Source organism: Pasteurella sp. P03HT (assembly GCF_054052285.1).
This window is the reverse complement of record NZ_JBSIUM010000005.1, coordinates 1-193,744: the sequence shown is the minus strand read 5'-3', so window position 1 is coordinate 193,744 and position 193,744 is coordinate 1. Positions and strand designations below refer to the sequence as shown.

167 protein-coding genes, 5 tRNA genes, 1 rRNA gene, 1 other RNA gene, 1 pseudogene and 2 riboswitches are annotated in these 193,744 nt (G+C 39.8%); of the genes and pseudogenes, 61 read left to right on the top strand and 114 right to left on the bottom strand.

Annotated features, from left to right (window positions below):
- Positions 1-28: 28 nt before the first annotated feature.
- The 5 genes from ACWIT3_RS06010 to gloB all read right to left on the bottom strand — a co-directional run bounded on the left by ACWIT3_RS06010 (position 29) and on the right by gloB (position 3,789).
- A tRNA-Leu gene (locus ACWIT3_RS06010) sits at positions 29-113 on the bottom strand.
- 5 nt (positions 114-118) lie between these two features.
- Positions 119-195 (bottom strand) — tRNA-Met (locus tag ACWIT3_RS06005).
- A 147-nt stretch (positions 196-342) separates the two neighbouring features.
- Entirely contained in the window at positions 343-1,566 is a 1,224-nt protein-coding gene (locus ACWIT3_RS06000) for an ROK family protein (protein WP_457161861.1), read from the bottom strand.
- A gap of 77 nt (positions 1,567-1,643) precedes the next feature.
- Positions 1,644-2,948, bottom strand: a complete 1,305-nt coding sequence (gene hemA / locus ACWIT3_RS05995; RefSeq protein ID WP_457161860.1) for a glutamyl-tRNA reductase — start codon at positions 2,946-2,948, stop codon at positions 1,644-1,646.
- Between the two features lie 139 nt (positions 2,949-3,087).
- A complete protein-coding gene (gloB, locus tag ACWIT3_RS05990) occupies positions 3,088-3,789 on the bottom strand; it encodes a hydroxyacylglutathione hydrolase (RefSeq protein WP_457161859.1) in 702 nt (233 codons plus the stop codon).
- A 24-nt stretch (positions 3,790-3,813) separates the two neighbouring features.
- Here gloB and ACWIT3_RS05985 point away from each other — a divergent pair, with 24 nt between their 5' ends.
- The 4 genes from ACWIT3_RS05985 to ssrA all read left to right on the top strand — a co-directional run bounded on the left by ACWIT3_RS05985 (position 3,814) and on the right by ssrA (position 7,429).
- Positions 3,814-4,530, top strand: a complete 717-nt coding sequence (locus ACWIT3_RS05985) for a methyltransferase domain-containing protein (protein WP_457161858.1) — start codon at positions 3,814-3,816, stop codon at positions 4,528-4,530.
- Positions 4,531-4,606: 76 nt separating this feature from the next.
- Positions 4,607-6,367 carry a 30S ribosomal protein S12 methylthiotransferase accessory factor YcaO gene (ycaO, locus tag ACWIT3_RS05980; protein WP_457161857.1) on the top strand — a complete coding sequence of 587 codons (1,761 nt, stop codon included), beginning with the start codon at positions 4,607-4,609 and terminating at the stop codon, positions 6,365-6,367.
- 122 nt (positions 6,368-6,489) lie between these two features.
- Entirely contained in the window at positions 6,490-6,909 is a 420-nt protein-coding gene (locus tag ACWIT3_RS05975; RefSeq protein ID WP_457161856.1) for a YhcB family protein, read from the top strand.
- A gap of 153 nt (positions 6,910-7,062) precedes the next feature.
- Positions 7,063-7,429, top strand: a transfer-messenger RNA (tmRNA) gene (gene ssrA / locus ACWIT3_RS05970).
- Positions 7,430-7,551: 122 nt separating this feature from the next.
- On the opposite strand, the gene hrpA is transcribed toward ssrA, so the two are convergent.
- From hrpA to ompA, 8 genes are all read right to left on the bottom strand, one after another.
- Entirely contained in the window at positions 7,552-11,463 is a 3,912-nt protein-coding gene (gene hrpA / locus ACWIT3_RS05965; protein WP_457161855.1) for an ATP-dependent RNA helicase HrpA, read from the bottom strand.
- 5 nt (positions 11,464-11,468) lie between these two features.
- A complete protein-coding gene (locus ACWIT3_RS05960) occupies positions 11,469-11,846 on the bottom strand; it encodes a DUF423 domain-containing protein (protein ID WP_457161854.1) in 378 nt (125 codons plus the stop codon).
- A 20-nt stretch (positions 11,847-11,866) separates the two neighbouring features.
- Positions 11,867-12,319: a DUF441 domain-containing protein gene (locus ACWIT3_RS05955; protein WP_457161853.1), complete on the bottom strand. Its 453-nt coding sequence runs from the start codon at positions 12,317-12,319 to the stop codon at positions 11,867-11,869.
- 110 nt (positions 12,320-12,429) lie between these two features.
- Positions 12,430-12,759: a Grx4 family monothiol glutaredoxin gene (gene grxD, locus ACWIT3_RS05950; RefSeq protein WP_046338622.1), complete on the bottom strand. Its 330-nt coding sequence runs from the start codon at positions 12,757-12,759 to the stop codon at positions 12,430-12,432.
- An 84-nt stretch (positions 12,760-12,843) separates the two neighbouring features.
- Positions 12,844-13,611, bottom strand: a complete 768-nt coding sequence (locus ACWIT3_RS05945) for a TPM domain-containing protein (RefSeq protein ID WP_457161852.1) — start codon at positions 13,609-13,611, stop codon at positions 12,844-12,846.
- On the bottom strand, positions 13,604-14,047 hold the full coding sequence (locus ACWIT3_RS05940; protein WP_046338624.1) for a TPM domain-containing protein: 444 nt from the start codon (positions 14,045-14,047) through the stop codon (positions 13,604-13,606). The genes ACWIT3_RS05945 and ACWIT3_RS05940 overlap by 8 nt, the downstream gene beginning before the upstream one ends.
- A 10-nt stretch (positions 14,048-14,057) precedes the next feature.
- Positions 14,058-14,639, bottom strand: a complete 582-nt coding sequence (locus ACWIT3_RS05935) for a LemA family protein (protein WP_046338625.1) — start codon at positions 14,637-14,639, stop codon at positions 14,058-14,060.
- Positions 14,640-14,737: 98 nt separating this feature from the next.
- Complete coding sequence (gene ompA, locus ACWIT3_RS05930) at positions 14,738-15,799, bottom strand: porin OmpA (protein WP_457161851.1); 1,062 nt, start codon at positions 15,797-15,799, stop codon at positions 14,738-14,740.
- Between the two features lie 531 nt (positions 15,800-16,330).
- Between ompA and ydiJ the strand changes: the two genes are divergently transcribed.
- From ydiJ to hemH, 3 genes are read left to right on the top strand one after another with little or no spacing between them, the layout of a single operon-like run.
- Entirely contained in the window at positions 16,331-19,423 is a 3,093-nt protein-coding gene (gene ydiJ / locus ACWIT3_RS05925; protein WP_457161850.1) for a D-2-hydroxyglutarate dehydrogenase YdiJ, read from the top strand.
- Positions 19,420-19,839 (top strand): hotdog fold thioesterase, encoded by a 420-nt coding sequence (locus ACWIT3_RS05920; protein ID WP_457161849.1) that lies wholly within the window; start codon positions 19,420-19,422, stop codon positions 19,837-19,839. The genes ydiJ and ACWIT3_RS05920 overlap by 4 nt, the downstream gene beginning before the upstream one ends.
- A complete protein-coding gene (gene hemH / locus ACWIT3_RS05915; RefSeq protein WP_457161848.1) occupies positions 19,832-20,797 on the top strand; it encodes a ferrochelatase in 966 nt (321 codons plus the stop codon). Before ACWIT3_RS05920 ends, hemH begins: the two co-directional genes overlap by 8 nt.
- A 68-nt stretch (positions 20,798-20,865) precedes the next feature.
- Here the strand turns inward: hemH and selD are convergent, their stop codons facing one another.
- Entirely contained in the window at positions 20,866-21,921 is a 1,056-nt protein-coding gene (selD, locus tag ACWIT3_RS05910) for a selenide, water dikinase SelD (RefSeq protein ID WP_457161865.1), read from the bottom strand.
- A 114-nt stretch (positions 21,922-22,035) separates the two neighbouring features.
- On the opposite strand from selD, the gene gntR reads away from it, so the two are divergent.
- Complete coding sequence (gene gntR, locus ACWIT3_RS05905) at positions 22,036-23,034, top strand: gluconate operon transcriptional repressor GntR (RefSeq protein WP_046338630.1); 999 nt, start codon at positions 22,036-22,038, stop codon at positions 23,032-23,034.
- Positions 23,035-23,100: 66 nt separating this feature from the next.
- On the opposite strand, the gene ACWIT3_RS05900 is transcribed toward gntR, so the two are convergent.
- On the bottom strand, positions 23,101-23,619 hold the full coding sequence (locus ACWIT3_RS05900) for a gluconokinase (protein WP_457161847.1): 519 nt from the start codon (positions 23,617-23,619) through the stop codon (positions 23,101-23,103).
- Between the two features lie 252 nt (positions 23,620-23,871).
- Here ACWIT3_RS05900 and ACWIT3_RS05895 point away from each other — a divergent pair, with 252 nt between their 5' ends.
- Positions 23,872-25,221 (top strand): GntP family permease, encoded by a 1,350-nt coding sequence (locus tag ACWIT3_RS05895; protein ID WP_457161846.1) that lies wholly within the window; start codon positions 23,872-23,874, stop codon positions 25,219-25,221.
- A gap of 249 nt (positions 25,222-25,470) precedes the next feature.
- On the top strand, positions 25,471-26,073 hold the full coding sequence (locus ACWIT3_RS05890; protein WP_457161864.1) for a peroxiredoxin C: 603 nt from the start codon (positions 25,471-25,473) through the stop codon (positions 26,071-26,073).
- Positions 26,074-26,218: 145 nt separating this feature from the next.
- Here ACWIT3_RS05890 and tadF read toward each other — a convergent pair whose 3' ends face one another.
- The 22 genes from tadF to ACWIT3_RS05780 form a co-directional block, all read right to left on the bottom strand.
- Entirely contained in the window at positions 26,219-26,818 is a 600-nt protein-coding gene (tadF, locus tag ACWIT3_RS05885) for a tight adherence pilus pseudopilin TadF (RefSeq protein WP_457161845.1), read from the bottom strand.
- 47 nt (positions 26,819-26,865) lie between these two features.
- On the bottom strand, positions 26,866-27,444 hold the full coding sequence (locus ACWIT3_RS05880) for a TadE/TadG family type IV pilus assembly protein (RefSeq protein WP_457161844.1): 579 nt from the start codon (positions 27,442-27,444) through the stop codon (positions 26,866-26,868).
- Between the two features lie 12 nt (positions 27,445-27,456).
- Entirely contained in the window at positions 27,457-28,224 is a 768-nt protein-coding gene (locus tag ACWIT3_RS05875) for a tetratricopeptide repeat protein (protein WP_457161843.1), read from the bottom strand.
- Positions 28,214-29,068 (bottom strand): type II secretion system F family protein, encoded by an 855-nt coding sequence (locus ACWIT3_RS05870; protein ID WP_457161842.1) that lies wholly within the window; start codon positions 29,066-29,068, stop codon positions 28,214-28,216. Before ACWIT3_RS05870 ends, ACWIT3_RS05875 begins: the two co-directional genes overlap by 11 nt.
- Positions 29,065-29,949, bottom strand: coding sequence for a type II secretion system F family protein (locus ACWIT3_RS05865; RefSeq protein WP_457161841.1), 885 nt, complete (start codon positions 29,947-29,949; stop codon positions 29,065-29,067). Before ACWIT3_RS05865 ends, ACWIT3_RS05870 begins: the two co-directional genes overlap by 4 nt.
- Positions 29,950-31,221, bottom strand: a complete 1,272-nt coding sequence (locus ACWIT3_RS05860; protein WP_457161840.1) for a CpaF family protein — start codon at positions 31,219-31,221, stop codon at positions 29,950-29,952.
- A 17-nt stretch (positions 31,222-31,238) separates the two neighbouring features.
- On the bottom strand, positions 31,239-32,360 hold the full coding sequence (locus ACWIT3_RS05855) for a pilus assembly protein (RefSeq protein ID WP_457161839.1): 1,122 nt from the start codon (positions 32,358-32,360) through the stop codon (positions 31,239-31,241).
- Between the two features lie 30 nt (positions 32,361-32,390).
- On the bottom strand, positions 32,391-32,891 hold the full coding sequence (locus tag ACWIT3_RS05850) for a protein RcpB (RefSeq protein WP_457161838.1): 501 nt from the start codon (positions 32,889-32,891) through the stop codon (positions 32,391-32,393).
- Positions 32,888-34,282 (bottom strand): type II and III secretion system protein family protein, encoded by a 1,395-nt coding sequence (locus ACWIT3_RS05845; protein WP_457161837.1) that lies wholly within the window; start codon positions 34,280-34,282, stop codon positions 32,888-32,890. Before ACWIT3_RS05845 ends, ACWIT3_RS05850 begins: the two co-directional genes overlap by 4 nt.
- Positions 34,282-35,103, bottom strand: a complete 822-nt coding sequence (locus ACWIT3_RS05840; RefSeq protein ID WP_457161836.1) for a flp operon protein C — start codon at positions 35,101-35,103, stop codon at positions 34,282-34,284. The genes ACWIT3_RS05845 and ACWIT3_RS05840 overlap by 1 nt, the downstream gene beginning before the upstream one ends.
- Before the next feature lie 59 nt (positions 35,104-35,162).
- Positions 35,163-35,591: an A24 family peptidase gene (locus ACWIT3_RS05835; protein ID WP_457161835.1), complete on the bottom strand. Its 429-nt coding sequence runs from the start codon at positions 35,589-35,591 to the stop codon at positions 35,163-35,165.
- Positions 35,592-35,610: 19 nt separating this feature from the next.
- Positions 35,611-35,799: a Flp family type IVb pilin gene (locus tag ACWIT3_RS05830; protein ID WP_457161834.1), complete on the bottom strand. Its 189-nt coding sequence runs from the start codon at positions 35,797-35,799 to the stop codon at positions 35,611-35,613.
- 64 nt (positions 35,800-35,863) lie between these two features.
- On the bottom strand, positions 35,864-36,100 hold the full coding sequence (locus ACWIT3_RS05825; protein WP_457161833.1) for a Flp family type IVb pilin: 237 nt from the start codon (positions 36,098-36,100) through the stop codon (positions 35,864-35,866).
- Between the two features lie 810 nt (positions 36,101-36,910).
- A tRNA-Leu gene (locus ACWIT3_RS05820) sits at positions 36,911-36,997 on the bottom strand.
- A 23-nt stretch (positions 36,998-37,020) separates the two neighbouring features.
- Positions 37,021-37,096: transfer RNA gene (locus ACWIT3_RS05815), tRNA-Gly, on the bottom strand.
- A gap of 219 nt (positions 37,097-37,315) precedes the next feature.
- On the bottom strand, positions 37,316-37,873 hold the full coding sequence (gene pgsA / locus ACWIT3_RS05810; protein WP_046338641.1) for a CDP-diacylglycerol--glycerol-3-phosphate 3-phosphatidyltransferase: 558 nt from the start codon (positions 37,871-37,873) through the stop codon (positions 37,316-37,318).
- 96 nt (positions 37,874-37,969) lie between these two features.
- Positions 37,970-39,799 (bottom strand): excinuclease ABC subunit UvrC, encoded by a 1,830-nt coding sequence (uvrC, locus tag ACWIT3_RS05805; RefSeq protein ID WP_046338642.1) that lies wholly within the window; start codon positions 39,797-39,799, stop codon positions 37,970-37,972.
- 20 nt (positions 39,800-39,819) lie between these two features.
- Positions 39,820-40,599 carry a 3-deoxy-manno-octulosonate cytidylyltransferase gene (kdsB, locus tag ACWIT3_RS05800; protein ID WP_457161832.1) on the bottom strand — a complete coding sequence of 260 codons (780 nt, stop codon included), beginning with the start codon at positions 40,597-40,599 and terminating at the stop codon, positions 39,820-39,822.
- A gap of 1 nt (position 40,600) precedes the next feature.
- Positions 40,601-40,783, bottom strand: coding sequence for a Trm112 family protein (locus ACWIT3_RS05795; protein WP_046338644.1), 183 nt, complete (start codon positions 40,781-40,783; stop codon positions 40,601-40,603).
- Positions 40,784-40,809: 26 nt separating this feature from the next.
- Positions 40,810-41,787 carry a tetraacyldisaccharide 4'-kinase gene (gene lpxK / locus ACWIT3_RS05790; RefSeq protein WP_457161831.1) on the bottom strand — a complete coding sequence of 326 codons (978 nt, stop codon included), beginning with the start codon at positions 41,785-41,787 and terminating at the stop codon, positions 40,810-40,812.
- Positions 41,788-41,822: 35 nt separating this feature from the next.
- Entirely contained in the window at positions 41,823-43,571 is a 1,749-nt protein-coding gene (gene msbA / locus ACWIT3_RS05785; protein ID WP_046338646.1) for a lipid A ABC transporter ATP-binding protein/permease MsbA, read from the bottom strand.
- A gap of 43 nt (positions 43,572-43,614) precedes the next feature.
- On the bottom strand, positions 43,615-46,035 hold the full coding sequence (locus ACWIT3_RS05780) for a DNA internalization-related competence protein ComEC/Rec2 (protein ID WP_457161830.1): 2,421 nt from the start codon (positions 46,033-46,035) through the stop codon (positions 43,615-43,617).
- A gap of 308 nt (positions 46,036-46,343) precedes the next feature.
- Between ACWIT3_RS05780 and dksA the strand changes: the two genes are divergently transcribed.
- From dksA to folK, 3 genes are all read left to right on the top strand, one after another.
- Positions 46,344-46,781, top strand: a complete 438-nt coding sequence (dksA, locus tag ACWIT3_RS05775; RefSeq protein ID WP_046338648.1) for an RNA polymerase-binding protein DksA — start codon at positions 46,344-46,346, stop codon at positions 46,779-46,781.
- A gap of 86 nt (positions 46,782-46,867) precedes the next feature.
- Complete coding sequence (pcnB, locus tag ACWIT3_RS05770) at positions 46,868-48,373, top strand: polynucleotide adenylyltransferase PcnB (protein WP_457161829.1); 1,506 nt, start codon at positions 46,868-46,870, stop codon at positions 48,371-48,373.
- 15 nt (positions 48,374-48,388) lie between these two features.
- Positions 48,389-48,880: a 2-amino-4-hydroxy-6-hydroxymethyldihydropteridine diphosphokinase gene (folK, locus tag ACWIT3_RS05765; RefSeq protein WP_457161828.1), complete on the top strand. Its 492-nt coding sequence runs from the start codon at positions 48,389-48,391 to the stop codon at positions 48,878-48,880.
- Here the strand turns inward: folK and metX are convergent.
- Positions 48,877-49,956 carry a homoserine O-acetyltransferase MetX gene (gene metX, locus ACWIT3_RS05760; protein ID WP_457161827.1) on the bottom strand — a complete coding sequence of 360 codons (1,080 nt, stop codon included), beginning with the start codon at positions 49,954-49,956 and terminating at the stop codon, positions 48,877-48,879. The two genes, folK and metX, sit on opposite strands and share 4 nt — an antisense overlap.
- 166 nt (positions 49,957-50,122) lie before the next feature.
- On the opposite strand from metX, the gene ACWIT3_RS05755 reads away from it, so the two are divergent.
- Positions 50,123-50,836 (top strand): SanA/YdcF family protein, encoded by a 714-nt coding sequence (locus tag ACWIT3_RS05755; protein ID WP_457161826.1) that lies wholly within the window; start codon positions 50,123-50,125, stop codon positions 50,834-50,836.
- 8 nt (positions 50,837-50,844) lie between these two features.
- Here ACWIT3_RS05755 and cra read toward each other — a convergent pair whose 3' ends face one another.
- The 4 genes from cra to ACWIT3_RS05735 form a co-directional block, all read right to left on the bottom strand.
- Entirely contained in the window at positions 50,845-51,828 is a 984-nt protein-coding gene (gene cra, locus ACWIT3_RS05750) for a catabolite repressor/activator (RefSeq protein WP_457161825.1), read from the bottom strand.
- Positions 51,829-52,063: 235 nt separating this feature from the next.
- Positions 52,064-52,555: an acetolactate synthase small subunit gene (ilvN, locus tag ACWIT3_RS05745; protein WP_457161824.1), complete on the bottom strand. Its 492-nt coding sequence runs from the start codon at positions 52,553-52,555 to the stop codon at positions 52,064-52,066.
- Positions 52,548-54,272, bottom strand: a complete 1,725-nt coding sequence (locus ACWIT3_RS05740; RefSeq protein WP_457161823.1) for an acetolactate synthase 3 large subunit — start codon at positions 54,270-54,272, stop codon at positions 52,548-52,550. The genes ilvN and ACWIT3_RS05740 overlap by 8 nt, the downstream gene beginning before the upstream one ends.
- A 305-nt stretch (positions 54,273-54,577) precedes the next feature.
- A complete protein-coding gene (locus ACWIT3_RS05735) occupies positions 54,578-56,101 on the bottom strand; it encodes a Na+/H+ antiporter NhaC family protein (RefSeq protein WP_457161822.1) in 1,524 nt (507 codons plus the stop codon).
- Between the two features lie 86 nt (positions 56,102-56,187).
- A riboswitch (Lysine riboswitch) is annotated at positions 56,188-56,362 on the bottom strand.
- Between the two features lie 214 nt (positions 56,363-56,576).
- Between ACWIT3_RS05735 and ACWIT3_RS05730 the strand changes: the two genes are divergently transcribed.
- A complete protein-coding gene (locus tag ACWIT3_RS05730; protein WP_457161821.1) occupies positions 56,577-56,981 on the top strand; it encodes an H-NS family histone-like protein in 405 nt (134 codons plus the stop codon).
- A gap of 76 nt (positions 56,982-57,057) precedes the next feature.
- Positions 57,058-57,894, top strand: coding sequence for a formyltetrahydrofolate deformylase (gene purU, locus ACWIT3_RS05725; protein WP_457161820.1), 837 nt, complete (start codon positions 57,058-57,060; stop codon positions 57,892-57,894).
- A 74-nt stretch (positions 57,895-57,968) separates the two neighbouring features.
- Here the strand turns inward: purU and nagA are convergent, their stop codons facing one another.
- Together nagA and nagB are read right to left on the bottom strand one after the other, a co-directional pair.
- Positions 57,969-59,105, bottom strand: a complete 1,137-nt coding sequence (nagA, locus tag ACWIT3_RS05720) for an N-acetylglucosamine-6-phosphate deacetylase (RefSeq protein ID WP_457161819.1) — start codon at positions 59,103-59,105, stop codon at positions 57,969-57,971.
- 11 nt (positions 59,106-59,116) lie between these two features.
- The gene (gene nagB, locus ACWIT3_RS05715; protein WP_457161818.1) at positions 59,117-59,920 is read right to left on the bottom strand and encodes a glucosamine-6-phosphate deaminase; all 804 of its coding nucleotides are present in this window, start codon (positions 59,918-59,920) and stop codon (positions 59,117-59,119) included.
- 314 nt (positions 59,921-60,234) lie between these two features.
- On the opposite strand from nagB, the gene nagE reads away from it, so the two are divergent.
- Complete coding sequence (nagE, locus tag ACWIT3_RS05710; RefSeq protein WP_457161817.1) at positions 60,235-61,695, top strand: N-acetylglucosamine-specific PTS transporter subunit IIBC; 1,461 nt, start codon at positions 60,235-60,237, stop codon at positions 61,693-61,695.
- Between the two features lie 158 nt (positions 61,696-61,853).
- Here nagE and bioB read toward each other — a convergent pair whose 3' ends face one another.
- The 4 genes from bioB to thiB form a co-directional block, all read right to left on the bottom strand.
- On the bottom strand, positions 61,854-62,867 hold the full coding sequence (gene bioB, locus ACWIT3_RS05705; RefSeq protein ID WP_457161816.1) for a biotin synthase BioB: 1,014 nt from the start codon (positions 62,865-62,867) through the stop codon (positions 61,854-61,856).
- A 62-nt stretch (positions 62,868-62,929) separates the two neighbouring features.
- Positions 62,930-63,571: a thiamine ABC transporter ATP-binding protein gene (gene thiQ / locus ACWIT3_RS05700; protein WP_457161815.1), complete on the bottom strand. Its 642-nt coding sequence runs from the start codon at positions 63,569-63,571 to the stop codon at positions 62,930-62,932.
- A complete protein-coding gene (gene thiP, locus ACWIT3_RS05695; protein ID WP_457161814.1) occupies positions 63,564-65,174 on the bottom strand; it encodes a thiamine/thiamine pyrophosphate ABC transporter permease ThiP in 1,611 nt (536 codons plus the stop codon). Before thiP ends, thiQ begins: the two co-directional genes overlap by 8 nt.
- A 10-nt stretch (positions 65,175-65,184) precedes the next feature.
- On the bottom strand, positions 65,185-66,189 hold the full coding sequence (gene thiB, locus ACWIT3_RS05690; RefSeq protein ID WP_457161813.1) for a thiamine ABC transporter substrate binding subunit: 1,005 nt from the start codon (positions 66,187-66,189) through the stop codon (positions 65,185-65,187).
- Between the two features lie 38 nt (positions 66,190-66,227).
- Positions 66,228-66,319, bottom strand: a riboswitch (TPP riboswitch).
- 192 nt (positions 66,320-66,511) lie between these two features.
- Between thiB and glnE the strand changes: the two genes are divergently transcribed.
- Complete coding sequence (glnE, locus tag ACWIT3_RS05685) at positions 66,512-69,454, top strand: bifunctional [glutamate--ammonia ligase]-adenylyl-L-tyrosine phosphorylase/[glutamate--ammonia-ligase] adenylyltransferase (protein ID WP_457161812.1); 2,943 nt, start codon at positions 66,512-66,514, stop codon at positions 69,452-69,454.
- 57 nt (positions 69,455-69,511) lie between these two features.
- Here the strand turns inward: glnE and ACWIT3_RS05680 are convergent, their stop codons facing one another.
- The 3 genes from ACWIT3_RS05680 to ACWIT3_RS05670 form a co-directional block, all read right to left on the bottom strand.
- Positions 69,512-70,996 carry a methyltransferase regulatory domain-containing protein gene (locus ACWIT3_RS05680; protein ID WP_457161811.1) on the bottom strand — a complete coding sequence of 495 codons (1,485 nt, stop codon included), beginning with the start codon at positions 70,994-70,996 and terminating at the stop codon, positions 69,512-69,514.
- Between the two features lie 38 nt (positions 70,997-71,034).
- Complete coding sequence (locus ACWIT3_RS05675; protein WP_457161810.1) at positions 71,035-71,205, bottom strand: DUF7916 family protein; 171 nt, start codon at positions 71,203-71,205, stop codon at positions 71,035-71,037.
- 156 nt (positions 71,206-71,361) lie between these two features.
- On the bottom strand, positions 71,362-71,649 hold the full coding sequence (locus ACWIT3_RS05670; protein ID WP_457161809.1) for a hypothetical protein: 288 nt from the start codon (positions 71,647-71,649) through the stop codon (positions 71,362-71,364).
- 171 nt (positions 71,650-71,820) lie between these two features.
- Between ACWIT3_RS05670 and parE the strand changes: the two genes are divergently transcribed.
- Together parE and parC are read left to right on the top strand one after the other, a co-directional pair.
- Complete coding sequence (gene parE, locus ACWIT3_RS05665) at positions 71,821-73,719, top strand: DNA topoisomerase IV subunit B (protein ID WP_457161808.1); 1,899 nt, start codon at positions 71,821-71,823, stop codon at positions 73,717-73,719.
- Between the two features lie 320 nt (positions 73,720-74,039).
- Positions 74,040-76,292, top strand: coding sequence for a DNA topoisomerase IV subunit A (gene parC / locus ACWIT3_RS05660; RefSeq protein WP_457161807.1), 2,253 nt, complete (start codon positions 74,040-74,042; stop codon positions 76,290-76,292).
- A gap of 44 nt (positions 76,293-76,336) precedes the next feature.
- Here the strand turns inward: parC and ACWIT3_RS05655 are convergent, their stop codons facing one another.
- Positions 76,337-77,056, bottom strand: coding sequence for a tetratricopeptide repeat protein (locus ACWIT3_RS05655; protein WP_457161806.1), 720 nt, complete (start codon positions 77,054-77,056; stop codon positions 76,337-76,339).
- 9 nt (positions 77,057-77,065) lie between these two features.
- Positions 77,066-77,782: a YwiC-like family protein gene (locus ACWIT3_RS05650; protein WP_457161805.1), complete on the bottom strand. Its 717-nt coding sequence runs from the start codon at positions 77,780-77,782 to the stop codon at positions 77,066-77,068.
- 492 nt (positions 77,783-78,274) lie between these two features.
- Here ACWIT3_RS05650 and ACWIT3_RS05645 point away from each other — a divergent pair, with 492 nt between their 5' ends.
- A complete protein-coding gene (locus ACWIT3_RS05645; RefSeq protein ID WP_457161804.1) occupies positions 78,275-79,609 on the top strand; it encodes a cation:proton antiporter in 1,335 nt (444 codons plus the stop codon).
- 50 nt (positions 79,610-79,659) lie between these two features.
- Here ACWIT3_RS05645 and dnaX read toward each other — a convergent pair whose 3' ends face one another.
- The 9 genes and pseudogenes from dnaX to seqA all read right to left on the bottom strand — a co-directional run bounded on the left by dnaX (position 79,660) and on the right by seqA (position 91,768).
- On the bottom strand, positions 79,660-81,816 hold the full coding sequence (gene dnaX / locus ACWIT3_RS05640) for a DNA polymerase III subunit gamma/tau (RefSeq protein WP_457161803.1): 2,157 nt from the start codon (positions 81,814-81,816) through the stop codon (positions 79,660-79,662).
- A gap of 34 nt (positions 81,817-81,850) precedes the next feature.
- A complete protein-coding gene (gene apt, locus ACWIT3_RS05635; RefSeq protein ID WP_457161802.1) occupies positions 81,851-82,393 on the bottom strand; it encodes an adenine phosphoribosyltransferase in 543 nt (180 codons plus the stop codon).
- A 235-nt stretch (positions 82,394-82,628) separates the two neighbouring features.
- Positions 82,629-83,582 (bottom strand): lauroyl-Kdo(2)-lipid IV(A) myristoyltransferase, encoded by a 954-nt coding sequence (gene lpxM, locus ACWIT3_RS05630; RefSeq protein ID WP_457161801.1) that lies wholly within the window; start codon positions 83,580-83,582, stop codon positions 82,629-82,631.
- 12 nt (positions 83,583-83,594) lie between these two features.
- Complete coding sequence (locus ACWIT3_RS05625) at positions 83,595-84,359, bottom strand: TSUP family transporter (protein ID WP_457161800.1); 765 nt, start codon at positions 84,357-84,359, stop codon at positions 83,595-83,597.
- A gap of 9 nt (positions 84,360-84,368) precedes the next feature.
- Positions 84,369-85,163: pseudogene (mepA, locus tag ACWIT3_RS05620) on the bottom strand (penicillin-insensitive murein endopeptidase); the annotation flags it as partial.
- Between the two features lie 130 nt (positions 85,164-85,293).
- Positions 85,294-86,367: a chorismate synthase gene (gene aroC, locus ACWIT3_RS05615; RefSeq protein ID WP_457161799.1), complete on the bottom strand. Its 1,074-nt coding sequence runs from the start codon at positions 86,365-86,367 to the stop codon at positions 85,294-85,296.
- A gap of 3 nt (positions 86,368-86,370) precedes the next feature.
- Entirely contained in the window at positions 86,371-89,715 is a 3,345-nt protein-coding gene (mscK, locus tag ACWIT3_RS05610; RefSeq protein WP_457161798.1) for a mechanosensitive channel MscK, read from the bottom strand.
- Complete coding sequence (menE, locus tag ACWIT3_RS05605) at positions 89,712-91,127, bottom strand: o-succinylbenzoate--CoA ligase (protein WP_457161797.1); 1,416 nt, start codon at positions 91,125-91,127, stop codon at positions 89,712-89,714. The genes mscK and menE overlap by 4 nt, the downstream gene beginning before the upstream one ends.
- A gap of 2 nt (positions 91,128-91,129) precedes the next feature.
- A complete protein-coding gene (gene seqA / locus ACWIT3_RS05600) occupies positions 91,130-91,768 on the bottom strand; it encodes a replication initiation negative regulator SeqA (protein WP_457161796.1) in 639 nt (212 codons plus the stop codon).
- Between the two features lie 88 nt (positions 91,769-91,856).
- On the opposite strand from seqA, the gene ACWIT3_RS05595 reads away from it, so the two are divergent.
- From ACWIT3_RS05595 to fur, 4 genes are all read left to right on the top strand, one after another.
- Positions 91,857-92,645, top strand: a complete 789-nt coding sequence (locus tag ACWIT3_RS05595) for an alpha/beta fold hydrolase (RefSeq protein ID WP_457161795.1) — start codon at positions 91,857-91,859, stop codon at positions 92,643-92,645.
- Positions 92,646-92,760: 115 nt separating this feature from the next.
- Positions 92,761-93,045, top strand: coding sequence for a LexA regulated protein (gene ybfE / locus ACWIT3_RS05590; protein ID WP_046338690.1), 285 nt, complete (start codon positions 92,761-92,763; stop codon positions 93,043-93,045).
- 4 nt (positions 93,046-93,049) lie between these two features.
- A complete protein-coding gene (gene fldA, locus ACWIT3_RS05585; protein ID WP_457161794.1) occupies positions 93,050-93,574 on the top strand; it encodes a flavodoxin FldA in 525 nt (174 codons plus the stop codon).
- Between the two features lie 25 nt (positions 93,575-93,599).
- Positions 93,600-94,040 (top strand): ferric iron uptake transcriptional regulator, encoded by a 441-nt coding sequence (gene fur, locus ACWIT3_RS05580; RefSeq protein WP_046338692.1) that lies wholly within the window; start codon positions 93,600-93,602, stop codon positions 94,038-94,040.
- A gap of 57 nt (positions 94,041-94,097) precedes the next feature.
- Here fur and ubiG read toward each other — a convergent pair whose 3' ends face one another.
- Positions 94,098-94,826: a bifunctional 2-polyprenyl-6-hydroxyphenol methylase/3-demethylubiquinol 3-O-methyltransferase UbiG gene (ubiG, locus tag ACWIT3_RS05575; RefSeq protein WP_457161793.1), complete on the bottom strand. Its 729-nt coding sequence runs from the start codon at positions 94,824-94,826 to the stop codon at positions 94,098-94,100.
- Positions 94,827-94,978: 152 nt separating this feature from the next.
- On the opposite strand from ubiG, the gene gyrA reads away from it, so the two are divergent.
- Together gyrA and ACWIT3_RS05565 are read left to right on the top strand one after the other, a co-directional pair.
- Positions 94,979-97,669 (top strand): DNA topoisomerase (ATP-hydrolyzing) subunit A, encoded by a 2,691-nt coding sequence (gene gyrA, locus ACWIT3_RS05570; protein WP_457161792.1) that lies wholly within the window; start codon positions 94,979-94,981, stop codon positions 97,667-97,669.
- Positions 97,670-97,729: 60 nt separating this feature from the next.
- Complete coding sequence (locus tag ACWIT3_RS05565) at positions 97,730-98,080, top strand: SirB2 family protein (protein ID WP_457161791.1); 351 nt, start codon at positions 97,730-97,732, stop codon at positions 98,078-98,080.
- A gap of 77 nt (positions 98,081-98,157) precedes the next feature.
- Here ACWIT3_RS05565 and yciH read toward each other — a convergent pair whose 3' ends face one another.
- The 7 genes from yciH to cmk all read right to left on the bottom strand — a co-directional run bounded on the left by yciH (position 98,158) and on the right by cmk (position 103,581).
- Positions 98,158-98,475, bottom strand: a complete 318-nt coding sequence (yciH, locus tag ACWIT3_RS05560; protein ID WP_457161790.1) for a stress response translation initiation inhibitor YciH — start codon at positions 98,473-98,475, stop codon at positions 98,158-98,160.
- A 9-nt stretch (positions 98,476-98,484) separates the two neighbouring features.
- A complete protein-coding gene (gene pyrF, locus ACWIT3_RS05555; protein WP_457161789.1) occupies positions 98,485-99,183 on the bottom strand; it encodes an orotidine-5'-phosphate decarboxylase in 699 nt (232 codons plus the stop codon).
- A 34-nt stretch (positions 99,184-99,217) separates the two neighbouring features.
- Positions 99,218-100,396: a lipopolysaccharide assembly protein LapB gene (gene lapB, locus ACWIT3_RS05550; protein WP_457161788.1), complete on the bottom strand. Its 1,179-nt coding sequence runs from the start codon at positions 100,394-100,396 to the stop codon at positions 99,218-99,220.
- Entirely contained in the window at positions 100,396-100,692 is a 297-nt protein-coding gene (locus tag ACWIT3_RS05545; RefSeq protein ID WP_046338699.1) for a LapA family protein, read from the bottom strand. Before ACWIT3_RS05545 ends, lapB begins: the two co-directional genes overlap by 1 nt.
- Positions 100,693-100,787: 95 nt before the next feature.
- On the bottom strand, positions 100,788-101,072 hold the full coding sequence (locus ACWIT3_RS05540; RefSeq protein ID WP_046338700.1) for an integration host factor subunit beta: 285 nt from the start codon (positions 101,070-101,072) through the stop codon (positions 100,788-100,790).
- A gap of 70 nt (positions 101,073-101,142) precedes the next feature.
- Positions 101,143-102,792, bottom strand: a complete 1,650-nt coding sequence (gene rpsA / locus ACWIT3_RS05535; protein ID WP_457161787.1) for a 30S ribosomal protein S1 — start codon at positions 102,790-102,792, stop codon at positions 101,143-101,145.
- Between the two features lie 105 nt (positions 102,793-102,897).
- Positions 102,898-103,581, bottom strand: a complete 684-nt coding sequence (gene cmk, locus ACWIT3_RS05530) for a (d)CMP kinase (RefSeq protein WP_457161786.1) — start codon at positions 103,579-103,581, stop codon at positions 102,898-102,900.
- A 227-nt stretch (positions 103,582-103,808) separates the two neighbouring features.
- Here cmk and ACWIT3_RS05525 point away from each other — a divergent pair, with 227 nt between their 5' ends.
- From ACWIT3_RS05525 to ACWIT3_RS05500, 6 genes are all read left to right on the top strand, one after another.
- Positions 103,809-106,199, top strand: a complete 2,391-nt coding sequence (locus ACWIT3_RS05525; RefSeq protein ID WP_457161785.1) for a TonB-dependent receptor plug domain-containing protein — start codon at positions 103,809-103,811, stop codon at positions 106,197-106,199.
- A 95-nt stretch (positions 106,200-106,294) separates the two neighbouring features.
- Positions 106,295-109,066 carry a M16 family metallopeptidase gene (locus ACWIT3_RS05520; protein ID WP_457161784.1) on the top strand — a complete coding sequence of 924 codons (2,772 nt, stop codon included), beginning with the start codon at positions 106,295-106,297 and terminating at the stop codon, positions 109,064-109,066.
- A gap of 261 nt (positions 109,067-109,327) precedes the next feature.
- A complete protein-coding gene (locus ACWIT3_RS05515; protein ID WP_457161783.1) occupies positions 109,328-110,332 on the top strand; it encodes an ornithine carbamoyltransferase in 1,005 nt (334 codons plus the stop codon).
- 16 nt (positions 110,333-110,348) lie between these two features.
- On the top strand, positions 110,349-111,278 hold the full coding sequence (gene arcC / locus ACWIT3_RS05510; RefSeq protein WP_457161863.1) for a carbamate kinase: 930 nt from the start codon (positions 110,349-110,351) through the stop codon (positions 111,276-111,278).
- Positions 111,279-111,356: 78 nt separating this feature from the next.
- A complete protein-coding gene (locus ACWIT3_RS05505) occupies positions 111,357-112,883 on the top strand; it encodes a YfcC family protein (RefSeq protein ID WP_457161782.1) in 1,527 nt (508 codons plus the stop codon).
- A 98-nt stretch (positions 112,884-112,981) separates the two neighbouring features.
- Positions 112,982-113,452 (top strand): Lrp/AsnC family transcriptional regulator, encoded by a 471-nt coding sequence (locus tag ACWIT3_RS05500; RefSeq protein WP_457161781.1) that lies wholly within the window; start codon positions 112,982-112,984, stop codon positions 113,450-113,452.
- Positions 113,453-113,471: 19 nt separating this feature from the next.
- Here ACWIT3_RS05500 and ACWIT3_RS05495 read toward each other — a convergent pair whose 3' ends face one another.
- The 4 genes from ACWIT3_RS05495 to ACWIT3_RS05480 form a co-directional block, all read right to left on the bottom strand.
- Complete coding sequence (locus tag ACWIT3_RS05495; RefSeq protein WP_457161780.1) at positions 113,472-114,350, bottom strand: VirK/YbjX family protein; 879 nt, start codon at positions 114,348-114,350, stop codon at positions 113,472-113,474.
- 115 nt (positions 114,351-114,465) lie between these two features.
- Positions 114,466-115,806 (bottom strand): argininosuccinate synthase, encoded by a 1,341-nt coding sequence (gene argG / locus ACWIT3_RS05490; RefSeq protein ID WP_046338709.1) that lies wholly within the window; start codon positions 115,804-115,806, stop codon positions 114,466-114,468.
- A 54-nt stretch (positions 115,807-115,860) separates the two neighbouring features.
- Complete coding sequence (locus tag ACWIT3_RS05485; protein ID WP_457161779.1) at positions 115,861-116,721, bottom strand: SDR family oxidoreductase; 861 nt, start codon at positions 116,719-116,721, stop codon at positions 115,861-115,863.
- Between the two features lie 68 nt (positions 116,722-116,789).
- Positions 116,790-117,650, bottom strand: coding sequence for a phosphoribosylaminoimidazolesuccinocarboxamide synthase (locus ACWIT3_RS05480; protein WP_457161778.1), 861 nt, complete (start codon positions 117,648-117,650; stop codon positions 116,790-116,792).
- 182 nt (positions 117,651-117,832) lie between these two features.
- On the opposite strand from ACWIT3_RS05480, the gene prfC reads away from it, so the two are divergent.
- Positions 117,833-119,422: a peptide chain release factor 3 gene (gene prfC, locus ACWIT3_RS05475; RefSeq protein ID WP_457161777.1), complete on the top strand. Its 1,590-nt coding sequence runs from the start codon at positions 117,833-117,835 to the stop codon at positions 119,420-119,422.
- 213 nt (positions 119,423-119,635) lie between these two features.
- Complete coding sequence (locus tag ACWIT3_RS05470) at positions 119,636-120,115, top strand: Dps family protein (RefSeq protein ID WP_457161776.1); 480 nt, start codon at positions 119,636-119,638, stop codon at positions 120,113-120,115.
- A 63-nt stretch (positions 120,116-120,178) separates the two neighbouring features.
- On the opposite strand, the gene ACWIT3_RS05465 is transcribed toward ACWIT3_RS05470, so the two are convergent.
- From ACWIT3_RS05465 to ACWIT3_RS05450, 4 genes are all read right to left on the bottom strand, one after another.
- The gene (locus ACWIT3_RS05465) at positions 120,179-123,043 is read right to left on the bottom strand and encodes a valine--tRNA ligase (protein ID WP_457161775.1); all 2,865 of its coding nucleotides are present in this window, start codon (positions 123,041-123,043) and stop codon (positions 120,179-120,181) included.
- Positions 123,044-123,146: 103 nt separating this feature from the next.
- A complete protein-coding gene (gene tpx, locus ACWIT3_RS05460; RefSeq protein WP_457161774.1) occupies positions 123,147-123,644 on the bottom strand; it encodes a thiol peroxidase in 498 nt (165 codons plus the stop codon).
- 219 nt (positions 123,645-123,863) lie between these two features.
- Positions 123,864-124,316, bottom strand: coding sequence for a DIP1984 family protein (locus ACWIT3_RS05455; RefSeq protein WP_457161773.1), 453 nt, complete (start codon positions 124,314-124,316; stop codon positions 123,864-123,866).
- A gap of 12 nt (positions 124,317-124,328) precedes the next feature.
- A complete protein-coding gene (locus ACWIT3_RS05450) occupies positions 124,329-124,757 on the bottom strand; it encodes a DNA polymerase III subunit chi (RefSeq protein WP_046338717.1) in 429 nt (142 codons plus the stop codon).
- Positions 124,758-124,995: 238 nt separating this feature from the next.
- Here ACWIT3_RS05450 and fumC point away from each other — a divergent pair, with 238 nt between their 5' ends.
- Both fumC and ACWIT3_RS05440 read left to right on the top strand, forming a co-directional pair.
- Positions 124,996-126,390 carry a class II fumarate hydratase gene (gene fumC / locus ACWIT3_RS05445; RefSeq protein ID WP_457161772.1) on the top strand — a complete coding sequence of 465 codons (1,395 nt, stop codon included), beginning with the start codon at positions 124,996-124,998 and terminating at the stop codon, positions 126,388-126,390.
- A gap of 97 nt (positions 126,391-126,487) precedes the next feature.
- Positions 126,488-127,108 (top strand): chalcone isomerase family protein, encoded by a 621-nt coding sequence (locus ACWIT3_RS05440; RefSeq protein WP_046338719.1) that lies wholly within the window; start codon positions 126,488-126,490, stop codon positions 127,106-127,108.
- 40 nt (positions 127,109-127,148) lie between these two features.
- On the opposite strand, the gene ycfP is transcribed toward ACWIT3_RS05440, so the two are convergent.
- The gene (gene ycfP / locus ACWIT3_RS05435; protein WP_457161771.1) at positions 127,149-127,688 is read right to left on the bottom strand and encodes an alpha/beta hydrolase YcfP; all 540 of its coding nucleotides are present in this window, start codon (positions 127,686-127,688) and stop codon (positions 127,149-127,151) included.
- A gap of 32 nt (positions 127,689-127,720) precedes the next feature.
- Positions 127,721-128,635, bottom strand: a complete 915-nt coding sequence (locus ACWIT3_RS05430) for a RimK family alpha-L-glutamate ligase (protein ID WP_457161770.1) — start codon at positions 128,633-128,635, stop codon at positions 127,721-127,723.
- Between the two features lie 156 nt (positions 128,636-128,791).
- Here ACWIT3_RS05430 and ACWIT3_RS05425 point away from each other — a divergent pair, with 156 nt between their 5' ends.
- Both ACWIT3_RS05425 and argA read left to right on the top strand, forming a co-directional pair.
- Positions 128,792-129,055, top strand: a complete 264-nt coding sequence (locus ACWIT3_RS05425; RefSeq protein WP_046338722.1) for a GrxA family glutaredoxin — start codon at positions 128,792-128,794, stop codon at positions 129,053-129,055.
- Positions 129,056-129,182: 127 nt separating this feature from the next.
- On the top strand, positions 129,183-130,496 hold the full coding sequence (argA, locus tag ACWIT3_RS05420) for an amino-acid N-acetyltransferase (RefSeq protein ID WP_457161769.1): 1,314 nt from the start codon (positions 129,183-129,185) through the stop codon (positions 130,494-130,496).
- 43 nt (positions 130,497-130,539) lie between these two features.
- On the opposite strand, the gene manA is transcribed toward argA, so the two are convergent.
- The 6 genes from manA to manX all read right to left on the bottom strand — a co-directional run bounded on the left by manA (position 130,540) and on the right by manX (position 136,495).
- Positions 130,540-131,742: a mannose-6-phosphate isomerase, class I gene (gene manA / locus ACWIT3_RS05415; RefSeq protein WP_457161768.1), complete on the bottom strand. Its 1,203-nt coding sequence runs from the start codon at positions 131,740-131,742 to the stop codon at positions 130,540-130,542.
- Positions 131,743-131,751: 9 nt separating this feature from the next.
- A complete protein-coding gene (locus ACWIT3_RS05410; protein WP_457161767.1) occupies positions 131,752-132,207 on the bottom strand; it encodes a DUF986 family protein in 456 nt (151 codons plus the stop codon).
- Positions 132,208-132,340: 133 nt separating this feature from the next.
- Entirely contained in the window at positions 132,341-133,438 is a 1,098-nt protein-coding gene (locus tag ACWIT3_RS05405; protein ID WP_457161766.1) for a porin, read from the bottom strand.
- Between the two features lie 390 nt (positions 133,439-133,828).
- On the bottom strand, positions 133,829-134,665 hold the full coding sequence (locus ACWIT3_RS05400) for a PTS mannose transporter subunit IID (protein ID WP_046338727.1): 837 nt from the start codon (positions 134,663-134,665) through the stop codon (positions 133,829-133,831).
- A gap of 14 nt (positions 134,666-134,679) precedes the next feature.
- Positions 134,680-135,483, bottom strand: coding sequence for a PTS mannose/fructose/sorbose transporter subunit IIC (locus tag ACWIT3_RS05395; RefSeq protein ID WP_457161765.1), 804 nt, complete (start codon positions 135,481-135,483; stop codon positions 134,680-134,682).
- A gap of 28 nt (positions 135,484-135,511) precedes the next feature.
- Positions 135,512-136,495 (bottom strand): PTS mannose transporter subunit IIAB, encoded by a 984-nt coding sequence (gene manX, locus ACWIT3_RS05390; RefSeq protein WP_457161764.1) that lies wholly within the window; start codon positions 136,493-136,495, stop codon positions 135,512-135,514.
- 391 nt (positions 136,496-136,886) lie between these two features.
- On the opposite strand from manX, the gene ACWIT3_RS05385 reads away from it, so the two are divergent.
- Positions 136,887-138,104 (top strand): MFS transporter, encoded by a 1,218-nt coding sequence (locus tag ACWIT3_RS05385; RefSeq protein ID WP_457161763.1) that lies wholly within the window; start codon positions 136,887-136,889, stop codon positions 138,102-138,104.
- Between the two features lie 48 nt (positions 138,105-138,152).
- Here ACWIT3_RS05385 and ACWIT3_RS05380 read toward each other — a convergent pair whose 3' ends face one another.
- The gene (locus ACWIT3_RS05380) at positions 138,153-138,488 is read right to left on the bottom strand and encodes a DUF496 family protein (RefSeq protein WP_046338731.1); all 336 of its coding nucleotides are present in this window, start codon (positions 138,486-138,488) and stop codon (positions 138,153-138,155) included.
- Between the two features lie 190 nt (positions 138,489-138,678).
- Between ACWIT3_RS05380 and serC the strand changes: the two genes are divergently transcribed.
- The 3 genes from serC (at position 138,679) to aroA (ending at position 142,308) form a co-directional block, all read left to right on the top strand.
- A complete protein-coding gene (gene serC, locus ACWIT3_RS05375) occupies positions 138,679-139,761 on the top strand; it encodes a 3-phosphoserine/phosphohydroxythreonine transaminase (protein ID WP_457161762.1) in 1,083 nt (360 codons plus the stop codon).
- A gap of 80 nt (positions 139,762-139,841) precedes the next feature.
- Positions 139,842-140,939: a histidinol-phosphate transaminase gene (hisC, locus tag ACWIT3_RS05370; protein WP_457161761.1), complete on the top strand. Its 1,098-nt coding sequence runs from the start codon at positions 139,842-139,844 to the stop codon at positions 140,937-140,939.
- A 31-nt stretch (positions 140,940-140,970) separates the two neighbouring features.
- Positions 140,971-142,308, top strand: coding sequence for a 3-phosphoshikimate 1-carboxyvinyltransferase (gene aroA, locus ACWIT3_RS05365; RefSeq protein WP_457161760.1), 1,338 nt, complete (start codon positions 140,971-140,973; stop codon positions 142,306-142,308).
- A 50-nt stretch (positions 142,309-142,358) separates the two neighbouring features.
- On the opposite strand, the gene cgtA is transcribed toward aroA, so the two are convergent.
- The 5 genes from cgtA to rplU form a co-directional block, all read right to left on the bottom strand.
- Positions 142,359-143,528, bottom strand: a complete 1,170-nt coding sequence (cgtA, locus tag ACWIT3_RS05360) for an Obg family GTPase CgtA (protein ID WP_457161759.1) — start codon at positions 143,526-143,528, stop codon at positions 142,359-142,361.
- An 8-nt stretch (positions 143,529-143,536) separates the two neighbouring features.
- Complete coding sequence (locus ACWIT3_RS05355) at positions 143,537-144,454, bottom strand: DMT family transporter (protein ID WP_046340102.1); 918 nt, start codon at positions 144,452-144,454, stop codon at positions 143,537-143,539.
- Between the two features lie 8 nt (positions 144,455-144,462).
- Complete coding sequence (locus ACWIT3_RS05350; RefSeq protein ID WP_457161758.1) at positions 144,463-145,383, bottom strand: DMT family transporter; 921 nt, start codon at positions 145,381-145,383, stop codon at positions 144,463-144,465.
- A gap of 65 nt (positions 145,384-145,448) precedes the next feature.
- Positions 145,449-145,706, bottom strand: a complete 258-nt coding sequence (gene rpmA / locus ACWIT3_RS05345; protein ID WP_005765414.1) for a 50S ribosomal protein L27 — start codon at positions 145,704-145,706, stop codon at positions 145,449-145,451.
- Between the two features lie 20 nt (positions 145,707-145,726).
- On the bottom strand, positions 145,727-146,038 hold the full coding sequence (gene rplU / locus ACWIT3_RS05340) for a 50S ribosomal protein L21 (RefSeq protein ID WP_005721505.1): 312 nt from the start codon (positions 146,036-146,038) through the stop codon (positions 145,727-145,729).
- Positions 146,039-146,275: 237 nt separating this feature from the next.
- Between rplU and ispB the strand changes: the two genes are divergently transcribed.
- Positions 146,276-147,247, top strand: coding sequence for an octaprenyl diphosphate synthase (ispB, locus tag ACWIT3_RS05335; protein WP_457161862.1), 972 nt, complete (start codon positions 146,276-146,278; stop codon positions 147,245-147,247).
- Positions 147,248-147,325: 78 nt separating this feature from the next.
- Complete coding sequence (locus tag ACWIT3_RS05330) at positions 147,326-148,027, top strand: epoxyqueuosine reductase QueH (RefSeq protein WP_046338738.1); 702 nt, start codon at positions 147,326-147,328, stop codon at positions 148,025-148,027.
- A gap of 69 nt (positions 148,028-148,096) precedes the next feature.
- On the opposite strand, the gene ACWIT3_RS05325 is transcribed toward ACWIT3_RS05330, so the two are convergent.
- The 3 genes from ACWIT3_RS05325 to rng form a co-directional block, all read right to left on the bottom strand.
- A complete protein-coding gene (locus ACWIT3_RS05325) occupies positions 148,097-149,293 on the bottom strand; it encodes an aspartate aminotransferase family protein (protein WP_457161757.1) in 1,197 nt (398 codons plus the stop codon).
- A gap of 126 nt (positions 149,294-149,419) precedes the next feature.
- Positions 149,420-150,868 (bottom strand): metalloprotease TldD, encoded by a 1,449-nt coding sequence (tldD, locus tag ACWIT3_RS05320; protein WP_457161756.1) that lies wholly within the window; start codon positions 150,866-150,868, stop codon positions 149,420-149,422.
- A gap of 248 nt (positions 150,869-151,116) precedes the next feature.
- The gene (gene rng, locus ACWIT3_RS05315; RefSeq protein ID WP_046338741.1) at positions 151,117-152,592 is read right to left on the bottom strand and encodes a ribonuclease G; all 1,476 of its coding nucleotides are present in this window, start codon (positions 152,590-152,592) and stop codon (positions 151,117-151,119) included.
- Between the two features lie 151 nt (positions 152,593-152,743).
- Between rng and putP the strand changes: the two genes are divergently transcribed.
- A complete protein-coding gene (gene putP, locus ACWIT3_RS05310) occupies positions 152,744-154,258 on the top strand; it encodes a sodium/proline symporter PutP (RefSeq protein ID WP_457161755.1) in 1,515 nt (504 codons plus the stop codon).
- Positions 154,255-155,220: a tRNA 5-methoxyuridine(34)/uridine 5-oxyacetic acid(34) synthase CmoB gene (gene cmoB, locus ACWIT3_RS05305; RefSeq protein ID WP_457161754.1), complete on the top strand. Its 966-nt coding sequence runs from the start codon at positions 154,255-154,257 to the stop codon at positions 155,218-155,220. Before putP ends, cmoB begins: the two co-directional genes overlap by 4 nt.
- 86 nt (positions 155,221-155,306) lie before the next feature.
- Here the strand turns inward: cmoB and fabB are convergent, their stop codons facing one another.
- Positions 155,307-156,527, bottom strand: coding sequence for a beta-ketoacyl-ACP synthase I (gene fabB, locus ACWIT3_RS05300; RefSeq protein ID WP_457161753.1), 1,221 nt, complete (start codon positions 156,525-156,527; stop codon positions 155,307-155,309).
- A gap of 158 nt (positions 156,528-156,685) precedes the next feature.
- Between fabB and mnmC the strand changes: the two genes are divergently transcribed.
- Both mnmC and ACWIT3_RS05290 read left to right on the top strand, forming a co-directional pair.
- The gene (gene mnmC, locus ACWIT3_RS05295; protein ID WP_457161752.1) at positions 156,686-158,707 is read left to right on the top strand and encodes a bifunctional tRNA (5-methylaminomethyl-2-thiouridine)(34)-methyltransferase MnmD/FAD-dependent 5-carboxymethylaminomethyl-2-thiouridine(34) oxidoreductase MnmC; all 2,022 of its coding nucleotides are present in this window, start codon (positions 156,686-156,688) and stop codon (positions 158,705-158,707) included.
- Between the two features lie 163 nt (positions 158,708-158,870).
- On the top strand, positions 158,871-161,855 hold the full coding sequence (locus ACWIT3_RS05290) for a TonB-dependent receptor domain-containing protein (protein ID WP_457161751.1): 2,985 nt from the start codon (positions 158,871-158,873) through the stop codon (positions 161,853-161,855).
- Positions 161,856-161,904: 49 nt separating this feature from the next.
- Here the strand turns inward: ACWIT3_RS05290 and ACWIT3_RS05285 are convergent, their stop codons facing one another.
- Together ACWIT3_RS05285 and grpE are read right to left on the bottom strand one after the other, a co-directional pair.
- The gene (locus tag ACWIT3_RS05285) at positions 161,905-163,242 is read right to left on the bottom strand and encodes an L-cystine transporter (protein WP_457161750.1); all 1,338 of its coding nucleotides are present in this window, start codon (positions 163,240-163,242) and stop codon (positions 161,905-161,907) included.
- Positions 163,243-163,438: 196 nt separating this feature from the next.
- On the bottom strand, positions 163,439-164,020 hold the full coding sequence (grpE, locus tag ACWIT3_RS05280; protein WP_457161749.1) for a nucleotide exchange factor GrpE: 582 nt from the start codon (positions 164,018-164,020) through the stop codon (positions 163,439-163,441).
- A 164-nt stretch (positions 164,021-164,184) separates the two neighbouring features.
- Between grpE and ACWIT3_RS05275 the strand changes: the two genes are divergently transcribed.
- From ACWIT3_RS05275 to mtgA, 9 genes are all read left to right on the top strand, one after another.
- Positions 164,185-165,102: an NAD(+) kinase gene (locus ACWIT3_RS05275; RefSeq protein WP_046338752.1), complete on the top strand. Its 918-nt coding sequence runs from the start codon at positions 164,185-164,187 to the stop codon at positions 165,100-165,102.
- A gap of 89 nt (positions 165,103-165,191) precedes the next feature.
- Entirely contained in the window at positions 165,192-166,868 is a 1,677-nt protein-coding gene (gene recN / locus ACWIT3_RS05270; RefSeq protein ID WP_457161748.1) for a DNA repair protein RecN, read from the top strand.
- A 203-nt stretch (positions 166,869-167,071) separates the two neighbouring features.
- A complete protein-coding gene (locus tag ACWIT3_RS05265; protein WP_046338754.1) occupies positions 167,072-167,833 on the top strand; it encodes a hypothetical protein in 762 nt (253 codons plus the stop codon).
- A gap of 6 nt (positions 167,834-167,839) precedes the next feature.
- Positions 167,840-168,394: a septation protein A gene (locus tag ACWIT3_RS05260; protein ID WP_457161747.1), complete on the top strand. Its 555-nt coding sequence runs from the start codon at positions 167,840-167,842 to the stop codon at positions 168,392-168,394.
- Between the two features lie 2 nt (positions 168,395-168,396).
- Positions 168,397-168,852 (top strand): acyl-CoA thioester hydrolase YciA, encoded by a 456-nt coding sequence (gene yciA, locus ACWIT3_RS05255; RefSeq protein ID WP_457161746.1) that lies wholly within the window; start codon positions 168,397-168,399, stop codon positions 168,850-168,852.
- A gap of 14 nt (positions 168,853-168,866) precedes the next feature.
- On the top strand, positions 168,867-169,163 hold the full coding sequence (locus tag ACWIT3_RS05250) for a YciI family protein (protein ID WP_457161745.1): 297 nt from the start codon (positions 168,867-168,869) through the stop codon (positions 169,161-169,163).
- A 150-nt stretch (positions 169,164-169,313) separates the two neighbouring features.
- Positions 169,314-171,377 carry a transglycosylase SLT domain-containing protein gene (locus ACWIT3_RS05245; protein WP_457161744.1) on the top strand — a complete coding sequence of 688 codons (2,064 nt, stop codon included), beginning with the start codon at positions 169,314-169,316 and terminating at the stop codon, positions 171,375-171,377.
- 29 nt (positions 171,378-171,406) lie between these two features.
- Positions 171,407-171,718 carry a trp operon repressor gene (gene trpR / locus ACWIT3_RS05240; RefSeq protein ID WP_457161743.1) on the top strand — a complete coding sequence of 104 codons (312 nt, stop codon included), beginning with the start codon at positions 171,407-171,409 and terminating at the stop codon, positions 171,716-171,718.
- Complete coding sequence (gene mtgA / locus ACWIT3_RS05235) at positions 171,693-172,439, top strand: monofunctional biosynthetic peptidoglycan transglycosylase (protein WP_457161742.1); 747 nt, start codon at positions 171,693-171,695, stop codon at positions 172,437-172,439. Before trpR ends, mtgA begins: the two co-directional genes overlap by 26 nt.
- A 56-nt stretch (positions 172,440-172,495) precedes the next feature.
- Here mtgA and fdx read toward each other — a convergent pair whose 3' ends face one another.
- The 8 genes from fdx to trmJ all read right to left on the bottom strand — a co-directional run bounded on the left by fdx (position 172,496) and on the right by trmJ (position 178,748).
- Positions 172,496-172,831, bottom strand: coding sequence for an ISC system 2Fe-2S type ferredoxin (fdx, locus tag ACWIT3_RS05230; RefSeq protein WP_046338759.1), 336 nt, complete (start codon positions 172,829-172,831; stop codon positions 172,496-172,498).
- Positions 172,832-172,857: 26 nt separating this feature from the next.
- On the bottom strand, positions 172,858-174,717 hold the full coding sequence (gene hscA / locus ACWIT3_RS05225) for a Fe-S protein assembly chaperone HscA (RefSeq protein WP_457161741.1): 1,860 nt from the start codon (positions 174,715-174,717) through the stop codon (positions 172,858-172,860).
- A gap of 60 nt (positions 174,718-174,777) precedes the next feature.
- Positions 174,778-175,296, bottom strand: a complete 519-nt coding sequence (gene hscB, locus ACWIT3_RS05220; RefSeq protein ID WP_457161740.1) for a Fe-S protein assembly co-chaperone HscB — start codon at positions 175,294-175,296, stop codon at positions 174,778-174,780.
- 26 nt (positions 175,297-175,322) lie between these two features.
- Entirely contained in the window at positions 175,323-175,646 is a 324-nt protein-coding gene (gene iscA, locus ACWIT3_RS05215; RefSeq protein ID WP_457161739.1) for an iron-sulfur cluster assembly protein IscA, read from the bottom strand.
- 59 nt (positions 175,647-175,705) lie between these two features.
- Positions 175,706-176,092 (bottom strand): Fe-S cluster assembly scaffold IscU, encoded by a 387-nt coding sequence (gene iscU / locus ACWIT3_RS05210; protein ID WP_457161738.1) that lies wholly within the window; start codon positions 176,090-176,092, stop codon positions 175,706-175,708.
- A 132-nt stretch (positions 176,093-176,224) separates the two neighbouring features.
- Positions 176,225-177,439 carry an IscS subfamily cysteine desulfurase gene (locus ACWIT3_RS05205; RefSeq protein WP_457161737.1) on the bottom strand — a complete coding sequence of 405 codons (1,215 nt, stop codon included), beginning with the start codon at positions 177,437-177,439 and terminating at the stop codon, positions 176,225-176,227.
- A gap of 51 nt (positions 177,440-177,490) precedes the next feature.
- Complete coding sequence (gene iscR, locus ACWIT3_RS05200; RefSeq protein ID WP_046338764.1) at positions 177,491-177,955, bottom strand: Fe-S cluster assembly transcriptional regulator IscR; 465 nt, start codon at positions 177,953-177,955, stop codon at positions 177,491-177,493.
- A gap of 76 nt (positions 177,956-178,031) precedes the next feature.
- Positions 178,032-178,748, bottom strand: a complete 717-nt coding sequence (gene trmJ / locus ACWIT3_RS05195) for a tRNA (cytosine(32)/uridine(32)-2'-O)-methyltransferase TrmJ (RefSeq protein ID WP_457161736.1) — start codon at positions 178,746-178,748, stop codon at positions 178,032-178,034.
- A gap of 274 nt (positions 178,749-179,022) precedes the next feature.
- Here trmJ and suhB point away from each other — a divergent pair, with 274 nt between their 5' ends.
- Complete coding sequence (gene suhB, locus ACWIT3_RS05190) at positions 179,023-179,826, top strand: inositol-1-monophosphatase (protein ID WP_457161735.1); 804 nt, start codon at positions 179,023-179,025, stop codon at positions 179,824-179,826.
- Positions 179,827-179,894: 68 nt separating this feature from the next.
- Here the strand turns inward: suhB and ACWIT3_RS05185 are convergent, their stop codons facing one another.
- From ACWIT3_RS05185 to metG, 3 genes are all read right to left on the bottom strand, one after another.
- Entirely contained in the window at positions 179,895-181,763 is a 1,869-nt protein-coding gene (locus tag ACWIT3_RS05185) for an ATP-binding protein (protein WP_457161734.1), read from the bottom strand.
- 163 nt (positions 181,764-181,926) lie between these two features.
- Complete coding sequence (gene rlmKL / locus ACWIT3_RS05180) at positions 181,927-184,086, bottom strand: bifunctional 23S rRNA (guanine(2069)-N(7))-methyltransferase RlmK/23S rRNA (guanine(2445)-N(2))-methyltransferase RlmL (protein ID WP_457161733.1); 2,160 nt, start codon at positions 184,084-184,086, stop codon at positions 181,927-181,929.
- A gap of 135 nt (positions 184,087-184,221) precedes the next feature.
- Positions 184,222-186,270, bottom strand: coding sequence for a methionine--tRNA ligase (gene metG, locus ACWIT3_RS05175; protein ID WP_457161732.1), 2,049 nt, complete (start codon positions 186,268-186,270; stop codon positions 184,222-184,224).
- Between the two features lie 179 nt (positions 186,271-186,449).
- Here metG and apbC point away from each other — a divergent pair, with 179 nt between their 5' ends.
- Positions 186,450-187,562: an iron-sulfur cluster carrier protein ApbC gene (gene apbC, locus ACWIT3_RS05170; protein WP_457161731.1), complete on the top strand. Its 1,113-nt coding sequence runs from the start codon at positions 186,450-186,452 to the stop codon at positions 187,560-187,562.
- Positions 187,563-187,680: 118 nt separating this feature from the next.
- Here the strand turns inward: apbC and rpsO are convergent, their stop codons facing one another.
- The 4 genes from rpsO to hutX all read right to left on the bottom strand — a co-directional run bounded on the left by rpsO (position 187,681) and on the right by hutX (position 192,161).
- A complete protein-coding gene (gene rpsO / locus ACWIT3_RS05165) occupies positions 187,681-187,950 on the bottom strand; it encodes a 30S ribosomal protein S15 (RefSeq protein ID WP_457161730.1) in 270 nt (89 codons plus the stop codon).
- 176 nt (positions 187,951-188,126) lie between these two features.
- Positions 188,127-191,057, bottom strand: a complete 2,931-nt coding sequence (locus ACWIT3_RS05160; protein ID WP_457161729.1) for a TonB-dependent hemoglobin/transferrin/lactoferrin family receptor — start codon at positions 191,055-191,057, stop codon at positions 188,127-188,129.
- Positions 191,058-191,113: 56 nt separating this feature from the next.
- Positions 191,114-191,632 (bottom strand): heme utilization protein HutZ, encoded by a 519-nt coding sequence (gene hutZ, locus ACWIT3_RS05155; RefSeq protein ID WP_457161728.1) that lies wholly within the window; start codon positions 191,630-191,632, stop codon positions 191,114-191,116.
- A gap of 37 nt (positions 191,633-191,669) precedes the next feature.
- A complete protein-coding gene (hutX, locus tag ACWIT3_RS05150) occupies positions 191,670-192,161 on the bottom strand; it encodes a heme utilization cystosolic carrier protein HutX (protein ID WP_457161727.1) in 492 nt (163 codons plus the stop codon).
- A gap of 334 nt (positions 192,162-192,495) precedes the next feature.
- Here hutX and ACWIT3_RS05145 point away from each other — a divergent pair.
- A tRNA-Leu gene (locus tag ACWIT3_RS05145) sits at positions 192,496-192,580 on the top strand.
- A gap of 857 nt (positions 192,581-193,437) precedes the next feature.
- Here ACWIT3_RS05145 and rrf read toward each other — a convergent pair.
- Positions 193,438-193,554, bottom strand: a 5S ribosomal RNA gene (gene rrf / locus ACWIT3_RS05140).
- Positions 193,555-193,744 lie beyond the last annotated feature (190 nt).

Genomic DNA, 193,744 nt, shown 5'->3' with positions numbered 1-193,744 from the left:
TACTATATTTGACTTGCAAGCTAATGAATGGTGCGGGACGAGGGACTTGAACCCACACACCTCTCGGCGCCAGAACCTAAATCTGGTGCGTCTACCAATTTCGCCAGTCCCGCAAATATGGTGGCTATGACGGGATTCGAACCTGTGACCCCAACATTATGAGTGTTGTGCTCTAACCAACTGAGCTACATAGCCATTTTATTATTTGCATTCACCACATCGGCTTTGCGGGGCTAATTATGCTGATATCGCCCCCACTCGTCAACTCTTTTTTTTATAAAAATGAAAATTTTAACTCATTCGCATACACTTTGAACAAATCGCTTTAAAACCAAGCAAAGATTACTCAGATAACAATCGGCGTAATAAGCTACCGTCTAACAATGCACGCTTAATTAACGCAAAGGCACCGATGACATCTTCATTTTTTAATTCCGAGGCAACTAAAGGAGTATTTTTGACAAACGCAGGTAACGCATGACTCTCTAAAGAGCGTTGAATCGCGGCAAACAAAATACCTTTTGCCTGAGTAATTTCACCTGAAATCACGATTTTTTCAGGATTAAACATATTCACACTCATGGCTAACACTCGCCCAATTTGCACGCCCACATGTTCAATGAGTTCGCTAGCAGCCGCATCATGCTTGTTACTTGCTTTACAAATTGCCTCAATATCATGAGTGTCTAAAGAAAGCCATTTACTCTGATAACCGTCTTGTAATAACTCGTGCATTTTTTTCTCAATAGCCGTGTTACTGACTACTGTTTCTAAACACCCCACATTACCACATAAACAGCGTTTACCGAGTGGATCCACTTGAATATGTCCAATTTCACCCACGTTATTTTTATAGCCAAGAAAGACTTCATGATTGATCACGATTCCCGCGCCAACACCTCGGTGGATGCGTAATAACAAGGAATCATAACAATCTTGAGTTACACCAAAATAATGCTCTGCCAATGCTAGACTGCGTACATCATGACCAATGAAAGTAGCCAGATGAAAATGTTCTGAAATCAGATTGGCGAGGTCCCAAGGTTTTTCGAGATTAAGGTGAGGAATAAATTCAATCATGCTGGTTTTCACATCAACAAAACCTGGTACCGTAATACCAATTGCAATAAATTCACAACCTCGTTTCTGATTCTCTTCAATAAAAATCGCTAACTGTTTCAGTAAAAATGCTTCAATGCACTCTACACTTTGATTTTCAGGTAACTCAAAAACCTCGCGTTTTAGTAACTTCGTTGAGAGGTCCATGATAGCAAACGTAGTGTGTTTGCGTCCTAAACGAATCAAAATTGAGCGGAATGCTTTATGTTCAGCAATAATAGAAGTTGCTCGACGCCCCCCTGTTGATTCTTGCTGTTCAACTTCTTTGATCAATCCTCGCGCTAAAAGATGACGTGTAATTTTTGTCACACTTGCGGGTGCAAGTTGGCTTAATTCAGAAATTTGAATACGAGAAATGGGCCCTTGTTGATCAATCAATTTATACACAACGGCACTATTCATTTGTTTAACTAAATCAACATTTGCAATTTGATGATTTTCTCGCATGTTCTACCCCAATAAAAAAACAATCCTTTTATTTTAAAATGGATCAACCGAATTAGAAATCATTTTTGAAAGACAATTCACTTTTGTTCATCTTTTAACGTAGAAGAAAATAATTCTAAACCACACGCATTGCCCGCTTTAACCATTCCATTCATCACTTGAGTCGGTGAATGTAATAATTTATTTGTGAGCTTATAACTGAGTGCTTGCAATACACTTTCTGCACTTTCCCCTTGCTTTAGGGCGACAAGCGCTTTGTTGACTAACTGTTGACGAATCGCCTCCGCATTCCCGCGGTATGAACGGATAAGAGTAGAAAATTGATGCACTTTTAACCACTCAAAATAGTCATCACACTCTTGTTGAATAATCGCTTGTGCTTGTTCTGCTGCTTTTTGTCTTTCTGTTAAGTTATTTTGGATAATATGTTGTAAATCATCAACTGTATAATGATATACACTTTCTAATGTGCTCACAGTTTCTTCTACATCTCTTGGAACAGCCAGATCAATTAATAACATCGGTAACTGACGACGTGCTTTTTGTGCGATTTTTATCATGTCTGTATGAATTAAGGTCGTTGCGCTTCCTGTTGAGCTGATCACAATATCAGCTTGATTTAAGCCTTGTTGCAACTGCGCCAATGATAAAATTTGGATCTGTTCTGTCGCCTCTAATTTTTCAACTAAATACTGGGCACGTTCAAAGGTACGATTAGCAATCATAATATGTTGTACACCATGGCGTAAAAGATGGCGACAAGCGAGCTCAATGGTTTCTCCTGCACCAACAAATAATACCTTTAACGTTTTAAGAGATTCAAAAATTTGACGCGCTAAGCTACAAGCAGCATAAGCAACAGAAACGGCACTTCCACCAATGTTTGTTTCACTACGTACACGTTTCGCTGTGAGAAAGGTTTTTTGGAACAAACGAGACAGCTCACTTGAACCTGTTTGATGAGTTTCTTGCAAATAATGTTCTGTCGCTTGATAGGCTTGTTTGACTTGTCCTAAAATTTGCGGTTCACCTAAGATCAAAGAGTCCAACCCGCAAGCCACACGCATCAAGTGTAAAACCGCTTGCTGATTATGTTGAAAATAAATGGACTCTTGTAATGCCTCTAAAGGCAATTGATGCACGTCTGCAAACCATTGTATGCAGCTTTTTGTCCAAATGGATGCCTGTTGTGGAGCGATTGCGTGGTGGTGAAAATAGACCTCTGTGCGATTACAAGTTGATAAAATCACACTACTGTCAGCAAGTTTTCGTTGCTGTACCTGTTCCAATGCCTCTCGACGTTTTTCGGCTGAAAACGCCACTTTTTCACGTACTGCGACAGAGGCGGTTTTGTGATTAATACCTAGCACTAAAATTGTCATAGATTACTTAAAAATGAACCGCACTTTTATGATGACGGTTTGAATTGCCCACATGAAATAAAATGATATTTTAACTCAATTGCTATTTTATGAGCAAACCTAACCCACTCCTTTTGGCTGAAGATCACACCAGAATGAGTTAAAACACATCTTTTGCTTGTCGCAATGTTACAAATGAAGCAAGATCAGGCGCCATTAAAAACGGATTAATCTGTTTTTCGAGTCCTAAAGACGTTGGTAAACTCGGCAGACCCTGTGCCCTTAGCTGTTTGACCTGCGCTTGATGCGCTTGTAGGACAGGATGATTTTGTAAGACGGTTTCAGCAAACGCTAAATTTGATAACGTATATTCGTGGGCAGGACACACGATCGTGTCATCAGGTAAACAACTTAAACGCTGTAATCCATCAAACATCCGTTGATAATCACCCGTAAAGACCCTTCCACATCCTGCGGAGAACAAGCTATCACCACAAAATAGATGCCCATCAATGAGGTAACTCACATGCTGTTCCGTATGACCACTGGTGTCGATGACTTCAATCTGGTAATGATCCGTTTGAAACACACCAGGTTGAATAATATCCGTTGCCCCTTTTGAACGCGTTTCTTCAGGACCAAAAATGCGAGCGGTAGGATAGTATTGTTTGAATATGTCGACACCTGCAGTATGATCTGTATGATAATGAGTTAATAAGAGTGCCTCAACGGATAAGTGATGCGTCGTTAAAAATGACAGCAAATGCGAAGTTTCTGGTATATCGATCACAATTACAGGCAAATGTGCTCGTCCATACAGCCAAATATAGTTATCATTCAACGCAGGAATTGGTACTAACATAAATTATCCTTATAAGGTTCAATCATGGTGTGGGAAACAGTATACTCTCAAACAATGACATTACCACATAGTTGGCGCCAACTGCAAAATGGTGACGCTTATTGCCGCGTACTCAGTCAGTCTTTTTCAACTTGGTTTCCTAAAATTTCAGGTTATCCACTACTTAAGATTGGCGGACTAAGTGCGGAGATAACCAGCCATGTCTTTTTGCCTGAACAGCTTATTCTGACACCACTTATTACAGAACCTATACAGAAGCTTGCACAACTGCACCATGCTAACCTGCTCCAAGCCGACACCACCGCATTTCCTTTTATTGAAAAAAGTATTCATGCCTGCCTGTTAGCGAATACGTTAAATTTTAGTCAAGATCCTCATCAAGTATTACGCGAAGTCAATCGTGTTTTAACGGAAGATGGCTATCTGTTTTTGTCCTTATTTAATTCCATCAGCCCACTTCTATTCAAGCGCTATCTTAACAAAAAACATCATGAAAAATTACGAGTCCGTTATTATTCCACATGGCGTATTTTAGATTGGCTCGCGTTGCTCAACTTTGATATTTTAGCATGTCAAGCCCTTGCCCATCAGCAACATTCCACCTGCTTTCCTCACTTAATCATGATCGTAGCCCGTAAACGTGTTTACCCCCTCACACTTAATCTACAAAAAACCTCGTTATCTAAACCAACCCAGTTTGAACCAATTGGTGTATTTAACTCATTTCCTCTACATAAATAAATACAATTTGACTTGCGGTAGGGAGTAAACTCTCCTATTATGCCGACCTGCAAAAACAATAAGAAATAGGATAAGCATGTCTGAACAAACTTTTATTCTTGGCAAAGATGCCGCACTTGAAGAAAGTATTAACAAATTTCAACAAAAACTGACCGCACTTGGCTTTCATATTGAAGAAGTGTCTTGGTTAAACCCTGTACCAAATGTGTGGTCTGTGCATATTCGTGACAAAGATTGCCCTCAATGCTTCACAAACGGTAAAGGTGCCACGAAAAAAGCTGCTTTAGCCTCGGCATTAGGCGAATATTTTGAACGTCTTTCGACAAATTACTTTTTTGCTGACTTTTATTTAGGCAAAAACATCGCCAATAGTGAGTTTGTTCATTATCCAAATGAGAAATGGTTTCCTATTGAAGATGACACGCTACTGCCAACGGGGCTCCTCAATGACGAACTGTTAGATTATTACGATCCTAATCAGGAACTCACGCCTGACTTACTGATCGATTTACAATCGGGTCACTATGAACGAGGCATTGTTGCCTTGCCTTATGTTCGTCAGTCTGATCAATCCCTTGTTTATATTCCACAAAGTATTATTGCAAATTTATATGTATCTAATGGGATGTCTGCGGGGAATAGTCAATTTGAAGCACGTGTTCAAGCACTTTCTGAAATTTTTGAACGTCATATTAAAAATAAAATTATTGCAGAAGCAATAAGTTTACCGTTAATCCCTGCAGAAACGATGGCTCGATTCCCTGCGATTCAAGCAGCAATCCAAAAGTTAGAGGAAGAAGGTTTTCCTATCTTAGCGTATGATGCATCCCTCGGTGGCAAATATCCTGTCATTTGTGTAGTACTATTGAATCCGACGAATAGTACCTGCTTCGCATCTTTCGGTGCTCATCCCAATTTTCAAGTCGCATTGGAACGTACAGTGACTGAACTTTTACAAGGTCGCAGCTTAAAAGATCTTGATGGATTTTCTCCTCCTTCATTTAATCAGGACGATGTTGCAGAACAAGCCAACTTAGAAACCCACTTTATTGACTCAAGTGGTCTTATTTCATGGGATTTATTCAAAAAAGAGGCAGATTACTCGTTTGTCGATTGGGATTTTTCAGGAACCACTGAACAGGAATATCACAATTTAATGTCTATTTTCCAAGCAGAACAAAAAGAAGTGTATATCATGGACTATACGCATTTAGGTGTGTATGCCTGCCGTATTCTTGTACCAGGCATGTCCGATATTTACCCTGCTGATGATTTAATTTATGCGAATAATAATATGGGTATGGATTGGCGAGAAATCCTTCTCGACTTACCACACTTTCATCATTCACAAGAGACTTATTATGAACTCTTATCTGAATTAGATGAGCAAGGTATTGACGATGCAGTACGTGTACGGGAATTTATTGGTCTCGTTGCACCGCAACAATCTGGTTGGGCAACATTACGTATTGGTGAACTAAAATCTATGTTGTATTTAGCTGTGGGTGATTTAAATGCCGCACTTGATTGGGCAACGTGGACCTTAAATATGAATAGCTCTGTTTTCAGTGCAGAAAGAGCAAATTATTATCGTTGTTTAGTCAATAGTATTATGTTATTTGTAGATAAAAATCGTGATCCTGCCCAATACCGTATGGTATTTGAGAAACTGTATGGTCAACATGCTGTAGAGGCAAGTTGGACCGCATTACAAGGTGGAAATCCATTCTACGATTTGATCGCGGATGATGAACATCTATGCCATTTTGGTGAACATCAAAAATTGCTACAAGCGTATGAGAAATTACAACGCGCGAAACGTAACACCAAAAACTAAGTCAACGATAATGGGGCATCATTTGGTGCCCTTTCTCATTGTTGTGATCCAGTGCAAAGAAATGTTTTTTATTTCGTGATAACATAAATACATTGTGTTGATTAATGATAAGGAGTGATGTTATGCAAAATTGGACCCCTGAAATGTGGCAAGCTGGGCTAGTCGGTTTAATTATTGGCTTAATTATTGGTTATTTATTTCTACGTTTCACAAAAGACTCCGTCAAAAAACAAGTGAAAACAGAGACTGAGCTACAAAAAGTAAAAAATCAATTAGATCTTCAAAAACAAGAACTTGAAAAACATTTTGCAGAAAGTGCGGAGTTGTTAAAAAACATTGCGCAAGATTACCAAAAATTGTATACCCATCTTGCGACCTCATCGACACAGTTGTTACCAGAGTTAAGTCATAAACCCTTATTCTCACAAGAATTAATTGGTCAGCACACAACCGAACAACCCCTTCATCTTAGCTCAGATGAGCAACCAAGAGATTACTCTGAAGGCTCATCTGGTTTATTGAAAGATAAGATAAGAAACTAACGAATTAATCTCTCTAATTCATGAAAAGCTAGCAAAACCATCATTCTAGCTTTTTTATTGTACGTTATTCCTGAAGGTTGACATGATTCTCGTCTATCAATCCAAAAATGCTTTTATTTTGCAGGTGTTTTTGGTAGACTGTGCCAGATTTTTGGGGCTGATTCTGGATTCGACGGGATTAGCGAAGCCCAAGGTGCACGTCGAGGTGCGGTAGGCCTCGTAAACAAACCGCAAAAAAATAGTCGCAAACGACGAACAATACGCTTTAGCAGCTTAATAACCTGCTCATAGCCTTCTCTCCCTAGCTTCCGCTCGTAAGACGGGGATCCAGAGGAGTCAAATTCAAACGAGATCGCGTGGACGCCTCCGCTTGTGGATCGAAACGTTAAATTGAATCAAGCTAGTTTATCTGTCGCGTGTCTGTCCGCAGTGGGTAAATGAAATTAAAGACTAGACTAAACGTGTAGTGCTGAAGGTAGAGTAATTTCGGACGCGGGTTCAACTCCCGCCAGCTCCACCACTGAATTGAAACCAAGATTGCATAAAAGCCAGAATAATGAATATTCTGGCTTTTTTGTTATTTAATTCAAAAACGCATAAATAAAGAAAAAGGCAGAAATCTCTGCCTTTTATTTTTTGCGCTTAACCTAATTCTTTAATCGCATTTAAAATCCTTTTGTCTGAAATTGGGTATTTAGTACCGAGTTGTTGGGCAAATAGACTGACTCGTAATTCCTCAATCATATAGGGAATTTCTTTTACCTCATCAGAGTGCGGTTTAGATTTTGGCAGTTTTGCAAGGAGCTGCTGATACGCTTGGTTGACTTGCTCTACTCTTAACATTGCTGCACGATCACGATTCACATCTTGCAACAATTTATCAATCCGTTTATCAATGCCTTGCAAATAACGTTGTAAATCATTCAAACGGGCATACCCTGTTTTTTGCACAAAGCCTTGATAAATCAAGCCACTGAGTTGTGCTTTGATATCGGATAACGCAAATGCCATGGTGAAATCCATTTTGCCTTTTAAGCGTTTGTTAAGCTCATAAGTTAAGGTCAAAATTTGTTCCACTTGTTTGGCAATTTCAACAGTGGTTTCATTTAAATTCTCACGAATAAAATCACGTAATTTATCAAAATCCGTTTCATTCCAAACTAATCCACCAAAATCGTTCATCAGCTTATCTACGGCACAGGCGATACAATCATCAATCAAATCCAATACTCGCCCAAATGGTGTGAAATACAAACCGAGTTTCGATTTATTCGGCAGTTTTTCATGTAGATATTTAATTGGCGAAGGTACGTTGAGCAATAATAAACGGCACAAGCCTTGTTGCATAGCGACCTGCTGCTCAAATTCCGTTTCAAATAATTTAATCCCTACTGCTTCTTTTTCATCGACAATCGCAGGGAAAGCTTTCACCGTAAAACCCCGTTTTTTCTGCTCATAACATTGTGGTAAGTTATCGAAGTTCCAAACGTGGATACCACTTTGCTCGATACCGTCATCTGCCACTGCAGAAATACTTTCTTGTACTTGATCTTTTAATTGGAATTTCAGGCTATCTAAGTCCATTGATTCAGCAATTTTTTTGCCTTTATCGTCAATCACGCGGAACGTCATTTTTAAATGGCTTGGTAACTGATCTAATTGCCAACTTTCAGGCTCAACGCTCACGCCAGTCATTCGGCGAAGCTCATAAATCAGACTTTCTAAAAGTGGCTTTTCAAGCGGCTTTGCTCGTCCTAAAAAGGCTTCTGCATAATTTGGCGCAGGCACAAAATTACGACGCAACGATTTTGGTAGCGACTTAATTAACGCAATAATCAACTCTTTGCGTAAGCCTGGAATTTGCCAGTCAAAACCCGTCATTTCCACTTGATTTAACAAAGGTAGAGGAATGTGAACTGTTACCCCGTCAGCATCTGTTCCTGGCTCAAATTGGTAAGTCAGTTTAAATTTCAAATTGCCTTGATGCCAAAAATTAGGGAAATCTAACTCACTCACTTGTTCGGCATCTTCTTTCGTTAAAAAGGCTTTTTCAAAATTCAGTAACTCAGGATCTTTTTGACTGACTTTTTTCCACCAACTATCAAAATGGCGTTGAGAAACCACTTCTGTGCCAATGCGTTGATCATAAAATTCAAATAAAGTGCGTTCATCAACCAAAATATCACGACGACGGCTTTTATGCTCTAAATCCTCAATTTCACGAATCAATTGGCGATTTTGGTGGAAGAATTTATGTTTGGTGAACCAATCCCCTTCAACTAACGCCGATTGAATAAAAATTTCGCGGCTCATTTGTGGATCTATCGAGCCATAATTCACTGGGCGACTTGCTACGATTGGCACACCATACAAGCTCACTTTCTCATCTGCCATCACTGCGCCTTTGGATTTTGACCAGCGAGGCTCGGCATAAGATTTTTTAATCAAGTGTGCAGCTAAAGGTTCAATCCATTCAGGATCAATATCCGCCACCATTCGCCCCCAAAGTCTTGAGGTTTCCACCAATTCTGCAGCCATACACCATTTCGGCTGTTTCTTAAATAAAACAGAGTTAGGGAAAATCGCAAAGTGTGCATTACGAGCCCCTAAATACTGCTGTTTTTCACTTTCTTTCATACCAATATGCGACAACAAACCACTTAAAAGTGCGGTATGAATTTGTGAATATTCTGCGGGCTGAGAATTTATCGGTAGCCCCATTTCACGCACAGTAAGGCGAATTTGATGATAAATATCCTGCCATTCACGAATTCTTAAATAGTTTAAATAATCCTTTTGGCATAAACGGCGGAATTGGTTTTTCGATAATTCTTTTTGTTGCGTTTGGATAAATTGCCATAAATTAAAGAAGGCTAAGAAATCCGATTTTTTATCGGCAAAACGGCGATGTTTATCGTCCGCTGATTGTTGTTTTTCTTGTGGACGCTCGCGTGGATCTTGAATCGACAATGCCGACACAATAATCATCACTTCGTGCAAACAATTCAATTTCACTGCGGTCAACAACATTTTTGCCAAACGAGGGTCAACTGGCAACTGCGCTAATTGTCTACCCGCTTGAGTTAATTGACGTTTTTCACCAAATTTTGTTTTGACGAAATGAAAAGCTTCTAATTCTTCTAATAACTTGATCCCGTCTTGAATATTACGTTTATCGGGTGCATCAACAAATGGAAACGCATCAATATCGTCCAATCCAAGCGCAGTCATTTGTAAAATAACCGAAGCAAGATTGGTGCGTAAAATTTCAGGATCAGTAAACTCAGGACGACTATTAAAATCCTCCTCTGAATACAAGCGAATACAAATCCCCTCGCTCACACGTCCACAACGCCCTTTGCGCTGATTCGCCGAGGCTTGAGAAATCGGCTCAATCGGTAAACGTTGCACTTTTGTGCGATAGCTATAACGAGAAATACGTGCGGTACCAGGGTCGATTACATATTTAATGCCAGGCACGGTTAACGAGGTTTCAGCTACGTTTGTCGCCAGTACGATGCGGTTTAAACCTGATGGGTGAAAGATTTTATTCTGTTCTTGTGCCGATAAACGCGCAAAGAGCGGTAAAATTTCGGTATGTTTTAAATCCTGTTTTTGCAAGGCTTCCGCAGTATCTCGAATTTCACGCTCACCGTTCATAAAAATGAGAATATCACCACGCCCTTCCGCTTGTAGCTCATCGACCGCATCTAAAATGGCTTGTAATTGATCTTGTTCTTCATTTTCAACAACGGGACGATAGCGCACTTCAACAGGATAAGTTCTGCCTGAAACCTCAATAATTGGCGCATTATTAAAATGTTTAGAAAAACGTTCTACGTCAATCGTTGCAGACGTGATGATCAACTTAAGATCAGGGCGTTTTGGAAGAAGCTGTTTTAAATAGCCAAGAATGAAATCGTTATTTAAGCTACGCTCGTGTGCTTCATCAATGATTAACGTATCATATTGATTTAAAAAGCGATCGTTTTGAATCTCGGCTAATAAAATACCGTCGGTCATCAATTTGACCATCGTATTTTCACTGATTTGATCAGTAAAACGGACTTTATAACCCACTAAATCGCCAAGCTCTGTTTTTAATTCTTCTGCAATGCGAGTGGCCACAGAACGTGCTGCGATACGGCGAGGTTGCGTATGACCAATTAAGCCTTTTGTCCCTAAGCCTAACTCCAAACACATTTTAGGTAATTGGGTGGTTTTTCCTGATCCCGTTTCACCAGCAATGACTACCACTTGATGTTGTGAAATCAACTTTTGGATTTCGTCTTTACGCTGACTTACTGGTAAATTTTCAGGAAATTCGATATTTTTGACCGCACTTTTGCGCTGATTTAAACGTGCTTTTGCTAATTGGACTTGTCTCTGAATGTCGGCGGCAACGGCTTGTTGAGCCTGTTCATTTTTAATATTGCTAATGCCTTTAATTCGAGCCAAAAGCTGACGATAATCCCCATTCATCACCTCATTGAGTTCTGATAATAGGGATTTTTGTAATGTGCTAAATTCCGTTTTTCTTAGATTCTTCTTCATACCACTTAATTTTTAATACTTCGATATGCTAATGCGGCCCAACCAATTAAAAATAATGTGCCGCCAATTGGCGTTGCCCATACTAAAGCTTTGCTTGCACCTAAGGCTAATAAATATAAACTGCCACTGAAAAGCAAGATGCCAAATGACCAGGTTGTGCCAATCACCGAAACGCATCTATCACAATCAATACGCAAATAAGCCTGTAACCCACCAAGCACCATCAAGGCGACAGTATGGAACATTTGATATTTTAAACCTGTATCAATCCACGCAAGGGCTTGTGGTGAAAGTGTTTTTTCTAAGCCGTGCGCTGCAAATGCACCAAATGCGATACAAAAAAATCCACTTAATGCCGCAATAAATAACCATTTATTTTTCATCGATTGTTCCTTATTTCACGTTATGATTTACCCAAAAATAACGAAAGAATCCCCGCCGCAATTAACGGTCCAACAGGAATTCCCCCAACAAACGCCACCCCTAAAATCGTACCGATTAATAATCCCGTTAATAATATCGGCTGGGTTCCCATTAAGCTAACACCACGCCCACCAAGCCATGCAACCAACAATCCAACAGCAACGGCTAACCACATTCTCCAATTTAAGAAAATACTGAGATCAGGCAGCTGAATTTTGCCTGACACAATCGGGCTCAATACGCCAATCGTGAGAATGATGATCCCAATAGTAATGCCATTTTTTTCCATAAATGGAATATATTGCGCTAAAAATGTTTGTTGCATTAATAACAAAATTGCGGCTGAAATTGTCACTGAGCTGTTATTACTTAATACGCCGAGCAAAATCAATACAACCAATAATAATGCGACGGAATTAAACTGTAAGGACATAAAACTCTCTAAACATGCAGTTGATGTTGGTAAAGAATTATAACAAGTTATTCTTTATTTGTGGTGCTGATTGAGAAAAGAAAACCCGCAAAATTGCGGGCTTTAAGATATTATTCTTGTGGATGTTTTGCTGCTACTTCAGCTAATAAAGTTTGTAATTCGCCTTGTTGAAACATTTCTAAAATGATGTCACAACCCCCGATTAACTCACCTTCCACCCATAATTGTGGGAATGTTGGCCAGTTTGCGTAGGCGGGTAATTCAGCACGAATATCAGGGTGTTGTAAAATATCAACGTAACCGAAAGGCACTTTGCAATGCATCAATGCTTCCACTGCACGCGCAGAAAAGCCACAAGATGGGAATTTTGGTGAACCTTTCATATAAATAAGAATAGGGTTTTCACTGATTTGTTTTTTGATTTTATCTAAGGTTTCCATAATTGTCCTCGAAAGTAAATAAACGGTGATATTGTAGCACAGAGAAAAAAACTGACCAATAACCCGACTGCAATAATCAACTATTTACCAGCTACCGCCAGCGCCACCGCCACCGAAACTGCCACCGCCGAATCCACCACCAGATCCGCCACCGCCTCCAAATCCACCGAAGCCGCCACCGCCACGATAATTACTGCCACGCCCGAATGTGCTGCCTCTGCGTGATGAATGATGTCCTGTTGGGCTAATGTAAGGGGTTGCGCGTAAGTCACTTAATACCACAAATAAGATGAATACCACCACCATAAAAATGGGAATGTAATCTTCCCAACTGTCTTCATCTGCAACTTGGTTTGGATCAAACTCGCCTTTACTGGCTGCAATAAGGTAGTTTAAACCGTTATTAATCCCCTCGGCATACTGACCTTGTTTAAAATAAGGCGTAATTTGATGGCGAATGAGTTGAGATAAAAAGGCATCAGGCAATACCCCCTCTAAGCCTTGTCCAACCCCGATGAACATTTTGCGATCATCTTTTGCAATCAGCATCAGTACGCCATTATTTAATTGCTTACGACCAATCCCCCATTTATCGCCCAACTCAAATGTGTACTGTGAAATCTCATATTCTTCTGTGGAAGGAATGATCACTACTGCAATTTGTGAGCTTGTTTCCTTACCGTAAGCAATTAACTTTTGCTCTAATGCCCCTTTCTCGCGAGCCGATAATGTGTTGGTGTAATCATTCACATATTGGAACGGATTAGGCGAAGGGGGAAATTGTGCTGCAAAAGCGGATAAGGTAAAGAAAAAAGAGAAAAAAATGACCGCACTTTTTAGCCATCTAACCATTGATAATCACCTCATTGTCTAATTCATTCTTATCATTTGGTTGAATAGGAAAGTGTAAAGCAAGCTCTTTTCCTGTATTTTCAATTGCAGTCACAATGCCCTGTGTGTAGTTGCCTTGACGAAAATGGCTTATCATCACATCACATTGTTGCTGCCAAAAGGGTTCGCCAACATATTGATGAATACCGTAATCACCAATAATTGAGCATTGATGAGATTTAAAGGCGACATAAATTAACACGCCATTACGCGCGCTGGTTTCTTGCATGCCAAGCTCATTAAAAATTTGCAATGCACGCTCTACACCTGAACTCATTTGTTTAGGCATTTTACTTTCCACATAAACACGCAATTCTGCCGAGCTTTTTTGCTCAAGTTGAGAAATGGCTTTCTCAACTTGTTGTTTATCAATTGGAATTTTTGAAAATAAAGCCATTTGATTCTTCTTAATTAAAATTCACCACTGGCGCATTTGCTGCACCTTCTACAGATTTGAAATATGGTTTTTCTTTAAATCCAAATAACATTGCCACTAACTTCGTTGGGAATTGACGTACTTTTTGATTATAAATACGTGCGGCTTCGTTAAATTTATTACGCGCAACATTAATACGATTTTCAGTGCCTTCAAGCTGAGCTTGTAAATTCATAAAGCCTTCATTGGCTTTCAATGCAGGATATTGCTCAACAGTCACTAATAAACGAGATAACGCAGAGCCCACTTCATTTTGATTTTGTTGGAATTGAGCAAGTTGTTCTTCAGTCAGATTTGCAGGATCAATTTTTGTTTGAGTGGCTTTTGCACGCGCTTCAATCACTTGCGTTAAGGTGTTTTTCTCAAAATCCGCTTGACCTTTCACGGTATTCACTAAGTTTGGAATTAAGTCCGCACGACGTTGGTAAGAAGATTCCACATTCGCCCATACAGAATCAATTTCTTCTTCTGCTTTCACTAAGCCATTGTAACTGGTCATCACTGTAAACCCAGCAACAATTGCCACTACAATCAATACAAGCCACTTTTTCATTTCAACGTTCCTTTAAATTTAATTAACGAATAAAAGAAAAGACCTAAACAACTACGTTTAGGTCTTTTAAAATTCTTGCTATAAGCCTAACAAATGAATTATTTGTTACCTTTAACTGCAATTTCAACGCGACGATCGTCAGCTAAACACGCGATAAGTGCTTTACGACCTTTAACCGCGTCACATTTGTTGCCAGTTACTGGGTTAGCTTCACCATGACCTGTTGCCATGATAGCGTTTTGTGCAACACCTTTCGCAACTAAGTAGTTTGCAACTGTGTCAGCACGACGTTGTGATAATTTTAAGTTATAAGCATCTGCACCTAAACGGTCAGTATAACCTGAAACAGCTACTGAAGCCGCTTTTAATTGTGCGATTTCACCGTAGATACCATCTAACACGTTTTGTGCAGCTGGTTTTAAGTCTGCTTTATCGAAACCAAATGTGACATCAGAGTTTAACGTAAATGTTTTGCTCACGATTTCTGGCATCGCAACAGTTTGACCGAAGCGGTATGATAAACCTGCTGTGACAGAACCGATGCTTGGGCTGTAATCAACTTGGTGACCGCTAGCAGTTTTGTATTTACCTACACCTTTAAGCCATTGGTATTCTACACGTAATGCTAATTCAGGAATGAACGCATACTCAACACCACCAGCAAATACTGGAGAAACTTTTAAGCTGTGATTACGTACAATTTCACCTGTTGCAGCTAATTCATCTGCAATTTTGTAGTCAGAACGTACTAATGCTGCACCAACACGCGCATAAACATCTAAGCCTTCTAACACTGGGTAGCTCGCTTTTAAGCTTAAATGTGCACCATGGTTAGTATGTTTAGCGATAGTCATGCTTTCAATTGGTGCTTGTACCTTTGGAGCTAATTTTAATTTAGCACGACCAAAATCATCATAGCCTAATTCTACTGCAAAATGATCAGTGATTTGGTAACCACCAAATACGCCGTAAGTTACTGAATCATTTTTAGTACTAAGACTAACATCATTGTTGCTATAGTTAAGTTTATTTAAACCATCGTGGAAAGATGCCCAACCCGCTTTAGCACCCACATAGAATGTGTTAGCTTGTGGAGCGGCTTGTGCTACTGAAGCTGCTGCTAGTGCAGCGATAGTCAATGCGATTGCAGTTTTTTTCATTTGGATGATCCTCTTATCATTTAGTCATCTTTAAATAAAAACCAAGTTTTCATTTGATAAAACTTGGAAACACAAAATTTGTGTTCTTTCTCATCTTAAACTTTTTGTATTAAAAAGTGAACTCTTTTTAACCTACTTAGTCTAAGTCTTTACATTTCATAAGGCTTGAATTTGCCTGAATCTCTTTTGACAAATTCTTTCCTTTATTTAATTAACTGCATAAAGGAATTCTCAAAAGTCCCTATATTATCCTACCTTAGTTCTACAAAATCAAATTCTTTTCCGTAAAAGGCTATTATTTAAGCAAAAATAACACCAAAAAGGTTAAAAAATCATCATTAAATACCTCAAATCCTCTAAAATACCCAGCGATTTCTTTTCTCTTGCACAAAAAATTTTACTGATTAAAAAATTTCCAACGACATCGCATGTGAATATGATAAAATTGTCCATTATTTATTTCAGATGAAACACTTACCCTTATTTACTTAACCTTTACATTATTGTTTCAAAATTTACAGAGTGATTAACATGTTACCTCGTTTGCAAGACATCCCACAATTGAGTCCCTTGATTTCTGACTATTTAAACGACTTAAAGACCCAACATTTTGCTGGGGATATCGCGACGCACTATGCCGAACGACTCAGTTTAGCAACGGATAACAGTGTCTATCAGCAATTACCGCAAGCGATTCTGTTTCCTAAAAGCATCGCGGATATCGTCATCATCACAAAGCTCGCACAACAAACAGCTTACAAAAGCTTAACCTTTACGCCTCGTGGAGGGGGAACGGGCACGAATGGGCAGGCGATCAATCACAATATCATTGTTGATCTTTCACGCCATATGACAGCAATTTTAGAGTTAAACGTAGAACAACGTTGGGTACGTGTACAAGCAGGCGTTGTAAAAGATCAACTCAATCAATTTTTGAAACCTTACGGCTTATTCTTCTCTCCAGAATTATCTACCAGTAATCGCGCTACATTAGGCGGGATGATTAATACTGATGCTTCTGGGCAAGGTTCATTACAATATGGCAAAACCTCTGATCACGTTTTAGGGCTACGCACTGTTCTGATGAATGGTGAAATATTAGAAACACGAGCAATTAAAACAGATCACTTTGTTGATAACCTGGCACAACAGAAATTGTCAAAAACAGCACAACACTTACACCAAGACATCTTTCAGCGCTGTAAAGCACAACGTGAAAATATTATTCGAGATTTACCTCAGCTCAACCGCTTTTTAACAGGTTATGATCTGAAAAATGTCTTTAATCATGATGAAAGTGAATTTAACTTGACTCGTCTGCTAACAGGCTCAGAAGGTTCACTCGCCTTTATCTGTGAAGCCACGTTAGATCTTACGCCGATTCCACAATATCGTACGCTAATCAATGTTAAATACCGTTCTTTTGATGCCGCCTTGCGTAACGCACCATTTATGGTAAAAGCCAATGCACTCTCCGTCGAAACCATTGATTCAAAAGTCTTAAATCTCGCGAAACAAGACATTATTTGGCATTCGGTGAATGAATTGCTGCTTGAAGATGATAATCATCCTACGCTTGGTCTAAATATCGTGGAATATGCGGGTAACGATAAAGCAAAAATACAAAAACAAGTTCATGCACTCTGTGCGGAATTAGACCAAAAAATTGCGCAACAACAAGATGCCATTATTGGTTATCAAGTATGTTCGGATTTAGCGTCAATTGAACGCATTTACGCCATGCGTAAAAAAGCTGTGGGATTATTAGGCAATGCACAAGGGGCAGCAAAGCCCATTCCTTTTGTGGAAGATACCTGCGTCCCGCCAGAACACTTAGCCGATTACATCGCTCAATTCCGTGCCTTACTAGATGCTCACCAACTCGACTACGGCATGTTTGGACATGTTGATGCGGGCGTATTACATGTTCGTCCTGCGCTTGATTTATGTGATAAAGAACAAGTGATGCTTTTCAAACAGATCTCCGATCGTGTCGCAGACCTCACTCGTCAATATGGCGGCTTAATTTGGGGCGAACATGGTAAAGGTATGCGTTCACAATATGGTGAAAAATTTTTTACCCCAGAATTATGGCAAACGTTACGTCATATCAAATTTCTATTTGACCCAGATAACCGTCTCAACCCTGGTAAAATTTGTACCCCATTACAGAGCAAAGATGAACTCTATTCAATTTTATCGCCAATGCGGGCTGACCAGGATCGCCAGATCCCCATTCAAATTCGTGAGGAGTTTAACGGTGCCATGACCTGTAACGGCAATGGGCTTTGCTTTAATTTTGATGTACACAGCACGATGTGTCCTTCCATGAAAGTCAGCAAAAACCGTTTATTTTCACCCAAAGGACGTGCGGCGATTATACGCGAATGGTTACGTTTACTGGCGAATACCGATATCACGCCGAAAGAACTCGACTTTCGTCAAACTGAAATAAAATTATCTGATTTCGTCCGCCGACTACAACATACTATCCAAAAATGGCGGGGAGAATACGATTTTTCTCACGAAGTCAAAGCGGCAATGGATACTTGCCTGGCTTGTAAAGCTTGTGCAAGTCAATGCCCAATTAAAATTGATGTTCCTCATTTTCGGGCGAAATTTTTCCATTTATATCACAGCCGTTACTTACGTCCCGTCAAGGATCATGTGATGGCGAACGTGGAATACCTTGTACCATTAATGGCTAAGAAACCTACAATTTTTAATCGATTGACCCAAGCTAAATTCACACAACTCGTTGGCGAAAAAGTATTAGGCTTAGTCGATTTACCCCTATTATCTGCGCCCTCTTTGGCTCAACAGTTAGTGGAAATTGGTTATCAAGGTGACCGCTTGGAAGAATTAGAGCAGTTAAGTGCGGCTGAAAAACAACGTGTTTTACTGATTGTGCAAGATCCCTTCACGTCTTACTACGATGCGAAAGTGGTGGCTGATTTCGTCGCGCTCACCCAAAAACTCGGTTACCGACCTGTTTTATTACCATTCAAACCCAATGGTAAAGCACAGCATGTAAAAGGGTTCTTAACACGTTTTGCTAAAACTGCTAAAAATCAAGCTGACTTTTTATCACGTATGGCACAATTAAATATTGCCATGGTCGGTGTTGATTCTGCGATCGTATTGACTTATCGTGATGAGTATACACAGATTTTAGCGGACCAACGCGGTGACTTCCATGTGCTCACCTCACAGGAATGGTTGAAGAATCAACTTGATGATACACAAAGTGTATTACAAAACTGGCTAAAAACAGACCGCACTATGACCTCATATCAGTGGCATTTATTCCCACATTGTACTGAGTCAACCGCCTTGCCAAGTAGCGCAAAAGCATGGCAGCACATTTTTGCACAATTTGGGCAACAGTTGACAGTAGAAAACGTGGGATGTTGTGGCATGGCTGGCACTTTTGGACATGAAACCGCGCATCTTAAAATGTCCAAGGACATCTATGCACTCTCTTGGGCAACGAAATTAACGGGCAAAGATCCAAAATATTGTTTGGCAACGGGTTATTCCTGCCGTAGCCAAGTCAAACGTATAGAACAATGGCAACCTAAACATCCCGTACAAGCCTTATTAACACTTGTAGATAAAATATGATCTGGAAAAAAGACTATACCCTAGAACAAATGAATCATTTCTGCCGACACAGTGCGGTAGAACATCTGGCGATACAATTTAGCGCACAAGGCGAAGACTGGCTTGAAGCCACCATGCCCGTTGATCAACGTACAACGCAACCCATGGGGTTATTACACGGTGGACTGTCTGTCGCTTTAGCTGAAACGCTGGGCTCAATGGCAGGTTTTTGCTGCATTCACCACAATCAAGATGTTGTGGGATTAGACATCAATGCGAACCACTTGCGCCCAGTAAAACAAGGGAATGTCACTGGACGCGCCACCCCAATACACCTAGGCAGAAAAGTACAAGTCTGGCAAATACACATTCGGGATCAACAAAATAAACTTTGTTGCATCGCACGTTTAACGCTTTCTGTGGTCGATCATGAATAAACAAAAAATCGGTGTTATTCTAGTGAATCTAGGAACACCAACACAGCCTACGCCAAAAGCCATTTCAACGTATTTGTGGCAATTTTTAACGGATCCACGCGTTGTAGATCTCCCTCGCTATAAATGGTATCCCTTGTTAAAAGGCATTATTCTCCCTCTTCGTGCCAAACGCGTCGCTAAAAATTATGCGTCAATTTGGTCTGAAAACGGCTCACCGCTCTTAGCGATTAGCCGTGCTCAACAAACCGCTTTACAAGATTATTTTATTCAACAAAAAGAAAATATTGTGGTTGAAATCGGGATGACATATGGTCAACCTTCAATAGAAAACGCCATGCAATCTCTACAAGAGCAAGCAGTTGAAAAAGTGATCGTGTTACCACTCTACCCGCAATACAGTAGCTCCACCACAGGGGCGGTATTTGATGCCGTTGCAAATGTCATCAAAAAACAACGTGGTTTTCTGCCTTTTGACTTCATCCATTCTTATCATCTTAATCCCGATTACATTTCTGCGCTCGTGGAGTCGATTAAGACCCATTTTCAACCTGATGAATTTTTACTCTTCTCTTTTCATGGCATTCCTTTACGCTATGAAAACATGGGTGATTATTATCGTGAACACTGTAAACAAACCGTGTTAGCCGTCATTGATCGTCTAGGACTCACAGAAAATCAATGGGGACTTGCTTTCCAATCACGCTTTGGTAAAGAAGAATGGCTACAGCCCTACACAGATCAATTTTTAGCCCATGCACCAAGCCAAAACATTCAAAAAGTCGCCGTTATCTGCCCAGGTTTTGCCGCAGATTGTTTAGAAACCTTAGAAGAAATTGAAGAAGAAAACAAAGCGCTCTTTTTGGCGAATGGTGGACATTCTTATCGCTATATCCCAGCGTTAAATGCAGATCCTCACCATATTGAAATGATGGCAAATCTCATTTTAAACAAAAGATAAACGCTCAATAACAAAGGGGAATGCCCACTCAAATTGCATTCCCCCACAGTTAGCGCTCACAGCTAGTGCTAAAGTATCTGAATTCTTACCGCACTTTCCTGATTCGCAGCGACCAATTTACCCACTTCAATCAGCTCAATACCTGCCTGTTGTGCAAGTTCAGCGACCGCCTGTTCCGCCTCTGGTTTCACGGCAATTAATAGCCCACCAGAAGTTTGTGGATCACATAAAATCGCTTTTTGTAGCGCACTCATTTCACTCACTTTATGCCCATAACTCGCAAAGTTGCGCTCTGTTCCCCCAGGAACACAGCCTTTTTCAATATAACGAGCGACACCGTCTAATGTCTTAATGTGATCAAAATAGACTTCAGCATTTAAATTCGACCCTTCACAAATTTCTGTTAAGTGACCTAATAGACCAAACCCCGTTACATCGGTCATCGCTGTAACGCCCTCTACTTCAGCAAACTGCGCACCAATCGTATTCATTTGGCACATAATTTTTGTCGCAAGTCCTTGATGCTCCGCTTTTAACTTACCTTTTTTCTCAGCCGTCGTCAGTACACCAATCCCTAACGGTTTCGTTAAAAACAATTTGCACCCTGCTTGTGCAGACGCATTACGTTTAACATGCTCAGTAGATACGATACCTGTCACGGCTAAACCAAAAATCGGTTCTGGCGCATCAATTGAATGACCGCCCGCTAACGCAATCCCAGCTTGTTGACAAGCAAAACGTCCCCCTTCAACAATTTTCTGCGCCACTTCTGCGGGTAAGGTTGAAATAGGGAAACCGAGAATAGCAATTGCCATAATGGGTTTTCCGCCCATTGCAAAAATGTCACTGATGGCATTCGTGGCGGCAATACGCCCAAAATCGAACGGATCATCCACAATCGGCATGAAAAAATCCGTTGTACTAATAATCCCAATCCCATGACCAATATCATAGACCGCAGCATCATCTTTGGTTTCATTTCCCACCAACAAATTGGGGTCAACCCATTTTTCCATCTCGGAATGCAGAATTTTTTCCAACACTTTTGGGGAAATTTTACAACCGCACCCAGCCCCATGACTATACTGAGTTAAACGTATCGTACTCGCGATCGTATCATTCATTTCTTGCTCAAGTGCGTGCATATTCTCTTCATTTTTGGCTTGCATTTTCCGTCCTCCTACCCAATAATTCGGCTTAATTATACGCCAGTTAAATAAAAAAGACATTGAGAAAAAATGACGAAGCGCAAACGCCCTACGCTACAAGATATTGCCACCCATTTAGGCATTACCAAAATGACAATCAGTCGTTATTTACGCCAGCCAGACGCCGTTGCCCCCGAAACACAACGTCGTATTGCCCAAGCGATTGAACAATTTGGCTACATTCCCAACCGTGCTCCCGATATCTTATCTAATGCCAAAAGTCGCGCAATCGGTGTACTCGTCCCCTCCTTAACTAACCATGTCTTTGCTGATGTCATAAAAGGCATTGAAATGATCACAGACCGTCTTGGTTACCAAACCATGCTCGCGCACTATGGTTATCGCCCTGAAAAAGAAGAACAACGCATCGAAAGTTTACTTTCTTACAATGTTGACGGCTTAATCTTGTCGGAAAATCACCATACCGCTCGCACCTTAAAAATGCTCGAAGTCGCCAATATTCCTGTCGTTGAAATCATGGAATGTAGCGAAGTCGGCATCCAACAAGCTATCGGTTTTGATAACATTGCTGCGGCACAAGCCATGGTCGATACAATGATCAGCCGCGGTCATAACAATATCGTATATTTTTCAGCCCGCATGGACAAACGAACGCGCCTCAAAATGCAAGGTTATGAACAAGCCATGAAAAAACATGGTTTATCCCCTCATAGCTTAATCACTGAGCAGCCCTCTTCTTTTAGCTTAGGGGCGAAACAATTACATGAAGCATTACAGCGCTATCCTAAATTAGATGGGATTTTCTGTACTAATGACGACTTGGCACTTGGTGCTTTATTTGAATGCCAACGTTTAGGCATCAGCGTGCCCAAACAGATTGCCATTGCAGGCTTTCACGGTCACGATGTAGGACAAGCCATGACTCCCCAACTAGCAACTGTCATCACCCCTCGCTTACAAATTGGTAACGTTGCCGCGCAAGAGCTTTTAAATCGGATACAAGGCATGCCACAGCAATGTGCAATCATTAACTTAGGCTACCACATTCACTTAGGTGAAAGTATCTAAAAAAACAACCGCACTTTTGGCAGTCATATCAGACATCCCAATAGTGCGGTCACTTACAAGCATTTTCTAGATTAACGGGGCTAACGCCTTAATACAACGTTCCACCACCTCCTCAAACGTGCCATCAATACTAATATGAATCACATCTGGCTCATCCGCTTGCGGAACTTCTAACGTTTCAAACTGACTTTTTAACATATCGGGCTTCATATAATGTCCCTTACGCTGTTTCATCCGTGCTAATACTAACTCAAAAGGTCCATGTAAAAACAGAAATTTGACCGAATTCCCCTCTCGAATAACATCACGATACTGTTTTTTCAGCGCTGAACAAATGATAATCCCCACCTCACTTTTCTGCTCCAAACTAAATGCCGCATCGCGAATACGCTCTAACCAAGGCGCACGATCTTCGTCATTCAAGGGATGCCCTTGCCCCATTTTAAGAATATTGGCTCTTGGATGCAGATCGTCTCCATCAATCAACTTAATCCCTAAACGTTGTGCAACCGCCGTGCCCACCGAGGTTTTTCCCGTACTCGACACGCCCATCAAAATAAAACTTTTTCCTTTCGTTGCTGACATGGCTCACTCCTTATCGTGACTTTTTGCCTACCATACCGAAAATTCCCACTAAACGTTACTGGTAACATCTATTTTTGTGACCTAACTCACACAAATCCGCCGTTTGAAAATACCTACTAAACTTCACTCAAACATCACCTCAGTGATTCTTTGAACAAGATCACAAATTTGATACCTCGTTCAAAAATTCACTTTACCAAAATCTATACAGGAAGTATGTTACCAGTAACAACACACCAAAGGAGGTTTCCTATGCTAATTCTGATTATGATTGCAGCCGTCTTACTGCTGTTACTATTAATTATGAAATTCAGAGTGCATGCTTTTGTGGCACTCGTCATTGTCAGCTTATTAACGGCACTCGCGACCAACATCCCTGTCGATAAAATTTTACCGACATTATTATCGGGTTTTGGTAATACGCTCGCCGCAGTAGCACTGCTCGTCGGTCTCGGTGCAATGATTGGACGCCTACTTGAAATCACGGGTGGTGCCAAAGTATTAGCCGACACATTAATCAACAAATTTGGCGAACAAAAAGCCCCCTTTGCTCTAGGTGTGGCATCCTTACTGTTTGGTTTCCCTATTTTCTTTGATGCGGGGCTTGTTGTGATGCTACCGATTATTTTCAGTGTGGCAAAACAATTCGGCGGTTCAACATTACGTTATGCCTTGCCTGCTGCGGGGGCATTTGCCGTCATGCACGCGTTCTTACCTCCTCACCCTGGTCCAGTTGCCTCGGGTGATTTATTAGGTGCAAACATGGGGTTACTCGTCCTCGTTGGGTTAATCTGTGCAATCCCAACTTGGTACATTGCTGCCTATTTATTTGGTCTCTATTCAGGTAAAAAAATCAACTTAGCGCTCCCGAAAAGCTTCTTAAGCAGCAATGCGATTAATGAAACAGCGGTACAAAATCCACCGAGTTTCCGTAAAGTGCTGTTAATTTTATTATTGCCGATTTTCCTGATCTTGCTTGATACAGGTTTAAATACCCTTAGCGTCGCAAAAGTGATCGATGGGTCGCAAACATGGGTGGCAGGGTTACGCCTACTCGGGAAAACCCCTATCGCTTTATTAATTACCTTACTCGTTGCTATCGTATTATTAAAAGATCAACGCAGTTATGAGCAAATTGAAAAAATTTGTGACAACGCCCTAGGTCCGATTTGCGCTATCGTCTTAGTAACAGGTGCAGGCGGAATGTTTGGTGGCGTATTACGCGCAAGTGGCATTGGTAATGAGTTATCTAGCATGCTCTCTGATACTGGGCTTCCAGTGATTGTTGCCGCGTTTATCATCGCACTCGCCTTACGTGTTGCACAAGGTTCTGCGACTGTGGCACTCACCACCGCCTCCGCGTTAATTGCCCCAACGGTAGCCGCGACAACAGGCTTAAGCCAATTTGATCTATGTTTTATCGTGATTGCAATTGCTTCTGGTGCGACCGCCCTCTCTCATTTCAATGACTCGGGTTTCTGGCTCGTCAGTCGTTTTTTAGAAATGGATGAAAAAACCACCCTCAAAACGTGGACTGTGATGGAAACCTTAATTGGTCTTGTGGGGTTTGCGCTGGCTGTTATCGGTAGCATTCTCTTATAAAAAATAAAAAAACCGACCGCACTGATTTCTTTTACTAAAGTAATCAACGTGTAGGTCGGTTTTCAGCGGTCTAAAGACAACGCATTTTTCTCCCCTTTTTCTCTCCCCCAACCTAAAAATATTCCGAATAAAGCGATAGGCAAAAACAACTGTCAAAACGAGTGAACTTTCTTTAAAATAAAACCGCTATTCTGTAGCGTTTCGCTAACAGAATTGATTTGTTTAATTTATTAACAGGAGATTATGACTATGGTATTAGTAACTCGTCAGGCACCTGATTTTACTGCAGCCGCAGTATTAGGTAATGGTGAAATCGTTGAGAATTTTAACTTTAAACAACATATCGCAGGCAAAGCTGCAGTGGTATTTTTCTATCCACTTGATTTCACATTCGTTTGCCCATCAGAATTAATCGCCTTTGATCACCGTTACGAAGAATTTAAAAAACGCGGTGTAGAAGTCGTTGGTGTATCAATCGACTCAGCATTCAGCCACAATGCTTGGCGTAAAACCCTTGTCGAAAATGGCGGGATTGGTGAAGTAAAATACGCGTTAGTCGCCGACATCAAACACGAAGTTGCACAAGCATTCGGTATTGAACACCCAGAAGCTGGTGTAGCATTACGTGCATCATTCTTAATTGACAAAAACGGGGTAGTTCGTCACCAAGTTGTAAACGATCTTCCACTAGGTCGTAACATCGACGAAATGCTTCGTATGGTTGATGCGTTACAATTCCACGAAGAACACGGCGAAGTGTGCCCAGCACAATGGGAAAAAGGCAAAGAAGGGATGAAAGGTAGCCCAGAAGGCGTAGCGAAATATTTAAAACAACACGCTGATAAACTCTAATTCTGATTGTTAGCGCGACAAGGGATTAACATAACATGTTAATCCCTTTTTATAGGCTAACCCCAACAGCAAGTTAGTCATCGCACAACAATCCGCATCAGATAAAAAAATCCCTTGGCAAAACCAAGGGATTTTCTCATCACAGTTATCGTGATACCGACACGGATGAAGAACGCATCAGTCCATTTGATCGCTGAGATTTATCTAACAATAACGCTTCAAATAAACTATGCGTTTCAAGGCAAAGTGTCACTTGATACAGCGGAATTTTCCTTTCGTTGTTCAATTCAGAACGTGGCGATAAATAGGTCAAATTGGACAATTGACGATATGGTTGACACTGACCTCCTCCATTATTACCATCAAGCTTTCCTGAAGGATTTCCACTATTTTGTCCATTTTGTTGCTTATCGCCTTCAGTCCAGTACTCTAGGACAACATCTAGTCTCTTATTGCTGTCAGCATTACCATAAATCAATTTTTTAGCAAGCTTACTGAACTGCTTATAGTCATCCTCACTAATAACATACTCTCGATTATAAAGTTGTGAGCGCTCACGTAAAATACTGACTAGGGTATAAGAGGCATTATCCAATTTACCCAAGGTGGATCGCAACATCACTAAATCAAACAGGAAAGCAAATAAAAAGATTAAAAACATTGCCATAAAAATAAACTCAATGGTCACTGCACCTTTTTTATTGCGTAAAAACCTTTTTAGGTCTAATAAACTCAATTCTTTCATATATCGCTCTATAACATCATTCACAAGATAGCTTTCAAAAGATCACCCTAACTGGTTTTCTTTTTGCCTGGCTTAAAGCTAGAACGCTCAAATTCTTGTACCACAACAAATTCACGATTCATCACAGCCTCTGACCAAGATTTCGGAATAAACGGCAACGGCACTACAAATTTGTAATTATATTTTAAAGAATAATGAGCCAACGTAGCTAAACGTCCATTAGGTGCAATTTGTAAATAACTGCCATTAGTTATTTTTTTAGGTTGACGGAACTGATCTTTTAAAAGGTTCCCCAAACAATTAATCTCTTCTGGGCAATCGACATATTGCACTTTGACATCAAAGTCATTTTTCTCCAACATTGCCAAATAGCCCATCGTGGATTCATCACTGAATTTTTTCTGTTCAGTTAAAACTTGTTTGAACACTTTTTCATAATTTGCTTCATCCGCTTGTTCATTTTTGGCGATCCGAACACTTTCGATAATGGCGAGATCCCAATATGCCGTCGCAATAGCTAAACGGCAAAATTCAAAAATGAACATCACAATGAATAAGTAAAACGCAATGGTTAATGCAAATTCGACGGTAGATGTTCCTTTACTATTTGATAGAAATTTTTTCATATCAAACCCTTATTATCGACGCACGCCTTTTGAGAAAGTCGTAGTTTTTTTCAACGCATTGATTAAATCATCAGGCGAGGCGTTTAAACGCTCTTTCACGATAATATCTTTGGCATAATCCACATTACCATTTTTGACTAAGGCAAAAACAAGGTTATGTACTAAACGCGGTTCTCTCACCCCATTCAAATATTGTGGTAATAACAGCGATACCGTATTGTTAAAGTCCCCATTGATAATACTTAACATGGCTAAATTATTAATCGCTACATTGTCACTAATAAAATATTGTCTAGCTTGATTAATGTCGCTCAACGCCTGCTCTAAATTCCCTTCTTGTGCATGCGCAATCCCTCTTAAATTGTAGATTTCGCCATTATTATTGGCATGTGTCAGTAAATCATTTGCTACCGCGATCGCTTCAGAAAATTTTTCTAGCTGAATTAAATTTTTGATTTGAAGGATTTTCGCAGGAACATCAACTTTCGTGGTGTCCATCAATAGCGGGCCTAAATATAATAAAGAAGATTTGCTATCACCACGTAAATAGTAAGTTTGCGCTAATTTGTAGCGTGTGACGGGATCTTCTTTTTCTTTTAAGACATCACGATAAAGGGAAATCAAAGATGAATAATTTTGTGTATTTTCATACAAGCTTTCTTTTGCAGCGACACTGTCCTGAGCTGGCATCGTATTTTTCTTCCCATTCATTGTCGAACAACTTGCGACAGACAAAACTAAAATACATAATGCGGTTTTTTTTGTTAATTTAGAAAACATTTGGAAATACCCTCATAATACCTGGTGCTAAAATTAAAATGATAATTGGGAACATAATAAAGAGAATCAGTGGAATACTCATTTTTGCCGACAATGTTCCTAATTTTTCTTCGATAATCAATAATTGCATCTCACGAATATCTGCTGATAATTGAATGAGATGTGAATAAATAGATGAACCAAAATTTAAACTTTGTTGTAATACGGTACAAAACATTCTGACTTCGGTTGTCGGCAACGAAATCGAAAGATCTTGTAAGGCTTGAGACAAGCTCGTGAGTTCTGCTTTTCGGATGATCCTTAACATCACATATGTCAAATCGGGATTAAGCTTTTTAAAGTCTGTTGCAACTTGTTTTAACGCTGCATCAATACTGATCCCAGTTTGGACATTCACCGCCACTAAATCAATAAACCCTGGTAGATCCACCATGATTTTCTTAATTTTTGCTTTCAAAATTGAATTGGTTAATATCCCAGGGATCACAATGATAGAAAACAGAATCGCCGCTAACCCCACGACAAAGTCGAGGTTATTTTTCAACGCATATAAGTAATACACGCCAGATAATAATGCCGTCAGTAACAACTTAACGCGTATATTTTTATCAATCATCCCAAGCACTTTCAAAATAGGGTTATTGTTAATAAGCAATAACTCTAATTCAACTTGCTGCTTGGTTTTACCTTTTTCTGCGCTTTCCTCATCCCTTTCATTCGGTATTTCACCCGCCAAAATATTTCTATTGCGCTCTAATTTCTTTTTGTTAGATAACGTAATAAATAAGACGGAAAGACCAAAAATGATGAGCAACACATAAAATAAGAGAAATTTCATTGTCATGTTGACTTCCTCATTAGCCACCAAATAATCAACATACCAAATAGCTCACTACCAAATACGTAATAGAGCACGACTTGACCACTTGGATCGTTGATTAAGAAATCAAAGTTTTCTGGCATGGCAAATTGCATAAATAAGAAGAAAGCAATCGGGAACATCCCTACAATGAATGCTGACATTCTCGCTTCTGATGTCATCGCTTTCTTTTTTTGCTCCATCTTTTTACTGTCCGCAATCACACGCCCTAAACGAGAAATCACCTCTCTGATTTGTCCACCTTTTGATAAGTTTGTGCGGATAATCGTGATAAAGAAGTAAAACTCTTTATAGGGATAGCGAGTATAGCTGTCATCAAAAACAGACATTGGTTCTTCACCGAGTGATAAACGCTTATGTATGCTTTTAAACTCCTCGCCGAGTGGTCCTGTAAGATCCCTGCCACAGCGTTCTAATGATTGCAAAAGCCCTGCGCCCCCTGTTGCTGCTGCATTCATGATTTGAATCACTTCTGGGAACATGGCATTAAACATTTTTTGGGTACGGTACTGACCAAACTTCCATACGAAAACAATGAAAAGGAGTAAGAAGATTTGAACAAAAAGACCGCTTTCTAAACGGAAATACGTCAAATTAATAAAAAACAACACGAAGAACGCCGAGACGCTTATCACAATGTGTTTAACTAATTTCTTCTTATCCCCCGCAATAAAGTAATACTGCCACAGCGCGATCTTGGTCTTGATTGCAAGCATCAATTTCGCGCTTTTACTTAATGAAACATCATTGGCATGTATTTTTTTTCGGGTTGTTCTCCAAGCGAGTGCGGTATATAAAAACAACACCACACCAAACGCGAGGATCAAGTAATACATTAAGACCATTTAATCGCCCTCAAAAATGCTTTGTAATTCATCACTTAAATTAAAGACTTGAGCATTTTGATAGACAACTGAACGTGTTAATAAACCATGAGAAATAAACTCTCCCGTAATTTTGCCATTTTCATCTCGGAATTTACTTGGTTGATAAGAGAAAATGTCTTGCATCACGATTTGTCCATTCTCCATGCCCATTAACTCGGTAATGTTCATGATTTTTCTCGATCCATCATTTAAGCGCGATGCTTGTACGATGATGTTTACTGCAGAGGCAATGTTGCGACGAATCGCTTCAAGCGGTAAAGACGCATTTGACATCATGACCATGCTTTCTAAACGCGCCGTAGCATCACGTGGGTTATTGGCGTGCAGAGTTGACATAGATCCATCATGGCCCGTATTCATAGCTTGTAGCATTTGAAAGGCTTCACCACCACGACACTCCCCGACGATGATTCGTTCAGGACGCATACGTAAGGCATTAATTACGAGATCTTGCATCGAGATTTCCCCTGTTCGTTCCACCCCAGCTAATCGCGTTTCTAAACGCACAACATGAGGTTGCTCTAAACGTAGCTCGGCAGTATCTTCTAAGGTAATCACGCGCTCTTGTGGCGAAATATAATTTGATAACGCATTCAATAACGTTGTTTTACCAGAACCCGTACCGCCCGATACAATAATATTCACACGTGATCTTGCGGCGATAATCAAGAAATTTGCCATTTCTTTCGTCATCGATCCAAAATTCACCAATTCTTGTAGGGATTTTTTGGATTTACTGAATTTACGAATTGAAATAGAAGTTCCATCTAACGCAATCGGTGCAATTACGACGTTCAAACGGCTACCGTCAGGCAAACGAGAGTCCACCAGTGGACTCCCATCGTCGATACGGCGACCGACTCTCGCCACTAACCTTTTGGCAATATCGGTTAGCTGCTCATTGCTAATAAAGACTTTGTCCGTTTTTTGTAAGATACCCGCTCTTTCCACCCAAACATCGTTTGGACCATTCACTAAAATATCATTGACGGTATCATCTTCCATCAGCTCTCTAATCGGTCCATAACCGCCGATTTCATCTGCAATATTCTCTGCCATAAATAAGGCATCTGCAGAGGTGACATAAATATTCCCCGCGACTCGATACACGAGTTGGGTTAATTCTTCTACGAGTTTGCTTCTCTCACTTTGGACTTGGTCGATTTTTTCGATATCCAAGTTGCTCAGCAACTCGTTTCTAAAAAAAACTTGTTGTTCTCTCGTCAACATATCTTCTTATCTTCTGTTTAGTTACCCATGATGGTCTTGCGTAGCAATTCCAAAAACGATTGTTTTTCTGAGCGTCTTCTTTGACGTGATACCGCGCCGACGACTTTCATCATTAATGAATGAATCTCTTTTTTACCTGAACGCCCTAAATTGACGTCAAGGACGGTTTTCGCATCGGTTTTTTTCAAGAATGGGATCACGACATCGACAGGACATTTCAACAAGGTTTCGATATCACTGGTTGAAATGAGTTTCGATTTTTCAAGACTGTTATCAGAAATACAGATAAACGTACGAATTGGTTTCCCTGTGGCGTTTCTGACACGATCGCATTCGTCTAAGAATTGTTTTGCCACACGTAATGACGCTAAGGTACGTTCTACGATGAGCACACAACTATTGCTATATTCTAAATATTTTGAATACTCTTCTTTGTGACTATTGAAGATAGGTTGATCGTAAATGATAAAATTATATTTATCGGTGGTTGATGCCGGTAAACGTGATGGTAAACCACTATAGAGTTCTAGATTAGACATATAAGGGACAACATCACCTTGTAATTTTCGGTCAAATAATAACTCTAAATCTTGCGACCCATTTACGCCCTGTGCTAATAGCACGGGTACTTTTTTGTGGAGTGCGATCTCGTTGGCTAAGTGGGCGCTGATCATGCTTGCGCCTGAGCCCCCTTTACAACTGAGTACGGCAATTTTGACGGTGTTACGAACAAAGGGAATATTGACTCCCGATACAATTTTCGCCACCATCTGATTTAATTGGGTTTCAGAATGGAAATACGGAATGCCTTCATCCATTAATTTTTGGGCAAGTGAGATCGAATCGCTTTGTCCGACAACACAGCACCACACATTTTGAGGTACGACACTGTAAACATTTTCAGAAATGACTTTTACATCCGTTTCATGAGCGATATCCACAATTACTCCGACAACTTCTTCGGCGTTAAATGTGAGATTTGATGATGATAAAAAGTCAGTGTTGATGATCTCTACATTTTCTAATCCGCGAGTACGTAATGTTTGCGCGACGTTGCATTGTACGCTTTCTTGACGCGAAACAATTACGATTTTTCGGACAGTGTCAACTGCTATACTTTCCTTATCAAGCAATAACATAAAAAATCCCTTTTATTTCTTTTTTACTCATTAATATTTTAATTGAACACGGTAGTTATTTTTTGTTGCACACGCGTTCATTCCATCCCAGCTCATCATGTTTTCTGCGGTATCGACAGGGCAATTCATTTTTTTCGCGCCGATTTTGGTCACTTCTACATACAGTGGATAGCTGGCTTTCTCGTGCTGACTACGCACAAGTTGAATTGACTTTTCTTCGATCCCTTTTTTTATTAACGCGTGGCGAAGCTGGCTCGCGCTTTTTTGTGACGCGTGATCATGCCAAACAATTTGGACTTTCTTGCTGTTATCACTGCCGATATCTCTGACTACCGCACGGACGACATTGTGGTAGGCGACATCAGATTCATCGGATAGCACATAACGGTTCACTAATTGCACTCGACTCAAGTCATCAAGCTGTGTCGGTTGTGCTAAATTTGGATTGACTAATTCATGTTTAGAAAATGCCATCGCTTGTGCTGATGTGAATGAGAGCAGGACAGCCAAGCTCATTACGATGTTTCTCATTGAATAAATCCTCCATTTCTTAAGAAATTCGCCCCTAAGGTTTTGTGATAGATATTTTTAATTGGTGTTACGTTGAAGAAACGTTCCATGGTTCCTGTTTGTTCAAAAGTCGGATACACGATATCGCTTTCTTGAACGGGTTTAACCAAGTTAACGGTTGCTACAATCACAAGTTCTTTGTCTTCTCTGTCGGTTTTTGCACTGCGGAAGAATGAGCCTAAAATAGGTAAGTCACCTAAAATTGGCACTTTATTCACGCCTTCTGCATCTTGTGAGCTAAATAAGCCACCGATGATAAAGCTTTCTCCGTCGGCAACTTCAAAAATCGATTTAGCACGACGTGTATTAAAAAATGGGACGGTACCAATGCTGCCATGAGAATAGTTTCCCGCAACGCTACTAACGCTTTGATCTAACGCTAAACGAATGCGGTTATTTTTTTGGATTTTGGCACCAACGTTTAATTTGACACCAAATTCCTTATACACAATATTGGTACCGCCGCCATTTTCTTTTTGTGCAAACGGTAATTCTCCACCGACTAAAATATCTGCGGTCTCACCTGATAATAAAGAGATATTAGGTTCCGCTAAGATCTTGCCGTTATTTTGGTTATCTAACGCGGTGATGAAGGCTGAAACTCCCGGTGCACTTAATTGTAAAATCGAACCTGAGCCGTCAAAGCCGCCTTTGCCCGACCAGCTGCCGCCTAATAAAGTGCCTTTGTGTACATCGGCTAGACGTCCCCAGTTAATGCCAAGGGCTTCGGTTAATTTTTTATTGACTTCAACCACTGATAATTTGACGTTAATTTGTGTGGTTTCACGCACGTTGGCGTTATTCACGACACCATCAAATTGGTATTTCTCCAAAAATGGAATGGTTTGATCGCCTAAGGTGGTTTCGGTGACTTTTTTGCCTGAGCCCAGTGCTTCGCCGACGATACGGTGTGCTTCGTCGCTTTCTTCTTGGCTCACGGCTTTGCCTTCGATGACGTAGGCTTTACCGATTTTTTTCACGGACAAATCAGAATTTGGGAAACGCGCTTTGATTTGGCGATTAGCGTCTGTGATATCATGAATATTGTTAATCACGTTGTTCACATTCACAAAATCTGTCGTCAGTGGTGCGCCGTTTGCATCGAATGCGGTCACTTCTGAACGTCCTTCTTCTTTGGCATAAATAATGAAGGTGTTGTCATCTAGAATTTCATAATCGGCAACGTTAGGCGACGACACGAAAATGGTATCAATTTTTTGATCGGTACGAATTAATTTGGTTCCGCCTTGTTCTAAATTGAATGTGTGTGCCGACACGGTTAGGGATAAGATGCTTCCTAAGCCGACAACTAAGCGCGACAGCAACTTATTTTTCGTTTTTTTGGTTTTCATTATTCATTCCCTCTTAATTTTCTAATAAACGTGCCACGTTTATTGATGCTTTCTGCTTGATTCGTTGAAGGGAGGACGATCAACTGTGCGTCTCGCTCCAGTGAATAAAACATTTTGGCTTGTTCTGGTTTGACTTTGATACTGATGTATCCAATATATTGTTCAGATAATTCGTCTTGTTGTTGGGTTGGTTTTTGGTTCTGGTTCGTTTCATCAACGACGCGTTCAAATTCTTTGACTTGTAACACGACCAGATCATTAAACAGTTTGAGTAACGTGTATTTTTCAACGGTGTCATCGCGTGAACGTTTGGCGATTTGTTGGTTATACACGGAGACGTAGTCGCCGCTGCGTACAGTATCTAAAATGTAACGCTCCGTCGGTTTAAGATAGACACGGTATGCGACTTCTTGTTTGGGATCTAAACTGCTGATTAAGAATTTCGGGTCCTCTGGTGAAATGAGGATCGCTTCTGACAACAGTGAGCCTGCTTTAAGACTTTGTGCGATAAGGTGTCCTTGTAAACTTTTGGACGGTGTTTTTTCTAATAACTGGGTTAAATCGCTGTTAACCAGTGGATTGTCTTCTTCCACTTTTAATTCGCTCAGGGAATAGTCTTCTACTTGTAGTAGGGTTCCTGGGTGAATATCGCGTTTTAACTCGGCGATTTTGATCAGTTTTTCTGGTTTTTTCTCTACGGTGGTCGATTCTGTGGTATTAATGATATTTACCACGGTTTCTTCGGTTGGAATGAAGAAAATTCCGCCGACTCCCACCATCAGAGTCAGAAAAGATACAATCAATAGCATTCTATAGTTCATTATTGCCTCTTGGTTTAGGTTGTAGTGATGTATAAGGTTGTCGGGTTAGGTTGTGAAGGTTAGCTAAACAGTACGAGATTGAAGAGAAAACCCAAGCTAATCGCGACACCATAAGGTAGACCGTTTTGACGTATTGATTGGCGGTAAAAAAGCCAGCCGAATACAATTAAAAGCAGTCCAGAAAATGTCGTAAAAAAGAAAAAATACAGCAGTTGCTCTGTGGGGATCGCTAAAACTAACACAGAGATTAGCTTGACGTCGCCTGCGCCGATGAGGTGGAAAGTAAACAGGAAAAACCCAACGACCAGCACAATGAAGGCGGGAAAGAGGTTAATTTGTCCGTGTTTCATCCAGGCTAATGGAATTATCACCATTAGCATACCGAGCACAATCTTATTGCTAATCACTCTTGCTTTTATATCGGTCCATGATAGAGCCATTAGGAATAATATTGTGATAAGGTGCAGTAAAATAATCAGTCCATTCATTATTTCAAAGTAAGATGTGTTAAATATAATTTATTGCACGAATAATGGTTGCTGTTAATAATTCAAATTTTGCTTGTAACGCTGAAATAAAACTCTGCTCTCCTGACAAAATTGTCACCACCAATATGCCCATTACAAAAGCAATTAATCCATATTCAATAGTGGTCACACCTTGTTGGCAATTTCTAAACCTAGTTAAATATTCCATTATAAAATCTATTATTCAAGAGCTAGCTTACTATTTTAGTAAGCTAGCAACTAGATATCATTTATTACTTGATTGATAAATTTACTTTACCATCCTTAATCGTATCCGTTAAAGAACTAAATTTTCCTTTAAGAGTATTAATAAATCCAGTATCTTTATAGAATACCGCTACAATCAACACCGCCACTGCAACCGCGATTAAGCCATATTCGATGGCGGTCACACCGCGTTGATCTTGTTTAAATTGACGAAATGATTCCGTTGCTGAAATATACGCTTGAGTAGTTAATTTGTTCAACATGTTTATGCTCCTATTTTTAATGTTAAATTAAAATTCATCTCCCTATGAGAGCGTTGTTTATTTAGCAATCATCCATAATTGCCAATGCGCGACGTTTTAATCACTAAATAAATCGGGCGAGATTCTAGTGGCTTTTTCAAAATAAAAAAACAGAAAAAATAAGCAATTAAACTGGTCTAATGAGATTATTTTAAAATCAATTTGAATACATTTATTTCAATTTGATTTAATTAAAATCAAATTAATTATTTTTTATACGGATTTTATTTTTAGAATATTATTTAAATTTTATTTGCAAGTTAAAATAAATAAAAATATTGCTTTCTTTTTTTATTTTATTCGGTGGAAATGAATAATAAAAAAGACGGTGATTTGTTTGTATTCTGAGCGCGATGATTGATTGGCGGAAAGATCCTGCTTCTTTTGGTTTTAACGGAGGGAAAGACGGCGAGGTTGTCAGGTGATGAGAGAGAATTATGAGGGAGGATGATGAGAGGGCGTTAAGTGATGTCATTTTTCGTGGAAAGATTTGGTGGCTTGCGCGCTTCAGTGGTTTAGGTTTAGATTTAGGTATGGTTCACGGATTATGTGCTTTGGCGAGATGGGGGGATTGTTTGGGAGGGGGAACGTGTTAGCGGTATGGTGTGATTTTCATATAACCAATTGGATTTCTCTTCTTTTACTATACACGTTTACTGTACCCGTTGTGGTGACTATTCTCTTATCCTCTTCTGATCAATGCGTATGGGTAAATTTTAGGTAGAAAAAAAGCCGCTTGCGCGACTCAAAATATTGTTTGTAGGGTTTTAATGGTGCCCGAGGCCAGACTTGAACTGGCACGCTTCGAAAAGCGAGGGATTTTAAATCCCTTGTGTCTACCGATTTCACCACTCGGGCTTATCGCTATGATAAGTTAAGCTTGGAGCGGGAAACGAGGCTCGAACTCGCGACCCCAACCTTGGCAAGGTTGTGCTCTACCAACTGAGCTATTCCCGCTTTTTGTTATTTGGCGATATCGCTAAACAACGATGTGCATTTTACTTATTTCTTTGCGGGAGTCAAATAAAAAATGCAAAAGCGTTATTCGATTGATTAAAAACAAATCAGAATAGGCAAAAAGATTGATTTTATGGGGGTTTTCTGGTCGTGCGGTGGCGGAATTGGGCGATGAAAAAAGCACGTTAAGACGTGCTTTTTCATTTAAACGGGGTGAGGTTATGGGTTGATATCCGATAATAAGCTGCCTTTTGCTGCTTTTAGATATTGTAACATGGACCAGACGGTTAAAATTGCGGCGATATAGAGCAAGATAATGGCGGCGATTTCCATCGCGACGTTATAGCGCCATAGTAATCCGCCGAGTGCGAGCATTTGTGCGGTCGTTTTGACTTTACCTAACCATGACACTGCGACTTTATTGCGATCGCCAATTTCCGCCATCCATTCGCGCAGGGCGGAAATAATGATTTCTCTTGAGATCATGATGACAGCGGGTAAGGTGATCCAGAAGGAGTGGTGATATTCTACGACTAACGCCAGTGCGACAGTGACCATGACTTTGTCTGCCACGGGGTCGAGGAAGGCACCAAAACGGGTGGTTTGTTTCCATTTTCTTGCGAGGTAACCATCGAACCAGTCGGTGATACCTGCGATGAAGAAGATGAATGTGGTGAGAAAAGGCGACCAAGAAAATGGAAGATAAAAGGCAATGACAAAAAAAGGAATCAAAATGACTCGGAATAGCGTGAGAAAGATCGGGATATTCAGTTTCATAGGGCGAATTAGGTCAGTTTTTATAATTGGTTCATTTTAGAACATCTGGCTTTATTTGAAAATGGAATTTTCTTTTCTGGGCTAAATTGTTGGGGATTAATGTTGTAATGCGTCATAAATTCGCTCGGCAAGGGCTGGGGAGATCCCTGGCACTGAAGCAATTTCGTCTCGTGTTGCGTTTTTCACGCCTTGCATGCCACCTAAATATTTTAGTAGCGCTTGGCGGCGTTTGGCACCGACGCCGTTGATGGTTTCGAGCCCACTTTGGATGAAGGCTTGTTGGCGTTTTTTGCGGTGTCCGCTGATGGCATGGTGATGGCTTTCATCACGAATGTGTTGAATTAAATGTAGCGCGAGGCTATCTGGCGGTAGGTGTAAGGTTTTGCCTTGTTTGCTGAGAATTAAGGTTTCTAGCCCTGCTTTTCTGTCGACCCCTTTTGCGACACCAATTAGGTGCGGTTTGTTTTTATCCCATTTTACGTTTAGTTGTTGGAAAACTTGGCGGGCGCGGTTGAGCTGCCCTTTGCCGCCGTCAATAAAGATGATGTCGGGGATTTTGTCTTGTTCAAGGGGTTTGTCGTAACGTTTGAGTAGCGCTTGTTCCATTGCAGCATAGTCGTCGCCTGGGGTGATGCCTGTGATATTAAAACGGCGGTAATCGGATTTTAGCGGTCCCTCTTGGTTAAAGACGACGCAAGAGGCGATGGTTTGTTCGCCCATGGTATGACTGATGTCAAAACATTCCATGCGTTGAATGGTGGACAGTCCGAGTAAGGCTTGCAGTTCTTGATAACGCGCTTGAATCAGATTGCTTTGTTTGAGTTGGGTGATGAGGGCTGATTTGGCGTTCATTTGTGCCAGTTGGAGATATTTGCTCTTCTCCCCTTTTGCGCTGTGATCTTGGATGTGAACTTTGCGTCCTGCTTGTTGCGTTAATAAGGTTTCTAGCTCGGTTTTTTCTGTTAATTTATGATCCACGATGATGCTGTTGGGGATGCTGCGTCCTTGGTGTGCTTGGAGATAAAATTGTCCTACGAATGTGGCGGTTAATTCGGCTAAATCGGTGTTCGCTGGGACTTTGGGGAAGTAGCTGCGGTTACCTAGGATTTTTCCTTGTCGAATAAATAATACTTGTACGCAGGCGATACCGAGTTGATACGCGATGGCGATGATATCGATGTCGTCTAGGCGTTCATTGGCAACGAATTGTTTTTCGATGACGGCGCGGACGGCTTGGATTTGATCACGAATTTTTGCCGCGAGCTCGAAATTGAGTTCGGCACTGGCTTGTTCCATTTTGCTGACCAGATGATCGAGCACTTGTTGATCTTTGCCTTGTAGGAATAGTCGGGCGAAGGTCACTTGTTGTTGGTAATCTTGGTCTGTGACGTATCCTGCTACACAGGGCGCGCTACAACGTCCAATTTGATATTGTAAACAAGGGCGAGAACGGTTGTTGTACACGGCATTTTCGCATTGGCGGATTGGAAACAATTTTTGTAGTAACGATAAGGTTTCTCGTACGGCACTGGCGTGGGGATAGGGTCCAAAATATTCGCCTTTGATTTTTTTACTGCCTCGGTATGCTGTGATGCGAGGGTGACGTTCTGCGGTGAGTAAAATATAGGGATAGGATTTGTCATCCCGTAGTAACACGTTGTAGCGCGGTTGGTAGGTTTTTATGTAATTGTGTTCAAGTAATAAGGCTTCGGTTTCCGAAGAGGTCAACGTGGTTTCAATGTGTGCAATAGATGCTACAAGGGCTTCGGTCTTTTTGCTGGTTAAGTTGGCACGAAAATAACTGGATAAGCGTTTTTTCAGATCTTTCGCTTTGCCCACATAGATGACGTTATCTTTGTCGTCATACATGCGGTAGACGCCCGCTGAATGCGGGACATGGGCTAAAAAGGATTTCGCGTCAAACATGATCTGGTGCCTAGGTGGTCTTATTGCTGTTGTAAAATTGCGCGCACTTTTTCCAGATCTTCTGGGGTGTCTACCCCCACTGGTGGCACTTCGTTAGCGAGCTCGACGTGGATTCTTTCGCCGTACCATAATACGCGCAGTTGTTCTAAGCTTTCTATTTGCTCTAGGGCGGTTGGTTGCCATTGTACGTATTGTTTGATGAAGCCCGCTCGGTAGGCATAAATTCCGATGTGGCGTAGATAGTGATCTGAAAGGGTTAGTTGCGCGACGCTTTGTGTTTTCTGATGTATTGTGGCGAATTGATCGCGATTCCATGGGATGACGGCACGAGAAAAATACAATACGTAGCCGTCTTTGTCGGTTAAGACTTTGACGGCGTTGGGATTAAATAACTCTTCTGGTTCGTGGATTTTGACCGCTAAACTCGCCATTTTGACTTGGTATTTTGCTAGGTTGTTTGCCACTTGGCGTACAATTGATGGCGGGATCAGTGGTTCGTCCCCTTGAATATTGACGATAATTTCTTGATCAGGAATGGCTAATTTTTCCACTACTTCGGCAAGTCGTTCGGTACCAGAGTTGTGTTTTGGTGATGTCATGCACACTTCTGCGCCGATATTGCGCGCGACGTCTGCAACTTGTACATGATCGGTTGCGATGATTACGCGGCTCGCGCCTGATTGTTTGGCTTGTTCAAAGACATGGGCAATCATCGGTTTGCCTGCGATATCTGCAAGTGGTTTACCTGGGAGGCGGGTTGATGCGTAACGCGCTGGGATAATCACAGTAAAGGCGGTCATATTATTTGTCCTGTTGGCTGTTTGATAAGGGGATCGCTTGTTCCGCTAATAAAACGGGGATGCCTTGATTGATGGCATAGGCGACCTGATCCACTTTGCAGATGAGCTGTTGTTTCTCTTTATCTAAGGTTAAACGTCCATGACAAATTGGACAAGCGATAATGTCTAGTAATTTGGCGTCCATTGTTTCCTCTTTTTCTTTACTTGACGTTATGGTGACGTCGGTTGTTGGGGATGAAATTTGGCTAAAAACGCTCGCACTTTTTCACCTTCAATATGTGCTTCAACAGGGACGTACCACCAGTTTGGTTGTGCAAATGCGATACATTTTACCGCATCTTTTTCAGTCATTAAGAGCGGTTGGTTGGGATCAAATTGGTCAAATTGGTGCGGTTCAAATTTTTGGTGATCTTGAAAAGCGTGCGTGTGACTTAATTGGATAGCTAACCCCTGTAACATTGTAAAGAAACGTTGTGGGTTGCCAATGCCTGCTATGGCGGTGACGTGTTGGAAGGCGGTTAATTCGCGTTGTTCGCCTGTCACTAAATTGATGGCGTAATGTGGTGTTAGCGTCATGACGACGTCAGTGTAGTCGTTGGCTTTTCCGTTGCCGATCACAAGATCTACGTTTTGTAAACGATCAGGCAGTTCGCGTAGTGGTCCTGCGGGCAAAAGCCAGCCGTTACCGATACCTCGTTCGGCATCCATTACTACAATTTCGGCATCACGTTGTAGCTTATAATGTTGCAAGCCATCATCACTGATGATGACATCGCAAGGTTGGTGTTGTAATAGCAATTCGATTGCTTGTTGGCGATTGGGCGAAATACACACGGGTACTTGAGTTCGTTTGGCGATGAGAACGGGTTCATCTCCGCCTTGACGGGTGTCGGTTTGTGGGGTGACTCGCAGCGGATAAGTGTCCGCTTGGCTGCCATATCCACGAGAGATGACGCCGACACGTAATCCTTGTTGTTTAAGCTGTTCGACTAGCCAAATGACGACGGGCGTTTTCCCATTGCCGCCGACAGATAAGTTGCCGACGATAATGACTGGGACAGGAGCTCGATAAGACTTGAATATGCCTTGTTTAAACAAGGCACGACGGCAAACGGTGATCAGCCAAAATAGCCAAGAAAAAGGCAGTAGCAAGTAGGCGATCCATGAGCGTGAATACCAAAAGTGCATTGTGACCTCTTTCTTTGTTGATAAACGTTGATGAATTAGTGCGTAAATTGCATGGTGTGCAACTGTTTATAGGCACCGTTCAATGCCAATAATTCCGCATGTGTGCCCCGCTCTTTAATTTCGCCATGATCAATCACTAAAATTTGGTCGGCGTTTTCAATCGTTGAGAGGCGGTGTGCGATGACAATGACGGTACGCTCTTTTTGTAATTTTTCTATGGCAAGCTGAATTGAGCGCTCCGATTCGGTATCGAGTGCGGAGGTCGCTTCATCCAAAATTAAGACTGGGGAATTGCGTAGTAATGCTCGTGCAATCGCTAAACGTTGGCGTTGTCCTCCCGATAAGCTGACGCCATTTTCTCCAATCACGGTATCCAATCCATGTTCTAGTTTTTCAATAAACTCCATGGCGTAGGCATCTTGTGCGGCTTTCATTATTTCTTCGCGGGTATATTTGTCTTTTGCCGCGTAAGCAATGTTGTTAGCAATTGTGTCATTGAATAAGTGCACTTGTTGTGAGACCACTGCACAGTTCTCACGTAAACTGGATAAGCGGTAATCTTGAATATTGACGCCATCTAGCAAGATTTCCCCTTGGTCAAGGTCGTAAAAACGCGTGACTAAATTGGCAATGGTCGATTTACCAGAGCCAGAACGACCAACTAAGGCGACGGTTTTGCCTTTTTCTACCTCAAACGAGACTTGGCGTAAGGCGGGTTCGCTGCGACCTTCATAGGTAAAGGTGACATTTTTAAAGGTTAGATTTCCTTGTACTTTTTCGCCTTTATAGGTGCCTAAATCTTTTTCTGTGTCTAAATCCAATAAGGCAAATAAGGTTTGACAGGCCGCCATCCCTTTCTGGAATTGTGCATTCACATTGGTTAACGATTTGAGTGGTCTCATCATGGCTAACATGGAAGAAAACACGACAGTGAAAGAGCCTGCACTCAGGTTTTGATCCATGATGCTCGGCACGGTTGCTAAATATAACACGGCTGCCAAGGCGAAAGACGCGATAATTTGGACGATTGGGTTGGAGATGGCATCGGCGGCTGCCATTTTCATGCTTTTCCGACGCATATCATTGCTGACGTGGTTAAAGCGTTCTTCTTCAACGTGTTGTCCGCCAAAAGACAGCACAACTTTGTGCCCTTTTAACATTTGTTCTGCCGCGGTGGTTAATTCCCCCATGGAGTTTTGCATATTTTTGCTTAACTCTCGAAAGCGTTTAGACACGAGGCGAATGAGGACGGCGATAATCGGTCCGATCAGGAATAACACTAAAGACAGTTGCCAGCTGGTATATAGCATGACAACAAACAGTGAAATGATGTAAGCGCCTTCACGTACGATGGTGATTAGGGCGCCTGAAGAAGAGTTGGCGACCATTTCTGAGTCGTAAGTGATACGTGATAATAATTTGCCTGTGGAGTTTTGATCAAAAAAAGGAACTGGCATAAACATCAGATGTTTAAAAATACGGCGACGCATGGTCATCACGACTTTTCCTGATACCCAAGACAAGCAGTAAGAGGACACAAAGTTACTGACACCGCGCAAGAGGATAACCAATACAACAACATATGACATGGTACGTAGGAAAGACGTATCGGCTTTGCCAAACCCTTCATCTAATAAAGGTTTGAGTAATGAAATCAATCCTGCATCGGCGAGTGCGTTAATGACTAATGCAATCGCAGAAACAATGAGCCCCAGTTTGAAAGGGCGAATGGTTGGCCATAAGCGCTTAAATGTTTGTATTGTTGAAAGATCTTTATCTTGCATAAACTTTTCTGTTTGATATGAATTTATGTGCGGCATTGTACCTTTATTTTGTTTCTAAGCCAATTAATCTACGATACCAAGGTGAAAATTCCGTTCTCGCGGTGTGGACTTGGATATGGGATGGGGTGAAGGTCAAGGTGATTTGTCCTGCTTCGGCGGTGTGATAAATTTGGCTGTGGTAATGGGCTAAACGCGCGGTGACGGTGGGATGGGGAAAGTGCCATGGATTCCAACGTGCGCTAGAAATGAGGGCTATATCAGGGTGTGTTTGTCGTAATAAGCGGTGTCCTGTCGAGGTTTTACTGCCATGGTGTCCTACTTGTAGCACATCAATTTTGTTAAGTTGTGAAGCGAAGCGTTTTTCGCTGGCGATGTCGGCATCTCCTGTTAATAACACGTGATATTTTCCATCTGAAAGCAAGAGCACGCAGGAGTCGGTATTTTTTGCTCGCTTGGTGATCTTTTGTGGTGCTAATACGCGAAAAGTGAGCCCTTGCCACTGCCACTGTTTACCCGCGAGGCAGAAAGTGCGGTCTTTTTTGCCATAATTTTGAGTGGATGCGGTAATCAAATGGATATCGGGAGCGTGTTGTAAGATGGTTTTAGCACCGCCTGCGTGATCGTTATCGTCATGACTGATGATGAGGTAATCCAGTTGGATTCCTTGTCGCTGTAAATAAGGCAAAATTTCTGACTGTGCCATGCTCCCGTGACGCCAAGCAGCACCTGTGTCATATAAGACTCCTCGTCCGTTCTTGCTAATCAGCACCGAGAGCCCCTGCCCGACATCTAAGGTTGTGAGGCGCCAATCTGATGTGTGACGGTTTGAGTAAATAATGGTGAGCCAACTGATGAAGATGAAACCAGTTAAGCCAAAATACAGGCTCATTTGTAACGTGCGAGGTAACGTTGGGTTAGCGATAAGGTGAAAACCACGCGTTTGCTTTTTTATTGTGTCAGGAAGCAATAATGTGTGTTGTGTTTGTTGTTTACTACGATATACATACCAGATTGCTGCGAGTAACAGCAGGGCGAATATCGTACTGATGAGCACACTTTGTTGTGCTGAGAGTGACCACCACAGCGGTTGTAAGATGCGTAAAAATAAGGTGATGTCGTGAACTAAATTATCGGCTATCTGCCAAGATGCGAATGCGCCTTGGCTGAAGACAGCAAATAAAATTATCGGTACGAGCAGGACAGTATAAAAAGGCACCGCAACAAGATTCGCCATGACACTACCTATAGACAGTCCTGTAAATAACCCTAATTGGATTGGCGTCAAAAGCCACAATAAGCCCAGTTGAGCATGGAGCAATGCAATCAAGCTGTAGACACGACGCCAAGGGCTTGCTTGAAGGGGGTTGCCACGCCATTGTATTAATGTTAGCGGGAAAATCTGGTACCAGATTATCAGTATGGTCACTGCGCTGACAGACAACCAGAAACTGAGGGATAGGACATTCAGAGGATCGAGTAATAATAATGTGGCGATGACAATTTGCCATAATTGCCAGACTGTGTAATGGTAACGACTCATGCGACACGCGATCACAAGACAAAGCGCAAGACAGGCGCGGGTAGTTGGAATCGAAAAGCCCGCGAGGTAGGCATAGCTTAGGGCTAATAGGATGCCCGCCATTTGTGGTAACCCGGGCGTTATCCAGCGTAATGGCAAGATAAGTTGTAGCAGGCGCATGAGCCCATAGCCTAAACTCATGGCTAATCCGATATGTAATCCTGAAATTGCAAGCAGATGAGCAGTATTGGTTTTTTGATAAATTTGTAAGAGAGGTTGTGCTAGTCCAGCTCTTTCTCCAAAGGCTAACGCCATGAGCAAGCCTTGATACGTTAATCCGTCAGTCTGTTTAGAAACCGTTTGAATCCATTGGTCACGCCAAGTTAATGCTTGCTGTATTTTTACCGCTCTTTTCACTGAGGCGCGTGCGGTGATTCTTTGGGCAAAATACCATCGTTGTCTATCCATTCCGCCGTCATTTAAGCGTGCTGCTAGTGGTTTGAGGGTCAATTCCCCTTGCCAAACTTCGCCACGTTGCAAAGGTTGAGGTAAAGAAGCGTGAAGATAAAGGCGTTGCTCAGGTTGGTTTGCGTCCAATTGGGCGGATGCAATGTAGGTTTGCATGGGGTGTTGATGAATCACTTCAACAATTTTAAAGCGTGTATGGATTTTTTTGGGTAAGTGTACGATAGCGTCCGCCTGTGCTAATAACTGTCGTGCTTGATAATGGGTGTAACCTAAACAGATCATTAGGCATAGTAGAATATGTAAGCTATGGGTTATCCATGAGGCTGTGCACGTTTGGCTGGCAAGATATAGCACACTGACTATGGCGATAGTCAAACAACTTGCAGGCAAAGTGAATAATAACCCATCGGGTAACCAATATAATGATAGCGCACTTATCAACATACATTGTGCCATGCGCTCAAGTGAACCTCTCATTTTCTGTCCAATTTTATGTGTTAAAAAAGAAAGAAAAGCAGGATGTTCTCTTGATGTGTATTTTGTTCACTTCTTGAAATTATTTTGTAACCGAGATCGCAAAAATCAGATTTATTTCAGCAAAATTTGTAATATCTGGTAAATTCATTTGATAATTCAGATGAGTTCTGCTATTTATAACGCTTTTTAAAATGCCTCTCGCCTTTATCGGTCATTTTAAACTAAAAAAATCAACGCCAATGCGTGTGAATAATGATGTCATTTCAACCGTTAAATGAATGGACGATTTTCTATTAGGAGATAAACCAATGTCTAAATCCTCTTTAAGTATATTAGCCCTAGCTGGTGTTGAGCCTTATAAAGAAAAAGTAGGCGAAGAATATATGAATGAGGCGCAAGTGCTTCATTTCAGAAAAATTTTGCAAGCTTGGCGTGATCAGATCGTTGAAGAAGCCAGTCGTACGGTTGCCCATATGCAAGATGAGGCATCAAACTTCCCTGATCCTGCTGATCGTGCTACACAAGAAGAAGAGTTTAGTTTAGAGCTACGTACTCGTGATCGTGAAAGAAAATTAATGAAAAAAATCGAAAATACTTTGAAAAAGCTCGAAACGGGTGACTTTGGCTATTGTGATTCATGCGGAATTGAAATTGGTATTCGTCGTTTAGAAGCAAGACCAACTGCCGATCTTTGCATTGATTGTAAAACGCTTGCTGAGATTCGTGAAAAACAAATGGTTGGTTGATTTTTCTGCTTACCTTAACATAACAAAAAATCTCTTAAAGTGCGGTCATTTTTACCGCACTTTTAACTGGAAAGCTACATCGTTTAATGAGGTCTATTATTTTAAAGTACATTAAAAATCTGTTTAATAAAAAAACAAAAGCCTATTTAACCGAAAGAGAAAAAACAGATTCTACCCAAACACAGTCCGACACTTCGCCATCTGATAAAAGCCTTACTTCCGCTTTTATTCAGCCCAGTGCCCCTACCGAAAAAACCTCTAAATCTGTGCACCATTACGATAAGCATATTATCAAGGCTTCGTTACACGGCATTACTCCAAGAATGATTAATCGTAATGCGTTAAGCGTGGTCGAGAAATTACACCGCCAAGGTTTTGAAGCCTATATTGTTGGGGGGTGCTTGCGGGATTTATTACTCGGTAAACACCCAAAAGATTTTGATGTGGCGACAAATGCGAGACCCGAACAAATTCAAGCCCTTTTCCAACGTCAATGTCGCTTAGTGGGACGCCGTTTCCGTTTAGCACATATTATGTTTGGGCGAGATGTGATCGAAGTCGCTACGTTTCGAGCGAATCATACGGAAAGCCGTAATGAAAATCATGCGAAACAAAGTGAGCAAGGGATGTTACTCCGCGATAATGTGTATGGTACCCTTGAACAAGATGCTGCGCGCCGCGATTTTACTGTCAATGCGCTGTACTATAATCCACAAGACAATACGTTACGTGATTACTTTAATGGGATTGAAGATTTAAAAGCAGGTAAGCTCCGCTTAATTGGTGATCCAGCTACACGTTATCAAGAAGATCCTGTGCGTATGCTACGTTCGATTCGCTTTATGGCGAAGTTGGATATGTTCTTAGAAAAACCAAGCGAACAACCAATTCGCCAACTTGCTCCTTTACTCAAAAATATTCCACCAGCACGTTTATTTGATGAGAGTTTAAAATTATTACAGGCGGGATATGGCGTGAAAACTTATCAGTTATTACGCGAATACGGTTTATTTGAGCAACTTTTCCCTGCATTAATGCCGTATTTTACGCATAACGCCGACAGTTTTGCGGAGCGAATGATTTTAAAAGCCCTGACCTCAACTGATGAGCGAGTAGCAGATAAATTACGGATTAATCCTGCCTTTTTGTTTGCGGCATTTTTCTGGTATCCATTACGTGAGAAAGTGGAAATACTGAAAAATGAAGGTGGACTTAATAATCATGATGCCTATGCTTTAGCAAGTAATGAGTTATTGGATCTCTTTTGTCAGTCACTCGCTGCACCACGTCGTCATACTGCGGTCATTCGAGACATTTGGTTCCTTCAATTACAACTTCTAAAACGGACTGGTCAGTATCCTACTCGTACGATGGAACATCCTAAATTCCGTGCGGCATTTGATTTATTAGTCATGCGCGCTGAAGTTGAAGGGGGCGAAGCAATCGAGCTTGCAACATGGTGGCATGAATATCAATTTAGTAATGTGGAGCAACGTGATGTTCTGGTGCAAGAACAACAACGCCTGCATCCTAAACCGAAGAAAAAATATTACCGTGCCAGAAAACGCCATAAACCAAAACCGTTGGCATGATGAAGAGGTCAATCGATGAACATCACTTATATTGCGTTGGGAAGTAATTTGAATACGCCTGTTGCTCAGTTACAAGCGGCATTAGAGGCATTAGATGCACTCCCTGAAACGCAAGTCATGAAAGTGAGTTCCTTTTATCAAAGCAAGCCGCTCGGTCCACAAGATCAACCCGACTATGTGAATGCGGTGGCTTGTTTACATACTTGCCTCTCTCCCCTCGCGCTTTTGGATCATTTACAACAGATTGAACAAACGCAAGGGCGTGTACGATTACGCCGTTGGGGTGAGCGTACACTGGATTTGGATATCTTGTTGTATGAGAATGAGGTGATGCAAACCCCACGCCTGACATTGCCTCATTATGATATGACAAATAGGGAGTTTGTGATTGTCCCGTTATTTGAAATTGCTCCGACTTTAACGCTGCCCAATGGGGTAAAATTGAGCGAGTTATATCCACAATTTGCTCAACATGAGATGAATATTGTGTCTACTGCGTCACGTTAATCTCCTGCTAGCCCTGCGCGAATTTTGTGTTCAAATAGGGTGTAATCCACTAAAAATGCGTCATGACCATAATCTGATAAACATTCGTAATAGTGTAAATTGACGCCACATTCTTCCAATAACGCTTTGCTTTTGTGTAACTCTGCGAGCTTAAATAATTGATCATTTTCGACTGCGACCAGTGTATAGCGTGCTTTAATGCGCGAAAGTGCGGTATGCATATTGTCGTAATTCAAACTCGGATCGTATAGATCTAAAGCTCGCAAGAGATGAAGATAGCTATTCGCATCAAAGCGCCCTAAAAATTTTTTTCCTTGATAACTGAGGTAAGATTCCACTTGAAAATAGTCACCCCAAAATTGTGCATCAGACTTGATGGCGCGCCCAAATGCTTTGGTTAATTGTAAATCGGTTCGATACGTGAGCATGCCTAACATACGAGCAATCGCCAGTCCTTGTTCTGGTGGCTGATGTTCATAATAGTCACCGCCATTGAAATTGGGATCATTCATCACCGCTTGACGCATCACGTGGTTAAAACCAATTGCTTCGGCACTAAACAGTAATGAGGAACATAAATTGACGACATTATCAACAAAATCAGGATAATCAATTGCCCATTGTGTTGCCTGCATACCACCAAATGAGCCACCGATCACGGCATGTAAATGAGGGATCTCAAGAAAATCAAGCAGCGCTTTTTGTAGCTTCACGATATCTTGTACTACAATATTGGGAAATTGACTGCCATAAGGTTTGTTATTTTCAGGGTGGGGAGAAGCGGGACCTGTTGTCCCTTTACAGCCCCCGAGTACATTAGAACAAATAAAAAAATAACGGGACGTATCGAGTGCTAACCCTTCGCCCATAAAACTTTGCCACCATCCCGCTTGTGATTCATCTGCAAAATAGGGCTCTGCATCGCCAGTTAAAGCATGGCAAATTAAGACAGCATTATTTTTCTCTGCATTTAATTGTCCATACGTTTGATAGGCAATATCAAGATGCGTCAGTTTTCCACCTAAATTGAGATCAAATGCGTCTTCTGTGAAAAGTCGTACTGTTTGTGCTGCCATGCCACCCGCCCGTGTTGTTTTGTTTTTATTCTTGTTATCGTGGTTTATTATTAAAAATAGACATCTAAACGTCTTTACGTACAAATCTACTAAAATTCAGCTTGCACTTCAACTCTTTTTTCATTATGGTGAAGCTCAGTTCTCATCTCATCATAATAGCTTCAACATGACTCGGATTTTTGCGTTTTTCAAACTTGCCTTTTGCAAACGGTTGATTCGTTATGTAGTGATGAGCCTATCCTCTTTTGCGGTGATCTTATTGCTGATTGATCAAGCCATCAGTCTTTCTGTGCAAAAACATATTTATACTGATGTCAACACATTACCTTATCGACCTTATGGTCTGGTGTTAGGTACATCAAAATATTTTGACAAAAATACCCTTAATCTTTTTTATCATAATCGTTTACTGTCTGCTTATGAGGCTTTTTCTGCACATAAAGTGGATTATTTACTGTTAAGTGGCGACAACCGTACCCATCAATATAATGAGCCACGCAGTATGTTTAAAGATTTACGTAAAATGGGGCTGCCACAAGAATTTATGTATATGGATTTTGCTGGGTTTCGGACTTTAGATTCGGTGATCAGAGCAAAACAGGTGTTTAATGCGCATTCGTTTACGATTATTACGCAAAAATTTCACTGTGAACGTGCTTTGTTTATTGCTCAATATTACGATATTGATGCGATTTGCTTTGCGGCAGAATACCCACATGGGCATTATTTTGTTCGCTTTCGGGAATTCTTTGCGCGTATTGTTGCCATTGTTGATTTATTAATGGAAAAAGAACCGCACTTTTTAGGAGAGCCCGAACCGCTTCCTCCCCCCGTCACGGTTCCTATCGTCGAGTTGGACAGCAAAAAGGACACTCCTTAGCGCTCAGTCTAGGTTTCAATAATCTGCCTTACCATGACTTGTTCCTGTGCTGCTGTCAATTTCGGTTTAGACATGACTTTAGCCAAAACACGCGCTAAGAGTGCTTGCGCAATGTGGTCATGATTTTGTACACAGCAAATGACTTTATTTTCTAATAAATCTAACATTTCATGGTGTCCGAAAGTCGCAATAACAAGTTGTTCTGGAATACCATGATAACGTTCAATTAAAACTTGAAATATGCCTTGTAATAAAGTCAATGATGTCACAAACATTACTTCTGGCAAGGGATTATGCTCTAACCATTGTGCAAATACCTCGGCACTTGCTGCTTTATCAAATTGCGTGGCATATAAGTAAGTGACATCGGTTAACGCGGGTTCACAGGCTGCGCGAAAGCCTTTCTCTCGCTTATGGCTGATATAAAAATCAGGCAGTGCACTCAGAAATAAGGTGCGTTTATGTCCATGTTGTTCAATTAAACGCTGTGCTAAACGATACGCATCACCTTCATCATCTGTTAATAAACGGTCTTCGTTCAAGTTTAATGGGCGATCAAACCCCACGACAGGAATGGTTGCCATTCGTTGATAAAAGTCGGTGTCTGGTGGTAACGCAGTAGAGACAATGAGCGCGTCAATTTGGCGTTGAAATAAATGTTTTGCACAACTGATTTCTGTCTCTGCATTATCATTTGAGCAGGCAATTAAAAGTTGATAGCCTTTTTCACGAAATCCTGCTTCTAAGCGGCGAGCAATTTTGGCATAGCTGATATTTTCAAAATCAGGCACAATTAATCCGATAGTATGGCTTTTGCCTGCCCGAAGACCTGCTGCCATTGCATTCGGTTTAAAATCGTATTTTTTAATCAGCTCTTCCACTCTTTGGATGGTTTTGTCACTGACGCGGTACGTTTTGGCTTTTCCATTGACCACATAACTGGCTGTCGTGCGCGAAACGCCAGCCAATCTGGCAAGCTCATCTAATTTCACATTTACTCCTTAAAATGCCAAACACTTTCCTGATAAGCTTTAATTTGCTCGATAAAATGAACGAAAAATAAAAGAAGTCCGTAAAAGAATTAATGTTTCGTTGGGGAAAAATTATATCGTTAATTTTTTAAAATCACAAAAAACAAACTGATTATTTTTGATCCGCTTAACAAAATAAAAAAGTGCGCCGAAATTTATCAGATATCCAGCGCACGTTATCGTTACAGACCGATTGTTATAAACAGTTTTTTTCTCCACGAGACAAACTGATCAATCCAGAGCGTACGATTTCAATGATGCTGGTTTCATCTTTGACTGCTTGAATAAACGCATCCAATTTATCTTTGGTTCCCGTGAGTTGAATCGTATATGATTTCGTCGTGACATCAACAATTTGTCCACGATAAATATCGGCGAGGCGTTTTAGTTCATCACGAGACGCCCCCTGTGCTCTCACTTTTATCAATAACACTTCTCGCTCAACATGATCACAATCGCTTAAACTAATCACTTTAAACACATCCACAAGTTTATGCAGTTGTTTCTCAATTTGTTCCAGAACTTGTTCATCGCCGTAAGCTTCAATCGTCATACGTGACAACGTGGGATCGTCTGTTGGTGCTACGGTCAAACTTTCAATATTAAAAGCACGTTGAGAAAATAAGCCGACGACACGTGATAATGCACCGGATTCATTTTCTAATAAAACAGATAAAATTCTACGCATGGTTATTCTCCGGTTTAGTTAAAATCATTTCATTCATCGCACCGCCTCGTACTTGCATTGGGTAAACATGCTCAGTGGCATCCACATTAATATCGACAAAAACCAACCGCTCTTTTAATGAGAAAGCATAGGTTAATTTTTCTTCTAATTCATCTGGCGTATTAATTTGAATCCCGACATGTCCATAAGCTTCGGCTAATTTCACAAAATCAGGCAATGAGTTCATATAAGATTGAGAATGACGACCAGAATAAATTAAATCTTGCCATTGTTTTACCATGCCTAAAAAACGGTTATTTAAACTAATAATTACAATTGGAATCTCGTATTGCTGTGCCGTTGATAATTCTTGAATATTCATTTGAATACTGCCATCCCCCGTTACACATACTACTGTTGCATCAGGATAAGCTAATTTCACGCCTAAGGCGGCTGGCAAGCCAAATCCCATCGTACCTAACCCACCAGAATTAATCCAACGGCGAGGCTGATTAAAAGGATAATGTAATGCGGCAAACATTTGATGTTGTCCTACATCGGATGCAACATACGCCTCACCTCGCGTTAAGCGATATACCACTTCCATCACTTGCTGCGGTTTAATCACGGTACTATTTCGGTCAAAAGACAAGCATTTCACGGCTTTCCATGCTTCAATTTGTTGCCACCACTCTTCAAGTGAGGTTTGAGATTTGACTAATCCCTCTTCTTCCAGCAAAGCTAAAAATTCATTTAACACATTTTCTGCACTTCCGACGATTGGAATCGTAGCTTGGACATTTTTTGAAATAGAAGTCGGATCAATATCAATATGAATGACATTGGCATTTGGGCAATATTTTGCCAAGTTATTCGTTGTACGGTCATCAAAACGCACGCCAATCCCTAAGATGAGATCACTGTGATGCATTGCATTATTGGCTTCATAGGTTCCGTGCATACCTAACATCCCTAAAAATTGTTTATCTGAACTTGGGTAAGCCCCTAAGCCCATTAATGAGGATGTCACAGGTAAATGTAATGCACGCGCAAATTGCGTCAATTTGTCACTGCAATTTGCTGTTACAGCCCCACCGCCAACAAAGAGTACGGGTTTTTTCGCCACTAAAAGCGCTTTCAAGGCTTTTTTAATTTGTCCTTTGTGTCCCTGTGTAGTCGGGTTATAAGAACGCAACTCAACTTTTTCGGGATAGTGGTAAGTAAATTTATTCGCAGGATTCACGACATCTTTAGGCAAGTCGATCACCACCGGTCCTGGACGCCCTGTTGATGCAATGTAGAATGCTTTTTTAATTGTTTCTGGGATTTCCTCGGCAGATTTAACCAAAAAGCTGTGTTTTACGACAGGACGAGAAATCCCCACCATATCGCATTCTTGGAAGGCATCGCTACCAATTAAGCCCGACATCACTTGTCCAGATAACACGACCATCGGAATGGAATCCATATAGGCCGTGGCAATTCCTGTAATGGTATTCGTTGCACCAGGACCAGATGTGACTAAAACACAACCTACTTTTCCTGTCGCTCTGGCGTATCCATCTGCCATATGCACTGCGGCTTGCTCATGACGCACTAAAATATGTTCAATCCCCCCTAACGTATGTATGGCATCATAAATATCTAAGACGGATCCGCCTGGATAGCCGAACAAAAATTCAACCCCTTCATCCCTCAAGGATTGCACTACCATTTCTGCGCCTGATAACTTTTTCATTTTCACCTCTCAAATTAGCTGCCTGTTATGACATGCTTTTATCGTTTGTCTGATGCTGTAGTCATTCTATTAAGCACTTACATGAGATATGTTTTACTGAAAAGTACAATTTTTGTCTATGTTTTTTTACACGCCAAAATGTGCCAAATATCACCTTTAAACAGAATTTAAAACTAATAAAGAAGAATAAATTGGCATTAAATAAAGAAATGAATAGAAAACAAATAAAAAATGCGGCAATTGCCGCATTTTGTAAAATAAGAAAAAATTTTGTATTTTGTATTATTTGTGATCGTTATCACATTTTAATTGCGTTTAAAAATCAGCACTAATACAGCTAATAACCCACCCGTTGTAACAAAGCCTAATACGCCAGATTGGGTGAAGCCAAGTACTAAATAGCCAACAAATGATGCGAAAGCGATTAAGATTGCATAAGGTAACTGTGTCGTCACATGATCAATATGATTACATTTTGCACCTGTTGAAGATAAGATGGTCGTATCTGATATTGGTGAACAGTGGTCTCCGCATACTGCCCCCGCCATCACTGCAGAGAGACAAGGCAACATTAATTCTGGAGCCGCATTCGCCGCAATCGCCGCCGCAATCGGTAACATGATACCGAATGTTCCCCAACTGGTTCCCGTTGAGAACGCCATGACCGCTGTCAAAATGAAAAGTAAGGCAGGTAAAATCGCAACAGGTAAATTATCAGAGACTAATGAAGATAAATACACCCCTGTTTTCACATCACCAACAACATTATTGATTGTCCAAGCAAACAATAAAATTAACACGGCGCCTAACATAGATTTAATCCCAACCCCCCACGCTGTTACATATTCGCTCATGTTAACTTGGCGGTCTAAAATGATGCAAAGTGTAGAAACCATAACTGCACTGATACCGCCAACAACTAGCGAAATTCCAACCGTCGTATTTTCAAAGGCACCTAGTACATCAAAGGGTTTGCCGTCTGCTGCCAGTGCTTCATAGCCTGTGTACATCATCATGCCAACTGTGGCTAAGATCAGAACAGCAATTGGTAAAATTAAATTACGTACATGTCCCTGTACACCTGTTTGTTCTTCTTCAACAGTCTCAGGACATTCTAATGCCTCTTTCTCATGGCGTGCCATGGAGCCGATATCAAAGGCGTAATAAGATACAAAAAATACCATTAAAATAGAGAAAATCGCATAAAAGTTCATTGCGCTCATGGTCATAAATGCACCAATTGGCGAGTATTCTGTAATGGAGTATGTCGCCAATAAGCCTGCGATCAAGGTAATAATGTAGGCTCCCCAGCTAGATACGGGCATTAACACACACATTGGCGCAGCCGTTGAGTCAAGAATATAAGCGAGTTTTGCGCGAGAAACTTTAAATTTATCTGTGACAGGACTGGCAATCGCACCGACCGCTAAACTGTGGAAATAATCATCAATAAAAGTGACAAACACTAGAGACGCGGCTAATAATTTTGCACCTCGTCTACCTTTAATACGTTTTTGTGCCCATTCAGCAAACGCACGGTTGCTCCCAGAAACGGTTAATAATGCGGTTAATACGCCAAGTAAAAATAAGAATAAGACGATATTAATATTGTTTGAATTCAATTCCCCCTCACTGTACGCCAAGGAGGTGACATTATTTTTTAAATAAAGAAATGTGTTAGCGAAATTAAAATCTGCCAACATTAATGAACCAAAAATAATCCCGATGCTCAATGATAAAATAACACGACGAGTCACAATGGCTAAGAGCAATGCCAAAATAGGCGGCACAACAGACCAAACGGACGTCGAATAATCAATAAGTTCCATAATTTTTTTACCTTATAATAAAGGGATAACCACTGAGTGAGTATAGAGATGATCTAAAAGGCAGGTAAATATAATTAAGACCTAACCTAACCAGTAGCGCTCCATAGTTTAATAAAGACTATGACAATGACGTTCCTTTCGAAGACGCCACCAACCAATTAAAATGACTCTTAATTGATTTCGGCGGTCACTCCTTTCCTTTTTCCTCATCGTTATCCACTCAGAAAAAATACTTATAGTGATCGCACCTCTACATAAGTAGGATGTGAATAAGACTACAATAAAAAATGACACTTGCCAAGATCGCCTCAAGAATATTTTCGACTTATTTATAGACTTTTTAGGATGAAAAAATTGGTTTTAAAATATTCTATATACAGGGCATTTACCTAGAATAGTATTTACTATATGATTCTTATCGTTAGGTGATATTTTTTTATACCACCTACTTTTTATATGATATAGAGGAACAAGTATGAATGATTTATTAAAAACGTTAAGCAATGTTCGTCGTCTGCGTGTATTAGCACGTGAAACGAATTTAGAACAACTTGAAATCGCCCTACAAAAGTTCTCTCTTGTCGTTGAAGAAAAACGTGAAGCTGAACAAAAAGCAGAACGTGAGGCAGCAGAGCGCCAAGCAAGAATTGCAAAATTGAAGGAATCATTAAAGCAAGAAGGAATCACCGCAGCAGAACTCGCAATATTACTCGGTCAAGAGTCGCCTGTTCAACGCAAAAAAAGAGAACCTCGCCCAGCCAAATATCAATATACTGATGAAAATGGCGAAGTAAAAACCTGGACTGGTCAAGGCAGAACGCCAAAAATGATTCAAAAGGCATTAGATACAGGAAAATCACTCAGTTCATTCGAAATTTAATTTTTCCCTCGTATCTTAAAACCCATTCCTTAATGGGTTTTTATTTTTTTATCACTTTAAATACATTGTGAACACTATGATTGAAAATAAAATATTATTAACTGATTGCCCTGATGATAAAGGCTTAATCGCTAAAATCACAAATATTTGTTATAAACACCAACTGAATATTATTCATAATAATGAATTCGTTGATTTTGAAACCAAACATTTCTTTATGCGTACTGAATTACAGGGGATTTTTAATGAAGAGATGTTGCTTGCCGATCTGAAATTTAGTTTGCCAGAAGGCACCAATTGCCGATTAATTAGTACAAAACGTAAACGTATCGTTATTTTAGTCACCAAAGAAGCACATTGTTTAGGCGATATTTTAATGAAAAACTATTACGGCGGCTTAGATGTGGAAATTGCTGCTGTCATTGGTAATCATGATACATTAAGAACCTTGGTGGAACGCTTTGATATTCCTTTCCATCATATTAGTCACGAAAAATTAACACGTGTAGAACACGATCAGCGTTTAGCGGAAAAAATTGATGACTATGCACCAGATTATATTGTTTTAGCAAAATATATGCGTGTATTAAACCCTGAATTCGTCGGACGTTATCCAAATCGCGTCATTAATATTCACCACTCATTCTTACCTGCATTTATTGGCGCAAAACCTTATCATCAAGCTTATGAACGTGGGGTGAAAATTATTGGTGCGACAGCACATTTCATTAATAATGAATTAGATCAAGGTCCGATCATTATGCAAAATGTGATCAATGTTGATCACACTTATAATGCAGAAGCGATGATGCGTGCTGGTCGCGATGTGGAAAAAACGGTATTAAGCCGTGCTTTAGATCTCGCACTGCATGATCGCATTTTTGTGTATAAAAACAAAACAATTGTGCTATAAGTGCGGTCTATTTTGTTCACATTTTAGCGAAAAAAATAGCGTGAACCCTCACGCTATTTTTTATTTTATCTTGCTTAGTTGGCTTTCCACTCACCATTTACTGCCGTACCGATGACCTTAAAATCATGTGTAAAAGCGGTTAAGTTTGCGACTTTACCCACTTCAATTGAACCTAAACGATCGTCTACGCCAATTGCTTTGGCTGGGTAGTAGTTACACATACGTAAGGTTTCATCAAGCGGAATCCCGACTTCTTGCACGGCATTTTTAACTGATTCAATCATAGTCACTGCAGAACCGCCTAATGTTCCATTGGCATCGTAGCACTTACCATCACGGACATAAACCGTTTTGCCGACAAAGACAAAAGACTCAATATTTGCCCCTGCTGCCGCCGTTGCATCCGTTACAATACACAATTTTTTACCTTTAATACGTTTATCAATACGGATGTTGCCGTAATCAACATGTAAACCATCAATGATGATGCCAGTATAGATATCTGAATCTAACACAGCCCCCACTACGCCCATCGCACGTCCTGAACTGATTGGTGACATAGCATTATGTAGATGAGTAGCAAAGCTCGCGCCTTTTTCAATCGCGGCTTTAGCAACATCATAGGTTGCGTTAGAGTGACCTAATGACACAATAATCCCTTTTTCAACAAAGTCAGGAATATACTGTGCGGTTGGGTTTTCCGCCGCGAGCGTGAGTTTCGTGATCACATCAGCATTATCGCATAAGAATGCTTTCATCTCGGGGCTGATTGCACGAATATATTCTTCGCGGTGTACCCCTTTTTTCTCGACGCTTAAATAGGGTCCTTCAAGGTGTAAACCTAAGGCTTGATTTTGATATTTGGTCAAATAATCACGCATCACCTTGACCGCCTCTTTCATCCCTTCGTCTGGCGAGGTAATAAACGTTGGTAAATAGCTTGTCGTACCTGATTTTAAGTTGGTTTCTTGCATGATTTCTAAGGTTCTGACGTTAATTTCTTCATTAAACATCACGCCACCACAGCCATTTAATTGTAGATCAATAAATCCCGCGGTGAGATTATTTCCTTGTAAATCAATGGTTTTCATATCTTTTGGTAATTGTTCAACAGGTACAATGGCATGAATTTTATCACCATCTACGACAACAGCTTTACCATAGATTACGTCTTGTGCAGTATAAATAACCGCATTAATTAACGCATACATTGTTGTTCTCCTTATTTCACACTATTAATGGCACGGGCTTCTAATTCTGTGAAATACTTCACTGTTTTCACTTTGAGTTCTTGTGTTGAAGGTTCATCACAAACAATGATTGCTTTACGGTGCATTTGCAGTGCACTCACTGTCCATAAATGATTAATGCTCCCTTCCACTGCAGCTTGTAGTGCCAGCGCTTTGTTATACCCCGTGACTAAAATCATCACTTCTTCAGCATCCAGTAATGTGCCAACGCCGATAGTTAAAGAATATTTTGGGACGTTATTCACATCATTATCAAAAAAGCGTGAATTTGCGATGAGGGTGTCTTGTGTAAGCGTTTTTATACGAGTGCGAGAAGAAAGCGATGAGGCAGGTTCGTTAAACGCAATATGTCCATCTACTCCCACTCCTCCCATAAAGAGATGAATCTTACCGTAAGACTTAATTTTGTCCTCATAGCGTTGACACTCTGCTTCATGATCGTCGGTATTGCCATCTAAAATATTGATATTTTTTTCTTGAATATCAATATGATCGAAAAAGTTTCTATACATAAATGCGTGATAACTTTCTGGATGCTCTTTTGGTAGCCCAACATACTCATCCATATTAAATGTCACCACATGTTTAAAGCTCACTTCACCCGCTTTATTTAACGCAATTAATTCTTGGTAAGTTTTTAATGGTGTCCCACCTGTTGGTAGACCTAATACAAACGGGCGGTCTTCTGTAGGCTGAAAGTGATTAATGCGATCAACGATATAACGGGCAGACCATTTTGCGACTTGTTCAGCATTGTGTAATGGAATTAAACGCATGACTTATTACCTCTTTTGTATGTAAATTTGTATGTAAAACAACGCATAAAGAAAGTTTTTCACTCGCTGTTAACAATTTGACTAGAAGACATCAAATTATTATCAAAATATGGAGTTTTATTTTTTTGCATTATAAAATAAGTTATTTTAAATAGCTAATAGAAAGTGATCTGACTAGAATATTTAGTGATGAAAATCACAAAAATCAGAGTTTTAATTTGCAATAGAAATTTATCGGCATATAGTTACAGCAATTGAGAAAACGTTTACGATCTTCTCAATACTATCCAAATAAAAAAATAAAAGGAGTTCCTATGAGTGTGCTAAGTTACTTACAAAGAATTGGGCAGGCATTAATGGTTCCTGTTGCCGCCTTGCCTGCAGCGGCGATTTTAATGGGGATTGGTTACTGGATTGATCCGAATGGTTGGGGTGGCGAAAGCCAATTAGCCGCATTCTTGATCAAGTCTGGTGCCGCGATTATTGATAACATGGCGATACTGTTTGCGGTGGGTGTCGCATTTGGTATGTCAAAAGATAAACATGGTTCTGCCGCACTTTCTGGTTTAGTCGGTTTTTTAGTGGTGACCACCCTGCTTTCTCCTGGTGCTGTTGCTCAATTACAAGGTATTGCTGCAGACCAAGTGCCTGCTGCGTTTGGTAAAATCAATAACCAATTTATTGGTATTTTAGTTGGTGTCATTTCAGCAGAACTCTATAATCGTTTCCACCAAGTTGAATTACCGCCTGCATTAGCGTTCTTTAGTGGTAAACGTTTAGTTCCAATCGTGACGTCTGTTGTGATGATCATTGTGTCTTTCATTTTAATGTACTTATGGCCAGTGATCTTCAACGGTTTAGTAGGCTTTGGTAAATCCATCACAGATATCGGGGCGACAGGTGCGGGTATCTATGGTTTCTTAAACCGCTTATTAATCCCAGTTGGTTTACACCATGCACTAAACTCTGTGTTCTGGTTCAACGTTGCAGGTATCAATGATATCCCTAACTTCTTAGGCGGTGCGCAATCTCTTGCAAATGGTACGGCTGTACTAGGTGTGACTGGTATGTACCAAGCAGGTTTCTTCCCTGTAATGATGTTTGGTTTACCTGCGGCAGCATTAGCTATTTATCACAGCGCTAAACCAGCGAAAAAAGCACAAGTTGCGTCATTAATGATTGCGGCTTCATTAGCTTCATTCTTTACAGGGGTCACTGAGCCATTAGAGTTCGCGTTCATGTTCGTTGCACCAGTGCTTTATGTGATTCACGCGTTATTAACAGGTTTATCTGTCTTCATTGCTGCTTCAATGCAATGGATGGCAGGATTCGGTTTCAGTGCTGGTTTTGTTGATATGGTTTTATCTTCACAAAACCCACTTGCAACACAATGGTATATGCTATTAGTACAAGGTCTTGTGTTTGCAGTGATTTACTATGTCATCTTCCGTGCCGCAATCAAAGCATTCAACTTAAAAACGCCTGGTCGTGAAGACGATGAAGTGAGCGTTGAAGTGAAAAAAGATGCTTCTCGTGAAGAACGTGCTGCTAACTTTATTGTTGCATTAGGGGGGAAAGATAATTTCCAAACTATCGACGCTTGTATCACACGCTTACGTTTAGTGCTCAATGATCGTAATAAAGTGAATGAAGAACAATTAAAAGCACTGGGCTCAAAAGGTAATGTCAAATTAGGTGACAATGGGTTACAAGTGATCCTTGGACCAGAAGCTGAACTTGTTGCCGATGCGATTAAACAACAAGTCAAAATGTAATCTTTTATTTACTTAAGCGTTAACAAAAAACACACTCAGATTTGAGTGTGTTTTTTTATAGCTAAATACGAAAGGTCATCTTTTTATGGTGGGGAAAACAGATCGCCTCCCCCTATATCTGTAAAATTTTTTAGCGATAGACCGCTCTTTACATAATATTAATCTTCTGCACGATAACGGTTTTCTTCCGTTTCTGGTTCTAAATCTAATTTCGCCATTAATAATTGGTCGCCATCTTCTTCTGGATTGCCCGTGACTAACAATTTATCGCCATAGAAAATGGAATTTGCGCCCGCCATAAAGCACATTGCTTGCATTTCTTCAGACATTCCTTGACGACCCGCGGATAATCGCACATAGCTTTTTGGCATAGTAATGCGAGCAACCGCAATCGTACGTACAAATTCTGTCCAGTCTAATTCTGCTGCTTCTGCTAATGGCGTGCCTTCCACTTTCACTAATTGGTTAATGGGTACCGATTCTGGTTGTGGATCTAAATTTGCAAGGCTTGCGATTAAACCCGCACGCTCTTTACGGGTTTCGTTCATACCGACGATCCCACCACAACATACTTTTAAGCCCGCTTTGCGCACTTTGCCTAAGGTGTTGATACGGTCATCAAACTGGCGAGTACCAATCACATTGTGATAATGCTCTGGAGCGGTATCTAAGTTATGGTTGTAATAATCTAAACCCGCCTCTTTCAACTCTTCCGCCATACCGTCTTGTAATAACCCAAAAGTTCCACACGTTTCTAAACCTAGGGCTTTTACTGCTTTGATAATTTCAGTAATTTTCGCCACATCTTTTGGTTTTGGACCACGCCAAGCTGCGCCCATACAAAAACGCCCTGCGCCACGTGCTTTGGCAATTTTCGCTTTCTCGACAATCTCATCAATTTCTAATAATTGCTGATTTTGTACGCCTGTTTGATAACGAGCAGACTGCGGACAATAACCACAATCTTCAGGGCAACCACCCGTTTTAATCGACATTAAAGTCGATAATTGAATCGCTTTTGGATTAAAGTGTTCACGATGCACTTGCGCTGCACGATAGACTAAATCCAAAAAGGGCGTTTCAAATAACGCTTCCACTTTACATACAGACCAATATTCCAAAGAAGGATGTGGGGTTAGGGTTTTTACTTGAAAAGATGTTGCTATTGTCATAGTTGTTTTCCGTTTTTTTATACCGCAAAAGTGCGGTCTATTTTCCATTAAAACTGTGAATTTCAAAGAGATAAATCACTGATCCTACCATTCTCAATTTGAATGATACGATCCACTTTATCTTTCACTTCACTTAACTGATGTGTCACCATCAACAAAGTCAATTTTTTGTCGTCACATAACGTCAAAAGTAAATTCAACATTTCAGCACGCAATTCAGGATCGAGTGCAGAAAAAGGCTCATCTAATAATAAAATCGGTTTATCGCGTAATAAACAACGTGCCAATGCCACACGTTGTTTTTGTCCACCTGATAAATTTTTTGGCGATTGGGCTAATAATTTGCCTAACCCCACGGCATTTGCCACTTGCTCCACTTGTTGTGTTTCAAGTGCAGTCAATTTTAAGCTAGGTTTTAACCCCAAAGCGATATTTTGCGCCACAGTTAAATGCGTAAATAAATTATTTTCTTGAAATAACATGGATACAGGGCGTTGATGTGGCAAGGTGTCGGTATGATTTTCATCGTTTAACCAAATCTCACCTTGTGCGGCAAATTCAAAGCCCGCCAATAAATTCAATAAGGTGCTTTTGCCCGAGCCACTTGCGCCCACAATGGCGACTTTTTGTTGAGCTGGAACAGACAAATCAAACCAGAAATCTGCATTTTTATATTGAAAATGAACTTGTTCTAATTTAATCATTGTTCTCTTCCTTTTGTCGCTCAATCACCACAAAGATCAACATACATAACATCAACAGAATAAACGCCGTGACTGAGGCTTCTTGGCTACGATAATGCCCAAGTTGCTGATACAGCAAATGAGGCAATGACGTAAAATCTTGGCTACCAAATAACGCAATCGCCGTAAAATCACCGAGCGATAATGCACAAGCTAATGCAAAGGCATATTGTATTGGGGCACGTAACTGATTCCACTCAATTAACTTAACACGCTGCCAGCCTTGAATATTCAAAGACTCACATAATTTTTCATAATAAATCATATTGTTATACATTGGCACCGCTAAAATGCGTAATACAAAAGGCATTGCCATCAAGGCGTTACAGCATACCACAACTGCAAAAAGGTGTAATGTTGAAAAATCAACCTCACGCAGCTGAATAAATAACCCTATCGCTAATACCAGTGTAGGAATGGCGAGAATCATCGTCCCAATACTCAGAATACTTTGAGATAATACGGGATAATGTAACCAAGCCAAGCGCCTTGCTAATAACAATAATGCAACGGACATCAACACCGCCAGTAATGCCGATGTTGGCGCAATCACAAACGAAAAGCCTAATGCACGCCAAAGTTGTTCACTTGCCCATAAGCTGAAAAACTTGCCTGAAAAAAAGGCGGAAACCAACGTGTTAAACAAAGGCAACAACACAAACAAACTTGCCACAACAATCAAAAAAATTTGCCAGATTTGCACCGCACTTGATTGTTTGTCTTGCCAATAATTTTTGTTATGCAACACGGTGGCAGGCGCTTTGCCCCACAAGCTACTTAACGTAAATAACGCAAAGCAAATCACAAACTGCAACAACGCAAATAATGCGGCTTTCGGTAAATCAAATTCAAATAAAATCGCTTGATAAATAGCCACTTCTAAAGTGGTATATTTCGGTCCACCACCTAAGGTTAACACGATCGCAAAGCTCGTGAAACAAAGCATAAAAATTAAGGTGAAAACAGAAAAAACTTGCTGGCGTAAATAAGGCAATTCAATCAAGCGGATAAATTGCCAACCACGTAAATTCAGTTGTGCTGCAAGCTGGCGCTGTTGAACAGGAATGCTTTGCAAACTTTGTAAAAACATTTTGCAAGCCAGTGGAATATTAAAGAAAAGATGCGCGATTAAAATACCAGTTAAGCCGTAAATATTGGGTGTCCAATCGCTTCCGAAAAATGTACTGATTTTTGCTAACCAACCTGAACCACCATACACGCCAAGCAAACCAAAAATTGCCACCAAAGACGGTAAAACAAAGGTGAGAGAGAATAATTTAAGAATAAATCGCTTGCCTTTGAAGTGTTGATAAAAAAAGGCGCGAGCCACAAGAAAACCAAAGAAAACGGATAATAACGCAGACAAAAACGCTTGCCACAAGCTAAAGGTTAAAACGTGATGCAAATACTGATCACTGACAAGCTGTTGCCAGCCATAATCCCCTTGTGCAGAAAAAAGTGAAAATAAGGCACTGCCGCAAAATAGCAGCAAAAATGCAATTACAAAAATTCCGCCCACGTAATGCGATGGGCGGAACGTCTGATGGAAAAAACGCATTGGCATTATTACAACATTACTTTGTTAATGTTGCCTGCCATACTGCAATCCAGTTTTTAAGCTGTTCTGCGGTCACTTTGCTAGTATCTAACACTTTTTCTTTCAATTGTTTTTCTTTTAACGCATCAAAGTGCGGTTCAATTTTGCCATTAATCACAGGCAACATCACATTGCTGGTCACTAAATGCTGTTGTGCTTCTGGTTGCACTAAAAAGCTTAAGAAATGATCGGCACAAGCATTTTTACGATCAATCACTTTTGCCGCAGTTTCAACTTGTAACACGCCACCCTCGGCAAATTCAGTCGCCACGTATTGATCTTTTTGCTCAAACACTAGGTGATACAATGGCGATGTGCTGTAACTTACCACGAAATCCGCTTCGCCTTTTAAGAATGCACCGTAAGTATCAGACCAACCTTTACCCACAGTAACAGTATGTTTCGCTAACGATTTCCACGCATTTTCTACTTCATTTTGCGGATACACGCTGTTCATCCAAATCAATAAACCACGTCCAACGCTACTGGTGCGTGGATCTTGATAAATTACTTTCAAATCTTGGCGTTCAACTAATTCTTTTAAACTTTTTGGTGGATTTTGTACTTTCGTTTTGTCGTAAATAAAGGCGAATTGTCCAAAATCATAAGGCAGGAAAGTTTGATTTTTCCATTCAATTGGCAGTGAAAGTTGCGCTAAATCCACATTATTTTTTGTAAATAAACCGCTCTTTTCCGCTTCTTCTAATGCATAGTTATCAAGACCAACAACCACATCTGCTTTTGTTTTTTTGCCTTCTAAGCGTAAACGGTTGAACATTGTGCCTGAGTCACCGAATGCAGTGAAATTCACTTGGCATTGTGGATGCGCTTTTTCGAATGCGGCTTTCACTTTTGGACCTGCGCCCCAATCTGACGTAAATGAATCATAAGTATAGACATTCACTGCTTGGCTTTGTGCAAATACAGAAACAGAAAAAGTGGAAAGTGCGGTTAACAATAAAGACGTTTTTAATTTAGACATTGTGTCCTCTCTTGTGATTTCACCAAAAAAGTACACAGCAATAATGACTGTTAGTTTCCTACGTCAGTATTAACTGCTTCAGGTTCACGGGTATTATCTCAGCTTGTTGCAAGCACCCCGACTAAGTGGCTAAGTCTATAATATTTTGATCCAGCAGGACAAGGCTTATTTCTCACACGATTCCGTCTTTTTCTTCATTTTCTGCAAAATAAAACATAAAAAACATTCAAAATTAACGCACAAAATCGCAAAATTCCTGCAGTGAAAGACAAGATTTTATGCTAAAGTCTGCATGTTTTGTGCTGATTTGATAGGATTGCCTATGTCATTTCCCTTTGCTCAATTTGATGCTAAATTAACCGAACTTGCTCAATTACTGATTGTCCATTTTCCAGAACAATACGATGCTACGCTTTTCCAACAAATTGAAAAGGAAAAGACAGATCGTACTCGTCCAATTGGACAGTTGCAGTATGCGATAGCGCTCTCCGATTTTTTCAGCGAAGTCCTACAAAAATACCCGCACTTTTTACACCAGTGTTGGCAATCTCCCCCATCCTTTGCAGAATGCAGTGACTATTCCCCCCGTCTCACTCAATTACTGAGCGCAGTCGACGCTGAACCGCATTTTTATGAAGTGTTACGCGCGTTCCGTCATCAAGAATTAGCAAAATTGAGTTTTTGTCAAAGCTTAAACTTAGCGACAGTCGAAGCAATTTTTATTCGTTTATCTCAATTAGCAGAAAGCCTAATTATTGGCGCACGGGATTGGCTCTATGCACGCGCCTGTGAAGAAATGGGCACCCCCATTGATGAGATGGGAAATCCACAACAACTGTATATTTTAGGTATGGGGAAATTGGGGGGCTTTGAACTCAATTTTTCTTCCGATATTGATTTGATTTTTACCTATCCAAGTAATGGCGAAACAGTCGGTACACGACGTGCGGTTGATCATGCGAAGTTTTTTACGCGTTTAGGACAGCGCTTAATTCACGCTTTAGACCACTATACTGCAGATGGTTTTGTATACCGTACCGATATGCGTTTACGCCCTTTTGGCGAAAGTGGCGCGTTGGCGTTGAGTTTTAATGCGCTAGAACAATATTACCAAGAACAAGGGCGCGACTGGGAACGTTATGCCATGATAAAAGGGCGCATTTTAGGGGCTCAAGCAACAGATCCTCATGTGAAAACCCTACAACAACTGCTCCGCCCTTTTGTGTACCGTCGCTATATTGACTTCAGCGTGATTCAATCGTTGCGTGAGATGAAAGGTAAAATTGAACGTGAGGTACGCCGTCGTGGTTTAGTCGATAATATCAAATTGGGCGCAGGTGGGATTCGTGAAATCGAATTTATCGTACAAGTCTTTCAATTGATTCGAGGTGGACGAGAAAGGGGACTACAACGTCATGAACTACTAGCCCTACTCCCTGAGCTTGCTAAATTAGATCTGATTTCCGTTCAACAAAAAGTGGATCTCCAACAAGCCTATTTATTTTTACGTCGTACAGAAAATGTGCTGCAAGCTATCCATGATCAACAAACTCAGCAATTACCTGAACAGGAAATCGATCGTTGGCGTTTAGTCGAAGCAACACGTGCTTTTACTCAATGGGACCTACACGGGAAACCCGAACACGTCACCTATCCGATCTCTGATTGGGCAAGCTTTTATCAGGTGTTAACCCAGCACCAACAAAAAGTGCGAGCAGTTTTTAATACGTTAATTGGCGAAGAAAAAGAAGAAAACCATGACAATACACACGCTTGGTATGATTTTTTAGACGCTGATTTAGATGAGCAAGATATTGAACAGATGTTAGCTGAAAATCATGTACATGAAGCGGATACTGAACAAATCATTCATACTTTACTGCAATTTCGTCACGATTTATTACGTCGCCCAATTGGCGCACGTGGTCGCGAAGTCCTCAATCAGTTGTTACCGATTCTACTTCAGCATATTTTTTCCCATCCTGCTTATCACACTCTGTTACCGCGACTACTGAATATTGTGGAAAAAATCGTCACGCGGACCACTTACCTCGAATTATTACTAGAAAATCCGCAAGCCTTGACCCAGTTGATTGAATTATGTTCAAAATCCAAGTTGATCGCGGAACAAGTCGCCCGCCATCCAATCTTGCTTGACGAGCTTTTGGATCGCAAAGCATTAGTCAATCCCCCTCCACATGATCAATACCAAAGTGAATTGCGTCAATATTTGCTCCGTTTGCCGCCAGAAGATGAAGAACAGATCATTGATGGGCTACGTCAATTTAAACAAACTGCCCTATTACGTATTGCCTCCGCTGATATTCTCGGCGCTTTGCCCGTGATGAAAGTCAGTGACCATTTGACATTTTTAGCAGAAGCGATCCTTGACGTTGTCGTGAATCTGGCTTGGCAACAAGTCAGTGCGCGTTTTGGCACTCCTGCACATTTAGCGGAAAATGAAAAGGGCTTTGTCGTGGTCGGATATGGCAAATTAGGTGGGATTGAACTCGGGTATAAATCTGATTTAGATCTCGTTTTTCTCTATCAATCGGCAGAAAACAGCCAAACTGTCGGGGCAAAACGTAGCATCGACAGCCATCAATTCTATTTACGCTTGGCACAAAAAATTATCAGTATTTTTAGCATGAATACCTTTGCAGGCGTGTTATATGATGTCGATATGCGTTTACGCCCTTCTGGCGAATCAGGATTATTATGCAGTTCGCTTACGGCTTTCCAGCATTACCAATTACATGAAGCATGGACTTGGGAAAAACAAGCCTTGGTACGTAGCCGTGCAGTATATGGTGACCCTCGCTTATGTGAACAATTTGAAACCATTCGTCAAACCGTCCTTTGTACAGCACGCGATCTGAATACGCTCAAAACAGATGTCGTGGCGATGCGTCAAAAAATGTATGAACACCTTGCTCACAGTAAAACAGGGACCTTCAATATCAAAACCGATCGTGGTGGCATTACGGATATTGAGTTCATTGCACAATATTTAGTTCTTGCCAATGCACCACAGCATCCAGAATTGGCAGTATGGTCAGATAACGTCAGGATTTTTGATGTGATGGCTGAAAGTGCGGTCATTTCTGAAGAAGTCGCCACACAATTAAAGGCATGTTATGTGACATTGCGTGATCGTATTCATCACCTCAACTTATTAGGTGAGCCATCTGTTGTGTCTGATCAAGAATTTCAATCTGAACGCGCGTTGATCCATCACTTATGGACAAATTTATTTGCAAATTAACATTAGACAAAAAAGAGGCATGCCTATGCCTCTTTTCTTTTGTGTTGATAACAGCTGTTATTCATTCATCAAATTGGCTTCAACAAACATTCGCATCTCCTTAACCACTTTTTCCACTAATTGTTGGCGATCATCCTGCTCATAATCTTTGCCAATCTGGAATACGCCCTCCTCAATTTTTGCTAACAGATACTGAATCACATCGTCATCTGTTCTTACGCCATCAAACAGTAAAAGCGTATTAATTTCCGTATGAGAAAGTTGCAAGGTATTGCCAATAAAATTAGATAAACTCACCATCGGTCTATCTGTTGTTAAATAGTATTCCAAATAATGCCGATATACTGCTTTCAATTTCAGCTTGTCTGTTGTTTTAATTTCAATTGGTCTGGCGTAAAAATCAAGATGCTGATTATACATTTCCAATAAAATTGACGAATAGCCTTCGTCTTGATTATCCGCAAAATAACGGTCAATAAACGCGGACACATTGATCACTTGAGGATGAATTTCTTTTAACTTCATCATAACTTTTGAAGTAGACTCATTCCCTAAATTCGCCCTGATATATAATTTATCCATATGTGCTGTCTTGATCGTGCGGGAAATATTACATTTTTCTTTATTGGCACGGTGTGTCACAATACTGGTTCTAAATTGTCTATTTAATAAATAGTCATAGTATTGTTCTTTATGTAAATGATTATCTCCACACTCTATATCCAGCTTCTCGATAATCTCATCGTTTTTAAAAATCGGAAACGTTGCCCCAAGCGTCGAATCACAAATATGCGCGAGTCCATATTGTGCGAGTAAAGCATCAAACTCATGCAGATAAAAAGGCTGGTTATCTTCTTCAAAGTATTCATGGTAAAGATAATGCTCATCCTTGCTTTCTACCCCCTCTGCAATTTCTTTTAACACCGAGTTATCTAGCAAATGTTCTGCGAAAAATGCCGCCGTTCCTTTAGCGTAAGCCACTTTTTCTAATGGAGGCAAGGAGGCAAGCTGATTTTTCTCTAGCTGATTCACTCGGAATGTCATGATCTCCTTTAACACCTCTAATGATTTCCAGCCTGGATAGGTATTATAAGAAATTGTGGCGGCGCCATTTTCTGCTAAGTGCGATTGGATCAATTCCAGAATTTTTATACGAACGGATTCGGGTACCCAACTGAACACACCATGACAAATGATGTAGTCAAACTTTGTTGACGTATTTTCAAAAAACGAGATATCTTGGCAGTGTAGTGTAACGTTGTTTAATCCCAACTGTTGAATAATTTGTTTTCCGCCTTCAATTTGTTTTTCAGATAAATCCACCCCTGTAAAATGCGCGTCGGTATGTAACAACGCACTACAAATCAAATTGCCACCAAACCCACAGCCGATTTCTAATACATTCGCGTACTGAATATCTGGTGTCTCAAAACCAAGTAATGCTAATACCGCTTTTTGCCGTTCAGGCAAAGTATGTGAAAAGCCTTTGGAAATATAAGGCAACTCATTGTAGCTTGCTTTAATTAATTCTATTTTTTCCATGTGATACGTTATTTCAATTTAAATTGCAGCCAATATACTTAACGATTGATTGACATCGCCATACGGATATAACTATGACGGGGTCCACAAATCGCCATCGAGTCAGTCATAATATTTTCTGGAACGGTAATACCGTAAAAGCCTGCATCACCGATAGGGGATATATCTACTCCCGCCATTTTACTATTTAACGCAATTTGTCGAATCATTGCTTCATACTTATGCTTTCTTTGATGCGTATTAAGTAAAGAATGGGCGCATTGTAGCAAGGCAGGATAGCGAAAGAAAGTATAGCATGGGATATATACTGAGCTGAAAAGTAAAAGTGCGAGTGACCACTCGCACTTGCTCATTATTTTTATGCATTAAAACGTTAACTCACGATCGCCGTTTTCATCGTGACCTGTTAAATAGGAATGTTGTATACCCACGATGGGGAAATCATCTGTACGTTTTACTTCAAACATTTTGTTGGCAACCCATTGGCTATTTTGCCAGCTCCAAACAGTCCCCGTAAATTCACGGAAATTCACTTCTGGATCAAAGTTCGTCACAAAATAACACCCATGGCGACCTGCATTAATATTAATAATATCGATACTGTCGACGCTATCAAATTCGTGCTTGACCGCATAAGCCGCATAAGCATTCACGACGCCAAGATCAAAGCCCGCGCTTAAAATTGCCGTGATCTGATTTTGTTGACATAACTCACGACGTTTCCATTTTTAGTGAATAAATATGCTAAAAATATGTCATAGTGCAAAAACAGGCTTTTTTTGCTAAAATCTTGGGCAATTTTGACAGTCAACCTATCATTTACTATGACAACTACTTATTCTGCGAATGAAATAACCGTTTTAAAAGATCTTGAACCCGTCCAACTACGTCCAGGGATGTACACCGACACCACTCGCCCCAACCATTTAGGTCAAGAAGTCATCGATAATAGTGTGGACGAAGCATTGGCAGGACACGCGACGAAAATCGAAGTGATTTTACATAAAGATCAATCACTTGAAGTCATTGATAACGGCCGTGGTATGCCAGTGGATATTCACCCTATCGAAAAAGTGTCTGGTGTGGAAGTGATCCTCACTAAATTACACGCTGGGGGAAAATTCTCCAATAAAAACTATGCGTTTTCGGGTGGTTTACACGGCGTGGGGATCTCGGTGGTTAATGCGTTGTCTGAACGTGTTGATGTGACGGTCAAACGCAACGGTGAAGTCTATAAAATTGCTTTTGAAAACGGCGTTAAAGTCGAGGAATTAGAAGTCATCGGCACTTGTGGACGACGTAATACAGGCACGACCGTCCACTTCAAACCCAATCCAAAATATTTTGATAGTGACAAATTCTCGGTTTCTCGCTTACGCCATTTATTGCGTGCAAAAGCAGTACTTTGTTCGGGCTTAGAAATCAAATTCATCGATAAAGTCAACAACACTGAAGATGTTTGGTTATATGAAGATGGTTTATCTGATTATTTAAGCGAGGCGGTAAATGGTTTACTGACCTTACCTGAATCACCTTTTATTGGTGATTTTAAAGGGGACAAAGAAGCAGTGAGCTGGGCATTATTATGGTTGCCAGAAGGTGGTGAATTATTGGGCGAAAGCTATGTCAACTTGATCCCAACTATTCAAGGCGGAACACACGTCAACGGACTCCGTCAAGGCTTACTCGATGCCATGCGTGAATTTTGTGAATTTCGCAATCTTCTGCCACGTGGTGTCAAATTAACGGCTGACGATATTTGGGAACGCTGTGCTTATGTGCTCTCAGTTAAAATGCAAGATCCCCAATTTGCAGGACAAACTAAAGAGCGTTTATCTTCTCGTCAAAGTGCGGTCTTTGTGAGCGGCGTTGTGAAAGATGCCTTTAGTTTATGGCTAAACCAAAACGTACAACAAGCAGAACAACTGGCAGAAATGGCGATTAGTTCAGCACAACGCCGTTTACGTGCATCGAAAAAAGTGGTGCGTAAAAAATTAGTCAGCGGTCCTGCACTGCCGGGTAAGCTTGCCGATTGTAGCCAACAAGATTTAGAAAAAACCGAATTATTTCTGGTGGAAGGTGACTCGGCGGGCGGCTCTGCAAAACAAGCACGCGATCGTGAATATCAAGCAATTTTACCTTTACGCGGTAAAATTTTAAATACGTGGGAAGTATCATCTGAACAAGTGTTATCGTCAACCGAAATTCACGATATTGCAGTGGCGTTAGGAATTGACCCCGACAGCGACGATCTTTCGCAATTACGTTATGGTAAAGTCTGTATCCTCGCCGATGCGGACTCTGATGGTTTGCACATCGCAACCCTATTATGCGCCTTATTCCTCCGCCATTTCCCAAAACTGGTACAAGACGGTCACGTTTATGTTGCCATGCCGCCCCTCTACCGCATTGACTTAGGCAAAGAGGTTTTCTATGCCTTAGATGAGGGTGAAAAAGAGGCGATTTTAGACCGTTTGAAAAACAAAAAAGGCAAACCAAACGTACAACGTTTTAAAGGCTTAGGTGAAATGAACCCGATCCAATTACGCGAAACTACAATGGATCCCAATACTCGCCGTTTAGTTCAGCTCACTTACAACAAAGAAGAAGATAATGATGCTGAAACCTTAGAATTAATGGATATGCTACTCGCTAAAAAACGCTCAGAAGATCGCAAAAACTGGCTACAAACCAAAGGCGATCAAGTGGATTTAGCGGTCTAAATTTAGACGTTGCGTGACAACAACAAAGCGCAAGTAAAATAAAGTGCGGTCTTTTTTAGACAAATTTTAAATATTTATGAACAACTTTACTTGAACTTTTTCCCCTTATTTTTCGCCGTAGCGGTTGCGTCAACTTTTGAGAATAACTTTCCTTGTTTGAGCTTGTAATGCAAGCGAGTTTGGAAAGTTGATTCCAAAAGTTAGCAATAAGCGTAGGAAAAAGAAAAATCAGGGGCGTGTTTCTTTTGCCTACTTTGCTTTGCACGAGCAAAGAAAAGTAGGTCAAACATAAAATTAACCCAAAAAACCAAAACAACATTATGAACACAATCAACTACGAAGGCATTGAACAAACCCCATTACGCGAGTTCACTGAAAAAGCCTATCTCAATTACTCAATGTACGTCATTATGGATCGTGCATTGCCTTTTATTGGCGACGGGTTAAAACCAGTACAGCGTCGCATCATTTATGCCATGTCAGAACTGGGCTTAAATGCTACCGCAAAATACAAAAAGTCGGCTCGTACTGTGGGGGATGTCTTAGGTAAATTCCACCCACACGGTGACTCGGCTTGCTATGAAGCGATGGTGTTAATGGCACAACCTTTCTCTTATCGTTATCCATTAGTAGACGGTCAAGGGAACTGGGGGGCGCCAGATGATCCAAAATCTTTCGCAGCGATGCGTTATACCGAATCTCGTTTATCGAAAATTGCGGAAGTCTTGTTATCGGAATTAGGTCAAGGCACTGTTGATTATCAACCAAACTTTGATGGTACCTTAGCTGAGCCCCAATATTTACCCGCACGTTTACCACACATTTTATTAAATGGTACAACGGGGATCGCCGTAGGTATGGCAACTGATATTCCGCCACACAACATTAATGAAATTGCCGATGCAGCGGTAATGTTAATTGATAATCCGAAAGCGACACTAGATGACTTGCTCACTGTGGTTCAAGGTCCTGATTATCCAACTGAAGCAGAAATCATTTCGTCTAAAGAAGAGATTCGCAAACTGTATGAGCAAGGTCGTGGTGGTATACGTATGCGGGCAGTGTGGAAGAAAGAAGAAGGTGAAATTATTATCACCGCACTTCCACATCAAGCTTCTCCATCAAAAGTGATTGCGCAAATTGCTGAGCAAATGACAGCGAAAAAACTGCCAATGGTGGAAGATATTCGGGATGAAGCTGATCACGAGAACCCAATTCGTATTGTGATTGTACCACGTTCTAATCGTGTGGATTGTGATGCCTTAATGGCGCATTTATTTGCCACGACAGATTTAGAGAAAAGCTATCGTGTAAATATGAATATGATTGGTTTGGACAATAAACCAGCGGTAAAAAGCTTAGTTGAAATCCTGACTGAATGGTTACAATTCCGTCGCACCACCGTCACTCGCCGTTTACAACATCGTTTAGATAAAGTACTTGCTCGCTTACATATTTTAGACGGTTTGATGATTGCTTATCTCAACATTGATGAAGTGATCCATATCATTCGTAATGAAGATGAGCCGAAACACGTGTTAATGGCGCGCTTTAACTTAACGGATGAACAAGCAGAAGCTATTCTGAACTTGCGCTTACGTCATTTAGCGAAGTTAGAAGAACACGAATTACAAGCAGAAAAAGATCATTTAGAAGAAGAGCGCGATAGTTTACAACTGACGTTAGGTTCTGAACGTCGTTTAAATACTTTAATCAAAAAAGAAATCCAACAAGACGCTAAAACTTATGCCAGCCCACGTTTATCACCATTAGTGGAACGAGCGGAAGCTAAAGCAATTTCTGAAAGTGAAATGACTCCTGCTGAGCCTGTTACTGTCATTTTATCGGAAATGGGTTGGGTGCGCTGTGCGAAAGGTCACGACATTGATGTCCAAAATCTTAGCTACAAAGCGGGGGACAAATATCTTGCCCACGCTTATGGTAAGAGCAACCAAGCGGCTGTCTTTATCGATAGCACGGGCCGTAGTTATGCGCTCGATCCATTAACGCTACCGTCAGCACGTTCACAAGGTGAGCCGTTAACAGGCAAACTCACGCTACCCGCGGGTGCAAGTGTTGAACAAGTGTTAATCGAAACTGAAAATCAACCGTTGTTAATGGCCTCTGATGCAGGATATGGCTTTATTTGTAAGTTTGAAGATTTGGTCGCGCGCAACAAAGCAGGTAAAGCATTAATTTCCTTACCTGAAAATGCAAAAGTGCTACCGCCATTAACACTCACAAATGAGACCGCACTTTTAGTGGCTTTAACTTCAGCAGGTAGAATGTTGATCTTCCCTGCTAAAGATTTGCCCTCATTAGCTAAAGGGAAAGGAAATAAGATCGTCACGATTCCTGCCGCAAATGCAAAAGATCGTTCTGAATTGTTAGTGCGGTTACTGTTAATTGAAGAAAATGCTACGTTAGTATTCCACTCAGGCAAACGTAAAGTCACTTTGAAACCAGAAGAATTACAAAAATTCCGAGCGGAACGCGGCAGAAAAGGCACTCAATTACCGCGTGGATTACACAGTAATGCGGAAATTGAAATCTGTTATCCCGACAATTCGTAACAAAAAGGAGGCAAATACGCCTCCTTTTTCCTATGCCAACTCACTTATTTTAAGCGCGATAAACGCTCTTGTGCCACCGCGGCTAACTCGCTTGACTGGCGAGAAAGTTGTTGATACCAATACACTGCTTGTTTTTTATTTTTCTTTGTCCCCTCGCCCTTTTCATACATCATAGCAAGGCGATATTGTGCATCATGGTTCCCTGCCTCTGCAGCTTTTTTAAACCACTTAAATGCCATGGGTAATTCTTTTAGTTCATTCTCATAAATTTGTCCTAATACCATCATGGCATCCAATGAACCCGATTCGGCCGTTTTTTCAAACAGTTTAATACTGTGTTTAATATCTTTTTTTACACTATTACCCTGTAGATAAAACACCGCAAGATTATTAATCGCCTTAATACTTCCTCGCTCTGCCGCCTCACTGAACCACCAATACGCTTTTTCAAAATCTTGCTCAACACCTTGACCTCTCGCATACAAAATACCGAGATTCGCTTGCGCTTGATAATCGTCTTTTTGCGCTAACGGCAAAAGCAAGTCAAATGCGGTCTTCCAATCTTGTTTATCGGCGGCTTGTAAAATTAACGTTCTACGTTCGTCATCACTTAACGCTTGCAAAGCCTGTTCTCCACCCTCAGTCGCTTGCGCTACCGATATCGTAGATAAATCACTCACGCTCTCGTTTTTGAGCGTATTTGATTGTGCTTGGACTCCAAAAGTCATGGATAACAGCATACTCAGCACAATAATTTTCTTCATAGCTAAACCTTATAACGTTGCCATCAATAGCATAATAAAAAATAACAATGAAACCCCTATCTCTGCAAGCCCGACTTGTTTGACCGATAATTTAACTCGAGGCAAACAAACCGCCCTGACCAGAGGGGGAAGATAGGTTAATGCTAGCAAATATTGCTGCAAAGGTAAAAACATCAACACACACAGTAAGTGAAAAATAATCGATATATTTAAATAACGTGGATTTTTACGCTCACGTAAAACCGATTTTACATAGAGTGTCGTACCAATAAAAAATAAACTTGGATATAACGCAACCAAGCCAATTTTCTGATCAAACTCTGGTTGAGAAAAATAGTACGCTGCCATACCTGCAATGGCAAAAATAGCAATACCTGCAACATCATTCAAGAAAGCTCGTTCATCTTTTTTCTTAACATAATAAATATTCACTGCGACGAGTGGTAACATCGCGATGACAAAATAAGCAATATAGATATTGTACCATAAGGCAGGTAACGCAAAGCCTGCACTGGTTAAACCATAAATCCATGTCCATTTAATATTCATGGACTGATTTCTTCCCTTAAATAAATTCAAAAAAGGATAAGTCATCAAATATAATGCCGCCCAAGCTAAAAAAAGAAAAATATGCTGCCAAACAGGCTGTGATAATAACATACCATACAGAAATGGCATGAGCGCCATAACAATCGCACCATGTTGGTTTGAAATAAGCAATTTCATTCTCTATTCCATATAAGAATTACATGGCGTAATTTTAGCGAGTTTGCGACAAAATAGATATCCTCTTTTTTGTTTGTTATGCAACGATAAAAGAGTAAAACAATGGACAATACTCAACGTTTTCTTACCAATCAAGGTTTATCTGCAAGGGCTATTTATCATGACATTGATATCCTTTTAAATGAATCAGGTTCAAATCAAAACTGTATTATTAACGTACGAATTTATCTCTCCGATAGAGTTCGCTATGACAAAATGAATCGAGTGTGAGTTGAATGGGTTGGTAGATAAATGCCTATAATACGAGCAACGGTAGAAATAAAATGAGTAGTTGATGATCATAACGTTAAAATTGTCTTCACGGCAGCCGCATAATTTTACACATTGTATTGATTTACTCCTTTCTAAAGAAAGCCAATTTATTTTATACTTAGCAGGCTAATTTTCGCGGGATAAAATTAGCCTTTTTCTTTTTCACTCGGAAGCTATCCTATGAATATTTATACTTATATTTGTTTTTTATCCGCTATTTCGATTCTCATCGGATTTATCACTCGAAAAATTAACGATAAAATTCAATACACGATTGCCATTACCGCCACTTCAATTATTGTCTCCGTCTTATTTCTTATCTTTGGTCACCTTTCTTGGTTTAAACTTGATATTCTTGCCACACAGGTGATGGAGCAATTAGACTTCAAAAGTTTCTTACTCAACGGCATATTGGGTTTCTTACTCTTTGCGGGCGCATTGGGTATCAAACTCCCCGTCTTGAAAAATCAAAAATGGGAAATTACTACTTTTGCTCTTTTTTCAACTGTTGCATCTACTTTCATCATAGGTGGCGTTCTCTACGCAATTTCGAGTGTCATCGGACTGCAAATTGACTTAATCTACTGCATCTTATTTGGTGCGTTAATTTCCCCAACCGATCCAATTGCTGTACTGGCAATTATCAAAAACTTAAAAGCACCGAAACGTTTATCTATGCAAGTTGAGGGAGAATCGCTCTTTAATGACGGCGTGGGATTGGTCATTTTCACAACGATTTTTGCTGTTGCCTTCGGTGGACACGAACCGTCTGCAAGTGGTATCGCAACATTATTCTTACAAGAAGCCGTCGGCGGTATTTTATTTGGGTTTCTTCTCGGTCTGGTCGCTCATTTCTTAATTTCATCAACAGATGATGGTAGCCTTGAAATCCTCTTAACATTAACTATCCCAACAGCAGGCTTTATGCTCGCCAATATGCTACATGTGTCTGGTGCCTTAGCGATGGTAGTCGCTGGAATATTAATCGGGAACTGGACACGCTACGTTGGTTTTTCGAAACAAAGCCGTCTATATTTAGATCATTTTTGGGAAATGATCGACCATTTCCTCAACTCTTTGTTATTCCTACTTATTGGATTAGCTATGCTATTAGTCGATTTCACTACACAAGGCGTGATTTTACTCATGTTAGCGATTCCAATCTGTCTTGTTGGGCGTTATCTCAGTGTATGGATACCTTTTCAAATCATGCAACGGTTTCGCAACTATAACCCCTATACATTGAGTATTTTAACGTGGGGAGGATTACGCGGCGGATTATCACTCGCCATGGCATTGTCCATTCCTAAAGGCATACTCTTTATTGAACATATTGGGATGGATGTACGTGATTTATTATTAGTGATGACCTACGCGGTTGTCACTTTCTCTATTTTAGTACAGGGGTCAACAATTGAAAAAATGATCAAGAAAGCCAAAGAAAGTATTCTACATAAACGAGGTTATGTTGGTTTACATCCCAATAAACATACCTCACACAAGCATAAGTCATAACAATCATGCCCTCAAAAAAGAGGGCATGATTTTATACTTCACTTCCTTCGTTACACTGGTTTCACTGTCGATAAGTCTAATTCTGCATTAAACTCTTTCAAGAAAAGTTGTAATTTCTCATCTTGTTCTAATTCATGCTTAGCTTGTTCTCGCAAGGTTTTGTATGTTTGGCGATATCGTTCCATTGGCGTACATAGCGATGTTGTCATCCGCTCGATCGATAATTGCACTGTTTTTTGCTTAAATTGGCTCAGTGCTTGTTGTAGGTTTTGATAGGCTGTTGGGGTGTTTAAATGTACTTTGTCCTCTTTCATTGCTAATGTAATTTTCGTATCTTCTTGTTCAACTAACACACAATTCAATGCTAATTCTTTCGTTAAATTACTAATCGGCAATGCCTCTACAAGATCTGTCCACGGATCTTGCTCACGAGCAATTTGAATAACCTTTTGTCTTAATTCCGGCGTGATTTCTTGCTCTAAAGAGTGTTTCAATTCTGACGGTTTGATTCCGTCTTGAGTCTTTGCTAATTCTGGATTGCGCCATTCCCAACGATATGTTTCAGCTAAATTCGTCTCATCCAGTTCATCAGATTCGCTTTCTTGCCCTACCTCATCAGGCTCTGACACTAATGAGCTTTGCTGCATGTTGAGCTCCGCTGTTTTTTGTAAAAAAGAAGAGGAAGGCTTGTTGTTAGAAATAACTTTTCGACTCGCGACTTCTTTTCGCATTTCTACGATAGGAAGTGCGGTCATATTTTGCTCTGTTTTATGAGATACTTCCGAAGTAATCGCTGTTAGTTGGACTCGTTTAGGATCAGAATTTTTTTTTTCTTCTTTCTGTGGATTGACTGAAAGCGTGTTTAACTTATCAAGTTGAGCAAAAGCATCCAACGCAGCGGAATAGCCTACAGAAGTCTCTTGCTCATCATCAATTGAAGATGAGGAAACAGATTGTGGAGAAAACGTTGGGGCGGCTTTTACATCGCTTTTGTATTGTGCTTTGATCGTTTGTGAAATCACTGGCATATCAACGTACTTGTTGGTCGCTGATTGATTCTGCTCCGTGTTATCTGTCGACACTGATATCGCTGACGATTTATCCAAAAGCGAAATCGCTTGTGTATTTATGTGCTTTGGGTGAAAAGCCAAAGCACGCAGCAAGGTCATTTCCACACCAATACGACGATTAGGCGCGAAGGCGAGTTCTTTGCGTCCCGTTAAAATGACTTGATAAAAAAATTGAATATCTTCTGCTGAGAGATGGCTCGCTAAAAACGCCAGTTGGCTTGCATCATCAGTGTGCTGAGAAGGCAATAGTTGTTGCATCGCAATGTGATGTAACTTCTCTGCCATATCACGCAATAACTCATCCCAGTCTCCCCCTTTCTCCGCTACAGCCTGTACCGCTTGCATCAATGCTTCGCCATTTCCCTGTTGCAAAGCATGAATCATCTCTAACGCTTGATTATCATCTAACAGACCAAGCATATCCTGCACGATAGAAAGTGTAATATGCCCATTACTCATCGCAATCGCTTGATCTGTCAAACTCAAACTATCACGTATACTCCCCTGTGCAGCTTTCGCCAGTTTTTCTAATCCTAAAGAATCAAAAGGAATCCCTTCTTGTTTGAGAATCAATTCGAGATGTTGAGCAATCTGGTGTTGTTCTAACGCTTTTAAATGGAACTGCATACAACGAGATAAAATCGTAATTGGCAGTTTCTGCGGATCTGTCGTGGCTAAAAGAAATTTAACGTATTCTGGCGGCTCTTCTAATGTTTTAAGTAGCGCATTGAACGAATGGCGAGATAACATATGCACTTCATCGATCAAGTACACTTTATAACGTCCCTGCACAGGCTTATACTGCACGTTATCCAAAAGCTCGCGCGTATCTTCAACTTTAGTACGCGATGCCGCATCAATCTCAATCAAATCAATAAAATTGCCTTCTTCAATGGCTTTGCAATGCGCACATTGACCACAAGGTTCGGCTGTCACGCCATTGATACAGTTCAATCCTTTTGCAAACAAACGAGCAATGGAGGTTTTACCTACACCACGTGTCCCAGAGAATAAATATGCATGGTGTAATCTATTTTCTTTCAAACCGTTAGAAAGTGCTGTCAAAATATGGCTTTGTCCAACCACATCGGTGAATGTTTTTGGTCGCCACTTTCTTGCCAATACTTGATAGCTCATTTCTTTTCCTTTAACGTTTGCCTGGTACGATTAATTAATGACCTTCAAAATTCACTAATGTATAAGTTTCAATCCCTAAATTATTTAAGCGTTTTTCTCCGCCTAAATCTGGCAAATTAATCACAAATGCAGCGTACTGGACTTTTCCCCCTAAACGATTAACCAATTTCGCAGTGGCTTCGATCGTTCCACCTGTTGCTAATAGATCATCAATAATCAACACATTATCATCTTGAGTAATTGAATCCGTATGAATTTCTAAAGTATCTTGCCCATATTCCAATTGATATGATTGTGAAATTGTTTCACGTGGTAATTTACCTGGTTTTCTGACCAAGACAAACGGGGCATGAAGAGCTAAGGCAACAGGGGCGCCAAAAATAAAGCCACGAGACTCAGTTCCTAAGACTTTTGTAATCTTTTTATCTTTGTAACGTTCTACAATGAGATCAATGACAGCTTGAAACGCCTCTGGCACTTCTAACAAGCTCGTAATATCACGGAAAATGATGCCTTCTTTAGGATGATTAGGAATAGACTTAATGGAAGATTTAATTAACGCTAATTTATTGTTCATTGTTTTGCCTAAACGTGCGGTTAAAAACTAAAAAGTTTTGTGTTTTCAAGTTGATAAAAGCTCACTTAATTTACAAAAACTTAATCAAAAATTTGCCTTTCATTGTCGCAAAAAAATGATCCTAACTCAAACCTTTCTCTGCGTTTTCTCGGCTTTTTAGATGCTTTTTATATCAATACTCGAAAAATGAAAAAGATCGTATGGTGTTTTAATAATCAATACGATCTGCTTTATCTTACTCACGGTAAATATCTGCGCCGTCTTTACGTGTTCTTAATAAACGTAAGATCCAAACATATTGCTCAGGTGTAGGCGTAACAAAACGTTCTATTTCTTCATTCATCGCACGTGCAGACTGTTCTGGATCGTCAGTGAGTACCATTTCAGGATGAATTTCCATTTCATATTTACCAGAGGACGCATTGTAGCGCGGAAACATGGGAATGACGGCGGCTTTAGCGAGACGAGCCATTTTATTTATGCCTGGTAATGTAGCTTTATATGTAGCAAAAAAATCAACAAACACACTCAATTCTGCACCATAATCCTCATCAGGCAGGTAATAGCCCATATCCCCTCGTTTCACATGATTCAAAAACGGTTTAATTCCATTTTGACGAGCATGCATTTTCCCCCCAAAACGCTGGCGAGCAATGGTCCATAACCAATCAACTAATGGATTACGATGGGGGTTATACATAGAAGTCATGGGCATACCATGTGTATGTAAAATGATTCCTGATGCATCAATTGCCCACGCGTGTGGAACCAATAAAATGATATTTTTACCTTGTTCACGAGCTCGTGTAATGTGCTCTAATCCAATAAACTCACTCCGTTTTTGCAAGTGTTTTTTAGAGCGAATCGCGACTTCACCAATTCCGAGCATAACTTGTGTGACAATCACAAACATTTCTTCAAGCACTTGCGTACGTTTCTCTTCGCTCCATTGCGGAAAGCAATATTGCAAATTCACTTTTGCACGATGTGCTTGTTTTTTAGCCTTACGAGCGACAACGAGACCCATTTTGCGTGCCAACCAATCACGCAAACGAAACGGAACAAAAGCAAGAACAAGGAGACCGAATATACCTAACCAAATCATCCAATATCGAGGTAATAAATAAGACCACGAAAAATGGGGTTCATAGCCTACTCGAGCAGTTAAACGTGTATCTTCTTCTGACATGCTTATTCCTATTTAACTAAACCAACCCTGATCATATGCCATTTTAATGGTCATGATAAAGGACATTAGTACAACCATTGGGCGAATAAGAGATTTCCCTTTAGTCAACACCATTTTCGCCCCTAAATTTGCACCAATGGCTTGTCCCACCATCATCGCCAAACCCACAGACCATAAGATCTGTCCACCGATAAGAAAGAAAATCAATGACGCAATATTTGACGTAAAGTTTAATACTTTAGCATGTGCGGTTGCTTTTGTAAGATTAAAACCGAGCAACATCACAAAGGCTAGACTCAGCAGAGAACCTGTTCCTGGTCCAAAAAAACCATCATAAAAACCAATTCCCAACCCCGCCGTAAAGGCAAATTTTTGATAAGTAATACGTGTTTGACGATCTTCATCGCCTAATTTAGGCGTCAGTAAAAAATAAAAGCCAATCGCTAAAATCAAAAAAGGGAGCACTTTCTTAATCATGGAACTGTCTACCAGTTGGATTAAGATCGTACCGAGAGACGCGCCAGCAAAAGTCATGAATAAAATTAACCAAACTTCTGATAAATTGACCGCTCTTTGACGCAAGAAATACACGCTCGCCGAAAATGATCCACCACAAGCCTGTAGTTTATTGGTACCTAATGCTAAAGCAGGCGGCATACCTGTCATCAATAGGGCAGGAATAGTAATGAGTCCTCCCCCTCCTGCAATGGCGTCAATAAAGCCCGCAACGAACGCCACAACAAATAACAGCGCAATAATATCGATCCCGATCTCCATTTCGCGTCCCTATTCCAACCATTCATTGCGATTGGGTGCATTTAACACCTGTTGACATAACGGCGGCGCTTGAGGAATCGTTTTCGGCTCAGTTGGCGTTTTTGAAGGTTTAGGGGGCTCAAACCAAGAATACAGTTCTGCACCACAGCCATCTCCTGCTGGAACAGGGGCTTGGTTTTCACAATAATTTGCGCCCTGAGGACAAGCTAAACGGACGTGAAAATGTGAATCATGCCCAAACCAAGGACGTACTTTATGTAACCACGCACGATCCTGACCTGCCGTTTGGCACAGTTTCAGTTTAATCGCAGGGTTCACAAAAATTCGCGTCACGTTTGGCTCCTGGGCGGCTAATTTTATCAAAGTAGCGTGGTGTTGATTCCATACCCTTTCATCCACTCGTTGCGCTTTGCGATCGACGACTAACAATCCTTTTCCATCGGAATTTAGCGCATCTTTATCAGACATCGTCCCCATGCGTAACCAAATATCCGCATCTAATCCCATTTGATGACTGGCATGCCCTGTGAGGAAACGCCCACCACCTGGCATCGCAATATCGCCCACTAACATCGTTGGTAATCCCGCAGCTTTCGCTTTTTTGCCAAGACGTCGCAAATAGTCAATCATATCAGGGTGACCATAATAGCGATTGCGATTTTTACGGATAACTTGGTAGCCTTCCCCTTTATAAGGTAATGCCTGCGCCCCAATAATACAGCCATTTGAGTACCCCCCTATTGGTTCTGGCTTTCCTGGAATAGGGCGTTTAATTTTTTGCCACTCTTGTGGCGAGGCATAAACGATTACACTGCTACAAACTGCCAGAAGTGTGCTCAATATTGCGATTATTTTAAACATGTTTTGCATCATCTCACTGGTGCATCGCACCGATTTTATTTGATATGATCCCCATCAACAGACTAATGAACGATTAGCGATTTTGGGCTTTGTGTCTTAATAAATGGTCAAGTAAAACAATTGCCACCATTGCTTCTGCAATAGGGACTGCTCGAATTCCAACACAAGGATCGTGACGCCCTTTTGTCACCACTTCTACAGGTTCATTTTGCAAATTAACTGAGCGTCCCGGAATTGTAATGCTTGAAGTCGGTTTTAACGCGATGGTTGCAATGATAGGTTGCCCAGAACTGATTCCTCCCAAAATCCCACCAGCATGGTTAGATAAAAAGCCTGTTGGCGTCATTTCATCACGATGCTGCGAGCCACGCTGAGTCACGACTTCAAATCCATCACCAATTTCCACGGCTTTTACGGCATTAATTCCCATTAATGCATGAGCAAGATCTGCATCAAGACGATCAAAGACTGGTTCACCTAAACCCACAGGGACATTCTCTGCGACTACGGTAAGTTTGGCACCTATCGAATCACCGTCTCTTTTTAATTGACGGATCACTTCATCAAATTTTTCGACCGCACATGGATCTGGACAAAAGAAAGGATTGCGATTCACTTGCTGCCAATCAATCTGTCCAATCCTTTGTGGTGCAATCTTTATGTCACCGATCTGTGACAGAAAACCACGCACTTCAACACCAAAATATTCACGCAAATATTTTTTCGCAATCGCCCCCGCTGCAACACGCATTGCCGTTTCACGCGCAGAAGAACGTCCACCGCCACGATAATCACGGATACCGTATTTTTGTTGGTAAGTGAAATCCGCATGTCCTGGACGAAAACGATCTTTAATGTCACCATAATCTTGTGAACGCTGATCAGCGTTTTTGATAATCATACCGATACTGGTTCCAGTCGTTTTTCCGTCAAACACACCAGATAAAATTTGTACTTCATCATCTTCACGGCGTGGTGTGGTATAACGCGAAGTTCCTGGTTTACGACGGTCTAAATCTGGCTGAATATCTGCTTCAGATAACGTCATTCCAGGCGGTACACCATCGACAATACAGCCTAAAGCAATACCATGTGACTCACCGAATGTGGTCACACGAAAAAGCTGTCCAATACTATTTCCCGCCATGTTTTATCCTTCTTGTTTTTTCACTGGAAAACATTGTTGATTGATTTTCACTTCTTCATTTGTCGTTTGATTTTTAATAAATACATCCAATTGATTAAATGAAATATCTACACCATTTTCTTCAAATAATTGATTAATGCGACGGTTTAGGAAGTCAACCGTTGGGTTACGATCAGCTAATTTACCTACGTATAAGCGCAATTCATGATCCAAGGAGCTCGCACCAAACGTTAAGAAATAAACCACTGGCTCTGGATCCTGTAACACGCGATCACATTCACTTGCCGCTTGCAATAACAGGCGTTTCGTTAATTCTAAATCTGAGCCATACCCCACTCCAACGCGAATGACAACGCGTGTAATGGAATCATTTAATGCCCAGTTGACTAAACGTTCTGTCACAAAAGCTTTGTTCGGGACAATCACTTCTTTACGATCAAAATCAATTAAGGTCGTTGAACGAATACGGATTTTAGAGACAGTTCCTGAGTATTCTCCAATCGTAATGACATCACCAATACGTACTGGACGTTCAAATAAAATAATTAATCCCGACACAAAGTTCGCAAAAATTTCTTGTAAACCGAACCCCAAACCAACAGACAGTGCGGCAAATAGCCATTGCAATTTCGACCAAGACATTCCGAGTGTTGAAAATGCTAAACCTGCGCCAATCGCAATAATAAAATAGGTGGCTAATGTCGTAATCGTGTATGGCGTACCTTGTGAAAAACTCATACGTGAAAACACAAGCACTTCGAGTAATCCACCAATATTGCGCACCAAGGCGTACATGGCGATCAGGATCACAACTGCAAGCAATAAATTTAATAACGTAATGGATTCCATTACCGTTCCTGCCGCAGTCGTCACGCTTTGCTGCCAGAGTGTCACGCCTTGTAAATAATATGCGACAGTCACAAGATCAGCCCACACCCAATACAACATACCAAATAGCAAGACAGTTAACAGTAAATCCGTTACACGTAGCATCTGATCTTTGACTTGAGCGATACCAAGGATTTCATTTTGTTGTAAATCAATCCCCATCCCCAATTCTTCTTCCGTTTCGACTTTGGTTAACGATTGTTGCTGCTCATATTTATCTTTCATACGGTTATAAGATAAACGACGCGAAGAAACGGTAAGCGCACGATGCACCACATTCTTCAACACTAACCAAATTACGACCACAAAATAAGAAGACATTAGATGTTGCATTAAATTGAGTGCCGTATAGTAATATCCCATGACAACTAACGCGATGAGAATAATCGGTGCAGCGACTAAGAAAAACCGCCCTAATTTGAGCACAAAATGAACCGATTTCGCCCGACCTTCCACATTATCTTCATACGATTTCACTGCATTCTGAACACGTGGACCGATGATTAATAGTGAAATAAACAACACCGAGATTGTGATCACTTGACCAATAACGTCATTAGTAATCCCCGTTTCTAAGTGAGTAAAGATTGAGGCATTAATCCACAACGCCGAGATCCATACCGAACGCCCAAAAACACGATAGAACGTATCCACACTTTCTTTTGGCATATTAAAATGACGGTAAGCAATCCCGTTTGGACGCAATAGTGACAGCATAAAGGCAAAAAATAGCCAATACCCGACCATACTCAACACCCAACTGGCAACACTTAATGGTTCTTCAAAACCGATATATACCATCAAAACTAAGAAGGCAAAAAAGAGTAAGGTGCTTGGTAAACATAGGATCAATGTCCAAAGCAATGCTTCAGGGGTATACCATTGGCTATCTGAATTTAACGTATTAATTTTTTGGTTAATATGCGTTAAACGCTGCTTAATTTTTACTTTTTGTAATTGAATAAATGTACTTAAACTCAGTAAAAAAACAATCAACAACGTCGCAGGGATCAGGTCCTCACGCCAATTTGAAAAATTAATTTGTTTAATCATTTCTGATACTTCCAATTGGAAAGCAGGTAAGAAATTTTTCACCCAGTCTAAATCCATTGGCGCATTACTTTTTACCCAAAAGCTTTGTTGCTGCAATTTGCTTTGTAATTGATCACTAATTGATGTGACTTGTTTCTGATTCAATTCAATATTGATGACCAAATTAAGCTGATTATTGAGCAAGCTAATCATATCTGAAAACAATTTGCGACGTTCTTGTAATACCGTATCAAGTTGTTTCTTTTCTGCTGCAGAAAGATGCGTTTGCCCCTTTTTCTCAAGATTTGCAATATATTCTTGCGTATCATACAAATTATCGCGAGCTTCCGTCAGATCAAAGATTTTCACGCGTAAATCCGTAATCCGTTTTGATAAGCCACTAATCATTTCATCTTGTGGCAATAACTCTTTCTGTTTATTAATAATACGAGATAGTACTAATGAACCTTGTAACGCGCTGATTTGATCTTCAATATTTCGTTGTGTTTGTTGTAAATTGTTTAAGACATTTTTAATACGCAAATTATCTTGAGACAAACTATTCATTTCTGTCGTTTGTTGCACCAACTCTTGACTCAGCTTCACATTCATCTCAAGCTGGCGAGCAATTTCTGGGTGCGATGTGGCTTTGTTATCTTGTTGAGACTTCGTTAGTTGTTCAACTTGATTTTGCGACTCTTTTAAATATTTGGTATTGATTGCATCTTGCAAATGCTTAACTTGTTCTTGTAATTGAACTTGCTCAACATTTTTCGCTTCTAACTGAACAGTATATAACGTCGTTAAAACATTATTTCCCTGCAATAACACTTTATTAAACACATTTTGTAATTCAAGTAACTTTAACTCTGTTTCAAATTTACGCTGTGCGCTAGGTTGAATATCGGGCGCAGCCAACTGCTTATTAATTTCTTGTACACGCGTTAAATTAGCATTCAAGGTCACTTGTGCGCGCTCAGGTGTCGTACGTAATGTCACTAATTCGGTATTGATATTCGTTGTATTCGCCTGTACTTGTTGTAATTGCTGTTGTGCAGTTAACAATTTAGTTTGTAAATCCGCTAACGCCAATTTTTCCAACTCTATTACGGTTGGACCTTTTTTATTTTTTAATAGCGTTAACTGTTCTTGTGCTTTTTGTGTTTGCTCTGCTGCACTATCAATGCGTGCTTCTAAGGACTTGATATCCGCTTTTTGTTTATCTACTTTAGTCAGTAACGCTAAGGTTTCTTCTAAATTTTGTACCGCAATCTTATTGTTTGGATCATTTTGATCAGCGCTTTTCGCAATTTTGAGTTGTGCTTGGATATCCGTTTCAGTCGGAGTCTGTGCAAAAATTGGCGTATTGAGCATAAAACATAAGCTCAAGCCAAAACATAACGTCGTGAATACACTGGTTTTCTTCATTCCTGATTTTTTCCTACTAATTTTTCTAATTCAATTTTTAAATCTGCCCGAGAAATTTTAATCGCACCTTGCTGTAAGGTTTGTGAGTCCAGTTGAAAATACTGTACTGGCTGTTTAAATTTTTCTAATTTGTCACTTAACCAATCCTGTAATTGCTGTACTAATGTGTGTGAAAATGGTTGAGTAAATTCAATAAATGCAACGGGACGATGACCAAACTCCAGATCATTTTTCGGTAAAACAAACACTTGCTTAACAAATTGCCATTGTTGAATCCATTTTTCAATCTCTTCTGGCTGGATATTTTCACCGCCAGAAATGAACATATTATCAACTCGTCCTAAAATAACCAACTCATTATCGCACCACATACCTTTATCTTTTGTTTGTAACCAACCTTGCTGATTGGTAAGGGGAAAAATCATTCCATTTTTCCAATAGCCTAACGCGAGTCCCGCCCCTTTTAGCCAAATTTCTTGTTCAACTAATTGGTATTCTCGATTCATCAACGGTTGCCCTACTCCGCACTTTGCATCACTTAACTTCGCAAACACCGTTGATGCCATTTCTGTCATGCCATAACCAGAATAACTGTTTACTTGCCACTCAGTTAACTGTTGCGTTAACTCAGGGGAGATCTGTGCTCCCCCTAATAAAATATGCGCAGTTTTAATATGCTGAATCGGGTGTTCTCGCCAATATGTTAACAAACGCTGTAACTGAGTTGGGACCAGAGACACATGGGAGACTTCAGACACAGAAGCATAAAAATCTGCTTGTGGGAAATGCAGTACCGCGCCTGCCAATAACCAACGCCATACAATCCCTTGTCCAGACACATGATAAAGTGGCAAAGATAAGAGCCAACTATTTTTTTCACCAAATTGCATTAATTGGCAAACGCCTTCCGCATTATCAAGGTGTGCTTGTACATGGTGTACCACGGCTTTCGGTCGTCCTGTCGATCCCGACGTCAACGTCATAGTTGCTGGACGTAAAAACGCGGCAGAATCTGACCGCACTATTGGGTCGTCTATCGCATGAGCAATATCGAGATTAAGGCAAAGTGGCTGACAGCACTCTACAACTAACGGGATTAAAGAAAAATAAAATTGGATATCTGCATCAAGACACACTTGCTGAATTTTTTCACGAGAAAAGGCGGGATTAAGCGGTAATACTCGCGCACCGAGCTGAATTGTTGCAAGATACAGACAGAGTAATGTCATCTCATTTTTACCACAAAGAGCTACGCCACTTTGTTCTGATACCCCTTGTGCTTGTAAAAGCGCCGCATCATGCTGAATGCGTTGATTAAGCTGTTGCCACGTAAAAACCTCGCCTTGCGAATTGTGCAAGGCGATTTGGTTCATTTTCGTTGAATCATGTGCAAATTGTTGCCAAGGAAACATGATTAATTTGCAATAAAATAGGTTCTAACTTCGTCAATCAGCTCAGTGGGTAAATGCATAGATTGCATGGCACCTTCCAACATCAGCATTTTACGCCCACTGTTTGTGTTAGTAATTACCCAATAAGGCGTGTCTGGGATTTGTTTTGGCTTAGTATGATTTCCAGCCATCAATAACGTACCCTCATCTCGAGCAAAATAAACACGTGTACGTCCTTGCAGTGACTCTGTTGCTTGCGCAAAGCTCTCTGGATTCGTCCGATAAAGTACTTTTAACAGATTTAAAAAACGTACAACCGCTTTCGTTTCTTGTTGAAATTCACTTGAGTTTATTAGATCACGCACTTTAGTCACAACATGCTGAATGGACTCATCAGATTGTTTCTTCGGCAACACTTTAGGCTCAACTAAGCGCGCCTCTTGCTCAGATTCCGCTGCTGGCTTTGCGTCTGCCACGGGTGAAAGGCTTGGCATCACCTCTTGCTGTCCATTTGCTTGTGGCACCACAACTTCTACTTTTTGTGTATTTTTATTCGAAAAATTAAGCAAACGGCGCAAAATATCAGACGCACTTTCGCCAATAGATTGCGTTTGGCTTGCAATATATTGATAAAGCTCTTCATCCACCTCAATAATTTTCATTTTTTCCTCCACTTGCTTGATCTCTTTCAGATTTTGCCACATTATAACGATTTATTTACAAATACTCTATATACAATCTATACAAATTATGTCTGAACAACCTTTACTGAACTTTCAGTTTCATCAATTAAAACAAGCAATTAACCTGCCAACGTTAGTTTTTATTCATGGTTTATTTGGTGATATGAATAATTTAGGCATAATTGCTCGGGCATTCAGTGAAAAATATTCAATTCTACGAGTCGATCTGCGCAATCATGGTCAAAGCTTTCACCATAATGAAATGAATTATGACTTGATGGCAAAGGACCTGGCAAACGTGATTACGCATCTTAAACTGAATAGCGTCATTTTAGTTGGACATTCAATGGGCGGGAAAACCGCCATGAAAATGGCCGCGCTTTTCCCCAATCTTGTTGAAAAATTGATTGTGATTGATATTGCACCGCTTCAATATAACCATCATGGGCACGATAGCGTTTTTGCGGGATTATTTGCAACTAAAGCCGCGCAACCGAATACACGCCAAGAAGCGAAAAAAATCCTCGCGAAACACATTCCCGAAGAGGCAATTCAACAATTCATGCTCAAATCTTTTGATAACCAATCACCTGAATACTTCCGTTTCAACTTAACAGGCTTGAAACAAAATTATCCTCATATTATGGATTGGCAACCTTGCTATAGCGAAGTCCCCACCCTCTTCATTCGAGGTGGCGATTCTCATTACATTAAGCCCGAAGATACCTCACAAATTTTAGCCCAATTTCCTCATGCCAGCGCCTTTACGATCAATGGTTGTGGACACTGGGTTCATGCGGAAAAACCCGAGTTTGTTATTCGCGCTATTGAAAGATTTTTAATATCAAATAAATAGGACCTCCGCACAGAAATTCGTGTTTTAATCCCACATGAATTGTGTTATAGTTCAGCATTAATTTAGTTGTGGCTTATCATTCTCACTTAGCCACAGATTTTCAGTGATTTGGTACATGGCAAAACAAGACGTAGATTGCATCACATTAGATCTGTTTGCTCATACTCCAAAAGTTGGACGTCCTAAAACAAATCCACTGAGTCGTGCACAACAAATTCGTATCAACAAACGGAATCAATTAAAGCGTGATAAATCTAGTGGATTAAAACGCGTCGAATTAAAATTGCATACGGATTTAGTTGAACAACTGGAAGATTTGGCGACAACGTTGAATGTGAGTCGATCAGAAGTGATCGTAACGATTTTACAAGATTATTTTAATACTCAAGAAGATAGGTAACGAAATGGCTGTTGTTGGTTTATTTTATGGCAGTGATACAGGCAATACAGAAAATATTGCTAAAATGATTCAAAAACAACTTGGTAGTGATTTAGTTGATGTGCGAGACATCGCTAAAAGTACAAAAGAAGATATTGAAGCATATGACTTCTTAATGATAGGTATTCCAACTTGGTACTACGGCGAAGCACAATGTGATTGGGATGACTTCTTCCCTACGCTAGAAGAAATTGACTTTACAGATAAATTAGTCGCTATTTTTGGCTGTGGTGACCAAGAAGATTATGCTGAATATTTCTGTGATGCAATGGGAACAGTACGTAATATCATCGAACCAAAAGGAGCGATCATTGTTGGTCACTGGCCAACTGAAGGCTACAATTTTGAAGTATCGCAAGCGCTTGTTGATGATCACACGTTTGTTGGCTTATGTATTGATGAAGATCGCCAACCTGAATTAACCGCTGAGCGTGTTGAAAAATGGGTTAAACAGGTTTTTGACGAAATGTGTTTAGCAGAACTTGCATAAGTGCAAAATGAGAGAAGGGGCAATTATGTCTGAAGAAAATATCAAACTATTGAAAAAAGCTGGGCTGAAAATTACTGAACCTCGTTTAACTATTTTAGCATTAATGCAAGAACATAAGATGGAACATTTTTCTGCAGAAGATGTCTACAAAATGTTATTAGAACGCGGTGAAGAGATTGGTTTAGCCACGGTTTATCGCGTATTAAATCAATTTGATGAAGCGAATATTTTGACTCGTCATAATTTTGAAGGGAATAAATCTGTTTTTGAGCTTGCGCCAACCGAGCATCATGATCACATTATCTGTGTTGATTGCGGTAAAGTTTTTGAATTTAATGATGACATTATCGAAAAACGTCAGCGCGAAATCAGTAAACAACACGGGATTGAGCTCGCTACACATAGCTTATACCTCTACGGTAAATGCAGCGATATTAATAACTGTGATGAAAATGGCAAAAAATAATTGCTGACAAACTTGTATAAAAAAGCTGAGTCATTCGCTCAGCTTTTTTCTTATCTCTTAAGATTGTACTCGAAAACTCGCCATATAATTTGCACTGACATCTTTATTCAACCAGAATTTGCTGGTTAGTGGATTATAGTGGTACCCAACCATATCCACACAATTCAACTGTGCAGCATCACACCAATTTAATAATTCAGCAGGCTTAATAAATTTTTCATAATCATGAGTGCCTTTAGGGAGTATTTTTAGCACATATTCTGCGCCGAGTACTACTAACACCCAAGCTTTCAATGTGCGATTAATCGTTGAAAAGAAAATCACACCATTCGGTTTCAATAACTGTTGACAACTCGCAATAATTGAACTTGGATCGGGCACATGCTCCAACATTTCCATGCACGTAATCACATCAAATTTCGCCTCGTCCCCTTTTTCAGCATAACATGCGGTCTGATTTTGTAGAAATTCTTCAACTGTAATTTGTTGATAGTCAATATGTAACCCATTTTCAAGTGCATGATTCTTCGCGACCTGCAAGGGCGCTGATGACATATCAATCCCCGTTACATGTGCACCTTGTTTCGCCATACTTTCGGACAAAATACCACCGCCACAACCGACATCTAGCACCCTCTTACCCATCAATCCTTTCGCATGTTGAGTAATGTAGCTTAAACGTAGCGGATTCAGTTGATGAATTGGTTTAAAATCCCCTTGTGGATCCCACCAACTTTTTGCCATTTTTTCAAATTTATCAAGTTCTTGCTGATCGATATTTTGCATGAGATTTCTTCTTATGATTTTGAATAGAAACAATGCGTTATTATTCCGCAAATCTCATAAAATTTCACTATAAAATTAGGGGAACAACAGATTTTATGCTATAATTCCGCCAATTTTTTGATTAATCAAACTCAATGATTAGGAAGTTTTCAATGACCGATTTAGTCTCAGATACTCTTCATCAAGACATTAGTCCAATCAGTATTGAAGAAGAACTTAAATCTTCATATCTCGATTATGCGATGTCTGTTATCGTAGGACGTGCGTTACCTGACGTACGTGATGGTTTAAAACCTGTACACCGCCGCGTGTTATTTGCTATGCACGAGGGAGGGAATGCCTATAATAAACCTTATCGTAAGTCTGCACGTATTGTCGGTGATGTAATCGGTAAATATCACCCACATGGTGACAGTGCGGTGTATGATACCCTTGTGCGTATGGCGCAGCCTTTCTCATTACGTTACATGTTAGTCGATGGTCAAGGTAACTTTGGTTCCATTGACGGCGATGCGGCGGCGGCAATGCGTTATACTGAAGCTCGTATGACAAAAATTGCACACGAATTATTAGCGGATCTTGATAAAGAAACGGTTAATTTCGTGCCTAACTATGACGGTTCAGAACAAATTCCTGAAGTATTACCGACCAAAGTACCCGCACTTTTAGTAAATGGTTCTTCTGGTATTGCGGTTGGGATGGCAACAAACATTCCACCACATAACTTAGGTGAAGTGTTAGATGGTTGTTTAGCCTACATTGAAAACAACGATATCACGATCGATGACTTAATGACGTATATTCCAGGTCCTGACTTCCCAACAGCTGCGCTAATCAACGGTCGCAAAGGGATTGAAGAAGCGTATAAAACGGGTCGTGGCAAAATCTATGTGCGTGCAAAAGCAGAAGTCGAAACCGACGAAAAAGGCAGCGAAACTATTGTTGTGCACGAAATTCCTTATCAAGTAAATAAAGCAAAACTCATTGAGAAAATTGCAGATTTAGTCAAAGAGAAAAAAATCGAAGGCATTAGCGCGATTACTGACTTGTCTGACAAAGACGGGATGCGCATTGAAATTAAAATCAAACGTGATGCCGTTGGCGAAGTCGTATTAAATAACCTTTATGCACTTACTCAGTTACAAGTCACTTTTGGTATTAATATTGTTGCGTTAGATAAAGGTCAACCAAAACTGCTCAATCTAAAACAGCTCATTGAAGCGTTTGTGCTACATCGTCGTGAAGTTGTGACGCGCCGTACTGTTTATGAGCTACGTAAAGCTCGTGAACGTGCTCATATTTTAGAAGGTCTCGCCATTGCCTTAGCTAACGTTGATCCTATCATCGAGTTAATTCGTCGCGCCCCTAATCCAGAAACAGCCAAACGTGAATTAATTGCACAAGCTTGGCAATTAGGTCACGTTGCCGATATGTTGGCCGCGACAGGCGTTGATGCTGCCCGTCCTGAAGAGCTTGAAGAACAATTTGGTATCCGTGATGGCATGTATTACCTCACTGAAGTCCAAGCGCAAGCTATCTTAGATTTACGTTTACAAAAACTGACTAACTTAGGTCACGACGAAATCTTAGATGAATACAAGAAACTGCTTGAAGTAATTGGTGAACTCCTTTACATCTTACGTAGCCCAGAGCGCTTAATGGAAGTGATTCGTGAAGAATTAGAACAAATTCGCGAACAATTTAACGATCCACGTCGTACTGAAATTACCGCAAGTTCTGGCGACATTAATTTAGAAGATTTGATCGCACAAGAAGATGTTGTAGTGACACTTTCACACGAAGGCTATGTGAAATATCAACCCCTCACTGACTACGAAGCACAGCGTCGTGGTGGTAAAGGAAAATCCGCAGCCAAAACCAAAGAAGAAGATTTTATTGAGCGTTTATTAGTCGCCAATACACATGATACGATTCTCTGTTTCTCAAGTCGTGGGCGTTTATATTGGTTGAAAGTGTATCAATTACCACAGGCAAGCCGTGGTGCACGTGGTCGTCCAATCGTCAATATTTTACCATTAGATGAAAATGAACGTATCACAGCGATTTTACCAGTCACGGCTTACGAAGAAGATAAATTTGTCGTGATGGCGACTGCTGGCGGTATTGTGAAGAAAATTGCTTTAACCGAATTCAGCCGTCCACGTTCAAGCGGTATCATCGCATTGAACTTACGTGATGAAGACGAATTAATTGGCGTTGATATCACTGATGGTAGCAACGAAATTATGCTCTTCTCGGCACAAGGTCGCGTGGTTCGCTTCAGTGAAAGCGCTGTACGTGCAATGGGTCGTGCCGCGACTGGGGTTCGAGGTATCAAATTAGCCTTGACTAACGATGTTTCTGACGACGAAAGTGCGGTCGAAATTGAAGATGTTTCAGATGACAATGCAAATGATGTACTAGATCTGAACATTGATAAAGTCGTGTCTTTAGTGATTCCAAAAAATGAAGGTGCGATCTTAACTGCAACACAAAACGGTTACGGTAAACGTACTGAGTTATCTGAGTACCCAGCCAAATCACGTAATACCAAAGGTGTGATTTCAATTAAAGTGAGCGAACGTAATGGTAAAGTTGTCGCAGCGACTCAAGTGGAAGAAAACGATCAAATTATGCTAATTACTGACGCAGGAACATTGGTCCGTACGCGTGTCAGTGAGATCGGTATTATAGGTCGTAACACACAAGGTGTACGTTTAATTCGTACGACAGAAAATGAAACGCTAGTAGGCTTACAACGTGTCTGTGAAGTGGACGATGAGGAATCGGAAGACTTTGATGCTGAAAGTGCGGTCGAAAATACTGAAGTTTCAGCGGAATAATGACTAATAAGTAAAATAAAAGCAGTACGTTGCGACTGCTTTTTTATTTGTGGGGAAACAATGGATATTTATTTAATTTATACACATATTGTGTGTGCATTTGTCTCATTTATGTTGTTGTCAATTCGTGGGATTATGCAGCTCAAAGGCAAAAATTGGCGTGAGAAAAAATTGTTAAAAATTCTACCGCACTTAAGTGATACCCTATTACTTGTTTCAGGTATTGCAATGTTTATCTTATTCGATAAAAGCATCGAAATGTGGTTTGTCCTCAAAATGCTGTTCTTAGCGGCTTATATTTTCTTTGCGACAAAATTTTTCAGCAAGAAAACCGCTTATGTTAATCCGAATTTCTTTTCCTTAGCAATTATTGCTCTAAGTGCCACTATTCTTGTTGCTTATTACCATTAAGCCGACAAACGTATATAAAACAAAAAGGATTGAAACATCACATTTCAATCCTTTTTTTTATCCATCAAACTGGAGAATTAACCACCAGCCAATTTCACTTTGTAGCCTTTTTGTTCAAGCCACTGCTTAAGCAAATCGCGTTTTTCACCTTGGATTTCAATCGTACCATTTTTTACCGAGCCACCACAGCCACAACGTTTTTTGAGTTCTGCGGCAAGTAACTTTAATTCAGCATCGGCTAAATCTAGACCAGTAATGACTGAAACGCCATTCCCCTTTCTACCGCTCACTTGACGTTGAATTCGTACAATGCCATCGCCTTTAGGACGCTCAACCTGAGGGTTTTCAGTCTTAATCCGTCCAAGTTCCGTTGAATAAACTAACTCACTGCTCATACTTATCCATTACATCGCAGGTAAGGAAGCATTGATTGCTTTTAACACCTCAGCAGGATTGTCTGCTTGAGTAATTGGACGACCGATCACGAGATAATCTGAACCAGATTGAATTGCGCCAGCAGGAGTCATCACACGACGTTGATCGCCGAAATCACTCCCAATCGGGCGAATGCCAGGTGTAATTAATTTGAAGTCTTTACCGCAGTTTGCACGTAAAATCTCTACTTCTTGTGGAGAACAAACTACACCGTCTAAACCCGCACGTTGTGTTAAATTCGCTAAACGGATGACTTGCTCCATCGGTGAGGCATTAATACCGATTTGAAGTAAATCTAAGTCTTCCATACTCGTCAATACAGTTACACTGATTAATAAAGGTGCATCTTTACCGTAAGGCTCAAGAATTTTCTTTGCTTCTTCCATCATACGTAATCCCCCACTCGCGTGCAGGTCCACCATCCACACGCCTAAATCTGCTGCAGAACGTACCGCTCTTGCAACCGTATTCGGAATATCATGGAATTTCAAATCTAAGAACACATCAAAATCACGCTTATGTAATTCTTTAACAAACTTAGTGCCTAATGTGGTAAACATTTCTTTACCCACTTTCAAGCGACATAAACTTGGATCAATTTGATCAACGAGGCGTAACGCGTCTTCTTCTTTTTCGTAATCTAATGCGACAATAATTTTACTCGTCATAATTTTCCCTCTCAGTGTTCAATTAATTATGTTGTTAATCTTCTATAGGTTTAATGCTTTCCCAATGTCTACACGATGGGCAACACCATACTAATTTATGTGTTTGATAACCACAATTTGTACAGCGGTAATCAAAATTTTGTCTAATCCGCTCGCCTACCATCTTATGTAATAAAACAAGACTTTCCTTTCCTCGTCCTTCTTCTGCATCATCCATTTGATATTGAATAAAACGATGAAATAAGAATGTTGTAGGATGTTGGTTTAATTGCTGATAGAGCTTGGCTTGAGCAGCAGGCTTACCATCCATTTCTTCAATTAAATCAGCTAATGCTAATTCCACTGCACTATTTTTAGTCAAACGACTCGCTCTAATTAAAAATAATTCAAAATTCTCTAGTTGATTTAACTTTCGATAACAGGTCTGTAGCAAAGTTAAAACTTCACCAACATAGGCAGGATTCTGTTCCAAGACATTTTCAAGTACTTGCGCAGCAGACTGATAACGTTTTTCTTTAAGCAAAACTTCACCTAACAAAATAGACGCGCGAACACAATTTGGCGCAACATTTAACGCAGAGAGTAACAAATCTTTCTGTGTCTGTTTATTATCCAATGCCAAGCTTTGTGCATATTCACAATAATATTGGGCTAACTCAATATTATTTGACTGAGGCGAAATTTTTGCTAGCTTTTCTGCCACATTAATGGCTTTCTTCCATTCTTTTGTTTTTTGATACACAATTGCGAGCTGTTGTAACGCATTCTCAGCAAATTCAGGCTCATCCACTAGCATAATATATAGGTTTTCAGCCCGGTCATAAAAACCGATTGCCATGAAATCCTTAGCAAGTTGTTGTTTTGCTAGTAATTTTTGTTCAAATGTATAATCAGGACTGCGATCTAAGGCTTGATGAATCCGCAAAGCACGATCTACTTCACCACGAGAACGATAAAGGTTACCTAAAGTCAACTCTGCTTCAAATTGTGAAGTGCTATCTATTTCATTTTGCGCTTCTTGTTTTTGTAGAATATCAAGAAATAAATCAACCGCTTTTTCTGGCTGATTAGATAAAAGAAAATTGACTCCCGTGACATAATCACGGGAGAATTTATTTGTCATATCTTCCTGATCTTTTTTTGCGCTTCGGTGTCCCATATACCAACCGTAAGCCGCTGCAATAGGTAAAAGTAGGAAGAGCAACTCGAGCATTATTTAGCAGCCTTATCTCGAGCAGTGGTTAATTCATTAATTTGTAGTGTTTGGCGTTTAATTTGACGAGTTAATGACATATTTTTCAACTTTAATTTAAGATAAAAGATCGCACTGATTAACCAGCCTAAAAGCAATCCTAAACCAAATAAAATCGCTACTAATGTTGATAGACGAATTTCACTTTGCGCCACCATATAATTAAAAGTAATCATCTGATCATTGTTCGCGCCAATCGTGACCGCAACAAGTACAATTGCAAGTACTAGTACTAATCCTAAAATATATTTAATCATCAACGATCTCCTGACAAAAACGATACGTCTCATTATGCCAAAAATAAATACAAAAAACGACACTTAAAGGTGTCGTTATATAAAGTTAGTTGAAATTATGCGTAAATATCAACACGCTCTCTCAGCTCTTTTCCAGCTTTAAAGTGCGGGACAGATTTTGCGTCTAATTTCACTTGTTCACCCGTTTTAGGATTTCGACCTAAACGAGGTTGACGATAATGCAAAGAAAAACTACCAAATCCTCTCACTTCAATGCGCTTACCATTTTCTAAGGCGAATGACATTTGGTCCAAAATTTCTTTTACTGCATTTTCAACATCTTTTGCAGCAATTGAATGATGTTTTTGAACTAAACGCTCAATAAGCTCTGATTTAGTCATAATTTTCTCCTAACTTATTAAGCTAGCGTGCTCAAGTCACGCTAGCTTTATTTTTACAAGGGAATGTTAATTATTCACCTTTAGCAGCTTTAAATGCTTCAGCCATTGCATTTGGAATAGCAACATCTTCTTGTTTGTTATTCACTGTTGCAACTGCAGCCGCTTCTTCAGCTTGGTCTTTTGCACGTACTGATAAGTGAACGATACGCGCTTTACGATCCACACCAGTGTATTTCGCTTCAACTACATCACCAGCATTCACTTCGTTAGTTAAGTCAGCTGCACGGATGTAACCTTCAACACCACCGTCTAATTCAACTTTGGCACCTTTCGCATCAGCTTCAACCACTTTAGCGCTTAATACAGCACCTTTTTTGTTGACTGCTACGAAGTTGTTGAATGGATCTTCTTCAAGTTGTTTGATACCTAAAGAAATACGTTCTTTCACTGCATCAACTTGTAATACGACTGCTGCAACTTCGTCACCTTTTTTGTAGTTACGAACTGCTTCTTCACCTGATACATTCCAAGAAATGTCAGATAAGTGAACTAAACCGTCGATACCACCTTCAAGACCGATGAAGATACCGAAATCAGTGATTGATTTGATTTTACCTTCAACTTTGTCACCTTTGTTGTGAGTTTCAGCGAATTGTAACCATGGGTTAGGTTTGCATTGTTTTAAACCTAAAGAAATACGACGACGTTCTTCATCGATTTCTAATACCATCACTTCAACAACATCACCTAAGCTAACCACTTTAGAAGGGTGAATGTTTTTGTTTGTCCAATCCATTTCAGAAACGTGAACTAAACCTTCAACACCATCTAAAATTTCAACAAAACAACCATAATCTGTTAAGTTAGTCACTTTACCAGTTAATTTGCTGTTGACTGGGTGGTTTTCAGCGATTGCAACCCAAGGATCTTGACCTAATTGTTTTAAGCCTAAAGATACACGTGTGCGATCTTTATCAAATTTTAATACTTTAACTGTGATTTCATCACCAACATTCACGATTTCGCTTGGGTGTTTAACACGTTTCCAAGCCATATCTGTGATATGTAATAAACCGTCAACACCGCCTAAATCTACGAATGCACCGTAGTCAGTTAAGTTCTTAACGATACCTTTAACTTCAGAACCTTCTTGTAAGTTCTCAAGAATTTGTTCACGCTCTTGGCTATTTTCTGATTCGATTACAGCACGACGAGAAACAACAACGTTGTTACGTTTTTGGTCAAGTTTGATAACTTTGAACTCTAATTCTTTACCTTCTAAGTGTAATGTTTCGCGAACTGGGCGAGTATCAACTAATGAACCTGGTAAGAATGCACGAACACCGTTTAACTCAACTGTGAAACCACCTTTCACTTTACCGTTGATTAAACCGATAACAGTTGCCTGTTCTTCGTATGCTTTTTCTAATTCAATCCAAGATTCGTGACGAACTGCTTTTTCACGAGAAAGTTTGGTTTCACCAAAACCATCTTCAACAGCGTCTAACGCAACATTCACAACATCACCAACTTGAACGTCTAATTCGCCTTGTGCGTTTAAGAATTCTTCAACAGGGATAGCTGATTCAGATTTTAAACCAGCGTCAACAAGCACAAAGCCTTTTTGAATAGCAACAACAGTACCGCTAACGATAGAACCTTGACGGGTTTCAAGTTCTTTTAATGATTCTTCAAATAGTTGAGCAAAAGATTCAGTCATAATTAATCTTCAATTTTAAATTTAATAACGTCCACTTCAAAATCCATTGAATGTGGGGTTGAGGATAAAAGTCTATTCTTCCTTGAATAAACGGTTAACAACGATTTAAGCCTTGAGTCCAAGACGATGACGAATATGGTGCAGCGCTTGTTGAATGACTTCATCAATCGTTAATGTTGTGCTATCCAACAACAATGCATCATCCGCGGGCTTAAGCGGCGCAACGGCTCGATTTCTATCTCGATCATCACGTGCTTTTATCTCGGCTAAAATCTGGTCAAAGTTACCACTAATTCCCTTATTTTGCAACTGTTTATAGCGTCTTTTTGCTCTTTCTTCTGCGCTTGCATCTAAAAACAGCTTAACTTGTGCCGCTGGAAAAACAACAGTCCCCATATCACGCCCATCCGCAATTAAGCCCTTTTCAGTTGCAAAATCTTGCTGAAGCTGTAAAAGTGCGGCTCGAACTTCAGAAAAAACAGCAATTTTGGATGCGGCTTCGGCGACTTCTTGTGTCCGAATCTGCTGACTCACATCCTCACCGTTCAAGAAAATTTTCACTTCGCTATCTTGTGGTAAAAATTGAATCTCTAATTGGCTAGCAAGGCAAGCTAGGGCATTTTCATTCTCTAACGCCACGCCTTGTTTTAATGCGGCTAGCGCAGTGACGCGATAAATTGCCCCGCTATCTAATAAAGCGAACCCCAACTCTTCAGCTAAAGCATAACATAGCGTCCCTTTACCTGCGCCACTTGGTCCATCAACAGTAATCACAATATTCTTTTTCATGTTGCCTACTTTTTTCTCGTCAGAAATTGGGCTAAAGAATAGCACAATCGATAAAAAGTAGAGAAATATTTTCATATGTGAACGATAAAAGTAGCTTGTTGATTTAAAAATTCAGTCCGTAATCCTGTTTTATTTAGTTTGTCGTATTTTTATACACATTTTCCTTTGCAAAAAAATCAAAATAAAAATAAAATTGATAACCATTATCAACAAAAGAGAGAAAAGAAATGGATGCTCAACATACTTTTAGAAAAAAACTCATCGCAATATTAGTTTGTACTGCTGTCACACCTGTTTATGCAGAGGCTGTCGAAAACGCGCAAACGAAAGAAAAAAATATGTTAACTGAAATCGTTGTATATGGAGATCAGAACCAATCCATGTCATCCACACAAAGTGTGACCCAAGATGACATCAAAAAAGCGCCTGTCACGAATGGCAATATGACGGATTATTTACGTTCTAATCCACATGTACGCTATGAATACAGCGACCAAAATAGTTTCCAGCGTGGCGAAATCAAACCCGACAATATTTCAATTAATGGTGCAGATTATAATCAAACTACATTTTTCGTTGATAACGTGAATGTTAACAATGATATGGGATTGGGCAGTGACCTTTTTGATGGCACCATGGCAACGGTTCCACTCGCCAACCATTCACAAGCCTATTTTTTTGATGCGAATCTCCTCTCATCGATTGTCGTTCATGATAGCAATATCTCAGCCAGTTTAGGCGGGTTCTCTGGCGGAGCCGTTGTAGCAAAAACGAAACAATATGATGGCAAAGATCGCATTAAGCTCAGTTATCGGACAACTGACTCGTCTTGGGCAAAATTCAATGTTGAAGAAAAAGATGTGGAGCGTTTTAAAAAAGCGGTTCCTGAAGGTTCAATTGCTGAATTTCAACCTAAATATGATAAACATTTCGTGAATATCATGGCTGAAAAGGGATTGGGTGAAAATTTAGGTGCCGTGATTGGTTTCAGTCGTAGAGCATCGGATATCCAGCAATCGCGCCAAATTAATCCACAAGGTGATCGCGATAATCAAACTCACTCTCGCCGTTCTGATAATGCGTTACTCAATTTTAATTTAACGCCTAACGATCAACACCGCTTTGAATTGGGTTTACGTTATTCTGATTATCGTGAGCGAAAATTTTATGCCACCAATATTGACAGTAATGTGTATGACTACCACAGTGCTTATGGTGCCACACTTTCTTGGGTTAATGCCCTTCAATCTGGCGTGTTAACCTCAACCTTGGCTTACGATCACTTTAAAGACAAAAGAACAGCGCCTTCTACACATATGAAAACGATCATTGTTGATGACAATGAATACACGTTGGGTAGTATGGGGAACAGCCAATTAAATCAAAAAAACACTCATTTCTCCCTTGAATATGCCATCAATCCATTTGATACAGGTGCACTTAACCATTCCGTATCTTTAGGAGGGATTTTTCAACATACAGCATACCGTTTTAACCGTGATGCTGATGCCTTAGGGGAAATTATCACTCAAATTGATCTGGGTGTGGATTCAGATGGCGACGGCAAAAATGATATATTCGAAAACAAATCCAGCAATGTTGCCAGAAAAGGCACGGTGAAAACGCACTATCAAAATCTAGCATTCTATGCAGAAGATTTAATAACGTGGAAAAATCTAGAATTTCGTGCGGGTCTACGTGTTGAGCGAGATGATTATTTAAAAAACACCAATATTGCGCCAAGAACCGTATTACGTTATAAACCTTTTGAATCAACCGCTCTGAGCGTAGGTTGGAACCGTTACTATGGTCGTTCCTTTGCTTCAATGAAATTATCTGAGGGTATATTTAAACTGGATGGGCATGACACTTTCCGATACAAAGATACTCGTTCGTTTAAAACCCCTCACTCTGATGAATTGAGTTTTGGGATAGAACAAACGCTTTCACCTTTCACGGTAAATCTAAAATATATTTTACGTAATAATAAACAACGCATTGTTTTACAAGAAAAAGAAATAGTAGATGCACAAGGTGAAATGCAAAAAGTCAGATTTTACCAACGCGGCAAAGATTACAAAGCCAATGTACTCACTTTACAAGTGACCCCGCTTGATGCATGGGAATTGGGGCTTACTCGTTGGCACACCTCATTTGCTTTTGATTGGCTAGATACCAAAGCCATCGATTATGGTCGAGGTTATGATGCCTCATCACTTGTTATCTTAGATGGCAAGTTAATGACCTATGAACAAATGTTGAAGAAAGTGAATGCTTATAAAGAAGATTGGGGCGCGCGTTTAAGCATTGATATGTTTGTCCCAACCCTTGATTTTACTTGGGCAAATACGCTTTATGTCAAGGCTCCAACAACGTTAACAGAATATATTGGTGGAACGCCCGAAGCTTATCGTAGCTATAATTATGGTACACATACACAATGGGATACAAGCTTCCGCTGGCAACCCACTGTGGCGGAAAAACATCGTCCTTATATCAAGCTAGATGTACTGAATGTGTTAAACAAAACACGTAAAGGTGCTGGTTCTAATGGACAAGATTTGGGTATCTACACCCCTGGGCGTGAATTTTGGCTCGAGCTAGGCTACGAGTTTTAATGCCAGTTTTAATTTAGCTTGTTTTATTCAACATGTAATCTACGTATTATTTCTATAATACGTAGATTTTATTTTCTGTTGCTTAGGTAAAAATAATGAAAAAACTCACCGCACTTTTTGCTGCCCTGTTCTTTTTGTTTTCTTGTCATTCAACTACACCAACTCACGCTGAACGACTTCCCTTTGATCCTCATATTCAACATGGGAAACTAGAAAGTGGTTTGACTTATTATGTTGTGCAAAACACTGACCCTGCTAATCGAGTCTATATTCGCTTAGTAGTTAATGCTGGCTCCATGCATGAAGATGATGATCAAAAAGGCATTGCACATTTAGTTGAGCACATGGCATTTAATGGGTCGAAAAAATTTCCTGAAAATCAAATTATTGCCGCGTTAGAAAAATTAGGCATGAAATTCGCGCGCGATATCAATGCCTTCACAGACTTCGAAAATACCGTTTATACCCTCAATTTAGATAAAAATGATCCAGAAAGCTTGCGTTTAGCATTTGATGTATTAAACGAGTGGATGCATCATTTAACGATTTTACAACAAGATTTAGACAATGAACGTGGGATTGTCCAAGAAGAATGGCGCCGCCGTTTAAGCCCTATGTTGCGTTTAGGTGACAAAAAAAGTGCGGTAGAAATGGCTGGTTCTCGTTATGTGCTACGCGATCCAATTGGTGATATGAATATTATTCGCACAACTTCCAGACAACGTGTTGCCGATTTTTATCATAAATGGTATCGCCCAGATAATATGTCAGTGATTATCGTAGGGGATATTCAGCCAAAACAGATCACAACATTATTAAAAACACAGTTGAACACAGCGAATCCAATTAGTTCGACACCATTACAAAAAATTGATTTTTCTATCCCGTTAGTGAACCAATGGCGACTTGCTAGCGTTTCAGAAAAAGGCACACACATCCCCACTCTTGAGCTCAGTTTTTTTGAAACATTTCACGAAAAAAATACACTGACCTCATATAAACAAGACTTGATTCAGCAAATTTTGATGAGATTAATCAATCTCCGTCTACAAAAATGGGAACAGGTCGACAAACAACAGATTGAATCAGCTAACTTTTATCGGACGCATTTAGGCAAAGAAACGATACAAAATATTTTTTTACTGCAACTGTTTGATACAAACTATCAACGTGTCACGCAATCTCTCTTTGAATTCATTGCTGAAATTCAACAACATGGTTTTTCAGTACAAGAATTTCAACAAGAAATTGATCGTCTAGTCCAATTGAACGAAAAACAACGCAATATAAAATCAGGTAGTCTCAAAATCGCTGACGAGTTAATCGTAGCGGCGGCGAATAATCAAACTGTATTGAGCCAAGAAGATCGTTATCGTTTGAATCAGCGCTTTTTAAAGGAAATCACACAGCAGGATATTCAAGATCAATTTGCACAATTATTAAACATTAATGCCAAATTGTTATTAATTACTCAACCCTATCCCGCCCCGCCTCTTCCTCTTAAATTAAAAGAAGTGGAGAACATGTGGCAACAAACGATTACGACGCCACAACGTAGTTGGACACTCGAGAAACAACACGCACAGATGCCAACAATGCACATTGCTAGTGGTGAAATCACGAAACAGCGATATTGGTCAAAAGGTGATATTACTGAATACCGATTATCAAATGGTAGTAAATTAATTTACCATTATAGTGATAAAACCCCTAATCAAGTCTATTTCAAAGCGATGACGACGGGGGGATTGCGTACGGTTCCGCCCAAAGACTACCATTTGTTCAAAAGTGCAGTGACATTAACCGATGATTCAGGTATCGGCGCTCTTAGCTTATCAGATATCAATCAATTATTTAGCCAAAGTCCAATTGCTTTAGCCACCCTTGTTGATGACTATAAGCAAGGGTTCACCGCTGTAGGAAAAACACATCAACTTGCGGATTTGTTAACACTCTTTCGCTTGAAATTACAAGGAACGGCAGTTTCAGACTCCGCGCTCGCACGCTACAAAAAAGAAACACAAGAATATTTTCGTCATATTGATCAAGAAACCGCATTTATGCAAAAAATCAACCAATGGCGTTATCCCAATATTGAAACCGTCTATAGTGCGGATCCTACAACACTGCTCTCTTTTTCAGCGAAACAACTCACAGATTACTATCAGCAAGCAATATTAGGCAAAACTGACTTTACCTACTTCATTATTGGTGACATTCGTCAACAAGACGTAGAAAAACTCGCTCGTAACTATCTTGCTTCTGTTCCTGTTCATACTCAAGTTAGACCAGCTTATCCTGTTTCACCTCATATTCCTCAAAAGCCACTTGTCATGCATGGCTTAAGTGAGCCGCGTGCAGAAGTAGAAATTTACCTTACTTCTCCAAATCCATGGCAACCTGAACTCCAATATCAATTGGATTTATTAGGCGATGTGATACAAGAAAAACTGCGTGTCGCGTTACGAGAACAAGCTTCTGGTATTTATGCGGTAAATAGTTGGTTCGGGCAAGAAAAAGAACAACATTATATAGAAGGTAAAATCGAGTTTAGCTGCGCTCCCGAGCGCGTTGAGGAATTAACCCAACAAACCTATCATATTCTTGACCAAATGAGACGAGAAGGCGTAGATAGCGCTTTGCTCGAGAAAAAAGTGGGTGAAAAACAGACTCAAATCAAACAGCAATTTGATTCACTATTATCTGTTGCCAGTCTGATTGAACAAAGTTTCTGGCAAACCAATAGCCCTGATGGTATCTATCTTTATCAACAGTTAGCACAACTTTCACAGAAAGACAAAATTGATCGACTTGCTGAAAAAATCTTGCAGTCTTCAGCTCGCTTTCAAGCCACACTAAAACCCTAATCAACAAGACCGTACTTTAAATCAAGTAAAGTGCGGTCCAAATTAACAAACCTCTCATTCTTTCTGTTTCAATTGCAAAAATTCTTTCTTTTTTCGAATTTTATTCGAAAAATTTACATTCAAATTCCAAATTACGCACCATATGCTAAACTCCGTTACTTATAATAGCAACCATACGTAAGCTGTTGTATATCAAGGCATAAGTGAATGCTTATGTCGTCTTTCCAAACACTCATTAGGTTCAAAACAAGGAGAAGTATTATGGCTTTTAATCTTAAAAACAGACATTTGTTGAGTTTAGTCAATCACACTGAACGTGAAATCAAATATTTGCTAGACTTATCCCGTGATTTAAAACGTGCAAAATATGCGGGAACAGAACAACAAAAATTAAAAGGAAAAAACATCGCTCTCATCTTTGAAAAAACCTCTACTCGTACACGTTGTGCGTTTGAAGTTGCCGCTTATGACCAAGGCGCAAACGTTACCTATATCGACCCAACCTCTTCACAAATCGGTCATAAAGAAAGTATGAAAGACACCGCTCGTGTGCTTGGCCGTATGTACGATGCTATTGAATATCGTGGTTTCAAACAATCTATTGTTGATGAATTGGCTGAATATGCTGGCGTACCAGTATTCAACGGTTTAACCGATGAATTCCACCCAACTCAAATGTTAGCAGACGTGTTAACAATGATTGAAAACTGCGACAAACCATTAACTCAAATCAAATATGTTTACATTGGTGATGCTCGCAACAATATGGGTAACTCACTCTTATTAATTGGTGCAAAATTGGGTATGGACGTACGTATTTGTGGTCCTAAAGCATTATTACCAGATGCAGAACTTGTTGAAATGTGCCAAAAATTCGCAAAAGAAAGTGGTGCAAGAATCACCGTGACTGATGATATTGATAAAGCTGTGAAAGATGTTGACTTCGTTCATACTGACGTCTGGGTATCAATGGGTGAACCGCTTGAAAGCTGGGGTGAGCGTATCAAATTATTGTTACCTTACCAAGTAACCCCTGAATTAATGAAACGCACAGGCAATCCAAAAGTGAAATTTATGCACTGCTTACCAGCGTTCCACAACAGTGAAACCAAAGTAGGTCGCCAAATTGCTGAAAAATATCCAGAACTCGCAAACGGTATTGAAGTGACTGAAGATGTCTTTGAGTCACCAATGAATGTGGCTTTTGAACAAGCAGAAAACCGTATGCATACGATTAAAGCCGTACTTTATTCTAGCTTAATCTAATTATTAGGAGGCTATGATGAGAATTGTTATTGCATTAGGTGGTAACGCACTTCTTCGTCGTGGTGAACCACTTACCGCTGAAAACCAACGCCAAAATGTGCGCATTGCTTGTGAACAAATCGCAAAAATTTGGCCAAACAATGAATTAGTGATCGCCCATGGTAATGGACCACAAGTTGGATTATTAGCATTACAAGGCGCTGCCTATAAAGATGTTCCAACTTATCCTTTAGATGTATTAGGCGCTGAATCCGTTGGGATGATTGGTTATATGATTCAACAAGAATTAGGTAACTTAGTGCCTTTTGAAGTGCCGTTTGCAACTCTACTTTCACAAGTTGAAGTAGATAAAAATGACCCAGCCTTCAAAAATCCAACTAAACCAATTGGTCCAGTTTACAGCAAGGAAGAAGCAGAAAAATTAGCCGCAGAAAAAGGATGGTCAATTGCCCAAGATGGAGATAAATATCGTCGCGTAGTGCCAAGCCCATTACCAAAACGTATTTTTGAAATTCGTCCAGTAAAATGGTTACTTGAAAAAGGTAGTATTGTGATCTGCGCAGGTGGTGGCGGTATTCCAACATACTATGATGAACAAAATAATCTCTGTGGTGTAGAAGCGGTAATAGATAAAGATCTCTGTTCAGCATTATTGGCAGAAAATCTTGACTCTGACCTTTTCATTATTGCGACAGACGTGTCTGCAGTCTTCTTAGACTGGGGCAAAGAAACGCAAAAAGCCATTGCCACTGCACCACCTGAAGCCATTGAAAAAATTGGTTTTGCTTCTGGTTCAATGGGACCAAAAGTCCAAGCTGCAGTCAACTTTGTTAAAAATACGGGTAAAGATGCCGTCATTGGTTCTCTGTCCGATATTGTAGATATTGTCAAAGGCAAAGCTGGTACTCGCATTACAACAAAAGCAACTGACATTACCTACTATTAAGGTAATCAAATGGAATACGCTTTAGGTGGTCAATAAAGCGTATTCCGATAAAAGTAGCTGTAAATAAAGGAGTATATTATGGGAAACCCAAACAAAAAAACATTTAACTTTCCCTCAGCGTTTTCAATTTTATTCATCATATTGATTATAGCTGTCGGTCTGACTTGGCTCGTTCCAGCCGGTTCCTATTCCAAATTAACCTATAATTCAGCTGATAATGTATTCGTTGTTAAGACTTATCAACAACCCGATCAAATTCTTCCTGCCACAAAAGAATCATTAGATAACTTAAATATAAAAATTGAATTATCTAATTTCCTTGAAGGCACAATTAAAAAACCAATTGCCATTCCAGGCACTTATCAACGTGTAGAACAAAATCCGAAAGGCTTGCAAGATATCACAACCAGTATGGTTCATGGTACGATTGAAGCGGCGGATGTGATGGTCTTCATCTTTGTGCTAGGTGGGATGATTGGTGTCATCAATAAAACAGGCTCGTTTAATGCTGGTCTAGGTGCACTTGCGAATCGAACAAAAGGAAATGAATTCCTCATTGTCTTTGCTGTGTCTTTCTTAATGATGGTAGGGGGTACAACCTGTGGTATCGAAGAAGAAGCGGTGGCCTTCTATCCGATTTTGGTCCCAGTGTTTGTTGCCTTAGGCTATGATGCGATCGTGTGTGTCGGTGCTATCTTCCTTGCCGCATCCATGGGGACAGCCTTCTCAACCATTAACCCTTTCTCTGTTGTTATCGCTTCAAATGCCGCAGGTATTCCATTCACCGAAGGGATTGCATGGCGTTTTGGTGGGTTAGTTGCAGGCTTCATGTGCGTAGTGCTTTACTTGTATTGGTATTGTAAAAAAATCAAAGCCGATCCAAAAGCCTCCTATGTTTATGAGGATAGAGAAGAGTTTTTAGATAAATACATGAAAAATATCGATACCAACGCAATACAAGAATTCACCACAAGACGTAAAGTTATCTTAGTGCTATTCTGTATCTCCTTCTTCCTCATGGTATGGGGGGTAATGTTCGGCGGTTGGTGGTTCCCTGAAATGGCGGCGTCTTTCCTTGCCATTACAATCTTCATCATGCTGATATCTAAACTTACTGAAAAAGAAATCGTCAATGCGTTTACTGCAGGTGCTTCTGAATTAGTCGGTGTATCATTAATTATTGGTTTGGCTCGTGGTGTTAACCTCGTTCTAGAACAAGGAATGATTTCTGATACCATTCTTGCCTATGCTTCTGAGTTAGCTTCTGGTGTACCTGGTAGTGTATTTATTCTTGCTCAGTTAGTCATCTTCATTTTCTTAGGTCTCATCGTTCCATCTTCATCAGGTTTAGCGGTGCTCGCGATGCCGATTATGGCACCACTTGCAGATACAGTGGGTATTCCAAGACACATTGTGGTTTCCGCGTATAACTGGGGACAATATGCAATGCTCTTCTTAGCACCAACAGGATTAGTATTGGTTACCTTACAAATGTTGAACATTCCATTCAACAAATGGGTTAGATTTGTTCTACCGATGATTGGTTGTCTATTAGTTATCGCCTCAATTCTATTGGTCATCCAAGTTTCACTCTATAGTGTCTGATAGATTTATTTTTCAAAGGCTGTCATCGATCACAGATTTTAGATGACAGCCTTGCTATACTAAAAGCGCACAAGTGGATGCAATATAAAGGTTGGATTATGCCTAAAAATAAAGTTTTTGATAACATTGATACTCGAATTTTAAGGGCGCTACAACGCAATGGTCGCCTACAAAATAATGAACTTGCTAAAGAAGTAGGATTATCCAATTCTGCTTGTCTACGTCGAGTGAATATCCTTGAGGAAAGTGGTGTAATTGATAATTATGTTGCGTTACTTAATCCCCAAAAACTCAATTGTAGCCTAGTGATTTATGTCTTGGGCTCTTTTTTTGAGGAGGATTTAAAAATACGGGAACGTTTTATGTTTGAAATGAAGTCCCTGCCACAAATTGCTGAATGTCATTTAATGGCAGGCGATTATGACTTCATTTTGAAAGTCTTTGTCTCCGATCTAGACGAGTTCCATGCGCTCAAAATGCGCTATCTGACCAAAGAAATTGGGATAAAAAATATTAAATCTGAAATTGCCCTGAAAACAGTTAAAAACTCCACTGAGTTGCCGTTATAACAATATTATGCCTCTTCAATCATGAGCGTTGATTGAGTGAAGCAATGTCATACTTCAATCCATCAAACATTTCATAACGTTTTCGATACATTGAACGTTTTTTACTTTGAACCTCTTCTAATGGTTTACGTTCGATTTCTGTAGGCAATTGCCAATACTGTTCGACTAAGCGTCCATTATTTTCCTGCCAAAATTGATCATAATTAAACAATAAACGTGCCGAGTCATTCCAGCGGTATTTGGCTTGCTGTTTATGTGGAATCCCATCTAATTCGCAATTTAGCGTATCCGCTAGCAGTTTAAAGGCATTCACTAACATAAACATCGGACGTGCCCCATGTAATTGTTTAGTTGCCACACGTACTAATTCCTGAGCCTCTTCACCTTTCGGTCCTTGCATCGATGCGATCAATAATCGATTTGGCGCGAGAAAGGTAAAAGAAGCATCATACAAACTCTTTCCAGAAGCACTGTCTTGGATATTTAAAGAGAAAAACCCTTCCAATGGATCAATATCATTAATATTGAGATTCAATGAAAGCTGTTCCGTTAACATGGATAGAACAAGTGATTTTTGCGCAATCAATTGTTGGCAAAATGGAAGCCCCCATTTTTCTTGAGCTAAACTAAAGTTCTGGATGATTGCGTCAAGACGTTGTTGGGCATCAAAGCGCTTATCACAATACACACATAATAATGTATTCACACGGTATAAATGTTGATTAAAAAGTTGGGCCCAGTGAGGATGTTCATTTAGAAAATGCCCTAAATCATGACATTGTTTGTGACACCATATTACTCTCGCCGAATAACGTAAAAATTCACGCAGGCGCTTTAAAGGACGTTTTTCACTTGGATACATCTGTGAAAATGTTGGAAAGGAGAACACTGTCGACATGAGAATCCCCACAAATCGCTTAGAAAGGAAAATAAGCGCGCATTCTAATAAAAAATAGCCGCACTTTCAATGTGAAATCACAATAAACGTGCGGCTATTTCAATTCTCGTTAGGCTTAATCTTTCTTATTGTTTAATTGAGGTAAGAAAGATTCTTTCGAAATGCTTAATAAACCTGTTTGTGTATAAATACCGAGCTTATCTCGCGTATCCACAATATCTAAGTTACGCATCGTTAACTGACCAATACGATCTGCTGGGCTAAATGGTGCATTTTCCACTTTTTCCATACTTAAACGTTCTGGGTGATACGTACTATTCGCTGATGAAGTATTTAAAATCGTATAATCATTACCACGACGGAGTTCTAATGTCACTTCCCCCGTTACTGCACGTGCGACCCAACGTTGTGCTGTTTCACGTAGCATCAATGCCTGTGGATCAAACCAACGACCTTGATATAGCAAGCGACCTAAACGTAAACCGTTAATGCGGTATTGTTCGATAGTATCTTCGTTATGAATTGCACTGACTAAACGCTCATATGCGATATGTAATAATGCCATTCCTGGTGCTTCATAAATACCACGAGATTTTGCTTCAATAATGCGGTTTTCAATTTGATCTGACATCCCTAAACCGTGGCGACCACCAATGCGGTTTGCTTCAAGGAACAATTCAACGTGATCACTGAAAGTTTTACCGTTTAATGCAACAGGAACCCCTTCTTCAAAACGCACAGTCACTTCTTCCGCTTTTACGTCAACATCATCACGCCAGAATGCTACGCCCATAATAGGTTGTACGATTCTCATACCACGACTTAATAGCTCTAGATCTTTTGCTTCATGGGTTGCACCAAGCATATTTGAATCCGTTGAATAGGCTTTCTCAACGGACATTTTATATTCAAAGCCATTGGCAATTAAGAATTGAGACATTTCATGACGACCACCCAATTCTTCAATAAATTGGTTGTCTAACCAAGGTTTATAAATTTTAAGATTTGGGTTAGTTAATAAACCATAGCGGTAGAAACGCTCAATATCGTTACCTTTGAAAGTACTACCGTCACCCCAAATGTTCACATCATCTTCACGCATTGCAGAAACAAGCATTGTACCTGTTACCGCACGGCCCAATGGCGTAGTGTTAAAATACGCAATACCGCCCGTTGAAATGTGGAACGCACCACTTTGAATTGCAGCAATCCCCTCATGAGCAAGTTGCGCACGACAATCGATTAAACGCGCATTTTCTGCACCGTACTCCATCGCTTTCCGTGGAATCGCATTATAATCTTCCTCATCAGGTTGACCTAAATTTGCTGTATACGCATAAGGTACTGCACCTTTCTGACGCATCCATAATAATGCTGCGCTGGTGTCTAAACCACCTGAAAATGCGATACCGACTTTTTGACCTTTAGGAAGCTGTTGTAAAATTGTGTTTGACATATAAAACCTTAAATTAAATAATTACGCAAAAAAAGTGATTAAATAATCACTTTATTATTTCAAAAACTCTTCTGAAAGTCCACCACAGTTTTCCTTATTTGGTAACATTAAATAAGGATCAGGATATTGGTAAACAAAATCAATTTCCTGACAAATTTTATTTGAAAGAATAATACGGATAGGATCAGTTTCAGAACAGATGAAATGCGGTGCTTCAACACCTAATTTTTCCGCCATCTTGGAATAATATTCCGCTTTACTCGGATGTGCGGGAGCAACAACATGATACAGGCGCTGATGACTGGGTGTTTCAAGCAATAACTGAATAGCTCTTGCACAGTCATCAAAATGCACTAAATTCACAGGAGAATGACCTGATTTCATCGTTTTTCCTGAAAGGGAATAAACAGGATGACGATCATCCCCAACCAACCCACCAAAGCGAATAATATCGCAATCAATATTTTCTAGCTGAAATAGCCATTGCTCCACCTCCACTAATGCTTTTGCGATGTCTGTATTAGGTTGAGGTAGACAAGATTCGTCAAATTGTCCAGATACCTCAGGGAATACAGAAGTGGAACTAATAAAAACCAGATGACTGACCCCTTGTAACAAGGCTTCATTGACGAGGTTTTGAATTCCCTGCACATAGTGCTGAGGGTTAAAAAAATACTGACTAGGTGGGATATTGATCACTAACGAATCTACGGAAAGTAGCATCGTCAAATCATCAGGATCGGCATTAATTTCAGGGGTAAGCTCAAGTGGGTAGGCTTCAAAGCGCATAAGCCGCATTTGCTCCGCGCCTTCATGTGTTCGTTTACTTCCTTTGACTTCCCAACCTAAATTTTTCAAATGGCGAGCTAAAGGTAAGCCAAGCCAACCTAACCCCACTATTGAAACCGACTTCATAATTCTCCTTAAACGATCATGTTGAAAAAAAGCTTCCTTCCCAAAAGGAAGAAAGCCTATTTTTTCACTTATTTTGTCAATAAATCCAATGCTTCTTGGTATTTATCAACGGTTTTCTGAATCACCTCAGCGGGCACTTTCGGTGCTGGAGGTTCTTTATTCCAACCGCTATTTTGTAACCAATCTCGAATAAATTGTTTATCAAACGACGGCGGGTTAATGCCTTCTTGGTAAGTATCCACAGACCAAAAACGGCTTGAATCGGGGGTAAGAACTTCATCCATTAAGGTTAACGTTCCATTTTCATCTAAACCAAATTCAAATTTAGTATCGCAAATAATGATACCTTTGGTTAATGCATACTCCGCTGCGGCTTTATAAAGTGCGATTGCTTTTTCTTTCACTTGTGCAGCAAGGTCCGCACCAATGAGCTTTTCACACTCTTCATAGCTGATATTAATATCATGATCGCCCACTTCAGCTTTGCTTGATGGGGTAAAAATAGGCTCGGGCAATTTGCTCGCTTCTACTAAACCTTCTGGCAACGCTAAACCACAAATTGTGCCTGTTTTTTGATAGTCTTTTAAACCACTTCCCGTTAAATATCCACGTACAATCGACTCAATTTTAATTGGATTTAAACGCTTACATACTACCGCACGATCTTTTACCGCATCCGCTTCTGCTTTTGGTAACACATCATAAACAGTATCTCCGGTAAAATGATTCGGCATAATATGTGCTAATTTGTTAAACCAGAAATTTGAAATCTGTGTCAAAATTTCACCCTTACGTGGAATCGGATCGTCCAAAATCACATCAAATGCAGATAAACGATCTGTTGCCACCATCAACATACGTTTATCGTCAATCTTATACAGATCGCGCACTTTACCTGAATAGATTTTTTTTAGACTAAGCTGAGTCATCTGTTTGCACCTTATTTTTTTATATCATAAAAATCGGCGCATATTGTACCGCACTTTGCTCTGAAAGATAAGCAAACGTTTGCATTTTTTATTGAATTTATAAATAAATTTGAGAAGAACGCTAAAATAAGCGACAATACGCCATTCTTTTTAACTTCATCAACTTACAAACCAATAGAACAATGTCATTGAACGATTATCCACAACAAGTTAATAAACGTCGTACTTTTGCGATTATTTCCCACCCTGATGCAGGTAAAACCACCATCACCGAAAAAGTCTTACTTTACGGACAAGCAATCCAAACTGCAGGGTCGGTGAAAGGAAAAGGCTCAAGCGCACATGCTAAATCTGACTGGATGGAAATGGAAAAGCAACGTGGTATTTCGATTACAACCTCTGTCATGCAATTCCCTTACCATGATTGTTTAGTCAACTTATTAGACACACCGGGACACGAAGACTTCTCAGAAGATACTTACCGCACTTTAACCGCTGTTGATAGCTGCTTAATGGTAATCGACAGTGCAAAAGGGGTTGAGGAACGTACCATTAAATTAATGGAAGTGACTCGCTTACGCGATACCCCAATCTTAACCTTTATGAATAAGTTAGACCGCGATATTCGTGATCCAATGGAATTATTAGACGAAGTCGAAAACGTGTTAAATATCCATTGTGCGCCGATCACTTGGCCAATTGGTTGCGGTAAATTATTCAAAGGGGTTTATCATTTATATAAAGATGAAACCTATTTATACCAAAGTGGGCAAGGTCATCGAATTCAAGAAGTGCGCGTAGTTAAAGGTTTAAACAACCCTGAACTTGACGCCGCAGTAGGTGATGACTTAGCACAACAATTACGCGATGAGTTAGAACTTGTTCAAGGCGCATCAAATGAATTTGATCTCGATGCCTTTTTAAGTGGTGAATTAACCCCAGTATTCTTTGGTACTGCATTAGGTAACTTCGGTGTTGATCACTTCCTTGATGGGTTAACACAATGGGCACCCGCCCCACAAGCACGCCAAGCGGATAGCCGTAAAGTAGAAAGTAGCGAGCAAAAATTGACTGGCTTTGTGTTTAAAATCCAAGCAAATATGGATCCAAAACACCGCGACCGCGTTGCCTTTATGCGTGTAGTGTCGGGTAAATACGAAAAAGGCATGAAACTCCGCCATGTGCGTATTGGTAAAGATGTAGTAATTTCTGATGCGCTAACCTTTATGGCGGGCGATCGTACTCACGCCGAAGAAGCTTACGCAGGCGATATTATTGGTTTACATAACCACGGGACAATTCAAATTGGTGATACCTTTACTCAAGGTGAAGAGTTGAAATTCACAGGAATTCCAAACTTTGCCCCTGAATTATTCCGTCGTATTCGTTTGAAAGATCCACTCAAGCAAAAACAACTGTTAAAAGGCTTAGTCCAGCTTTCTGAAGAAGGTGCTGTGCAAGTATTCCGCCCACTCATGAACAATGATCTGATCGTAGGTGCGGTTGGTGTGTTACAGTTTGACGTGGTGGTTTCTCGTTTGAAATCGGAATATAACGTTGAAGCGATTTACGAAACCATCAACGTTGCCACAGCGCGTTGGGTTGAATGTGGCGATGCGAAAAAACTTGAAGAATTTAAACGTAAAAATGAACAAAACTTAGCCCTAGATGGTGGCGATAACTTAACTTATATCGCGCCAACAATGGTGAACTTAAACCTTGCACAAGAACGTTATCCTGACGTTCAGTTCTTCAAAACCAGAGAACACTAATCATCAAAGTGCGGTAAAAAATCGTAAACATTTTACTGCACTTTTTATCTAGAATATCCTTTCAAAAAATAGGTATTAATTTGTCCTACCTATCAAAATCATCATTAGTAACAATTTCCTTTCTTTTTTTGATAAGCGTACTATACCCCCATAAAGCTCAATGAATGAGTTATCTTGTTTAATGATGATTATACTATTATTGGAGGAATACCTATGACAACAGCAATCGGTTTATGTGAAGCATCATCTCAAAAATTAGCAAATGAACTCAATACGTTATTAGCTAATTACCAAGTATTTTATACTAACGTACGTGGTTATCACTGGAATATTAAAGGGGTAAATTTCTTTGAATTACATGCAAAATTTGAAGAAATCTACAACGATTTAGTCGTGAAAGTAGATGAAATTGCAGAACGTATTCTCACACTTGGACATACACCAAATAACGCGTATAGCCAATATTTACAAGTAGCCACAATTCAAGAGCATATTGGTGTAAGCAACGCTCAAGATTGTCTATCTGGCACCCTCAACGGCTTTAAAGAACTGTTGAAACAACAACGTGCAATTTTAGAGATTGCAGGCGAAGCGGGCGACGAAGGGACAGCTTCACAGATGAGCGACTACATTAAAGAGCAAGAAAAATTGATTTGGATGTTTACTGCAGCTTGCCAAAGCTGTCATGCTTAAATAAAAAATACCATCCACATATAAAAAAATAGCTAGACTTTGATCTAGCTATTTTTATATTGCTTAAAGATTCTCAATTGCCTGATATTGTCCTTTCAACTTCTCAAGCCCGTCTTGATACTCACGCATTTTTTCACGTTCTTTCTCAATCACAGCAGGTGGTGCTTTAGCGACAAAGGTTTCGTTCGCAAGTTTATTTTCAATACGTTGGATCTCACCTTGGTATTTTTCAATTTCTTTATGTAAACGAGCCAATTCTGCCTCTTTATTAATAAAGCCTGCCATCGGCACTAATAATTCAGCCTTATTCACCAGCTTCGCCACAGACAAAGGCGCCTCTTCCCCGACTTCAAGCAGGCGAATTGAGTCTAATTTTGCCATTGCTTGAATTAAAGTGCGGCTATTCTGTAAGTAATTTTGGTCTTCTTCGGAAACATTACGTAACAAGAGATCTAAACTTTTACTTGGTGGAATATTACTTTCTGCACGAATATTACGTACGGCAACAATGACCTCTTTCAACCAGTTGATTTCGGCTTCTGCCTGATAATCTAATGCGCTTTGTTCAAATTGTGGGAAAGATTGCAACATAATGGTTTCACCACTTACCCCCGCAAAGGCTTTCACTTTTTGCCAAATTTCTTCCGTGATAAATGGCATCACTGGGTGTGTCAAACGAAGTAATTTTTCCAACACATTGATTAAGGTTTGGCTAGCACCACGTTTTTGTGCTGCACTACCATTAGCGAACACTGGTTTGGTCAATTCTAAATACCAGTCACAGAATTGGTTCCAAGTAAATTCATACAGTGCCGTCGCACACAAATCAAAGCGGAATTGTGCTAAGGCATTGCGGAAAGCCTCTATGGTTCGATTCAATTCAGATTGAATCCAACGATCTGCTACGGAATATTCCACAGAACCTTCACTTAAATCCAATTTCTCGTTGGTTAACACAAAACGGCTCGCATTCCATAATTTGTTACAGAAATTGCGGTACCCCTCTAAACGTTTCATATCCCAGTTAATATCACGACCATTCGTTGCTAACGCTGTTAATGTGAAACGTAATGCATCTGTACCGTGTTCAGCAATACCTTCAGGGAAGGCTTTTACTGTCGCTTTGGCAATTTTTTCCGCCAATTGTGGCTGCATCATATTGCCAGTGCGTTTTTCTAACAGACTTTCAAGATCAATACCGTCAATCATATCCAATGGATCGATTACGTTACCTTTCGACTTGGACATTTTTTGTCCTTGTTCATCACGAATCAAGCCTGTTACATAAACCGTTTTGAATGGCACTTGTGGTTTGCCGTTTTCATCTTTTACAAAATGCATCGTAAACATGATCATACGTGCAACCCAGAAGAAAATGATGTCAAAGCCCGTGATCAACACATCTGTTGAGTGGAACATTTTCAGATCGGGCGTTTGCTTTGGCCAACCTAAGGTTGAGAAGGTCCATAAACCTGATGAGAACCAAGTATCAAGCACATCTTCATCTTGTTTTAATACCACATCCGCAGATAAGTTGTGTTTTTGACGCACTTCTGCTTCATCACGTGCTACATACACATTACCTTGCTCATCATACCAAGCTGGAATACGGTGTCCCCACCATAATTGACGAGAAATACACCAATCTTGAATATCACGCATCCAAGAGAAATACAGATTTTCATACTGTTTTGGTACGAATTGGATTTCGCCGTCTTCTACAGCTTTCACTGCCACTTCTGCAAGCGGTTTCACACTCACATACCATTGGTCAGTTAACATTGGCTCGATAGGCACACCACCACGGTCACCATAAGGCACTTTCAAATCGTGTGGTTTGATTTCTTCTAATAAGCCTAATTCTTCAAAATCTGCCACGATTTGTTTACGTGCAGCAAAACGTTCCATCCCTTGATATTTGATTGGAATCAGTGCGGTGTAATTTTCAAGAATTTTTCCATCAGAACCGATGATTTCCGCTTCAGCACGAATATCCGCATTTAAAGTCATCACGTTCACCATTGGTAATTGGTGACGTTTACCCACTTCATAGTCGTTGAAGTCGTGCGCTGGTGTAATTTTCACCACGCCCGTTCCAAATTCACGATCGACATAATCATCTGCGATAATCGGAATTTCACGATTGGCTAATGGTAATACGACTGTTTTACCAATAAGTGATTGATAACGTTCATCTTCTGGGTGAACAGCTACAGCGGTATCACCGAGCATTGTTTCAGGACGCGTTGTCGCCACCACTAAGTAATCTTTACCGTCTGCAGTTTTTGCACCATTCGCTAATGGATAACGGAAATGCCAAAGTGAACCTTTGCTCTCTTTGTTTTCTACTTCAAGATCAGAAATCGCAGTATGTAATTTTGGATCCCAGTTTACCAAACGTTTACCACGATAAATTAAGCCTTCTTCGTGTAAACGAACAAACACTTCTTTTACAGCTTCAGATAAACCATCGTCCATTGTGAAACGTTCACGATCCCAGTCGATAGAGTTACCTAAACGACGCATTTGTTGGCTAATTGTGCCGCCTGAATACGCTTTCCAATCCCAAATTTTATTAATAAATGCTTCACGTCCATAATCGTGACGCGTTTTCCCTTCTTCAGCAGCGATTTTACGCTCCACCACCATTTGAGTTGCAATCCCCGCGTGGTCAGTACCCGTTTGCCATAATGTGTTATGCCCTTCCATACGGTTGAAACGGATTAAAATATCCATCAATGTTTGCTGGAAAGCGTGCCCCATATGTAAGCTACCAGTTACGTTCGGCGGCGGAATTGCAATCGAATAGCTTGGTTTTGAAGTATCTTCTGACGGTTTAAAATAACCGCTTTCTTCCCAGTGTTTATACAGGGCTTGTTCAACTGCAGATGGCGTAAAACGATCTGCCATTTCGAAGTTTTGTGTCATTGTTTATCTCTTTTCTATTTAATGTGTAATCTATTTAGCGTCCAATAAGGTATATTTAAACTCATTTCAATAAAAATTGAATGCTTAAAAATATAAGCCGCAGTTACAATACTGCTAACGCTGCTTCATAATTGGGTTCATTTTTAATTTCTGATACTAATTCGCTGTGTAATACACGATTATTTTCATCTAAAACAATCACCGCACGTGCAGTGAGTCCTGCTAAAAGTCCATCTGCTATCTCAACACCAAGACGCTGGTGGAGCACTTTATGACGGAAAGTAGACAAAGCAATCACGTTATCAATTCCCTCTGCACCACAAAAACGAGCTTGTGCAAAAGGTAAATCGGCTGATAAACATAACACAACAGTATTCGTTAAATTCGCCGCCTGTTCATTAAATTTACGTACAGACATGGCACAAACTCCCGTGTCAATACTTGGGAAAATGTTCAACACTTTACGCTTTCCCTCAAAATGAGATAACGTTACATTGTCTAATTTTGTATTCACCGCAGTAAAGTCAGTGATGATGTCATTCACTTGAGGGAATGTACCTAATACTTCAACGCGCTTGCCGGCTAACGTAATGTTGCTCATCAATTTTCCTCTATTTCTCTCTTCACTTATTATTTTAAATCAGATCCCCAATCCCACCCTTTTATTCAGATCAACACATGGTTGTCACAATACGTTATACGTTGTACCACATCACTTGTACAGAGCAGAAGTTGTTCAGAAAAATGAACGGCTCTTCGTTCTGCTAAGTGTGTTTTTGTGTTCGCCTCTGAATAAACTACCTAAATATTGACCACACGTTTACAGGTCGTATTGCCAATTGGCTTGCTGAATTAAAATATCGAGTTCACGATGTGCTTTTGCTACCTGATCCGCTTGTCTACGAATCGCTTTAATGTTCACTGCTGAAAGCAATTTAATTTCACTGCGACTATAACGGTCTTGCTCTGGCAATGCAGCTTCCGCTAATTTAATTAAGGTAGAATGTTCGTCTTTCAAACGATCACGTTTTGCTAATGCTTCAACCATTTTCATTCCGTTCGTTAACGAAATTTGGTGATTAGCTTGGTTAATTTGCACCACTAACGTTTCTAATTGTTCAGCGGTTTCTTGATATTCCACCAACAAATCCGTGGGATGTTCCGCAGGCTTTTCACCCTCTTGGTATTTCGCATTTTGTTGTAAACGCTGATTGAGTTGCGCTAAACGACGCTGTGCATCGGCGCGTTGCATAAGCGCTTCGGCTAATTTCATTGTAATTTCTCTCTATTTCATCTGTTCTGTGGTCAATTGCCAACCGAGCTGTCTCAATTGCTTATAGCGTTCACGAGCCAAGACTTTTAGTTGTTCATCTGCTGGAACAAAGTCAATTATATGATTAAAACTGGCGACATAATCAGGGACAGTAGACTGCAAATTGATTAATATATCGCGGCGTTGCGCATTGCGCTTACCTTTCCAACTAATTTCAATTGGCGTCGCATAGTTTGTCACTTCCCCTGATACGTTATGGGGTACAAATTCATCAGGTTCTCGTGTCCACAATGCTTCATCAAGGTCAAATGCTTGCTGTTCGGTTTCACAAGCAATTAATACACGTTTTCCCAAACGCCATGCTGATGCTGCCAAATCACAAGCCACTTGTTCAACTCGCGCCTCACAACTTAACAAATAAAATTGTGCATGTTTAGACATGAATTTATCAATCCTTTATTAAAGGTATAACTAAATGATTTTAACGAAAAAGCGTTCGAAGATAAAGCAATTGCCACTTTTCACTGTCGCTTTTTTAAAACTTTTATCAAACAGACCGCACTTTATGATCTAAATCACAAAACAAGATATTGCTTTCGGCATAACATTCCACAAATACCCCGCAAGTGTTAATATTTTAATATTCATTTTTTTATATTTTTCAACAAGAGGTAATACTATGACATTCCGTATCGAAAAAGACACAATGGGCGAAGTACACGTACCCGCAGATAAATATTGGGCAGCACAAACTGAGCGTTCTCGCAATAACTTCAAAATTGGGCCTGAAGCCTCTATGCCAAAAGAAATTATTGAAGCTTTTGGTTATTTGAAAAAAGCAGCCGCTTACGCTAACCATGATTTAGGTGTTTTACCCGTGGAAAAACGGGATTTAATTGCCCAAGCCTGTGATGAAATTTTAGCAAAAAAATTAGATGACCAATTCCCATTAGTCATTTGGCAAACAGGGTCAGGTACACAATCTAATATGAACGTGAATGAAGTCGTTGCAAACCGTGCTCATGTTCTTAATGGCGGGAAATTAGGTGAAAAATCTATCATTCACCCAAATGATGATGTGAATAAGTCCCAATCGTCTAACGATACTTATCCAACTGCAATGCACATTGCTGCCTATAAAAAAGTCGTTGAGCATACGTTACCTTGTGTAAAACGTTTACAAAAAACCTTAGCTGCAAAAGCAGCGGCGTTCCAAGATGTCGTAAAAATTGGACGTACACACTTAATGGATGCGACACCATTAACATTAGGACAAGAGTTTTCAGCCTATGCAGCACAATTATCGTTTGGTATCAAAGCACTAGAAAATACCTTGCCCCATTTAGCCGAATTAGCGTTAGGTGGAACAGCTGTTGGTACAGGTTTAAATACGCCAAAAGGTTATGATGTCAAAGTTGCAAACTATATTGCTGAATTTACGGGTTTACCTTTTGTGACTGCACAAAATAAATTTGAGGCATTAGCAACACATGATGCCGTTGTAGAAACACACGGGGCCTTGAAACAATTAGCCGTCTCGCTCTACAAAATTGCCAACGATGTTCGTTTATTAGCCTCAGGTCCACGTTCTGGTATTGGTGAAATTTTAATTCCTGAAAATGAGCCAGGTTCATCCATCATGCCAGGAAAAGTTAACCCAACCCAATGTGAAGCAATGACCATGGTTTGTGCACAAGTCTTAGGTAATGATGTCACCATTTCATTTGCAGGTACGCAAGGTCACTTCCAACTTAACGTGTATAAACCTGTTATGGCAGCTAATTTCCTACAATCTGCGCAATTATTAGGTGATGCCTGTGTTTCCTTCGATGAACACTGTGCTGTAGGCATTGAGCCGAATTACCCACGTATTAAACAACAATTAGAGCAGTCTCTTATGCTAGTTACCGCATTAAATACTCATATTGGCTATGAAAATGCGGCTAAAATTGCTAAAACTGCACATAAAAATGGAACAACCTTAAAAGAAGAAGCCATCAACTTAGGTTTAGTGACGGCAGAACAATTTGATCAATGGGTTCGTCCAGAAGATATGGTGGGCAGTTTAAAATAAACGATTAATTTTCACTCTAAGGCGAGCGTAAAGTTCGCCTTTTTTTTGTTGGTTTTGCTATAATCTGCGCCAATTAAATTTTTTTGATGGATTCACGATGAAAGGTTACGCATTTTTAGTTTCAATTCTGTGTTTTTTTTCAACAACACTCTCAGCACAATGGTTGAATGTGGGAAAAGCGGATTATACTTGGGGACCCTTCCATGTTTATACGATTAGTCTCTATACTGAAACAGGTCATTATGAAGAAAATCTGCGTCCCTTGATGCTCACATTTAACTATGCAAAACCGATTGAAGGTAAAAATTTTGCGATTAGTCTCATTAAAGAAATGGAGAACTTAAACCTAGATAATCTCGACAGTAAAACTTATCTAGAAACACTAAAATCGATTTTCCCTGATATCTCGCCTAATGACGTATTAAATTATATTGCGTTAGAGGATCGTGGTTATTTTGTGTTAAACGACACCATTCTCGATAACGAATTTGATCCGAGTTTCACTCAAGCACTCATTGCAATTTGGCTATCTCCAAATACGAATTTCCCTAAATTACAACCGAAATTACTGGGCGATGAAAAAAACCAATCTTCGGGTGAGGACGCCCCCATTTCTTCACCAAAAGTTGCGCCACTCACAGACGATTCAGCGAATCCTGAATTGCCACCCAATTATCCATTAGAAAACCGAGAAAATGAATTTTCTCAACGTAGATAAAAATAAAAGGACGAGTATATCATCTCGTCCTTTCTTTGTATTACCCCTGCTTAAAGGCTTTAATTTTCTGTAAATGGTGCGAAATTTTCTTAAATTTATGCGTTTCTACTTCATCCCACACAATTTCATAAAATGGTGAAAGGGTTTCTGCGCTACGTTGAGAATCCAGTACTTCATCGTCTGTTGAAAGAAATACTAAGCAATTCCCTTGATTTTTGCTACGGAAGTTCTCCACACATTTGGTCGCAATATCTTCATATTCTTCTGGGCGATCAATTTTTCCTTGCATATTCTCATAAGGGAATAAATTCGGATTAAAAATAGCTTGTTTAATACCACATAAAAAACCAATACGTTCGGACCAATAGCCACCTAAGCCAACGCCACAAATTAAAGGTGAAGGATCTTTGCTTTCAGATACCAATTTATGCACTTCATTTAACAAAAATTGCATATCGTGGCGGGGATGCAATGTGCTGTAATTGACAAAACGAACATCAGGATCAATAAATTTTAATTGCATCACTTTTTCATGATTGCCAGGACTGCTTGAATCAAATCCGTGTAAATAAATAATCATTGATGACTCCTAAAAATAAAAATGTGTTAAATTTATACCGCAGTGCGTGCCATATGGGATTTCTTTTCAAGATAGACGATCATTTGTAGTGCAATATCAATACCACTTGTTTTTTCTATCATCTCTAAACCTGGACTAGCATTGACTTCAAGCACTAATAATCCCCGTTTAGAACGAATTAAGTCAACCCCAGCAACATCAAGACCGAGTGCTTTCGTCGCTTGAATGGCAATATTTTTTTCTTGTTCAGATAGCGTGATCTTTTCCGCCAAACCGCCTCGGTGAAAATTCGCACGAAACTCACCATTTTGTCCAATACGTTGCATGCTCGCCACAACACGATCTCCAATAACGAAACACCGAATATCACTACCTTGGGCTTCTGCAATAAAGTCTTGCGCAAGAACAGGAACTTCAGCTTGTTTTAAGGTTTCTAATATACTGACCGCACTTTGTTTTTTCTCGGCGAGAATCACGCCGATTCCTTGCGCACCAGCTAATGTTTTTAAAATAGTCGGCGAACCAATTTGTGCTAATGCTGATGGTGCTTGAAATTCTACGCCTGCAAAGATCGAGGTCGGAATAGCAATGCCTTTCTCTGCAAGAATTTGTAGACTTAACCATTTATCTCGAGCTTTCAAGAATGCCTGTTCTGAATTTAAGCTTGGCACATGATTGATTTCTAGATGGCGTAATACGGCACACCCCATTCTCGTACTCTGTGTACCAAAACGGGGAATGACCGCATCATATTGTGGCAAACGTTCAGGCTCAGCTTCAACGTTTGCTTGATAATATAATTCAACATGCGGGGAACATTCCGTTAATTTCAACAAACAACGATTCGGATCAAGAATAGCCATTTGATGCCCGCTATTTTCTGCAGCTTCTTTTAAACGCTGACAACTATAGAGCCGAGGCTCACGACATAACATTAATAATTTCATGACGATGAATCAGGAAAGTAAAATCATATAACCAGTTGATATATTATACTCATCAATACTATAGTAAAAAATAGTTTATGCTTTTTATTTACATAAGGGTAAAATGATACGGTGTTCGCAAAAACGCATTCTTTTCAACTCAAAGAGGATACTTATATGTTTGTTGTTATTTTTGGCCGTTCAGGCTGCCCATATTGTGTACGTGCAAAAAACTTAGCAGATAAACTCAAAAACACACTCGATGATTTTGATTATCGCTATGTCGATATTGTGGAAGAAGGCATCACGAAAGCAGATCTTTCTCAATCAGTTGGTAAACCTGTCGAAACTGTTCCGCAAATCTTTATTGATGAAAAACCAATCGGTGGTTGCACTGATTTTGAAGCATTGATGAAAGCACAATTCAATATCGTGGCCTAATCCCGTCAATACCCAAAATGCGATGAATATTCATCGCATTTTTTATATCAACAAAATTCTCCTTGCACATTTCTTGAAATGAATATAAATTCAATAAAAATGAATAAATATAAAACAGGAAGATACTATGCGTAGTACAGAATTAGTCCATTGGTTTAGACAATCAACCCCCTATGTCAATATGCATAGAGGAAAAACATTTGTGATTATGCTAGATGGCGATACAATTGCTTGCCCGAACTTCGTTAATATTATTAATGATATTAGTCTATTGCATAGTTTAGGTATTAAACTCGTCCTCGTGTTTGGCGCACGTTATCAAATCAATGAATTATTACAGCAACATCAAATAACCAGCCTTTACCATAAAAATATTCGTATTACAGATTTGGACAGTCTGGAGCTCGTCAAACAAGCCGTTGGGAAATTAAACTATGATATTGCTTCTCGCCTTTCGCTACGCTTACCCCATTCGCCATTGATTAATGTTGTCACTGGCAATTTTGTCTTAGCACAACCCATTGGAGTAGATGAAGGCGTGGACTATCAATTAAGTGGCAAAATCCGTCGTATTAATACAGAAAGTATCCAACAACAACTTGATCGTAATGCGATTGTCTTGATTGGTCCCATCGCTCCTTCTGTAACGGGCGAATCGTTTAACTTGCCATTTGAAGAAATCGCAACACAAGTTGCGATAAAATTAAATGCAGAAAAATTAATTGGTTTTTGTGCTACCCAAGGGATTTTAGACAACAATCAACAAACTATCAGTGATCTCCTTCCACAAGAAGCAGAATGCTATCTACATGAATTAATCAAACAAAATCAATACCATTCTTCACAAGCACGATTTTTACAAGCGGCGATTGAAGCCTGTCGCTCTGGTATTAAACGTTCTCATTTAATGAGTTATGAAGAAGATGGTTCACTGTTGCAAGAACTCTTTACTCGTGATGGTGTGGGAACACAACTCTCAATGGCGTCATCCGAAACCATTCGCTTAGCGACAGTAAGCGATATTCCCGCATTACTTGAACTCATTCGCCCATTAGAACAACAAGGTATTCTTGTAAAACGATCGCGTGAACAACTTGAAATGGAGATTCACAATTATACTATTATTGACCGAGATGGCGTGATCATCGCATGTGCCGCGCTCAATTGCTATCAAGCTGAAAAAATGGCTGAAATGGCTTGTGTTGCAGTCCATCCTGACTACCGAAATTCATCTCGAGGAGATATTTTGCTTGATGCCATTAAAAAACGAGCAAAGCTACTCGGTATCGAGACACTCTTTGTGCTAACCACTCGAACAGTACATTGGTTCCAAGAGCGCGGTTTCCAATTAGCGACAATTAACGAACTCCCGCTTGCTAAACGTCAACACTATAACTACCAACGCCGTTCTAAAATTCTTATGTTACCTTTAACACAATAATCTAAAAAAATCGGTTAACTGAGTTAACCGATTGATGTTTCAATTATGGCAATTTCGCTACGACACAATAGCCGTCTTTTAGCCCTGTCAGATGGTAATCTGTATCACTTGAAACAAAAGCAGACTCCCCTTGTTTTAGTACAAGTGCGGTCCCTTTTTGTGATATGTTTACTTGTCCTTCCATCACAAGTAAAATTTCTGCACTGTGAGAATGACATTGATGTGATTCATCTCTTTGATAACAAATTTTAGTCAATGCAAAATCTTTCGCTGGTGTTGGATAAGTAAACATACGGCTATTTTCAGGCGCTTTTGCAATGACTTCAGGTTCAATCTCGCGGCAATCCACAATTTTTAACAATTCTGGAATATCCACATGTTTTGGCGTCAATCCCCCCCGAATCACATTATCCGAACATGCCATAAGTTCAATATTCTGACCACGAAGATACGCATGCGGAATACCTGCATCTTGGAAAATTCCCTCACCCGCTTTTAAGTGCACAATATTAAACAAATAGAAACACACCAATCCCGCATCCAATTTCTCTGGAGTAATCGACATAGCTTCCATCGTGTACAACACCCAATAATCTGGATTATCCAAACTTAATTGCTGCGTAGTATAAGCCATTTGATTCGCTGTAACGATGGGTAACAACCAGTCAGTTAATTGCGATTGTGTTGCCTGCATAATAAAAGCATAAAAATCCGCTAAATGCTGTTTTTCTAATTGTGCTGCCAATCCCGATAAGGAAGGACGTTGCCGTAATGTTGCTAAGATAGCTGATTTTGCTTTAAACCCGTGCAAAAGCCAAAACTCTGATAAGGCGATCATCATTTCAGGTTTATGATTGCGATCTTTATACGTCCGTTTTGGATCATTTAAATCAATACCTTTGGCATTTTCTTCAAAAAAACCTCGCTCAGCTTGTTGCTTTGTTGGATGTAACTGGATCGAAAGCGGTTTATTGACATCAAGAATTTTCAATAAATAGGGTAAATCTTGTCCAAATTGCTCCACACTTTTTTGTCCTAATACGTGAGGCGATTCAGCCAAGAAATGAGTCAACGGTTGTGTCTGCTCAACTACTTCGACTAATGAAGGGGCAGAAGCGTGCGCCCCAAGCCACCATTCTGCATAATATTGTTCTTTGTCATTATTTAGACCAAGTAGTTGAGGAATAAAGTGCGTGCCTCCCCAAACATAATGTTGTGCACACCCCATTAATTTATATATTCCCATATTCCCCCCTTATTTTTTATACCCACCAAAAAATTGTACTAACAACACTTTATCTTCTTCATGTAATAAATGAGCCAGTAATCGTTTCCCCGTCACAAGATCAATGACGAAAATCATGTTATCTGTTAAATTAATCTGGCTAATTTTATCATACGGGAAATAGACATTACCGAAAAAAAAGCCTTTTTCTTTCAGTAACAAAACAGGTTCGCGTACAAAAGCTGCATAAACAGTTAATAAAATTAATGCACCAAGTAAATATAACGTGAGAGATGAAATGGTCGATTGTGTCTGATAAATGATTATCAAAATGAGGACGATAAAAATGATCGCATCTTTCTTGGCTTGTTTTTTTAACCGCACTTTTAAGTGTGTTTTCCCTTTCCAATGCTGCATCCCAATTTGATCATAGACCGCATACGCCAAGAACAGCACAATACCGACAATAAGTAATATATTGACCATAACAGATATCAATTAAACCACGATTAAAAATGACAAAATAGTAGCAAACTTACTTTTTAAAGTAAATTTCACACCCAAATAAAAAGGGACGAACTAACGTCCATCCCTTTGATACAGCTAACTTAACAACAAATTAGAAAAATACGCGTAAACCTACGCCAACTTTGTTGTCTGTTGCTTTTTCATTTTTTGACACAACCTCGTTTGGTTTGTTTACCAATACCATATTACTCTTATAGGTTGCTCTTTCATGCGCATATTCTACATAAGTTACAACATTTTTATGAAGTTTATAGTCTGCACCAACGATAAATCCATTCCATGTTGTTTTTTCATTTGGTAGAATTTTATTATCTTCTTCATCATAATAAGCTAAATGTGTTTTAGCTCTCTCATTTTTCCATTGAACATACACTTTTGATGGTTCTAAGATTTGGTAAGAAGCAGACACTAAGAGAGTTTCAGTAGTGCTCTTCTTATCTTTACCGTCTTTTGCGACTTCTTGACCATACTCAGCACCAAATGTCACTGGACCATAAACGAGTTGTGCAGATGTTCTCCAGTTAGTATCTTTCACCGCTGTTTTTGTTGTAGCGAAATCGTATTTATTGACACCGTAACCCGCTGCTAAGTTTAATGTTAAATCTTGCGCTAAAGCACGAGTATAGAATAACGCTGTTTGATAACCGTATTTATAGCCTAACTCTGCTTCATTTTCTGGTAGATTTTTCTTTTCTGCATTGCCAAATAAATAATCTACACCAAAGCTAAAACCGTGCATTTCTGCTGAACGGAATTTGATTGATTTATCAGCGCTGTCTAATAAATTATTATTACCACCCCAAGCATAAGCATTGTCATTCAATTGAACGTCATCGCCGTTAGTTGCTTGTTTACCGAAAGTTACTGTACCTAAACCTTCATACGCTAAACCTGCGTAAAGTTTGTTTGTTGTTGGGTTACCGAAAGATGTTGATGACTTTTCATCGTCAAAACGTACTTCTAACGCACCTAATGCACTTAAACCGTTACCTAAATCATGGTTCGCTTTTACTTCTAAACGAGAACCATCATTGTTTAAATCACCGCGTTTATCGCTTTCTTTGCTTAATAACACGCGAACAGAACCACCGATCTCAAGTTTTGTTCCGTCTTTTTCATATACTGTTGCTGCATTTGCTGAAGTTGCAAATACTGCCGCTGTTGCTAGTGCGATAATTGTTTTTTTCATTAATAAAGTCCTCTTAATACTTAGGTTACAATATAAAGCGATATCATTTTTTCAACGAATTAATCACTTTATATCCAATTAATTGTCACAGTAAACCCTCATTTTGTCAACCAAATCCCTGGGTAAAAAGCCTATTTACCCTACAAAAAATGATGTTTTATTGACTTTTATGCTGAAACATTCAGCATAAAAGTGAAATAAGCTTACAAAAAAGAGTAATATCACTACATTTTTCAATCAAAAAAAACCATAAATAAAAAAGACATAGTGCTTATTTTTCACACTTAAGAATATTCAGTCTCCATCAAAATTTACTAGATGTTCTATTTTCCCTAATAAAAAAGCCCTATATCGATAGGGCTTCAATAAGAACAATAAGTTAATAACGATTTATGCTAAAATGCCTGTCCATGCACCAAAAATACCAATCGCAAAGAAGCCGATGATAATCCAGAGTGCATTAACTCGGTTACGTAACAGCCACATACAAGCAAAGGTTAATAAGAGTGGTAATAAACCAGGCATCAAACTATCTAAAATGGTTTGGATCGTTTCGACTTTAGTTGTACCATCTTGCATTTGAATATTGGCCACAACAAAAGGCACGTTAATACTGGTCCATTTCTGAACTAATGCCCCCATAATAAACAAGCCTAAGATTGATGCACCTTCCGTTAATTTTTGCAGAAGACCACCACTCATGTCACCCACGACATCTAAACCTTTCTTATAACCATAAGTTACACCAAAATAACGCGTTGCTAAACGGACAAGGTTAAATAGAACAAAGAATAAAATCGGTCCTAAAATATTACCATTAATCGCTAAACCCGCCCCTAATGCAGCAAATACAGGACGCGCAGTCCCCCAATAAATAGGATCCCCGACCCCTGCTAATGGTCCCATTAAACCCACTTTAATACCATTAATTGCCGCATCATCAATTTCTTTACCATTTGCACGTTCTTCTTCCATCGCAATGGTTACCCCTAATACTGGCGCAGCGACGAAAGGTTGCGTATTGAAAAACTCTAAATGGCGTTTGATCGCCTCTTTACGCTCTGGGGAATTTGGATCAGGATATAACCGCTTGATAACAGGCACCATTGAATAGGCAAAACCAAGCGCCTGCATACGCTCAAAGTTCCAAGAACCTTGGAAAAGATTAGAACGACGTACTACCGCGTTTAAATCGCTTTGCGTTACTTTTTTCATTTCAGTTGTCATTGTTGTAATTCCTATTAATCTAATCTGTTATCAAGATCGTTGTTACCATTACTTACGACTTGCACCACTTGTTTGCTTTGATTGTATTTAGGATGTAATTGAATATAAAGTACAGCCATGATTGCGCCTAACACACCTAATGCCACAAGGTTAAACTCTGTAAATGCAGCAACCACAAAACCCGCATAGAAGAATGGCATTAAGTGACCAGCACGCATCATATTAATTACCATTGCATAACCTACAACCGCAATGAAGCCCCCTGCAATTTTAAGACCTGTTGTCACCACTTCAGGAATCGCATTAAGCATTGCTTGTACGGTGTCTGTACCCGCTGTCATCGCGACGATTAACGCTGGAATGGCAATACGCATTGCTTGTAATAACAATGCTGAACGATGAATCCAATCTAATTTGTTTAAATCACCAGTTTCAACCACTTTGTCTGCTGCATGTTGGAACCCCACAGTAATAGCACGAACAACATACGTTAATACTTGCCCTGCTGCTGCAAGTGGAATCGCAATGGCAATCCCTGTTGAAATATCTTGACCACCAACAATGACAAGAATTGTCGATACCACAGAAGCTAATGCTGCATCTGGCGCAAGTGCTGCACCGATGTTCATCCAACCCAATGCTAATAATTCCAATGTTCCCCCAACAATAATGCCCGTTTTGATATCACCGAGGACGAAACCAATTAAAGTACAGGCAATTAAAGGGCGGTGTGTTTGCCATTCATCAAGGATTGATCCCATCCCCGACATACAGGCAACGAGGAAGACTAATACGATTTGTAAAGTTGAAATTTCCATCTTAATTTCCTTTCATTCACATCTTCATTTAGATGAGGTTATTTTTCTTTAATAAATCCATCATATATTGACGACTATCATTTGATACTTTACGTACATCTAGCTCAATATTTTTCTGATCGAGCAATTTAAATGCTGCGATATCTTTATCATCCACTGAGACTGCACTCGTAATCATTTTTTTGCCCTCTTTATATGCCATGCCGCCAATATTGACTGACGTAAATTCTACGCCAGCTTCGACGAGCCTTACCACATCGGTTGGGTTAGTAAATAACAACATCATACGCTCGCCTGCATATTCAGGGTTGTTATAAACACGAATCATTTTTTCGACATTAACAACATGTGCAGTCACCCCTGGTGGAGCAACACTTTTCAACATTGTAGAACGAACACTGTCTTTTGCGACTTCATCATTCACAACGACAATACGCGTCACTCGACTTTCTTTAGTCCAGCGAGTTGCTACTTGACCATGGATTAAACGATCGTCAATTCTGGCTAAACCAATCTCCAAATGACCAACGCCATTTGCTGTTACAACAGCTGGCTCAACGGGATTAACCGATTGAATAGCGGGCGCCGCTTGAACTGGCATTTGCTCCTCTTCTTGATAACGCAATGCTCGCACACCAGTACGTCCTGTTTCCAATGCAATGGCAACAAGCTCTTGCAAACTTGGACCATCATCTCGAGCCATAAATGTCTCAACTAGCATTGGAATATTGACCCCTGTTACGATATCCATGTTATCGCGACCATCTGCAACTCGATTTGCGGCATTAAACGGACTTCCTCCCCAAGTATCAACTAAAAATAAGACTTCATCACAATGCGATAACGTCGTTGAAAGTTGTTCTTGGTATTTAGTCATAATCGTTTCAGCATTTTCCCCAGGAATAAAATCGATCGTCGCAACATTGTCTTGCTCCCCGATTAACATCTCTGTGGTTTTCAGCAACTGCTCTGCCGCCACACCGTGAGTCGCTATAATAATAGCAATCGTCATTGTTTGACTCCTTTACAAAATTAACAATCAAATAGAGTTATTTGAGTCGCGAATTATAGAGGAAAGGGATAGGCAATGATGTGATTTAGATCACAATTCATGCGGATTACTCACCAAAAAAGCGAACAGATGTCACATTTTTGAGCATTTTAGTGAAGCGATACTCCATTAAAAATAGAGTAAAAATACTTCATTTGTATATTTAAAAAATTAATCAAAATTTTTAACATTTAACTAACAAGTTTTCTTTATTTCGTTAAAACATTTTTTCTCTTTTTCTTTCACTTGCAATGGGATAAAAAATCAGTAAACTACGCGACGATTTCTCACTCAGAGAAAGTACTCCCTCAAACTTTAAGGGGCTACCAGAGAGTAGCACAAGGATCAAAAAATGAATGACAATGTCAATAAAGATGGCTGGAAAGCCCTATTAGGATCCGCCGTAGGTTATGCTATGGATGGATTTGATCTTCTCATCTTAGGTTTTATGCTGAGTGCCATTTCTGCAGATTTAGCCCTCACACCTGCCCAATCAGGCTCGCTCGTCACGTGGACACTCATCGGTGCGGTAGCGGGTGGAATTATTTTTGGTGCATTAAGCGATAAATATGGACGCGTACGTGTCTTAACGTGGACAATCGTCTTGTTTGCGGTCTTTACTGGACTTTGTGCAATTGCTCAAGGGTATTGGGACTTACTCATTTATCGTACTATTGCTGGTGTTGGCTTAGGCGGTGAATTCGGGATTGGGATGGCCCTTGCTGCAGAAGCATGGCCAGCGCGTCATCGTGCTAAGGCCTCTTCTTATGTTGCATTAGGTTGGCAAGTCGGCGTGTTAGCCGCCGCTTTATTAACACCATTATTGTTACCACATATTGGTTGGCGCGGTATGTTCTTAGTCGGTATTTTCCCTGCTTTTGTTGCTTGGTATCTACGCGCAAGATTACATGAACCAGAAATTTTTGTGAAAAAACAAACCGCACTTGAACAGCAAAATGTGTCTCGTTTAGAACCCTTTCGTTTACTCATCAAAGACAAGGCAACCGCTAAAATTAGTGCAGGTATTGTCGTACTCACTTCCGTACAAAATTTTGGTTATTACGGTATCATGATTTGGATGCCAAACTTTTTATCAAAACAACTCGGTTTTAGTCTAACTAAATCAGGTCTGTGGACAGCTGTTACAATTTGCGGCATGATGTTTGGTATCTGGTTATTTGGTCAGCTTGCCGATCGTATTGGACGCAAACCAAGTTTCTTATTATTCCAATTCGGTGCAGTCATCAGTATCTTTACTTACTCTCAAATGAGTGACCCAACTTATATGTTATTTGCTGGTGCGGTATTAGGGATGTTTGTGAATGGCATGATGGGGGGCTATGGTGCATTAATGTCAGAAGCTTATCCAACCCAAGCCCGTGCCACAGCACAGAATGTTCTGTTTAACTTAGGACGAGCTGTTGGTGGATTTGGACCAATTGTTGTCGGAGCCCTTGTTTCTGCCTACTCGTTCCAACTTGCTATTGCGTTCCTAGCCAGCATCTATGTCATTGATATGATTGCTACGCTATTCTTAATCCCAGAGTTAAAAGGCAAACAATTAGATTAATTGAAAAATAAAAAAGCGGTGATTTCACACCGCTTTTTTTTATGGGGTTTATTTTTTCATTAATTCATCATGGACTTGTTTTTGTCCTTTCATTTTTTCACGAATTTCACGGCGTTGTTGAGAAATATCCGCATTGCGAATCATATAGTCATCAACTCGTCTTTCATAGTCTTCACGCATACTTTCAATAATTGCTCGAACATCTGCAATAGACATATCATCACGAATATATTGATTTAAGTTCTCTAAGAGTAATACACGTTTTTGGTTATCGCGGATTTTACGATTATTATCTTCACGATCACGTGCTAATTTGTTTTTTAAACGATACATACGCACATACTCTAACACTTCTTGAAAGGATTGTTTATTAACATTTTCCATAATATGACTCTCTTAAAATAAAAATGAACTCGATGTAATTTATCTAGTTTTACCTCTCCCGTCAAAGCGTTCCTCATATTTTTAAACATTAAATAAAAAAATAACAAAATTTCAACAAAATACCGTTGATTAGAATGAGGTGAGGTGATAAAACTAGCAAATTATATTTTGTTTATTTGAGGAAGTGAACATGTCAAAAGTATTCAATTTTAGTGCGGGTCCTGCCATGATCCCGAGTCCAGTTTTAGCACAAGCGCAAGCTGAGCTTCTCAACTGGCAAAACCAACATACTTCAGTGATGGAAGTCAGTCACCGTGGCAAATTATTTATGGAATTAGCTAACCAATCAGTGCAAGACTTACGTCAACTCTATCATATTCCTGAAAACTACCAGATCCTCTTTTTACAAGGTGGAGCGCGTGGTCAATTTGCTGCAATTCCAATGAATTTACTTAAAGAAAATGGGAAAGCCTTGTATCTTACTAGTGGTCATTGGTCTGCTACTGCCGCGAAGGAAGCTCGCTTATTTGGTGACATTGATGAGATCAATATCCTTGAGCAAGGAGAAGAGCTAAAAGTAGGCAATTTGGATTTTTCAGATATTGCAGAGCAATATGATTATGTCCATTATTGCCCAAACGAAACCATTAGTGGTGTCGAGATTTTTGATATTCCTAATGTCGGCAACGCGGTTTTAGTGGCAGATATGTCATCAAATATTCTGTCTCGTCAAATTGATATCAGCCGATTTGGTCTCATCTATGCGGGTGCACAGAAAAACTTAGGACCCGCGGGCATCACGATTGTTATAGTGCGTGAGGATTTGATTGGTCATGCCCGTAAAACGACTCCAACTATCTGGAATTACGCTATCCAAAAAGAAGCGGATTCGATGATCAATACCCCACCAACGTTCGCTTGGTATTTATGTGCGCTAGTGTTTAAACACTTATTGTCTGAAGGTGGGATTCAAGCCATACAACAGCACAACAAGCATAAAGCGCAATTATTATATGATTATTTGGATCAAAGTACGTTCTATCGTAATCCTGTGGCAAAACAAAACCGCTCTTTAATGAATGTCACTTTCACAACAGGTAATGATGAGTTAAATGCTAAATTTGTTGCTCAGGCAACCGCTGCTGGTCTGCATGCACTAAAAGGCCATAAAGTCTTAGGTGGAATGCGTGCCTCTATTTATAACGCCATGACTATTGAAGGAATTGAAGCCTTACTTGCCTTCATGAAACGTTTTGAAAGTGAAAATCGTTAATAAAGCGCGGATAATTTTTTGAACCTTTGTTGAGCAAAACAAAGAGGACAACTTCGAAAAAACGAATAAAAAGGGAACCTATGCAATACATCAATATCGTTAACCAAGGTGTCAAACAACTCCAGCCTTATCAGGCAGGCAAACCTATCGAAGAACTAGAGCGTGAATTAGGTATTTCAAATATTGTAAAACTCGCGTCGAACGAGAACCCATTTGGTCTACCCGCCAGTGCAAAACAGGCTATTCAAGCAGAGTTAGATAATTTAACACGTTATCCTGATAGCAATGGTTTTTATTTTAAACAAGCGGTTGCGAAAAAATTCGGCTTGACTCCTGAGCAAATTACTTTAGGTAATGGCTCCAATGACTTATTAGAGTTAATTGCGCATACCTTTGCTTCAGCAGATGATGAAATCATGTTTTCCCAATATGCTTTTATCGTCTACCCTTTAGTCACTCAAGCAATTAATGCTAAAAAAGTCGAAATCCCCGCTAAACATTATGGCGCTGATTTAGCGGCGTTTTTGCAGGCGATCAATGATAAAACCAAACTCATCTACCTTGCCAATCCCAATAACCCAACGGGGACGTTCTTAACGGCGGATGAGCTTTCACACTTTTTAGCTAAGGTCCCCCCTCATGTCATCGTTGTATTGGACGAAGCTTATACTGAATTTACCGCACCAGAAGAACGCGTAAATGCGTTTGAGTTATTAAATACTTATCCAAATTTGGTGGTTTGTCGAACATTATCAAAAGCCTATGGACTAGCAGGTTTACGCATTGGATATTCGGTGTCCTCTGCTGAAATTGCTGATTTATTTAATCGTGTTCGCCAGCCTTTTAACTGTAATAGTTTAGCGCTTGCTGCAGCAACTGCCGTGATTAATGACGATCAATTTATCTCACAGGTTGCTGAAAACAATCGTAAAGGATTAAAACAGCTAGAAGCGTTTTTCATGGAGAAAGGACTGAAATATATTGCTTCAAAAGGCAATTTTGTGTTGTTAGATTTAGAACAGCCAGCCCTTCCTATTTACCAAGCCCTGCTGCAAAAAGGGGTCATTGTACGTCCTGTCGCGGCTTATGGTTTACCAAACCATCTACGCATTAGTATCGGTTTGCCACAAGAAAACCAACGTTTCATTGATGCGCTTGCAGAAGTTCTTAAGTATTAACCGTATCTTATCAGCAAGGAATGAATAAATTATGCATCACGCAACTGAGATTACGTTAAATCCAATGAGCGCTGTTGAGGGCGAAATTAACCTACCAGGCTCTAAAAGTCTATCCAATCGTGCACTATTACTAGCCGCACTGGCGCATGGAAAAACAACATTGACGAATTTACTAGATAGTGATGATGTTCGTCATATGCTCAATGCGCTCAAATGGTTAGGCGTGAACTATCAACTGTCTGAAGATAAATCGATTTGTGAAGTCGAAGGATTAGGTAAAGCATTCCAGTGGCAAAGTGGCTTAGCATTATTTTTAGGTAATGCAGGGACCGCAATGCGTCCACTCACGGCAGCATTGTGTTTAGCTGAACCTGAACACGCAGGTCAACATGAAATCATCCTAACGGGTGAACCGCGTATGAAAGAACGCCCTATTGCCCATCTCGTTGATGCGCTCAGACAGCTTGGGGCAGAAATACAATACCTTGAACAAGAGGGTTATCCTCCGCTTGTTATTCGTAACACTGGGCTCACAGGGGGACAAGTTAAAATCGATGGTTCTGTTTCTTCTCAATTTCTAACCGCACTTTTAATGGCGCTTCCCATGGCAAAGGCAGATACCGATATTGAAATCATTGGGGACTTAGTATCAAAACCTTATATTGACATGACGTTAAATATGATGAAAGTCTTCGGTGTCGAAGTAGATAATCAACATTATCAACGTTTCTTAGTTAAAGGAAATCAACGATACCAATCTCCAACGACATTCTTAGTTGAAGGTGACGCCTCCTCTGCTTCTTACTTTTTGGCAGCTGGTGCCATTAAGGGAAAAGTTAAAGTCACGGGCGTAGGTAAAAACAGCATTCAAGGTGACCGCCTATTTGCTGACGTTTTAGCAAAAATGGGGGCTAAAATCACCTGGGGGGATGATTTTATCCAGGTAGAAAAAGGCGAGCTAAAAGGCATAGATATGGATATGAATCATATCCCTGATGCAGCAATGACGATTGCGACGACTGCGCTCTTTGCGGAAGGTGAAACCGTTATTCGTAATATTCACAATTGGCGAGTCAAAGAAACCGATCGTCTCTCTGCTATGGCTACTGAGCTTCGTAAAATTGGTGCCGAAGTAGAAGAAGGAGAAGATTTTATTCGTATTCAACCTCTTGCTTTAGATAAATTTCAACAGGCTGAAATTGAAACATACAATGATCACCGTATTGCGATGTGCTTTGCCCTTATCGCATTATCCGATACCCCAGTCACCCTGTTAGATCCTAAGTGTACTGCTAAAACCTTCCCTTCCTTTTTTGATGAATTTTTAAGCTTAGGGAAATCAGAATATCAAGACGAACAAAAAAGCTAAGGGTATCCTTAGCTTTTTTATGTCGAAAAGTCAGTAAAAGTAACCGCACTTTATGGCTTGTAGATCGTTTCTACGCCTTCCTCATCTTCCTCTGACCAGTCATCCCAATCATCATCGTCATCAAGTTGATGTTCTGCTAATTGTGCTTGATGATAATCATCCCATTTGAATTTCACCTCTGTATTTTGCTCAATCTCTTCTGCTTCTTGACGAGGGTTCGCAATAATGAAATCCATAATGTCACGACAAAGTGGCGATACATTTTTACCTGTCACGGCTGAAATGAGATAATAATCCTCTTCCCAACCTAGACGTGTTGTAATGGCTTTAGCACGTTCATGAGCTTCTTCATCACTCATCGTATCAATTTTATTAAACACTAACCAACGAGGCTTATCCGCAAGCGCCTCACTGTACTGAAATAATTCAGATTCAATAATCGCAATATTATCTGCTGGGTCACTTTCATCAATTGGCGCAATGTCCACTAAGTGAATCAAAACACGACAACGTTCTAAATGTTTCAAAAAGCGCACGCCTAATCCTGCACCTTCTGCTGCGCCCTCAATTAAGCCTGGGATATCAGCAACCACGAAACTATGTTTTTCATCAACACGTACTACCCCTAAACTTGGTACTAGCGTCGTAAAAGGATAATCTGCCACTTTAGGTTTAGCCGCTGATACTGCGCGAATAAATGTCGATTTTCCAGCATTAGGTAAACCAAGCATACCGACATCCGCCAACAACATTAATTCTAATTGTAGATCACGTTTTTCACCTGGCGTACCGTTGGTTTTCTGGCGTGGTGCACGATTTACAGACGATTTAAAACGGGTATTACCTAACCCATGATACCCGCCTTTTGCGACTAACATTTTAGCGCCATGCTTAGTGAGGTCACCCAGTACTTCTTTAGTATCATGATCAATGGCACGTGTTCCAACGGGCACACGCAAGGTAATATCATTACCACGGTGACCAGTACAACCTGCGCTGCGACCATTCTCACCACGTCCCGCTGCAAAACGTTTCTCAAAACGGTAATCAATTAATGTGTTAAGGTTTTCATCTGCGATTAAATAAACGTCCCCACCATCGCCACCATCGCCACCATCAGGACCTCCCTTAGGAATATATTTTTCACGTCGGAAACTGACACAGCCATTTCCACCATCGCCAGCTTCAACACGGATTAGCGCTTCATCAATAAATTTCATCTGTTCTCCTAACGCTTAATAAATTTGTGTCCAATCGCAGAAGTAATTGCACCTAACACGACTACGAATGCACCAATATAACTCATTGAATTTAAATCTGGTTTTGAAAAATGCTGCGGATAAAAAAGATACAGTAAATAAGAAAACAAAATCGTAAATAATGGCATTAATGTAATCACTACACTGACTTTTGATACATCCCAGCGATTAAGTGCCTCAGCATAAGCCCCATAACCAACCAATGTATTTAAACAACAATAAATAAAACAAAATAATGTCCAACCGCTTAATACGGTCACTTGCTCAACTTCTGCAAAAGGAGTAAAAACAAAGGCACAACCAATATAAATGACAAACAAAATTTGCTGTGAATTAAATTCACGCAACATCAGTTTTTGTGCTATCCCATAAATGCTCCAGATCAATGCAGCTGAAGCCGCTAAAAAGATCCCTGTTGAGTAAGCATTAATACTAAAGAATAACGTAAAACGATCATTAAAGAATAAAACTAACCCCACAATTAACAAGCCGAGTCCAATTTTCTGATTCAAGCGCAATTTTTCTTTAAAGAAAACGACGCCAAAAATCATCATAGTAAACGAAGATAATTGCCCAAAAATTTGAGCGATAGAGGGTTCAATATATTTTAACGATGTATTAAATAACACAAAATTACCCGCTAACCCAATTACTCCGACGAGTGCTAATAGACGATAACGGGGCAAAAATTGTGAGATTTTAGGTAATTTTTTTGTCAAACCTAAAATAATAAATAGTCCTAGTGCCGCAACTAAGAAACGGTACCATACTATTGTTTGCGGAGTCATTACCGCCACAACACGCTGCAAAGCAATTGGTAAAGAGCCCCATGCCATTGCAGTGATTAATGCAAATAGAAAACCCATCACGGGTTGCTGTTGTTTCATATTATTCATTATTTTTTGATATTTCTAAAAATTCGATGTCCTGTTGCAGAAAATAATGCTCCAGTAACAACTAACAATGCCCCAATATAGCTGATCCAATTCAGATTTTCATATTTAAAATATTCTGGCGCGATCCATTGTGCGATTTCAGAAAACAATAATGTTAAGATGGGTATTTGAGTGACGATCGCACTCACTTTTGTCACATCCCAATGATGTAATGCCTCGGCATAAGCACCATAAGCCACAAGTGTATTCAAACAGCAATATATTAAGCAAATGACTTGAAACGTATTTAAGTTCACCACCTGTTCAATATTTGCAACTGGCATAAAAACAATTGAGCAGCCAATATAAATAGGTAATAAGACTTGCTGTGCTGTCAAACGGGTAGAAAGTAATTTTTGGCAAACACCATAAGCGACCCAAACAAGACTGGCACTAATACAAACGATAATCCCTTTCACATAAACACTAAAGTGTAAAAAATCCTCAGCACGATCATTGAAGAAAAATACCAATCCAATAACAAGCAAGAGCAGGCCTATTTGTTGATGGCGTGCAAAATGTTCTTTAAACAACCATACACCCGCGAGTAACATACCAAAGGAACTCAGTGGGCTAAACACTTGGCTCGTGGTCGGTGGGATATATTGCAGAGCAACATTATATAAAAAGAAGTTCGCTGATAATCCTAAAATCCCCAATAGGATAAGTAGCCAATGCTGTGACCGAAGTACCTTAAAATTCGGTAGCTTTTTCGTGACATGAAGTATAAATAACAAGCCTATTGTAGCAACAGCAAAACGGAACCATACGATTGTTTGTGCATCCATCACTTGCAAAACCTGCTGCAAAGCGATAGGCAAAGACCCCCACATACAAGCAGCAATCAATGCGAAAAAAAATCCGAGTATGGGTTGTTGCATAAAAAATGTTCCTACAAAAAAGCCCCGCAACTTGTGCGAGGCGTTTTTAATTGAGGTATTTGAAATTACTCAGTCACGATACTGACGTATTTACGATTTTTATCGCCTTTAACTTCAAATTTAACTTTACCATCTGCTGTTGCAAATAATGTATGGTCACGACCCATACCAACGTTTGAACCCGCGTGGAATTTTGTACCACGTTGACGAACGATGATGCTACCTGCTAATACAGATTCGCCACCGAAACGTTTAACACCAAGGCGTTTAGCTTCAGAATCACGACCGTTACGAGTTGAACCACCAGCTTTTTTAGTTGCCATCTACTTGATCTCCTCTGAAATTATGCTTGAATCCCAGTGATTTTCACTTCTGTGAACCACTGACGATGACCTTGTTGTTTACGGCTGTGTTTACGACGACGGAATTTAACGATTTTTACTTTATCGCCACGACCGTGTGCAACAACTTCTGCCACGACTTTACCACCAGCAACAACTGGGGCACCAATTTTAACATCTTCACCGTTAACGATCATTAACACTGAGTCAAACTCAACTGTTTCACCAGTTGCAACTTCAAGTTTTTCTAAACGAACTACTTGACCTTCGCTTACTCGGTGTTGTTTACCGCCACTTTGAAAAACTGCGTACATATATACTCCGCTATAATAGTGCTTTAATGTTTTGTTCATTTAGCACTTCAAAAATTCATATAAATAGGTCGCAAATTCTACGCAAAAAATGACTCAAGAGCAAGAGCTTATTTGCAATAAAATAAAAAAATTATGAATTTGTGTGATTTGATTTCAGAAATGACAGAAAATTCGGTACAATCTCTTTTACGTTTGATCTATAAATCAATTATTACAATGATAAATCAACATAATTTAATGAATATTGATGCAATCCAGCGATTGATTCAGTGTGATATGCAAAAAACAAACGAGACAATTTTAGCACAGCTAAATTCTGATGTCGCGTTGATTAATCAGCTTGGCTATTACATTATCCAAAGCGGTGGAAAGCGTATTCGCCCAATGATTGCTATCCTAGCTGCACGCGCGTTAGGATTCACTGGCGATGCCCCGATTACTTGTGCAACATTTATTGAATTTATTCACACTGCCACTTTATTGCATGACGATGTCGTTGATGAATCAGAATTGCGCCGCGGCAATCCTACTGCGAATGCCGAATTCGGTAATGCGGCAAGTGTATTAGTTGGTGATTTTATTTACACGCGCGCCTTTCAATTAATGACACAATTAGATTCATTACGTATTCTAAAAGTGATGTCTGATGCAACGAATGTGATTGCAGAAGGCGAAGTTCAACAACTAATGAACGTAAATGATCCTGATACGACAGAAGAAAATTACATGCAGGTCATCTACGGAAAAACAGCACGTTTATTTGAAGCAGCGACACATTGTTCAGCGATTCTTGCTCAAGCGACGCCACAACAAGAAGAAGCATTACAAAATTACGGTCGTTATCTCGGTACGGCATTTCAATTAATTGATGATATTTTAGACTACAGTGCAAATGCGAAAGCGCTAGGCAAAAATGTCGGAGATGATTTAGCGGAAGGCAAACCCACCTTACCATTATTACACGCCATGCATCATGGCTCAGCGGAACAGTCAGCCCTTATTCGCGAAGCGATTGAACAAGGTGGAAAACGCGATATTTTAGACGAAGTGTTAGCGATTATGACAGAACATCACTCTCTCGACTATGCCATGAGCCGTGCAAAAGCTGAAGCACAAAAAGCTGTTGATGCCATTGCAATGTTGCCCGAAAGTGAATATAAACAAGCATTAATCTCTTTAGCATATTTATCCGTCGATCGTACTTACTAATTAACTTGTAAGCCGATCACAACTTACTCAAACGGCCGCCGAAAGTGCGGTCATTTATTTAGCAATTTAAGAACGAAAATGACAGAACAACAGATCCCAACGAAAAAAACACGCAAAGGTAAAGATCCTAATGCGCCTTTTGTACGTGAGAAATTAACGCTACCAAATGGTCATAACAAATTGTTATTACATTCTTGTTGTGCGCCTTGCTCTGGTGAAGTGATGGAAGCGATTCACGCCTCGGGTATTGAATTCACTATTTACTTCTACAATCCTAATATTCATCCATTAAAAGAATATTTAATTCGCAAAGAAGAAAACATTCGTTTTGCTGAAAAATGGGGTATTCCGTTTATTGATGCAGACTACGATCGCCAAGAATGGTTTGATCGCGCAAAAGGGATGGAAGATGAACCTGAGCGTGGTATTCGTTGCACCATGTGTTTTGATATGCGCTTTGAAAAAGCGGCAGAATATGCACATAATAACGGTTTTCCTGTTTTCACAAGTTGTTTAGGCATCTCACGTTGGAAAGATATGAACCAAATTAATGGTTGTGGGCATCGTGCAGCAGAAAAATATGACGATGTGGTGTATTGGGACTATAACTGGCGTAAAGGTGGCGGTTCACAGCGAATGATTGAAATCAGTAAACGGGAACGTTTTTATCAACAAGAATATTGTGGCTGTGTTTATTCATTACGTGATACAAACAAATGGCGCGAAGCGAATGGACGCCAAAAAATTGAAATCGGTAAATTGTATTACTCAGCCGACTAACTCACTAAGCATGCGAGAGCCATACGTGCGGTAAATTTTGTCAAAATTCACCGCACTTTTTATTTTAAATCAGCCAATCAAACATGCTTCCAATCTTGCCAGCCCTTCAATTAACTCTTCCTCAGAAATATTCAATGCTGGTGCAAAACGTAAAACATTTGGACCTGCAACTAAAATCATGAGTCCTTGTGCAGCCGCTTTTTTCACAAAATCACTTGCTTTGCCGTGATAAGCCTCATTCAGCTCTGCACCAATCAACAAGCCTTGACCACGAATTACCTTAAATAGACCACATTTTTGATTGATTTGTTGTAATGCCTCGATGAATTGCGTTGAAGTGCGGTTCACTTTTTCTAAAAAACCTTCTTCTGTAATCTTATCCACCACTTTTCCTGCGACAGCACAAGCCAAGGGATTGCCACCAAACGTGGTTCCATGTACGCCTGGTGCAAAGCTTTTCCCCACTTCATGCGTCGTCAACATCGCACCAATGGGGAAACCATTGCCCAATGCTTTAGCTGACGTCAAAATATCGGGCACTACACCATATTTCATATAGGCATAAAAATGCCCTGTTCGTCCAACGCCTGTTTGAACTTCATCAAAAATCAACAAAGCACGATATTGATTACAGAGTTCACGTAAGCCAACGAGGAAAGCCGTATCCGCAGGAATCACCCCACTCTCACCTTGAATAGGTTCAACAATCACTGCACAAGTGTGATCATCAATCACGGCTTTAACCGCCTCTAAATCATTGAAAGGAACATGTACAATGTCTGCTGGTTTTGGTCCAAATCCATCAGAATATTTGGCTTGACCGCCTACACTGACCGTAAAAAAAGTCCGCCCATGAAAGCTTTGTTTAAATGCAATAATTTTACTTTTTTGATAGCCCTCATGATCGACAGCATAACGACGTGCCAATTTTAATGCGGCTTCATTTGCTTCTGCCCCAGAATTCACAAACATCACTCGCTCGGCAAAGGTTTTTTCAACTAATTTCGTTGCCAATGCTAATGCTGGCTCGCTCGTAAACCAGTTACTTGAATGCCATAAAGTCTGCCCCTGCTGTGTTAATACATCAACAATTTCATCAGGGCAGTGTCCTAAGCTATTCACGGCAATGCCACTGGTAAAATCAATATATTCTTTCCCCTGTTGATCCCATACTCGACTTCCTTTTGCTTTAACTGGGATAAAATCAGCAGGGGTGTAGTTCTGAATCATGACGTGATCAAATGTATCGCGTGTATATTGTGTCATTGCGTTGTCCTTTATTACTTAGGGATGGTGAAAAGCATAGTCAACCTATCATAATTAGTCAATATAATTGAATAAATATTCAATAAAACCAAATAAAAATCCAGATATCGTTATCTGGATTCATCATTAATTTGTCCCACCTACTGTGATTTTTTCAATTTTTAATGCAGGTTGTCCGACGCCAACAGGAACACTTTGTCCTTCTTTGCCACACACACCAATCCCGTGGTCAATTTCAACCTGATCGGCAACCATCGAGATATTTTGCATGACTTCAATACCACTCCCAATTAAGGTTGCACCTTTTACAGGCTTAGTAATTTTGCCTTTTTCAATTAAGTAGGCCTCTGAGCTTGAAAACACAAATTTACCAGAAGTAATATCCACTTGACCACCACCAAAGTGCGGTGCAAAAAGACCAAAATCAACGGAGGCTATTAAATCATCAAACTGACTTTGTCCTGCAAGCATATAAGTATTCGTCATACGAGGCATCGGTAAATGGGCATAAGATTCACGACGACCATTTCCCGTTGGAGCAACGCCCATCAAACGGGCATTCATCTTATCTTGCATATACCCTTGTAAGACCCCATCCTTAATTAACACATTATATTGCCCTGGTACACCTTCATCATCTATAGTAATCGAGCCACGACGATTTTGTAACGTCCCATCATCGACAATCGTACACAGTGGTGATGTGACTAACTCACCAATTTTGCCCGTAAATAAAGAACTTTCTTTACGATTAAAATCACCTTCTAGCCCATGACCAACCGCTTCATGTAATAACACGCCTGGCCAGCCCGCCCCTAAGACAACAGGCATCATTCCAGCTGGCGCATCAATAGCGCTTAAATTCACTAATGCCTGACGTACTGCTTCTTTCGCAAAATAGACCGCTCTGATTTCACCTTGTTCTGTGTCTAAAAACCATTCCAAGCCAAAACGTCCTCCTGCTCCCGCACTACCACGCTCACGTTTTCCATCTTGTTCAACTAGCACAGCGATAGATAAACGCACTAATGGACGAATATCTGCTGCCAACGTGCCATCCGTTGCAACAATTAACACTTCTTCATAAACAGAACTCAAACTGGCAGAAACTTGCACTACGCGAGCATCTTCACGACAAGCAGCCTTATCAACTAAATGCAGTAATTCTATTTTCTTTTCTTTACTCAGACTATTCAGTGGATTAATCGCTTGATAACGCAAAATGGGATCAACTTGCTGAAATTGGGATGGCATGATCATATTGCCTTGCTTAATATCCGCAATGCCTTTCACTGCATTCGCACATTGATGTAAATTGGCTAAATCAATTTGATCCGCATAAGCAAACCCCGTTTTCTCACCGCTCACAGCGCGCACCCCTACGCCTCGATCGATATGAAAACCGCCTTCTTTGATAATGCCATCTTCAAGCACCCAATTTTCATCTTGGCTTAATTGAAAATACAAATCAGCGTAATCAATATGACGATGCGAAAGCAGATCAAAGGCATTCTGCAGATCTGTTAAAGAAAGATTGCTTGGTGTAAGCAAGGTATTACTAACCGTTTTAATCATAAATTTAATCTAATCATTAATAAAAAGTGCGGTGTATTCTATGTTATTTTTGTCTATCGCGAAAGGAAGGATGTGCATAAATCCACGTCTAACATACGACTTACTCAAACACTTCCTCAAGCGTTGTATAATTGACAACAGGCTTCATAAGAAGGCATTTCCTAAGTGTACGTTTTTCTTCAGCTTTTCTAATGAAAAAAGGCAGAAACGCGGTTCTGCCTTGATTTCACTTTTCCTTATGAAAAGGATTACATCACGACAACATCAAATTGTTCTTGATTGTAATACACTTCCGTTTTGATTTGTACCTGTTTGCCAATAAACACTTCTAATTCAGCTAAAAGACCATGCGACTCTTCATTGATGAGATAATCCGCTACTGCTCTTGAAGCATAAACAACAAATTGTTCACTGCTAAATAAGTGATGCACTCGAATAATCTCACGCATGATTTCATAACAAATCGTCTCCACCGTTTTCACGCGTCCACGACCTTGGCAAGCTGGACAGTCACCACATAATATATGTTCAAGACTTTCTCTAGTTCGTTTTCGTGTCATCTCAACCAAACCTAACTGAGTAAACCCATTCACATTGGTTTTAACTCGATCTTTAGATAACGCTTCTTGTAAAGATTCCAAAACGCGATTGCGATGATCGTCAGTTTGCATATCAATAAAATCAATAATAATGATCCCGCCAAGATTACGTAGCTGCAACTGCTGCGCAATGGCTTTTGTCGCCTCAATATTAGTATTAAAAATGGTTTCTTCTAAATTGCGATGCCCAACAAATGCGCCCGTATTGATATCAATTGTGGTCATGGCTTCAGTTTGTTCAATAATTAAATACCCACCCGATTTTAAATTCACGCGTTTATTTAAAGCAGTATGAATCGCAGCTTCCACACCATATACATCAAAGAGCGGTTGATTACCAGAATACAACACCAGTTTATCCACTAACGTTGGCATAAATTCTTCAGTAAATTGTTTCACCTCCGTGAAACACAACTTGGAATCAATACGAATTTTTTCCAACCCTGCACCAATAAAATCGCGTAAAATGCGTTGCGTTAAGGCGAGTTCACCATATAACATGGATTTCGTTGGGTATTTTGCTCGACGCTCCAATACTTTGCGCCATAAGCGTTTCAAAAAGTCTGCATCTTGCTTCAATTCTTCTTCTGTCACACCATCTGCGGCGGTTCGAATAATAAACCCGCCTAATTCATCACAAAGTGGCAATACGAGCTCTTTTAATCTGGCACGTTCTTCTTCGCTTTCAATACGCTGCGACACGCCCACATGGCTATTCTCTGGCATAAACACTAAATAGCGTGAAGGAAGCGTAATATCTGTCGTGAGTCTTGCGCCTTTCGTACCCAGTGGATCTTTCACCACTTGAACCACAATGTCTTGCCCTTCGCGTACTAATTCTGCAATATCTTTCACCACAAATTGCTTTTGCTCACTTTCTTCAACACATTCGGTATGAGAAACAATATCGGAGGCGTGTAAAAATGCGGCTTTTTCTAACCCGATATCCACAAAAGCCGACTGCATTCCTGGTAAAACCCGCGTCACTCGACCTTTATAAATATTACCCACAATACCGCGCTTTGCCTGCCGTTCAATATGAACCTCCTTTAAAATCCCCATATCAACTAAGGCTATGCGCGTTTCATTTGGTGTAACGTTGACTAATAATTCAACAGAGTCCATAACTGTACCTAACTGAATAATTTTTAAAACAAATTGTTAAATAGTCTAACGAAAAGGAAAATAGAATAATAGCCTTAAATAAGGTAAAATGTGAGCTTTCTCAAATTTTCTGAGAGAAAAATACGTATTTTTTGATGTTTGTGAGGTCATCATGTTTGGAGTGGATCCAACAATAATTACATTTACGATTTATATTTTTGGCATGTTGCTTATTGGCTTACTCGCCTACTATTATACAAACAACTTATCCGACTACATTTTAGGGGGACGCCGTTTAGGCAGTTTTGTTACTGCCATGTCAGCTGGAGCATCCGATATGTCTGGCTGGCTCTTAATGGGATTACCTGGTGCAATTTATATTTCAGGTTTAATCGAAGGCTGGATCGCGATTGGTTTAACTATCGGTGCTTACTTGAACTGGTTATTTGTAGCAGGCCGTTTGCGTATTTATACCGAATACAATAACAATGCTTTAACACTACCTGAATATTTCCATCACCGTTTTGGTACATCACACAATTTACTCAAGATCGTTTCTGCATCGATTATCTTAGTCTTTTTCACAATTTACTGTGCATCAGGTGTGGTTGCAGGCGCAAAGCTGTTCCAAAACTTATTTGCAGTGGAATATTCGACCGCACTTTGGTATGGCGCATTAGCCACCATTGCTTACACTTTTATCGGTGGTTTCTTAGCGGTAAGTTGGACAGACACTATTCAAGCGACATTAATGATCTTCGCATTGATTTTAACACCAGTATTCGTATTAATCAGTTTAGATGGTGTTGAACAATTTAATCTTGTGTTAGCACAAGCCGAAATTACTGCACAAAAAGATTTCACTGATATCTTCACTGGTACAACACCTTTAGGATTATTAAGCCTTGCTGCGTGGGGATTAGGCTATTTTGGTCAACCACACATTTTGGCACGTTTTATGGCGGCTGACTCTGTGAAATCACTGAATAATGCACGTAAAATCAGTATGACTTGGATGGTGTTATGCTTATTAGGCGCAATGGGCATTGGCTTCTTTGGGATTGCCTATTTCTATGCCAATCCTCACGTTGCAGGCTTAGTAAACCGCGAACCAGAACAAGTGTTTATTGAGTTATCAAAATTACTGTTTAATCCTTGGATTTCAGGCATTCTGCTTTCTGCGATTTTAGCAGCGGTAATGAGTACGTTAAGTGCACAATTACTGATTTCATCAAGTGCTATCACAGAAGATTTTTATAAAGGCTTTATCCGTCCCAAAGCCTCTGATAAAGAATTAGTGTGGCTTGGTCGCTTAATGGTGCTCTCCATTGCGGGCATTGCGATTTGGATTGCACAAGATGAACACAGCCGCGTATTAAAATTAGTGGAGTTTGCTTGGGCTGGATTTGGAAGTGCGTTTGGTCCTGTTGTATTATTTTCATTGTTTTGGAAGCGTATGACCTCTTCTGCTGCATTATTCGGTATGATGACAGGTGCAATCGTTGTTTTCTGCTGGAAAAGCTGGACCGTTGAAGGAACGCAACTTCACGCACTTTATGAAATGATTCCTGGATTTACGTTAGCAAGTGTCGTTATTGTCATCATATCATTGCTAACGGCAAAACCAGAACAACAGATTCTTGACACATTTGAACAAGCAAACACTGCTTACAAGAAGGCTCTATGATCGACTTTCGTCCTTTTTATCAACAAATTGCCACTACGAATTTATCTGCGTGGCTTGAAACCCTGCCTTTGCAACTTAAGCAATGGGAAAAACAAACTCACGGCGACTATGCAAAATGGGCAAAAATTGTTGATTTTTTACCGCACTTAGACTGTGCCAATATCGACCTCAAAAGTGCGGTCAAATCTGAGCCAGTTTCGCCGTTATCACAAGGCGAAGAACAGCGTATTATTTATCATCTAAAACAACTGATGCCTTGGCGCAAAGGACCTTATCACTTACATGGTATCCACGTAGATTGTGAATGGCGTTCAGATTTTAAATGGGATCGCGTGTTACCTCACCTCGCCCCATTAAAAGATCGCACTATTTTAGATGTAGGTTGTGGCAGTGGTTATCATATGTGGCGTATGGTTGGCGAAGGCGCAAAAACCGTCGTCGGTATCGACCCGACTGAATTATTCCTTTGCCAATTTGAAGCTGTACGTAAATTGTTAGGTAATGATCGCCGTGCGAACTTAATTCCACTCGGTATTGAGGAAATGCAGCCGCTCGCGGCGTTCGATACGGTATTTTCAATGGGCGTGCTATATCACCGTAAATCACCATTAGACCATTTAACACAATTGAAAAATCAGTTAGTAAAAGGTGGCGAATTAGTGTTGGAAACGTTGGTTGTAGATGGTGATGTGAACACCGTGTTAGTGCCAGCGGATCGCTATGCAAAAATGAAAAATGTGTATTTCATTCCCTCCGTTGCCGCCTTAATCCATTGGTTAGAAAAAGTTGGATTTAAAAATGTGCGTTGTGTAGATATTGCCCCAACAACATTGGAAGAACAACGTAAAACAGATTGGTTAGAAAATGAATCTTTAGTAGACTTTTTAGATCCAAATGATCACAGTAAAACCATTGAAGGCTATCAAGCCCCAACAAGAGCGGTCATTTTAGCCAATAAATAATCCTATTCGTCAAAACAAAAAGCGGATTTGATGTCCGCTTTTTTATACCAAAAGAAAAGGCAGATATTTCATCTGCCTTCTTTCAATTAACCGTTATATTTTTTGAAAATTAACGCAGCGTTTGTACCACCGAAACCAAAGCTGTTTGACATGACTGTTTTTAAGCCTGCATTTTCAACGAGTTCAGTTACGATGTTGCAACCTTCTGCTTGTGGATCTAACGTTTCAATGTTGATACTCGGTGCAATAAAATCATTTTCTAGCATTAATAAAGTATAAATAGCTTCATGCGCACCTGCAGCCCCTAAAGAGTGTCCTGTCATTGATTTGGTTGAAGAAATCGCAGGAACATTGTCGCCAAATACGCTCTTAATGGCACCTAATTCTTTCACATCACCTACTGGTGTAGAAGTACCGTGTACGTTGATGTAGTCAATTGGTGCATCAATAGTAGCCATAGCTTGTTTCATACAACGCTCTGCCCCTTCACCACTTGGTGCAACCATATCGTAACCATCTGAAGTTGCGCCATAGCCGACAATTTCAGCGTAGATTTTTGCACCGCGCGCAAGTGCGTGTTCTAATTCTTCAACAACCACAACGGCACCACCGCCCGCAATCACGAAACCATCACGATTCGCATCATAAGCACGAGATGCTTTTTCTGGCGTATCATTGTATTTTGTTGAAACTGCGCCCATCGCATCAAACTCAGTTGCACATTCCCAAGAAAGCTCTTCTGCACCGCCCGCAAATACGATGTCTTGTTTACCTAATTGAATTAACTCAAGTGCGTGACCAATGCAGTGTGCAGATGTTGCACAAGCTGAGCTGATACTGTAGTTCACGCCACGAATTTTATATGGTGTTGCTAAACAGGCTGACACACTTGATGCCATGGTTTTAGTGACCGCATAAGGCCCCACTGCTTTCACGCCACGAGGACCACGAACGGCATCACAAGCAACTAATTGGTTATGTGCTGAACCTGTACCCGCACCGATCACTAACCCTGTACGATCGTTCGAGACTTGATCTTCAGTTAAACCCGCATCTTCAATGGCTTCTTTCATTGAAAGGTAAGCGTAAGCCGCCGCATCCCCCATAAAGCGATACACTTTACGATCGATCAATTCGCTAGGATTCAATTTGATTGTACCTGCTACATGACTACGCATACCCATTTCAACAAAATCAGGGACCACTTCAATACCAGATTTACCTGCTTTTAATGAGGTTAACACTTCTTCTTTATTGTTACCAATACTCGAAATAATACCAAAACCAGTAATAACCGCTCTTTTCATAGAGTATTCCTTTTGCTTTTTGTTTAAATCGTGAAAATATGGTCGATAAAATAGCCTCCAAACCACAATATTTCAAGTGATAATTCGATCATTCGACCAGTCTAGGAAATTGGGCTATTATAGTATGATTCAGATTTTCTAGAAAGGAATAAAAGGTGATGAATAAGGTTCAGTTTGCAGAAATACATTTTAACCAAGAAAATACCCCTGTTTCTGTACAATTTGACGATGTCTATTTTTCTAACCAGGATGGTTTAGCAGAAAGTCGTTATATTTTTCAAGAAGGCAACCAATTATGGCAACGCTGGCAAGATTTCACTGATTCGCACTTCGTGATTGCCGAAACGGGTTTTGGCACAGGACTTAACTTTTTCGCTGTCACCACCTTATTCCGAGAGTTCCGCCAACAATATCCTAACTCACCACTGCAGCGGCTCTTTTTTCTTTCTTTTGAAAAATACCCCATTCCACTTGAGGCATTAAAATCGGCACATCACGCGTACCCTGAATTTGCCGATCTTAGCCAACAATTACACCAATACTGGCTTGAACCAATTGAAGGTTGCTATCGCTTTCACTTTGCAGAAACCACATTAGATCTCTGGTTTGGTGATATTGCTGACAATCTGCCTCAACTGGGGGATTATATGACAAACCAAATTGATGCGTGGTTTCTCGATGGCTTTGCCCCCAGCAAAAACCCACAAATGTGGAACGACGCGCTTTATCAACAAATGTATCGCTACACCAAACCACAAGGGACATTTGCCACTTTCACCGCGGCAAGTGCGGTGAGAAAAGGCTTAGAAAATGCAGGATTTACTGTCAATAAACGCAAAGGCTACGGTAAAAAACGCGAATGCCTTCAAGGTATTAAGCCCAATACTGATGAAAAAATGATTTACACGCCTTGGTATTTGCCTCAGCCTGCACAATTTGAACAACAAGCTGATGTCGCAATTATCGGTGGTGGAATAGCTTCATTATTTAGCGCGCTTTCTTTACTGGAACGCCAAGCAAAAGTCACACTGTATTGTGAAGATGAAGCGGTTGCCCTCAACGCTTCAGGCAATAAACAAGGCGCATTTTACCCTCAACTCAGTGATGATGATTTAATTAACATCCGTTTTTATATTCATGCCTTTGCTTATGGGCAACAACGCCTACAACAAGCTATTCAACGAGGTATCGACTTTGAATATGAATGCTGTGGCGTCGCTCTTTGTGGCTATGATCAGAAAAGTGCGGGTAAATTAAACAAAATTTCGGACTATCAATGGCAAGAAAGTTTATACCAATCACTTTCTCAATCTGAGTTAAGCGAAAAAGTAGGTTTACCACTTTCTTGCGCGGGTGGATTTATCCCACAAGGTGCTTGGCTCTCTCCCCGTCAATTTGTGCAAAATATGTTTGCTTATCTTGAACAACAAGGATTAGTGATCAAAACTCGTCAAAAAGTGACCGCACTTGAGCAACAAGCAACACAATGGCTTATTCAAAATGAACAAGGCAAAACTTTTACACATCAAATTGTCATACTAGCCAATGGACACCAAATCACTGAGTTTCCCCAAACCCGAGACTTACCCGCTTATTCAGTTCGTGGACAAGTCAGTGAAATTCCAACCAGTCAAAATCTGCAAAAACTCAAAGCAGTAGTGTGCTATGACGGCTATCTCACTCCCATGGCAAAAAGCCACACTCATTGTATCGGGGCTAGCCATATTCGAGATAATAGTGAACGTCATTTTAGTGTGACAGAACAAGTAGAAAATCAACAAAAAATTCAACACAATCTTCACGTTGAATGGGTGAATGAAGTGGATACATCGGGTAACCAAGCAAGAGTTGGGATCCGCTGCGCGCTCCGTGATCGTGTTCCAATGGTAGGGAATGTGCCTGACTTTAACCAACAACGAGAAGATTACTGTAATTTGTATAATTTACGTCGTCGCAAACACCCGATCAAGCGTGCCGCGAATTTTGATAATCTCTTTTTGATTGGAGCGCTTGGTTCAAGAGGTCTCACCTCCGCCGCTTTATTAGCAGAATGCCTTTCTTCCTTAATCTATCGAGAACCCCTTCCTCTCGCACAAGATATCGTTCACCAACTTAGCGCTAACCGAAGCTGGATAAGAAAATGGTTAAAAGGCAGCACAATAGCAAGAAATGCCCACTAAACTGATGATTTAACAAACTAAAATGGTGAATAAAATAAATGAGTTATGCATTTTTCACCACTTAAATCTTTCTTTATTAGATTGTCCTTTCCATTTCATACCTCCAATTTTATAATGCGAACGATTTTCATAATCAATTTAAGTCGTAACATGGAGGTAATTTATGCAATGGAATAAGCCATCTGCTGTCATGCTCACTGCTTTGGCATTAAGTCAGCCGCTCCTAGCGGAAGAATTAGACCAATTAGATACCATAGTGGTATCAGGTCACTCAGGCAGCGAAGAAACCAATATTCGAGACAAAAAAGTAAGCGAAACACAAATCAATACAATGCGTCTCAGCAAACAACAAGTATCAGATAACCGTGATCTCGTGCGTTATGAAACAGGGATCACGGTTGTTGAAACTGGTAGAACTGGTGCAAGCGGTTATGCTGTACGAGGTGTAGATGAAAACCGTGTAGGAATTATGGTGGATGGACTTCGCCAAGCTGAAACATTAAGTTCACAAGGTTTTAAAGAGCTCTTTGAAGGCTACGGTAACTTTAATAATACAAGAAACAGTGTTGAAATCGAAAACGTCAATGTTGCCACAATTACAAAAGGTGCCGATTCTATTAAATCAGGCAGCGGCGCACTCGGTGGTTCTGTTATATTTCAAACAAAAGATGCTCGTGATTACTTAATAGACAAGAATTATCATATTGGGATAAAACGCGGCTATCAAAGCATGGATAGACAAGATATCACGTCGATGACACTGGCTGGCAAATATAAGTGGTTCGATATACTCTTCGTTAATACCCATCGTGAAGGTCATGAAAGAGCAAACTATTTTTATGACATCTATAAAACGAAAGAAGAGGATTACAATGCTGTAGGAAAAACACGAGAAAAAGCGGACCCATATGATATCACTCGTAATAGCAAATTGATTAAACTCGGTTTCCAACCTCACGAAGAACATCGTTTTACTGCGGGATTAGATGATTCAAGATTAACATCACGTGGAGATGATCTCTCTTACACCTTAAGACCAAGTGAATATTCAAGTCACGAAATCTACGGTGAACGCAAAACAAATGACAAATCATCACGAAAAAATATCCAATTCACTTACGAAAACTTTAGCCAAACGCCTTTTTGGGATCACGCCAACATCTCCTTTTCCTCACAAAAAATCACAAACAATGCTAGAACGGATGAATATTGTCATGGCGCAAAATGCGTTGCAGTGTTAAATGAACAGGGCTTTAAACTGGACGAAAGTAACGGAGTCCACAAAGTAGTTGATCAATATGGAGGAGAAATCCAAGCAGAAGCTAAGGATCAAGGCTGGGGCAAAAAAGTCGTATATAAAGACTCAAAAGGTAAAGAGATTCCAGGTTTACACTACAAAGAATACTCTACTGAGACCACCTTACTTCATTGCGACAAAATTGATTGCAATAAAAAATTCAAGATTTTAGTCAAAAAGAAAGCAAATGGCGAGGATGGTTATGCCTTTGAAGAACGTGAGATTATCGTACAAAAACTAAAAAATGGGAAAAAATATGGTCAAATCAAACGTCAAAGTCAACCAAAAACAACTGGAACAGGACAACAATTTGAAGAATCTGTCTTGCTATTCCCTTTCTCTACGGGATATAGCCGTAATGACTATAACGATAGAGATTTGAATACCAATACAAAACAACTGACTTTTGATTTTGATAAGCAATTTTTTACTGGAGATATTGAGCATCAACTTAAATATGGTGGACTTTATAACCAAACAAGTAAAACTATGTTAAATAAAGACGGTTATCAGGGCGCCAATGTACAATGGTGGGCGGATAAATTCTTTTGTGCTGAAGCCATTTCTGGCACTTACCCGAGAGAATATCAGCCGAGACCAGAAAACTGGGGAACAGGAAGAACCTGTACAGGTAACCTAAGAGAAAATGTTAATAGTCGTTATAGCTATCTCATCCCAGTGAAAACGAAAAATCATGCCTTATATCTTGGCGATAATGCCACCTTAACCAATTGGCTAAATCTGGATTTTATTTATCGTTATGATCGCGTAGAACACCGTCCACACTATGATCGCCAAGTCCCTGTACCTAAAGGCTTAATCGCGGGGATTTTCGTTCCTATCCCAGGCAACTCCTACGGTATTGACGCACAGTGTGGGTACAACAGTGACTGCCTGAATAAAAACTTTGAACAGAACCTCGCAATCATGTTGCAAAATAAACGTTATAAACACCATTCTTATAATATTGGTTTGAACCTTGATCCATTAGACTGGATGCGAATCCAATTCAAATATGCCAATGGTTTTAGGGCACCAACGTCAGATGAAATGTGGATGACCTTTAAACATCCTAGCTTCTCCATTACACCCAATGTTCACTTAAAAGCAGAGGTAGCGAAAACAAAAGAGGCGGCTTGGACCGTTTATCAAAATAATAGTTTCTTTACGTTAAGTGCTTTCCAAACTGACTATGATGACTTTATCGATCTGGTTTATGTGGGTTCTCGCCCCGTTGATGAAGGTAGCTCGTTGAATTATCCGTTTTATCAAAACATCAACCGTAATCATGCAAAAGTCACAGGATTTGAAATGAATACGACGTTACAATTAGAAGAGATTTCCTCTGCATTCGCTGGATTTAGATTAGGTTATAAATTGACACATCAAAAAGGTAAAATTGATGGGAAAATCCCAATGAACGCGATCCAACCTACAACATCTGTTTATCGCATTGGCTATTCTACTCAAGAAGACCAATATGGTTTAGACTTTTTCATCACACACGTTGCTGAGAAAAAACGTCGCGATACTTACAATATGTACTGGGAAGGACAAATGAAAAATGACACCTTAGTACAAGGACAAAAAGTCACTGACAGTACATTAGCCTGGCGAAATCATCGATATACGACTCTTGATGCGATTGCCTATGCCAAACCATCGAAAAATCTGATGTTCACGGCGGGAATTTACAATCTCACGAATAAAAAATATATTACTTGGGATTCTGCCAGATCAATCCGCTCAATTGGCACGCTCAATTTAATCGATCAAAATACAGGAGCAGGTATTAAACGCTTCTATGCCCCAGGAAGAAACTTCCGATTATCTGCAGAACTCACGTTCTAATTCACTAACTAAAAGAGATAGCCTACGCTATCTCTTTTTCTTTTTGAGTTTATTGAGATGACGACTTAGTATTCAATAATTTGTTGGTTACTGTTCCCGCCACCATAGATCCATTGACATTCAGTGCTGTACGTCCCATATCGATTAACGGCTCAATTGAAATTAATAAGCCAACTAACGCAAGCGGTAAATTCAAAGTAGACAAAACAACAATAGCCGCAAATGTTGCCCCACCACCGACGCCAGCAATACCGAGGGAAGAGAGGGTCACAACTAAAATTAATGTGACTAAAAATCCTAAACTAAATGGGTCAACACCAACAGTCGGCGCGACCATAACCGCTAACATTGCAGGATAAATCCCTGCACATCCATTCTGCCCAATGGTTGCACCAAAAGTGGCAGAGAAATTAGCAATCACACTATGATTACCTAATTTAGTGGTTTGAGTCTCAATATTCAGTGGTAATGTTGCGGCACTCGAACGCGATGTAAAAGCAAAACTCAATGTGGGTAAGACATTCTTAAAATAGCGAATTGGGTTAATGCGAAACAACGCTAACAACACAGCATGCACAACGAACATCAAGAAAATGGCTAAATACGATGCCACAATAAATGATCCTAAATTGACAATATCAGCCCATTTTGATGTAGTTGCCATTTTGATCATCAACGCAAAAACACCATATGGGGTTAAGCGAATGACCATACGCACTAAGCGCATAATGAGTTTATTTAACGTATCAACGCCTTGAGCAATACGCTCACCTAAAGCCTGATCCTCTTTCGCTAAACTCAATGCCGCAATGCCTAATAAGGCAGAAAACAACACAATACTAATAATAGAAGTCGGATTCGCCCCCGTCAGTTCTAAAAAAGGATTTTTTGGGATAAACGAAAGTAACATCGCTGGAACCGTCAACCCACTCACTTTTTCTACACGCCCTTCCACTCGCGTTTGTGCCGCTAACTCTCGCTCTCCCGCAATAAGCCCTTCCGCGCTGAGATCAAAAAGGTAAGCCATTGCAATCCCAATGGTTGCCGCAATCGCAGTAGTCATTAATAAAAGCGTAATCACACTGACACTGATTTTTCCCAATGCGCTCGCCTGATTAAGACGCGTAATCGCAGATAAAATAGAAATAAAGACTAAAGGCATCACGATCATTTGTAATAAACGTACATAGCCATTTCCAACCAAATTTACCCAATCCAATGTATTATCAATCACATCTTGTGTGGCAATCTGTTGTAATAATGCCCCACTCACTACACCCAAAAGTAATCCAATAAACACTGTGGTACCTAGCTTTTGTGTTTTTCTGAAGATCCAAGCCAGTAGCACCAACAAGGCAACAAAAATAATAAGATTTACTACCGTCATAATTTGCTCTCAATACGAATAAAAAAAAGACATGCGAAATTAAATGAGAATTTATAATAAACTACAACTATTTTTTTGCTATTGTTTATAATCTTTTATTATATGTACAACACAAAAAACACACAAAGAAAGACCGCACTTTGTGCCTTTCAGTACTAAGTGCGGTCTTTTATTTTACGAGTTCTGACAGAACTAATTACGCAGCAACCATCACCATTGCTGGACGAATCACGCGACCATTTAACAAATAGCCTTTTTGTAACACGACAGTGATCTGGTTTGTTTCAAAACCTTCCGTTGCTTGCATTGAAATAGCTTGATGCACTTCAGGGTTAAACATTTCCCCCACAACACCAACGGCTTCAACCCCGAAACGATTTACTGTGCTGAGTAATTCTTTTAGGGTCAATTCCACACCATCAAATAATGCTTTGACTGTTTCATCGTCCAAATTCGCTGGCGTCGATAATGCTCGCTCTAAATTATCAATCGTATTTAAAATGTCTTTTGAGAATTTTTCTAGCGCAAATTTATGTGCTTTTTCAACATCTTGTTCTGCTCGACGACGAATATTATCCATTTCAGCACGTGTACGTAACAAGAAATCTTGCTCTTTCTTCACGGCGGCGTCTAATTGTGCTTCTAATTCCTGAACACGTACAATCGCTTCTTCTAACGGATCGTCGTCGACATGTGCTTCTTCAAGCGGTTGCTCTAATTGAACTTCTTCTTGAATCATTTCTTCATTATTTTCAACTTTTTGTTCTTTTTCAGACATTTTATTCTCCATTCATAACAACATTGCTTTTGATTCTAGCAAAAAATATAAAAGTTAGCACATTTATAGATACTTGCTGACAAATAAAAGGTTTTGTGTGTAATATAATGGCTGATTTTCTGAATTCAAGTGCGGTCAGTTTTTTCACTAAAATGGGATAGGCAATGAAATACCAAAATGCTGTTGATGTTAAAGCGCTACAATCCTCGTTTCAAATCATCGGACTCTTGGGTAAACCTCGTCACGATGTCACATTACAAATGCATAAAAACCTATTTCAATGGTTAATTGAAAAAGGCTATCAAGTATTAGTAGAACGTCCAATTGGTGAACAACTTGGTTTAAGCGAAGCCTATCTTGCTTCAATTGAAGATATTGGTCAGCAAGCACAATTGGGCATTGTAATTGGCGGGGATGGTAATATGCTCGGTCGAGCACGTATTCTCGCCAAATACGACATTGCATTAATCGGTATTAATAGAGGTAATTTGGGCTTTTTAACCGATATTGATCCCAAAAATGCCTATGCTCAACTGCAAGCCTGCTTAGAAGAGGGTGAGTTTTTTGTTGAAGAACGTTTTATCTTAGAAGCCAGCGTAGAGCGTGAAGGGAAAATTATTGCAAGCGGCAATGCGGTCAATGAGGCCGTGATCCACCCAGCTAAAATTGCCCATATGATTGATTTTCACGTCTATATCAATGATAAATTTGCCTTTTCACAACGTTCTGATGGATTAATTATTTCCACACCGACGGGATCAACCGCGTATTCACTTTCAGCAGGCGGTCCTATTTTAACTCCACAACTGAATGCCATTGCCTTAGTGCCAATGTTCCCGCATACGTTATCATCACGCCCTTTAGTCATTGATGGAGACAGTAAAATCTCGATTCGCTTTGCCGAATATAATACCGCACAATTAGAGGTAGGTTGTGATAGTCAAATCGCACTCGAATTTTCCCCCGATGATATCGTACACATTCAAAAAAGCCAGCATAAACTGAGATTGTTACATTTAAAAAATTATAATTATTATAAAGTGTTAAGTTCTAAATTAGGTTGGCTACGCAACTTAGTCTAAAAAATATTCACATCTATGATAAAAAAACCACTTTACTGTATATAAAAACAGTTATAAACTGATAAATATACAGTGGAGAGGGTTTTGCTATGCTTATTCAACTTACTATCAATAATTTTGCGATTGTTCGTCACCTTAACCTTGAGTTAGCACAAGGCATGTCTGTGATCACAGGTGAAACTGGTGCAGGGAAATCGATCGCTATCGATGCGTTAGGATTGTGTTTAGGTCAACGTACAGAAATAAGCATGCTACGTGAAGGGCAAGAACGTGTCGATATTTGTGCAACTTTTTCGATCGAGAAAAATAATCCTGCATTTGAGTGGCTACACACGCAAGAATTGCAAGACATAGATAACCCACATGAATGTATTTTACGCCGTATCATCAATCAAGATGGACGTTCAAAAGCATTCATTAATAGTATTCCTGTATCAGCGGCGCAACTGAAAGAAATCGGTCAATATTTAATCCATATTAATGGGCAACATGCTTCACAATTATTACTAAAAACAGACTACCAATTACAATTACTTGATCATTTCTGTGGTCATTCCACTTTACTCAACCAAATGAATCAAGATTATCAAACTTGGAAAATGTTACAGCATCAAGCACAAACATTTCAGCAGCAAGTCGTGGAAAATGCAGCCAAGCAGCAATTATTACAATATCAAGTAGCCGAATTGGATGAATTTAATTTACGCCCAACTGAATTCGCTACACTCGAAGAAGAGCACAAAAGACTCTCAAGCAGCGAACAGTTAACCACACTGTCACAGTCAGCTTTACAGTTAGTCAGTGAAAACGAAACAGTCAATATTGATACGCTACTCTATCGTGCTACACAATATTTGGATGAACTGTGTGAATTAGATCCCCGTTATCGTAATGCGGCCAACTTACTTCAAGAATCATTAATTCAAGTACAAGAAGCCACTCATGAAATCCAACATCTTGCTAACGATATTGAACAAGATCCTGCATTGCTGCATGACATTGAACAGCGAATGGGACAAGCAATACAATTAGCACGAAAACACCAAGTAAAGCCTGAAAACTTGACGGAATTGCACCGCACCTTAAAACAAGAACTCGCACAATTAATTGATTTTTCTGACAGTGAGCACGCGCTGATTGAACAAGAAAAACAAGCTTATGAAAAAATGCGTCGCACGGCTTTCACATTACACCAAAGCCGTCAACATGGTGCCGAACAATTGGCTCAACAGGTGACACAATCTATCAAACAACTTGCTATGGAAAACGGTGAATTTTTTATTTCACTCACGAAGGACGATAACGCCATGACTCGTCACGGTGCGGATCAGGTTGTGTTTACATTACGTAGTAATCTCGGACAAGTTGCACAACCGCTAGCAAAAATCGCCTCAGGTGGAGAACTTTCTCGTATTGCCTTAGCACTGCAAGTGTTAACCTCTGATAAATCAGCCATTCCAACATTAATTTTTGATGAAGTTGATGTGGGTATTAGCGGTGCCACAGCGAGTGTTGTTGGGAAATTATTGCGTCAATTAGGTCAACGTTGCCAAGTCATTTGTGTCACACATTTACCACAAGTAGCTTGCCAAGGACACCATCATTTCAACGTAGAAAAACAAGTGATTGAGGGGCAAACTGAAACAAAAATGACCGCACTTTCACCACAACAACGCGTTAATGCTTTAGCAAGACTATTGGGGGGGAGTGAAATTACGGAGAACGCATTAGCCAATGCACAAGAGATGTTAGATTTAGCCTCTTAATACCATTCAGAGCATACAATACGCATTGTTCATACGCGACTACCCGCATAACGATGTAAAAATAAACTCGTTGCGCAATCTTTCTTATCATAGGTTCTTGCTGATGCCATCATGCAAGAACCAAACCGTAGAAGAAGATTAATTTTGCGATAAAAACCTGTATAATGCTCAAATGATTTGATTTTCAACTTGAGTATGTATTCATGCCTATAAATTTTACTAAAATTTTTCAAGATAGCTGGAATTTTATCCAGAACCAGCGCCAAATTACGCTGACCTTCCTCTCTGCTTTTTTCATTAGCAATGTCGTAATCAGTATCTTACTGGAAGCCACTGCTGCTACGGACCCTATCCCACAAGGTAACGAAGAATTGAGCCAAGTTTTAGGAATTAGTGCCGCAACACCAAGTACCGCAATCTCTATCCTGATTTATCAATTTCTTTACGTGTTATTATCAAGCTGGTGTCTTGTTTCGATTCATAACATCAGCCAAAAGGGGACATTTTCTTTAGCATATAATTTAAGTCATGCGATGAAACGAGTTGTTGGTGTGTTGCTGATTAATATTATTTTATTACTCCCGATCATTATTGGTGTTTCTGAAATTTTCTTCTCTTTAGTTATTACGAAACAGCAATCCTCGATTTTTTCCCTATTGTCACTGGCGCTCGGCGTTTACTTATTTATTCGTTTTTGTTTAGCCTCTGTACATTACTTAATTGCCAACACAACGATTGGTCAAGCCTTCCAAATAACGTGGCGAGCAAGTACAAAACGGGTTGCGCCGTTATTCTTATACTGCTTAATCCTGCACTTTCTTTTACCTTTACTTATGCGGCATCTTTCTGCATTAGGCATTAATCTTGTATTAGAACTGGTGATTGAATTAATTACTGCATTTTTAATCGTGTTCTCACTGGTTTTCACTTATCGTTTTTATACTATTTTCATGCAAAAGGCGTAATTAACAATGAAACAACTCCTCGAATTTATTCCACTGATCTTATTTTTTGCTGTCTATAAATTAGTTGGCATTCGCGAAGCCGCATTAACGTTAATGGTCGCCACAGTGATTCAATTGATTATTCTCAAACTAAAATACGGTAAAGTCGAAAAACAACAGATTATCATGGGGATCGCCGTAGTATTCTTTGGTGCCTTAACCGCTTATTTTAATCAGCTTGAATACTTAAAATGGAAAGTCACAATTGTATATGCCATCTTCGCATTAGTGTTACTGGTTAGCCAATATGTGTTTAAAAAGAACTTAATTAAACTCATGCTGAGTAAAGATCAAAATGTAGTCTTACCTGAAAACGCATGGAATACATTGAATCTTGGCTGGGCATGTTTCTTTCTTTTATGTATGTTAATCAACACCTATATTAGCCACTATTTATCCGATGATGCGTGGGTAGATTTTAAAACATTCGGTATTCTTGGTATGACTCTCGTTGCAACGGTACTTACGGGCGTATACATTTATCGTTATCTTCCAAAAAACAATATGAATAACAAGGAATAAGTATGACAACCCTAATCGATTCTTTAAAAAATACAGATTCAAGAGGCACACTTTTACTACGTACTCTTGCGATGCCATCTGACACGAATGCGAATGGCGATATTTTTGGTGGCTGGATTATGTCACAAATGGATATGGGGGGAGCCATTTTAGCAAAAGAAATCGCACATGGTCGTGTTGTTACCATCGCTGTCGATAGTATGACATTTATCCGTCCAATTGCAGTAGGAGATGTCGTGTGCTGCTATGGAAAATGCCTAAGTGTTGGACGCTCATCGATTAAAATTAAAATGGAAGTTTGGGTGAAAAAAGTGGCGAGTGAGCCAATCGGTGAACGTTATTGTGTAACAGAGGCTGTCTTTACCTTTGTTGCAGTTGATAAAGAAGGACGTCCTCGTCCAGTCCCCAGAGAAAATAACCCAGAATTAGAATACGCCTTATCTCAAGTTACCCCATAAGGAGAGCCGAGAGAATGTACTATGTTATTTTTGCTCAAGATAATCCTAATACTCTCACACAACGTTTAGCCGTGAGAGAAAAGCACCTAGCCCGTTTAGCTCAACTACAGGCGGAGGAACGTTTACTTGTCGCAGGACCTAATCCTGCAATAGATGATGAAAATCCAGGTGAAGCGGGGTTCACTGGTTCCACTGTCATTGCTCAGTTTGCCAGTTTAGAGGAGGCCAAACAATGGGCGAGCGAGGATCCTTATGTTGCAGCGGGTGTTTATGGTGAAGTCATTGTCAAACCGTTTAAACGTGTTTTTTAACCTCAATATAGTTAGATCGAAACAAGTGGGTGGGATAGCCTCCCCCACTTTTCTCCTATTCAGCCAGTCGCACCACAATAAGCACTTTTCCTCAAAAGTGCGGTCTAATTTGTATCAAATTCGTCTTCTCTCGCATTTTTAGAGTTCATCATGAAATTATTCTCTTTTTTTACACTCAGTGGCTTACTTTACTGTATTTCGGGTTTTCTTTTCGCCGAGAATCAAACTGTTTCGCCCGCAGAAAAACCTGTTGTGCCAAGCAATCTCGCCCAACTTACATCAGAACCGACAACTCAACAAACATCACGCCAGATCTATCGCAAAATTCAGCAATTATTAACCCGTTCACAAAGTCAGGCAACATTACAAATTGTGCAACCTTTATTAGTCGAGCTCCAAAACTACCCACTTTATCCCTATGCACAATACTCTTATTTGAAAGCCAATAAAACCGCATTACGTTTGGACATGATCGAGGATTATCAGCAACAGTATCCTGACTTACCTTTTGCTATAGACTTGAAAAAAGTATGGCTACAACAAGCACAAACGCAACAAAACTGGTCATCTATTATCGAAAATCAAGCGAGCTTGCCATCCGACCGCATGTCTCGCTGCATTATTTTACAAGCCGAGCACAATAGCCAACCCACGTTGAGCGTTACTACTCATCCTATGTGGTATACACAGGTAGAACAACTGTGGCTTACTGGTGAAAGCTTACCAAAACAATGCGATCCCCTTTTAGCACAATGGATTGAAATGGGTCAGCTGACAGACGAATTAATAAAAGCACGAGCCGTTTTAGCATTTGAACAAAAAAACCAAGGCTTATTGAGTTATTTACAACAACAAGCCAAAAAAACAGAAGTCAAACAATGGGTAGCGGGTCTTTCTCAGCTAATCAATGCACCATTGCAATTACAACAACCTCATTCAATCTTTTATCCACCTCAAATTGCCCCCACCGATACATTGGCAAAGCGAGTCGTCCTACAGCATTTCCCGCTATTGATTAAAAATCTTAAAGAAAACACATTTGTCAATCAATCTGATCCCTTTGCGACTTATGAAGCTTGGAGCCAAGCACTCAAGCTATCCGCAGAAGAAACAAAACAATGGAAAAAAATACTCATTAGTCACTTATTTGATAATGACGACAACAGTCTACAACAATGGCGTGATACTACACTTGTCGCATTAAAAGACGATGCACTAACTGAGCGTCGACTTCGAACTGCACTCCGCGAGAAAACGGAATTAACGCCATGGCTGAACTTATTGTCTGATAACGCAAAAAATAAAGATGAATGGCGTTATTGGCAGGCTTATACTCTCGCACAACATGCCGAAACCAAAAATCAAGCCCAATCTATGCTAGCAAGGTTAGCGAAACAACGCGGCTTTTATCCAATGTTAGCCAGTACGGAACTGGGCATTCCTTATCAACCCGACATGTTGACATTTTCGCCCAATAAAGCCGAGTCAATAACTGTTATTTATGCGGCTCAATTTGCTCGAATTCATGAACTACGTGAGATGAATGACGAGAACAATATGAATCAAGAATGGAAAACATTACTTGATCAAAGTGATTTTGAACAAAAATTAGCACTTGCAAGTTATGCTACACAACAAGCGTGGTTTGATCTGGCTGTTGAAGCCACTATTCAAGCAAAGGCATGGGGCTATATTGCCTTACGTTTACCCAATGCTTACATGCCATGGTTTGATTTACACCTAAATAACAAGAATATTGACCGCACTTTTGCGATGGCAATCGCTCGTCAAGAAAGTGCGTGGAAGCACAATGTGTCCTCTCATGCTAATGCTCGTGGTTTAATGCAATTATTACCAAGCACCGCTAAACAAACCGCGCAACAAGCCGAATTACCCTATACGCATGAAAGCCAGCTGTTTGATCCCTTTGATAACATCATGTTAGGGACTTATCACTTACAAGAATTGTATGATAAATATGGCAATAATCGTATTCTAATCGCAGCGGCTTACAATGCTGGCGCCAGTCGAGTTGACCATTGGTTGATGAATGCAAATGGCAAACTGACTATGGCAGAATTTATTGCCTCTATTCCGTTTTATGAAACGCGTGGCTATGTACAAAATGTCTTAACATACGATCTGTATTATCAAATTTTACAGAATAGACCCCAGCAAACATTTAGCCAAGACGAATATAATCGCTTATACTAGTGCGACAGTTTAACTAGGAGGATAAAATTATGTATGTAAGTCGCGATCTGGCACAGTGGCAAGCATTTGTAGACATGTTACGTACTGCTTTTGAGCAAGGAAAAGAACAAGATATATTAACGTTATTATTGACACCAGATGAACGTGATTCAATCGGATTACGTTTACAAATTGTGGCGCAACTTTTAGATAAAACCATTCCGCAACGAGAAATACAACAAAATCTCAATACGAGCGCTGCCACAATTACGCGTGGCTCCAATATGATTAAAACAATGCCACCTGAATTTATGTCATGGATCAAAGAACAGTTAGATGAGCAAGCGAAAACACACTACTAAACGAGGTTTTCCTTTTCTCTCTTGTTGGCATCAAGCTAAGCGAATCGTAGTTCGTAGCCTCGTGTTTCTCCTGCTAACGTTCATCGTGAGCGTTCTCTTATTTCGGTTTGTGCCGCTCCCGATGTCATCCTACATGGTACAAAAGAAAATTGGTCATGTACTGCAAGGCGATATTCATTATGAAACACACTACCAATGGACAAATATTGAAGAGATTGCGTGGTCTATGCAGCTCGCCGTTTTAGCAAGCGAAGACCAGCGTTTCCCTGATCACTTTGGTTTTGATTGGCACGCAATCAAAAGTGCATTACAGCATAACAAATCCGCCAAAACCATACGGGGCGGATCCACGATTAGCCAACAAACAGCCAAAAATGTTTATTTATGGCATGGACAAAGTTGGTTACGCAAAGGGATTGAAGTACCTATCACGCTGTTATTAGAAACACTGTGGTCTAAAAAGCGTATCTTGGAGGTCTATCTCAATATTGCCGAATTTGGACCAGGTATTTTTGGTGTAGAAGCGGCAAGCCAACATTATTTTAAAAAATCTGCGAAACAGTTGACCCAATCTGAATCTGCGCTCTTAGCTGCTGTACTGCCCAATCCTATTGTATTCAAAGCCAATAAACCTAGCCCTTATGTATTACGGCGACAACAACGTATTATGTGGCAAATGCGTTTATTAGGAAAAGGCTATTTAACTCAATTAGACAAATAACCCTATAATAAACATGAGGGAAAATAAAAACGCTCAACTACTGTTGAGCGTTTTTATTATTCTTCACGAGCATGATTAATCGTGTACTTCGGAATTTCTACAACTAAATCTTCTTTTCCAACCAAACATTGACAACTTAAACGGCTGTCGACTTCTAACCCCCATGCTTTATCTAACATATCATCTTCATCTTCAGTACTTTCATTTAAGCTATCAAAGCCTTCACGAATAATGACATGGCAGGTTGTACACGCACAAGATTTATCACAAGCATGTTCAATTTCAATTCCTGCATCCAATGCAACATCTAATAAGTTTTCCCCTTCTGCCACATCTAACGCTAACCCTTCAGGGCACAGATCATCATGGGGTAAAAAAACAACTTTTGGCATGTGTTATTATCCTATCTCTTTTCACATTATTTCTGACTAATGACCTCATCAACTGCTTTTCCAGCTAATGCGGCACGAATTGATTTGTCCATTCTGCGCGCTGCAAACTCTTGGGTGGCTAAATCAAGCTGTTTGATGCCTTGCTTAATTTCTTGTGTGTCCCCTTCTTTTTGCAAACGTGCTAAAGAAATAATTGCATTTTTAACCGCACTTAATTCTTCATCATTTAATAACTCTTGATCATAGCTCAACGCCGCACGCACGCTTTCAAGCACTCGCTCAGCTTCGACACGTTGTTCGGCTAATAAACGTACTTGAATATCTTCTTTCGCATTGAGCATCGATGCCTTGAGCATCGCAGCAATCTCATCATCTGTTAATCCATAAGATGGCTTCACTTGAATAGAGGATTGAACCCCTGTAGATTTTTCCATGGCAGTGACACTGAGCAACCCATCAGCATCAACTTGATAAGTAACACGGATATGGGCTGCCCCTGCTGCCATTGGCGGAATGCCACGTAATGTAAAACGTGCAAGTGATCGGCAATCTCCAACCATTTCACGTTCACCTTGTACGATGTGAACTGACATCGCGGTTTGTCCATCTTTGAACGTAGTAAACTCTTGTGCTCGCGCCACTGGAATTGTCGTATTACGTGGAATAATTTTTTCCACTAAACCACCCATAGTTTCGATCCCTAATGAAAGTGGAATTACATCAAGCAATAACATTTCAGAATCTGGTTTGTTACCCACTAAAATATCTGCTTGAATCCCTGCGCCTAGCGCGACAACTTTATCTGGATCGATAGAGGTTAATGGTTCTTTTTTAAAGAACTCAGCCACTTGCTCACGCACAAATGGCACGCGAGTCGAACCACCGACCATTACGACCTCGCAAACTTCATCTACGCTCACATTCGCATCTTTTAACGCACGACGACAAGCCAATAATGAACGTTTTACTAAGCCCTGAATTAATTGATTAAATTCTTCGCGACTAATTTTGCCAGACCAACCTTGATAACAAATTTCAGTTTCTATGCTATTCGTCAATGCGATTTTAATTTTTGTCGCTAATTCTGTTAATTGACGTTGTTGCTGTGCATTTTGTGGCACAATTCCCGATTGTGTAACGATCCAATCCATTAATTGATGGTCAAAATCATCACCACCAAGTGCGGTATCACCGCCAGTAGCTAAAACTTCAAAGACACCTTTTGATAAACGTAAAATAGAAATATCAAATGTCCCACCACCTAAATCATAAACCGCAATGACGCCTTCTTGGCCACTATCAAGCCCGTAAGCAATGGCGGCTGCAGTTGGCTCATTTAATAAACGTAATACGTGAATACCCGCTAATTTGGCGGCATCTTTTGTGCTTTGGCGTTGTGCATCATCAAAATATGCAGGAACCGTAATCACAGCCCCAGCAAGTTGCCCAGCCAAGCGCTGTTCTGCAAGTGCGGCTAATTTTTTTAAAATTTCAGCAGAGATTTCAACTGGACTCAATAACCCTTTTGCTGTGTTCAACAAGGGTAAACCATTTTCACTTGCTTCAAATTGATAAGGCAAATTAGGATAACGTTGTTGCACATCCTGTAAACTCCGTCCGATCAAACGCTTGACCGACACAACTGTATTCTTAGGATCTTGACTCGCAACCTCTCCCGCCTCATAGCCCACTAATACGTTATCTGATTGAAAATGTACAATTGACGGGAGCAATGGACGTGCTTGCTCATCTAATAAAATATCAACTTTCCCACTACGTACTGTCGCAATTAATGAATTTGTTGTCCCTAAATCAATTCCTACCGCTAATTTATGCTGATGAGGCGCGGCGCTTTGACCGGGTTCTGCAATTTGAAGTAATGCCATTGTTTATCTCTTGTTTTAATACTGGTGCTTATTATAGCAGGTTTGTTGACATAATCCTTTTTAAAAATCGAAGAGCTTTTCTTCTACTCGCTCCACTTCTGCCACTAATTTTTTGATAAAACGCAGCTTGTCATTGAGTGCCTTTGCCTGTTGCCATTGCTGAGTAGAAAGTGCATCAGCTAATTGAGTTAAAATAGCTCGTTGAGCCTGTGTAATGTCTGTCGAGAAATCAGTGAGCCGATCATTGTCACGTTGTGCTTCAATTTCTTCTAATGCTTCACGCCATTGCATTTGCTGCAGTAAAAAAGCCATATCATGATGACGCTCTTCATCATTAGCTGAGGGGTCTTTGGTATGAAGACGAATAATGCAGTCAGCACGCAATATAGGATCGTTGAGGATCTGTAATGCATCATTCACTTCTGCCGATTTTTGCATTGCTAAACGCTGCTCTTGCGCAGAATGCGTAGTGAAATTATCGGGATGGAGTGACTTTTGCAAGGCAAGATAACGGCTTGATAGTGCGGTCTGATCAATATGGAACTCAACAGGTAAATCAAAAATTTCAAATGGATTCATTTTTAGCTCAACGTAATAACAACTCATCAAACATGAAAACTTTCACCACAACCACATTGCTCTTTAACATTCGGGTTATTAAATTTAAAGCCTTCATTTAATCCTTCTTTTGCAAAATCCAGCTCTGTTCCATCTAAGTAGACAAGGCTCTTTGCATCCACAATAATTTTTACACCATGTTGTTCAAATACGTGATCATCTTCATGTAGTTCATCAACGAATTCAAGTACATAAGCCAATCCTGAGCAACCTGATGTTTTAATCCCTAAGCGTAAACCAATCCCCTTGCCCCGATTTGTCAAGAACGTTTTTACTCGATCTGCTGCAGTTTCAGTAAGAGAAATACTCATTAAATTTACCTCTTATTCTTTCAGACTAAAGGGGCAATCTTGCCCCATTTAGTTTGTGATTATTTTGCTTCTTTTTTGGCTTTATAATCTGCAATCGCGGCTTTAATCGCATCTTCAGCGAGAATTGAGCAGTGTACTTTTACAGGTGGCAATTCTAACTCTTCAGCAATTTGGCTATTTTTAATCGCTTGCGCTTCATCTAACGATTTACCTTTTACCCATTCCGTAATTAACGAACTTGATGCGATCGCTGAACCACAACCATACGTTTTAAATTTTGCATCTTCAATGATGCCATCATCATTCACTTTAATTTGAAGCTGCATGACATCACCACAAGCTGGCGCCCCCACCATGCCTGTTCCAACATTGCTGTCTTTTTTATCTAAAGATCCCACATTACGAGGATTTTCATAGTGATCAATTACTTTATCGCTGTATGCCATTTTATGTTCCTTTCCAATTTAACGAAAGTGCGGAACTGACGCTCTAAAAGTTGTTAAAAAACGACCGCACTTTTGATTTCAATACGCTATAGAGTAAGGCAATATCGCCAATACTCCTTTCCTCTTCTCAAGTTAGTGGTGTGTCCATTCAATCGTGCTTAAATCGACGCCTTCTTTGTACATATCCCAAAGTGGAGACAGTTCACGCAATTTCTCAACTGCATTTTTCACTAGATTGATTGTGTAATCAATTTCTTCTTCTGTCGTATAACGCCCTAATGTGAAACGAATAGAGCTGTGCGCGAGTTCATCATTTAACCCTAACGCACGTAATACATACGAAGGCTCTAAACTCGCAGAAGTACAAGCGGATCCTGAAGAGACGGCAATATCACGTAATGCCATCATTAATGATTCACCTTCAACATAATTGAAACTGATGTTTAAGTTACTGTCTAAGCGATGTTCCATTGAACCATTAACATAGGTTTCTTCAATGTCTTTTAAACCATGATATAAACGATCACGTAATGCTTTTAGACGAGGCATTTCTGTCGCCATTTCTTCCTTACAAATACGATACGCTTCGCCCATACCGACAATTTGGTGAACAGGTAACGTACCTGAACGCATACCACGTTCGTGTCCCCCACCATGAATAATGGCTTCTAAACGTACACGTGGTTTACGACTCACATACAATGCTCCGATCCCTTTCGGTCCGTAAAGCTTGTGACTTGACATCGACATTAAGTCCACTTTGAGTTCAGCCAAATTAATCGGTAATTTCCCAACACTTTGCGTCGCATCAACATGAAATAAAATTTTGCGTGCACGACATAATTCACCAATTGTCGCAATATCTTGGATTACACCAATTTCGTTATTCACATGCATAATTGATACTAAAATCGTGTCATCACGCATGGCATGTTTTAATTCCTCTAAATCAATTAATCCATCTGATTTAGGGTTTAAATAGGTTACTTCAAAGCCTTCTCGTTCAAGTTGACGACAGGTATCTAAAACGGCTTTGTGTTCTGTTTTGCAAGTGATGATATGCTTACCTTTTGTTTGATAAAAATGTGCTGCGCCTTTAATAGCCAAATTATCCGATTCTGTTGCACCAGAGGTGAAGACAATTTCGCGAGAATCTGCACCAATTAAATCAGCAATATGATTACGCGCAACATCAACCGCTTCTTCTGCCTGCCAACCAAATTTATGCGAACGTGAGGCTGGATTACCAAAGGTGCCGTCAACCGTTAAGTATTCCATCATTTTTTTTGCAACACGCTCATCCACAGGACAAGTCGCTGCATAATCAAGGTAAATAGGTAATTTCATTTCTTCTCTCACTCCTAAAAAGTTCATTTTCTAACCGCACTTTATGCAAGCTTAGTTATCTAAAATAATTAAATTATCAAAATCCCCATGAAATTCAATTGATGCACATTTTTGGCGATTTTGTTCAACAAGCTCCGCAAGGCTAATCTCATTTAGGAAATCTTCAATACGCTGGCTTAATCCCATCCAGAGTGAATGCGTCAAACATTCTGCCCCATCTTGACAATCACCACGCCCTAGACAACGTGTTACATCAATATTTTCATTAACTGCGTTAATCACCATGCCAACTGAAATTTTATCTGCTGATAAGCCTAATTGATATCCCCCACCTGGTCCACGGACACTTTTAACCAGTCCATGTCGACGCAATTTAGCAAATAACTGCTCTAAATATGAAAGCGAAATATGCTGTCTTTCAGAAATATCAGATAAACTAACAGGGCCTCTGTTTGAATGTAATGCAATATCAAGAATCGCAGTTACGGCATAGCGTCCTTTAGATGTTAATTTCATCTTATCTTCCTTCAATGTAATAAATAACTTTTGAATATTTACATATCAGACTAAATTAGTCAACTATTCGAAAATCCTATTTCAAACGTTTTTCAACCGCACTAAGCATACCTTGTAAAATATTCAGTTCATTTTTTTCAATTGCTGCACGTTGATATAAACGGCGGAGTTTCAACATAACTGCTTGATTTTGAATGAAACCTAGTTTGGTATACAGTTGCTCGGTTTGTGTAAAAAAATACTCTATTTCAGTATGTTTTGGATAGATATTTTCTATTGTTGCAAGTGGTAATGGCTTCTCTTGTTGGGCTAAATAAGCCATACGTAATTCATAACAAATGAGTTGCACAGCCATTGCCAAATTCAATGAAGAATACTCTGGATTGGCAGGAATAGTCAGATGATAACGGCATTTTAACAACTCTTCATTTGTCAGCCCGATCCGTTCACGTCCAAATAAAATTGCAACTTTTTGCTCGCTCGCACAGCTTATGGCTTTTTCTCCACATTCACGGGGTTCAATTAAAGTGTGTTGTAGATGGCGTAAGCGAGCACTCGTCCCAATCACTAAAGCACAATCTGCGATGGCATCCTCAAAACAATTCGTTATCACCGCGTGTTTCACTAGGTCTTCGGCCCCAGCAGCCAAAGCCAATGCTTGTTCATCAATCTGCTGTTTAGGCGAAACAAGATATAAATGTTGTAGCCCCATTGTTTTCATTGCTCGTGCAGCAGAGCCAATATTTCCTGTATGCGAGGTTTCCACTAAAACAATTCTAATATTTTCCAACATAGACAACTTATCCTATCGCAAATAGGTGCTATTTTAGCATAATACCCATTATTTTTAGTCAAGAACTCGGCGTTTTTTTACTAAAATTTCAATAAAAAATCGAGGAATCGGCGCTTAATACTCTTTTGACTGACTCCCCATTTCCCACTCTGATGTATGACGACTTTCTATTCGATGAGGAGGAACCAAACGGCATTTAAATAGTTCTCGCTATTGAATTGAAAAATATTTATAATATTTAATCCTACATGTTCTTTAAAATCTGGTGGAAACAATGAATCCAATGTTAAATATCGCAATTCGTGCGGCACGAAAAGCGGGCAATATAATTGCTAAAAATTATGAACGCCGTGATGACATTCAAACGACATTAAAAAGCGCAAATGATTATGTGACAAATATCGATAAAGCTTCAGAAGAAGCAATTATTGAAATCATCAAAAAATCTTATCCAGAACATACGATCATTACGGAAGAAAGTGGTGCGTTAGAAGGGAAAGAGAGCGATATTCAATGGATTATTGATCCGCTAGATGGCACAACAAACTTTGTGAAAGGTTTGCCACATTTCTCTGTTTCTATTGCAATTCGTGTAAAAGGTCGTACTGAAGTCGGCGTTGTCTATGATCCTATTCGTAATGAACTCTTCACCGCTGTTCGTGGCGAAGGCGCAAAATTAAATGACATGCGTTTACGAGTAGAAAATAAACGTGAATTAGATGGTGCAATACTTGCAACAGGTTTCCCATTCAAAAAAGCACGTTTAATGCCGACGCAATTTGCGATAATGAACAACTTGATTAAACAAGCCGCTGATTTCCGTCGTACAGGTTCTGCTGCCTTAGATTTATGTTATGTTGCTGCCTGCCGTGTAGATGGCTATTTTGAAATGGACATCAAAGCATGGGATGTGGCTGCTGGTGACTTAATTGTACGCGAAGCAGGAGCGTTAGTGTCTGATTTTTACGGTGGACATCAATATTTAACTTGTGGACATATTATTGCAGCGACACCTCGTGTAATGAAAGACATGCTCAACCATATTCAACCTTGTCTGAATGATGAATTTAAGCAGTAATGGAATACAATAAAAATACCCCGCGATGATAGCGGGGTATTTTTATCTCGCGTGCGCCACGCAACACCTCACGAATCAGTTGAATTTATGCTATCTAGATAACGCGCTAATTCTTCTACATCTGACAACCATACTTGTTCCAATTGTGCAATCCATTCTGTAATGTGCATTGCCCAATGAGGATTATCAGGATCTTGGGCTTGTGCAGCAAGTTGTTGTACACGTTTTAAACCGACCGAAGCTGCTGCCCCTTTGATTTTATGTGCTGCGGAAAGCACGTCAGGTTTCTTTTCTTGATCTTGTTGATAAGCAGTAAAGGCACTTAACAATTCCTTCAAATAGTCTGGCATCGTATTTTTAAATAAAGCGAGGCTATTTTGTAAAAATCCAACCCCTAACATCTCCACGAGCTCATTTAGCATTTTTAGATCAAAGTGAGCAAGACTGGACGTCTGTTCCGTTGTTTTTTTTAATGCTAAATTGACCGCACTTTCATCACCAAAATAGTCGATCAAGCACGTTGTCAACTCCTCTAGGGAAAGTGGCTTACGTAAAACATCATCCATGCCATTTTGTTGGTAATCTTTTTTGTTATGCATCACATTAGCCGTTAATGCAATCAAAGGAGGTAAAAAATCGTACTCACCGATTTCATAGCCATGTCGTAAATGTTTAGCCACATCAAAGCCTGACATATCTGGCAATTGAATATCTAATAGCAACAAGTCATACTCATGCTGCTCAAATTTTTCAATGGCTTGTTGCCCTGTCATCGCGACATCCACCACATACCCTAATTTTTCAAGGACAGATTTAGCAACAACAACATTAACCTCAATATCTTCGACCAACAAAATATTCAATGTGGTTGGAATAGGATTTTGAGTTGTAATAGGCTTATCAACTTCTTTAACAGGCAACATAAGTGTAAAACATGAACCTTTGCCCATCTCACTTATTGCACATAAATCCCCCCCCATTAACTGAGCAATGGTTTTAGACACCGCTAAACCAATTCCGCTGCCAGAGGGTTTATTTTCACTTGATTGCACTTGATAATACATGTCAAAAACGCGAGGTAATTCGTCAGCAGGGATTCCCACCCCCGTATCCGTTACACTAAAAGCGATTTGGTGTGCCGAAACACGTTTGACATGTAAACTCACGCTCCCTTTTGGCGTAAATTTCACGGCATTACCAATCAAATTCCAAAGAATTTGGCTCAACCGCGCATAATCTAACATCAACCAATGCGGTAAATGACTGTCCGTGACTAATTGAAAGTCGAGTTTCTTTTGCTGAGCTAATAAACTCGCAAAATTACTAATATCATTGAGAAAACTATGCAACTCCACTTCCTTGACATTCAATTCGATACGCCGTGCATCAATTTTTTCGAGATCAATGATGTCACTAAAAATATGCCCGAGTGAAATCGCACTCACGTTAATCGTTTTTAAATAATTACGTTGCTGCTCTGTCAGATCTTCGTCTAACAAAATTCGACTCAAGCCAATGATCCCATTTAATGGTGTACGTAATTCATGACTAATCGTTGCCATTAAGCGCGTTTTATCACGGCTGGTTTTTTCAATGTTATCTAAAGCAATAGACAACTTTTTCTCAGCAATGACACGCTCTGATACTTCATTACGTAAATTATTGACTAATTGGGAGAGCCCTTGACGAGAATGTTCCAGTTTTTCAACCAAAACAGTAAAAAAATAAATGACAAAAGGAGCAGAAATGAGACCAAAAGTAATCGAACGAATCAGATCAATCCAATACACTTCACCAATAATAAATAAACTTAACAGTGCCTGTGTACATAATGCCAGAATAGCTAAAACGATCAGACCAAGAATAGAAAATTTCACTCGCCCTAAACGAATCACCCAATCCACATATTTCTGCGTAAAATATCGTATATTTTTCATTATCTTAGGTTACCTGAGTAAACATAATTTGCGCTATTGTATCACCAACTTAATAACGTAAGAAGTAAAGTCTTTCATCTCATCTGTGCCTGTACAAATAACAACGCCCTCTTTATCAAACAAAGAGGGCGTTACTCAGATCATCCTTGTATAGCAGGCTGCATTATTTTTCTGAGACAGTGACTCGCCAACAGTTATGAATATGCTTATTGCGTTCAAAATCGAGTGGGCGTGTTTTCTCTGAAATATCCACCGCACTTAAACCCAATTCAGTCAATCCAGCGAAATCCATTTTGAAGCCACGTTTGTTATTGGAAAAGACGATTATGCCATTTGGTCGCAAAATACGCTTTAAATTGGTCATCAGTTTAATGTGATCACGCTGCACATCCCAGCTGTCCTCCATACGTTTTGAGTTAGAAAATGTCGGAGGATCCACGAAAATCAAATCAAATTGACGATCACAACGTGCAAGCCATTGTAAACAGTCTGCTTGGATTAGCTTGTGCTGTTTGCCTTCTAAATCATTGAGCAATAAATTCTGTTCTGCCCAGTTTAAATAGGTATTCGACATATCCACTGTGGTTGTGGATTTTGCCCCGCCCAATGCAGCGTGTACCGTTGCCGACCCAGTGTAAGCAAACAGATTTAAGAAATCTTTCCCTTTTGCCATTTCACCCAACATTTTGCGGGTTAAACGGTGATCGAGGAATAAACCTGTATCCAAATAATCCGTTAAATTCACCCATAATTTTGCGCCATACTCATTGACATAAAAATACTCACCTTTATTGGCTAATTTTTCATATTGATTCGTGCCTTTTTGTTTTTGGCGGACTTTTAAAATCAACTTATTCGTTTCGACGCCAGTCACTTGTAAGGTTGCCGTTACCGCATCTAATAAACGTTGGCGTGCTTTATTTTCATCAATATTTTTCGGTGCAGCATATTCTTGAACAACGATATGATCGTCATAGCGATCCACCGCTAAGTTGTACTCTGGCAGATCGGCATCATAGAGGCGATAAGCATTCAGACCTTGTTGTTTCGCCCATTTTTCGATTTTTTTGATGTTTTTTTGCAGACGGTTAGCAAAATCAACCGCCACAAGTGTTGCTGAAGTGCGGTCAAATTCTAACGCATTTTCTATCGCACTTTTTTGCAATTCAGATTCAGGGCGAGCACTAATGCGGTAATTTTTTTGTACACATTCTAGCGGACCATTTTTCGCTTTAAATTGACGGTGTGAGCGCAAACGTAAGCAGTCCAACAATGCAGGTTCTGCGCTAAATACCGACACATTCCAATCGGCAAACTGCTCTTTTAAACGCTGACCAAACACAGAATATAACGCAATTAATGCTGGGGTGGTGCCTAAACGCTCACCATAAGGTGGGTTACAAATCACCGTCCCTTTTTCCTCTGCAAATGGATTTTTTAATCCCGCCACATCACCTTGTTGCCATTGGATTAAATGGGCAACGCCTGCATTTTGAGCATTGCGTTTTGCTTTTTGTAATACTCGGTGGTCTAAATCAAAGCCATAAAAATTTGCTTTGTGTTCTCGGTTGAATTCTTGTTCTGCTAATGCCACCGCTTCACCTTTGACTTTATCCCAAGCACTTTGATTATGCTCTTTCCAAGAATCAAAGCCCCAATGTAAGCGATATAACTGCGGTGCAATTTTTGCTTGCATTTGTGCAGCTTCAATAAGCAACGTCCCTGAACCGCACATTGGATCAATTAGTGGCGACCCCACTTCCCAACCTGAACGTAACACAATGGCTGCGGCTAACGTTTCACGTAATGGCGCTTTGCCGGTATCTTCACGATAGCCACGCATATGCAGTGCTTCACCGCTTAAATCTAAAGAGATCACCAATTCTTCACGATTTAAATACGCATGAATACGGATATCGGGATAATCTTTATCCACATTCGGACGGGCTTTCCCTGCTCGCTCAAAATAATCCACAATCCCGTCTTTAACACGCATTGCACCAAACTGAGTATGGCGAATTTCTCGGTTAGTCCCGTTAAAATCCACCATAAAATTGGCTTTTTCATCGAAATAATCCAGCCAATGTTGACTGACGACAGCTGAATATAAATCAAGATCGCTGTAAATTTTGGTGTGCACAATCGGCAATAACACACGAGATGCTAAACGAGTCCAAAGCAAAACGCGATATTGTGTTTCATCATCGGCCTGAAAATGTACCCCACCCTGCGCCACTTGGCATGCCATTGCGCCTAATTCGGTTAGTTCGTTTTTTAATAATTCTTCAAACCCACGTGCTGTAGTAGCAAAAAGTTGTTTCATTGGTGATCTCTACTCATAAAATGAAGGAAAATTATAACAGGTTTTACACACGAAAAGAGAATGAAAAACAAAGTGCGGTCGAAACTGTTGGAATTTCTACCGCACTTTGTCTTCACGCTTCAGCAATGCGTACGACTATTTCACTTGCATACCTGGTTTTGCGCCAGCATCAACATCAAGTAAGAATAAATCGCTACCGCCAGTACCCGCACTTAAAATCATCCCTTCAGATAAACCAAATTTCATTTTACGTGCCGCAAGGTTTGCAATCACAATTACAAAACGACCTTCAAGTTCTTCAGGTTTGTCGTAAGCGGCTTTGATACCCGAGAATACTTGACGAGTGTGGTCGCCTAAGTCTAATTCAAAACGCAATAATTTATTTGCTTCTGGTACAGCTTCGCATTTAATCACTTTCGCTACACGTAAATCTAATTTCGCAAAATCATCGATCGTGATCGTTTCTGCAATCGGTTCAACTTGGCTTGCAGGCTCTGCTTTTGCCGAATTCTTTTGATCTAATGCTTGCTGTGCTGCAAATTGTTCTTTCGTTTCGTTCACAATCGCCTCAATGTGTTTTGGATCTAAACGTTGTGCCAACGCTTTGAAGGGTAAAATTTGATGATTTAATAATGGCGCATTTAAGCTTTCCCAACGTAATTCATCTTGTAAAAATGCTTCCGCACGTTCAATAATTTGTGGAATAACAGGTTTCAAGTAGATTGCTAATACGCGGAATAATTGTAATGCCATTGAGCAAACGGCTTGTAATTCTGCATCGCGACCTTCTTCTTTCGCAATCACCCAAGGTGCTTTATCGTCGATGTATTTATTTGCTTTGTCCGCTAATAACATCACTTCACGCACCACTTTACCAAACTCACGTTCTTCATAGTAAGTAGCAATTTGCGCTGATTTTTCAACAAATTCGGCTAATAATTCAGGTTCTGCGATCTCTGCCGCTAATTTACCGTCAAAACGTTTAGTAATAAAACCTGCGCTGCGTGACGCTAAGTTCACGAATTTATTCACCACATCTGCATTTAAACGTTGTACGAAATCATCAAGATTTAAGTCTAAATCTTCAATACGGTTGTTTAATTTCGCTGCATAGTAATAACGTAAATATTCAGGCGCTAAGTGGCGTAAATAAGTTGATGCTTGGATAAATGTACCGCGAGATTTTGACATTTTCACGCCATTTACAGTGACATAACCATGCGCAAATACGTTCGTCGGTTTGCGTAAATCACAACCTTCTAACATGGCTGGCCAGAACAGGCTGTGGAAATAAACGATGTCTTTACCGATGAAGTGATAAAGCTCAGCGGTGCTGTCTTTTTTCCAGAAATCATCAAAATTTAAACCGCTCTTATCGCACAGATTTTTGAACGATGCCATATAGCCAATTGGTGCATCTAACCAAACATAGAAATATTTGTCTTCTGTATCTGGAATTTTAAAACCAAAATAAGGCGCATCGCGCGAAATATCCCATTGTTGTAAACCTGATTCAAACCATTCTTGCATTTTGTTCGCAATTTCAGGTTGTAATGAACCCGACTTGATCCACTCTTTCAACATACCTTCAAATGCAGGTAAATCGAAGAAGAAGTGCTCTGAATCTTTTAATACGGGGGTTGCCCCCGATACCACAGAACGTGGATTAATTAATTCTGTTGGGCTATACGTTGAAGAACAAACTTCACAGTTATCGCCATATTGATCTTCCGCTTTACATTTTGGGCAAGTGCCTTTTACGAAACGATCGGGTAAGAACATCCTTTTTTCAGGATCAAATAATTGTGAAATGGTACGACTCTTAATGAAACCATTCGCACGTAATTTTTTATACATTTCCGCAGTTAACGCTTCATTTTCAGGGCTGTGCGTTGAATGATAGTTATTGTAACTAATATTAAAACCTTCAAAATCTGCAACGTGATCGGCTTTTGATTTTGCAATCAGTTCTTCAGGAGTGATCCCCAATTTATCTGCATTCAACATAATTGGTGTACCGTGCGCATCATCAGCACAAATAAAATGCACATTGTGCCCACGCATACGTTGGAAACGCACCCAAATATCCGCTTGGATATGCTCAAGTAAATGTCCTAAATGAATCGCGCCATTGGCATAAGGTAAGGCGCAAGTCACTAAAATATTTCGTGCCGAACTTGTCATCGATTATTCCTATTTTTCATCAAAAAATTGGCGTTTATGTTACCTTATCGGCGGTATTTTTTCCAGTTTAACCGCACTTTTCCACATTTCTGCTTAACAGTTGCAGAGGTTCGTGGTTAAATATTGTTGAGTGATTAACTAAGGCTTTAATGAGCCATAAAAATAACAGGATAAAATCGATGGGAATTTTATTTTCGGATAGTTTAAATGATAGTCAAAAAGAGGCGATTCAAAATATATTTGAACAATTTCAACATCCAAGCTTACAAAAAGATTTAGTTGCATTAAACGCTATTAAAAAAATTGAAAAAGGCGGCAACACATTACGTGTTGAAATCCAAATGCCATTTGCTTGGAATACTGGATTTGAACAACTTAAATCAGCCTTAACTGAATCATTGCTTAAAGCAAGCGAAAGCCAAGAAATTAAATGGCAATTAAATTACCAGATTGCGACACTAAAACGTGCAAATAACCACCCAGCTGTAAAAGGCGTGAAAAATATTATTGCAGTGACTTCAGGTAAAGGGGGGGTTGGTAAATCAACCGTTTCTGTAAACTTAGCAATTGCACTACAAAAACAAGGCGCTCGTGTCGGGATTTTAGATGCAGATATTTATGGCCCATCAATTCCACATATGTTAGGCGTTGCAGATCAACGACCAACGTCACCAGATAACAAACACATCACCCCAATTCAAGCACATAATTTATTTGCAAACTCAATTGGTTTCTTAATGGAAGCAGATAGCGCAACGATTTGGCGTGGTCCAATGGCAAGTAGCGCTCTAAGCCAATTATTGCAAGAAACCTTATGGCCGGATTTAGATTATTTAGTGATTGATATGCCTCCAGGCACTGGCGATATTCAATTAACGCTTTCACAGCAAATTCCTGTCACAGGGGCAGTTGTCGTCACAACGCCACAAGATATTGCGCTACTTGACGCAATCAAAGGTGTAGCAATGTTTGAGCGTGTATCTGTACCAGTCCTTGGTATTATCGAAAATATGTCAATGCATATTTGTAGCAACTGCGGTCACCATGAAGCAATTTTTGGTACAGGTGGCGCTGAAAAGATCGCGCAAAAATACAATGTGAAAGTGCTCGGTCAGCAACCACTACATATTCGTTTACGTGAAGATCTTGATAAAGGAACCCCTACGGTTGCAGCCGCACCAGAAAGTGAAATCGCACAATCCTTTATGCAACTAGCCGAAAAAGTTGCCTCAGAGCTTTATTGGCAAGGTTCAGTGATCCCAAGTGAGATCATGTTCAAAGAAGTAAAATAATCAATGTTGCAAAAACGACCGCGCTAAAAAACAACAGCGCGGTCATTTTTTTCATAACCCTTAAAATAACAAAACGCCCTCAATCTTGAGGGCGTTTCTTTGGTATATATCGTAAAAATTAGCGACGTAAACCTAAACGAGCGATAGTTGCAGTGTAAAGCTCAAGATTAGTACGTTTTAAGTAATCTAAAAGTTTACGACGACGAGAAACCATACGCAATAAACCACGACGACCGTGGTGATCTTTTTTATGTTCAGCAAAGTGAGCTTGTAAATGGTTGATTTGTGCAGTTAATAACGCGATTTGTACTTCTGATGAACCCGTATCTTTTGCATCACGACCAAACTCAGCAACGATTGCTGCTTTTTTTTCTGTACTTAGAGACATTTGATAACTCCTAAAAGTTAAGTTAAACATACATCGTTAGCCGATCTCTAATCCAGCTACGACAAAGGAATGTGAATTTTAGCATTGATTAGGATAAAAGCAATAAAATCTTTGTAAAATCCACCGCACTTCACACAAAAAGAAAGCCTGTAAAACAGGCTTTCTGAGGTTTGAAATTAGAATGTGATTTCAGCACTGAGTTTGTAGTTTCGACCAGGAGAATAAAAACGGTTGATACCTTTCCCTGTCGTTTGGTTAATTAAGTTACTTGTACCAAATGGCTTAATTGAACGCGCAGATTCCCATGTTAAATATTTACGATCAGTTAAGTTATACACACCAAACTGTAACGTCACGTTTTTAACGGGTTTTATATATGTCACAAAATCGACTAAAGTATAATCATCACTACGCCATTTTATCGCGCTATCTTTATAACCTTGCTCTTGATAGAACATGTTATAAGTGTCTTTGGCTTTCTTCGCACTTACGTGTGTCACATATAAATCTGCACCAAATTTATGTTCTTTCTGATCATAGCCCAATCCTACAACCGATGTTTTTGGTTGAATTGCATTCATTGGTCGATCACCATCTAAGCGACCTTTTTGATAAGTAAATTTATAACTCATGTTAAAGCCATCCAACAACCCAACAAAATAGCCTAAGTTCAAACGTGAATTAATCTCAATGCCTTTTACTTTTGCATTATCTACATTCACATTCTGATAGAGTTGGAAATCTCTTGCTTGTGCTTGTCCACCGACTGAATTCGATAGATTTCTTGGTCCTAAATAAGCTAAATCAATGAAATTGCGGTATTTAGTTTGGAATACACTTGTGCTAATAAATCCCCAATCATGATGAAGCGTTAACGCAATTTCTTGGTTTTTTGCTTCTTCTGACTTCATATCTGGATTAGGTAAAATAGTAAAGTCAGGATGTTTAAATGTGAAATAAAGTTCATCCGATGTTGGTGCTCTGAAACCTTTCGAATACTTAACTTGTAATCTTAAGAAATCAAGTGGATCAAAAGTTGCTCCAAGAGAATAAGAATGTTTTTTGAATTTCTTATCTTGCGCAATATAAGCAATATTTTCCTCTGCATTTTTACGAATTTGTTCTGGAGTTAACGCCTTTGTATAAACTTGCCCCCCAGGAGTTATTACTTTTTCCCCCTCTGGCAGCGGAATAAATAGACCTTTGACCATATCATCAGCAATCTTAGGTGTGACTCCTGGAATATATTCAGGTTGATATTTAATGTCATCAAAACGATAACCTATATCCAAATTCAACATATCATGTAGTTGTATGTTATCCGAAAGATACAATGATTTAGTTGTGGAGTCCACAGGGATCAAGAAAGATGTCACAGGCTCATGTCGAGGACACAATAACCCATTAAAAGATGAATCTGTTTTACAATCCCTTAATGCCCCAGAGAAATTCTGACCTAATGTTCTTTCTGCCCACCATGTCGGATGGGAACCATCATATCCTGATCTATTGATCATTTCTTTACGTATTTTAGAATAAGTACCACCATAAGAAATGTCATTACTGATATCAAATAAAGATAAATTTTTAGTCAAATCTAAATTCACTTGTTTAGTATTCGTATTTAAATCACGTTTCTTATAATCAAATGGACGATATCCTACAGAATTAGGCAAAATGAGGTGGTATCGTTCATTTTTTGCATCTTTATAAGTACCAAACCTCTTGCCGTTAACATCCATAAATGTATTTAATTTGATCTCAGCTTTTTTAGGTTCATCTGATGAATAACGATATTTATAAGCTGTAATCAACGCATCACAATCAAAAATCGAACAGTCTAGCCAAAGGCGAGAAGGATCTAATTGTTTGCCTAGAAAAGCTGAATTATTTGTTCCTTTTTCTACAATAAATGGTTTCCCCGTTTTGCCATCGATAACTTGTTGGCTATTTTCATACTTCTGTAAAGTAATAGCTTCTCCATTACGATCAACAATTTTTCCATCTTTCAATTGAAGACCTAATGGATTCTTGTAAGAATCACATTTTTCATTACCATCACAATAATCTTCTGTTCTCGCTCTTGTTGTAATTTTTTGCTGTGAGTACGTTAATTTTAACGTATCCCAGAATGGTGTCTCAGTAAAATTTTCATAAGTAAATGAAAGGTTTTTACGTTTTACTTCATCATTTGCATGACGTGATTCCTTCTCATCATAAGTAATATATTTAGAAGCAGGTTGTAATGAATAAGAGCGATCATGTCCACGCGTATTAGTTTGATACAAATCAGAAGAAACAGTAAAACGGTGATTATCTGTCGGTGAAAAAGAGAATTTCACTAAAGTACTCTCTTTAGTAATAGTATAAGGGTCTGTTTTTTCTCTTTCTTTGCCCTGAATATCTTCTGCATATTTATAATCATAGTTCTCTAATTCATGACCATGACGATCTGTATGCATAAATAACATATCAAATTGCTTATAACGTCCAGCGACAGTAACCGCATTTAAAGCCTGATTATCCACTGTGCTATAACCTGTCTTATACCCTAAATGCCAATCTTTCTCGATTAAAAAGTCTCTTGCATCTTTAGTCTCAAATAATACGGCACCACCTAATGAGCCAGTCCCAACTTTAACTGAATCTGCACCTTTTGCTATTTTAGCGACTTTTAATGTTTCAATCTCAACACTATTTCTTGTGTTATTAAAGTTACCATAACCTTCAAATAACTCTTTAAAACCTTGTGAAGACAATGTTTCTGCTTGGTGCAAACCATCAACAGTAATTGCAACACGGTTTTCATCTACACCACGGATCGCATAACCACTTGAACCAAAACGTCCTGCTTCAACAACTGTCACACCAGTTTCATAGCGGACTAAATCACGACTGTCCTGAACTTGCTGACGTTTTAATAAATTAGACGTTTTAATCGTCTCACCGACTTTCTTATCTTTTACACTCATTTCATCTTGCTGAGACGTTACAGTAATAGTGTCTAATGACTCAACTTGTTCATCCGCTAACGTAAAACCACAATAGCTAAATAATGCTAAAGAAATTAATGAAAGTTTTATTTTTTTATGAGCTAGAACTGCCATGATGTTTTCCTGAAATAAATTGATATACCCTAAAAAATAATAACGTTAAAATTATTTTAATCTTCCAAATGACCTTCGTCTAAATGAACAAAGCTCACTAAGTCATCGTTACTCACCTGGAAAGCCTGACCAAAACCTTTTACAAACAATCCTTGAGTTGGTTTAAAACTAAATAAATGGAAGTCCTTCATTCGCGATAATTCATCGATCAAATTACCTTGTCTTGCTTTCAGTGCTGCAATCCCCTCTTTCCACTCATCTGTTTCTCTCTCAACAATTCGTGCAGTTGCATCAAATGAAAGACGACGACGAGCAAAAATTTGACGACTTTTACTTTCGTCTTCAATGAGCATAAGAGAAACTTTTGGCACTTCTTGCAAATTACGTGCATGGCGAGCAATAGTAGAAATAAACACTTGATATTCTCCATTACTGATTGCAAAAGGCGCGTAGCTGACATTTGGGTTCCCATCACTACCCACGGTTGCTAGCATAATCGTTTTGCATTGTGCTTTTAATTCTTGAATTTCTGGACCTAAACGATTTTGTAATACTTCTTGACGATTTGTTGTCATTTTTTTTCCTTAAATAAACTGCTTAATAAACACTGTATTAAATGAATTGTTTAAACTTTTCCACCTGTTCTGGAAATAGCTGGCGCGCTTCATCACGCCCTAAATAAACTTTAAAAATAGTCTGTCCGTTCTTTGCAATAAACGCGATGTTATAGCTTTCTTTTCCACGGAAAGGCAAGCTAACAAACACAATTTTAGCAATATTGTCTAGTTTTAAATGCCCATGTAATGCGCCCTCTTCACCTTTCATATTCAAATTATAATAACCTCGTCCCAACAATCCTGTCGGGAAGCGATCTTTTATTTCAAAGATTGACCCCTCTTTCTCAATAATCGTAGTAAATGTTCCCCATTGACTAATAGCCATTAAAATTTCTTCTGCTCTTTCCTCTGAAAAAATGCGAGCAAACTCCTCAGGGAGTGCACATAAAATATCCCCTTCAGGTAACGCAAAATGCGAGGCCATATCTAGAGTAATCGCCATCGGATTATCCTTAATATATTGAGCAACTTGTTCTTTTAACTTCATTACGTTTTATCCTAAGTAAAATGTTTTTAACAAATGCAAGTAAACGCACTCTAATTGATAATAGTTCTTAATTATATTTGCAATTGATGTTTTTTTCAAAAAAAAATTAAACATTTTTATAAGAAGTGTGACCAAGGTCTAATTATTTATTTAAAAAAATAAAAAAACACGTCATTGGTTAAAAAGAATTGAATAACAAAACAAGACAGAAAAATGACTTCAAACAAATCATGATTAAAATAAAATCAATTGAATTCTTTTAACTAACTTTTACTTGTAACCCAGAAGCTAAAATGTATAATACTGAATTAGTTTAATGCTGTTTATCAATAGTGCCTGGGTGGCGAAATTGGTAGACGCAGTTGATTCAAAATCAACCGCCTTCGGGTGTGCCGGTTCGAGTCCGGCCCTAGGCACCATTGATAAATAGCATAAAAAAGCCGACTCAGCGTCGGCTTTTTATTTTAAAATTGATAAGATACTATTTAATACTTATATTGTTCCCATCAATTTTCATTCCTTTTTTCATTAATCAATTTGTTTTTCCTTTTAATCTCCCAAAATCATCCCAAACAACAAGTTAAAGAGATTCAGACTATTTATATTGTAAGATCACAATATCTGTGTTTTAAATGCTGTTTCTGTTGCTCATCACCATTCATGCAATGTATCCATCATCTATCTATATGCTCTTTTCTCTTGTTGTCTCGTGAGATACTCAACTCATTCAACTAGTTCAAAACCTAACTAATAAAAATAAGACGCTAAGTCAGGATTCGATGAGTCTTATCTAAATCTGAACCAATGAACTAAGTCTTCGTTTAATGCAATGGACAAGACTAAGCTTAAAATATGCGTAATTGCCTCCATACCCTTCCAGAACTATAATAGACCTCAGTAAAATGGAGTATCGGATGTATTATGTTCACACTTCTGATAACTTGCCTCATTAGATAATAAAGTCAAACAGAAAGAGTTCAATTATAAGAGATGCAAGTAAAATGGTGTTAACCAGTACCAGTTAGAAGATAGAGAGAGTAGAGATGAGATAAGAGAAGAGAAAATACGTTAAGTTAAGATTGAATTGGATTGAATTGAATTGAATTGAATTGAATTGAATTGAATTGAATAAAAAGATAAAAGATAAAAGATAAAAGATAAAAGATAAAAGATAAAAGATAAAAGATAAAAGATAAAAAACAAAAAATAAAAAAAATCAAAAAACAACAAAATAAAAAAACCTCGACTTCATCCAGTCGAGGTCACTATAGTTAAAACCTGGCGGTGCCCTACTCTCACATGGGGAAACCCCACACTACCATCGGCGTAAACAGCGTTTCACTTCTAAGTTCGGCATGGATTTAGGTGGGTCCACTGCACTCTCGCCGCCAAGATATTCCGTTGATGTTCTCTTATCCTCTTCATTCTTTAATTCGAAACAAGCTGCCTGATTGTCCTTTCGTTTCCTTCGTCTTCGTATCAATTCCGTTTATCCAACACCCACAAAAATACTTGAGCGTTGTATAGTTAAGCCTCTCGGGCAATTAGTACTGGTTAGCTCAATGTATCACTACACTTACACA

Bases quoted from the DNA above. Each gene is read 5' to 3' on its own strand.
- ACWIT3_RS06000 (WP_457161861.1), bottom strand. From the start codon at position 1,566: ATGCGAGAAAATCATCAAATTGCAAATGTTGATTTAGTTAAACAAATG.
- hemA (WP_457161860.1), bottom strand. From the start codon at position 2,948: ATGACAATTTTAGTGCTAGGTATTAATCACAAAACCGCCTCTGTCGCA.
- gloB (WP_457161859.1), bottom strand. From the start codon at position 3,789: ATGTTAGTACCAATTCCTGCGTTGAATGATAACTATATTTGGCTGTAT.
- ACWIT3_RS05985 (WP_457161858.1), top strand. From the start codon at position 3,814: ATGGTGTGGGAAACAGTATACTCTCAAACAATGACATTACCACATAGT.
- ycaO (WP_457161857.1), top strand. From the start codon at position 4,607: ATGTCTGAACAAACTTTTATTCTTGGCAAAGATGCCGCACTTGAAGAA.
- ACWIT3_RS05975 (WP_457161856.1), top strand. From the start codon at position 6,490: ATGCAAAATTGGACCCCTGAAATGTGGCAAGCTGGGCTAGTCGGTTTA.
- hrpA (WP_457161855.1), bottom strand. From the start codon at position 11,463: ATGAAGAAGAATCTAAGAAAAACGGAATTTAGCACATTACAAAAATCC.
- ACWIT3_RS05960 (WP_457161854.1), bottom strand. From the start codon at position 11,846: ATGAAAAATAAATGGTTATTTATTGCGGCATTAAGTGGATTTTTTTGT.
- ACWIT3_RS05955 (WP_457161853.1), bottom strand. From the start codon at position 12,319: ATGTCCTTACAGTTTAATTCCGTCGCATTATTATTGGTTGTATTGATT.
- grxD (WP_046338622.1), bottom strand. From the start codon at position 12,759: ATGGAAACCTTAGATAAAATCAAAAAACAAATCAGTGAAAACCCTATT.
- ACWIT3_RS05945 (WP_457161852.1), bottom strand. From the start codon at position 13,611: ATGGTTAGATGGCTAAAAAGTGCGGTCATTTTTTTCTCTTTTTTCTTT.
- ACWIT3_RS05940 (WP_046338624.1), bottom strand. From the start codon at position 14,047: ATGGCTTTATTTTCAAAAATTCCAATTGATAAACAACAAGTTGAGAAA.
- ACWIT3_RS05935 (WP_046338625.1), bottom strand. From the start codon at position 14,639: ATGAAAAAGTGGCTTGTATTGATTGTAGTGGCAATTGTTGCTGGGTTT.
- ompA (WP_457161851.1), bottom strand. From the start codon at position 15,799: ATGAAAAAAACTGCAATCGCATTGACTATCGCTGCACTAGCAGCAGCT.
- ydiJ (WP_457161850.1), top strand. From the start codon at position 16,331: ATGTTACCTCGTTTGCAAGACATCCCACAATTGAGTCCCTTGATTTCT.
- ACWIT3_RS05920 (WP_457161849.1), top strand. From the start codon at position 19,420: ATGATCTGGAAAAAAGACTATACCCTAGAACAAATGAATCATTTCTGC.
- hemH (WP_457161848.1), top strand. From the start codon at position 19,832: ATGAATAAACAAAAAATCGGTGTTATTCTAGTGAATCTAGGAACACCA.
- selD (WP_457161865.1), bottom strand. From the start codon at position 21,921: ATGAATGATACGATCGCGAGTACGATACGTTTAACTCAGTATAGTCAT.
- gntR (WP_046338630.1), top strand. From the start codon at position 22,036: ATGACGAAGCGCAAACGCCCTACGCTACAAGATATTGCCACCCATTTA.
- ACWIT3_RS05900 (WP_457161847.1), bottom strand. From the start codon at position 23,619: ATGTCAGCAACGAAAGGAAAAAGTTTTATTTTGATGGGCGTGTCGAGT.
- ACWIT3_RS05895 (WP_457161846.1), top strand. From the start codon at position 23,872: ATGCTAATTCTGATTATGATTGCAGCCGTCTTACTGCTGTTACTATTA.
- ACWIT3_RS05890 (WP_457161864.1), top strand. From the start codon at position 25,471: ATGGTATTAGTAACTCGTCAGGCACCTGATTTTACTGCAGCCGCAGTA.
- tadF (WP_457161845.1), bottom strand. From the start codon at position 26,818: ATGAAAGAATTGAGTTTATTAGACCTAAAAAGGTTTTTACGCAATAAA.
- ACWIT3_RS05880 (WP_457161844.1), bottom strand. From the start codon at position 27,444: ATGAAAAAATTTCTATCAAATAGTAAAGGAACATCTACCGTCGAATTT.
- ACWIT3_RS05875 (WP_457161843.1), bottom strand. From the start codon at position 28,224: ATGTTTTCTAAATTAACAAAAAAAACCGCATTATGTATTTTAGTTTTG.
- ACWIT3_RS05870 (WP_457161842.1), bottom strand. From the start codon at position 29,068: ATGACAATGAAATTTCTCTTATTTTATGTGTTGCTCATCATTTTTGGT.
- ACWIT3_RS05865 (WP_457161841.1), bottom strand. From the start codon at position 29,949: ATGGTCTTAATGTATTACTTGATCCTCGCGTTTGGTGTGGTGTTGTTT.
- ACWIT3_RS05860 (WP_457161840.1), bottom strand. From the start codon at position 31,221: ATGTTGACGAGAGAACAACAAGTTTTTTTTAGAAACGAGTTGCTGAGC.
- ACWIT3_RS05855 (WP_457161839.1), bottom strand. From the start codon at position 32,360: ATGTTATTGCTTGATAAGGAAAGTATAGCAGTTGACACTGTCCGAAAA.
- ACWIT3_RS05850 (WP_457161838.1), bottom strand. From the start codon at position 32,891: ATGAGAAACATCGTAATGAGCTTGGCTGTCCTGCTCTCATTCACATCA.
- ACWIT3_RS05845 (WP_457161837.1), bottom strand. From the start codon at position 34,282: ATGAAAACCAAAAAAACGAAAAATAAGTTGCTGTCGCGCTTAGTTGTC.
- ACWIT3_RS05840 (WP_457161836.1), bottom strand. From the start codon at position 35,103: ATGAACTATAGAATGCTATTGATTGTATCTTTTCTGACTCTGATGGTG.
- ACWIT3_RS05835 (WP_457161835.1), bottom strand. From the start codon at position 35,591: ATGAATGGACTGATTATTTTACTGCACCTTATCACAATATTATTCCTA.
- ACWIT3_RS05830 (WP_457161834.1), bottom strand. From the start codon at position 35,799: ATGGAATATTTAACTAGGTTTAGAAATTGCCAACAAGGTGTGACCACT.
- ACWIT3_RS05825 (WP_457161833.1), bottom strand. From the start codon at position 36,100: ATGTTGAACAAATTAACTACTCAAGCGTATATTTCAGCAACGGAATCA.
- pgsA (WP_046338641.1), bottom strand. From the start codon at position 37,873: ATGAAACTGAATATCCCGATCTTTCTCACGCTATTCCGAGTCATTTTG.
- uvrC (WP_046338642.1), bottom strand. From the start codon at position 39,799: ATGTTTGACGCGAAATCCTTTTTAGCCCATGTCCCGCATTCAGCGGGC.
- kdsB (WP_457161832.1), bottom strand. From the start codon at position 40,599: ATGACCGCCTTTACTGTGATTATCCCAGCGCGTTACGCATCAACCCGC.
- ACWIT3_RS05795 (WP_046338644.1), bottom strand. From the start codon at position 40,783: ATGGACGCCAAATTACTAGACATTATCGCTTGTCCAATTTGTCATGGA.
- lpxK (WP_457161831.1), bottom strand. From the start codon at position 41,787: ATGCACTTTTGGTATTCACGCTCATGGATCGCCTACTTGCTACTGCCT.
- msbA (WP_046338646.1), bottom strand. From the start codon at position 43,571: ATGCAAGATAAAGATCTTTCAACAATACAAACATTTAAGCGCTTATGG.
- ACWIT3_RS05780 (WP_457161830.1), bottom strand. From the start codon at position 46,035: ATGAGAGGTTCACTTGAGCGCATGGCACAATGTATGTTGATAAGTGCG.
- dksA (WP_046338648.1), top strand. From the start codon at position 46,344: ATGTCTAAATCCTCTTTAAGTATATTAGCCCTAGCTGGTGTTGAGCCT.
- pcnB (WP_457161829.1), top strand. From the start codon at position 46,868: ATGAGGTCTATTATTTTAAAGTACATTAAAAATCTGTTTAATAAAAAA.
- folK (WP_457161828.1), top strand. From the start codon at position 48,389: ATGAACATCACTTATATTGCGTTGGGAAGTAATTTGAATACGCCTGTT.
- metX (WP_457161827.1), bottom strand. From the start codon at position 49,956: ATGGCAGCACAAACAGTACGACTTTTCACAGAAGACGCATTTGATCTC.
- ACWIT3_RS05755 (WP_457161826.1), top strand. From the start codon at position 50,123: ATGACTCGGATTTTTGCGTTTTTCAAACTTGCCTTTTGCAAACGGTTG.
- ilvN (WP_457161824.1), bottom strand. From the start codon at position 52,555: ATGCGTAGAATTTTATCTGTTTTATTAGAAAATGAATCCGGTGCATTA.
- ACWIT3_RS05740 (WP_457161823.1), bottom strand. From the start codon at position 54,272: ATGAAAAAGTTATCAGGCGCAGAAATGGTAGTGCAATCCTTGAGGGAT.
- ACWIT3_RS05735 (WP_457161822.1), bottom strand. From the start codon at position 56,101: ATGGAACTTATTGATTATTCGACGTCCGTTTGGTCTGTTGTGCCGCCT.
- ACWIT3_RS05730 (WP_457161821.1), top strand. From the start codon at position 56,577: ATGAATGATTTATTAAAAACGTTAAGCAATGTTCGTCGTCTGCGTGTA.
- purU (WP_457161820.1), top strand. From the start codon at position 57,058: ATGATTGAAAATAAAATATTATTAACTGATTGCCCTGATGATAAAGGC.
- nagA (WP_457161819.1), bottom strand. From the start codon at position 59,105: ATGTATGCGTTAATTAATGCGGTTATTTATACTGCACAAGACGTAATC.
- nagB (WP_457161818.1), bottom strand. From the start codon at position 59,920: ATGCGTTTAATTCCATTACACAATGCTGAACAAGTCGCAAAATGGTCT.
- nagE (WP_457161817.1), top strand. From the start codon at position 60,235: ATGAGTGTGCTAAGTTACTTACAAAGAATTGGGCAGGCATTAATGGTT.
- bioB (WP_457161816.1), bottom strand. From the start codon at position 62,867: ATGACAATAGCAACATCTTTTCAAGTAAAAACCCTAACCCCACATCCT.
- thiQ (WP_457161815.1), bottom strand. From the start codon at position 63,571: ATGATTAAATTAGAACAAGTTCATTTTCAATATAAAAATGCAGATTTC.
- thiP (WP_457161814.1), bottom strand. From the start codon at position 65,174: ATGCCAATGCGTTTTTTCCATCAGACGTTCCGCCCATCGCATTACGTG.
- thiB (WP_457161813.1), bottom strand. From the start codon at position 66,189: ATGTCTAAATTAAAAACGTCTTTATTGTTAACCGCACTTTCCACTTTT.
- glnE (WP_457161812.1), top strand. From the start codon at position 66,512: ATGTCATTTCCCTTTGCTCAATTTGATGCTAAATTAACCGAACTTGCT.
- ACWIT3_RS05680 (WP_457161811.1), bottom strand. From the start codon at position 70,996: ATGGAAAAAATAGAATTAATTAAAGCAAGCTACAATGAGTTGCCTTAT.
- ACWIT3_RS05675 (WP_457161810.1), bottom strand. From the start codon at position 71,205: ATGATTCGACAAATTGCGTTAAATAGTAAAATGGCGGGAGTAGATATA.
- parE (WP_457161808.1), top strand. From the start codon at position 71,821: ATGACAACTACTTATTCTGCGAATGAAATAACCGTTTTAAAAGATCTT.
- parC (WP_457161807.1), top strand. From the start codon at position 74,040: ATGAACACAATCAACTACGAAGGCATTGAACAAACCCCATTACGCGAG.
- ACWIT3_RS05655 (WP_457161806.1), bottom strand. From the start codon at position 77,056: ATGAAGAAAATTATTGTGCTGAGTATGCTGTTATCCATGACTTTTGGA.
- ACWIT3_RS05650 (WP_457161805.1), bottom strand. From the start codon at position 77,782: ATGAAATTGCTTATTTCAAACCAACATGGTGCGATTGTTATGGCGCTC.
- ACWIT3_RS05645 (WP_457161804.1), top strand. From the start codon at position 78,275: ATGAATATTTATACTTATATTTGTTTTTTATCCGCTATTTCGATTCTC.
- dnaX (WP_457161803.1), bottom strand. From the start codon at position 81,816: ATGAGCTATCAAGTATTGGCAAGAAAGTGGCGACCAAAAACATTCACC.
- apt (WP_457161802.1), bottom strand. From the start codon at position 82,393: ATGAACAATAAATTAGCGTTAATTAAATCTTCCATTAAGTCTATTCCT.
- lpxM (WP_457161801.1), bottom strand. From the start codon at position 83,582: ATGTCAGAAGAAGATACACGTTTAACTGCTCGAGTAGGCTATGAACCC.
- ACWIT3_RS05625 (WP_457161800.1), bottom strand. From the start codon at position 84,359: ATGGAGATCGGGATCGATATTATTGCGCTGTTATTTGTTGTGGCGTTC.
- aroC (WP_457161799.1), bottom strand. From the start codon at position 86,367: ATGGCGGGAAATAGTATTGGACAGCTTTTTCGTGTGACCACATTCGGT.
- mscK (WP_457161798.1), bottom strand. From the start codon at position 89,715: ATGAAGAAAACCAGTGTATTCACGACGTTATGTTTTGGCTTGAGCTTA.
- menE (WP_457161797.1), bottom strand. From the start codon at position 91,127: ATGTTTCCTTGGCAACAATTTGCACATGATTCAACGAAAATGAACCAA.
- seqA (WP_457161796.1), bottom strand. From the start codon at position 91,768: ATGAAAATTATTGAGGTGGATGAAGAGCTTTATCAATATATTGCAAGC.
- ACWIT3_RS05595 (WP_457161795.1), top strand. From the start codon at position 91,857: ATGTCTGAACAACCTTTACTGAACTTTCAGTTTCATCAATTAAAACAA.
- ybfE (WP_046338690.1), top strand. From the start codon at position 92,761: ATGGCAAAACAAGACGTAGATTGCATCACATTAGATCTGTTTGCTCAT.
- fldA (WP_457161794.1), top strand. From the start codon at position 93,050: ATGGCTGTTGTTGGTTTATTTTATGGCAGTGATACAGGCAATACAGAA.
- fur (WP_046338692.1), top strand. From the start codon at position 93,600: ATGTCTGAAGAAAATATCAAACTATTGAAAAAAGCTGGGCTGAAAATT.
- ubiG (WP_457161793.1), bottom strand. From the start codon at position 94,826: ATGCAAAATATCGATCAGCAAGAACTTGATAAATTTGAAAAAATGGCA.
- gyrA (WP_457161792.1), top strand. From the start codon at position 94,979: ATGACCGATTTAGTCTCAGATACTCTTCATCAAGACATTAGTCCAATC.
- ACWIT3_RS05565 (WP_457161791.1), top strand. From the start codon at position 97,730: ATGGATATTTATTTAATTTATACACATATTGTGTGTGCATTTGTCTCA.
- yciH (WP_457161790.1), bottom strand. From the start codon at position 98,475: ATGAGCAGTGAGTTAGTTTATTCAACGGAACTTGGACGGATTAAGACT.
- pyrF (WP_457161789.1), bottom strand. From the start codon at position 99,183: ATGACGAGTAAAATTATTGTCGCATTAGATTACGAAAAAGAAGAAGAC.
- lapB (WP_457161788.1), bottom strand. From the start codon at position 100,396: ATGCTCGAGTTGCTCTTCCTACTTTTACCTATTGCAGCGGCTTACGGT.
- ACWIT3_RS05545 (WP_046338699.1), bottom strand. From the start codon at position 100,692: ATGATTAAATATATTTTAGGATTAGTACTAGTACTTGCAATTGTACTT.
- ACWIT3_RS05540 (WP_046338700.1), bottom strand. From the start codon at position 101,072: ATGACTAAATCAGAGCTTATTGAGCGTTTAGTTCAAAAACATCATTCA.
- rpsA (WP_457161787.1), bottom strand. From the start codon at position 102,792: ATGACTGAATCTTTTGCTCAACTATTTGAAGAATCATTAAAAGAACTT.
- cmk (WP_457161786.1), bottom strand. From the start codon at position 103,581: ATGAAAAAGAATATTGTGATTACTGTTGATGGACCAAGTGGCGCAGGT.
- ACWIT3_RS05525 (WP_457161785.1), top strand. From the start codon at position 103,809: ATGGATGCTCAACATACTTTTAGAAAAAAACTCATCGCAATATTAGTT.
- ACWIT3_RS05520 (WP_457161784.1), top strand. From the start codon at position 106,295: ATGAAAAAACTCACCGCACTTTTTGCTGCCCTGTTCTTTTTGTTTTCT.
- ACWIT3_RS05515 (WP_457161783.1), top strand. From the start codon at position 109,328: ATGGCTTTTAATCTTAAAAACAGACATTTGTTGAGTTTAGTCAATCAC.
- arcC (WP_457161863.1), top strand. From the start codon at position 110,349: ATGAGAATTGTTATTGCATTAGGTGGTAACGCACTTCTTCGTCGTGGT.
- ACWIT3_RS05505 (WP_457161782.1), top strand. From the start codon at position 111,357: ATGGGAAACCCAAACAAAAAAACATTTAACTTTCCCTCAGCGTTTTCA.
- ACWIT3_RS05500 (WP_457161781.1), top strand. From the start codon at position 112,982: ATGCCTAAAAATAAAGTTTTTGATAACATTGATACTCGAATTTTAAGG.
- ACWIT3_RS05495 (WP_457161780.1), bottom strand. From the start codon at position 114,350: ATGTCGACAGTGTTCTCCTTTCCAACATTTTCACAGATGTATCCAAGT.
- argG (WP_046338709.1), bottom strand. From the start codon at position 115,806: ATGTCAAACACAATTTTACAACAGCTTCCTAAAGGTCAAAAAGTCGGT.
- ACWIT3_RS05485 (WP_457161779.1), bottom strand. From the start codon at position 116,721: ATGAAGTCGGTTTCAATAGTGGGGTTAGGTTGGCTTGGCTTACCTTTA.
- ACWIT3_RS05480 (WP_457161778.1), bottom strand. From the start codon at position 117,650: ATGACTCAGCTTAGTCTAAAAAAAATCTATTCAGGTAAAGTGCGCGAT.
- prfC (WP_457161777.1), top strand. From the start codon at position 117,833: ATGTCATTGAACGATTATCCACAACAAGTTAATAAACGTCGTACTTTT.
- ACWIT3_RS05470 (WP_457161776.1), top strand. From the start codon at position 119,636: ATGACAACAGCAATCGGTTTATGTGAAGCATCATCTCAAAAATTAGCA.
- ACWIT3_RS05465 (WP_457161775.1), bottom strand. From the start codon at position 123,043: ATGACACAAAACTTCGAAATGGCAGATCGTTTTACGCCATCTGCAGTT.
- tpx (WP_457161774.1), bottom strand. From the start codon at position 123,644: ATGAGCAACATTACGTTAGCCGGCAAGCGCGTTGAAGTATTAGGTACA.
- ACWIT3_RS05455 (WP_457161773.1), bottom strand. From the start codon at position 124,316: ATGAAATTAGCCGAAGCGCTTATGCAACGCGCCGATGCACAGCGTCGT.
- ACWIT3_RS05450 (WP_046338717.1), bottom strand. From the start codon at position 124,757: ATGTCTAAACATGCACAATTTTATTTGTTAAGTTGTGAGGCGCGAGTT.
- fumC (WP_457161772.1), top strand. From the start codon at position 124,996: ATGACATTCCGTATCGAAAAAGACACAATGGGCGAAGTACACGTACCC.
- ACWIT3_RS05440 (WP_046338719.1), top strand. From the start codon at position 126,488: ATGAAAGGTTACGCATTTTTAGTTTCAATTCTGTGTTTTTTTTCAACA.
- ycfP (WP_457161771.1), bottom strand. From the start codon at position 127,688: ATGATTATTTATTTACACGGATTTGATTCAAGCAGTCCTGGCAATCAT.
- ACWIT3_RS05430 (WP_457161770.1), bottom strand. From the start codon at position 128,635: ATGAAATTATTAATGTTATGTCGTGAGCCTCGGCTCTATAGTTGTCAG.
- ACWIT3_RS05425 (WP_046338722.1), top strand. From the start codon at position 128,792: ATGTTTGTTGTTATTTTTGGCCGTTCAGGCTGCCCATATTGTGTACGT.
- argA (WP_457161769.1), top strand. From the start codon at position 129,183: ATGCGTAGTACAGAATTAGTCCATTGGTTTAGACAATCAACCCCCTAT.
- manA (WP_457161768.1), bottom strand. From the start codon at position 131,742: ATGGGAATATATAAATTAATGGGGTGTGCACAACATTATGTTTGGGGA.
- ACWIT3_RS05410 (WP_457161767.1), bottom strand. From the start codon at position 132,207: ATGGTCAATATATTACTTATTGTCGGTATTGTGCTGTTCTTGGCGTAT.
- ACWIT3_RS05405 (WP_457161766.1), bottom strand. From the start codon at position 133,438: ATGAAAAAAACAATTATCGCACTAGCAACAGCGGCAGTATTTGCAACT.
- ACWIT3_RS05400 (WP_046338727.1), bottom strand. From the start codon at position 134,665: ATGACAACTGAAATGAAAAAAGTAACGCAAAGCGATTTAAACGCGGTA.
- ACWIT3_RS05395 (WP_457161765.1), bottom strand. From the start codon at position 135,483: ATGGAAATTTCAACTTTACAAATCGTATTAGTCTTCCTCGTTGCCTGT.
- manX (WP_457161764.1), bottom strand. From the start codon at position 136,495: ATGACGATTGCTATTATTATAGCGACTCACGGTGTGGCGGCAGAGCAG.
- ACWIT3_RS05385 (WP_457161763.1), top strand. From the start codon at position 136,887: ATGAATGACAATGTCAATAAAGATGGCTGGAAAGCCCTATTAGGATCC.
- ACWIT3_RS05380 (WP_046338731.1), bottom strand. From the start codon at position 138,488: ATGGAAAATGTTAATAAACAATCCTTTCAAGAAGTGTTAGAGTATGTG.
- serC (WP_457161762.1), top strand. From the start codon at position 138,679: ATGTCAAAAGTATTCAATTTTAGTGCGGGTCCTGCCATGATCCCGAGT.
- hisC (WP_457161761.1), top strand. From the start codon at position 139,842: ATGCAATACATCAATATCGTTAACCAAGGTGTCAAACAACTCCAGCCT.
- aroA (WP_457161760.1), top strand. From the start codon at position 140,971: ATGCATCACGCAACTGAGATTACGTTAAATCCAATGAGCGCTGTTGAG.
- cgtA (WP_457161759.1), bottom strand. From the start codon at position 143,528: ATGAAATTTATTGATGAAGCGCTAATCCGTGTTGAAGCTGGCGATGGT.
- ACWIT3_RS05355 (WP_046340102.1), bottom strand. From the start codon at position 144,454: ATGAAACAACAGCAACCCGTGATGGGTTTTCTATTTGCATTAATCACT.
- ACWIT3_RS05350 (WP_457161758.1), bottom strand. From the start codon at position 145,383: ATGCAACAACCCATACTCGGATTTTTTTTCGCATTGATTGCTGCTTGT.
- rpmA (WP_005765414.1), bottom strand. From the start codon at position 145,706: ATGGCAACTAAAAAAGCTGGTGGTTCAACTCGTAACGGTCGTGATTCT.
- rplU (WP_005721505.1), bottom strand. From the start codon at position 146,038: ATGTACGCAGTTTTTCAAAGTGGCGGTAAACAACACCGAGTAAGCGAA.
- ispB (WP_457161862.1), top strand. From the start codon at position 146,276: ATGAATATTGATGCAATCCAGCGATTGATTCAGTGTGATATGCAAAAA.
- ACWIT3_RS05330 (WP_046338738.1), top strand. From the start codon at position 147,326: ATGACAGAACAACAGATCCCAACGAAAAAAACACGCAAAGGTAAAGAT.
- ACWIT3_RS05325 (WP_457161757.1), bottom strand. From the start codon at position 149,293: ATGACACAATATACACGCGATACATTTGATCACGTCATGATTCAGAAC.
- tldD (WP_457161756.1), bottom strand. From the start codon at position 150,868: ATGATTAAAACGGTTAGTAATACCTTGCTTACACCAAGCAATCTTTCT.
- rng (WP_046338741.1), bottom strand. From the start codon at position 152,592: ATGGACTCTGTTGAATTATTAGTCAACGTTACACCAAATGAAACGCGC.
- putP (WP_457161755.1), top strand. From the start codon at position 152,744: ATGTTTGGAGTGGATCCAACAATAATTACATTTACGATTTATATTTTT.
- cmoB (WP_457161754.1), top strand. From the start codon at position 154,255: ATGATCGACTTTCGTCCTTTTTATCAACAAATTGCCACTACGAATTTA.
- fabB (WP_457161753.1), bottom strand. From the start codon at position 156,527: ATGAAAAGAGCGGTTATTACTGGTTTTGGTATTATTTCGAGTATTGGT.
- mnmC (WP_457161752.1), top strand. From the start codon at position 156,686: ATGAATAAGGTTCAGTTTGCAGAAATACATTTTAACCAAGAAAATACC.
- ACWIT3_RS05290 (WP_457161751.1), top strand. From the start codon at position 158,871: ATGCAATGGAATAAGCCATCTGCTGTCATGCTCACTGCTTTGGCATTA.
- ACWIT3_RS05285 (WP_457161750.1), bottom strand. From the start codon at position 163,242: ATGACGGTAGTAAATCTTATTATTTTTGTTGCCTTGTTGGTGCTACTG.
- grpE (WP_457161749.1), bottom strand. From the start codon at position 164,020: ATGTCTGAAAAAGAACAAAAAGTTGAAAATAATGAAGAAATGATTCAA.
- ACWIT3_RS05275 (WP_046338752.1), top strand. From the start codon at position 164,185: ATGAAATACCAAAATGCTGTTGATGTTAAAGCGCTACAATCCTCGTTT.
- recN (WP_457161748.1), top strand. From the start codon at position 165,192: ATGCTTATTCAACTTACTATCAATAATTTTGCGATTGTTCGTCACCTT.
- ACWIT3_RS05265 (WP_046338754.1), top strand. From the start codon at position 167,072: ATGCCTATAAATTTTACTAAAATTTTTCAAGATAGCTGGAATTTTATC.
- ACWIT3_RS05260 (WP_457161747.1), top strand. From the start codon at position 167,840: ATGAAACAACTCCTCGAATTTATTCCACTGATCTTATTTTTTGCTGTC.
- yciA (WP_457161746.1), top strand. From the start codon at position 168,397: ATGACAACCCTAATCGATTCTTTAAAAAATACAGATTCAAGAGGCACA.
- ACWIT3_RS05250 (WP_457161745.1), top strand. From the start codon at position 168,867: ATGTACTATGTTATTTTTGCTCAAGATAATCCTAATACTCTCACACAA.
- ACWIT3_RS05245 (WP_457161744.1), top strand. From the start codon at position 169,314: ATGAAATTATTCTCTTTTTTTACACTCAGTGGCTTACTTTACTGTATT.
- trpR (WP_457161743.1), top strand. From the start codon at position 171,407: ATGTATGTAAGTCGCGATCTGGCACAGTGGCAAGCATTTGTAGACATG.
- mtgA (WP_457161742.1), top strand. From the start codon at position 171,693: ATGAGCAAGCGAAAACACACTACTAAACGAGGTTTTCCTTTTCTCTCT.
- fdx (WP_046338759.1), bottom strand. From the start codon at position 172,831: ATGCCAAAAGTTGTTTTTTTACCCCATGATGATCTGTGCCCTGAAGGG.
- hscA (WP_457161741.1), bottom strand. From the start codon at position 174,717: ATGGCATTACTTCAAATTGCAGAACCCGGTCAAAGCGCCGCGCCTCAT.
- hscB (WP_457161740.1), bottom strand. From the start codon at position 175,296: ATGAATCCATTTGAAATTTTTGATTTACCTGTTGAGTTCCATATTGAT.
- iscA (WP_457161739.1), bottom strand. From the start codon at position 175,646: ATGAGTATTTCTCTTACTGAAACTGCAGCAGATCGAGTAAAAACGTTC.
- iscU (WP_457161738.1), bottom strand. From the start codon at position 176,092: ATGGCATACAGCGATAAAGTAATTGATCACTATGAAAATCCTCGTAAT.
- ACWIT3_RS05205 (WP_457161737.1), bottom strand. From the start codon at position 177,439: ATGAAATTACCTATTTACCTTGATTATGCAGCGACTTGTCCTGTGGAT.
- iscR (WP_046338764.1), bottom strand. From the start codon at position 177,955: ATGAAATTAACATCTAAAGGACGCTATGCCGTAACTGCGATTCTTGAT.
- trmJ (WP_457161736.1), bottom strand. From the start codon at position 178,748: ATGTTGGAAAATATTAGAATTGTTTTAGTGGAAACCTCGCATACAGGA.
- suhB (WP_457161735.1), top strand. From the start codon at position 179,023: ATGAATCCAATGTTAAATATCGCAATTCGTGCGGCACGAAAAGCGGGC.
- ACWIT3_RS05185 (WP_457161734.1), bottom strand. From the start codon at position 181,763: ATGAAAAATATACGATATTTTACGCAGAAATATGTGGATTGGGTGATT.
- rlmKL (WP_457161733.1), bottom strand. From the start codon at position 184,086: ATGAAACAACTTTTTGCTACTACAGCACGTGGGTTTGAAGAATTATTA.
- metG (WP_457161732.1), bottom strand. From the start codon at position 186,270: ATGACAAGTTCGGCACGAAATATTTTAGTGACTTGCGCCTTACCTTAT.
- apbC (WP_457161731.1), top strand. From the start codon at position 186,450: ATGGGAATTTTATTTTCGGATAGTTTAAATGATAGTCAAAAAGAGGCG.
- rpsO (WP_457161730.1), bottom strand. From the start codon at position 187,950: ATGTCTCTAAGTACAGAAAAAAAAGCAGCAATCGTTGCTGAGTTTGGT.
- ACWIT3_RS05160 (WP_457161729.1), bottom strand. From the start codon at position 191,057: ATGGCAGTTCTAGCTCATAAAAAAATAAAACTTTCATTAATTTCTTTA.
- hutZ (WP_457161728.1), bottom strand. From the start codon at position 191,632: ATGACAACAAATCGTCAAGAAGTATTACAAAATCGTTTAGGTCCAGAA.
- hutX (WP_457161727.1), bottom strand. From the start codon at position 192,161: ATGAAGTTAAAAGAACAAGTTGCTCAATATATTAAGGATAATCCGATG.